This is a genomic window from Streptomyces sp. MMG1121 (assembly GCF_001280015.1).
Taxonomy (GTDB): domain Bacteria; phylum Actinomycetota; class Actinomycetes; order Streptomycetales; family Streptomycetaceae; genus Streptomyces.
Genome location: NZ_LGDV01000038.1, coordinates 170401 through 391334, shown reverse-complemented (window position 1 = coordinate 391334; position 220934 = coordinate 170401). Strand labels below are relative to the sequence as shown.

Genomic DNA, 220934 nt, shown 5'->3' with positions numbered 1-220934 from the left:
GGCGGGGATCATGTCGGGGACTCCCTCAGTGGGCGGCCGCAGTCGCCTCCGCAGTAGGCGGAGTCGGCCGGGCCGAGCCATGCGCAGTGCGGGCACTCGACGAGGGCGGCGGGATCGGGGCCGCCCGCCGCCTCGGGACCGGGGCCGGGCGGCGAGCCGCAGGCCGGCGGCCCGGGCGGGGTGGTCATGGCGCTGGAGAGGATCAGGTGCTGCCAGTCGACGTCCTTCAGGCCCGCCCGGACCCGCCCCGGATCCGCCCCGTCCTCGATCCGCCGCAGCGCGCCCAGCAGTTGGACGTCGCCCAGTTCGTCGGCGAGGGCCAGGGCCCGCGTCAGCGCCCGGTCCGCCGCCGCCCGGCCGTCGGTGCCGCGCAGCCACGCCCGGTAGGCCTCGGCGACGGCGGCGCTCGTCTGCTGGTACAGCTCGTGCCGGCGCACCCCGGGATACTGCCGGGAGGCGTCGAGCGGGTTGTCGGTCCAGCGCACCAGGACGGGCCGCGGCGCGGGCAGCCGTACCGGGCGCCCGAAGTCGGGTACGACGACCTCCACGGCGGCGAGTTGCAGGTCCTCGCCGGTGTCGCGGCCGGTCGGGTCGGCCCCCAGGACGGCCTGGAAGTGCCGCACCTCGTCGCCCCAGGCGCGGGTGACGTACTCGGTGCCGCGCCCGCCGGGGCCGGCCGGTACGGCGGTCAGCTCCTGCTCGTTCGGCACCACCTGGGTGACCCGGCGGATCACCGTACCGGGGGTGGGGGTGAGTCTGATGCGCAGCTCGGGGACGGCGGTGCCGAGCAGCCCGTGCATCAACTCCTCATAGGCTTCGGTCAGTTCGGACTCGTCGCGGACTGCTCCGGCCCGGCCGTGCAGCCGCCGGGCGATGCGCAGCAGCAGTTCGGCGTCCCAGTCGTCGCCGATGCCCCAGGCGTCGCAGACGAACCGGCCCTCGCACGCGTCCAGGGCGGTCTCCAGGCTCATGGCGGCCCGGTGGTCGTGCTCGTTGCGCCCGTCGGTGAGCAGCAGGACGTGCTTGACGGGGGCGGGCTGCTGCTTCAGCAGCCGACGGGCGAGGTCGAGCCAGGTGCCGATGGCGGTGCCGCCGTCCGCGTCCAGGATCCGTACGGCCCGCTCGGCGGCGTCGCGTTCGGCGGGCCCGGCGACGGCCAGCGGGGCGCGGCCGGGGCCGGGGTGGACCACGGTGGCGTCGAACCGCCCGGAGAGCACGGCGAAGGCGGTGCCGTCGGGCAGCAGCCGGAGCGCGGCGCCGGTGGCGTCCTTCGCGGCGTGCAGTTTGGCGGCGGGGTGGAGCATGGAGCGGGAGGTGTCGATGATCAGCACCTCGGCGAGCACCGGGCCCGTCCCGTGGTCGGGGCCGGGACCGGCGGCGAGCCCCGGGCCGCCGTGACTGCTGACGCCGATCTCCACGATGGCGTGCATCTCCCGGCCGGCGGGCTGCCCGGCGGTGGGCGGTGCGGCGGGCAGTTCCTTCTGCTGGCCGACCGCGAGCGTCACCTCGATCTGTCCGGCCCCGGTCATCGTCGTCGTCCCCCATGCTGGTCGCGGGCGTTCTCGTCGGAAGCGGTCAGAAGGTGGTGACCGGCCGGACCGCGTGGGCCAGGTCGAGCAGCCGGCCGTGCTCCGCGGCGGTGCGGGCCTGCGCGGCCAGCTGCCGCAAGGAGTGCTCCAGCAGGTCGCGCAGGCTGTTCTCGTCTCCGGGTCCGAGCAGATCGCCGGCGGGGAACTCGGGTCCCCAGCCCGGCCCGGGCCGGCCGTGCAGGGCGTTCTCGCGGACCTCGGCGGCCAGCCGGGCCCGTGACTCGCCGTCGGCGGCGCCGCCGTCCAGGCCCAGCCCGGGCAGCCGCCGGGCCGCGTCCCGCAGGTCGGCCGGTGCGGGCGGGCGGCCGTGCAGAAGACCGGCGCGGACGCGTACGGCCGCGATCCGGGCGGCGTCGTGGTGGCGGGAGGTGGCGGGTACGTCGTCGAGGACGCGGACGGCGGCATCCCGGTCACCGCCGGCCAGATGCCCCCGGGCCAGCCCGAACGCGGCAGCGGTGTGTGCGAAGTCCCGTTTCCAGACGGCCTCGTAGAAGCGCATGGCGCGGGCGACGCGCTGCCCGGACCGGTCTTCGCCGGTGCCGGTGCCGTCGTCCCCGGTGGGCTGTCCGGCCGCGTGCTCCGCGCAGTAGCCGAGGGCCAGTTTGGGGACGTACTCGCCGGGCAGGGCGCGGTGGACGGTGTCGAAATGGATGTCGGCCTGCGGGACTTCGCCCATGCTGAGGTGGAGGACGCCGCGGTGCCAGGCGATGCGCCAGTCGTGCCCGGCGGCACGTTCGCCGAGCTGGGTCTCGGCCTCGGCGAGCCAGTTCTCGGCCTGCTGCTGCTCGCCGCGCCGGAGGTAGGCACGGCACAGCCACAGTGCGGTCTCGGGGGTGCCGAGGCGGGATTCGCGGGTCCACTGCCGGGCGACCTGGTCGGGGGCATCGGGCGAGAAGGTGTCCAGCAGCAGGGCGGCGCCGTCGTCGGGGTCGGGCACCGGTTCCGGCAGGGCGCCGGCGACCTCGGGGGCGGCGGGCGGGGAGACGTCCAGGCCGTCGGGGCGTGCGCCGGGGCGCAGGGTCCAGTGGTCCAGGGCCGGGATCGCGCCGAGCCCGGCGTCGAGGCTGGCACCGGTGGCGCGGAACCGGGTGGAGCTCTCCGGCAGCTGCTCGCCGAACTGGAGCGAGCGGAACTCCCGTAGTACTTCCCAGAGTTGACGGGACATCTCGGCTGCCGAGCGGAACCGGGCGGCGGGTTCGGCGTGGGTGGCGCGGTCGATGATCCGGCGGAAGGAGTCGGGGGCGAGCCCGCGGGCCGGTTCGACACCGCGGGCCAGGGCCTGGAGGGTCATGCCGACGGTGTAGAGGTCGCTGTCGACGTGCCAGCCGCGCCGGTCGATCTCCTCCTTGGGCGGGGCGAACGTGGCCGTGTAGACGTAGGCGGAGGTACGGTCGCCGATCGCGCGGACCGCACCGAGGTCGATGACCTTGACGGCCCGGCCGAAGTGGATGACGTTGGCGGGCTTCATGTCGCAGTAGAGCAGGCCGCGTTCGTGCATGTAGCGCAGGGCCCCGAGGATCTTGCAGCCGTAGGTGAGGACGTGGTCGAGGCGGGGGCGGCCGTGGAAGATCCGCTCGGCGTCGTCGGCGTCGAAGAGCTGTTGCAGGGAGCGGCCGCCGATGTAGTCCATGACCAGGTAGCCGGTGGACGGGCGGCCGGAGGGGCGGTGCTCGGCGTAGGTGATGATGCGGACGATGTCGGGGTGGTGCAGGTCGGTCAGGGAACGGCGTTCCTCCACGGCGTTGCGGCGGGCGAGCGCGTCGTGGACGTTGATCTGGCCCTTGAGGACGACCCGGTGGCCGTCGGCACGCGTGTCCTCGGCGAGATGGATCCAGCCGAGACCGCCGCGGGCGAGACAGCCGAGGACGCGGTAGTGGTCGGCGACCACATCGCCCCGGTCCAGCTGGGGCAGGAAGGAGTAGGACGTGCCGCAGCGGGGGCAGCGGCCGGTGGCGCGGGCGGGCTGGCCGCCGTAGCCGATCCCGACGGTCATGGTGCAGCCGTTCGCCCCGCAGCGCCGGCCGCCGGTGGGCGGGCGCGGGTCCGCCACGAGGACGTCGTCGGGCACGGGTACGTCGGGCAGGACGACCAGCCCGTGCTGGTCCAGTTCCCCGACCCCGGCGACGACCTGCACGGCCGGTGGCCCGGGGCTCTCCTCAGCACCGCCGCCGGACGGCCCCGACAGCTCACCGCGTGCCCGCGCGAGCGGCTCGGCAGACGGCTCGCTGTGCCGGTGACCACAGGTGTCGCAGTAACCGGTCCCCATGATGTGCCCCGCGCAGCCGGGCCGGACGCATGAGGTCACGGGAGACTCTCCTCTCCGGGGTCGCTGGAGGTGGGGTGGGCGCGGGCCGGGAGCGGCGGGGCGGGTGCCGGACTTCCGGGATCCGCAGGGCCGGGTTCCGTGCTCGCGTTCCCCGGGCCCGAGCAGAAGGTGACGAAGTGTTCGACGGCCACTTCCGCGCGCTCGATGTCGCAGGGGGTGTGGCGGAGGACGGACAGCGCGTGTTCGTAGAGCCGGTACGCCTCCATCAGCCGGTCCCCGGGGTCATCGGCCGACCGTGGTTCACCCGGCACGTCAGGTACGCCGGTTCCGCCCGATCCATCGGGCGGGTTTCCCGTCGGCCCACCAGGTGGGCCCAGCCCACCCGACGGCGAACCCGCGGCCCGCTGTCGGCACAGCGGCCACTCGGCGCTGACCCGGCCGAGGAGTTCCTCGCGGCGGTGCAGGCGGGCGTCGAGGAGGCCGATCGCCTGTTCCAGGCGCTGCCGGCGGCGGTCGACGGCGTGCTCGAAGGTGAACAGCAGGTCGGCGCGGGCGGGTTCGCGCTCGCGTTCCGGGGTGTGGGCGACCCAGGCGCGCAGCATCCGGGTGCGCCGTACCCCGCCCTCGGCCTGTGCGACCAGCGGCCGGGTGCCGGGGGTGGGCAGCACCCGGTCCCGGAGCCGGTCGAGGGCGGGGCCCAACTCCTCTACGATCCGGTCCAGTTCGGCGTGCAGCCGGGACCAGCGGTCGTGCAGCGGGCGGCCCACGAGGGACTCGGCGGCCTGGTCGGCGCGCTCCCCCCGGCGGCGGAAGACCAGCAGCAGCCGGGCTCCCTGCCGGGCGAGCCGGTCCAGCAGGCCGAGCAGGGCGCCGGGTTCGGCGGCCTGGTCGACACCGACCAGCACGGCGGCGAGCGGGACGCGCAGGGCGCCGAGCCGTTCGGGCCGGGGGTCGTCGCGGATGCCCAGGCGGGCGGCGACACGGTCCATGACCTCGGCGGCCGTGAGCCCCTTGACCTCCAGGGCGAGATCGTGGGCCCCGGCCGGCGGCACGGTCTCGGGCGGGTCGTGGCTGAAGACGCTGGTGTTCCGGTCGGTGCGCAGCTCGCGGTCGGCGAGCGTGACGGCCCGGTTCAGGGTCCAGGCGCGGTCGCTGCGGGCGGGGACGACGGTGACGAGGACCGGCCAGCCCTCGCCCCGGAACCAGGAGGCGAGTTCGGTGGCGAACGGCACGTCGAGCGCCCCGGCGCTGCCCGGTGCGCCGGTGCGCAGCCGGGGGTCGACGGCCTCGGCGCCGTCGGTCCAGGCGGCGACCTGCGGCAGATGGCTGAGGATGGTCTCGGTCGGGCTCATGTAGCTGAAGGCGGAGCCCGGCCCCCGGTCCACGCTGAGCACGATCCCGATGACCTGGTCGGTGGCGTGGTCGATCACTCCCCCGCCGCTGAAGCCGGGCGCGGCCAGCTCGCCCGGGCTCAGCGGGCGCAACTGCACCTGGCTGTCCCGGCCACGGGCGGCGACCAGCGTGGCGCCGTGCCAGCGGCCGCCGTCGTCTCCGTCCGGGAAGCCGTACATGCTCACCGGTCCGTGCGGGGCGGCGAGCCGGTAGAGCCGGGTGGTGTGCGGGGCGGGCAGCGGTTCGGCCAGGCGCAGCAGGGCGAGGTCGCCGCTGCGGTCGCCGAAGGCGTCCTTGCGCAGGGGCACGTGCTCGTCCTCGCGGACCGTGGCGGGTACGGCGGCGAGGCCGGGGACTCCGACCAGGCGGACGGCGTAGCGGCGGCCGGGCCCGGCGACGTGGGCGGCGGTGAGCACCCGGTCGGGGGCGAGCAGCACCCCCGCACCGAGGACCCGCCCGTCCGGCGCCTCGATGCGGGCGATCCAGGACGGCGTCCGTAACCGCGATGTGACGGCTCGCTCCCCCGTGCGCGTCATGGCCCCGAGGTTACTCCGAGTACCGGTCCGGTACTACTGGTGTGCACGAGGGCGTTGCCGAGGCGCGGGGACCGGGGCGACCGAGGGACGGCTGCTGTGCCCGCGCACCGGCGGGGGCGGTCCTCCCACTCGGTGCGCGTTCCTCAGCGCGCGTGCAGCGCGGCGAGCACCTGTGCGTCGGTGAGCTGCTCGAAGTCCTCGTACCACTGGCCGACGGCGGCGAAGCCGACCGGCCGGTGCGGGCACAGGACCGTGTCGGCCTCGCCGGCGAGCAGGTCCACCGAGTCGGGGGCGCCGACGGGTACGGCGAGGACGAGGTGCGCGGGGTTGCGGCGCCGGACGTGCCGCAGCGCGGCGCGGGCGGTGGCTCCGGTGGCCAGTCCGTCGTCGACCACGATCACGGTGCGGCCGGCCGGGTCCGGGGGCGGGCGGTCGCCGCGGTAGCGCTCCTCGCGGCGGCGCAGCTCCCGCCGCTCGCGCTCGACCGCGGGAGCCATGGACTCCTCGGTCAGGCCGAGCATCGCGAGTGTGCCGGCGTCGAAGAGGGGCGGGTCGTCGGCGGCGAGGGCGCCGACGGCGAACTCCTCGTGGTGCGGCGCACCGATCTTGCGGACGACGAGCACGTCGAGCGGGGCGCCGAGGGCGCGGGCGACCGGCTCGGCGACGGCGATGCCACCGCGGGGCAGCGCGAGCACGAGGGGGTCGGCGAGGTCCTCCCGCGCACACAGGCCGACCAGCAGTCCGGCCAGTTCCCGCCCGGCTTCGGCCCGATCCCGGAAGCGCATGGCTGGTCCTCCTCCGCGCAGCCCCTCCTCCATGGTGCTACGGCGGTGAAGGTCGAGGTGCTGTGGAGGCTCAGGGCCCGGGGCGCCGGCGACGCGAACACCACTATACACCGAGTGTATAGTCTGCATATGCCTCTTTCGACCGACAAGATCCCGACGACGAAGCGTGTGCCTGGAAAGATGCGCGAGAGTGCCCGGAGGTTGCGTCCGGCCGTGCTCGCCTCGGCCGCCGCCTGCCTGGCGTTCACGCTGGCCGGCTGCGCCCAGGTCGACACGACCGCGCCGAGTGCCGTGCGGGCCGCGGCCACGAAGGGGGCACCGGCGAAGTTCGGCACCGTCGACTGCCGCCAGTCCAAGTGCATCGCGCTCACCTTCGACGCGGGACCCAGCGAGAACTCCGCGAAGCTGCTCGACATCCTCAAGGAGAAGAAGGTCCCGGCCACCTTCTTCCTGCTCGGCAAGAACCACATCGAGAAGCATCCGCAGCTGGTCAAGCGGATGGCGGCCGAGGGCCACGAGGTGGCGAGCCACACCTGGAACCACAAGATCCTGACGCGGATACCGGACGCGCAGATACGCGACGAGCTGAAGCGCCCCGACGACGCGATCGAGCGCCTCACCGGCCGCAAGCCCACGCTGATGCGGCCGCCGCAGGGCCGTACGAACGCCAACGTGCACAAGATCGCCAAGGAGCAGGGCCTGGCGGAGGTGCTGTGGAGCGTGACCGCCAAGGACTACACGACCACCGACTCGGCGCTGATCAAGAAGCGCGTCCTCGACCAGTCGTCGCGGGACGGGATCATCCTGCTGCACGACATCTACGCCGGCACCGTGCCCGCCGTGCCCGGCATCATCGACGCGCTCAAGGAACGCGGATACGTCTTCGTGACGGTTCCTCAGCTGCTGGCGCCCGGCAAGGCGGAACCGGGCAAGGTGTACCGGCCCTGACGCCGAACCGGACCGAACTCCCAGGTGACCGGAGCGCATTGCCTACGATCGTGCCGTGCCCACCTTCTCCTTCACGCGTACGGCCCCGCTCCCGCTCGACGAGGCGTGGCGCCGGCTCACCGAGTGGCCCCGCCACGCCGACGCGGTCCCGCTGACCCGGATCCGGCTGCTCACGCCCCCGCCGACCCGGGTGGGCACGCGCTTCACGGCCCGCTCCGGCATCGGCCCGCTGGCCTTCGACGACACCATGGAGGTCACGGTCTGGCGCCCGCCCACGGCCGACGAGGGCGGTTTGTGCCGCCTGGAGAAGCGCGGCCGGACGGTCCTGGGCTGGGCGGAGATCGAGGTCGGCCCGGGCCCCGGGGGCCGTAGCAGGGTGGTGTGGCGGGAGGAGCTGCGCGTACGTTTCCTGCCCCGCGCCTTCGACGGCGTGCTGGAGCGCGTGGCACGGGTGATGTTCGGCCGAGCCGTGAACCATCTGCTCCGGCGGCAACGGCCGGACAGGCCTTAGTCCTTGCGCCCCGTCACCGCGACGGTGACCCCCAGCCCGATCATCGTCAGCCCCCCGATCCCGCCGACGGCGGACAGCCGTCGCGGCGAGCGGGCGAACCAGCTGCGCGCGGCCGAGGCGGACAGCCCCCAGACGCTGTCGGAGGCCAGTGCGATGGCGTTGAAGAGGAGCCCGAGCAGCAGCATCTGCCCGGTGACGTGCCCCTGCCCGGGGTCCACGAACTGTGGCAGCACCGCGGCGAAGAACACCGTCGTCTTGGGGTTGGCCACGCCGACCGCGAAGCCCTCCCCGAAGGTGCGCAGACCGCCGTGTCCGGGGCCGCCCGGCTCGGCGAACGCGGCCCGCAGCGAGCCGCGTTGCCGCCAGGCCCGTACGCCGAGGTACACGAGGTAGGCGGCGCCCGCGAGCTTCAGCGCGGTGAAGACGAGGACCGAGCGCTCCACGATCGAGCCGATGCCGAGCGCGACGGCGACGACGAGCACGTACGCGCCGAGCGTGTTGCCGACGACGGTGGTCAGCGCGGCCCGGCGGCCGTGGGCGAGGGCGCGCCCGACCACGAACAGCACGCTCGGGCCGGGCACCACGATGAGCAGAAGGGACAGCGCCGCGAAGGCGGCCAGCCGGTCGGTGGACACCATGCCCCCATGCAAGCACGGGGGCGGCACCACCCCGCAAACCCTTTTTCCCGGGCCGCTCAGGCCACCGACCCGATCCGCCCCGCGGGCCGGGACGACGTGTCGTGGTGGATGGGGGTGTGCGCGCCGGTCAGCGAGATCCCGCTGCCCCCGCGCCGGTTCGCGACGATCTCCGCGCCGATCGACAGGGCCGTCTCCTCCGGCGTACGGGCGCCGAGGTCGAGGCCGATGGGCGAGCGCAGCCGCGCCAGCTCCAGTTCGGTGACGCCGACGTCGCGCAGCCGCTGGTTGCGCTCCACGTGGGTGCGGCGGGAGCCCATCGCGCCGACGTAGGCGACCGGCAGCCGCAGCGCGAGGTGCAGCAGCGGCACGTCGAACTTGGCGTCGTGGGTGAGGACGCACAGGACGGTACGGCTGTCGACGTCGGTGCGCTCCAGGTACTTGTGGGGCCACTCCACGACGAGCTCGTCGGCCTCGGGGAAGCGGGTGCGGGTGGCGAACACCGGGCGGGCGTCGCACACGGTGACGTGGTAGCCGAGGAACTTGCCGACGCGGACGAGTGCCGAGGCGAAGTCGATCGCGCCGAAGACGATCATGCGGGGGGCCGGGACGGAGGACTCGACCAGGACCGTGAGCGGGGAACCGCAGCGCGAGCCCTGCTCGCCGATCTCCAGGGTGCCGGTGCGGCCCGCGTCCAGATAGGCGCCGGCCTCGGCGGCGATGGTGCGGTCCAGTTCGGGATGCGCGCCGAAGCCGCCCTCCCAGGAGCCGTCGGGACGGACCAGGAGGGCCCGGCCGCGCAGTTCGGCCGGGCCGTCCACGATCCGCGCGACCGCCGCCGCCTCCCCACGGGCGGCGGCGGCCAGCGCGGCCGCGACCACCGGCCGGGCGGGACCGTCCGCCCGGACCGGTGTGACCAGGATGTCGATGATGCCGCCGCAGGTCAGACCGACCGCGAAGGCGTCCTCGTCGCTGTAGCCGAAACGTTCGAGCACGGTCTCGCCGTCCTCGAGCGCCTGCCGGCACAGCTCGTACACGGCGCCTTCCACGCACCCGCCGGAGACCGATCCGATGGCCGTGCCGTCGGCGTCCACCGCGAGGGCGGCGCCGGGCTGGCGCGGGGCGCTGCCACCGACGGCCACCACGGTGGCCACGGCGAAGTCACGGCCCTGCCCGACCCACCGGTTCAGCTCCTCGGCGATGTCCAGCATCTGTCGGTCTCCTAACGGTGTGCGTACGAAGGGCCGGTGGCGCGGCTAGTGCACGCCGAGCCAGGCCTCGATGGGATGAAGGGCGAAGTAGACGAGGAAGACGACCGTGAGGCCCCACATGAAGGCACCGATCTCACGGGCCTTGCCCTGGGCGGTCTTGATGGCGGTGTAGGAGATGACGCCCGCGGCGACACCGGTGGTGATGGTGTACGTGAACGGCATCAGGACGACGGTCAGGAAGACGGGGATCGCGGTGGCCCGGTCGGCCCAGTCCACGTGCCGGGCGTTCATCAGCATCATGGCGCCGATGACGACCAGGGCGGCGGAGGCGACCTCCTGCGGGACGATCGCGGTGACCGGCGTGAAGAACAGGCAGGCCGCGAAGAACAGACCGGTGACGGCCGAGGCGAGGCCGGTGCGGGCGCCTTCGCCGACGCCGGTCGCGGACTCGATGAAGACCGTCTGGCCGGAGCCGCCCGCGACACCGCCGATCGCGCCGCCCATGCCGTCGATGAACAGCGCCTTGGACAGGCCCGGCATCCGGCCCTTGTCGTCGGCCAGGTTGGCCTCGGTGCCGACGCCGATGATGGTGGCCATCGCGTCGAAGAAGCCGGCGAGGACGAGAGTGAAGACGATCATGGCGATCGTCATCCCGCCGACCTTGCCCCAGCCGCCGAACTCGACGTGTCCGAGGAGCGAGAAGTCGGGCATCGACACCGCGCTGCCGTGCAGTTCGGGGGCTCCGTTGGCCCACTGCTTGGGGTCGATGACGCCGAGGCCGTTGAGGACCGAGGCGACGATCGTGCCGGAGACGATGCCGATCAGGATGGCGCCGGGGACGTTCCGGGCCTGGAGCATGAAGATCAGCAGCAGAGTGCCGGCGAAGAGCAGCACCGGCCAGCCGGTGAGCTGGCCCGCGGGACCGAGGGCGAGCGGGGTGGCCTTGCCCTGGTGCACGAAGCCGGACTTGTAGAAACCGATGAGAGCGATGAACAGGCCGATGCCCATGGTGATGCCGTGCTTGAGCGCGAGCGGTATCGCGTTCATGATCATCTCGCGTAGGCCGGTGACGACCAGCAGCATGATGACCACGCCGTACATCACACACATGCCCATGGCCTGCGGCCAGGTCATGTTGGGGACGACCTGCGAGGACAGCACGCCGGAGACGGACAGGCCGGCGGCGAGCGCGAGGGGCACCTTGCCGACGAAGCCCATCAGCAGCGTGGTGAACGCGGCGGCGAACGCGGTGGCGGTGATCAGTGCCTTCTGGCCGAGCGTGTCGCCGTGGACGTCCTTGCCGGACAGGATGAGCGGATTGAGCAGGAGGATGTAGGCCATCGCCATGAAGGTGGTGATGCCGCCGCGCACCTCACGCGCGACCGTCGATCCTCTTCCGGATATGTGGAAGTACCGGTCGAGCCAGGACCGCCCTGCCGGGACGCGACTGCCATCGCCGGCGTCGTCGGCTGCGGTTCTGGGCTCCACTGACTGCTGGGTCATGGTGCCATCTCCCAAGGTTCACAGGGGCACCCGTACAACCGCCCTGACGGTCACGGGATTTGGGAATGGACGACCCGGGGGACGGCCCGAGACGAACAAAGGGGTGGTGCTTCAAGGACCGCGAGCGGTGCGGAACTCAAAGAGGGGGTCCTCCGGGCGGCGCGGTGGAGTGTGTGACGTTCCCTGCGCCGCCCGGAGAGTCTTCGGTGCTACGCGGTTCCCGTGAGGTGCTCGGGCCGCACCGGAGTGCGGTTGAGCTCCAGCCCGGTCGCGTTCCGGATCGCCGCGAGGACGGCCGGGGTGGACGACAGGGTCGGGGCCTCGCCGATGCCGCGCAGCCCGTACGGGGCGTGGTCGTCGGCGAGTTCGAGCACGTCGACCGGGATGGTCGGCGTGTCGAGAATCGTGGGGATCAGGTAGTCCGTGAAGGAGGGGTTCCTGACCTTCGCCGTCTTCGGGTCGACGATGATCTCCTCCATCACCGCCACGCCCAGGCCCTGGGTCGTACCGCCCTGGATCTGACCGACGACGGAGAGCGGGTTGAGCGCCTTGCCGACGTCCTGGGCGCAGGCCAGCTCGATCACCTTGACCAGGCCGAGCTCGGTGTCGACCTCGACGACGGCGCGGTGCGCGGCGAAGGAGTACTGGACGTGTCCGTTGCCCTGGCCGGTGTGCAGGTCGAAGGCCTCGGTCGGCCGGTGCCGCCACTCCGCCTCGATCTCGACGGTCTCGCCCTCCAGGACGTCGACCAGGTCGCCGAGGACCTCGCCGCCGTCGGTGACGACCTTGCCGCCCTCCAGCAGGAGTTCGGCGGTGGCCCAGGCCGGGTGGTAGGAGCCGAACTTGCGCCGGCCGATCTCCAGGACCTTCTCGCGGACGAGTTCACAGGTGTGCTTCACAGCACCGCCGGTGACGTACGTCTGCCGGGAGGCCGACGTCGAACCGGCGCTGCCCACCTGGGTGTCGGCCGGGTGGATGGTCACCTGGGTGACGCCGAGTTCGGTGCGGGCGATCTGCGCGTGGACGGTGACACCGCCCTGGCCGACCTCCGCCATCGCGGTGTGCACGGTGGCGACCGGCTCGCTGCCGACGACCTCCATGCGCACCTTGGCGGTGGAGTAGTCGTCGAAGCCCTCGGAGAAACCGACGTTCTTGATGCCGACCGCGATGCCGACGCCGCGTACGACGCCTTCGCCGTGCGTGGTGTTGGACAGACCGCCGGGCAGCTGCCGTACGTCGGAGCCCTCGCTGGACTCCCACTGGCGCTCCGGCGGCATCGGCATCGCCTTGACGCGGCGCAGCAGTTCGGCGACCGGGGCCGGGGAGTCGACCGGCTGCCCGGTCGGCATGATGGTCCCCTGCTCCATCGCGTTGAGCTGCCGGAACTCCACCGGGTCCATGCCCAGCTTCTTCGCCAGCTTGTCCATCTGCGCCTCGTAGGCGAAGCACGCCTGGACCGCGCCGAAGCCGCGCATGGCGCCGCAGGGCGGGTTGTTGGTGTAGAGGGCGATGGCCTCAATGTCGACGTCGTCGATGACGTACGGGCCGACGCTCAGCGAGGAGGCGTTGCCGACGACCGCCGGGGAGGCGGAGGCGTAGGCGCCGCCGTCCAGGACGATCTTGCACTTCATGTGCGTGAGCTTGCCGTCCTTGGTGGCGCCGTGCTCGTAGTAGAGCTTCGCCGGGTGCCGGTGGACGTGTCCGAAGAAGGACTCGAACCGGTTGTAGACGATCTTGACGGGCTTGCCGGTGCGCAGGGCGAGCAGACAGGCGTGGATCTGCATCGACAGGTCCTCGCGGCCGCCGAACGCGCCGCCGACGCCGGCCAGCGTCATGCGCACCTTGTCCTCGGGCAGGCCGAGGACGGGCGCGATCTGCTTGAGGTCCGAGTGCAGCCACTGGGTGGCGATGTAGAGGTGGACGCCGCCGTCCTCCTCGGGCACGGCGAGGCCGGACTCCGGGCCGAGGAAGGCCTGGTCCTGCATGCCGAAGGTGTACTCGCCCTTGACGATCACGTCCGCCCGCTTGGCGGCCTCGTCGGCGTTGCCGCGGATGATCGGCTGGCGGTGCACGATGTTCGGGTGCGGGACGTGTCCGGAGTGGTGGTCGTCGCGGCCCTCGTGGACGAGGATCGCGTCCGGCGCGGTGGCGGAGGCCTCGTCGGTGATGACGGGCAGTTCCTTGTACTCCACCTTGATCTTGGCGGCGGCGCGGCGGGCCGTCTCCGGGTGGTCCGCGGCGACGAGCGCGACCGGCTCGCCGTGGTGGCGTACCTTGCCGTGCGCGAGGACCGGGGTGTCCTGGATCTCCAGGCCGTAGTTCTTCACCTCGGTGGGCAGGTCGTCGTACGTCAGGACGGCGTACACGCCCGCCATGGCGAGCGCCTCGGAGATGTCGATCGACACGATCTCGGCGTGCGCGACGGTGGAGCGCAGGATCTGGCCCCAGAGCATGTCCTCGTGCCACATGTCGGACGAGTACGCGAACTCGCCGGTGACCTTGAGGGTGCCGTCCGGACGGAGCGTCGACTCGCCGATTCCACCCTTGGTCTGTGAGCCCTGCGTGATCTTCGTAGGAGCGCCGTTGGCCGGCATGGTCAGACCCCCTCGGACTGGCGGGCGGCCGCCAGGCGGACCGCGTCCATGATCTTCTCGTAGCCCGTGCAGCGGCACAGGTTGCCCGACAGCGCCTCACGGATGTCCGCGTCGGACGGGTTCGGGTTGCGCTCCAGGAGTTCGTCGGAAGCGACGAGCAGCCCCGGGGTGCAGAAGCCGCACTGGACGGCACCGGCGTCGATGAACGCCTGCTGGATCGAGGAGAGTTCGCCGCCCTCGCCGGTCTGCGAGTCGGTGCCCTTGGCCGCCCACTGCTTGGCCTGGTCGAGCGAGGTCCCCTGCGACCCGCAGGCACCGGTCGCGCAGCCCTCGGCACGCTGCTTGGCGAAGTCCGCGAGGCCCTCGACGGTCACGACGTCACGGCCCTCGACCTGGCCGGCCGCGACCAGGCAGGAACACACGGGCACGCCGTCCAGGCGGACCGTGCAGGAGCCGCACTCGCCCTGCTCGCAGGCGTTCTTGGAGCCGGGCAGGCCCATGCGCTCGCGCAGGACGTACAGCAGGGACTCGCCCTCCCAGACGTCGTCGGCCTCCTGCGGGCGTCCGTTGACGGTGAAGTTGACGCGCATTACGCAGCTCCCTCAGATGCGCGGCGGGCGCCGCGGTACGACTCCCAGGTCCAGGTCAGCGTCCGGCGGGCCATCACGCCGACCGCGTGGCGGCGGTAGCTCGCGGTGCCCCGGACGTCGTCGATCGGGTTGCAGGAGGCGGAGCACAGGTCCGCGAACTGCTTGGCGACCGACGGGGTGATGATCTTGCCGTTGTCCCAGAAGCCGCCCTCTTCCAGGGCCGCGTTCAGGAAGTCCTCGGCGGTCTTGGCCCGCACCGGGGTGGGCGCGGCCGAGCCGATGCCGGTACGCACGGTCCGGGTCTCGGGGTGCAGCGCGAGACCGAAGGCGCACACGGCGATGACCATGGCGTTGCGGGTGCCGACCTTCGAGTACTGCTGCGGGCCGTCGGCCTTCTTGACGTGGACGGCGCGGATCAGCTCGTCGGGCTGGAGCGCGTTGCGCTTCACTCCGGTGTAGAACTCGTCGATCGGGATCAGGCGGGTGCCACGGGCCGCGGACTCCGCCTCGACCTCGGCGCCGGCGGCGAGGAGGGCGGGGTGGGCGTCACCGGCGGGCGAGGCCGTGCCGAGGTTGCCGCCGACGCCGCCGCGGTTGCGGATCTGCGGGGAGGCGACCGTGTGCGAGGCGAGCGCGAGGCCCGGCAACTCGGCACGGAGATTCTCCATGATCTTGGTGTACGGGACGGAGGCACCCAGCCGGACGCTCCCCTCGCCGACCTCCCACTCGGCGAGGTCGCCGATGCGGTTGAGGTCGAGCAGGTACTCGGGCCGGCGGTGGTCGAAGTTGATCTCGACCATCACATCGGTGCCACCCGCAATCGGCACAGCGGTGGGGTGCTCGGCCTTCGCGGCGAGCGCCTCCTCCCAGCTGGCGGGGCGAAGGAAGTCCATGACCGGCTCTCTTCATCGTCTCGTGAGTCGTGCAGATTGAGCCAATCCGTGTGCGGCGGGGGCGGCTCGTTCATGTCCTGTTAACGCGGAGTGGACTCAGTACACCGCTCAGTACTCCAGCGGGGTCAGTCACCGAAACCATGAAGGAGTTGGCTGGCCACCGTGGGCATCTTGTAGATTCGTATGAACGGAGGCCATCGGTAACCTCTCCGATTTCCTGGGGAAACGCAGGAAACAGCGAGAACATCCCGGAGCGCGCCCTGTGCGGCCCCGTGCCGGGCCCTTCCCACGTCACCCTCCAAGATCCATCGTAGGTTTCGAGACAAAAGAACGGCGGCGACGAGATGCGGCTGCGCGCACTTCTGGACACCGATGCGCTGGGGCTGCGGCTGCTCGGCGGCGAGGACGAGCTGGACCGCTCGGTACGCGGGGTCATGACCACCGACCTGCGCGACCCGAGCCGCTACCTCTCCGGCGGCGAGCTGGTGCTGACCGGCCTGGCCTGGCGCCGCGACGCCCACGACTCCGAGCCCTTCGTCCGCCTCCTGGCGCAGGCCGGGGTGGCGGCCCTGGCGGCCGGCGAGGCCGAGCTGGGCGACGTGCCGGACGACCTGGTGCTGGCCTGCACCCGGCACCGGCTGCCGCTGTTCGCGGTGAACGAGTCGGTGGCGTTCGCGACGATCACCGAGCACGTCGTACGGCAGGTCTCCAGCGAGCGCGCCGGGGACCTGGCAGCCGTGGTGGACCGGCACCGGCGGATGATGACCTCGGGACCGGCGGGCGGCGGCCCGGACGTGGTCCTGGACCTGCTCGGCACCGATCTGGACCTGCGCGCCTGGGTGCTGTCTCCCACCGGCCGCATGATCGCCGGCTCCAAGGTGGCGGGCCCGGACCTGCCTCCGGAGATCTGTACGAAGCTGGCCGCCGAGCATCTGGCCGCCACCCGCACCGGCCGGCGCGGCCCGCACCGCGTCCAGGTGGCCGGTGCGACGTACTCGCTGTTCCCGATCCGCTCCTCCGGCCGCACCCCGCAGGCCTCCCGGGACGTGCGCGAGACGGTCCTGTCGGACTGGCTGCTGGCCGTCGAGGCGGACGCGGGCGACTGGCCCGAGGAGCGCATGGACCTGCTCCAGGGCGTCACCCAGCTGATCGCCGTGGAGCGGGACCGCCGGGACGCGGCGCGCACGGTGCGCCGCCGGCTCGCCCAGGAGGTGCTGGAGCTGGTCCAGACGGGCGCCGCGCCCGCCGAGATCGCGGCCCGGCTGAGGGTGGCCGCGCCGGTGCTGCTGCCCGGGCTCGGGGCGGCCCCGCACTGGCAGGTCGTGGTGGCCCGCGTGGACTGGGAGGGCGAGGGCGTCGAGGGCGGCCGGGTCGCCCAGTCGCTGCTGGAGGAGGTGCTGGTCGACCCGCTGGCGACCGGCCCCGAGCCGTCCGACCGGATCGCGGTCGCGCACACGGGTGACGAGGCGATCGCCCTGCTCCCGCTGCCCGCGGTCTCCTCCGAGCACGACGGCTCGGAGACTGGGCTGCTGGCCGACGCCCTGCTGAAGGCGGTCCGCGAGCCGCTGTCGGCGGGCCTCGGCGACGACGGTCGGCTCACCCTCGGCGTCAGCGCGGCCGTGCACTCGGCGGAGGGGCTGCGCGGCGCCCTGGAGGAGGCCCGGCACGCCCGCCGGGTCGCCGCGGCCCGCCCCGGCCGGGTCTGCGCGGCCGGACACCAGGAACTGGCCAGCCACGTCCTGCTGCTGCCCTTCGTCCCGGACGACGTCCGCCGCGCGTTCACGGCGCGGCTGCTGGACCCGCTGAAGGACTACGACCGCCGGCACCGGGCCGAGCTGATCCCGACCCTGGAGGCGTTCCTGGACTGCGACGGCTCCTGGACCCGCTGCGCCACCCGGCTCCACCTGCACGTCAACACGCTGCGCTACCGGGTGGGCCGGATCGAGCAGTTGACGGGACGGGACCTGTCGCGCCTGGAGGACAAGCTGGACTTCTTCCTGGCCCTGCGCATGAGCTGAGGTCAGCGGGGGCGCGCGGCGGCCAAACCCGGTCACGCCCGCGGCCCACTACTTTGTGAAATCTTTCACCCACCCCCTTGGCCCGGTCCTGCAATTGGTGCTGGAATGCCGCCACCACTCAACAGCTCGATGGCGTGCTCGGGGAGGGCAACGTGGCGCATACCGCCATGTCTGGTAACGGAACGACCGCCGGTGACGATCCGCTCCAGACCGCGGTGTGGCGGCTGCGCTCGCGGGCCTGCTGGGCGGATGCCGCGGCCCTGCTGCCGACGGACACCCCGGCGGCGGCCCTCCAGCGGGCCGGGCTCATGGTCGAACGGTGTCTGTACACCGAGCGGGGCTGGGCGGAGGCCGAGGACGCGCTGCGCACGGCGGAGGCGCTCGCGCACAGCGACGAGGAACGGGGCGCCGCGGCCTGCGAGCGCGGCCATCTCGCCTACTCGGCCACGCTGCACGGCGTACGGGACCGCGCGGACGAGGCGCGGGCCGCGCTGGGCCGGGCGGCGGCGCTGATCCCTCCGGGGGTGGCGGACCGGGCCCTGCTGGACTTCCGCCGGGGCCTGCTGGCGGAGAACCTGACCCGCTCCCCGCAGGCGGCCCGCGCGGCCTACCGCCGGGCGCACGCGGGCGCGACGGCCCATGCCGACCCGCTGCTGCTGTCCTTCACCTGGCGCCATCTGGCCGGACTCGCCCTGCGCGAGGGCGAGTTGGCCGAGGCGCGGCACGGCTTCGCCGAATCTCTGCGCATCCGCGAGGAACTGGGCTACCTGGTCGGCACGGCCCCCGCGCTGGCCTCTCTGGCCGACGCGGAGTCCGAGCCGGAGGCGTCACGGCTGCGGGAGGAGGCGCGACGGCTGTTCCGCCTGCTCGGCGGTGTCCCGACCTGGCTGGCACGCCAGCTGACCCCACCGGCGCCGGGGGTGGCGACGGCCTGAGCGTACTCAGAGGTGCCTGAGAGGTTGCTGTGCAAGGGTGACGCGCCGTTGCCCCCCCCTCACAGGAACGCGTCTTGGTGATGAACCTCGTCAACGGGCTGCCCGCCCATGTCCTGCTCGTCCATGTCGTCGTCGTGCTGATCCCGATGACCGCTCTCGCCCTGGCCGCGGGCGCCCTGTGGCCGCGCGTCGCCCGCCGACTGGGGATACTGCTGCCCGGGGTCGCTTTCGTGGGCCTGCTCAGTGTGCCGCTGACCACCCACGCCGGTGAGTGGCTCGAGCGGCATGTGGACGACGACCCGCTGGTACGGCGCCACACCGAGCTGGGCGACGGGCTGCTTCCCTGGGCCCTGGGCCTGTTCGTGCTGGCAGCGGTGGTGTGGTGGGCCGCACGTCGCTCCCCGGCCGAGGCCGGCCGCTCCGGCGTCCTGCGCTGGTCCGCCGTTCCCGTACGGATCGTGGTGGCCACGCTGTCACTGGCCGTGGCGGTGGGCGCGGTGGTGGACGTCTACCGCATCGGCGACTCGGGCGCGAAGGCGGCGTGGCACGACAGTTTCAACAAGAACGGTTCCTGACCGCGTCGTGTCGATGTGCCGCCACGTCACTGCGCTGCTGTGCCGATGTGCGGCTGTGCTGCTGCGTCGCGCGGGCGCGGCCGACGGCACGACCGAACCGGCGCCCGGGGCTCGGGCTCGGGGCGCGGGGGCGCACCGCCCGGGGCCCCGAGAGGATCGCACCACCTACGGCGGCCGGGGGCGGGGCGCTCGCAACTCCTGCGGCGGGCCCGGGGCGGGACGACCACACCCGCCTACGACCCGGGGCGGGGCGACCGCACTCCCACGGGCCCGGAAGGCGACCACACCCCCTACGGCAAGCCCCCGAGGAGCTGCCGCACGCCCCACGGTGGGCCCCGGGACCGCTACGCGCCGCTCCGCGCCGACGACTCAGCTCGCGCCGGTGAAGTGCTCGCCCACCAGCTCCCGCACCACGTCCAGATTCCTCGCGATCAGCGCCTCCAGCAGGGCCATGTGTTCCGACGCGTCCGCGACCAGGTCGGCGCGGGCGTGCCGGACCGGGCCGCCGACCAGCGGCCACTGGGCGCGGCGGTGCAGGTCCTCGGCGGTGCGCACGAGCTGTTCGTTACCCGCGAGGGAGAGCAGCGCGCGGTGGAAGGCCCGGTCGGACTCCGCGTACGTGGCCGCGCAGCCGGAGGCGGCCGCGCGAACCGTCTCCTCCGCCAGCGGACGCAGTGCGGCCCACCGCTCGGCGGGGACCGTACGGGCGAGCCGCAGCATCACCGGTACCTCGATGAGCGCCCGCACCTCCGCCAGCTCGGCCAGTTCCCGCGCGCCCCGCTCGACGACCCGGAAGCCGCGGTTGGGCACGACCTCGACGGCGCCCTCCAGGGCGAGCTGTTGCATGGCCTCCCGCACGGGCGTCGCCGAGACCCCGAAGCGTTCGCCGAGCACCGGCGCCGAGTAGACCTCGCCGGGCTCCAGCTCGCCGGTCACCAACGCCGTCCGCAGCGCGTCCAGGATCTGCCCGCGCACCGAGGAACGCTGCACCGCGGCCCGCGGCCCGGGAATCGGCCGCTCGGCGTGCGTGTGCTCGCCCCGGGCGCCGGGCAGCGCGGTCTCCCGCTCCCGGGTGTCGTCCGGGGCCTGCGCGGCCCGCACCTGTGCGGGCACCCGGGCGGTGCCCGGTGTCCCGCACTCCGGTCTCCCCGGCCCGGCGGAGCCCTGCGTGCCCTGCTTCACGGGGTCCTCCTGGCGGCTTGTCGGCACTTGGGTCATTAAACGACGGCTTGTCACTTGTCCGTCAAGCACCCTAGGCGCACAGCTCGGCAGTTCAAATTCACCGGCCGCTCCCCCCGCAGGATCAGCAAGGTTAGGCTTACCTTCATAAGCCCGCCCGTGCTCCAGGATCGGTGGTCCCGCCATGCCCGCTGCGGCCTCGCCGCTCACCGCCGCGTACGACCGCCTCACCAAGGCCTTCCCGGGCCTCACCGTGACCGAGCAGGGCCCGGCAGGGCCGCTGCCGCGCGGTGCGGGCTGGACCGGCGCCGCCGGGCTCGCGGCGGGCGGCGCCGAGCTGGACGCCTTCCTCGCCTGGGACGAGGCGCAGGTGCTGCGGGACTACGGCCGGCGGGCCCGCCCGGACGTCGTCGCGAGCTTCGGCCTGCACCGTTACGCCTGGTCCGCCTGCCTGCTGATCACCGCGCCGTGGTTCCTGCTGCGCCGGGTGCCCCGGCTGCCCGTGACGCACGTCTCGTACGACCGTGCCGCCGGCCGCATGGCCGTACGCCGCCCCGCTTCCTTCGCCTGCCTGCCGGGCGACCCGGCGGCGGCGCTGCCCGGCGCCGTCGTCGTACCCGACGAGGAGGCACTGCGGGCCGAGGTGCGCGCGGCCGTGGCCGAGCACCTGGAGCCGGTGCTCGCCGCCTTCGGGCCGCGGATGCGGCGGCGCGGGCGAGCCTTGTGGGGCATGGCGACCGACGAGGTCGTGGAGGGGCTGTGGTACGTCGCCCAGCTGCTGGGCCCCGACGAGGAGGCGCGGGCCGTACGGGAGCTGGAGGCGCTGCTGCCGGGCACCACCCGGCCGTACGCCGGCTCCGCCGCGTTCCGGCTGCTGACCGGACCGGACGGCGAACCGCTGACCACCCGGGACCGGGCGAGCTGCTGCATGTTCTACACCGTGCGCCCCGAGGACACCTGCGTCACCTGCCCGCGCACCTGCGACCGCGACCGGATCGCCGAACTCGCGCCCACCGCAGCCGCCTGAGGGCCCTTCAGGGCCGGAGCACGTCCGCACGTCCACTAAGATCATCGCGGGCGGGCCGTCCCCGCGCCGAGCACCTCTCGGACAGTTAATTCACAACTTCCCCACGCGTCACGGAAACTTTCCGAGGAACCACGCGTACGGGTAGTCTTATTCGAACTCAACTCCCGCCCCTCATGCGGCAGTTCGAGCAGAACGCCGTCCTGGGCATCCCCTTGCACATCCTTGGCGGCCTCTTGCCCCGAAACCCCCTGAGGGCCCTCGGGAGTGGGCCACTATGGCGGGCGTTACGCCCTATCCCAATGCAAGGGACCCCTGATGAGATTGACCGACATATCGCTGAACTGGCTGCTTCCGGGCGCCGTACTGCTCCTGGGCATGCTGGTGGCGGTGGCGGTGCTCGCGCGCGGCAAGCGCTCCTCCGGGGAGAACGCGAACGCGGACGACTCGTGGGAGCGCAGCGAGGAGCGCCGGCGGCGCAAGGAGGCCCTCTACGGCACGGCCTCCTATGTGCTTCTGTTCTGCTGTGCGGCGGTCGCCGCCGCCCTGTCCTTCCACGGCCTCGTCGGCTTCGGCGAACAGAACCTGGGGCTGACCGACGGCTGGCAGTACCTGGTGCCCTTCGGACTGGACGGCGCGGCGATGTTCTGCTCCGTCCTCGCCGTGCGTGAGGCCAGCCACGGCGACGCGGCGCTCGGTTCCCGGATACTCGTGTGGATGTTCGCCGCGGCGGCCGCCTGGTTCAACTGGGTGCACGCGCCCCGGGGTGCCGGTCACGCGGGCGCTCCCCAGTTCTTCTCCGGTATGTCGCTGTCGGCGGCCGTCCTGTTCGACCGCGCCCTGAAGCAGACCCGCCGGGCCGCGCTGCGCGAGCAGGGCCTGGTGCCGCGTCCGCTGCCGCAGATCCGGATCGTGCGCTGGCTGCGGGCGCCCCGCGAGACCTACGGCGCCTGGTCGCTGATGCTCCTCGAGAACGTGCGCAGCCTCGACGAGGCGGTCGAGGAGGTCCGCGAGGACAAGCGGCAGAAGGAGGAGACCCGGCAGCGCCGGCGCGACCAGCAGCGCATGGAGCGCGCCCAGCTGAAGGCGATCAGCCGGGGCCACCGCGGCTTCGTCGGCCGGGCCGGCCGGCAGGTCGAGGTAGCGGCGGTGGAGCGCGTCCCCGCCGAAGTCACCGCGGAGCCTGCCATATCCGGCGCGGACCAACTGCCCGTCCGCGCCCGTCCCTCCCTGCAGCCCGTCCGCAGCGGCGCTGAGCCGGTGACCGTCGACCTCACCGCGGAGGACGACACCATGGCGCTGCCGCGCCTGGACTCCCTGGAGCGCAAGCTGAAGGACCTGGAGCAGCAGTTCGGCTAGGACCGCCGCTCACTGCGGGCCGGGGGGGCGTGACCGCGTGGGTCACGCCCCCCCCGGCCCGTTCTCCCGCCGTCCGCTCGGTTCACGCGGCCTCGGCGCCCAGTTCGAACCACACCGACTTGCCCACGCCATGCGGCCGTACGCCCCAGGCGTCCGCGAGGGACTGCACCAGCAGCAGGCCCCGCCCATGGGTGTCGTCGTCCGTTTCCGGGCCTCTCAGCTCGGGTCTGCGGGCCACGAAGTCCCGTACCTCCACGCGCAGTCCGGCCGGCTCCACGACGGCCGTGAGGACCGCGTCGTCGTCGGTGTGGACGAGCGCGTTGGTGACCAGTTCGCTGGTGAGCAGTTCGGCGATCTCCGAGCGGCCCGGTTTGCCCCAGTGCCGCAGCAGTTCGCGCACCTCCCGGCGGGCCTCGGGCACCGCCCTGAGATCCGCCCGCCCCAGCCTGCGCCGGAGCCGGTGCGCGTGTTCCGTGATGGTGCCTGTCTCTTCCCCCGTCGTATCCGAGGAAGCCCCGACGACCATGGGACCGCCCCCTCGTGCCTGCCTCTTCATGACCCCCGCCCGCACGCCGCTGGACCCTGCCCCTCCTGGTCGAACACGTTCACGGAGGATGCTTGCCCAGCAGGATCCCGGGCAGTCCTGGCGCAAGCCCGAGGACCGCTGTTCGGCCACGGCCCGGCGGCGTGCGGACCCGCCGCCGGGCCCTGCCGCACCCGCGTTCCCGGCTCCCGGGGCGGCGCTGGGCGCCACGGACGCCCCGGGACGGCAGGGCAGATGCGCCCGGCACCGGCCGTCGGCACACCGTCACACGCCGTGAAACTGGCCGAAATCCGCCCCTCCGGTCCGCTGTTCCCCGTCAGGGCCCCGCCAGGGCCTAGGGGCGGGGCACGTTGCGCAGATTGGAGCGGGCCATCTGAAGCATCCGGCCGACGCCGCCGTCCAGCACGATCCTGGAGGCGGACAGGGCGAACCCGGTGACCATCTCGGCGCTGATCTTCGGCGGGATGGACAGCGCGTTGGGATCGGTGACGACGTCCACCAGGGCCGGCCCCTTGTGCCTGAAGGCGTCCTTGAGGGCACCGGCGAGCTGCTTGGGCTTCTCCACCCGCACCCCGTAGGCACCGCAGGCCCGGGCGACGGCGGCGAAGTCGGGGTTGACGTTGGTGGTGCCGTACGAGGGCAGCCCGGCGACCAGCATCTCCAACTCGACCATGCCGAGAGAGGAGTTGTCGAACAGGACGACCTTGACCGGGAGGTCGTACTGCACGAGCGTCAGGAAGTCACCCATCAGCATGGCGAATCCGCCGTCGCCGGACATGGACACCACCTGCCGGCGCCGGTCGGTGAACTGGGCGCCGATCGCCATGGGCAGCGCGTTCGCCATCGACCCGTGCGAGAACGAACCGATGATCCGGCGGCGCCCGTTGGGCGAGACGTACCGCGCGGCCCACACGTTGCACATCCCCGTGTCGACCGTGAACACGGCGTCGTCGTCAGCGACTTCGTCCAGGACGGCGGCCACGTACTCGGGGTGGATCGGGACGTGCTTGTCGACCTTGCGCGTGTAGGCCTTGACCACGCCCTCCAGCGCGTCGGCGTGCTTCTTCAGCATCTTGTCGAGGAAGCGCCGGTCCGTCTTCTCCTTGACGCGCGGGATCAGACAGCGCAGCGTCTCGCCCACGTCGCCCCACACCGCGAGGTCGAGCCGGGAGCGGCGCCCGAGCACCTCGGGCCGTACGTCGATCTGCGCGATCTTCACGTCGTCGGGCAGGAACGCGCTGTACGGGAAGTCGGTTCCGACCAGGATCAGCAGGTCGCACTCATGGGTGGCCTCGTAGGCGGCGCCGTAGCCGAGCAGACCGCTCATGCCGACGTCGTACGGGTTGTCGTACTGGATCCACTCCTTGCCGCGCAGGGCGTGCCCCACCGGGGACTTGATCCGCCCGGCGAACTCCATGACCTCTGCGTGCGCGCCCGCCGTGCCGCTGCCGCAGAAGAGGGTCACCCGGCCGGCCGCGTCGATCATCTCCACGAGCGCGTCGAGCTCGGCGTCGCCGGGCCGGACGGTGGGCCGGGAGGTGACGAGGGCGCTCTGCGCGGCCTTGTCCGGGGCCGGTTCGGCGGCGATGTCACCGGGCAGCGTGACCACGCTGACCCCGCTCTGTCCGACCGCGTGCTGGATGGCGGTCTGCAGCAGCCGGGGCATCTGCTTCGGGTTGGAGATCAGCTCGCTGTAGTGGCTGCACTCGGCGAAGAGCCGGTCGGGGTGCGTCTCCTGGAAGTAGCCGAGGCCGATCTCGCTGGAGGGGATGTGCGAGGCGAGGGCGAGCACGGGGGCCATCGAGCGGTGCGCGTCGTACAGGCCGTTGATCAGATGCAGGTTGCCCGGGCCGCAGGAGCCTGCACAGGCGGCCAGCTTGCCGGTGATCTGAGCCTCGGCGCCGGCCGCGAACGCGGCGGTCTCCTCGTGGCGGACGTGGATCCAGTCGATGGCGGAAGTGCGGCGGACGGCGTCCACGACCGGGTTGAGGCTGTCGCCGACCACGCCGTACAGACGGCGCACGCCGGCGCGGACGAGGATGTCGACGAACTGCTCGGCGACGTTCTGTTTGGCCATGCCCCCATACAGTCACACGGGCGGCCGTTACGCCTCCCACACGGCCGCCGCCGTACGGTCGTCGGCGTAACCCTTCACCCGTACCTGGGCGTCGGCGAGGAACGCGGCGAGGCCCGGCGGGGTACGGCCGGACCAGCGACGGGCCAGGTAGGCGCAGAGCGCGGGCTCGCCGCGCAGCGGCTCGGCCAGGCCCGCGCTGCACATCACCAGCGCGTCACCCGGGCGGGCGAGAGAGGCCCGGAACCGGAACGGCTCCGGGGGCGGCTGCGGGGCGGGCTCGTAGGGGCTCGGCGGGGTCGGGATGCCGAGGTCCATGGTGAACCGGTCGCCGTCGGGCGCCTCGGCGGGCGTGAGCCGCGGCTCGATGTCCTGCCAGGCGCCGTCCCGCAGCCGGAACAGTCCGCCGTCGCCGACGCCGAAGAACACGCGCGTACGGCAGTCGGGGTCGGCGGGCAGCAGCAGACAGCGCAGGCTCGCCGTGTACGCGTCCGGGTCGACGCCCTGCTCGGCGGCGCTCGCGCGGAGCCGGCCGAGGCTGCGGTCGGTCAGCCGGTGCAGCCCCGACTTCAGCTGCCCGCGCCGGGCGGCCCGGAGGTCCTCCACCAGCCGTTGCCGGCTGTGGCCCACGGCCCGCCCGATCCACCGGCACGCCTCGGCCGCCGCCAGGTGCGCGCCCGGCGTGGCGCGTACGCCGCTCGCCATCGCGACGAGCACCAGCGCCTGCTCCCCCGTGCCGAACCGGGCCGTGAGCAACGCGTCGCGCCGCGGCTCGCCCCGGTACCGCGCCGAGTCCCCGCGCAGCGACACGGCCCGCACCGTGCACGCCCCGTACCGGGCCCCGTCCAGCACGGTGTCCGCGACCAGCTCCCCGAGCCCGTCCGGCTCGGCGGCGGGCAGCGCGGTGGGCTCCGGGTCGTAGGTGGGGGGTCCGGAGCCGACGTAGTCGAGGGCGGAGGGGGGCGGGGGCGAAGGTGCGGCCGGCTCCGGCTCCCGGGGCTCGACGGTCGGCGGCGCAGGCTCCCGGAAGGAAGCGGCCGTCGTGGCGCCGGGAGGGGGAGGAGACGCGGGAACCGCAGGCGACGCGGCGCTCGGAGGCCCGGTCGTGCGTTGCGCCGGCAGCGGGGCCTCGCGGGGCCCTGTCCCGGCCGACTCGCGGTCACGGCGTCCGGCGCCACCGTCACCCGGCTCCGCATCACGCGGGAGTGCCGTCGGTGGGTGGCCCGTCAGTGTGTTCTTCGCGGAGGCGAAGCGGTCGTCCACGGAATCGGGTGCGGTCGTGGGTCCCGTGTCCTCCGTGGAGTCGTCGTACAGCTGTCCCCACCAGTCGTCCGGCCGACCGGCGGGCCTTCCCCCCTGCTCGCTCATGCCCCTGATTGTCCACCGCACGGGCCGTCCGGAAACGGGGCATCGGGAAAAACGGGCGCACCCGGCCGCGCCGAGGGGCGTATCGAGTGAAGTGGTGAACAGCCGTACGAGACACGGCTGATGGCCGCCGGACGGCCCCACCCCCCACGGGAGGACCGCCCGGCGACGACTGCAGTGGCCCGGCCCCGAATCCCCTTCGCATGCCTGCGCACACGTACGGGCCCGGGCCACGCTCCGTGCGACCGCGCCGTGAACGGCACCGGTCGGATGGCCGGATTGTGGCTTGGTTTCCTGGGACGAAGCTGTGAATCGCGATCGCGATCACGCGTCCCGGGTGCTGCCACCTTGGCAGAGTCACCTCCGGTACGGCGATGATGTTCGACGGCGGGTTTGTGCCGTGGCCGGTTTCCGCCAGGCCGTGATCCAGGGAGGGGCGTAGACCGATGCTGGCAGCGATAGGGCTGGACGACACGCACGAGGCGGCGTACCGGGCGCTGGTGTCCGTCGGCGCGGCCGAGGTGAGCGATCTGGCGCGCCGCCTGACGCTGGGCGAGCCGGACACCGAGCGGGCGCTGCGCCGGCTGGAGCGGCAGGGGCTCGCCGCGCAGTCCCCGGCCCGGCCGGGCCGCTGGGTGGCGGCTCCGCCGGGGGTGGCGCTGGGCGCGCTGCTCACCCAGCAGCGGCACGAGCTGGAGAAGGCGGAACTGGCGGCGGCGCTGCTGTCCGAGGAGTACCGGGCAGCGGCGGCCGAACCGGCGGTGCACGATCTGGTGGAGGTGGTGACCGGTGCCTCGGCGGTCGCCCAGCGGTTCCTGCAGTTGCAGCTGGGCGCGGCGGACGAGGTGTGCGCGCTGGTCACCGCCAGTCCGGTGGTCGTGCCCGGCATGGAGAACGAGGCGGAGGAGCAGGCGGCCGGGCGCGGGGTGCGCTACCGGGTCGTCGTGGAGCGCGCGGTGCTGGATCTGCCGCACGCGCTGACCGAGCTGACGGCCGCGCTGGGCCGGGACGAGCGGGTGCGCGCGGTGGACCGGGTGCCGACGAAGCTGGTGGTGGCCGACCGCTCGCTGGCGATGGTGCCGCTGACCTCCACGACGGCGGAGCCGGCCGCGCTGGTGGTGCACGCCAGCGGACTGCTGGAGCTGCTGTGCGGCCTGTTCGAGTCGGTGTGGCGGGAGGCGCTGCCACTGCGGCTGGGCGGCGCCTCGGGGGTGGCCGAGGAGCGGCCGGACGGCCCGGACGGCACCGATCTGGAGGTGCTGTCGCTGCTGCTGGCCGGGCTGACGGACGCGAGCGTGGCCAAGCAGCTCGACCTGGGCCTGCGGACCGTGCAGCGCCGGGTGCGGCGGCTGATGGAGCTGGCCGGTGTGACGACCCGGCTGCAGCTGGGCTGGCACGCGTACGAGCGGGGCTGGGTGACCCGCTCGTAGCCTCCCGCGCACCGGACCCGCCATTGTCCTGCCGTTCGATGGCTTCTCCGGCACTCTGGGCAGATGGGAGTGTCGCAACTCCTGCTGGTCGGCGTGGTCATCGTGCTCGGCCTGTGCGGAGTACTGGTGCCCGGGGTGCCGGGATCGTGGCTGGTGTGGGCCGCGGTGCTGTGGTGGGCGCTGACGGATCCGCAGCCGGTGGCCTGGGGTGTTCTGGTGGGCGCCACGGGGGTGCTGTTGCTGTCGCTGGTGGTGCGCTGGGCGCTGCCGCCGCGCCGGCTGCGGCAGAGCGGCGCCACGCCCCGGATGGCGGTGTACGCGGGCGGCGGGGCGCTAGTCGGTTTCGTGCTGCTGCCCGTGCTGGGCGCGCTGCCGGGCTTCATGGCGGGGATCTATGTGCACGAGCGGCTGCGGCTGGGCCGGCACGGCGAGGCGCTGGCCGCTCTGCGTACGGCGATGCGCTCGGGCGGCTCCAGCGTGCTGGCCGAGCTGTTCGCCTGTCTGCTGATCGCGGGGGCGTGGCTGGGGGCGGTGCTGTGGGGCTGATCCGTCACGGCGCCCAGGCGAGGGGCGCCCCGGCGAGGGCCCGGCGGACGGTGTCGGCGACGGCCGCCATGCCCGTGTCGTCGAAGTGCAGGTGGTCGCCGGGGTCGTAGGCGGGCAGAATGCGGGTCGGATCGGCGGGGTCGCGTACGGCGGCGTCGGCGTCGGCGACCGCGTCGAAGGCACCGCCGGTCCGGATGAAGGCGTTGACCCGCTGCCGTACCGCCTCGCGGGCGTCCGTGTAGGCGGAGTAGCCGTGGAACGGGGTGAGGGTGACCCCGACGACCCGGATGCCCCGGGCGTGGGCGCGGGCGACGAGGGCGCGGTAGGCGTCGGCGTACGCCGTGACGTCGTCGGCCCTGGGGGTTCCCTTGATGTCGTTGATGCCCTCCAGGACCACCAGGACCCGTACGCCCGCCCGGTCCAGGGCGTCGGCGTCGACGCGCGTGAGGGCGCTCGGCCCGGAGCCGTCGCGCAGCAGCCGGTTCCCGGAGATCCCGGCGTTCAGGACGCCGAACCGGTTCGCGCGCAGATACCCGGCGAGCCGGTCGGGCCAGCGGTGGTTGGCGTCGGGGGTGGAGCCGTTTCCGTCGGTGAGTGAGTCGCCGAACGCCACGACGCTGCCGGTGGCGGAGCCGAGGACGTCGACGCCGGTGACGTAGTACCAGCGGCTGACGGTGGTCGTGTACGCGGTACCGGCCTCGTCGGCGGCGCGGCCCGCGCCGGCCGGGGCCACATAGCTGGTCTGCAGGGCCACCTCGTGGGAGGTCGCGGGGCCGCTGTCGTCCGGGGTGTACACGGTGACGAGGAGGTCGGCGGCGGCCGGGACGCGCAGCGGCACCGGGTCGGTGACCGTGTCCTGGCCCGGCGGGACGGTGACGGACGCGGCACCCCGGAAGGTGGCGGTGCGCAGGGTGCCGGGCAGGGCCTCGGGGCCCGCCGCGCGCAGCGCGACGGTGACCGCGCCGAGGCGCAGCGGCGCGGTGCCGAGCCGGTTGCTGAGGCGGACGCGCACGGCGTCGCCGCCGACGCTGAGGTGGACGACGTCGCGGAAGGCGGCGCCGGGCCGGGCGGCGGCGGTGCCGGACGGCGCGCTCTCCCAGCTGCCGGTCCAGGACGCAGGTGTCTGCGGCGGCTCCGGCTGCCGTTCCGGCTGGGCGACGGCAGGCGTCGTCAGGGCGGGCAGCATCGCGAGGAGCAGCACCGCGAGGATCCGTCCGACCTTGGCCATGTGTCCGACCGCCCTTCCCCGTGCCTCGTCGGAGGTGACCGTGCCACACGACCGGGCCACGGCACCGGATCATCGGCGAGGGTCCACCCGGTCGGCGTAACGCGGGGACGGGAGGGCGGGAGACGGCGGGACGGGAGGGCGGGAGACGGCGGGGCGGGAGGGCTACGAGGCGGCGTCGAGCGCGCCCTCCAGGGTCAGCAGCCAGACCTTGCGCTCGACTCCGCCCGCGTACCCGGTCATCGAGCCGTTCGCACCGATCACCCGGTGGCAGGGGCGCACGATCAGCAGGGGGTTGGCGCCGATCGCCCCGCCGACGGCGCGAACGGCCGCGCGGGAGGAGCCGATGCGCGCGGCGATGTCCCCGTAGGTGACGGTGGTGCCGTACGGCACGTCGTCCAGCGCGGCCCACACCCGCTGCCGGAACGCGGTGCCGTGGGCAGCCAACGGCAGCCGGAACACGGTGAGTTCACCGGCGAAGTAGGCGGCGAGCTGCTCCCCGGCGGCCCGGAACGGCCCGGCATCGCACCGCCACCCCTCCTGGACGGTCCGCCCGCCCTTCTGCCCGGGCACGGACAGCGAGGTGAGCGCGCCGTCCGGGTCGGCGGTGAGCAGCAGCGGACCGACGGGGGCGTCGAGGCGCGTCCAGTACACCGTGGTCATCGGGTCGACTCCCCTTCCACGACGAGGTGTTGGACGGCGTACGACCGCCAGGGCCGCCAGCCGTCGGGGACCTGGGTGCCGGGCGGGCCGACGTCCGGATCGCCGAGGGCGCGGACGCGTACGGCGGCGACGGCGGCCGGGTCCATGCCGGGCAGGGCGTGCAGGGCCGCCTCGGCGTCGTCCCGGTCGGCGCCCGCGTCCAGTCGTACGGTCCCGTCGGCGAGGGCCGCGGCGAGCGCGCCCAGCGGGCCGTCCGGCTCGGCCTCGGCGAGCGCGGCGGGCTCCGGGAAGAGATGGGTGAGGCTGCCGCAGGGCGCGTCGAGCGCCTTGCCGTACCGGCGGACCAGCGGCTCGGCGGCCGCGCTGCCCACCAGCGCGCGCACGGCGGCCTCCAGCGGGTCCACGGTGCCGGGCGAGCGCAGTCCGGGCCGGGCGGCGACCAGCGGGGCGAGCCGCGGGTCGGCGCCGAGCCGTTCGTCGACGGCGTACGGGTCGGCGTCGAGGTCGAACAGCCGGCGCAGCCGCTGCACCGCGGTGGTCAGGTCCCTGGGGTCGGTGAGGTGCAGCCGTGCGTCGAGCCAGCCGCCCGGGCGGGTGCCGGTCCTCTGCGCCTGTGCGTGCTCCTCGACGGCTACGATCCCGGTGCCGTACGGCAGCCGCAGGGTGCGCCGGTAGGTACGGCCGCCCGGGGGGCCGGAGACCTCCTCGACACCAGCGACCGCCTCCCTCGCCAGCTGGTCGAAGACGGCGGCGGCCTGGTACGGGCCCCGGTGGGCGAGCCGCAGCGGGATGCCGGCGCCCGGGGTGGCCCGGCGGCTGCCCCGGCCGCGGGGTGCGGCGGCGCGCACCTCGGTCGGTGTCGAGGCGTACACCTCGCGGACGGTGTCGTTGAACTGCCGCACGCTGGCGAACCCGGACGCGAACGCGATCTCGGTGACCGGCAGGTCGGTGGTCTGCAGCAGCACCCGCGCGGTGTGCGCCCGCTGGGCCCGGGCGAGCGCCACGGGCCCGGCGCCGAGTTCGGCGGTGAGCTGCCGCTGGACCTGCCGGGCGCTGTAGCCGAGCCGGGAGGCGAGCCCGGCGACGCCCTCGCGGTCCACGACGCCGTCGGCGATGAGCCGCATGGCCCGGCCGACGACGTCCGCGCGCGCGTTCCACTCCGCCGACCCCGGCACCGCGTCCGGCCGGCACCGGCGGCAGGCCCGGAATCCGGAGCCCTGCGCGGCGGCGGCCGTCGCGAAGAACCGCACGTTGTGCCGCTTCGGCGTCACCGCCGGGCAGCTCGGGCGGCAGTAGATCCCGGTGGTCTCGACGGCGAAGAAGAACGCCCCGTCGAACCGCCCGTCCCGGCTGCGCACGGCCTCGTACCTGCTGTCCTCGTCCATCACGCCTCCCAGTGTGGGCCGCCGGACGAGGACGGGCTAGCGGAAATCGGACGTGGAGCTGACCTGCCCCGCTACACCCACCTCCCCCGCTTGGCCTCCATCGCCGCCCTGCCCTCCGCGCCCTTGCGGCGCCATTCGCGCCGCAGGTCGGCACGGACCCGTGCATCGGTCTTGGCGACGATCCACTGGTTCTCCCGCATGAGCTTGCGGTAGCTCTCCAGGCGCCGCACGGGCAGTTCGCCGCTCTCCACGGCGCAGCGCACCGCGCAGTCCGGCTCGGCCTCGTGGGCGCAGTCGTGGAAGCGGCAGCGCTCGGCCAGTTCCTCGATCTCGGAGAACACCTGGCCGACCCCGCTCTCGGCGTCGAACAGGCCGACGCCCCGCAGCCCGGGGGTGTCGATGAGGACCCCGCCAGAGGGCAGGGCGAGCAGATTGCGGGTGGTCGTGGTGTGCCGCCCCTTGCCGTCGACGTCCCGCGCGGCCCGTACGTCCATGACGTCGTCGCCGACGAGGGCGTTGGCCAGCGTGGACTTGCCCGCGCCGGACTGGCCGAGCAGCACGGACGTACCGGAGCCGACCAGCGCGACGAGGACGTCGAGCCCGTCGCCGTGCAGGGAGCTGACGGTGAGCACGGGCACGCCGGGCGCGCTGGTCTCCACGTCGTGGACGAGGTGGGCGAGGGTGACCGGGTCCGTGACGAGGTCGGCCTTGGTGAGGACGACGACGGGCTGGGCGCCGGACTCCCGGGAGAGGGCCGGCTTATGCAGCAGGGCCTCACCACTCGAACTGGCCATGGCGAGCGCCAGGAACCGCTCGATCCGCCCGAGGTCCAGTTCGAACGCGAGCGACACACAGATGACGACGTGATCGATGTTGGTGGCCAGCACCTGGCCGTCGGAACGCTTCGACGACGTCGAGCGTACGAACGCGGTACGGCGGGGCAGCAGCGTCCGCACGTACCGCGGATCGCCGCCCTCGGGGTCGACGGCGACCCAGTCCCCCGTGCACACCACCTTCATCGGGTCACGGGGAACGACGAACTCGGTGTCGGCACGGACGACGCCGACCGCTGTCACGACGTCGCACTGACCGCGGTCGACCCGGACAACCCGGCCGGGCATCAGCCCATCCGCGGCATGCGGAGCGAACTCGGCCTCCCAGCCCTCGTCCCAGCCGTAGCGGGCCAGAGGGTGCGACGAAGCGGAAGAAGCCGAAAGAGAAGAGAGATTCAAGGGGAGCCCTTCACAGGGGCGGCCCCGGCTCCGCGCACGTGTGCGCGGTGCGAAAGGTCAGCCGGAGGCCACGGAGGTGGAGTGGATGCACTTCTGGTTGCGGGCAACGCCCATCACAGAGACAGCCATCGGTCACACCTCCCGTTCGTCACGCGGCCGACAGCAGCGGCCAACAGCCACTGCGTGAAGCGAACCTGAGCCTAGGGGCGCCCGCATTCCGACGCCACCGAGTTTTCCGGCAGGCCCACAGGGCGTCCTGTTCGAGGAGCCGCATCAGGTTCCGCCTGTCTGTCGCGACGACCTTGTCGCCTTCCGTGATGTCCTCGATCCTCTTCGTCGAGCCACCGGCCATGAGCACTTTCGTGCCGGCCACGAAGCACTGGCCGCAGCTCTCCTCCGCACCGCCGGCTTCCTCTTGCCGGGCCTCACGCAGGGCCTGTCCGAGGCCATTGCTGAATCGACCGATGCCGTCGGTGATTCCGTAGATTCCCGCGCCCGCTGTCCCGGTGCCGGCGACGATCACCGGTGCTCCCTCGATGCAGCCGATGATGGTCAGGCACAGGCCTCCGCCCGCGACGTCGATCGAGGCGCCTCCCCCGACGCCGATCATGCCGGCGCCCGTCTCGAACAGACCTGCCCAGATGTCGGAGTTACCGAGGATCGCCTGCCCGTAGTCGCCGATCGTGTTGGCGGTGTCCTTGAGCCAGCCCGGTACCCAGCTGCCGTCGTCGTCCTTCTGTTGGCTCTTCTGCAGCTGCTCCTCGTACCACTGCCGCCATTTCGCCTGTTCTTGCTGCTTTTTGGTGACTGCGATGTGATAGGCGTCCATTTCCGCCTGTGAGGCGGCGGTGGCGTCCTTGCCCGCGGTCGACACGGCCGGGCAGGAAGCCCTGCTCGGCATGGGGAGCGAACTCGGCTTCCCATTCCCCGTCCCAGCCGTAGGGGGGCCCGAGGATGCGAGGAAGGCGAGGACGGACCCGTGAGAGAAGAGTGAGGTCAGCCGGAGACCAGGGAGGCGTTCTCCACACGACTGACCGCGGCGGGCGGCGAACCGGGTGCGGCGCAGAGTGGCGGCGTGCGTGACGGGGACGCTGCGCGCCCTGCTCAACGTCTTCTCAACCTCTTCTCAACGTCTTCGGCCAAAGTCTCGTGCAAGGTGGTCGGGGCCAGCGCCTGCTTCACTTCCGTCGCTCCGTCGCTCCGTCGCTCCGTCGCCACGGGCCCGCGGTCGTCCGTGGAGAAGCAAACACGGCGGGTTTATCAAATGTTCAGATTCCGGCTGTTGTCGTGACAGAAGCGACAGTTACTCATATCCCGTATCACTGCCCGCGTCACCAGTAGCAACTGGAGTGAGTTGTGACCCGCCGATCCATACGACTGGCCGCCGCCCTCGGCGTCGCCACCACCCTCGCCGGAGGCTCGCTCGCCGCGGCGTCGGAGCTCACCGGTTCCTCCGCCGCGCCGCAACAGCCCGCAGCCGCCAAGCACGTCCTCCTGCTGTCGGTCGACGGTCTGCACCAGTCGGACCTGGCCTGGTACATCGCCCGCCACCCCGGATCCGCGCTGGCCCGGCTGGTGAACGGCGGCGTGCACTACGCCAACGCGCGCACCACCACCCCCTCGGACTCCTTTCCCGGCATGACCGCCCAGGTCACCGGTGGCGGCCCGGGCACCACCGGCATCTACTACGACGACGTGTACAACCACGCCCTGCTCCCGGCCGGCACCACCCACTGCAAGGGCGTCAAGCCCGGCGCCGAGGTGGACATGACCGAGGACATGGACAAGAACAAGGCCTCCCTCGATGCCGGCCAGGGCCTGAAGAACCTGCCCGGCGGCATCCTGCAGATGACCGGCCGGCCGCAGAGCCTGCTCGACCCGAGCAGGCTGCCGGTCGACCCCAGGACCTGCAAGCCGGTCTACCCGCACTCGTACCTGCAGGTGAACACGGTCTTCAACGTGGCCCGCAAGGCCGGCCTGCGGACCGCCTGGTCGGACAAGCACATCGCCTACGACATCCTCAACGGCCCCTCGGGCACCGGCATCCAGGACCAGTTCTCCCCGGAGATCAACAGCGATGCCAACGGCTACCCGGCCGGGAACGACTGGACCACCGACAACAAGGCGACCGAGCAGTACGACAGCTACAAGGTCAAGGCCGTCCTCAACGAGATCGACGGCTACGACCACAGCGGCAGCCACAAGGTCGGCACCCCGGCGATCTTCGGCATGAACTTCCAGTCGGTCTCCACCGCGCAGAAGTTGCCCTCCTCCGAGGGCCTCAAGGGCGGCTACGCCTCCAAGGGCGTCCCCGGCCCCCTGCTGCAGAAGAACCTCGACTACGTCAACACCCAGGTCGGCGCGATGGTCAAGGAGATCCACGCCAAGGGCCTGGCCTCCAGCACGGACATCGTTCTGTCCGCCAAACACGGCCAGTCGCCCACCGACCCCGCGGCCCTGACCCGCGTCGACGACGGTCCGCTGCTCGACGGGCTCAACGCCGCCTGGAAGAAGCGGCATCCGGCCGCCGGCGATCTCGTCGCGCACTCCGTGGACGACGACGGCATGTTGCTGTGGCTGAACGACCGCTCCGCCGAGGCCACCTCGTTCGCCAAGCAGTACCTGCTGGCGCAGAGCGGCAAGGGCACCGACATCAACGGCAAGCCCACCAAGTCCTTCACGAACGCAGGGCTCAGGAGGGTCTACGCGGGCAAGGAGGCCGCCGCGTACTTCGGTGTCAAGCCCGGTGACGCCCGGGTCCCGGACCTGTTCGGCATCGCCAAGTACGGCGTGGTCTACACGGGCGGCACCAAGAAGATCGCCGAGCACGGCGGCGCCCACGCTGACGACCTGAACGTCCCGCTCGTCATCTCCGGCGCAGGCACCCCCGCGGGCGTGACCAAGTCCGCTCAGGTCGAGACCACCCAGATCGCTCCGACGATCCTGTCCCTGCTGGGCCTGAACCCCCACAACCTGCAGGCCGTCCAGAAGGACCACACCCAGGTCCTGCCGGTCCGCTGACCCTCGGCAGCCCGTGACTCCGGCACGGGTGGGCCGCACGCGGAACAGCGTGCGACCCACCCGTGCTCACTCGCGCCGACAAGTGCTGGACGTGCCACGGCCTGCCGGCGGGTCAGCGGCCGACCCCGTACGCGTGTGCCTCGCCGCACCCCCACCGGCCTCAGCCGCGTTGCCGGTGCCGTTGACCAGGCCCGGTTTCGGCCAATGGCGTCCGAGGCCGCTGCGCAGTCGCGCCGCTCGCCCGGGAGAGTGCCGACTTGTGCGGCAGCCGGGCGACGCGCCGGTCGTGGTCTGCGCCGCCGGCTGGACGCCGGTCAGCTGGACCCGGATGCGGACCGCCACCATCGGCGTCCCTCGTACGTGCGGCTGGGACCGGGGCAATCTCATCGCCGACCTGCGGGTCACGGCCGCGGCCCACCCCGACGACACCCGACTCGCCCCGCTGGTCGACCGGCTGCCGCACACCAGCCCCCGCTTCGCCCGCCTGTGGTCCAACGGCAGCGCGGGCCCGCACACCGGCGACCGCAAGACCGTCGAACATCCCGTGGTCGGCGATCCGGCCCTCGACCTCGGCGTCCTCATGGTCCCCGGCCCGGATCTCCGTATCGTCGCCTGCACGGCCGTCGCCGCAACCGACGACGCCGGGAGACCGGACGTCCTGCGCGCCGGTGGTCCGGGCGCTCAACCAGCCGCGCAGGCCGCCCCGTTGAGCGTGAGGTCGTGGGGTGACCGGTTCGCGCCCTGCCACGAGGCGATGAAGCCGAAGGACAAGGTGCCGTGCGCGGCGACGGTGCGGTTGTAGTCGGCGGCGCCGGCGGTGACGCGCGGGCCGTCCTGGTGGACTGCCGCGTCCCACATCTGGCCGATCCGCTGGCCGTCACGGAAGGACCAGGACACGCGCCAGTCGGTGAGGGGCCGGTCGGTGGTGACGGTGACGGTGGCCTGGAAGCCGTCGGACCACTGGTTGACGAGGTCGTAGGCGGCCCGGCAGGTGGGGGCGGGGTCCGCGGTGCCTCCGGCCCGGTGTGCGGCCGAGGAGGTGCTGCCCTGCGGTTCGGGACCGGGCTGCGTACGGCCGGGGTTCGCCGTCGTACGGGTCGCGGAGGGGGCCGCGGACGGGGTGGTGGCGGAGGGGGTCGGGGCAGGCGGTGAGGAGGTGCGGCCGGCGGAGCGGGAGACGCTGGGGTCGGCGACCGGCTGACGGTCGTCGCGGGCGGCGGCCGCGTCGTCGCCGGAGCCGCCCAACGGCATCATCGACACGCCGAGCGCCAGCGCGGAGAGCAGTACGGCGGCCGCGAGCAGGCTGCCGCGCAGCACCCGGCTGCGGCCGCCGCCCTCTTCCGGAGCGCCGGTGGCCGGATCGGCGCCGCCCGGGCGGCCCGCGCCGAGGCGGACCTCGGCGGCGCGCCGGCGGCGCTCCAGATAGGCCAGGCCGCCCCAGCCGACCACTCCGCCGGCCAGCGCGGCGGGCAGTCCGCCGCCGTGCAGGCGCAGACAGGCGGCGGCCTCGGCGCAGCGCACGCAGGTGGCGAGGTGCCGGGAGAGGTCCTCGGGGGCGTCGGCGGCCGGCGAGCGGGTGACGGCGTCCAGCAGGCGGGCGTAGGAGCGGCACTGCGCGTCCAGCGGGGTGTCCAGGTGGGCGCGGTGGCAGCGGTCCCGGAACAGGGTGCGGACCTGTTCGAGTTCGCCGCCGACGGTGGCCGGGTCCAGGCCCAGCCGGCGGGCCACGGCGGGCAGGGGCAGCGCCTCCACCTCGGCCAGCCAGAGCAGTGAGGCGTCGGCCTCCTGCATGTCCCTGAGACCGCGCAGCGCGATCGGCCGCTCCAGCGGCGGACCCGAGAAGCGGGCCGCCTGGCCGGAGTTGAGCCACAGTCTGAGGTCGGGATCGAGCCTGTGCCCCCGGCCGTCGGCCTCCCAGCCGGCGGCCGTGTCGCGTACGGCGGTGAGCAGCGCCGGTATCGTCGGCAGCCGTGCGGTGCGGCGGCCGGCGCCGCGTACATGGGTGCGCTCGGCCGCCCGGACCTCACGCACGCCGAGCGTGAAGGCCTCGGTCGCCAGTTGATGGGCCGTCAGGGACCCGGAGGTGCACAGGTCCGCGTGACTGAGCACCGCGTCCCAGCCCTCCGAGAACAGCGCGGCCTCGGCGGGATCCTGGGGGGTCGGCAGGTCGGGCATGGGACTCCTGCATCCACGAGCGAGGTCAACTCACCATAGGTGAAAGGGAGTTGCTGGGAACCTCGCGGCAGGGCACCGAGCCTTTCACGGCCTCGACACAACTGACAAGCGGCCTGTTCACATCCGGTGACGCAAGGTGGCGGGACGTATGCGGGACGCGACGGACCCCCGACTCCGGCCTCTGGTACGGACACGGGCACCGTTTCGCTCACCGCCCCGCCGGCCGGTCGCGGGTCACGCCTCGGCTGTCGCCTCTGCCGTACCCGCCCCCTCCGTCGACTCGGCCGCGGGCAGGCTGTCCATGAAGGAGCTGACGGAGAAGACCGCGTTGCCGGGTCCGGGCGGGCCGTAACCGGGCGGGGAGGAGAGCCCGAAGTCGTCCATGGTCTGGCGATAGGCCTGCAGCAGCCGGATGTGGTACTCGAGCGGCGCACCCTGCGGGTTGGCCTTGCCGAGCGGGGTGGTGGGCTCCGGGCACCAGGTGGTGAAGCGGGGCGTGATGCCGTGCGACATGAAGAAGCGCAGCCCCTCGGTGGTCGACGCGATCGCCTCGTCCACCGTCGTGAACCCGAACGGCTCGGCCATCTCCACGCCCGCCACGAAGTTCGGGATCACGTTGCGCGCGCCGAACACCTCGGCGGAGTCCAAGATCCGCTTGTGCCACTCGTCACGGCCGACGTAGCGCTCCTTGCCGGGGCAGTACAGCTCGAACAGCCGGCGGTCCCACACCTCGAAGTTGGGGTGGTAGATCTGCACGCCGTAGTCCTTGAAGCGCTGCACGTCGTCCTTGGGCAGCGCCTGGGCGACGACCTTGCCGATCCAGCGGTTCGGGAAGTGCTCCTCGATGGCCTTGGCGTACATGCCGTAGAAGTCGGCCTCGTCACGGCCCTGGAGCTTGGAGGTGATGGCGCCGCCGGTCAGCGTGTACGCGGTGGAGGCCTTCTGGGTGTCGTACCGGTCGATGATCTCCAGGGCTTCCAGGACCTCGTCGACGTCCTTCACGCCGGTGTACGGCCGCCCGGCCGCCTTGTGCTGGCGCCAGTTGTGGTTGATGTCGCAGTACTGGCACTCCTCCTTGGCGCCGAAGTACTGGCAGACCCGGAAGACGGTGAGGTAGATCAGATAGCCCCACTGGATCGTCGGGGCCACCTCCATCACGGACTTCCCGTTGGAGAGGGTGTGCCGGTAGTACTCCGGCATGGGCGGCACGCCGACGTCCGCGATGCGCTTGCCGTCGAGGTAGAGCCCGAGCAGCCCCTCGTCGTCGGCGGCCACCCGGTACGGAGAGGCCGGATTCACCCGTACGGAGACGACGGTACGGCGCAGGTCGTACGGCCCGCCGGTGAGGATGATCTCCTCCGGCGGGCGCCGGAGCGCGGCCTCGCCCAGCTCGGGCAGGGTGCCGTGGTCGAAGGAGAAGATGAAGTACGACTTCGGCTTGACCTCGCCGCTCTCGTTGTCGCTGAGGGCGGACGGGTCGAAGGCGACGCCGCCACGGAGCAGGTCCTCCTTGAAGACGGCCTCCCGTGGCACATGCGGGAAGCGCTCCATCAGATCCTCGACCAGCGCGGTACGACTGCCCATCCGTCTGTCTCCTCCCGGCTCAGGCGTGCGGCTCTCACCGTATGCCCCCGCCTCCGGCTCAGCCGTGCCGGGTCCCCGCACGGCGCGCGATGTGCTCCGGTGCGGCGGTGCCGGGCGGCAGTGCCGGGTCGGGCTCCGGGGTGCCCCAGACCGCGGTCAGCGGCAGGACCCCGGCCCACAGACCGAGGGCCGCGTCGGGTCCGTCGCCGTCCTCCGGGGCGCCGGTGCGGATCTTGACGGAGGCCTCGTCCAGGGAGAGGGCGAGGAGGGTGGTGGCGGCCAGTTCCTTGCGGCTGGGCCGGCGGGCGTAGGACCACTGTCCCGGCGCGGAGTGCTCGGTGAGCAGGCGCAGGCCCTCCAGTTTCTCCTCGGGGTCGGTGACCTTGCGGGCCGTGCCGTGGATCATGGCGCTGCGGTAGTTGACGCCGTGCTCGAAGACGGACCGGGCGAGCACCAGCCCGTCGACGTGCGTGACGGTCACGCACACGGGGGTGTCCCCGGCCAGGCTGCGGCTGGCCACGGAGCCGTGCAGATACAGCCACCGCTCGTCGCGCCCGTAGACGGTCGGCACGACGACGGGCCGCCCCTCGACCAGGACGCCCAGGTGACAGACGAAGGCGGCGTCGAGGACCGCCTCCAGCTCCGCCCGCTCCAGGCGGCCCTGCTCGCGCAGCCTGCGGTGACGAGTACGGTCGGTGACGGGCAGCCGGGCGGGAAGCGGTTCCTGGGTCATGGAGCCGAAAGTACCGATATCGTGCTCAAGAGGCCAGCAAAATTTCGAATACGCTGAAAAAGACGATCGTGGCAACGAAATCCGCAGACGGCTTCCCTGACGGCCGAGGGCGGGTGAGAGGGTCGGTGCATCCGCAGACTCCAGAGGGGACGCACCGATGACAGGGACGGCCGAGACCGCCGGGACGATCACCAACTGGGCGCGCACCATCACGTACAGCGCGCGCGAGTTCCACCGTCCGCGCTCGCTCGACGCGCTCGCGGCGCTGGTGGCGAGCAGTGCGCGGGTGCGGGTGCTGGGCAGCGGGCACTCCTTCAACCGGATCGCCGACCCGGGCCCGGACGGCGTGCTGCTGTCCACCGCCGGGCTGCCGCCGGAGATCGAGGTCGACGCGGCCGCGCACACGGTCCGGGTGGCGGGCGGGGTGCGCTACGCGGAACTGGCCCGCGCGGTCCACGCGCACGGCCTCGCCCTGCCCAACATGGCGTCCCTGCCGCACATCTCGGTGGCCGGTTCGGTGGCGACCGGCACCCACGGCTCGGGCGTCCGCAACGGACCGCTCGCCTCGGCCGTACGCGAGGTGGAACTGGTCCTCGCGGACGGCTCCGCGGTGACGATCGGCCGCGGCGACCCGCGCTTCGACGGTGCCGTGACCTCGCTGGGCGCGCTGGGCGTGGTCACCGCGCTCACCCTCGAACTGGAGCCGGCATACGAGGTGGAGCAGCACGTCTTCACCGAACTCCCGCTGCACGGGCTGGACTTCGCGGCCGTGGCCGCCGCCGGATACAGCGTGAGCCTGTTCACCGACTGGCGGGAGCCGGGGTTCCGGCAGGTGTGGGTCAAGCGGCGCACGGACCAGCCGGTGGTGGACTTCCCGTGGGCGACGGCCGCGGACGTCGCGCTGCACCCGGTGCCGGGCATGCCCGCGGGCAACTGCACCGAGCAGTTGGGCGTGCCGGGCCCCTGGCACGAGCGATTGCCGCACTTCCGGGCGGAGTTCACGCCGAGCAGCGGCGAGGAGATCCAGTCGGAGTATCTGCTGCCGCGTACGGCGGCGAGGGACGCGCTCGATGCGATCGACAGTATCCGGTCGACGGTCGCCGGGGTGCTGCAGACCTGCGAGGTACGGACGGTCGCCGCCGACACCCAGTGGCTCAGCCCCGCCCACGGGCGGAACTCGGTGGCACTTCACTTCACCTGGGTGCGGGACGAGGCGGCCGTCCGCCCGGTGGTGCGCCGGCTGGAGGAGGTGCTGGCCCGGTTCGATCCGCGTCCGCACTGGGGGAAGGTGTACGAGATCCCGTCGGCCGTCGTCCGTCGGCGGTACACACGCGTCCCCGATTTCCGCGCCCTCGCCCGCTCCCTGGACCCGACCGGAAAGTTCACCAACGCCGTCGTGCGGGATCTCCTGACCGACTGACGGCCGCGTCCGCCGCCCGGCGGCGTCGAGGTGCCGGACCCGCGACTTCCTACAGCCCCTTTCCTAACCCCTTGTCGAAAGCCGCTCGCAGCCCATAGCCTGACGGCCGCGCCGGTGCCGATGCCGCCCCGGCCCGATCTGGAAGGGATGGGAGGGGCACCCGCGTGAAGCGCACATCACGTGACATCCGCACCGCGAACCGCTACGAGGTGCTGCGCCAGATCATCGCCGAGTCTCCCACCTCCCGGCAGGAGCTGGCTGCCGCCACCGGCCTGAGCCTGGCCACGGTCGCCACGCTGGTCGGCGAGCTGCTGGACCTCCGCATGATCACCGAGGTCGGGTTCGAGGACTCGGCCGGCGGCCGGCCACGGGGCCTGGTGGCCGTCAACGCGTCGGGCGGCGCGCTGATCGGTGTGGACATCGCGGAGACGTACGTCCACGTCGAGCTGTTCGACCTGGCACTGAACGTGCTGGCCCGCGCCGACGAGGACATGCGGCCCGGCGAGAGCCGCCCGGAGCAGGTGGTCGGGCAGGTCGCCGCCACCGTCGGCTCGGTGGTGGCGCAGGCCGGGGTCGAGGCGGCCCGGGTGCTCGGCGTCGGGGTCAGCGTGCCGGGCCAGGTGGACCGGGACAGCGGCGTCGCGGAGTACGCGCCCAACTGGAACTGGCACGACGTGCCCTTCCTCGATCTGCTCGCCGAACACATCGCCTACCCCCTGTACCTGGACAATCCGCTGCGCGCCTGCGCGGTGGCGGAGCTGTGGTTCGGGGCCGCGCGGGGCCGCGGGGACGCGGTGGTGGTCAATCTGGGCACGGGAGTCGGTGCCGGTCTGGCCCTCGGCGGCGGACTGCACCGGGGGGTGAGCAACAGCGCCGGCGAATGGGGGCACACCACGCTCGTGCTGGACGGCCGGCTGTGCCACTGCGGCAACCACGGCTGTGTCGAGACGTACGTCGGCGCGCCCGGCATCATGCAGAATCTGCGCGAACTGAGCCCGCGCTCCGCCCTGTTGCACCCCGAGGACCAGACGGCCACCATCGACGCGCTGGCCCGTGCGGGCGCGGCGGGCGATCCGGTGGCGCTCAAGGTGGTCCGGGACACGGCCCGTTACCTCGGCGCCGGGATCTCCGACCTGATCAACCTCCTCAATCCCGAAGTGGTCGTGCTCAGCAGCTGGGTCGCCGCCCGGCTCGGCGAGCCGCTGCTCGACGAGGTCCGCCGGGCCGTCACCCGGCACACGCTGCGCCGGCCGCTGGCCGCGACCGAGATCGTCCTCTCGCCGATCCCCACCGACCCGGTGTCCCTCGGCGCGGCGACGTTCGCGCTGGAAGGGGCGCTGCAGTCCGTCGGCCACAGGACCGGCACCACCGCCAAGCGCACTACCACGCCCGCGAGGAGCCGTACCGCACCGCCTTCATGACGACGGAAGGGATGCACGTGTCTCACCCCCGCAAGAGATTCCTGCTGCCGGCAGCCTCGGCCGCACTGGCCGTCGGCGCGGCTCTGCTCGTCTCCCCACCCGCGAGTGCCACCGCCGCCCCGGCCGCCGCCGAGGTCTCCCCCCACGCCGCCCAGACCATCGACGACATCGGCGCCTCGGGTGCCTGGTGGGTCGACGACCTCCAGCACTTCGACCCGAAGGTGCAGGCCAGGGTCGCCCAACTCCTCTTCTCGAAGCAGGGGTTGGACCTCAGCTCGTACCGCTACAACATCGGTGGCGGCGGCACCGCGGTCACCACTCCGGCTCGCGCCGCCGAGGACTTCCTGAAGGCCGACGGCTCCTACGACTGGAGCAAGGACAAGGGCGGCCGGACCTTCCTCACGTACGCGGCGAAGTACGGGGTCAAGGACCTGATCGGCTTCGTCAACAGCGCACCTGCCCGGTGGACGACGAACGGCAGGAGCTGCGGCGGCCAGTTGAAGGCGGAGAACGAGGCCGACTTCGCGAAGTACGTCGCCGACGTGACCGATCACTTCGCGCGGCAGGGCGTACGGCTCGACTACATCAGCCCGTTCAACGAGCCGGACAACAGTTTCGCCGACTGCGGCCAGGAGGGCATGCCGGTGCCGGTCGACCAGCGTGACGACATCGTGCGCGCGCTGGGCGCCGAGCAGCGGGCCCGGCACCAGCGGACCGGCATCATCGCCGACGAGTCCAGCAGGACCACGCAGTTCACCAGCGAAGTGCCGCAGTGGATCGCACAGCCGGGCACCGCCCAGTACGTCGACAAGCTGGCCCATCACACGTACGACAACCCCGACGACGGCCGGCTCGGCAATGTCTACGAGACGTCGAGGTCGGTCGGCAAGAGCTCCTGGGCCACCGAGATCTGCTGCTTCGGCAAGGGCACGACGGGCTGGAACCAGGAGTACGACCCGACGATCGACAACGCCCTGCTGACGTCGCGGATCATCTACAAGGACTTCGCGACCTCCCACGACTCGGCGTTCCAGTGGTGGGTGGCGCTGGCCAGCGGTTACGGCACCGATCCGACCGCCCACAACGACCAGGGCTGGAACGACGGCCTGATCTACTACGACCCCGACTACGCGACGAACGGCAACCAGAAGCTGTACTTCACCAAGCGGTACTACGCGCTCGGCCAGTACAGCAAGTTCGTCCGGCCGGGGTCGGTCGCGCACAACGTGACCGGGGCGCCGGACGGCGTCGAGGTGTCGTCGTACGACCGAGGCGGCCAGTGGGTCGTCGTGGTGAACAACCACAACACCACCGACACCCCTCTGAACCTGCACTTCAACAGCGGCACGCCGGTGCGGGCGACGCAGGCGGTGCGGACCTCGGCCGACGAGAACTGGGCGGCCGTCGCGACGCCGTCGGTCGACGGCGGGACCGTGTCCGCCACGCTCGCGCCCCGCTCGATCACGACGTACGTCTTCGACCGCAAGGGACACGGGAGTTCGGCGGTCACCGGCGCCCTGGCCGGCCGGCAGTCCGGCAAGTGCCTGACGGCCGGTGCCTCGGGTGCCGCGATCGCCTCGTGCACGGGCTCGGCGGACCAGTCCTGGTCGTACGACGCGAAGGGCACCCTGAAGGGCGCCAACGGCTATCTGACGGCGGGGAGTCCGGGGCCCGACGGCGAGCGCCGAGGCCACCGGTGACGGCACCCAGCGCTGGCTGCTGAACTCCGACGGGCAGATCGTGAACGAGGCATCGGGCCAATGTCTGGACGTCAGCGGACAGGCGACCGCCGACGGCGGCAAGGTGATCCTCTACAGCTGCAACGGCGGCGCCAACGAGGCCTGGACCAGGCAGTAGCCCCCGCTCCCCCGACCGAGGGCCGCCGGCCGCATCCCTGACCCGGCGGCCCTCATCTCCCCCTGCCCCGCGCTCCTGTTCGTCATCACGAACCGGATACAACACTTCGAACAGACTTCGTCCAACCCCTTGCTGAAGCCTTAGCCGAAGGTTAACGTCCCGCTCCGCCCCATGAATACCGAGCCGCTCGGCCGTCGGGCGCAGAGCCGCGAGCCGCATTTCGACAGACAAGGACGTCAGCATGCCGGCACAGAGCAACAGCAACTGGGACCGCCGTTCGCTACTCCGGGCCGCCGCCGGTCTGGCCGTCGCCGCCCCGCTCGCCGCGTGCGGCGGCAACAACGGCCGGGGCGGCGGGAGCGGATCGGGCAAGCGGCTCACCCAGTACTTCCACGCCTATGGCGAGGCCGGGGTCGAACAGGCCGTCAAGCGGTACGCGAAGGCGTACCCGAAGGCCGACGTGTCCACGCAGTGGATAACCGGAAGCGACTACGAGACCAAGCTCTTCGCCGCCCTGCTCACCCAGCAGGCGCCGGACGTCTTCGAGTTCCACCCGCAGATCCAGCTCGTCAAGAGCGGGCAGGTGGCCGACCTGAGCGACATCGTCAACCCGGTCAAGAGCGACTTCGACCCGGCCGACATCACGTCGCACACGTTCGACGGGAAGGTCTACGGCGTCCGGATGATCGACGACCCGCAGTTCTTCTTCTACCGGCCCTCGCTCTTCCAGAAGGCGGGCGTCAAGGTCCCCGAGACCCTGGACGAGCTGATCGAGACCGCCGCCAAGCTCACCACCTCCAAGGTCAAGGGCCTCTTCCTCGGCAACGACCTGCACGCCATCGAGCTGCCGCTGATCTGGTCGGCCGGCGCCGAGCCGCTCACCGCCAAGAACGAGATCGGCTACCACACCGACGCGGTCGTCGACGGCCTGCGCCGGCTCCGCAAGCTGTTCACCAGCGGCAGCCTGCTGCTGGACGCCCCGGCCGACTTCTGGGATCCGTCGGCGATCAGCCAGGGGCTGTGCGCCATCCAGTTCTCCGGCATGTGGGCGATGCCCGCGATGCAGCAGGCCCTCGGTGACGACCTGGGCGTCTTCCCCTTCCCGAAGGTCGGCAGCGCCGGACGGCCCTCCGTCTACAACGGCGGCTGGTCGATGTTCGTCAACGCCAAGGGCCACGACGTGGACGCGGCCAAGGAGTACGTGAAGTGGCTGTGGATCGACCGGACGAAGGACCAGGAGGACTTCGCCACCTCCTACGGCTTCCACATCCCGCCACGCCGGTCGATCGCCGCGCAGGCCGACAAGCTCAAGTCGGGCCTGGGCGCCGAGGGCGTGCAGCTCTTCAACACCTACGGCCACTTCGACGACATCAGCTGGACGCAGGCCATGTACAGCGCCTGGGACTCGGTCCTCGCCGACTGCGTCCGCAAGGGCGGTGACCCCGAGGCAGCACTCGACAAGGCCGACAGGACGATCGGCCGCGAGCTCAAGAAGCTCTTCGGATAGGCCGGCGGACGGAACTCGACATGTCGACCACCACCACGCCCGAGGTCGCCCGCCCCACCGTGCCGAAGACCGCCGGGGCCCGGCCGCGGCGGGGCCTCAGGGCGAGCAACACGTTCAACTTCTGGCTCTTCACCGGACCGTTCCTCATCGGTCTGGCGATCTTCGTCTTCGTACCCATCGGCTGGAGCATCTGGCTCAGCTTCTTCGACGCCCGCTTCACGGTCACCCCCAGCCATTTCGTCGGCTTCGACAACTACCGGCAGATGCTGACGAACAGCGACTTCACCGGCTCCCTGGTGACCTTCACGGTGTTCGCCGCGTTCATCGTGCCCACCACCTGGGCGCTCTCGCTGGGCCTCGCCCTGCTGGTGCACCGGCTGCGCTTCCTGCGCGCGTTCTTCCGGTCGGTGTTCTTCCTGCCGACCGCGTGCAGTTACGTCGCCGCCGCGCTGATCTGGAAGATGTCCCTGTTCAACGGCGTCCGATTCGGCCTGGCCAACACGGTCATCGGCTGGTTCGGCATCGACAACATCGCCTGGGTCTCCAACCCCAGCCCGCCCTGGTACTGGATGGTCATCGTGACCGTACGGCTGTGGCTGCAGGCCGGTTTCTACATGATCCTGTTCCTGGCGGCGCTGCAGAACATCCCGGGCGAGCTGTACGAGGCCGCCGCGATCGACGGCGCCAAGCCCGGCTGGCAGACCTTCCGGCACATCACGCTGCCCCAGCTGCGCGCCACCTCGACCGCGGTGCTCCTGCTGCTCCTCGTCGCCGCCTACCAGGCGTTCGACGAGTTCTACAACATCATCACGACCAGGGCGACCTGGGGTCAGACCCCCCTCATGGTCCTGTACAAGGCGGCCCTCGGCTCGGGCCAGGACTACGGTGCCGGCAGTGCGGGCGCCGTCATCCTGACCGTGCTGATCTGCCTCGTCACCCTGTTCCAGGGCAAGATCATGGGCTTCGGAAGGGCGGAGGACACCAAGTGACCACCACCGCACCCCAGGTCGGCAAGGCGCGCCGCGTGAAGCGCGGAGGCGTTCTCGGAAGCACCGGCCTCTACGTCGCCGTCGGCATCGCCGCGCTGCTGTTCCTGATCCCCTTCTATCTGATCGTCCGCAACGCCCTGTCCACGGACCCGGAGATCACGGGTCAGAACTGGAAGTTCTTCCCCACGCACCTGCAGTGGGGCAATGTCTCCGAGCTGTTCGGCGACACGACGGTCGACTTCGGCCGGTCCCTGTGGAACTCGCTGGTCGTCGCCGTCCTCATGACCGCCGGCACCCTGCTGGTCTGCTCGCTGGCCGGCTACGGCCTCGCCCGCATCCCCTACCGCCACGCCAACAAGGTCTTCTACCTGGTCCTGGCGACCCTGATGGTGCCCACCGCGGTCACCTTCATACCGAGCTTCGTGCTCGTGTCGTCCCTGGGCTGGGTGGACACCTACCGGGGCCTCATCATCCCGGGGCTGTTCAGTGGTTTCACCTGCTTCCTCTTCCGGCAGTACTTCCTGGGGTTCCCCAAGGAGCTGGAGGAGGCGGCGCGGGTGGACGGGCTCGGACACTGGAGCGCGTACTGGCGGATCGTCGTCCCCAACTCGCTCAACTTCTTCGCCGCCATCGCCACGATCACCTTCATCAGCGGCTGGAACGCCTTCCTGTGGCCGCTGGTCATCGGCCAGGACCCGAACTCCTGGACGGTACAGGTCGCGCTGTCGTCGTACATGACCAACCAGACCGTCAACTATCACCTGATCTTCATGGCGACCGCCATCTCGATCCTCCCCCTGGTGTTCGTCTTCCTCTTCCTCCAGCGCTGGCTGGTGCAGGGGATCGCGCAGACCGGTATCAAGGGCTGAGCTAGGAGACCCATGTCTTTCCGCACCCACACCGAAACCGCTTACGTCGAGGACGTCTCCCCGGGTTCCGGCGCGCTGCCGCCCCGCGCCTGGTACGCGTCCTCCGACGCCAGGTCCCTCTCCCTGAACGGCAGCTGGCGGTTCCGGCTGTCGCCGACGGCCGACGCCGAGGACGACTCCTTCGCCGCCGAGGGGTACGACGCCGGTGGCTGGGCGGAGGTCTCGGTCCCCGGCCACTGGGTCCTCCAGGGGCACGGCTCCCCGATCTACACCAACCACCTCTACCCGTTCCCGGTCGACCCGCCGCGCGTACCGACCGAGAACCCGACCGGCGACCACGTGCGGGTCTTCGACCTGCCGCAGGACTGGCCGGAGCCCGGCGAGGGCGGCGCGGTGCTGCGCTTCGACGGGGTGGAGTCCTGTGCGCGGGTGTGGCTGAACGGCACGGAACTCGGTGAGTTCAAGGGGTCCCGGCTGCCGCACGAGTTCGCGGTCGGCCAGCTGCTGAAGGCCGCCGGCAACGTCCTGGCGGTCCGGGTGCACCAGTGGTCGGCCGGCTCCTACCTGGAGGACCAGGACCAGTGGTGGCTGCCGGGCATCTTCCGTGACGTCACCCTGCTGCACCGCCCGGCGGGCGCAGCCCTCGACTTCTTCGTCCACGCCTCCTACGACCATCTCGCCGGCACCGGCACCCTGCGCGTCGACTCCGACGTGGACGGCCAGGTCACCGTCGCCGAGCTGGGCATCGACGTCCCGGCCGGCCAGAGCGTGACCGTGCCGGTCGAGCCGTGGTCGGCGGAGGCGCCGCGGCTGTACGCGGGCGAACTGGCCACCGAGGGCGAGCGGGTGCCGCTGCGCATCGGGTTCCGTACGGTCGAACTGTCGGACGGTCTGATCAAGGTCAACGGCAGGCGGGTGCTCTTCAAGGGCGTCAACCGGCACGAGTGGCACCCGGAGAAGGGCCGCGCCCTCGATCCGCGGACCATGCGCGAGGACGTGCTGCTGATGAAGCGGCACAACATCAACGCCGTCCGCACCTCCCACTACCCGCCCCACCCGGCCTTCCTCGACCTGTGCGACGAGCTGGGCCTGTGGGTGATCGACGAGTGCGACCTGGAGACGCACGGCTTCACCGAGCAGGGCTGGCGGGACAACCCCGTCGACGACGACCGCTGGACCCCGGCCCTGCTGGACCGCGCGTCCCGCATGGTGGAGCGGGACAAGAACCACCCCTCGGTCGTCGTCTGGTCCCTCGGCAACGAGGCCGGAACCGGCCGGGGTCTGACCGCGATGGCCGAGTGGATCCACGGCCGCGACACGTCCCGGCTCGTGCACTACGAGGGCGATCTCGACTGCCGTGACACGGACATGTATTCACGCATGTACGCCGGTCACGCCGAGGTCGAGCGGATCGGCAGGAAGCTGGACGGCGGCACGCACAGGCGCCGCCAACTCCCCTTCATTCTCTGCGAGTACGCCCACGCCATGGGCAACGGCCCCGGCGGGCTCGCCGACTACCAGCGGCTGTTCGAGTCGTACGACCGGCTGCAGGGCGCCTTCGTCTGGGAGTGGATCGACCACGGCATCGCGCATCCGGAGCTGGGCTACGCCTACGGTGGCGACTTCGGCGAGGAGCTGCACGACGGCAACTTCGTCTGCGACGGCCTGCTCTTCCCGGATCGCCGGCCCTCCCCCGGGCTGGTCGAGTACAAGAAGGTGATCGAACCGGTCGGCATCACCGGCGAGGCCGGTGACGGCACGGTCCGGGTCACCAACAAGCAGGACTTCGCCGACCTGTCGGCGCTGGTCTTCTCGTGGTCGTACGAGGTCGAGGGGGAGCCGGTGGAGTCCGGCACCCTGGCCGTGCCCGCGCTGGCGCCCGGCGAGTCGGCCGACGTCAAACTGCCCGCGCCGCCGGCCACGGCGCCGGCCGGCGAGGCCCACTGGACGGTCCGGGCGGTGCTCGCGGCCGACACCCCGTGGGCACCGAAGGAGCACGTCGTCGCCTGGGGCCAGGTCCCGGCCTCGCGGCGCAGGGTGCCGGCGGTCACGGCGACCGCCCGCCCGGTGCCGGGCGACGCAGTGATCACCCTCGGCCCCGGCACCTTCGACGCCCGCACCGGCGCCCTGACCGCCGTCGACGGCGTTCCCGTCTCCGGTCTGTGCCTGGACGTGTGGCGGGCCCCCACCGACAACGACGACGGCGCCGCGTGGCAGCCCGACGCGCGCTACGGCCTGTTGTGGCGCAGGCTGGGTCTGCACCGGATGCGGCACCGGCTGGACGCGGTGGAGACCGGCGAGAACGCGCTGACGATCCGCACCCGGGTGGCACCGGCCGCACGGGAGCTGGGGTTGTCGACCGCATACCGCTGGACGTCGGACGGAGACAGTCTGCGGTTGACCGTACGCGTCGTCCCGGAGGGCGACTGGACGGTCCCGCTGCCGCGGCTCGGCATCCGCTTCGGGCTGTCCACGGCCGACCGCGTGCGGTGGTTCGGCGGTGGGCCCGGCGAGGCGTATCCGGACACCAGGACGGCGTCGGCGGTCGGCTGTTGGCAGTCGACCGTGGACGATCTGCAGACGCCGTACGTCCGTCCGCAGGAGAACGGCGCCCGCATCGACGTCCGCTGGGCGGAACTGGGCGGCCTGCGCATCGAGGGCGACCCGGTCTTCTCCCTGACCGCCCGCCGCTGGACGACGACCCGGCTGGACGCCGCCACCCACCTCACCGATCTGACACCCGGTGACACCGTCTGGGTCAACCTCGACCACGCCCAGCACGGCATCGGCTCCCAGTCCTGCGGCCCGGCCCCACTGCCCCAGTACCACCTGCGGGCCAAGCTGGCGGAGTTCTCCTTCGCATTCTCCACCGTCCGGGCCCCGCAACCGCGTTGACACTCTGCCGCGCCGACGCGAGGGCGGCCAAAGCCGATACCCGGTCCACTGCGCCTACGCCGGCGATTCGTGCCCGGCCGATTCCGGGTCGGGTTCCGGCTCCGGCTCCGGCGGGCCGAGGGTGCGGGTGGCCGGGATCGGTGAGCGGAGCAGCCACAGGACGCAGAGGGCTCCGCCCACCGCGGTCACGGTGATCGTGCCCCGCAGGCCGATGAGGGTGGCGAGGCCCCCGCCGGCCAGCGCGCCCAGCGGCCGTACGCCGTAGTTGACGGTGGCGTAGGCACCGGCCACCCGGCCGCGCAGCTCGTCCGGAGTGGCCGCAGTGGTAAGGGAGTTGAGGTTGACGTCGAAGAGCATGACGCCGAGGGAGGAGAGGAACTCGGCGGCGGCCAGGGCCCCGGCACGCCCCCACAGCGGGCTCTCGGCGGCCCAGACCAGGACGTAGGGCGCCGGGAAGAGGACGGCGCCCGCAACCACGCTGCGGCCGACGCCGATCAGCCGCGAGACGGCGGGCGCGGCGACGGCGCCGAGCAGACCGCCGACCGCGCCGATCCCGAAGACCACCCCGATCAGCCCGGGTGACAGCGCCAGTTCCCGCTCGGCGAACAGCACGATCAGCCCGGTGCCGGTCAGGAAGGTGAAGAAGTTGCAGGTCGCGGCGCAGCCGACCGCGGCCTTGAGCACCGGGTGGCGCAGCAGCAGGGCGAGACCTTCGCGGGCGCTGTGCAGCAGGCGGGGCGGGGCGGCAGGGGCCGGGGGCGGCTCGGCGGCACCGAGCGGTCCGATCAGCAGGGCGGAGGCGAGGAAGGACAGCGCGTCGGCGGCGACGGCGACCGGCGCGGTCAGCGCCTGGACCAGCCAGCCGCCAAGGACGGGCCCGGCGACGAAGGAGAGGGAACGGCTGGCGCTCAGTTTGCTGTTGGCTTCGATGTACGACGACGGGGGCACGAGGTGGGCGAAGTAGGACGGGTAGGCGGTGCCGAAGGCCACCGAGGCCAGACCGGTCAGCAGCGCCACCCCGTACAGCAGCGCGAGGGTGGGCGTGCCGAGGAGAGCGGTGGCCGGGACGGTCAGCAGCAGAGCGGCGCGGACGAGGTCGGCACCGACCATGACGGTGCGTTTCTTCGGCCGGCGGTCGACCCAGGCGCCCAGCAGGAGGGCGAGCAGGTTGGGCGCCCACACCAGCGCGGTCAGCCAGGACACCTGGACCGCGGAGGCATGCAGGGTGCCGACCGCCAGCAGGGGTAAGGCGAGTTCGGTGACACGGTCGCCGAACTGGGAGACGGTCTCGCCCGCCCAGAAACGCCGGAACCGCCGGTCACGCCACAGCGCCCCGCTCACCGCCGCCACCCCTCGACCCCTGAGTCGCCCTCGGCCCCCGCGTCCCTCTCGACCCGCTCACGCTCTGCGCACCCTTCCTGCCCTGCACACCCCGCGGCCCCCTCAGACACCTCAGACCCTCCGACCTCCTCCGGGCCCTCAGGCAGCGCATAGAGCAGCAGGCGTACACCCCGGCTGCCCGGGGGCCGGCTGGCGGGGTCGCGGGTGGCGTAGCGGTTGAGGACCTGTTCCATCGCGTCGCGCAGGGAGGCCAGCTCCTCGGCGGACACCTCGATGCGCATGTCGGCGGTGCCAAGGGCGTGGAGCCACTCCGGCTCCAGCAGAGGTTCGGTCTCGGCCAGCCAGCGCAGCGGCAGTTCGGCGGCCCGCGCGAACATCTCGCCGGTCAGCGCCCGGGAGGCCGCGTGCCCTTCCGCGTCCGCCGGGTCCGTCGGCACGGTGATGCGGAATCCACGGCCGACCGCCTCCCAGCGTCGCTCCCGCCGGTCCGTCCCGCCCACGGCGTCCCGGACCAGGCCGAAGCCCGCCAGATGGCGCAGATGCCAGCTGGTGACGGACGGGGTCGCGCCGACGTCCGGGGAGAGCTGGGTGGCGGTCGCGGGGCCGTGGCGCCGCAGCCGCTCCAGGATCGCGAGCCGCACCGGATGGGCGAGGGCGCGCATCGCCTTGGGGTCGGATATCTCCACATCGCCGAAGCGGTTATCGGGCTCCATGTTCTGAGAGTGTCCTCTCAGAACATGTGAGAGGCAACTCTCACGTCATGCATTAATGTTGAACTAATTTCTCAACTACCCTTCCTATACAGTCCTGTTGAGATGACCATGAGCCGCATGCGATCCATGAGACGACTCCTCGGCGCCCTCGCGGCCGGCGCGCTGGCCCTCGCCGGGCTCACCACCTGCGCCACCTCGGCACAGGCCGCCGGCTCGGGCACCTTCAACGTGCTCACGTACAACGTGGCGGGCCTGCCCGAAGGCCTCAGCTCCAGCCATCCGGCCACCAACACCCCGCTGATCTCCCCGCGGTTGGCCGGCTACGACATCGTCAACGTCCAGGAGGACTTCAACTACCACGCAGCGCTCTACGCGGGCGACCACCACCCCTACCGCACCGCGACCAGCGGGGGCGCGGGTCTCGGCGACGGACTCAACACCCTCTCGAAGTACCCCTTCGAGGACTTCGAGCGGGTCAAGTGGAACGACTGCACGGGCACCAACTGCCTGACCCCGAAAGGCTTCACGCTGGCCCGCGTACGCCTGGCCGAGGGCGTGTTCGTCGACCTGTACAACCTCCACCCCAACGCCGACGACACCGACGACGCCCTCGCCGCGCGCCGCGCCAACATCACACAGCTGTCGCAGTTCATCCAGGCCAACTCGGCCGGCAACGCCGTGCTCGTCATGGGGGACACCAACACCCGCTACACCCGGTCCGGCGACAACATCCGCACCCTCGTCGACGACAACCACCTGACCGACGCATGGGTCCAGTCGGTCAAGGGCGGTACGGCCCCGACGCAGGGCGCCGACCCGCTGCTGTGCCCGACGTCGGCGCCGGGCAACGACTGCGAGGTCGTGGACAAGGTCCTCTACCGGAGCAGCGACGTGGTGAACCTCTCCGCGACCCGCTACAACGACGAGTGGGCGAAGTTCCTCGACTCCGACGGCGGCAACCTCTCCGACCACTTCCCGCACACCGTCGACTTCTCCTACACGCTCAACCCGAAGCTGCGCGCGAGCGACTTCTCCGGCGGCCCGCACGGCACGGCGTTCAACGACGCCGACGAGCTGCCCGCCGCCCTCGCACCGCGCACCCTCACCCTGCGCGGCGACGCCCGCCTGGACGCGGTCTCCCTCACGCACGACGACGGCACGGTGCTCAGCCACGGTGGCACGGGCGGCACGGCAACCTCGCTCGACCTCACCGCCGGCGAGCACCTGACCTCGGTGAAGCTGACGGAGGGCCAGAAAGACGGTCAGACCCGCATCTTCTCGGCCGGCTTCACCACCGACCGGGGCCGCGCCCTGAGCGCCGGTACAGCGACCACGGACGCGACGACCTTCACCGCGCCCTCCGGCTGGCAGATCGTGGGCTTCACCGGCCGCTCGGGCGACGAGATCGACAAGCTGGGCGTGCTGTACGCGCCGATCGGCTGACCCTCACCTCTCGCCACTTCCTAGATGCTCTAGGATTCCCCCTAGGTATCCAAGGAGGTGGCTCATGGCCCGTGCGGGACTCACCGTGGACAGGGTGGTCGCGGCCGCCGCCGACCTCGCCGACGAGGCCGGCTTCGAGAACGTCACCCTGTCCGCACTGGCCCGCCGCTTCGGCGTGAAGGACGCGAGCCTGTACTCGCACGTCCGGGGTCTGGAGGATCTGCGCACCCGGCTCGCGCTGCACGCGGGCGCCGAGCTGATCGACCGGATCGCGATGGCCGTGGCCGGTCGCGCCGGCAAGGACGCGCTGTCCGCCTTCGCCGGTGCCTACCGCGCCTACGCGCTGGAGCATCCCGGCCGGTACGCGGCCACCCAGATCCGTATCGACCAGGCCCTGATCGCCGACTCCCCCGCCCTGCGCCGTACGGCCGAGATCACCTACGGGATGCTGCGCGCCTACGGACTCGACGAACCCGATCTGACGGACGCCGTACGCCTGCTGCGCAGCACGTTCCACGGTTACTGCGCCCTGGAGTCCGCGGGCGGCTTCGGCGCGGCCCGGGACGTCCAGGCCTCCTGGGACAAGGCGGTCGAAGCCCTGCACCTCACCCTCGCGCACTGGCCCCGGGAGATGACGAACGATGACTGAAGCACTCCACCACGAGGTGACGGGCAGCGGTCCGGTGCTGCTGCTCGTGCCGGGCGGGGCCGGACACCCCATGGGGCTCGGGCCGCTGACCGAGCGGCTGGCGGAGCGTTTCACCGTGGTGACGTACGACCCGCTGGGGCTCGCTCACGGGCGGCTCGGCCTGCCGGTCCCGGACCAGCGGCCGGCGGACTGGAGCAAGGGCGCGCACCGGGTGCTGGAAACGGTACTGCCGCCGGGCGAGCGGGCGTACGCGTTCGGGACCAGTGCCGGCGGTATCGCCGTCCTCGATCTGCTCGCCCGGTGTCCGGGACGGCTCGCGGGCGTGGTGGCGCACGAGCCGCCGTGTGTGTCGGTGCTGCCGGACGGGGCGGAGCGGCGCGCCGAGCTGATCGGACAGCTCGACGGGGCTGAGCGGCCGCCCGCCGAGGGCGAGTCGGCGACCCCGATGGGTGTCTTCCTCGCCCACGTCCTGCGTCCCTTCACCGCGTACGTCCCCTCCGCCCCGGCCGCCGGGCCCCGTCTCACGCTCGCCGCCGGAGCCGACTCGCGCGGTCAACTGCTGCACCGCACCACCGAGTTCCTCGCCCATCGCCTCGGCGGTGCCTTCGTGGAGTTCCCGGGCGGGCATCTCGGCGTCCTGGATCACCCCGTGGACTGCGCCGACCTGCTCACCGAGACGTTCCTGGCCGACGCGCACACCTCGGCGTAGGACGGTGTCGTACCACCCGGCACCCGCCCGGCCGCGATGTCGGCCACCGCGTCCAGCGCCGCACCGAGCGCCCGCCGGTAGAGCAGCGAGCCGAGGCTGATGCGACGGACGCCGAGATCGGCGAGGTGGGACAGGGCGGGCCCGGTGGGTGAGTAGAGGATGTTGAGCGGGGCGTCGAGCTGCCGGACGAGGGCGCCGATCCGGCCGGGGTCGCTCAGCCCGGGCACGAACACGCCGTCGGCGCCGGCCTGTCGGTAGAGGTCCGAGCGGCGCATGGTGTCGCTCTCGTCGCCGTCGCCCAGCCAGTGGGTGTCCGTGCGGGCGTTGACGAACAGGCCGGGCACGGCCGCCTTCACCGCGGCGATCTTCGCGGCGTGCCGGCCGGCCGGCCCGAGCCCGTCCTCCAGGTTGATGCCGACGACACCGACGGCCCACAACCGACATGCCAGTGCGGCCACTTCGTCCGGATCGTCGGAGAAACCGTCCTCCGCGTCGACGGAGAGCAGATAGGGCTCCGAGCCGAGGGTGAGGGCCAGGTGCAGGGTCTGCTCGCGGGTCACGCCCTGGCCGTCGGGCAGCCCTGCCGCCGCCGCGACGGCCAGGCTGGTCGTGCCGATCGCCGCGAACCCCCGGGCGGCGAGCGCGGCGGCCGAGGCATGGTCCCAGGCGTTGGGCAGCAGCAGCGGCTCCCCGGGACGATGGTGCAGTCCGGCGAACGTGTTCACGGTGGGCTCTGCGGTCATACGGCCACGTTAGGCGCCGGACGGTTCGGCACCCGCCGAACGATGGACGGCCCCCACCCGGCCCGGTTCCACGACAAACGGCCTCGGCGGCCTCTCCGAACCCGCCTGCGCCCCCACGGCATGGCTCTCGCACCGCTTGGCCGGCGCCTTCACTGCACGCTCGCCCGTGTCTGCGCGCCCGTCGCCGCGTCCTGCGCCACCGCGTTCACCGGGGCGTCACCGACCACGCCGCGCCTGCGGTTCGCCCGTCCGACGTCGTGAACCGGAAGACGTCCTCCGTGCCGGATGCCCAGCGGACGTTCACCGTGTGATCCTCCCCCACCTGCACGGACACCAGCTCCGTGAGGGGCCGGGGGTCCGGCTCGCCGGTCAGTCGGGCGAGCACCACGAACAGCGTGGCCCCGCCGGCCGCGGTCTGTCCGGTCAGGTCCTCCGACAGGCCGGAAACCGGCAGGAGTTCGGTGCTCAGGCCGTCCCGTGCCGCCCAACCCGTGATCCGTACCGGCGTCCCCGGACCGGCCCCGACGACGAGATGGGCCCGCACCTCCACCGCGCCCTCGGCGGCCACCACACTGGTGACGGTGATCCCGTCGCGCACGGTGTGCCGGGAGGCGATCCAGCCCGCGCCGGTGCCGAGCGGTTCGATCCGCGTGCGGCCCGGATCGCCGCCGACGATCACGCTGTTGTCGTACGTCACCGGGTCGGGCACGGTCGCGGTCGAATAGGCGAGCCGCGTGTAGTAGGGGTCGTAGCGGACGTCCTCGCTGCCGTGGTTGTGCAGCCGGACAAGACCGTCCGAACAGGTGCTCTGGATCAGCCAGTTGGTGGTGGCCACGGGCCTGACCTCGTCGGCACGGCCGACCGGGCCGGGCTCCTCGGTCGCCGTCCACACCGCGTGCTCCGGCGGCAGCAGCAGACCGAGAAAGCCTTTGCTGGCCCAGTACGGGGAGGCGGGGCCGGAGTAGCTCTGCACGAGCGACTCGTCGGGGCCGAGCCAGCCCAGCGGGAGCAGGCCCCGCTCGTCCACGGCGCCGCCGTCGAGGAAGTAGCGCAGCGCGCCGGAGGCCAGGCGCCGGGTCTCACCGGGGGTCAACGGGGTCTGGCCGGTCAGCGCGCCGAGCCAGAGCGGGGCCGCCGTCGCGAAGCGGTAGGTCAGGGAGCGGCCCTGGTGCACGGGGGCGCCGTCGCCGCCGAACAGGCGGGCGTAGTCGGCGAGGTGGACGGACAACCGTCGACCGTACACGGAAAGCAGGTCACCGTCGCCCGCCAACCATGCGTGGACGACCGTATAGAGATGCATCGCCCAGCCGTTGTAGTAGTCGAACTTCCGACCGTCGCCGTCGGTGTACCAGCCGTCGCCGAGGTACCAGCCCTCGATCCGCTCCAGCCCGCGCTCGACGGCCTTGCGCGCGGCCTCCGGCCGGTGGCCGATCTCCTGGAGGAAGCCGCCGACCGTGACCGGGAACAACTCCCAGTTGCACGGCCAGGGTTCGGCGGTGAGCGCGTCCTCCAGCCAGTCGGCGGTGCGCTGCCGCACCGGGTCGTCGAGCCGGTCCCACAGCAGCGGCCGGGTCAGCCGCAGGGCGAGCGCGATCGAGGCGGCCTCGACGAGCGGCTGGCTGCGGTCCTCGATCCGCGGCCAGCTGCCGCCGGGGCCGGCCGCGAGGCCCTCGGCGTACCGGCCGAGCACGGTCTCGTCGCGGCGGAAGGCGGCCAGCAGCAGCGTGCGGGCGTATCCCTCCAGACCGTCGGAGAGGTAGCCGGAGTGGCTGACGTGGTCGCCGGGCAGGTGGTAGAGGGCACGGTCGGGGGTGGCGTAGGGGGCGACGGCGGCCAGCAGGGCGTCGGCGGCGGCCTCCCAGTGCGCGCGGGTGTAACCGGTGCAAGGGCTCGACTCGCGGTCGTCGGCGGGCAGTTCGATCACGGCGGTGACTTTCCTTCCTGGCGGGACCTGGGACGCCCCGGTTCCGGTCGGGGCGCCCCAGGGCTTCATCCCACCCGCACCGTGCCCTCGGGCACCAGATGCCGGGCGAGCAGTTCGTCGCGGACCAGTCCCGCGAAGACGGTCGCGCCGTGCACGGAGGTGTGGGTGTTGTCGTGTTCCTCGTCGTAGAGGTAGACCGCCTTGGAGCCCGCGATGCCCAGGGACTCCACCAGCGCCTTGGTCTTCGCCGTGAGGTCGATCAGCGGGACGTCCTCGGCTGCGGCGACGGACCTGATGACCGCCGGGAGGTCGACGCCGAGGCCGTTCACGAGCAGGGCCGTGCCGTTGTCCAGGGTGCCGTCGGCGTTGAACCAGCGGCGCACGACGGGGGTGACGAGCACCGGCTCGCCGCCGCGGTCCCGGATGCCCGCGACGAAGGCCTCCAGGTCGGCGCGGTAGGTGGCCTCGTCCGTGGTCTTGTCGTTGTGGGCGAGCTGGACGAGGACGAGGTCGCCGGGGCGGATCAGGGGCTGGACGGTGCCCCAGAGCCGTGGATCGGCCAAGTAGCTGACCGTGCTCTCGCCGGAGTCGGCGTAGTTGGCGACCGACAGGCCCTTGCGCAGGTACTGCGGGAGCTGCTGGCCCCAGCCGGAGTAGGGGGCGGCAGGCTGGTCGCAGACCGTGGAGTCGCCGATCAGGATGATCTGCCGGGCGACGGGGATCCCCCCGCGTGAGCGGATTCGAGCGTGCGGGAGGGCCGGGGTGACACGGATGCCGGCGAGGGCGGGGGCGGAGCCGTCGAGGGTGAGGTCCAGGCCGGGGGTGCCGTCGGGGCCGGTCGGCTCGCCCTCGGGGGTGCGGACGTTCACGGTGAAGCCGCGGGTGACGTGCCGGCCTGCCGGGACGGCGGTCTGCGGGAGCAGGGAGCGCCGGGTCTCGCCGGTGATGCCGGTGCTGGAGGCCGCTGCGCCGCCGAGCCGGACCGTGACGTCGTAGGTGCCGGGCGGGACGTCGAAGTGACAGCCGGTCGCCGTGCAGTTCTCCGGGCCGAGCGGCCGGCCGCCGTGGGCATGGGCGGGTGTCGCGGTCGGCGTGGCGCCCAGGGCGACCGCCACCAGCACGGCGGTTCTGACCCGTCTCCTGCGCGTCATGCGCGGCTCCTCCATCGATCGGCGTCGTTCGGCATCGGCTGACATCGGTCCACATCGGCCGACCCGAGACCGTACCGGTTTAGGCAAACGCTTTCTAGACGTCTGCCAAAGTACGCCTGATTATCAAGCACCCATCTCCGCAAGCCCTTTCGCGAAAGCGATTCCACTGTCAGTCTGCCTGACACCCGCACTCCCCCGGACCTCCCCGAAGGAGGCACCCCCATGTCCGGATCCTCGAACGGCGGAGTCGCCCGTCGCGCCTTCGTGCTCGGCACCGCGGCCGCCGCCGGTGCGGCCGCCCTCGCCGGCCCGCTCGCCCCCGCCGCGTCGGCGGCCGGCTTCGGCTGGAGCGACGACGGCTCGAACTACGTCGTCGACACCGGCGCGAGCCTCGTCTTCAAGGTCAGCAAGACCAACGGCGATCTGACCTCACTGGTGTACAAGGGCACCGAGTACCAGGGCTACGGCGGCAAGAACTCGCACGTCGAGTCCGGCCTCGGCACCTCCACCGTCACCCTGGCCCAGTCCGGCCCGACCATCCTGGTCTCCGTCGCCCACGGCACACTGCGGCACTACTACGCGGCCCGCAGCGGCGAGAACAACATCTACCTGTGGACCGGCAAGGCCGACTCCTCGGTCACGGCGACCCGCTACATCGTGCGCGTGAAGGCGGGCCTGTTCCCCAACGACGAACCGGACTCCTACACCCACACCACCAGCACCATCGAGGCCTCGGACGTCTTCGCCAAGTCCGACGGCCAGACCCGCTCCAAGCACTACTCGGGACACCGGGTCATCGACTACGACTACATCGGCTGGACCACCGGCGGCGTCGGCCTGTGGATCGTCCGCAGCAACCACGAGAAGGCCTCCGGCGGCCCCTTCTACCGCTCACTGCTGCGCCACCAGAGCGCCGACGGCGGCGGGCTGTACGAGATCCTCTACTACGGCGAGAACCAGACCGAGTCCGAGCGCTACGGCCTCCAGGGCCCGTACGTCATCGCCCTCACCGACGGCGGGGCACCCTCGTCCGCGCTGTACCACGACACCCTGACCACCGCGTGGGCCGACTCGCTCGGCATCTCCGGGTACGTCCCCGACAGCGGCCGGGGCCGGGTCGCCGGCGTGGGCATCACCGGGCGGGACACGGCGTCCGCGTACACGGTCGGGCTCGCCAACTCGTCGGCGCAGTACTGGGGTACGGCACGCGCCTCGGACGGCTACTTCTCGGTGTCCAGGGTCCTGCCGGGCGTATACACGCTGACGGTCCACAAGGGCGAGTTGGCGGTATACAGCACACAGGTGACCGTGTCGGCGGGCGCGAGAAGCACGCTCAACACGATCGCGATCCCGTCCTCCAACGACCCGTCCCACGCGAACGCGATCTGGCGGATCGGCACCTGGGACGGCACGCCGAGCGGGTTGAAGAACGCGGACCTGATGACGTACGCGCACCCCTCGGACGTACGGGCCACCGCCTGGAGCGGGAACGTGGTGATCGGCAGCGGCTCCGAGACCTCCGCCTTCCCCTGCTATCTGTGGAAGGACGTCAACAGCGGTCTGCTCGTCCACTTCAAGCTCACCGCCGCCCAGGCAGCCGCCGCGCACACCCTGCGGATCGGCGTGACGACGGCCTACGCCAACGGCCGCCCGCAGGTCACGGTCAACGGCACCTGGACCTCCGCGATCCCCTCCCCGCCCACCCAGCCGGGCACCCGGTCCCTGACGGTGGGCTCGTACCGGGGCAACAACCACACGTTCACCTACAGCGTCCCGGCCAGTGCCTGGCTCACGGACACCAGCCAGTACAACGTGCTGAAGATCGACGTGGTGAGCGGTTCGGGGACGACGGGCTATCTCAGCGCGGGCACGGCGATCGATGCGATCGACCTGCTGGCCTGACGTACCGTCACGTACCGCGCGTCCATTGCTGATTCGTGCCGCCGTTGCAGGCGTAGGTGATGAGCGCGGCGGAGTCGGCGGTGGACGCGCCGGACACGTCCAGGCACTCGCCGCTGGTGCGGGCCCTGATCGTGACGTACGACCCGGAGGCGGCCGGCGACCACTGCTGGGCGGTGGCGCCGGTGCAGTCCTCCTGCGTGACGCTGCCCGCGTCCTCCTGGAGGCACAGCGCGCTGCCCCGGCCGAGCAGGGTGTAGTAACCGTTGCCGAGGTCCTTGAACCACCATTTCTGGTTGGTCCCGCCGTTGCACGTGTACTGGCTGACCGCGACGCCCTGCCACAGCGACCGGTCCGGCACGTCGGCGCACTTGGAACTGTGCCGGGCGATCAGCGTGTGGTACGTGGCACTGGTGCCGGTGACCGTGCCGGCACGGGTGTCGACGGTGATCTCGGGATACCAGGACAGGGACATCGACGTGGCGGACGGGAAGGTCAGCGGCAGCCACACGTAGCGGGAGTCGTTCACCGTCCCGCCGAAGGAGTTGCCCCAGCGGTCGCCCGTGTAGAGGTACGAGGTGCCCGAACTGCCCTGCACCGCGAGGACGTAGGCGGTCTGCGAGCCGTAGGCGGTGGAGTCGCCGACGTTCGCCCAGGAGGTCCAGGGCCCGGCGAGGGAGGTGGCGGTGGCGTACTGCTGCTGGTTGGGGTTCCAGCCCGTGGCGCCGGAGGTCAGCATGAAGTAGACGCTGCCCCGCTCGAACAGGGCCGGCGCCTCGCGGTGACCACCGGGCCAGGGGTTGGCGACCAGGCTGTCGATGCCCGTGTAGTCGGCCGTCAGCCGGTAGATGTTCAGGTCGTAGTTGTTGTTGGCGGACGAGACCAGGTAGGCGGTGCCGTCGATGTCGACGAACGTGATCATGTCACGGGACTGGTACTGACCGAGCGGCTGGAGACCGCCCTGGTAGGTGTAGCTGCCGTCGACCGTGTCGGAAACGGCGACGGCGACGCGGGCCTGGCTGTAGTCGACGCCGTTCTCCTTGTGCATCCACATCACGAACTTGCCGGTGGAGGCGTTGTAGATGACCTTCGGCCGCTCGATGTAGGCGGTGCCGAGCTCGGCGGCGGAGGACTGGGAGAGCACGTGGGCGCGGAACTCCCAGCTCTTCAGGTCGGTGGAGCGGTAGACGTCGACGTAGCGGAAGGTGTTGTCGCCGTTCCGGTCCTCGCCGAACCAGTAGTAGAAGGAGCCGACTTTGATGACTCCGCCACCGTGGGCGTGCACGGGATCACCCGAAGCGTCCGTGAACCGCGTGCCGTGGGTGATCGTCAGTGGTGCCCTGAGCGGGTCCGGCCGAGGTCAGGGCCACGGCCAGGGTGCAGCACAGGACGAGCAGGACGGCGTACACACGTCTCATCTCACACACTCTCCTTCGCGGTGTCGGCGACGGACACGCCGAGGTCCGGGGTGCCGTCGGGGTTCCAGGCGGTGCGGATGCCGGCCATACGTCCTCGGCGGGGGCACTTGCTCGGGGACCGTGGCCGTGAAGCAGTGGCGGCCGCCGGTGTGGCGGGGAAGTGCGGGTCGGCGCGCTGGAGGGCCAGGGGATCGGCTCTGTGGCCGGGGACTTCCGACAGGCGGGGATCGCGGCTCATGCGGACCGCCTCCCACACAGCACTGTCCGGCATTTCGGACAACATCTGTGATTGCGAACGCCGAAAAGGTAAGGGCGGGCCAGGGTGGGGTCAATGGCTCCGGTGGCGTCGACCGGGCCGAAGCCGTCGGCGCGGACGAGGAACAGGCCGACGCCGGCGAAGGCGAAGGCGAAGGCTGACGGCGCCGTACGGGGCCACGGTGGAGGGCAACGGGTTTTCGCAGGTCAGGCGGAGCTCCGGAGGAAGCTCACCTACTGGACACCGGGGTCCGTGCGGGGTCCGTTTCGACTAGCGTCGTGACATGGCAAGCAACACCTCCCCCAGCCTCGCCGACGCCCTCGCCGCCGGGACGGTCGTACTCGACGGCGGCATGTCCAACCAGCTGGAGTCGGCCGGGCACGATCTGAGTGACGAGCTGTGGTCGGCGCGGCTGCTGGCGGAGCAGCCGGAAGCGGTCGCCGAGGCGCATCTCGCCTACTTCCTGGCAGGCGCGGACGTCGCGATCACCGCCAGCTACCAGGCCACCTTCGAGGGCTTCGCCCGGCGCGGCACCGGCCACGACGAGGCGGCCCGGCTCCTCGCGCTGAGCGTGGACCTCGCCCGCACGGCCGCCCGGCGCGCCGGGGACGCGGGCGTCGAGCGGCCGCTCTGGGTGGCCGCCTCGGTCGGGCCCTACGGGGCGATGCTCGCGGACGGCGCCGAGTACCGGGGCCGGTACGGACTGAGCGTGGCGGAGCTGGAACGTTTCCACCGGCCGCGTATGGAGGTGCTCGCCGCCGCCGGGCCCGACGTCCTCGCGCTGGAGACGGTGCCGGACGCCGACGAGGGCGCCGCGCTGCTCAGGACGGTACGCGGGCTGGGAGTGCCGGCCTGGCTGTCGTACACGGTCGACGGTACGAACACCCGGGCCGGGCAGCCCCTGGAGGAGGCGTTCGCCCCGGCCGCCGACGTGGACGAGGTGATCGCGGTGGGCGTGAACTGCTGCGCTCCCCAGGACGTGGAGCCCGCGGTGGAGATCGCGGCACGGGTCACCGGCAAGCCGGTCGTGGTCTATCCCAACAGCGGGGAGGCCTGGGACGCGCGGGCCCGCGCCTGGACAGGGCGTACGACCTTCGGCACCGAGCAGATCGAGGCGTGGCGGGCGGCGGGGGCGCGGTTGATCGGAGGGTGCTGCCGGGTGGGGCCGGAGGGCATCACGGCGATTGCCTCCGGCGTTTCGAGGGCACCCAGGAGTGACTGACGCGGCGGGCGACGGCAGACCGGCAGCAGCCGGACAGCAGACGACCTGGCGACCTGGCGACCTGGCGACCTGGCGACCTGGCGACCTGGCGACCTGGCGACGGCAACCGTAGGCCGACGGCGGCCAGCCGGACGACCGGCGACAGACGACAGGTGACCGGCCAGCCGGACGACCGGCGACCGCATGCGATCAGCGGCGACGTGCTCCCACCGAGCGTCGTAGGCGCCGTACCGCCGCCGCCAGCTCCGCTCCCGGCACCCGGATCTCGGAGGTCGGCGGCGCGAGCTCCGGGACGGTGGGGGCGGTCGACCACAGGGCGAATTCCGGATCCCGTGGACCGTATGCGGTGAGCGGCGCATCGTCGCCGAAGATCCGGACGGGGTGTGCGGCGTCCCAGGCCTGCCAGCCGGGGTTCCCGGTCGTCGCGAACCGTACCCAGGCTCCGTGCATCGCGTCGCACAGCTCCTGCGGGGCGCCTTCGCCGGCCAGTTTCTTCGATTCGGGGGCGTCACCGGTGCCGAAGACGAAGCCCAGTTCGAGGGCGTGGCAGGCGCCGAGGTCGGGCAGGCGGGACGGCCAGGCGAACTCGTAGAGGTAGGAGGTGCCGGGCCGGGACTCGGCGAGGCGGTGCAGCGGGAGGCGCAGCAGATGGTCGGTGACCAGCTGGCCGACGATCTCGGCGGTGCCGGCGTCGGGGTACACGGCACGGTAGCCGCGGGGGATCTCATGGCCGGTGTGGCAGCGGGCCATGGCACCGGCCAGCGCGACGGGGCCGAGGCGGTCGACGTGTTCGAGCAGGCCGCCCGGTACCAGCCACAGCCGGTACTCGTCCCGGGTCCAGCCCATGAGCAGCTCGACGTCATGGGCGGCGTCGCCGTCGATCAGCGCTGCCAGCGGGTCACGGGGCACGAGGTCGCCGTCCACGACGATCCCGAACGCGGGTCCGCCGAGGACCGGGCTGCTGAGCCGGCCGGCCTCGGCCTGGGTGTGCAGCAGCAGGTCGCGGTCGACGGCGGCGAAGGCCTCGGCGGTGGCGGGGATCCTGAGCCGGGTGGCCATGCGGCGCACCATGCGCCGCACCTTGTCACGGGCGAGGGCCTCGGGCGCGCCGCTCTGCAGCACGGCCCGCCGGATCAGGCCCTGGCTCTGGGGTGCGGCCAGGAGCGCGCCGGCGCTGATGGCACCGGCGGACTGACCGCACAGGGTGATCCGGTCGGGGTCGCCGCCGAAGGCGCCGATCGACTCGTGGACCCAGCGCAGGGCGGCGAGCTGGTCGCGCAGGCCGGGGTTGGGGGGTGCGTCGGGGAACAGTCCGTAGCCTTCCACTCCCAGCCGGTAGTTGACCGACACGCAGACGACGCCGTCCCGGGCGAAAGCACTGCCGTCATACACGGGCACGGCGGAGGAGCCCCTGGTCAGGGCGCCGCCGTGCAGCCAGAGGAGGACCGGCAGACGGGCACCGGGGTCCGGCTCGGGGGTCCAGACGTTGAGGTTGAGGCAGTCGTCACCGGGGATCTCGGGGTCGGACAGGTACTGGGCGAAGGCCTCGGAGTACGGCGGTTTCGGGGCGGTCGGTCCGAAGGCGCCGGCGTCGCGCACCCCGGCCCAGGGTTCGGGCGGCTCGGGCGGCCGGAAGCGCCGGGGGCCGACGGGCGGGGCGGCATAGGGGATGCCCCGGAACACCGTGATGCCGTTCTCGTACCGTCCGCGCACGGCCCCGTGAGGCGTCCTGACCACGGGGTCTGTCCGGTCTTCCGTCATCGCCCACCCGCCCTTCGCCGTACCGCGCCGCCGGTGCGCTGTCCATGCCAGAGCAGCACAGCGCGCGGATGTATTCCGCTGCACAGGCTTGCCGCTGGGCCGTTCGGTGGACGGCGGCCACTCGATGCCGAGGCACCTCGACCGCCCCGCCGCCGGCCCGCCGGACGGATGGACCGCCTGCGCTCATCCGACCCGATCGCCAGATGTTCGAAGTTTCGAAAGCGTCGGCCCTCGCCATCCCGTGAATTCCCATGTCTTCACGCGGTGTTGACGCGTACCTATCGTAGGAAGCGCTTTCCCCATGCTCAGCGAGCAGGCCGCTGAAGCAGCATCGGTCGCAACTTTCGATGGCCCAAGGCCGGGCCGGAGAGGCGGTACCCGTGGTCCGTGCGGGGAGTACGAGCGTTGCTGCCGGGCCGACGCTGGCGGTGGTGGCGCGCGAGGCGGGGGTGTCGGTGCCGACCGCGTCGAAGGTGGTCAACGGCCGCGAGGACGTGGCGCCGGAGACCCGCCGCCGGGTCACCGAGGCGCTGGCCCGGCTCGGCTATGTGCGCCGGCCCCGTTTCGACGCGGCGAAGGCGCCCGGCCTGGTCGACCTGGTGGTGCAGTCGCTGGACAGCTCCCGGTCGGGGGCGGTGCTGCACGGGGTGGAGGCGGCGGCGCACGAGGCGGGCCTGGAGGTGGTGGTGTCGGGCGGCACGGGCCGGACCGGGGGCGGCCGGCCGGAGCGCGGCTGGCTGGACAAGCTGACCTCGCGCGGCTCCTCGGGGGTGCTGTTCAACCTGGCCGAGCTGTCCGCGTCGCAGTACGCGTGGCTGGACCACCATCGCATCCCCTACGTGCTGATCGATCCCGCGCACGAGCCGCCGGCCGGGGTGGTGTCGGTCGGGGCGGCGAACTGGCAGGGCGGGGTGAGCGCGACCGAGCATCTGCTGGGGCTCGGCCACCGGCGGATCGCGGTGATCGCCGGGCACCGGCGCATGATGTGCAGCAGCGCCCGGGTGGCCGGATACCGTTCCGCGCTCGCCTCGGCCGGGGTGCGGCACCGCGCCGAATACGTGCGGCACGCCGGTTTCGACGAGGCCGGCGCCCGGCTGCGCACGCACGAGCTACTGGACCTGCCCGAGCCGCCGACCGCGGTGTTCGTGTGCTCGGACCGCATGGCCCTCGGGGTCTACGCGGCCCTCGCCGAACGGGAGTTGAGGGTGCCGGGCGACATGAGCGTCGTGGGTTTCGACGACCTGCCCGAGGCCCGCTGGGTCGCACCGGGCCTGACCACCGTGCGCCAGCCGCTCGGTGAGATGGCGGCGACCGCGCTCCGGCTGCTGGTGCGGATGATGCGCGGCGAGCGCCCGGAGGGCACCCGCACCGAGTTGTCGACCCGACTGGTACCGCGCGCGAGCACGGCCGGACCGCCCATGAGCACGGCCGCAGGGCCCGGGGAGCGGCCAACCGCGTGATGCGGCGCGCCCGTCCGGACGCAGGGCGGTGACCACGCCGAACACAAGATCGTTTCCCGGGCATGAACCTCACCACGCGCACCGCCGCGGCCCTCGCCGTGGCCGCAGTCGCCCTGATCGCCGCCTACGGCACGGCCCACGCCGCCTGCCGCACCCTCGCCCCCGGGCAGCACCGTGCCACCTACGCCACGTCCGGCGACGGGCACGACCCCAAGGAGGACGTCGAACGCGACGAGAACGGAGGCCCCGACCTCGCCGAGGACTGACCCGCCCCCCGGCCGGACAAGGCCGCACCACGGCGCCGGCCGGGCACCCCCGCACGGGATGCCCGGCCGTCGTCGTCAATCTCCGTCGCTCGATGGGGAGTTGTCGCTCGATGGGTCGTTGTCGCTCGATGAGGAGTTGTCGCTCGGCGAGGCGGTTTCGTTCGATGAAGGGGTCCCGCTCGGTGGGCGGTCGACGTCTGGTGGGGGGTTGAGGCTTGGTCGGGGGTTGGCTCTTGGTGGGGGGTTGACGGTTGCTGGAGGGCTGGCAGTTGCTGGAAGGCTGGCGCTCGACTGAGCGGGGGCGCTCGGTGGAGCACTGACTCTCGGTTGGTCAGTGCCCCTGTCGTGGTGCGGGGCACCGACGAGGGCCTTGACCGCTTCCACGGCGCTGCCGTCGTGGTCACTGCCGGCCGTGCCGTGGCCGGCCTGGACGTTGGCCGTGCGGTCGACCTCGAGCCAGGAGTCGGCGTGGGAGTTGTCGATCACGGTGATCAGACTGCCGGACGCGGCCGCGGGAGCCGCACCGGCGCCGAGCACCGCGGCGGCGACGGCGGCCGCCATCCCGAGCCGGGGTAGGGCACCGTTCACACGCCCACACCCTCGGGGGTGAGCCGCTCAGGGGCGATGTTGCGCTCCAGCAGGCTGGTGGAGGCCTTCACGCCGACGCCGCTCGCGGCGTCCACCTCGGGCAGCCGGCCGTCGGCCTCCTTCAGGTCGGTGAGTGCGGAGTTCATCGCCTCGTGCGCGGCGAACAGGCACGGGGTGCTGTAGATCGCGACGTCCACGCTGAGGTCGGTCAGTTCGCCGAGGGAGAGGCGGGGCGACTTGCCGCCTGCGATCTGGTTGAACAGCAGTGGCTTGTCCCCCACGACCTTGCGGATGCGCTTGATCCACTCGACGCTGCGCACCCCGTCGACCAGCACGACGTCGGCGTCGGTGGCGGCCAGTCGCTCGGCGCGGTGCAGGATGTCGTGCTCGTCCGTGGCGTCCGTCCGGGCGACGACGACCAGGTCCTTGCGGGTCTCCAGGACCTTGTTCAGCTTCTCCAGGTACTCCTCCAGCGGAAGCACCTGCTTGCCGTCGGCATGTCCGCAGCGGCGGGGCCGTTTCTGGTCCTCCAGGATCACACCGGAGGCGCCGATGCGCTCCAGTCCCTCGACGACGTGGCAGGCGACCTCGGGGTCGACGTATCCGTCGTCGATGTCGACGAGCAGGTGATGGTGCGGGAACGCGCCCCGCAGCCGCTGGACGAAGGCCACCATGTCGGGCCAGGCGATGAAACCGATGTCCGGCAGTCCGTAGTATGACGCCGCGAATCCGAAGCCCGAGACGAACATTCCGTCGTAGTGCTTGGCCGCGATCGACGCCGAGTACATGTCGTACACACCGATCAGCGGTGTGGTCCCGGGCCCGGCGATGCGCTCGCGCAGCTGTTTACCGTAAGTCAAGGTCCGGCTCCTCCTGTGGGTGGGTAACGCGGAGCGGAATGGACTACCGCGCTTCAACGCCCTTTGCCAAGACAAGAGCATCTCTAGATACTCACGTGACCATCTATGTACGCTAGCTTTACTCACCCCAATGGGGGAGCCGGTTCACCGCAGAAACGTCACTGGTGGCGCCGGATCCGGTTCCGGTTCCTTGAAGCACAAGGCCGGTGACCGTAGCCTCGCCGGGCATGAACGCCGTTCCCGCGCTGCTGGACCACCTCGTCCTCGCCACGCCCGATCTCGCCGCGACCGTCGCCGACTTCACCCGGCGGACCGGGGTGAAGCCCGCGCCCGGCGGTGTCCATCCGGGCCTCGGCACCCGCAACCATCTGGTCGGGCTGGGCGGCCGGAGCTATCTGGAGATCCTCGGCCCCGACCCGGAACAGCCGGAGCCGGCCGGGCCACGGCCGTTCGGCGTCGACCGGCTGACCGCGCCGCGCACACTGACCTGGGCGATCAGCCCGCCCGACCTGGACTCGGCGATCACGACGGCCCGCGCGCGTGGCTACGACCCCGGGCCCGTCCGCCCGATGAGCCGCCGCACCCCCGACGGCACCGTGCTGAACTGGCGGCTGACCGACGGGGACCGGGCGCACCCCTCCGGGCTGGTCCCGTTCCTGATCGACTGGGGCGACTCCCGCCATCCGGCGACCTCCGGCCTGCCGGTCACCCCGCTGCTGGAGGTGACGGCCACGGTGCCCGACCCGGAGGAGGTACGCGGACCACTGGCAGCCCTGGCCACCGACCTGCGCCTCGCCCCGGGCCCGGCCGCACTCTCCTTCACCGTGGACACCCCGAACGGACCGGTCACCTTCGACTGAGGGCAGGCACAGGGGGCGGGGCTGGGGGTTCTGATCTGGCTCGGGGCTCGGAGTTCGGAGCTCGGGGTTCGGACTTCGGGCCCGCTGGCTCCTGGCTCCGGGCTCAGGCCCCGGGCTTCGAGCCGTCGGACTCTCCGCGCCGGAGAGAGGACTCGGCCTCCGATCTCACCGCTCGGGCCTCCAGGCAGTCCCCTTCCGCGGAGGGTGTCCGATTCCTTCAAGACCTGTCCTCACCCGCCCTCCTACGGTGGCCCCATGACCACACGATTCGCCGTGATCGGCGTGGCGGCCTCCGACCTGGCCGCCTCGCTCGCCTTCTACCGCCGCCTCGGGCTGCTCTTCCCCGCCGGGGCCGAGGAACAGCCTCATGTCGAGGCCGAACTGCCCGGTGGGCTGGTGCTCGCGCTGGACACCGAGGAGACCATCCGCTCCTTCCACCCGGGCTGGCAGCCGCCCTCCGGTGGGGGCCGCGTCTCGCTCGCCTTCCGGTGCGGCTCACCCGCCGAGGTCGACGCCCTGTACGAGGACCTCGTGACCGCCGGATACCACGGCGAGCTGAAACCGTGGGACGCCTTCTGGGGGCAGCGGTACGCCACCGTGCACGACCCCGACGGCAACGGCGTCGACCTGTTCGCCCCGCTACCCGCCGCCGAGTAGCTCCCCGAGCGGCACGCCCGCCAACTCCCGTGTCTCACGGGCGAGATGGGACTGATCCGCATAACCCGCACGGAACGCCGTCTCGGCGTACGGCAGCCCGGAGCGGGCCAGCGCCAGCGCGCGTTGCAGGCGCAGGATGCGGGCCAGCGTCTTCGGGCCGTAGCCGAACGCGTTCAGGCTTCGACGGTGCAACGTCCGGGCGGCGATGCCGAGTTCGGCGGCCGTCGCGGACACCGGACGGCCCTCGTTCAGGCGCTGCACCAGCCGGCGCAGCAGCGGGTCGGGGGCCGCCGCCCGCGCGGCCGTGTCCAGGGCGATGTCCTCCAGTGCCGTCGCCGGGTCGGCTGCCGCCGCGACACGGTCGCACACCCGGCGAACCCGGGCGGCGGGCCAGAGATCGGCCAACTCCACGCGCAGGTCGCGCAGTTCGTGTGCCGGTACGCCGAGCAGGGCGGGCGCGGAGCCGGGGAAGAGGCGGATGCCCGCCCAGGAACGCTCCGGTCCCGCAGGGGCGTAGGGCCGGGTGTCGGGCCCTGCGACCAGCAGCCGGCCCTCGCTCCACAGCAGGTCCATGCAGCCGTCGGGCAACACCGCCCGGCCACCGGCCCCGGTCGGGGTGTTCGTCCACACGACGGCGCCGGTCAGCCGGGACGCCCGCTCCGTGTACACAACTGCCAGCCTACGTCGCCGACTGTGCCCGGCTAAGGCCGGACAGTGGCGGTCAGGTCGGCCGCTGGGCCGGGAAGCGCGGGGGCACCGACGCCCGCGCGGTGCGTATGCCGTCTTCCCGGTCGGGGGCGCCGAGCAGGGGCAGGCCGTGGCGGGCGCGGAAGTGGCGGGCGTACGCTGCCGTGGCCACGGCCGTCAGGGCGAGCAGGGACAGGGACACGACGCGGGTGAACAGCGGCACGGTGTCGGTGGGCAGCGTGGCGGCGGCGAGCGTGCCGAGGCCGCCGTCGAGCAGTTGCTCGGCACCCCAGGCCAGCGTGAGGAACCGCAGTGCCCGGCGGAACTCGGCGCAGTCCTGCCAGAGCCCGGCCCGTGCCCTGGCGGCCGGCTCCCGGTGCAGTCGCTGACCCAGCTGGAAGGCCAGTGGCCTGCGGGTGAACCCGGTGCCGAGCACCCAGCAGCCGACCACGAGGGACAGCACCGGGTCCTTGAACAGCAGGACGCGAGGGCCGCCGCCGATCACGGACACGAGCGCGGCGGCGCCCAGAAGCACCGTGAAGAACAGGTCGACGCCGTCGATCCGGCGATGCCGTATCGCACCGGACAGCAGGCGCAGGGCGGGCGGCGCGCCGCTGAGCAGGAGCGCCGCGCCCTGGCCGGCGCCCAGGGCGCGGACGGCGTAGTAGACGAGGAGCGGGACGACGATGTCGACGGCGATCCCGAGCCCTGGTCCGTGACCTGGCCCGACCGCCCTCACCCCGCCCCTCGCACTCACGCTGACCCGCGCCCCGTCCCTCCCCCGCGCGGCCTTCTCCGGCCGCCGTACAGGTGCCCATGCGTCGGCCGTCTCCTGCGCCATCGCCTCCGCCTCCTCGTCGCTTCGGGAGCCGTCGCCGGCCTGCGGAAAACGCTAGGCCCGGGGCCGTGCCGGGCGGATCGGAGCACGGGTGGAGAGGCGGGTGGAAAGCAGGTGGAAGTGCCGGGCCGCGTCCTCCACCGATGATCCGCACCCCTGGGTGGAGTCGTACGGCGCCACGACCCTGATCGGCCTCAGTGCCCCACTCCGCCCCCGGCGACGGCCCTCCCCGCCCGGTGTTCCTGGAGGCTCACGCCGTAGACGCGTTTGAAGGCGGTGGAGAGCGCGAACGCGCTGCCGTGGCCGATCTGGCGGGCGATCGTGTCGAGGGTGAGGTCGGTGTCGCGCAGCCGGTCGGCGGCGAGGGCGAGCCGCCGGCCGGTCAGTTAGGACATCGGGGGTCCTGAGGCGGCGGACGGACTCCTGGGGGCGCCCGGCGGCCGCCGCTCACTGGGTGGGCGGCGGCGTGTCCCCGTGTCCCTTGTGGCTGTGGTGGTGCGGGTTCTTCGCGTGGGTGCGCAGACGGGCCGAGACGTCCTCGGGGGGCAGGAAGCGGGACCAGCGTTCGGGGAACTCGGAGGGCATGTCCGGGTCGTCGGGGTCGGCGTCGCGGGTGGCCGCCGCCCAGGCGACGTACTCGGCGACCTGTGCCTCGCGCATCCGCTCGTTCGCCTCGCGGGCGGCGGCCGTGGCGGTGGCGGGCCAGACCCGGTCGATGGCCGCGTTCACGGCCGCGCCGACAAGGACGGCGAAGGCCGACACGCCGATCCAGAGCATGACGGCGACGGAGGCGGCGAGGGAGCCGTAGATGGTGGCGCCCTCGATGGTGTGCACGAGGTAGATCCGGAGCAGGAAGCTGCCGAGGACCCACATGGCCAGGGCGACCAGAGCGCCGGGCACGTCCTCGATCCACGGGGAGCGGACCGGCACGGAGACGTGGTACAGGGTCGTCAGGAAGACGATGGACAGGATGATGACGACCGGCCAGTACAGCACCTGGACGACCGTTTCCGACCACGGCACGATCCGTACCACCGCGTCCGGTCCGGCCACCATCAGCGGCAGCGCCACCGAGCCGATCAGCAGGGCCACGATGAACAGCAGGAAGGACATCATCCGCGTCTTGACGATGCCCCGGACGCCGTCGAGGCCGTACATGACGGTGATGGTGTCGATGAAGACGTTCACCGCGCGCGATCCCGACCACAGGGCGAAGACGAAACCGATGGAGATGACGTCGGGCCGGCCGCCCTTCATCACGTCGTGCAGGATCGGCTGGGTGATCTCCTTGACGCCCTTGTCGGACAGGACCGTCCGCGAGGCGTCGAGGATGTTGGTCTCGAGGCTGCTGATGGTGTGGGCGCCGGTCCAGGTGTCGACGTAGGCGAGCAGCCCGATGAGGCAGAGCAGCAGGGGCGGCACGGACAGCAGTGTGAAGAACGCCGCCTCGGCCGCCAGGCCCAGGATGCGGTACTCCATGCAGGAGTTGACGGTGTCCTTGAGCAGCAGCCAGGCGGTTCTGCGCTTGGAGACGTTCCGGTAGAGGGCTCTGGCCCGGTGAAGACGACCGGGGGGCCGCTCGGGGGGTTCACTTGCTGGCTGCACGACCCAAAGGTATCCGCAGCACGGGGCCGCCCTCACCTTCCGGGGGCGGCCGGCCGGGCTCGCAACGGCGGGGCGAGCGGATCGTCCGGACCGGGTGCTCGCATCCGGCGTCCCCCACCGCGCCGCTGTGCCACGCTGGGGCCATCACCAGCGCCGTCCCGGGTAGGTTCGCAATCATGGCAGGCACCTCCACCCACATCGTGACGAACCAGCCGCCTCCGCTGGCCGGCTACGACCTCTTCACCGCCGACCGGGCCCTCGTGGAGGCCGTCGAACGGTACACCGACCCGGGCGTGCTGGACGAGGTGCGCGAGGAGCTGTCCGTGCTGGGCCGGGCCTCCGGTTCGGCGCAGGTACAGGAGTGGGGAGTGCGGGCGAACGAGAACCCGCCCCGGCTGCGCACGCACGACCGCTACGGCCACCGGATCGACGAGGTCGACTTCGACCCGGCCTGGCACCGGCTGCTCGGCAAGGGGGTCGGGGCGGGGCTGACGACCGCCTGGACGCGGCCCGCCGGGCATGTGCGCCGGGCGGCCGGGTTCCTGATCTGGACGCAGGTCGAGGCGGGCAACTGCTGTCCGCTGTCGATGACCCACGCGGCCGTGCCCGCGCTGCGGACCGATCCGGAGCTGGCCGCCGAGTGGGAGCCACGGCTGACCTCCACGGTGTACGACCGCGAGCTGCGGGCAGCCGCGCGGAAGCCCGGCGCCCTCTTCGGCATGACCATGACCGAGAAGCAGGGCGGCAGCGACGTACGGGCGAACACGACCGCGGCCCGGCCGCTCGCCGAGGCCGGGACGTACACGCTGACCGGGCACAAGTGGTTCTGCTCGGCGCCGATGTCCGACGGTTTCCTGGTGCTGGCACAGGCCCCGCAGGGCCTGACCTGCTTCCTGGTCCCGCGCATCCTCGCCGACGGCACCCGCAACGTGTTCCTGATCCAGCGGCTGAAGGACAAGCTGGGCAACCGGTCCAACGCCTCCGCCGAGGTCGAGTTCGACGGGACCTGGGCGCGCCGGGTCGGCGAGGAGGGGCGCGGGGTGCGGACCATCATCGAGATGGTCGCCGCGACCCGGCTGGACTGCGCGCTCGGCTCGGCGGGTCTGATGCGGCAGGCGGTGGCGCAGGCCGTGCACCACTGCGCGTACCGGGAGGCGTTCGGCGGGAAACTGATCGACAAGCCGCTGATGCGCAACGTCCTCGCCGATCTCGCGCTGGAGTCCGAGGCCGCGACCGCGCTCGCGCTGCGGCTGGCGGCCGCCTACGACGACGGCGGCGAGCGGGAACGCGCCTTCCTGCGCCTCGCGGTGCCGGCCGCCAAGTACTGGATCACCAAGCGCTGTGCGCCCGTAGCACTGGAGGCCGCGGAGTGCCTGGGCGGAAACGGCTACGTCGAGGAGTCCGGACTGCCCCGGCTGGTCCGGGAGTCGCCGCTGAACTCCGTCTGGGAGGGCGCCGGAAACGTCCAGGCGCTGGATGTGCTCCGCGCGTTGCAGCGGGAGCCGGGCGCGCTGGACGCCTGCCTGACCGAGATCGGCCGGGCGCACGGGGCCGACCACCGCCTCGACCGGGCGGTGAAGGACCTGTTCACCGAACTCGCCGACCTGGACGGCATCGAGGGCCGGGCACGCCGGCTGGCGGAACGCCTCGCGACGGTCCTCCAGGGCTCCCTCCTGGTACGGCACGCCCCGCCCGAGGTGGCGGACGCGTTCTGCGCCTCCCGCCTGGGCGGAGACCACGGAGCGTCCTTCGGCACCCTGCCGACGGGCCTGGACCTGGAAGCGGTGGTGGAACGAGCCCGCCCGACTTTCTGAGCAAGGGTGCGCCGCCCTGCCTGAAGCAGCCGGACCCGCGGCCGTGATGTCGGCCGCCCCCAGGAGGGAGGGGGTGGTGCTGCGCCGACACGGCACCACCCCCGTCGGGGTCAAGTCTCAGCCACCCACAGAAAGTTCACCAGGGTTGCAAGGGGTTGCAACTTGTCGGCGTACGTGTGCGGATTGTGTGCCTCCGCCCTGTCCGGAGCGGCAGTATGTGTGCCAGATGCCGGGCCGGAAATCGCCGCCGGTACGGCATTACAAGTATGTTCGAAGCCTTTTTCCGGGAGGACTCCCGTGGTGAACCCGCCGATGAACGTGGCGCGTCTGGCCGCCGTGGACGCGGCGCATGCGGCGCGGATGCTGAGCGAGGCACGCGAGGCCACGCTCGCCGGTCAACGTGCGAGGATCGCGCCGCGGCCGGTGATCGAGCAGTCCTGGGGGCGCATGCTGCGCAGCGGTGTGGACCCCGACCACGACTTCAGGTCGGGTCTGCTGCCCTCGGACGAAGTGCGGCGCCGACGCGACGAGTCACCGCTGCGGCATGTCCTGCCGGTGCTGCGCGAGGGTCTGCTTTCGGTCGCGGACGTCGCCCAGCACATCATGGTGGTCGCGGACGCCGACGGGCGTGTGCTGTGGCGGGAGGGGTCCTCGCCGGTGCTGCGCAAGGCCGACGGTCTCGGCTTCGAACTCGGCGCTGACTGGCGGGAAGACGTCGTCGGCACCAACGGGGTGGGCACCCCGGTGGTCGTACGCCGCCCCGTGCAGGTGTTCGCCGCCGAGCACTTCGCCCGCTCGCACACCTCCTGGACCTGCGCGGGCGCGCCGATCATCGACCCCAGAGACGGCCGGCTGATCGGTGTCGTGGACGTCAGCGGCCCGCTGGAGACGATGCATCCGGCGACGCTGGCCTGGGTCGGCTCGGTGGCGAAGCTGGCCGAGGCGCGGCTGCGGGAGGTGCACCTGGACTCGCTGGAGCGGCTGCGTTCGGTGGCGGCACCGGTGCTGGCGCGGCTGGCCGGGCGGGCGCTGGTGGTGGACCGGGACGGCTGGTCGGCCGCGGTGTCCGGGATGCCGTACGTACGGCGCGTCGCGCTGCCCAAGTCGCTCTCGCCGGGCACGAGGTGGCTGCCGGCGCTGGGTTCGTGCGCGGTGGAGCCGCTGGCCGGAGGGTGGTTGCTGCGGGCCGTGGCGGAGGAGGAGCCGACGGGCACGGCCACCCGGCTCGTGCTGGACCTGGTCAGGACGGGCCGCAGCACGCTGACGGTGACCGGGTGTGCGCGTTCCTGGTCGCGTGAACTCAGCCCCCGGCACGCGGAGTTGATCTTCCTGCTCGCCGAGCACCGCTCCGGCCGGAGTGCGGCGGCCCTCGCCGGGGATCTGTTCGGGGATCCCTCACGCACAGTGACGGTACGAGCGGAGATGTCGCGGATCCGGCGGTACCTCGGGGAACTTCTCGACCACCGACCGTATCGTTTCTGCGAGGACACCGAGATCGAGGTGCTGCTCCCCGACAACCCCCGTGACCTGCTGCCTTCCTCGACGGCACCGGCCATCGCGCGCCGCCGGAGGATGCCGGGAGACGCCGGGCCGGTCGGTCACTGAGCGGTGTCTTCCGGGAATGTGCGGGGTCTTCGCCCTGCGCGGGCCGTTACTGCCGTAGCATCCCTTCAAGGCCTCCCCGACTGTTTCACGCGTCAACATCCGGACCATCAGGCGCAGTTGGCCCGATCCGGCCCGCAGGGCCGGTCCGGAGGCGGAGGAGCCCTGGAAGAGGGGACGAGATGAAGCACCGCGGCAGACACCGGCGGCGCAGACGGGGTGCCGCGTTGCGCGCGGTCCTGACCGGGACCGCGCTGGCGCTCACCGCGACCGCGACGCTGATCAGCGCGTCGCAGGCCGACGTCACCGACAGCCCCGGCGCGCTCAAGCCCCTCTCCTCCTCGGCGGACGCCGGCCGGCTGCGGCTCCAGGAACAGCTGGTCCCCGCGCGCACGCTGGACCGGCTGTCGGCGGCGATGGGCGGCCCGGCCGGTGTGGACGACGTCCTGGCGAGCGCCGACCGCGGCCTGCGCGAGGCGGACGACTGCTCCTCCGCCGACCGCGCCTCCCTGCCCGTCGCCCCGGCCGCCGCCCACGCCTACTGCTGGGATCCGGCGGACGCCGACGCCACGGACTGGCGGCCGGCGTCGGTGACCACGCCCGGGGACACCGCCGGCGACACGGCCCGGGGCACGCACCGGATGGTGCTCGCCGGCTGGACCCACAGCACCTCCACCGGCCGCACCGCCGAGCGGGGACTGGCCCGGGTTGCCTTCGTGAACGCCGACGACCCCGCCCACCTCGCCTACCGCTGGGTGCTGCTGGTGGTGCCGACACAGGACGGCCGGGACTACCGGGGCCTGGCCTCCGGGGTCTCCGGCATGGTCTGGTACCGGGACAAGCTGCTGGTCACCGCCAGGACCGGCAGCGCCGACGCGCTCTACGTCTACGACCTGAACCGCATCCTGCGCACCACGGTCGACGCGCCCGCGATCGGCCGGGTGCCCGGCGGCTGGTCCGCGGACGGCTATCAGTACGTGCTGCCCACGGCCGGCTCGTACCGCTTCGCCGCCGGCCGCTGCGCCCCCTCCGGACCGCCCTGTCCCGGCGCGCTCGCCCTGGACCGGAGCACCGCGCCCGCCTCTCTGGTCGCCGCCGAGTGGACCGCGCCGGACGCCGGCAGCAGGGCCCGGCTGTGGCGGTACGCCTTCAGCACGGAAGCCGGGCGCGGCGGACTCCTCGCCACGGACGGTGCCGGGCGCGTGGACCCGGTGGAGGCGTACCGGACCCGGACGGCCGGGATCCGGGGCGTGCTGTCGTACCGACAGGCCGGCGCGGACCATGCGTCCTGGTATGTGGGACACCTGCCCGATTCGCGGGACGGGCACGGCGGGCTGTGGCGGCAGGACGTCGCGGGTGCGAAGGCGGCCCGCTGCGGTGCGGACGCCTCGCACCGCTGCTGGGCCGAGGGGACGGGCTCCCTGTCCTACTGGCAGCAGACCGGCGAGGTGTGGTCGCTGTCGGACCGGATGCTGTTCTCCCTGCCGCTGGCGGAGCTGGACCGCGCGCTGGAGTGACCGGGGGGTGATCGACAGACCAGGCGGCGGGATGGTTCCCTGGCCCCCATGAGCAGTGTCCCTGTCACCACCTGGTCCCTGGAGCAGACGTCCCCTGCCGACCTGCTGCCCGCCGCCCTGCCCGAGGGCGAAGTCCGGATCGTCCGCGCCGAGGTCCCCTCCCCCGAGTTCAGCCGCTTCCTGTACGCCTCGGTCGGCGGCGACATCCGCTGGACCGACCGGCTGGGCTGGCCGTACGCCCAGTGGCAGGAGTACCTGGAGCGGCCCGGTACGGAGACCTGGGTGGCCTACGACCGCGGCACGCCGGCCGGCTACGTGGAGCTGGAGGCGCAGGACGAGGGAGTGGTGGAGATCGTCTACTTCGGCCTGATCCCGGCCTTCCGCAGCCGGCGGATCGGCGGTCATCTGCTGTCGTACGGCACGGCCCGTGCCTGGGACCTGGCCGAGCGGTGGCCGGGGCGGGCGCCGACGAAGCGGGTGTGGCTGCACACGTGCAGCAAGGACGGCGAGTTCGCCATGGACAACTACCAGCGGCGCGGCTTCCAGCTGTTCGACACCAAGGTCGAGCTGGAGCCGGAGGTGGCGGCGCCGGGGCCGTGGCCCGGGGCGCACTCCGGCTGATACCCCGCGCGGCATTCCGGGACAAGCCTTCCGGCGGCGCATGTGAGCGACAACACCTGCGTTCCACATTTCGGGACAAGGATGTCCGCATGATGGATAAAGCTGGACTGTGTCCAGAACGCCGTGACACGCTTCCGTCATGTCCGGAACTGGAATTGCCTTGGTGGGTCGGCGACACGTCGACCTCGGCCGCATGTCCAGCGCCATCTGTCCGGCGAGCTGAGCCCACCAGCACCGCCGCACCTCCCCGTACCTGATTTCTGCCGCGCAATGATGCGCAACCATGCCCGCATGCGCTTGTATGCGCAGGTCAGAGAATCTTTCCGCCTGTCCGAAGGACGTAGAAACCATGGCCGCCACCCCACAGAACCCCGACGCCTCCGCGCCGCGCCGCAAGGTGAGCCGTCACCGCGGCGAGGGTCAGTGGGCTGCGGGGCACTTCACTCCGCTCAACGGCAACGAACAGTTCAAGAAGGACGACGACGGTCTCAATGTGCGGACACGCATTGAGACGATCTACTCCAAGGGCGGTTTCGACTCGATCGACCCCAACGACCTGCGCGGCCGGATGCGCTGGTGGGGGCTGTACACCCAGCGCAAGCCCGGGATCGACGGCGGCAAGACCGCGATCCTGGAGCCGGAGGAGCTGGACGACGAGTACTTCATGCTGCGTGTGCGCATCGACGGCGGTGCGCTCACCACGCGGCAGCTGCGGGTGATCGGCGAGATCTCGCAGGAGTTCGCGCGCGGCACGGCGGACATCACCGACCGGCAGAACGTCCAGTACCACTGGATCCGGATCGAGGACGTACCCGAGATCTGGGAGCGGCTGGAGGGGGTCGGACTGTCCACCACCGAGGCCTGTGGCGACACGCCCCGCGTGGTCCTCGGTTCCCCGGTCGCCGGGATCGCCGCGGACGAGATCATCGACGGCACCCCCGCCATCGAGGAGATCCACCGTCGGATCGTCGGCAACAAGGCGTTCTCGAACCTGCCCCGCAAGTTCAAGTCCGCGGTCTCCGGCTCGCCGCTGCTGGACGTCGTGCACGAGATCAACGACGTGGCGTTCGTCGGCGTACACCACCCCGAGCACGGCCCGGGCTTCGACGTGTGGGTCGGCGGCGGTCTGTCCACCAACCCCAAGCTGGGTGTGCGGCTCGGCGCCTGGGTGCCGGTCGACGAGGTCCCGGACGTCTACGAGGGCGTCATCTCGATCTTCCGTGACTACGGCTACCGCCGGCTGCGCACCCGCGCCCGCCTGAAGTTCCTCGTCGCCGACTGGGGCGCGGAGAAGTTCCGGCAGGTGCTGGAGGACGAGTACCTCAAGCGCAAGCTGACCGACGGACCGGCGCCCGACCACCCGGCCCAGCAGTGGCGTGACCACATCGGTGTGCACCGGCAGAAGGACGGCCGGTTCTACGTCGGTTTCGCGCCGCGTGTCGGCCGGGTCGACGGCGCCACCCTGACGAAGATCGCCGACCTCGCCGAGGCCCACGGCTCCGGACGGGTGCGCACCACCGTCGAGCAGAAGATGATCGTCCTCGATGTGGCGCAGGACCAGGTCGAGTCGCTGGTCGAGGGCCTGGAGGCGCTGGACCTCACCGCCCGGCCGTCCACCTTCCGGCGCGGCACCATGGCGTGCACCGGCATCGAGTTCTGCAAGCTCGCCATCGTCGAGACCAAGCAGCGCGGCTCGACGCTGATCGACGAACTGGAGCGCCGTCTGCCGGACTTCGACGAGCCGATCACCATCAACCTCAACGGCTGCCCCAACGCCTGCGCCCGCATCCAGGTCGCGGACATCGGTCTCAAGGGCCAGCTGGTCCTCAACGACCAGGGCGAGCAGGTCGAGGGCTACCAGGTGCACCTGGGCGGCGCGCTCGGCCTGGAGGCCGGTTTCGGCCGCAAGGTGCGCGGTCTGAAGGTCACCTCGCAGGAGCTGCCCGACTACGTCGAGCGGGTCCTGAAGCGCTTCCAGGCGGAGCGTGAGGACGGCGAGCGGTTCGCCACCTGGGCCGCCCGCGCTTCCGAGGAGGCGCTGTCGTGACCGAGCGCGCCGCGCCTTTCTACTGCCCCTACTGCGGTGACGAGGACCTGCGTCCGCACGAGCAGGGTCACGGCGCCTGGGAATGCGGGGCGTGCAACCGCGCATTCCAGCTGAAGTTCCTCGGGCTGCTCGCCCGGGGGCTGCAGCGAGCCGACAACGGAGGGGACGACCGGATATGACGACGGCCCGGAAAGACCGTGCGGCCGAGGAGTTGAAGGCGCTCGCCGAGCAGGCGGGCCGGGACCTGGAGGACGCCTCCGCGCTGGAGATCCTCCGGTGGGCGGTCGACACGTTCGGCACGACGTTCTGCGTCACCTCCTCGATGGAGGACGCCGTGGTCGCCCATCTGGCCTCCCGCGTGCTCAAGGGCGTGGACGTGGTCTTCCTGGACACCGGCTACCACTTCCCGGAGACCATCGGCACCCGCGACGCCGTCGAGGCCGTGATGGACGTCAACGTCATCACGCTCACGCCGAAGCAGACGGTCGCCGAACAGGACGCCGAGTACGGCCCCAGGCTGCACGACCGCGACCCCGACCTGTGCTGCGCGCTGCGCAAGGTCAAGCCGCTCGAAGACGGCCTGAAGGGCTATCAGGCATGGGCGACCGGCCTGCGCCGCGACGAGTCCCCGACCCGGGCGAACACCCCGGTGGTCGGCTGGGACGAGAAGCGGCAGAAGGTCAAGATCTCCCCGATCGCCCGCTGGACGCAGGACGACGTGGACGCCTACGTCGCCGAACACGGCGTCCTCACCAACCCGTTGCTGATGGACGGCTACGCCTCCGTCGGCTGCGCACCGTGCACCCGCCGGGTCCTCGCGGGCGAGGACGCGCGGGCCGGCCGCTGGGCGGGCCGCGCCAAGACCGAGTGCGGGCTGCACGGATGACGACCTTCGAGAAGCAGGAGAACCACGTGACCACCGGAGCCACCGTCTGGCTCACGGGTCTGCCGAGTGCCGGCAAGACCACCATCGCCTACGAGCTGGCCGGCCGGCTGCGCGGCGAGGGCCACCGCGTCGAGGTGCTCGACGGCGACGAGATCCGCGAGTTCATCTCGGCGGGCCTCGGCTTCAGCCGCGAGGACCGGCACACCAATGTGCAGCGCATCGGCTTCGTCGCCGAACTGCTGGCCCGCAACGGCGTCACGGCGCTGGTCCCGGTGATCGCGCCCTACGCGGACAGCCGGCACGCGGTGCGCAAGCGCCATGACGAGAACGACACGGCGTACATCGAGGTGCATGTGGCCACTCCGGTCGACGTGTGCTCCGTACGCGATGTGAAGGGCCTGTACGCCAAGCAGGCCGCGGGCGAGATCAGCGGGCTGACCGGCGTGGACGACCCGTACGAGGAGCCCGAGTCGCCCGATCTGCGGATCGAGTCCCACAACCAGACGGTGCAGGAGTCCGCGGCGTCCGTGTACGCCCTGCTGAGCGAGAGGGGACTGGCATGACCACGGTCGCCAAGGTCAGCGGGGGCGACGAGGGCACGGACAGCCCGTACGCCCTCTCCCACCTGGACGCCCTCGAGTCCGAGGCCGTGCACATCTTCCGCGAGGTGGCGGGCGAGTTCGAGAACCCGGTGATCCTGTTCTCCGGTGGCAAGGACTCCATCGTCATGCTGCACCTCGCGCTGAAGGCGTTCGCCCCGGCCGCGGTGCCCTTCTCGCTGCTCCATGTGGACACGGGACACAACTTCCCCGAGGTTCTTGAGTACCGGGACCGTGTGGTGGCCGCACATGGGCTGCGCCTCCATGTGGCCTCGGTCCAGGACTACATCGACCGGGGTGTGCTGAAGGAACGTCCCGACGGCACCCGTAACCCGCTCCAGACGCTGCCGCTGACGGAGAAGATCCAGAGCGAGAAGTTCGACGCCGTCTTCGGCGGCGGACGCCGGGACGAGGAGAAGGCCCGCGCCAAGGAGCGCGTGTTCTCCCTGCGCGACGAGTTCTCCCAGTGGGACCCCCGCCGCCAGCGCCCCGAGCTGTGGAACCTGTACAACGGCCGGCACGCGCCCGGCGAGCACGTCCGTGTCTTCCCGCTGTCCAACTGGACCGAGCTGGACGTCTGGCAGTACATCGCCCGCGAGGACATCGAGCTGCCGCAGATCTACTTCGCGCACGAGCGCGAGGTGTTCCAGCGCAGCGGGATGTGGCTGACCGCCGGCGAGTGGGGCGGTCCGAAGGACGGCGAGAGCGTCGAGAGGCGGCTCGTGCGCTACCGGACCGTCGGTGACATGTCCTGCACGGGCGCCGTCGACTCCGACGCCACCACGCTGGACGCCGTGATCACCGAGATCGCCGCCTCCCGGCTCACCGAGCGGGGCGCGACCCGAGCGGACGACAAGATGTCCGAGGCCGCGATGGAAGACCGCAAGCGCGAGGGGTACTTCTAGCCATGAGCACGACCACGACCGAGGCGCTCTCGGCCACCACCCTGCTGCGGTTCGCCACCGCCGGCTCCGTCGACGACGGCAAGTCCACTCTCGTCGGGCGGCTGCTGCACGACTCCAAGTCGGTCCTCACCGACCAGCTGGAGGCCGTGGAGCGGGCCTCCGCGAGCCGCGGCCAGGACGGCCCGGACCTCGCCCTGCTCACGGACGGCCTGCGCGCCGAGCGCGAGCAGGGCATCACGATCGATGTGGCCTACCGCTACTTCGCCACGCCTCGGCGGCGCTTCATCCTGGCCGACACGCCCGGACATGTGCAGTACACCCGCAACATGGTGACGGGTGCCTCCACCGCCGAACTGACGGTGGTCCTGGTCGACGCCCGCAACGGCGTGGTCGAGCAGACCCGCCGGCACGCGGCGATCGCCGCCCTGCTGCGCGTCCCGCACGTCGTCCTCGCGGTCAACAAGATGGACCTCGTCGGGTACGCGGAGAAGGTGTTCGCCGCGATCGCCGAGGAGTTCACGGCGTACGCGACCGAGCTGGGCGTCCCCGAGGTCACCGCGATCCCGATCTCGGCGCTCGCCGGTGACAACGTGGTGGAGCCGTCCGCGAACATGGACTGGTACGGCGGACCGACCGTGCTGGAACACCTGGAGACCGTGCCCGTCAGCCACGACCTGGCGCACTGCCACGCCCGGCTGCCCGTGCAGTACGTGATCCGGCCGCAGACCGCCGAGCACCCGGACTACCGGGGCTACGCGGGCCAGATCGCGGCCGGCACCTTCCGGGTCGGCGAACAGGTCACGATCCTGCCGTCCGGCCGGACCACCCGGGTCTCGGGCATCGACCTGCTGGGCACTTCGGTCGACGTGGCGTGGACGACGCAGTCGGTGACCGTTCTGCTGGAGGACGACGTCGACGTCTCGCGCGGCGATCTGATCGTGCCGACGAAGGACGCGCCGGCCACCACCCAGGACGTGGAGGCGACCGTCTGCCACGTGGCCGACGCGCCGTTGACCGTCGGGCACCGGGTGCTGCTCAAGCACGGCACCCGCACGGTGAAGGCGATCGTGAAGGACATCCCGTCCCGGCTCACGCTCGACGATCTGTCCCTGCACCCGCACCCCGGACAGCTCGTCGCCAACGACATCGGCCGGGTGAAGATCCGTACCGCCGAGCCGCTGCCGGTCGACGCCTACGCCGACTCCCGCCGCACGGGCTCCTTCATCCTGATCGACCCGAGCGACGGCACCACGCTGACCGCGGGCATGGTCGGCGAGTCGTTTGCGGCCCCGGAACCGCTCAATGACCGGGCCGACGAGGACGGTTGGGACTTCTGAGGATGAACCCACCGGACTTCTACTCGACGTTCGCGAAGGAGGGCGGCCGCGTCGGCAGCGGCGCCCTCGGCAGCGGCCAGGGCGGAGTGGCCCGATGTGTGCGCTGACGTACGCGCACCGCTCGCGCGCCCGCACCCCCCACCGCCGTAGACGAAGACCTGCCGACCTCCCGGCCACGACCTGAAAGCCCGTGACCGCCGGGCCAACGAGAGGAACACCTCCCGTGCCTGCCAATCTCCGCTCCAAGCTCTTCCGTCGCGGAATAGCCGCGCTCGCCGCGCTCCCCCTGCTCACCCTGGCCGCCTGCGGCTACGGCTCCGAGGCCAAGAGCGACGACACCGCCAAGGTCGCCGCCGGGGCCAAGAAGATCGACGGCCTCGGCTCCGTGAAGATCGGTTACTTCGGCAACCTGACGCACGCCACCGCGCTGGTCGCCAACCAGAAGGGCTTCTTCCAGAAGGAGCTGGGCGCGACCAAGGCCTCGTACGCGGTCTTCAACGCCGGACCGTCCGAGATCGAGGCGCTGAACTCCGGATCCATCGACATCGGCTGGATCGGCCCCTCCCCCGCCATCAACGGCTACACCAAGTCGGACGGCAAGAGCCTGAAGATCATCGGCGGTTCGGCGTCCGGCGGGGTGAAGCTGGTCGTCGACCCCAAGAAGATCTCGTCCCTGAAGGACGTCAAGGGCAAGAAGATCGCCACCCCGCAGCTGGGCAACACGCAGGACGTGGCGTTCCTGAACTGGGCGGCGGACCAGGGCTGGAAGGTCGACGCGCAGAGCGGCAAGGGTGACGTCACGGTCGTCCGCACCGACAACAAGATCACTCCGGACGCGTTCAAGTCCGGCTCCGTCGACGGCGCCTGGGTGCCGGAGCCGACCGCGTCGAAGCTGGTCGCCGAGGGCGGCAAGGTACTGCTCGACGAGTCAACGCTGTGGCCGGACAAGAAGTTCGTGATCACGAACATCATCGTCCGGCAGGCCTTCCTCAAGGAGCACCCGAAGGCGGTGGAGGCCGTCCTGAAGGCCTCGGTCGAGGCGAACAAGTGGATCAACGCCAACCCGGACCAGGCGAAGGCGTCCGCGAACGCGCAGCTGGCGGCGGACTCCGGAAAGGCGCTTCCGGCGAACGTCCTGGACCCGGCCTGGAAGTCGATCCAGTTCACCGACGACCCGCTGGCCGCCACCCTCGACACCGAGGCGGAGCACGCCGTGAAGGCCGGTCTGCTGCAAAAGCCCGACCTGAAGGGCATCTACGACCTCACGATCCTCAACAAGGTCCTCAAGTCCGAGGGCGAGAGCACGGTCGACGCGGCCGGTCTCGGCACGAGCTGACGCAGGTCTCGACCAGTCCCCAGGAGGTGACGACCATGGCCACGACTCTCGCCAAGGCCGCCGAGTCGACCAAGTACGCGGCACGCCTTGAGCATGTCTCGAAGTCCTTCGCGACGCCGGGCGGGCAGCAGCTCGTCCTGGACGACATCAGCATCGATGTCGCTCCGGGCGAGTTCGTCACCCTCCTGGGGGCGTCGGGCTGCGGCAAGTCCACGCTGCTGAACCTGGTGGCGGGGCTCGACCGGCCCACCGCGGGGGCCATCACGACGGACGGGCGCCCGGCCCTGATGTTCCAGGAGCACGCGCTCTTTCCGTGGCTGACGGCCGGCAAGAACATCGAACTCGCCCTGAAGCTCAGGGGAGTTCCGAAGCCGGAGCGGCGTGAGCGGGCCGAGGAACTGCTCGCCCTGGTCCGGCTGCAGGGTGCGTACGGCAAGCGCGTCCACGAGCTGTCGGGCGGTATGCGCCAGCGTGCGGCACTGGCCCGCGCACTCGCGCAGGAGAGCAACCTGCTGCTGATGGACGAGCCGTTCTCGGCGCTGGACGCGATCACCCGGGACGTGCTGCACGACGAGCTGACCCGGATCTGGGCGGAGACGGGCGTGTCCGTGCTGTTCGTCACGCACAACGTGCGCGAGGCGGTGCGGCTCGCGCAGCGGGTCGTCCTGCTGTCCTCCCGGCCGGGCCGGATCGCCCGCGAGTGGAGCGTCGACATCGCACAGCCGCGGCGCATCGAGGACGCTCCCGTGGCCGAACTGTCCCTTGAGATCACCGATGTACTGCGGGGGGAGATCCGCCGTCATGGCCAGCACTGAGACGACGCCGGCTCAGGATGCCGGGAGCGTCGAGGCCGGCCTCGACGCGCTGGAGACCACCACCAGCGGCCGGCCTCCGTTCCGGCAGACCTTCGTCAACAAGATCCTGCCGCCGATCGTCGCGATCGCGGTGGTCCTGGCGGCCTGGGCCCTGCTCTACCCGGTCGTCGACAACCCGGCCAAGCTGCCTTCGCCGGCGGCCGTGGGCGCCGAGTTCAAGGACGCCTGGCTGAAGGGCACCCTGCTCGACTACATCTGGACCAGCGTCTCGCGCGGCCTGCTCGGCTTCGCCTTCGCCCTGGTCATCGGCACCCCGCTGGGTCTGGTGGTGGCCCGGGTGAAGTTCGTGCGCGCGGCCATCGGCCCGATCCTGTCCGGTCTGCAGTCGCTGCCGTCGGTGGCGTGGGTGCCGCCGGCCGTGATCTGGCTGGGGCTGAACAACTCGATGATGTACGCGGTGATCCTGCTCGGCGCGGTCCCGTCCATCGCCAACGGCCTGGTGTCCGGTGTGGACCAGGTGCCGCCGCTGTTCCTGCGGGCGGGCCGCACGATGGGCGCGACGGGGATCAAGGGCATCTGGCATGTCACCCTGCCGGCCGCGATGCCCGGCTATGTGGCGGGGCTGAAGCAGGGCTGGGCGTTCTCGTGGCGTTCCCTGATGGCGGCGGAGATCATCGCGTCGTTCCCCGACCTCGGCGTGGGCCTCGGCCAGCTGCTGGAGAACGCCCGCACGGCCAGCGACATGGCCATGGTGTTCGAGGCCATCCTGCTGATCCTGTTCGTCGGCATCGCGATCGACCTGCTGATCTTCAGCCCGCTGGAGCGGTGGGTCCTGCGCAGCCGCGGCCTGCTGGTGAAGAGCTGACATGCGCGCCCCGGTCGGCCCCGTCCTCGTGGTGATCGCCCACGGCAGCCGCGATCCGCGGCACGCCGCGACCGTGCACGCCCTCGTGGAGCGCGTGCGGTCGCTGCGGCCGGGGCTGCGGGTGGAGACCGGGTTCCTCGATTTCAACGTGCCGTCCGTGCACGGGGTGCTGCAGTCGCTGGCGGCAGAGGGCGTCCGCGACGTCGTCGCGCTGCCGCTGCTGCTGACGCGGGCCTTCCACGCGAAGGCCGACATCCCCGCCGTCCTGCGGGAGGCCCCGGCACGGCTGCGGATCCGGCAGGCGGACGTGCTCGGCCCGTCTCCGCTGCTGCTGCGGGCCCTGGAACGGCGGCTGTACGAGGCCGGGCTGACGCCCGCCGACAAGTCCTCGACCGGGGTCGTGCTGGCCTCGGCGGGATCCTCCGACCCGGAGGCGATCGCAGTGATCGCCGATATCGCGCGGGAGTGGTGGCACACCGGTTGGTGCGCCGTGCGGCCTGCGTTCGCCTCCGCATCTCTTCCGCGCACCGAGGACGCCGTGGCCGAGCTGCGCGCGCTCGGCTGCGACCGGGTCGCCGTCGCGCCGTACGTCCTGGCCCCCGGCTTCCTGCCGGACCGCATCGCACGCGGCGCGGCCGGGGCGGACGTACGGGCGGATGTGCTGGGCCCGGCGCCGGAGGTGGCACGGGTGCTGCTGGAGCGCTACGACGCGGCCCGCCGGCCGGCGCTGGCGGCGCTGGGCGCCTGAGCGCGGCCGCCCGGCGCGGGGGCCGTCCGGGACCCCGTGGCGGCGGGACCCCGGCCGGTCACACGCTGAGCGCGTGCGCGAGCTGCTGGACGCAGGTGAGGCTCCGGGTGCCCGCGCCCGCCACGATGGCGACCGCGTCCAGTGAGGAGCGGATCCGGCCGAGGTTGGGCGGCAGGCCGTCCTCCGCGGACAGGGCCAGCTCGCGCTGGATGACCTGGCCACGCTCGATGTGCCCCGGATACTCGACCCGAAGTGCCTCGGTGAACTGGTCCGCGACGGCCATGAGGGTTGCCAGATCGGGCGAGCCGTCGCCGAGACCGATGCGGACGTAGCCGCCGTGGTTGTAGGTGCTCATGCCTGTCCTCGCTTCTGGCTCGAAAGAGCCGTGGGGGGAGCTGGGGGTGAGGGACCGCTGTGACGTTACCGACGTCGCGGGGGTGCTTGTGAGGCCGTTCGGCGCCGTCGCGGGTCCGAGCCGGGCGGATGACGGCCCGGGCGGTCCCGATGCCGCGGAATGGGCCGAAAATCGCCACCCATCCGGGTGAGCGGCGTGCGTTGACCAGGCCTCGGACGCCGGTGACGCGGGGTACCGGGTGCGGGCCGCGCGGCCGGTGCCGGGGCGCGGGCGGAGGGCGGCCGGGCGGGTGCCGGGGCACCGCGTCCGTGGGTACGGCACGTCCGTGGGGCACGGCGGCGGCGCGGGTGCCGTCCTGCCGATGCTGTCCGCTGCGCTCATCCGTCGTCCCCCTCCGGCCGTTCACGCTCCCGAGCCTAGGGACAAGCGGAAGAATGTGGCGCGAGGTTGGGCGAGCGGGGCCACCGGGAGGCGGGGACGTGGTACAGGGCACCGGGTCCGGCGCTCCCCTGTGACGTCGGACCCGGTGGCTCTTCGTTCTGCGCCGGGTGCGGCGCCCGTGTCACAGACGAGACGGACTCCGGGCGCCACAGGGGCAGTTATCGGCCAACTGCCCGTGCATCAGTCGAAGCGGAGGGCGCCGGTGCGGGTGCGCTTGAGTTCGAAGAGGTCGGGATGGCGGGCCAGCACCCGGAAACTGTCGAAGAGTTCGGCCGCCTCGGCACCGCGCGGCACGGCCCGCAGCACCGGCCCGAACCACACCGTGCCGTCCACGTGAATCGTGGGGGTGCCGACATAGCCGCCCGTCTCCGGCTCGGTCCCGGCCACGTGGCTACGGCGTACGGCGTCGTCGTACGCCGGGTCGTGGGCGGCGGCCGCCAGCTCGGCGGGGAGTCCGAGTTCGGCCAGCGACTCGGCGATCACCTCGTCGAAGTCCTTCGTCTCGCGCTCGTGGATCCGGGTGCCGAAGGCGGTGTAGAGGTCGCGCAGCACCCCCTCGCCGTGCTGTGCGGCAGCGGCCACGGCGACCCGCACGGGGCCGATAGAGCGGTCCACCAAGTCCCGGTACCAGTCCGGGAGTTCGTTGCCGATGTTGTGCAGGTACAGGCTCATCGCCCGGAACCGGAGGTCGAGCGGGCGCAGCCGTTCGACCTCCAGGAGCCAGCGGGAGGTGATCCAGGCGAAGGGGCAGGCCGGGTCGAAGAAGAAGTCGACCCGGGTGCGGGCGGGCTCGGCGACAGTGGCGGTGGCGGTGGCGGTGGCAGCCACGCTTTCGGTGTCCGTGTGCGTCATGCTAGTGACGCTAGTCGGTCATTGGGGCTGAATCCCGGCCCATTCACTCCCTCTCTTCTTGGCCCAATTGGCTTGTTTCCCATCCTGATCCGGTTGCTTCGGCGGCATCGGCCCTGCGCACCAGCTCCGCGACCGGCATCGAGCCCGCGGCCCGGTGCTCGCGCGCGAACCGGTTGGCGAGTCGCTGGAACAGTTCGTTCAGCGGGGTCGGTACGCCGTGCAGCCGGCCGAGCAGGACGATCTCGCCGTTGAGGTAGTCGGCCTCGATGGTGCCGGTGCCCCGGGTCAGGGACTGCCAGGAGGAGCCGCCCCCGCGCGGGGCGCCGAGCGGTACCAGGGTCACCTTGTCGCCGCGCGCGGCACGCTGTTCCCCGGTGCTCGCGTACGCGATGCCGGCGGCGTCGAGCACGGCCTCGCCCTCGGCGCGCACGCGCGCGTACAGCGCCTGGGCCGCCTCGCTTTCGCGGGTTCCGGTCAGCGCCTCAATGGCGTTGCTGAGGTTGGCGAGCAACTTCGCGTACTGCCAGCGGGCCACGTCCGGCACGACCGGCGCTTCGAAGTGGGCGTCCGCCAGGTCGCCGGCGATCCGGCGGGCGGTGTCGTCGGTGCCGTGCGGCAGCCGGCCGAGGTGCAGGATGCCGGTGAGCGGGGTGCCCGCGGCGGAGACGACGCCGGGCTCCACGAAGGTCGAGGGCAGCCAGACGCAGACGCCGTGCACGTGCCGGAACCGGCGCAGGGCCAACCGCCCGCTCTCCACGCCGTTCTGCAGGCACACGAGCGGCAGTCGGCCGCCCGCCGTGCCGCCGCCCGCGACGGGTGCCTCGGCCCAGGCCTCCAGCGCGGAGACGGTGTCCTGGGTCTTGACGGCGAGGACGAGGACGTCGTCGGCGCGCAGCTCACCGAGCGGTCCGGGCCCGTCGACGGCGGGCAGCCGGTACGTCAACTCCCCTTCCGGGACCCGTAGTCGGAGTCCGTGCGCGGCCAGCTCCGACAGGTGCTTGCCGCGTGCCACGAGGACGACCTCGCGCCCGGCCTGGGCGAGCCGCCCGCCGGCGGTCCCGCCGACCGCTCCCGCCCCGATGATGATGTAGCGCATGGGCTGAGCCTCGCACAAGCGTACCTGGTCCCGTCACTCTTCCGAAGACGTCAACTCCACCAGCTTGACCACCGTGTTCCAGTTGCGGCTCGTGGCGATCAGCCCCTTGGCCGGCCGGCGGGCCAGCCTCTCGGCGAGCTTGGAACGGCCGAGGCCGTCGGGGGCGTAGAGGTACAGACAGCGGTCGCCGAGCCGGAACTCCTCGGGCAGATGGGCGGCCTGGTCGATCTCCGCGAAGCGGTCCGGGGCGACGGGCATGGAGAAGTACGTGACGTGCAGTTGCCTGGCCTCCAGGTCGGCGGCCGGGAACGGGCAGGACTCGACGACGGCCGTCAGATAGCCGTGGTCGCGCACGAGCACGTCGACCGGGAAGCCGAAGCGCTCCTCGATCGCCCCGCTCAGCTCCGCCGCCAGCGACTCCTCGTCGCCGCTGTCGGTGGTGAAGACGGCCTGGCCGCTCTGCAGATAGGTCCGTACACCAGTGTGGCCGAGGCCGGTCAGAAGGGTGCGCAGGTCGGCCATGGGCACCTTCTTGCCGCCGCCGACGTTGATTCCGCGCAACAGAGCCGCATAGGTCGTCATCCAGCCAGCCTAGAGGGGCCGTCGTGCCCCGTGGGGGCGGGCACGACGGCCGGGCCCGCGCAGGGCGGGTTGCGCGAAACTCTGGCCGATCGGCGGGGCCGGAGCAACCTCTGCACGCAGCTGTGACTTGTTCAACAAGTTTTCGTAATCACAAAACGGCGCGCTGGCGGCGGAACGGACATCCCTCGTCCCGGCGGTACGGCCACGCGCAGTGCTGCTGCTCGCGGTTCTGCACGCGGCGGCCCGGACCCCGCGACCCGCCCCCGGAGCAGACGCGGAGGTGACGGCAAGGGGCGGGCACCGTATACGAGGAGGCGGACCGTCACGGGAGCACGGCGGTGCGGGTGCCGGCGTGCTCACCACGGCCGGTGTCCGTGAAGCACACGGGCATCGGCCCGGCAGGAGGGCGAACGGCCGCCGGTCCGACCCGGTCCGCCGCCGACGGCCCGTCGACGCCGGGGTGTCAACGGGCCCTGTCGGCGTGAGGCGCGGGGGCGACCGGCCAGGAGGCCGGGCGGCCTACTCCCCTCTGCCTTGCGGCAGTTCGGCCTCGATGAGATCTGCCGCCCGGTGGGTGCCACCCTCCTGGGCCATCTCGGCCTGGATCGCCTTCAGACGGCGGGCCGCCTCCGGGTCGTCCACCAGGGCGAGGGCGGCCTCGCGCAGGCGGTCGGCGGTGGCCTCCTCGGTGTCCAGCCTCCGGGCGACGCCGAGGGCCGTGAGCACGTCGGCGTTGCCGAACTGGTCGGCGGCCTGCGGTACGGCGATCATCGGTGTGGCGGTGGCCAGTCCCTCCTGGCTGCCACCGGCGCCCGCGTGGGTGACGAACAGGTCGGCCTGCCGCAGGATCGCCAACTGCGGTACCCAGTCGTGCACTTCGACGTTGGCCGGCACGTCACCCAGGTCGGCGGCGGACACATGGCGGCCGACCTGGAGCACCAGGTGCCAGCCGGGCAGATCCCCGAAGGCGCGGACACACTCGCGGTAGAAGCCGGGCTGGTTGGTGAAGGCCGAGCCCAGGGACACCAGCGCGACCCTGTCGACGCCGGCCGGCCGCTGCCAGTCGCCCTGCTCGGCGCGGTCGCCCTGGCAGGCGCCGACGAAGGTGTGAACGCGCTCGTCGACCCGGTCGGCATTCGGCTGGAGGGCCTTGGGGATGAGGACGATCGAGCGGTCCGGGCGGCCGGCGAACGGGTCCGGGTGCCGGGTGATCCCGTTCTCGGTCAGCCACGCCTCGAACCGGGCGTAGTACGCCTGCCCGCGCGCGGTCTTTTTCGGTTCCGCCCACATCGGCTCGGCGACCTCCTTCTCGTACCCCTCCCAGGCGACGAGGTTCGGCGAGAGGGAGATCGCCGGGACGCCCCAGCGGTGGGCGAGGACGCGGGCCGGATAGGAGGCGATGTCGTGCAGTACGAGGTCGGGCTCGTCACCCGCGTAGGCGTCGATGAGCTGCGGGAGTGCCTGGATGGCGTCCGCGAGGAACGGTTCCACGTTGTCCAGGAGCGTCGTCCCCCAGGCCGACGGGTCGGCGCCGGGTCCGGGCAGCGTGGAGGTGTACGGCACGGGCCGGGCCCCGGTGGCGGCCACCTTCTCGGCGAACACCGGCGGGATGGCGTACGTGACCCGGTGCCCCCGGGCGACGAGTTCCCGGATCACCTCCAGGCTGGGGTTCACGTGGCCGTGCTGGGCGATGGAGAACATGGCGATGTGTGCGGGGCTGGTCATGCACCCGAGGCTAGGCGAGACGATACGTATCGTCCAATGTGTTTTCCGCCCGCCTGATAGCGGGTGGACCGGGGCCCGGCTGCTCTACGGGCAGACCACCCCCGCCCTGTTCCGCGGAGATCTCTTCACGCACCCGGGCAACGGTCCCGCACTCACCGGCGACGACCTGGTCGAACCCACCCTGGGGCCGAGGAACTGTTCCGCCGGATCTCCTGCGGCAGCGGGCCGGAGCGGGACTCCGTCACCCGCCCCGGCGCGCTGGAGGCGCCGCGTCCTCGACTGGAGTGAGGCGCGGCGAACTCCCACACTCCCCTGCCCCCCGCTCAGCGCTGGTAACGGGCCAAGACCAGATTGCCGTCCTTCTCCAGGCGTCTGCGCAGCTCGGCGAGGCCGATCGCACCGCTGTAGTACTCCTGGAAGGCCGGGGTGGCCACCTTGTCCTTCCACTCCGGGTAACCCCGGACGGACTGGGCGGGCGCCGGGCGGAGGTGGCCGGCGAGGGCCGTGCCGGTCGACCAGCCGTACTTCCCGGTGTGCAGGGCGGGGTCCTTCAGGGCCTGGGTTCCGGTCGGCAGCATCCAGTCCCCGAGGGCGAGGCGGACCATGTTCTTCGGCCGCAGCAGGAAGTCGAGGAACGCGGCGGCCTCCTTCTTGTGCGGGCAGTCGGCGGAGACGGACAGGGTCTGCGGGCTGACGCCCTGGGCGAGCCCGGCAGCACCGGCCGGGGCGGGCAGCACCTCCCAGCGGAAGCCCTTCGGGGCCTGCTGCACGATCTGCTGCCGGTACGAGAAGCCCAGCGGGACCATCGCGTACCGGCCGGCGAAGAAGCCGGGCAGCGTGTCCGAGCCGCCGCTGCCGAGCGTCGAGGCGGGGGCGCTGCGGTCGAGGGCGACCTGGTCGTGAACCGTACGGGGGACGACCGCGTCGGCGTCGGTGAAGCGCACGGCGACCTTGCCGTCCGCGCCCCGCCGGAAGAGCTGTCCGCCCGCCGACAGGGACAGGTTCAGCGTGGCGGAGACAGGCTCCTTGAGCGGCCAGGCCACGCCGTACGCCCCGGGCCCGCCGAGCCTCTTCGTGATCCTCCGGAACTCCGCCCAGCTCCAGGGGTGTTCGGGAGTGGGAACGCGCACCTTCGCCTTCCCGAGCCAGGTGGCGTTGGCGATCAGCACCCGGGGTTCCTGGAGGAACGGCACGCCGTAGATACCGCGCCCGAAGGTGGCCGCGTCCCAACTGCTCCGCGGAATCTCCGACGTGAGCCGGGCCGGCAGCAGGCCGGTCAGGTCGGCGAGGTAGCCGCCGTACGCGAAGTCGGCGAGGTCGTCGGAGGCGTCGTGGATGACGTCCGGGGCCTCTCCGCCCTCGAAGGAGGTGAGCAGCTGGTCGTGCACGCTGTCCCAACTGCCTTGGACGTACTCGACCTTCACGTCGGGGTGGGTCGCGTTCCACTCCTTCACCAGGGCCTTGTTGGCGGCGACGGACTCCTGCTGCCAGGCGAGGGACAGAAAGCGGAGGGTGACCGGGCCGCCGCCCCGGTGCCCCGGTGCCCCGGTGACGAGCAGCCCGCGAGGAGCAGCACGGCGGCGAGGAGGGACATGATCGTCCGGGGCCGCATCAGCTCTTCACCGCCCCGGAGAGCAGGCCGGCCGTGATCCGCCGCTGGACCAGTGCGAAGACAGCCAGGGAGGGCAGCGTGGCGAGGAACGCGGCCGCGGCCAGCGGGCCGAGGTCGGCCACGCCCTCGGCGCCGATGAAGTGGGTGAGGACGACCGGCAGGGTCTGCTTGCCCGGGCTCTTGAGCAGCACGAGCGCGAAGAAGAACTCGTTCCACGCGGTGACGAACGCGAACAGCGCCGTCGCCGCGATGCCCGGCGCCAGCAGCGGCACCGTCACCGACACGAGGATTCTGAGCCGCCCGGCACCGTCCACAGCCGCGGCCTCCTCCAACCCGGCGGGGACCGCCCGCACATGGCCCACGAGCATCCACAGCGCGAACGGCAGCGCCCACACGACGTACACCACCACCAGGCCGGCCAGGGAGTCGACGAGCCGCAGGTTCTTCAGCACCAGGAACAGCGGGATGATCACCAGCACGAAGGGGAACGCCTGGCTGACCACCACCCACCCCGTGGCGGCCCTGGTCAGCCGGGTGCGGTGGCGGGCCATCACGTACGCCATCGGGGTCGCGAGCAGTACGGCGACGGCGGCGGTCGCGAGTGCCACCAGCAGGGAGTTGAGGGCGGCGTGCGCGAGCGGCTGCTCCTGGAAGGCCTGCCGGACGTTGACCAGGGTGGGATGGCGCGGGATCCAGGCCGGATGCAGACTGGCCAGCTCGCGCGGTGACTTGAGCGCGGTGGACAGCAGCCACAACAGCGGGAAGGCGAGGAAGACCAGATAGCCGAGCAGGGCGGCGTACTGCCCGGCGCGTGCAGCACGGCGGGTCCTCATGCGTCCGCACCTCCCCCCAGCCGGCCGGCCAGGAACACCGCGAGCAGTACCGAGACCACGGCGACGAGCACGCATCCCATGGCCGCCGCGTACCCGAACTGGCCGTAGCGGAAGGCCTCTTCGTAGGCGAACAGCATGGGCAGCCGGGTCTTTCCGCCGGGGCCGCCGTTGGTGAGCACGTAGACCAGGGCGAAGGAGTTGAGGTTCCAGATGAGGTTCAGCGCGGTGATGGCGAGGGCCACCGGTCTGAGCGCGGGCCAGGTGACCGCGTGGAAGCGGCGCCAGGCGCCCGCGCCGTCCACGGCGGCCGCCTCGTGGAGTTCGCCCGGTACGTTCTGCACTCCGGCGAGCAGGGCAACCGTGGTCTGCGGCAGACCGGCCCAGACGCCGACCACGATCACCGCGGGCAGGGCCGTGGCCAGGCCGCTGAGCCAGTCGCGCCCGTCGCCGAGGCCGAGGTCGCGCAGCGTCTCGTTGAGGACGCCCGCGTCCGGGTTGTAGACGAGCCGCCACATGATGCCGACGACGACCTCGGGCATCGCCCAGGGCACGATGGCGAGGGCGCGGGCCGCCCAGCGCAGCCGTAGGTCCTGGGCGAGGAGCAGGGCGAGCCCGAGCGCCAGCAGGAACTGGGGGACGGTCACGCCCACCGCCCAGACCAGTCCGATCCGGAACGACTCCCAGAACAGCGTGTCGTGGAGCAGGTCCTGGAAGTTGAGGGCGCCGATCCACCGGGTGGCCTGGGTGCGGCCGGACTGGGCGTCGGTGAACGCCAGCAGGATGCCGTACAGCAGCGGGCCCACGCTGAACAGCAGGATGGGAATCAGGGCGGGCAGGACGAGGAACCAGGCACCGCGATCAGCGGCACGGCGACCGCTCGGCCGTAACACTTCAACCACTGATGTCACGAAATCAGCCCCTTTGCCTGCTTCGATTGACGTGCTCATGGTCGTGAAGGTCGGGGATCGCGTCAAGGGACCGCGCACACGGGCCGGCACGCCGTCCGACCTGTGCGAATGCGAGACTGGCCGGGGAGATCCGAGCGCACGGAGGCACGATGGACGAGGCACGGGCACGGGACGTACTGGCCGCGGCGGGCGCACTGCCGGGCCCGGCCGGGGACGCGCAACTCCTCGCCCTCGGCGAGAACGCGGTGTTCGCCGCCGGGGACCTGGTGGTGAAGGTGGGCCGCGACGCCGAGCTGCTGGAGCGGGCCCGGCGCGAGCTGGACATCGCCGGCTGGCTGGCCGAGGCGGGCGTACCGGCGGTGCGGGCGGCCGAGCCGAAGCCGCGCCTGGTCGAGGGGCACCCGGTGACCGTATGGCACCGGCTGCCCGACCCCGAACGCCCCGCCGGGCCACGGGATCTGGCGCGGCTGCTGCGGATGGTGCACGCACTGCCCTCTCCCCCTTTCGCTTTGCCGCCCCGCGAGCCGCTGGGCGGTGTGGAGCGCTGGCTGCGGCTGGCGGGTGCCGCGATCGACCCCGAGGACGCGGCGTATCTCCGCGCGCGCCGGGACGGTTTCGCGGCGGCCGCGGCCGCGCTGACGCCCCAGCTGCCCCCGGGTCCCATCCACGGCGACGCGCTGCCCCGCAATGTGCACATCGGTCCGGACGGGCCGGTCCTGGTCGACCTGGAGACCTTCGCGGCCGATCTGCGCGAGCACGACCTGGTGGTCATGGCCCTCTCCCGCGACCGGTACGGGCTGCCCGACGAGGCGTACGGCTCCTTCACCGAGACCTACGGCTGGGACGTACGGGAGTGGGCGGGCTGTGCGGTGCTGCGCGGCGCCCGCGAGACGGCCAGCTGTGCCTGGGTGGCCCAGCACGCGCCGAGCAATCCGAAGGCACTGGCCGAGTTCCGGCGCCGGGTGGCGTCGCTGCGGGACGGGGACGAAGCGGTGCGGTGGTATCCGTTCTGACGGGGTTGCCATGAGCGCCCCGACGGGCGCGGGACTCGGCTAAGCCGGCTGGCTCTCGGTCAACTCCCGCAGCGGCCACGCGCCGTCGATCACCGCGTCCGGCTCCCCCTTGCGGCGCAGGAACGCCTGGAAGTCCGCCGCCCACTGTGCGTACCACTCGATCTGCCGCTGGTGCAGTTCGGCCGGGCTCAGGGACGCGATCTTCGGGTGACGCTCGGCTATCGCACCGGCCAGGCGGCCCGCGGCGAGGGCGTCGGCCGAGGCGTCGTGGGCCGCGTCGAGCACTATGCCGTACTCGGCGCAGACCGCTTCCAGGTTCCGCTTGCCACGGCGGTAGCGGTCGGCCCAGCGGTCGATGGTGTAGGGGTCGACGACCGGGGCGGGCGGGGCGCCGCCCAGCCGGTCGGAGAGCGACGGCAGGCTGTGCCGCCGCAGCTCGGCGGAGAGCAGGGTGAGGTCGAAGGCCGCGTTGTAGGCGACGACCGGAACGCCCGCCTTCCAGTACCCGGTGAGGGCCTCGGCGAGGGCGTCGGCCACCTGGTCGGCGGGCCGGCCCTCCGCCGCCGCGCGTTCGGTGCTGATGCCGTGCACCGCCACCGCGTCGGCCGGGATCTCCACGCCCGGATCGGCCAGCCATTCCCGGCGCCCCACGGGCTCACCGGCCCTGACCTCGATCACCGCGCCGGTGACGATGCGCGCCTCGTGCGGATCCGTGCCGGTCGTCTCCAGGTCGAAGCCGATCAGCAGCTCACGGTGCCAGCCCATGGCGGCCCCCCTTCTCGGTGGTGCTTTCCCCCAGTGCCTCCACCCTCGCACGCGGCACTGACAATCCGAGGGCAGCCTTCCGCTTACCCAGATGGCTACATCAGGACACAGGGCGCGAATCCACCCAAGACAGCTCGAATTCCTCCCGATATGTCGGGAAGAGTCCGGCTTCGCTCATGTCATCCGACTTGACCAGCTTGCCGCCGTTGCGCAGCACCAGCACCGGCGATTCCATGCCCCGGGCGCCGCGCAGATAGGACTGGACCACGGCGATCCCGTCGGCGCCGTCGCCGTCCACCAGGTAGGCGGTGAAGCGGGGCGTCTCGTCGTACACCTGGATCTCGAAGGCGCCCGGGTCGCGCAGTCGGGACCGGACCCGGCGCATGTGCAGGATGTTCATCTCGATCGAGCGGCCCAGTTCGCCCCGTTTCATACCCAGTTCGCGCTCGCGGCGCTTGACCGCGCTGGACGCCGGGTTCAGGAACAGCAGCCGGACCCGGCAGCCGGACTCGGCCAGGCGGATCAGGCGGCGCCCGGAGAAGTTCTGCACCAGCAGGTTGAGCCCGATACCGATGGCGTCCAGGCGGCGCGCGCCGGCGAAAAGGTCCTCGGCCGGGAACTGGCGCATGAGCCGCACCCGGTCGGAATGCACGGCGACCACGTCGGCGTACCGGTCGCCGACCAGGTCCTCGACCGCGTCGACGGGCAGCCGGCGCGCGGAAGGCACGTCACCACCCGCGCCGAGCATCTCCAGCAGCCGCGCCGAGGCCCGCTCGGCCTGGCTGAGGACCGCCCCGGACAGGGCCCGGTTGCGGGAGACGACGTTGCGCGTGACCTCCAGCTCGTCCAGGGCGAGTTCGAGGTCGCGGCGCTCGTCGAAGTACGGCTCGAAGCACGGCCAGTGCTGCACCATCAGCTCGCGCAGCTGCGGCAAGGTCAGAAAGCTGAGCACGTTGTCGTCGGCCGGGTCCAGCAAGTAGCCCTTGCGGCGGCTGACTTCGCGGACGGCGACGGCGCGCTGAACCCACTCCTGCCCGGCCGGTCCGGCCGCGGCGACCACCCAGTCGTCCCCGTGGACGGGTTCGTAGATGGGGCGCAGGACGGCGGCCACGACCGCGCGCAGCCGCTGTTCCACGAGGTTCAGCCAGATATAGGCCCGGCCGGCCCGCTGGGCGCGGGTGCGCACCTCGCGCCAGGCGTCGGCGTCCCAGTCCAGCTCCGGCCCGATGGATCCTGCGTCCATCGGCCGGGCCAGGGACACCGCGCCGGGCGGGACGTCTGTGGAGCTCCCCTCGTGACCCTCGTCACCAGGGGGCAGCTCCAGCCCTCCCGAGCCCACCCGTGCACCGCCTTCCGTCCCCCGGGCCTTTCCCGTCTCAACGATCAAGGAAGGGTACTCCGGGAGCGGTCGGCGGTGCAGCCGGATGGACAGGTCGATCGTCCAACTGTTTTGCTCAACTCTGCCTGTGTCAACGGCCGTTCCATGACGCCTTGTCACACGGAGTGAGCGGATTCATCACACCGGTTCCCCGCGGGGTGCCGCCGCGGCCTTGCCGACGCGCCGTCAGGGCTCGTCGGCGGCGCCGGGACAGCTGCCGGCGGACCCGGACGTGGGCCCGGGCGACCAGAGGTTTCGTCACTTTCGGGAGACTCGGGGGCCGACGCGGCCCCGGGCGGGCGGCACACCTGGGAGAGTCATCTCCATGCAGGTCTGGCCTGGAGAGGCGTATCCGCTCGGCGCCACCTATGACGGCGCCGGAACCAACTTCGCGGTCTTCACGGAGGTCGCGGACCGAGTAGAGCTGTGTCTGCTGCACGACGACGGCTCGGAGACGGCGGTGGAACTGCGCGAGAGCGACGCGTTCGTGCGGCACGCGTACGTGCCGGGCGTGATGCCGGGGCAGCGCTACGGGTTCCGGGTCCATGGCCCGTACGACCCCGGGCGCGGGCTGCGGTGCAACTCCGCGAAGCTGCTGCTCGACCCGTACGCGAAGGCGGTCAGCGGCAGCGTGCGGTGGGGCGAGGAGGTGTACGGCTACCACTTCGGGGCTCCGGAGCGGCGCAACGACCTGGACTCGGCGCCGCACACCATGACCTCGGTGGTGATCAACCCGTACTTCGACTGGGGCGACGACCGGCTCCCGCGCACCGAGTACCACCACACGGTCATCTACGAGGCTCACGTCAAGGGCCTGACCATGCGTCACCCGGGGCTGCCGGAGGAGCTGCGCGGCACGTACGCCGCGCTCGCCCACCCGGCGGTCATCGACCACCTGACCAGGCTCGGGGTGACGGCCCTGGAGCTGATGCCCGTCCACCAGTTCGTCGACGACCACCGGCTGGCCGACCTGGGCCTGAGCAATTACTGGGGCTACAACACCATCGGCTTCTTCGCCCCGCACAACGCGTACGCCTCCTGGGGCGACCGCGGCCAGCAGGTCCTGGAGTTCAAGTCGGCGGTCCGGGCACTGCACGAGGCCGGGATCGAGGTCATCCTGGACGTCGTCTACAACCACACGGCCGAGGGCAACCATCTGGGCCCGACGCTGTCCTTCAAGGGCATCGACAACGCGTCGTACTACCGGCTCGCGGACGATCCCCGCTACTACACAGACACCACGGGCACCGGGAACTCGCTGCTCATGCGGTCCCCGCACGTGCTCCAGCTCATCATGGACTCGCTGCGGTACTGGGTCACCGAGATGCATGTCGACGGCTTCCGCTTCGACCTCGCGGCGACGCTGGCCCGGCAGTTCCACGAGGTGGACCGGCTGTCGTCGTTCTTCGACCTGGTGCAGCAGGACCCGGTGGTCTCCCAGGTGAAGCTGATCGCCGAGCCGTGGGACGTGGGCGAGGGCGGCTATCAGGTGGGCAATTTCCCGCCGCTGTGGACCGAGTGGAACGGCATGTACCGCGACACGGTGCGGGACCTGTGGCGGGGCGAGCCGCGGGCGCTCGCGGAGTTCGCCTCCCGGCTGACCGGTTCCTCCGACCTGTACCAGGACGACGGCCGCCGCCCGCTCGCCTCGATCAACTTCGTCACCTGCCACGACGGTTTCACGCTGCGCGACCTCGTCTCGTACGACCGCAAGCACAATCAGGCCAACGGCGAGGACGACCGGGACGGCGAGAGTCACAACCGCTCGTGGAACTGCGGGGCGGAGGGCGAGACCGACGACCCGGACGTGCTGGCGCTGCGCGCCCGGCAGATGCGGAACTTCGTCGCCACGCTGATGCTGTCCCAGGGCGTGCCGATGATCAGCCACGGCGACGAGTTCGCCCGCAGCCAGCGGGGCAACAACAACGCCTACTGCCAGGACAACGAGCTGGCGTGGGTGCGGTGGCCCGAGATCGGGGACGAGAGCGGCGAGCTGCTGGAGTTCATGCGCGCCATGGTGTGGCTGCGCCGGGACCATCCCGTGCTGCGGCGGCGGCGCTTCTTCCACGGGCGACCGGTGGAGGGCACGCACGACGCGTTGTCCGACATCGCCTGGTTCACACCGGAGGGCGCCGAGATGACCCAGCGGGACTGGGACTCCGCGCGGGCGTCCGCGCTGACGGTGTTCCTCAACGGCAACGCCATCTCCGAGCCCGGCACGCGCGGGGAGCGCATCGCCGACGACTCGTTCCTGCTGATGTTCAACGCCTCGCCCGGGCCGCTGGAGTTCCTGGTGCCGGTCGATCACGGCCGGCAGTGGCAGGTGGTGGTCGACACGGCCCTGCCGGACGGGGTGCCGCCTGGGTCGGGGGCGAAGGTCGGGGCGGGCGACCGGATCACCCTGGCGGACCGCAGTCTGACGGTGTTGCAGCGGCCCACCTAGCGGGTCACGGGTTCGTGCGGGCCCGTTCGTCCTGCACACGCGCGCGTGAGGCGTTTTTGGCCCGTCCGGAGTACGTCGTCGGGCGGGCCGTCAGCGCGATGACGAAGGTGAGCGCTGCGGCCGTGCTCGCCACCGCGAAGGCCGCGCGGGGACCGTAGGCGTCGGTGAGGCGGCCGGTCACGGCGACAGACAGGGCCTGGCCGCCGACGAGGGCGCTGGTGGCGACCGCCATCGCCTCGGCGAGCCGTGTCGGCGGCACCGCGCGTTCGATGAGCCCGAACACCGTGATCAGGTGCGGTGCGTAGGCGACCCCGAGCACGGTGACCACGGCGTACAGACCGGCCAGGCTCTGCGTACGCAGCAGCGGCAGCGACAGCACGAGGGCCGCCGCTGTGGCCAGCCGCCAGCGCGGCGGGAGACCGAGGCGGGCGGGCACGCAGGCCATGCCCAGCCCGGCCGCGGCGCTCATCACGCCCATGGCGGCGTACACGAGCCCCGCCTGGTTCTCCTGCCCGAGCCGGGCCGTGAGCGCGGTGATGCCTGCCTGGCAGGCACCGAACATGGCGCCCTGGAGGGCGAGGGAGGCGCGCAGCGAGTGGACGCAGTTGGGCATGGGGGTGAGCGCGGCCCGTGCACGCGCGCGTGCGGGGTCGCGGCCCGCGGACGCGGGCGCGACGGCCAGGGCGGTCGGGTGGAGGGCGAAGGCACTGCCGCACACCGCCACCAGCAGGGCCGCGCCGCCCATCGCGTACGCCGGATGGGCGAGGACCGAGGCGATCCCGACCAGGGCCGGACCGAGGACGAAGGAGATCTCGTCCAGGGTGCTCTCGAAGGACAGCGCGACGCCGACGGTGGCCTCGGGGGCGCCGGAGCGGCGGGCGAGCGCGACCAGACGGGCGCGGGCCAGCGGGCCCACGAGCGGCACGGTGCCACCCGCGGCGGCCCCCAGGAGGGCCAGGACGGCCGTGGGCAGGCCTGTGAGGGCGCCGGCGACCAGGACGGTCACCGCGACCGCGTTGGCGAGCGAGAAGGCCAGGACGACCCTGCGCTGCCCGTGCCGGTCCGCGAGCCGCCCCACCACCGGCCCGCAGGCCACCTGCCCGAGCGCGAGCGCCCCGCCGGTCAGCCCCGCGGCGGACAGGGATCCGCTCGTCCGGGCGACGAGCAGCACGCTGCCGAACTGGATCGTCGCCGTCGGCAGCCGGCCCAGGAACGACACGCACGGCAGCAGCGGCCCGGTCAGCGCGATCACCTCACGGTAGGTGTCCCGTGTACGGCGCCGGACCGGCTTCCCCGTTGTCCCCATCGCTCGAACCTAGGCACGCGCGCAGGGGCGCGGGCAGGGACCGATGACACGAAACACGACGGGCTGGGTACGTAGGTTTCCATGACGTCTGCGCGAACCGGACCATCCGTGCCCACGGCCACCTACCGGCTCCAGCTCCAGCCGGCGTTCCCGTTCACCGCCGCCGCGGCGGCGGTGCCGTACCTGGCGTCGCTCGGTGTCTCGCATCTGCACCTGTCCCCCGTCCTGGAGACCGTGCCCGGCTCCGCGCACGGCTACGACGTGGTGGACCACGCGCGCGTACGCGAGGAACTGGGCGGCGAGGAGGGCCTGCGGGCACTGGCGCGGACCGCGCGGGAGCACGGTCTGGGCCTGGTCGTGGACATCGTGCCGAACCACATGGCGATGGCACCCCGGCACAACCACGCCCTGTGGGAGGTGCTGCGCGAGGGGCCCGACTCGCCCTACGCGCGGTGGTTCGACATCGACTGGGAGGCCGGGGACGGGCGGCTGCTGCTGCCGGTGCTCGGCGGCCCGGTCGGCACCGAAGGCGAGCACCTCCAGGTCGACGGTGGCGTACTGCGCTACCACGACCACGCCTTCCCGCTGCGCCCGGGCACCGAGGGCCTGCCGCTGCCGGAGCTGCTGGATGCCCAGTGGTACCGCCCGGTGTGGTGGCGGCTGGCCCGCACCGAGCTGAACTACCGGCGCTTCTTCAGCATCTCGGAGCTGATCGGGGTGCGCGTGGAGGACCCGGAGGTGTTCGACGCCACCCACGCCAAGATCCTCCAGCTGCTCCGGGAGGGCGTGCTCGACGGGCTGCGCGTCGACCACCCCGACGGACTCGCCGACCCCGGCGGCTATCTCGCGCGGCTGCACGAGGCGACCGGCGGACGCTGGACGGTGGTGGAGAAGATCCTCGCCGACGGCGAACACCTGCCGCCGTCCTGGCCCGTCGCGGGCACCACGGGTTACGACGCCCTGCGCCAGGTCGACGGCCTGTTCACGGACCGGGCCGGGGCCGGTGAACTCCTCGCGCACTACCGGCGGTCCGCGGCGCCGCAGACCGACCGGGGCGGGAACTGGGAGGCCACGGTGCGCCGGGCCGCCTACAAGGTGCTCACCCATGAGCTGGCCGCCGAGACGGACCGCCTCACCCGGGTGGCCGCCCGGCTGTGCGCCGCCTCGCCGGACCTCACACTGCGCGACCGGGCGCCCTGGGCGCTGCGCACGGCCCTGGTGGAACTGCTGGTCCGGATGCGGGTGTACCGGCCGTACACGAGCGCCGACCTGGCCGCCGCCGTCACCGAGGAGGCCGCCGCCGAGGCCCGGTACGCCTTCGTCGTGCCCGAGGAGGCCGGGGCCGTGGACGTCGTACGACGGCTGCTCGTGGAGTCACCCGGGGAGGAGGCCGGGGCGGTGACGGGCGACCGCGCCGGGCGGGCCGAGTTGCGCACCCGGTTCGCGCAGACCGCGTCGGCACTGCGCGCCAAGTCGGTGGAGGACACGGCGTTCTACCGCTACGTGCCGCTGCTGTCGGCGACCGAGGTGGGCGGCGATCCGGGGCAGCCGGGGGTGTCGCCCGAGGACTTCCACGCCTACTGCGCGCGCGTGCAGCGCGACTGGCCGGCCACCGGCACGGTCGTCTCCACACACGACACCAAGCGCAGCGCCGACGTCCGCGCGGCGCTGGCCGTGCTGACCGAATGCCCCGCGCGGTGGGCGGAGTTGCTCGCCGGGGTGACGCTGCCGGAGGAGGGCCCGCCGGACGGGCAGCTGGCCTGGGCGGCCTGGCAGACGGTGTTCGGGCTGGGTCCCGCCGACGAGGAGCGGGTCCAGGAGGCGCTGCTGAAGCACGTGCGCGAGGCCGGCATGTACACCAGCTGGACGGAGCGGGAGCCGCCGTACGAGGAGGCGGTGGCCGCCTTCGTCGCCGCCGGGCCGTGCGGACCGCCGGGCGAGCGTGTGGCGGCCTTCCGCAAGGCGTCGGAGCCGCACATCCGGGCCAACGTCCTCGGCACCGCGCTGGTCCAGCTGACGATGCCGGGGGTGCCGGACGTGTACCAGGGCACGGAGGGCGAGTACCGGGCCCTGGTGGACCCGGACAACCGGCGGCCGGTGTCGTTCCCGCCCGGGACGCCGGGCGAGAAGGACGCCCTGACGTCGGCGGCACTGCGCCTGCGCGCCCGCCGCCCCGGCGTCTTCGGCACGACGGCGACGTACACCCCGCTCGCTGCCGACGGTCCGGCGGCCGAGCACTGTGTGGCCTACGCGCGCTCCGGAGAGGTGATCACGGCGGTGACGCGGCTGTCCCTGCGGCTGGCGGAGGCGGGCGGCTGGCGGGAGACCCAGCTGTCGCTGCCTGCCGGCCGATGGACCGACGTCCTGGCCCCCGGACGGGAGTTCACCGGTGACACGCGCGTGGCGGACCTGTTCGAGCACGTGCCGGTGGTGCTGTTGGAGAGGGTGGGCGAGGAGTGAGGGGTGTGGGGCCGCTCGGCGGGACCGGGGAGCCGGCGGTTCGGGGGCCCGGGGGCGGCCAGGTGGCGCGCAGGAGGTCCACGAAGGCCTCGGCGGTGCCGGTGAGCGGCACGCGCGCGTAGACGGCCAGAGGGCGCCTCCAGGCCGGGTCGGGAGTGAGGATCACGCAGTCCTCGCCGACGGCACCGCGCACGACGTCGGCCGACGCGACGCACACGCCGACCCCGGCGGCCGCCATGCGCACGGCCGTCGAGCTGTGCTCGGTCCATACGGCGGTCTCCGGTGTGAACCCGGCCTGCGCGCACGCCCAGTCGAGGAAGCGCTCTCCGTGCACGACGGGTTCCAGCGCACAACGGACCCAGACACGGTCGGCGAGTTCCGGCAGCCTGACCGCCGTACGGCCCGCGAGCCGGTCGTCGAACGGCACCACCAGGACGAGTTCCTCCTCGCCGACCGGTACGACGGTGCCGGGCGGTTCGGCGGGGGACGGCCCGAAGGCGAGGTCGGCGGTGCCGCGCTCCACGGCCTCCTCCAGCGCCTCGGCGGTCGCGTACTCGTGCAGCCGCAACAGGACTCGGGGGTGGACCGCACGCCAGCGGGCGAAGACGTCGGGCAGGATGCCGACGGCGAGCGAGTGCAGGCTCGCGACATGCAGCTCGCCGCCCTCGGCGCCGGCGGTGGCACGCGCGGCGCGGCGGGCCTGCGCGGCGCTGCGGACGGCAAGTTCGGCGTGCGGCAGGAAGGCCCGCCCCATCGGGGTGAGGCGCACGCCCCGGGGCATGCGCTCCAGCAGCGCGCCGCCCACCGACTTCTCCAGGGCCTTGATCTGGTGCGAGAGCGCGGGCTGGGTGACGTGCAGGGCGTCCGCCGCGCGCGTGAAGGACGCCTCGTGCACGACCGTCACGAAGTACTCCATCTGCCGCAGACTCAACTCCCCACCCTCCCCGGAGATCCATAAGCGTCCTGCATGGCATCCACAAGAACATTGCCTTGGACTCATGGCAAGGGGCGGGCGGAGGGTGGACGCATGAGCACACAGGCCACGAACACACCGGATGTCATCGTCATCGGCGGCGGCACGGGCGGCTACGGCACCGCCCTGCGCGCCGCCGCCCTCGGTCTGGACGTCGTCCTCGTCGAGCGCGACAAGGTCGGCGGAACCTGTCTGCACCGGGGCTGCATACCGAGCAAGGCGATGCTGCACGCCGCCGAGCTGGTCGACGGCATCGCCGAGGCGCGCGAGCGGTGGGGCGTGAAAGCCACGCTGGACTCCGTGGACTGGGCGGCGCTGGTGGCCACGCGGGACGACATCGTGACGCGCAACCACAAGGGGGTCGAGGCGCATCTGGCGCACGCGGGCGTGCGGGTGGTGCGGGGCAGCGCGCGGCTGACCGGGGCGCGCACGGTGCGCGTCGAGAGCGTGCGCGCGGATTCCGCGTCGGGCGCGCCGGCTGTGTCCGCGCCAGGCGCGCACGCCTCTGCCACGCTCCCGCGCACCACACCCACGCCAGGCGCGCGCATCTGCAACACGCCCGGCGTACAGAGCGAATCCGCGCCCAGCGTGCACGACTTCACCGCGCGCCGTGGAATCGTCCTCGCGACCGGCTCGCGCCCGCGCACGCTCCCTGGGCTCGCGCCGGACGGGCGGCGCGTGGTGACCAGTGACGACGCGCTGTTCGCGCCCGGGCTGCCGGCGTCCGTGCTGGTGCTGGGCGGGGGCGCGATCGGTGTGGAGTACGCCTCCTTCCACCGGTCCATGGGCGCGGAGGTCACGCTGGTGGAGGCGGCGGAGCGGATCGTGCCGCTGGAGGACGCCGATGTGAGCCGGCATCTGACGCGCGGTCTGAAGAAGCGCGGGATCGATGTGCGGACGGGCGCACGGCTGCTGGACGCGGAGGTGCTGGAGAACGGCGTACGCGCGCGCGTGCGCACCGCGCGGGGTGAGACGCGCACGGTGGAGGCGGAGCGCCTGCTGGTGGCCGTCGGCCGGGCCCCGGTCACCGAGGGCCTGGGCCTGGCGGCGGCCGGGCTGACGACAGACGAGCGCGGGTTCGTCGTGCCGACGGACTGGGACCGGCTGGAGACGGCCGTGCCCGGCGTCCACGTCGTCGGCGACCTGCTGCCGCCGCCCTCACTCGGCCTCGCCCACGCCTCCTTCGCGGAAGGCCTGCTGGTCGCCGAGACCCTGGCCGGGCTGCCGTCGACGCCGGTCGACTACGCGGCCGTACCCCGGGTGACGTACTCCGCTCCGCAGACCGCCTCGGTGGGGCTGAGCGAGGCGGAGGCACGCGCGCGCGGACACGAGGTCGACGTCAACACGATGCCGCTGACGGCCGTGGCCAAGGGGATGGTGCACGGTCAGGGCGGCATGGTGAAGGTCGTCGCCGAAACGGGCGGCGGACAGGTGCTGGGCGTGCACCTGGTCGGACCGCACGTGTCCGAGATGATCGCCGAGAGCCAGCTGGTCGTCGGCTGGGACGCCGAGCCCGCGGACGTGGCCCGGCACGTGCACGCGCACCCGACGCTGTCGGAGGCGGTGGGCGAGGTGTTCCTGACGCTCGCGGGACGCGGCCTGCACCAGCAGTGAGCCCACGGCACACAGCGCCCCGAGCGCGTCCCGGCGACTGCGTCCGGGCGCCCCCGGAGCCTCCCCCGCCGCGTGCTTGACAGTTCACCCATCCCGTGCGGGACTGGGAGGGCGAAGCCGGGCGGACGGGTCGGGGGTGAGTTTCCTGCCGGAGCTGCGCTATCCCAGCGTTCCCGAACTGATCGCCTCCGCACAGGCGTTGGTCGCTCAGGAACCCGGGCTGTGCGCGCTCCGGCAGGTGGGCCTCTCGCGCGCGGGAAGACCTCTGCACCTGCTGTCGGTGGGGCATGCCCGGCGGGCGGTGCTGGTGGTGGCCGGCGCGCACTCCAACGAGCCGACCGGGGGCTCCACCCTGCGGGTGCTGGCCGAGCGTGTGCTGGCCGAGCGGGAGTTGCGGGCGAACACCTCCTGGCACTTCCTGCTCTGCGCCGATCCGGACGGCGCGAGTCTGCATGTGACCCCGGCACCGCGCAGCCTGCTCGACTACCACCTCGGCTTCTACCGGCCGACGGGTGCGGAACAGCCCGAGTGGTCGCCGTCGGTGCTGCCGCCGGACCGGCTGCCGCCCGAGACCCTGACACTGACCGGAGTGATCGACGAGCTGCGCCCGTACCTCCAGGTGACGCTGCACGGCACCGATCTGGGTGGCAGCTGGGTGCAGTTGACGAGGGATGTGCCGGGGCTCGCCGAGCCGTTCGCCAAGTCCGCGGCGCAGCTGCACATCCCGGTGGAGACGGGCGCCTCGGACGCCGCCGGCTGGCCGGCCGCCGGCCCCGGGGTGCACGTCATGCCGGGCCCGGAGTCGGGCGCCGCCTACCCGAGCATGCCGGACGACGCGCGGCACAGCACCTGGTACCACGCGCACCGGTACGGCGGTCTGACGGCCGTGGTGGAGGTGCCGATGTGGGCCAGCGACCTGGTGGACGACCGGGCGCCGCACCCGGCACCGGCGGCGGCGATGCGGCGGCTGGCACGGCGGCTGACCGGGGACGCGCTGGAGGTGGAGCGGATACTCGCCGAGGCGCTGCCCCGGCTGGACGGCGCGGACGGTCCGCTGCTGCGCGCCGCGCGCTGGGTGCTGGAGCTGATCCCGGGCCTGGCCGAGGACTGGGTCCACACCCCGCCGGCCGGCACGACGATGGCGTACGTGGGCAGTGTGGACGCCTTCGGGCGGCGGCTGCCGCTGCGCGCGGCGGCGATGCTGCTGCGGGTGCTGCGGGAGACGGACGACCGGGCGGCGCCGCGGCTGGAACAGCTGGTCGCCGACTGGTGCGACGCCTTCGCGGTGCGTTTCCGGGCCCGCTGGGTGCCGTTGGCGCACCAGGTGGAGCATCAGTCCCGGACGGTGCTGGTGGCGGCGCAGCAGGCCCGGCGGCGGGCGCCGTGAGCCGCACCGGCCCACGGCGTCGGGCCGCCGGGCGACGGCCCCGGTCACTGGTCCAGAGCGAACACCTCGCCTGTCCGCGCGTTCAGGGCGCATGCGTTGGTGTAGGTCTGCCGGAAATCGACGGGCCGGCCGTTCCACCGCCCGCGCGCGTGGGCGGTCACCGGGGCGTAGAGCATCGGGCAGAACACGTCCTTCGGCGGGATGCGGCCGATGTCGCCGTCGGCGGCGGCGAGTTCGGCACAGGCCTCGGCCGCGTGCGCGTGGCCCCGCGGCGGGTCGCACAGCAGCAGGGTGCCGCGCGGGTCACCGGCCCCGGTGTCGCCCTTGGTGACCGTCAGGTGGAGCCAGTTACCGGGAGCGTGGTCGCGGGATGCCGCCTGGGCCGGGCCCGCGGCGAGGAGCCCGGTGGCCGCCAGCAGGACGCCGGCCGCCGCCGTGGCTCTGGAGAGGTACGTCATGCCCCCAGCATCGGCGCACCGGCCCGCCTTCCGCAGCCCGGCTCACTCGAACGGGGCGGCACGCGTGCGTGAAGGTGCACCTGTTCGAACACAACCGGTCGTCGGCACCGGTTCACCCGCTCAGCTCACGGCGAGGCGGAACGCCATCCGGCCGAAGGCGACCAGGTCGCCCTCGCGGACGACGACGGAGCCGATCACGCGGCGTCCGTTGACGGTGGTGCCGTTGGTGGAGCCGAGGTCCCTGAGGATCCACATGCCGGCCTGGCGGCTCAGTTCGGCGTGTACGCGGGAGACGGTCTCGTGGTTCAGGCGCAGCCCGTTGGCGGGGTCGCGGCCGATGCGCAGCGGGTGGCTGCGCTCCGGATGCGGCAGCAGCAGCTTGGGCAGCCGCTCGGCCTGCCAGGCGCGGCGCAGCCGTACGGTGAACCCGGAGACCGCCTCCACGGTGCCGAAGACGGCGCGGGAGAAGCGGTTCTCGCGGGGCAGGTCGGATATGAGGGCGGCCAGTTCGTCGGCACGGCGGGCGGCGAGCGCCAGCTCCATACGGCGCACGAACGTGTCGTGCGACAGCCGGCCCAGGGCGACGCCGTCGCGCAGCACCTGCAGGGCTTTGTCGCGCTCCCCGTCGGACAGCCGCGCGGGGTACGTGGAGAACTCGAAGGACGACGTCACGCAGCTGATTGTCCGGCAGTGAACCCCGGGTGTCCAGAATCCACGGAACCGGTGGCCACGCCCGAGCAGGTCACGCGACACCCGTCGGCAAAGGTCGAATTCGAGGGCGGATTGATCGTCCGGGCGGCACGATGGGGGCCGCGGGACATCATCACGGTGAGCAGACGAAGGGGAACCGTCCGTGCAGTTCGAGGTGTGGGCACCGCAGGCAGACAGAGTGACGCTCCAGTGCGAGAGCGCCACGCGCGCGTTGGAGCGCGATTCCGAGCGCGCGGGGTGGTGGACGGGGGAGGCGGAGGCGGGCGACGGCGCCCGGTACGGGTTCGCGCTGGACGACGGCCCCGTCCTGCCCGACCCGCGCTCGCGCCGCCAGCCGGACGGCCCGGACGGGCTGAGCGCGGTAGTGGACCACGGGCGGTACGCGTGGCGTGCGCGGTGGACGGGGCGCGGGCTGCCGGGGGCGGTGCTCTACGAGCTGCACGTGGGCACGTACAGCCACGAGGGCACCCTGGACGCGGCCGCCGCCCGGCTGGAGCACCTGGTGGAACTGGGTGTCACGCACATCGAGTTGATGCCGTTGTGTCCGTTCCCGGGGCGGCACGGGTGGGGGTACGAGGGGGTTTCGCTGTGGGCGGTGCACGAGCCGTACGGCGGCCCGGAGGCACTGAAGCGATTTGTCGACCGCGCGCACGAACTCGGTCTCGGAGTGGTCCTGGACGTCGTGCACAACCACTTGGGCCCGTCGGGCAACCATCTGCCCGCGTTCGGGCCGTACTTCACCGACACGCACCACACGCCGTGGGGTTCGGCGGTGAACCTGGACGCGCCCGGCTCGGACGAGGTGCGCGCGTTCCTGATCGGCAGCGCGCTGGCGTGGCTGCGGGACTACCGGATCGACGGGTTGCGCCTCGACGCGGTGCACGCGCTGTACGACACGCGCGCGTGCCCCTTCCTGGAGGAGCTGTCGGCGGCCGTCGACGCGCTCGCCGAGGAGCTCGGCCGGCCACTGTCGCTGATCGCCGAGTCCGACCTGAACGACCCGCGATACATCACCCCGCGCGCGGAGCATGGCCTCGGGCTGCACGCGCAGTGGAGCGACGACTTCCACCACGCCCTGCACACCGCGCTGACCGGTGAGGCGCAGGGCTACTACGCCGACTTCGCGCGCGCCCCGTTCGCCGCGCTCGCCAAGACGCTCACCGGCGGCTACTTCCACGACGGCACGTACTCCAGTTTCCGCGGCCGGCACCACGGGCGGCCGCTGGACCGTGCGCGGGTGGCCGGACACCGGCTGCTCGGGTACGGCCAGACCCACGACCAGGTCGGCAACCGCGCCCAGGGCGACCGGCTCTCCGCCCGGCTCTCCCCCGGCCTGCTGGCCTGCGCGGCGGCGCTCACGCTGACCTCGCCGTTCACACCGATGCTGTTCATGGGCGAGGAGTGGGCGGCGGGCACACCCTGGCAGTTCTTCACCGACCACACCGACCCCGAACTGGCAGAGGCGGTACGGCGGGGCAGACGGCGGGAGTTCACGGCGCACGGCTGGGCCGAGGAGGACGTACCGGACCCGCAGGACCCGGCGACCCGGGAGCGGTCCTGCCTGGACTGGTCGGAACCGGAACGCGAGCCCCACGCGCGCGTGCTGGCCTGGTACCGGCGCCTGATCGCGCTGCGCCGCGAGCAGCCGGACCTCACCGACCCCGATCTCGCCGGCACGAAGGTGGCGTACGACGAGGAGGCCCGCTGGCTCGCCTTCCGGCGCGGCGACGTACGGGTGGTGCTGAACCTGGGCAAGGAACCGGCGGTGATCCCCCTGGGCACCCGCCCCGCGCTGGTCCTCGCGGCCTGGGAGCCGGTCGGCCTCCCGGGCCCGGACGGCCTGCTCGAGGTACCCGGGCAGTCCTGCGTGGTGCTGGCCCAGCCCTGAACCGACGCGCAGGGCGTGGCCCGACCGGGGCCGGGGCGGGGCGGGGTGCGGGATCGGAGCGGACCGGGGTGCAGGGCGCGGGCTGGACCTGGTCCCGTGCCCTTGACGATACGTCTCAGCGGCCCCACGCGCCCCGTACCCGCAGCCTCCTACGCCTCCGGACCCTCCTCCTTGAGGTCCGTCACCCGTTCCAGCAGGATCGGTTCCCAGGCTCGGGTCAGCTGGGTGCGCAGGAGGGGCAGGGGGCTGTCGTCGCGGCCCTCCAGGCGGTCGGTGAGGCGGATGACCGTGTCGCAGCGGGCCAGCCAGAGGCCGCGCAGGCAGGGTCGGGCGCCGTACCCGGCGAGGGTGGCCGCGCGGACCGCCGCGCCCGAGCCGACCGCGAGGACGAGCCCGGCGATGTCCTCGGCCGGATCCGCCACGGCCGCGTCGGTCCAGTCGAGGACGCCGCGCACCCTGCCGTCGGCGCTGACCACCAGATGCTCGCCCTTGAGGTCGTGGTGGATGAGCACGGCGGTGCCCGGCTGGGCGGCGAGCTGGGCCGCGCCGGGTGGGGTGAGCTGGTGCAGGCGCGTGGGGTCGAACTCGTCGGCGGCGGCGAGGCGTTCGGCCGCGTGCACGGCCATGCGGCGCAACGCCTCCAGGGAGCGCGGGGCGACGCGCGGCACGCCGATCGTCTCGGCCTGCCGTACCGGCACCGCGCGCAGCCCGGTGAGCAGCCCGGCCAGATCGGCCTCGCCGATGGCCGAGACGTCGTGCTCCTCGGCGGTGCCGCCGGGGATCAGGGTGTCGAGGGTGTAGGTGAGGCCCGGCGCCCACTCGCCGTGCGTGACACTGACCGGGATGCCCATGGGGACGAGCGGCCGCGCCAGGTCACGCAGGCGCAGTTCGCGGCGCTGGCGCAGGGCGGCTTCGCGGTCGGGGGCGAGCCGCAGCACATGGCGGGGGCCGACCCACCACGTGGAGTGCTCGCCGCCCTCCGTGACGGGCCGGACGTCGGGTCCCGCCCCGCCGGCCGCGCTCTCCTTGAGCAGCGAACGGACCAGGCGGCGGACGGTGTCCGCGGTGGGTGTCGGTTCCTGGGTCATGGATCGCGCCGTTGCCATTCGGGGAGGGGGAAGGGGCGAGAGGGGTCTCCCGGGGCCGGGTCAGCCCACTACGACCATCTCGCGGGTGGTGTTGTTGAAACGACGGCCGCCCTCCTCGGTCACCGTCACGATGTCCTCGATGCGCACCCCGAAGCGCCCGGGCAGGTAGATGCCGGGCTCGACGGAGAAGCACATGCCGGGCACGAGGGGCTGCTCCTCGCCCTCGATCATGTACGGCGGCTCGTGCGTGGTGACGCCGATGCCGTGCCCGGTGCGGTGGATGAAGTACTCGCCGTACCCGGCGTCGGTGATCACCGCACGGGCGGCACGGTCGACCTCCTGGCAGGCCACGCCCGGCCGTACGGCCGCGAAGCCCGCCTCCTGGGCGGTGCGCACGATGTCGTGGACGCGGCGCTCCTCCTCGGTGGGCTCGCCCACGTGGACCGTGCGGGTGGTGTCGGAGCCGTAGCCGTCCTTCAGGCCGCCGAAGTCGAGGACGACCATGTCGCCGTGCTGGATGACGCGGTCGCCGACCTCGTGGTGCGGGTTGGCGCCGTTGGGGCCGGAGCCGACGATGGTGAAGTCGACCTGGGAGTGGCCGAAGCGGCGCAGCAGGTCGGCGAGGTCGTGGCCGACGTCGGACTCGCGGCGGCCGGCGAAGGGAACCTTCCGGATCTCCTCGAACGTTGCGTCGGCAGCTGCTCCGGCCGCCGCGAGGAGTTCGAGTTCGGCCGCGTCCTTGACGGCGCGGAGCATGGGCAGCGCGTCGGTGAGGGAGGCGTAGGAGGTGTCGGGGAGTGTCTTCTGCAGACCCAGCAGATGCATCGCCCAGGTGTTGTCGCTGATGCCGAACCGGCCGCGGCCGTCGAGCAGGGCGGCGGTCACGGCGTAGGGGTCCTTGCCGTCGGTCCAGTCGCGCAGGGTGAGCGCGGACGCGCCGGTCGCGTGCTCGGCGTCCGGGGCCTCCAGGGTGGGCACGACGAGCACCGGGTCGTGGCCCGGGGTGAGGACGAGCACGGTGAGCCGTTCGGTGACGGCGGTGGGCGTGTAGCCGGTGAGCCAGACCATGTCCGGGCCCGGCGCCACGAGCAGCCCCGCGAGACCGGCGTCGGCCGCGGAGCGTGCGGCACGCTCCATCCGGGCCCGGTAGTCGGTGGCGGTGAAGGGCGGGGGCGTGCTACCGGTCATCCGGTCCTCCGAGCGCGGGTGAGGGTACGGGGTGATGGCCTCTCGTGCAGCATCCTGCCCGTCCGGCCAGGGTCACGCGAGCCGGTCGCCGGTGCTTCCTGCGGGGCGCGGTCGCGGGAGAGTCCCGGGAGAAAGGGCTCGGCATGGGGCCATCATGGCGCGCGGGCCGTGCGGCGACCAGTGGGTTTCCCCAGGTGGCCGAAGGGTGCGGGCTCGCCCCGGTCCCGCTCAGGTCACCACCCCCGGTACGACGGTCAACTGCTGGTAGCCCCCGCTGCGGTGACGCACGGTGAGGAGCACCTGCTTGCCCGGGCGGGCGCGGGCGACGGCCCGGGCGAGGTCGGTGGCGCTGTCCACGCGCGCGGGGCCGAACTGGAGCAGGACGTCCCCGCGGACCAGTCCGGCCGCGTAGCCGGGTCCGGGCACGTGCACGCCGACGACGAGCGCGCCCACCTTCTCGGCGTCCACGGCCTCCACACCGAGCGTCGCCACGGGCGGGGCCGGAGCGGGGCTCGGTGCGCCGGCGGGCTTGGCCGAGGGGGAGGACGGCGGGACCTGGTGGCGCAGTTCGGCGAGCTTGCTCATGCCTATCACCGTGGCGCCCACGGTGCCGATACCGACGCCGGACAGCACCAGCAGGGTGCCGGCGCACAGGCCGAACAGCAGGGTCCGCAGCCGCCGTCCGCGCCCGCGCGCGGCGTGCGGGCGGCGGGCGGGGCCGCTGTCGGCGCCCTTCCGCGGGTCCTGTCCGGGCATCGGTTTGGGACGCAACGCAGTCTGTTCCATGGTTCGCTCGCCTCCGGCTGGTGGTCTACCCGTGGCGCGGGGCGGCGACGAGACACGAACGAGTGAGACTGGCCTGAGGGCGACGCGGGGTAGTCGGTCACGGCAGCCGGTCATCTCGGTTCCGGTCCCACCAGCTTCCGTACCAGCTCCGCCGCCGCTCCCCCGGGGCGCGCGCCGTGGAGGAGTTCCGTGCGGTGGACGATCCGGGGCGCGGTGAGCGGGACGGCGACCGTGCCGGGTACGCCGGTGGCGGCCGAGCGGGGCAGCAGGGCGAGGCCGTGTCCGGCGGCCGCGAGGGCGGTGAGGGTGCGCAGGTCGGTGCCTTCGAAGCGCAGGGCGGGGCGGAAGGCTCCGCCGCCGTTCGCGGCGCGGAGCCCGGCCAGCGGGAGCGCCGCGTCGGGCGCGTCCAGCCAGCGCGCGTCGGCGAGGTCGCCGAGGCGCAGACCGGCCCGGGCAGCGAGGGGGTGTCCGGCGGGCAGCAGCACGCTGACGGGTTCCTCGGCGACGCCGTGCGTGGTCAGCGGGGCCACGTCGGGCAGCCTCAGCGGGTCGCTCGGCGCGGCCGTTCCGTCGACGAGGCCGAGGTCGGCCGCGCCGGTGGCGACGGCGGCCAGAACCTCGTCGCGAGTGAGGACGCGCAGGGTGACCCCGGCGGGCGGAAACGCGGCGAGGACGCCCGGGCCGAGCGCGGTCGGGCTGGTGGCGAGGGTCAGGCCGGGCTGGGGCGCGACGGCGATGCGGACGACGTCGGCGCGGGCCGCGTCGAGGCGCAGCAGCAGCGGGCCCGCGTGTTCCAGGAGCCGTTCGCCGGCCGTGGTGGGGGCGACGGGTCGCCGGGTCAGCAGGGGCGCGCCCAGGTCCTGTTCGAGCGCGGCGATGTGCTGGGAGACGGCTGACTGGGTGTAGCCCAGCTCACGGGCGGCCTCCGAAAAGGAGGCGAGGCGCGCCACGGTGACGAACGTGCGCAGCAGATGCGGGTCCATGCGCCCAGCATCCCATCTGCATCAGCATCACTTATCGAAGGTGCAGGAATCATCGTTGGACGTGAACGCATGGGCGCACGAAAAATGAGACGCATGAACAACACCGCAACCATCGCCCTCGTCGGCGACCGCTCCCCCAACGTCGTCTCCCACACGCGCGTGCCGCTGCTGCTGGACGCCCTGGCCGAACGCGACCGGTTGGTCCTGGACGCGTACTGGATCCCCTCGCAGGACGCCGAGGCCGAGGGCGCGGTCCGGGGGTTCGACGCCGTGTGGGTGCTGCCCGGCAGCCCGTACCGCAGCGAGGCGGGCGTGCTCGCGGCCGTACGCACCGCGCGCGAGGAGGGCATTCCGTTCCTGGGCACGTGCGGCGGCTTCCAGCACGCGCTGCTGGAGTACGCCCGGAACGTGTGCGGGCTGACCGGGGTGGCGCACGCCGAGAACGACCCGGACGCCACGGACCCGCTCATCGAGCCGCTGGCCTGCTCGCTGGTGGGGCACGAGGCCGCGGTGACGATCGAGCCGGGCTCGCTGGCGGAGTCCGTGATCGGCGCACAGCGCACGGTCGAGCGGTACTTCTGCAAGTACGGCCCCTCCCGGCACCTCGACACGCTCCGCGCCCACGGCCTGCGCTTCTCCGGGCACGACGAGGACGGTCAGGTACGGGTCGCCGAGCTGCCCGGCCATCCCTTCTTCCTGGCGTCCCTGTTCCAGCCGGAGCTGTCCGGCGACGGCTCGCGTCCGCACCCGATGGTCCGGGCGCTGGCGCGGGCGGCCGTCGAGCACGCCTCGGCGGTGCGCCCCACGGTCTGAGGGCCGGCGGCCGGGCACGCGTGCCGCGTTGTCAGTGGCGGCTGTTACGTTCAGTGACATGACCGATCACGCCCTGCGGCTGCTCCGGCAGCACCCCCGCCTCGCCGAACTGGCCGGGTTCCCCTTCGACTTCGACCTCGACCGCGCCGTCCACGGCCATGTCGAACCGGTCCGCCTGGCCTCCGGCGGACCGCTGGAGGTGCTCGCGGGCGACGACACGGGGGGCACGTATTTCCGGTGCGCCGACGGCTCGGTGCTGTACGCCGACTCGGAGGGTTCGGCCGGGGTCATCGGCACGAGCGTGGACGAGGCGCTGGAGATCCTGATCGGTCTGCCCGGCTGGCGCGACTGCCTGGATCTGTCGCCGGCGGACGGCGAGGCGGCGATCCTCGCGCGCGTGGCCGAGGCCGAGGACGATATGCGCGAGTACTACAGCATCGACGCCGAGCGCGCAGAACTGAGGGCCGCGCTCGGTTTTCCGGAGCGCTCCCCGGTCGAGCTGGTCGGCCTGCTGCACGCGGCGCTGCTGCGCACCGAACCCGACCACGTGCTGCTGAACGCCGAGGAAGGGATGGCCTACGCCCTGCTCGACCTGCACTCCCGCCCTCCGCTGTGGGAGCCGGTGCTGGCGGCGGGCCGCGTCGGCCTCGAGCGGTTGCGCGCCGGGGACACGACGGTCGCGGACGATCCGCTGCGGCGCCGACTGGTGCTGCGCGCCGCGCAGTTCGACCGCGCGGACGGCGACCTGGACCTGCTGCGGCTGCTGCTGCGCCGGGAGGCCGAGTCGTCGATGTCCGACGAACTGCGGCTGGCGGCCGTCCTGGTGGGCTTGCGCGCAGACCCGGCGGACCTGCCGCTGCTGCACGAGGTCCGGGGCACGGACTACGACACCTGGTGCGGGCTGGGCGGTGTCCCGGACCCGGACGCCGACGGGGCGGAACTGCGCCGCTGGGCCGAGGGGCTCGACGATTCCCTGTTCGGCACGGACCCCTCCGACGAGCCGTCGCAGACGTGGACCGACCTGGCCGCGGCCCAGGGACTCACCGAGCTGGCCCGGGTCACCCTGATCCGCCGGCTGGACGCGTTCGACATGAACCAGAACCTGCTGCGGCACCCCGCCGACCCCACCGCGCTCGATCCCGCGCCGCTCGGCTCCCTGGCCTACGACTTCGAGCAACTGGGCGACACGGAGCAGGCACTGCGCGCCCGGCGGTTGTACGCCGCACTGCAGGAGAGCGCCTGGGACCGGGTGTCGGCCCTGCTGGACGTGGCCGGGCTGGAGCGTGCCTCGGACCGGCTCCGCCCGGCCGCGCGGACCCTCGCTGCGCTCCGCGACACCCTCACCACCTCCGACGACGCCTCCCTCGCCCACTGGCGGGGGGTGAACCTCGGCCGGTTCATCGCCGAGGAGCACCACGCCCTGGCCCACGCCCTGGCCGACGCGGACCTCCCGGAGGAGGCCCGCGCGGTCCTCGCGGGCGCCGAGGAGATACGCGCCGAGCTGTCGGAGGCCGCCGCGAAGGGGCTGGCGGCACGCGCCGCGGAGCTGGAGCGGCGGCTCGGGACGGTCAGCTGACGAGCTGGGCGAAGCCGGCCGACGCGGCGGCGAAGGGCGCCGGCCCTCGGTCGGGCAGGAAGCCGTGGGAGCGGCGGCCCAGCCACTCGGCCTTGTAGCGGTCGACCTCGCGATGCCAGTTCAGAATGCCGGCCAGCCAGTTCTGCAGGTCGAGGACGTAGGCGTCCATGGCGGCACGGGCCTCGGCAGACAGTCGGAAGTCGTCGTAGAGCACGGGCAGTTCGTGCGCGATGATGTGCTCGAACTGCTGCATCCGCTGGGTCGTCAGGTCGTGCACGACGCCGAGCGCGGTCGGGTAGTCCACGCCGAAGAAGTTCTGGACGACCAGGATGGCGTTGTGGATCTCGCCCTCGTACTCGATCTCCTTCTGGTACGAGAAGATGTCGTTGAGCAGGCAGGCGTAGTCGATCGCGGCGTTCTCCAGTGCGCTGACCGGCCCGCTGCGGTACACCTGCGGCGGGATCGCGGGGCCCTGTCCCATGCGGCACAGGCTCAGGGTGAGGTCGGAGCCGAAGGTGGCGCGCCGCATCTCCAGGTAGTCGACCGGGTCGGGGATGCGGTTCTGGAACTGGTTGGACAGCTCCCACACCCAGCTCTCGGTCATCGCGTCCACGGCGGACTTGAGGGTCTGCCGCTGGTCGGCGCTCATCCCGGCGGTCGTGCGCGCCCACAGGTCGATCAGTCCGCGCTCCATGGCGTCGGCGGGGACGACGGCCGGGTCGCCCTCGACGGGCATGCACGCGGACAGCCGGGCCGTGCTCAGCCGCGCGGCGGCGAGGTCGCGGCGGTGGCCGTAGACCAGCGGATAGTAGTCGTCACCGTAGGTCCCCCAGGCGAGCCACTGGGCGCTGAGGTCGAGGGCCTCGCAGGTGGCGTCCGGGTCCAGGCCCGCCGAGCAGAGCGCGAGGTCGTAGGCGGCGAGCTTGTCCTCGTCCCAGACGCCCTCCTCGAGGATGCCCATGCGGTGCGACCAGTCGACGAGGTTGCTGCGGGCGCTGTCCAGATGGGGGCTCAGGGTCAGCTCGTAGGGCATGTGGAACGCGGGCAGCAGCGACGGGCCGACCTTCTGGTACGGCACGTGCGTGTAGACGCGCAGGCGTTGCTGGGCGGCCGAGGCCAGCAGGGCGGCCACGTCGGCCGCGGAGGTGCCGGGACCGCGCGGCGACTGCCAGGGCGGCCCGGTCCGCGCGCCCTTGTTCATGTAGCGGCTGGAACGCATGTGCCATTCGTGTCCGCCGGACTGCCAGTCCTGAAGTCCCTTGGTGTAGGCGGCGACCGCGGCGACCTGGTCCGGGGTGAGACCTTTCTCCAGGGCCACGGCGGGAACCTCGGTGAGCGCGGTGTGCTCGAACTGGTGCAGGCGTGAGGTGAGGATGTCGTTGACGGTGTCGGCCGCCTCCTGGGTGGTGCAGTCGAAGAACTTCTCCAGGACGAGCACGCCGTTGCTGTTCTCGCCCTCGTCCTGGACCTCGCGCTGGTAGGAGAACAGGTCGTTGCGCAGGTGGACGGCGTCGGAGAAGGTCTCCATGAGGACGCGCAGCGGCCGGGTCCCGGCGACGGCCGCGGGCACCTCGGCGCTCGCGTACTCCACGAGCCCTGCCGACCAGGGTGCGCCGCCCACCTTGCGGCGCATCTCGATGTATTCGACGGGGTTGGCGATCCGCCCCTCGTCGATGTTCGACAGTTCCCACATCGACTCGTTGAGCAGGTGCTCGGTGGCGAGGGCGAAGCGGCGGCGCCAGTCCACGGACATCGACGGGACCGTGCGCGCCCAGAGGTCCTTCAGCCCCGCCTCGACCGGGTTCTGCGGCTCGGGCACCTCGGCATGGAGGTCGAGCGGCATGAACAGTGGCAGACGGTCCAGGTGGGCCTTGCCGGCGGCGCGGTCCGGGGTGCGCTTGTACATGTCCAGGAAGTGGTCGTCGAAGAAGAAGACCCACACGTACCAGTCGGTGATCAGCGAGAGCGCGGGACCGTCGCAGTCGGGGTGGGTGTAGGAGCACAGGAGCCCGTAGTCGTGCGCCTCCAGGTCGGCCTGCTCCCAGATCCCGGAACCTTCCAGCATTCCCATCTCGCGGGCCCACTCGGTGGAGTGGGCCCGCGCCTCGTCGAGGTGCGGATTGAGCCGCGCGGGATACGGCATGTAGAAGTGCGGGAGTTCGAACGGCTGCGTCATGGCCGGGGCCCTACCCGGGGCCGCCAACACCCATCCCCGCCACGGGACATGATCACACCATCGCGTGAACCGCCTCCGAAACCCTGACCTTCCGGCGCCCGGCGTGGGTGTTCAGGGCCGCTGCGGCAGCAGTCCGGCAACTCCGATGCGCATACAGCCGCCTCTCCTCGGTCCGGATCGCCCAACCCGGCACGACAGTACCGCCGGTACCCCCGTATGCCCCGGTCCGTGCCCTTGCGGTGCCCCCACGTGCGGGTCACGGTAGGCGCATGACCTCCTTCGTGCTGCCCCATGAGGTGCACGGCGACGGCACCCACAAGGTGTTCGCCGTGCACGGCTGGTTCGCCGACCGGTCCGCCTACGAGCCCGTCCTGCCGGATCTCGACCGGGCAGCCTTCAGCTACGCGCTGGTGGATCTGCGCGGCTACGGCGAGGCCAGGGACGCGGCGGGCCCGTACACGACGGCCGGGGCGGCCGGGGACCTGCTGGCGCTGGCCGACCGGCTCGGCTGGGAGCGGTTCTCGGTGCTCGGACACTCCATGGGCGCAGCGGTGGTCCAGCGGCTGGCGGCCCGCGCTCCGCACCGGCTGCGCCGGATCGCCGGCGTCTCCCCGGTGCCCGCCTCGGGGCTGCCGCTCGCCGGTGAGCAGGCCGCGCTGTTCACGGACGCGGCGCACCGGCCGGAGAACCGGCGCGCGATCATCGACGTCACCACCGGGAGCCGCCGCCCGGCCGCCTGGCTGGACCGGATGGTCGCGCGCTCGCTGGAGCGCAGTGACGCGAAGGCGTTCCGGGCCTGGCTGGACTCCTGGGCGGGCGAGGACTTCCACGCCGACGTCCACGGCTGCACGGTGCCCGCCCTCGCGGTGGCCGGCGAACTCGACCCGGCGCTGTCGCCGGCGGTCGTGCGGCAGACGTGGATGTCCTGGTTTCCGCGCGCCGAACTCGTGACGCTGCCGGGCGCCGGACACTACGCCATGGACGAGACGCCGCTGGAACTCATCCGCACGGTCGAGGACTTCCTGCGCGCGGACACCGAGGAGCCGGCGTGAACGTCCGTGATGCTCCGCCGGTGCCCGATGTGTTCGACCCCCGCCGGTACGCCGTAGGGGTGCCGCACGGCGACTACCGCGTGCTGCGCGACCATCACCCGGTCGCCTGGCAGGAGGAGCCGGAGGTGCTGGGCTGGCCGGGCGGGCCCGGATTCTGGGCGGTGACCCGGCACGCGGACGTCGTACGGGTACTGAAGGACGGGACGACGTACTCCTCGTACCTCGGCGCGACCCAGATCCGGGACCCCGATCCGGCGGATCTGCCGTTCATCCGGCGGATGATGCTCAATCAGGACCCGCCGTGGCACGGACGGCTGCGGCGGCTGGTGAGCCGGGCGTTCACACCGGGCCGGGTCGACCGGTTCGCGGCCGTCGCCCGGGAACGGGCGGGCACGCTGCTCGCCGGGGCAGTGGACGCGGCACGCGCGGGGGACGGCACGGTCGATCCGGTGGCGGCCGTCACCGACGAGTACGCCCTGCTCAATCTGGCGGATCTGCTGGGTGTCCCGGAGAGCGACCGGGGCCTGCTGCTGCACTGGACGCAGCGGGTCATCGGCTACCAGGACCCGGACGAGGCCGGTTCCGCGGTGCTGGACGAGGCGGGCAAGCCGGTCGATCCGCGCTCCCCGGCCATGCTGCGGGACATGTTCGACTACGCGCGGCAGCTCGCGGCACACAAACGGCGCCGCCCGGCGGACGACGTCATGACCACGCTCGCCCACGAGGACGAACTCGCCCCCGCCGAACTGGAGATGTTCTTCTTCCTGCTCACGATCGCGGGCAACGACACGGTGCGCAGCGCGGCCCCGGGCGGCCTGCTGGCACTGGCCGAACACCCCGGGGCCTACGAGTCACTGCGCACGTGCAAGTCTGAACTCACCCTGGCCGTCGATGAGTTGCTGCGCTGGCACCCTCCCGTGCTCACGTTCCGCCGGACCGCCGCCCGGGACACCGAGCTGGCCGGCCGGCGAATCCGGGCCGGGGACAAGGTCGTCGTCTTCCACGCCTCGGCCAACCGGGACGAGCGCGTCTTCGCCGACCCCGGCCGGCTCGACCTCACCCGCTCCCCCAACCCGCACGTGTCCTTCGGGGACGGCCCGCACGTCTGCCTGGGCGCCCACTTCGCGCGTTTGCAACTACGACTGTTCTACGAGGAGGTGCTGCGCGTCCTGCCCGAGGCACGGCTCGCCGCACCGCCGGTGCGGCTCGTGTCGAACTTCATCAACGGGATCAAGTCACTTCCGCTGCGCGTCACCGGCTGACCTGGATCAGCGCGTGCGTGCCGCTGGTACGCCAGCGCTGGTCCTCCGCCGCGACGAGCGCGGCTTCGGTCGCCGTGGACAGGCCGGTGACGACGTCGGACTTCAGGGTGCGCAGGGCGGCGACCGGACCGGGAAAGTAGCCGGTCGCCTTCGCGAAGGGTGTGGTCGGTGGCCACAGCCGGTCGCCCACCAGGCGGCGGTAGTTGAGGTCGCCCTTGAAGACGGTCAGCGTGCCGGCGGCGAACTCGGCGCGCAGGTCGGCCGGCATGTCCGCGTAGGGCAGCGGCGCGCACGAGAAGGGGTGGGCGCGCACGGCGAGGCGGCCGTCGGCCAGGGCCGACCAGAGCACGCGCGCGTACTCGGCGGCGGCGCCGGTCGCGGCGCGCAGCCGGTGCAGCGCGTCGACGACGTCGGCGGTCGTGGCGTCGGAGACGTAGTACGGGTACGGCTTGACGTGCAGCACCGCCCGCGCGGCCCGGCCCTCGGTGAGCAGGTGGGCGATCAGCAGCAGATCCGGGACGAGTTCGCGGCCCGCGTTGTCCGCGACCAGGACGAGCGTGCCGTCTCCCGTGGGCGGCAGCAGCGACCACAGGGCGTCGCTGTCGTCGGCGACGAGCGCGGGGGCCGGGTCCCGGGTCTCGGCGCCCTCGGCGGAGAGCCGGAAGCCGAGGTCGGCGCGGTTGCCCCAGAGCGAACCGTGCAGCAGGGCGTGTGCCCGTCGGGGCTCCGGCAGGTCGGGCAGGGCGTCCAGCGCGGCGAGTTCCGCGTCGGTCTCCGGCGCGTCGAGTTCGGCGCGCTTGAACGGGCGGAAGGGGTCGATGCCCTGCCAGGCGCCGGGTCCGAACCAGCCGACGGCGTCGAGCAGCCTGCGGTAGAACCAGCTCTCGGACCACAGCCAGGGCACGTCGTACCAGGACCGCCCGGCGTATCCGGTCAGGCCCCACTCGTGCCACAGGCCCCGGTCCGGGGCGTCGGCAGGAAGCGGCTCGACCGTCCCCTCGGTGCAGCTTTCCAGCAGCTCGTCCAGCGCCCGGTGCTGCCCGGGGCCGTACGGGAAGGCGTCCCGTACCTGCCGGATGATCGCGGGGTGCCGTTCGGCCAGCACGCTGTGCGGGAAGGAGCCGGGTTCGTTGCCGAGGATCACGGGTGCGAACGGGGTGTGGGGCATGTCCGTCACGGTATCGCGCGGGCCGGGCGGGTCAGGCGGTTCTGATCTCCCGCTCCAACTGCGTGGCGAGGGTGACGTAGCGGGGGCGGCGGTGCACCGGGACCAGGCCCCGGATCATGAGGTGCCACATCTCGGCGACCCGGCGTGGGAGCCGGCCCACCGGTTCGAGCCGGCGGCCGGCGACCCGGGTGCCGACGAAGAAGGAGACGAGCGAGTGCGCGACGGCGCCGACATCGAGTTCGCTGTGCACATCGGCTTCTCTGACGGCCCCGGAGAACTTCCGGGCGGCGAAGTCCAGCCATTCGTTGAACGGGTGCCGCAGCGGCGGCCGTACGGCGATGTCGGCGGTGGCGAGACGGAGCGCGGCGCGCGGCACCGGGTCCTCCACGGCGAGCCGGGCGATCCCGAACGTGGTGCGCATCAGGGCCTCCAGCGAGGAGTAGCCCCGGCTCTCGACTTCGGCCACGAGCTGTCGGGCGCTCTGGGCGTTGAGTTCGAGGATGGCCTGGGCGAGATCCACCTTGGCGGCGAAGTGGAAGTACAACGCCCCCTTGGTGACCTTCGCGTGTGCGACGATGTCGCTCAGGCTGGTGGACTCGTACCCTTGTCGGTCGAACAGCTCGGCGGCGGCGGTGATGATCGTTGCCCGGGTCTGCTCGGCGCGTAACTGCCTCGCCATCGTGGGACCTCATTCTCGCGACTTCAACGAACGGGACATGCGGTTTGTTTCTCACACCCCGCACACGATAACTCACCGAGTGACATCGGGAGTGTGGCGTGCGGGCCGACGGCACGACACATGTCACCTGCGGTTCCGGCGACGAACAGCCCTTCAGCGGCCCACGATCGGGCGAGATCAGAGGCGTTCCTCCTTTCCGTGCCCGACCGTTCCCGGCAGCCGTGGGACGACGCGTGCCGCACCCATGATCGCCACGATACGAGGCCGACGGCCGGCTCCTCAACGGGGGCTCGCGGGAGGCGTGAAACAGCCGAACCGGTCGGTCCCCTTGCGCCCCCGCGCGCCAGCCTGCGCGACGGCCCGGCCAGCGGTACGGCGGCCACCTCCCGCCGACCGGTGAGGGCACGCCGAATGGCCCGGGCCGATGGTGGCGGCTCGGGCCACTGCGTGAACGTGACGCTGTCTGGGCCTAGTTGACGTAGACCCGGGCGCCGCCGTCCGTCACGGGCGCGTACTTGGCCGTGAAGTAGCCGCTGGCGAAGCACAGCGACGAGCCGGACGACTTGGTGAAGTGCTGGTTGGTGAAGGAGATGCTGCTGTCGGCGTTGTCGGTCTTCCCGGCCAGACTCGGCGCCTGGTAGACGCAGGTGATGCTGCCCAGCAGGGTCTTCAGCTTGACCGTGGTCTGGATGGTGGAGCCGCTGGCCGGGGAGACGGTGAGGCTGCCGTCGGAGGCGACCGCCGCCGTGTAGGGCAGGTTGTCGACGGTGATGCTGCTGACGCCGGTGACACCGGTGACGTTGCTGGTGCAGGAGCCGGCGTCGAAGGTGTGGCCGGAGACGGACTCCGTGGCCGTGCCGGGCGCGGACGGGTTGGCGGTGACGCTCGCGGTGAACTGGGAGGACGTGCACGAGACACCGCTGGTGCCGGTCGCGCTGGAGTAGAGCGTGGCGGTCGTACCGGAGGCGAGGGGTGCGGTGAGGGTGTCGCCGACGGCGGCGGCGGTACCGCCCGCGCTGCCCGTGGTGAGGACGGCGCTGTCGGCGGAGGCGGGGGTCGCCACCGCGAGGGCGAGCGCGGTGGCGGTGCCGGCGAGGGCGAGGACGGATCGCGTACGCATGCGGGTGCCTCTTTCCTGAGTGGGGGTCGGGCGAGGTGAGGAGTGGCACGTGTGGTGCGACGTGGCGTGCCTGCGTGGTGCGTCACGCGGGTGGCGCGGGGCGCCGGTGGCGGCGGCGCGGAGGGTGCGGGACGCGTTGCCCGCGACGCGAAGAGCACAGGGTGCGGGTGATCGCGACGCGGCGGGCGCGCGGCACGGTGAGCGCGACACCGCACACGTGGTGCGTGTTCACGCTCACCGCGACGCGGGTCGGTGCATGGTGCCGCCGGCGCGGTCCGTCGCGCCTTCTCCCTGCGCGACGGACCGGTGACGGCGGCGGGCCGGGCACCGGCCGAAGACCTCGGGGGAAGGCCTCCGGCCGGACCGGACAGGGGCGGCCGGACACACGGACCTGGGGGAAGGGACCGTGCTCCGCGCCAGGTGAGCGGTTGCCGTGAGCCGACGTGAACGGTTGCCGGGAAAGGGCCGGACCACGCGGCCTGTGCCGCTCGGCGGATCCGGCGCCACGGATCCGTGAAACAGGGGAAGTTGTAGACCTGATCAACCGTCAACGTCAAGGTGTGCAAGGGCAGTTGGGACCTGTGACCGAGGCTCGAACAGATTCGACACCCTTTTTTCACATCTCCCTTGACCCTTCAAAGTAACCGGCAGTAACTTCCTCGGAGGCTACTGCCGCGTAACGAGAAAGCCCTTGCTCGCCGGGAGCGCGAGGAGGCGTGCGCGTCGGTCGCTGTCCGCGCCAGGACACCGCGCCACCTGATGCCCGACCCGCAAATGGATCCATGCCCATGGGAGCAGACATGGCCTCGTCCCCGGACGTCCCGTCCGACGGCAACATCCCCGAGAACCCGGGAAACGGTTCACCGTCCGAAGCACCACAGACCCCCCAGGCCGCCTCCGCCGGTGAGAGACGAGGGCGGGTCCGCGCACGCCGGGCCGCGGTGATGGCGGTGCCCGCCACCCTCGTCGCCGCCGGCCTCGCCGTCCTCACCGCACAGGGCGCGCTGGGTGTGCAGTTCGCAATCTCCGGCATGCCGTTCACGGTCACCGCGACCAACCTCGACGGCACCGGGTTCGAGCAGTTCGGCGGGCTCGACAACATGGCGGACGGCAGTCCGAACGCCGGGGACACCGGCGGGCAGGAGCTGGTGGTGACGTCGGCTATCAAGAACGCCACGCTCACCAAGCTGTGCCAGAGCGTCGACCTCGGCGGCACCAACCTGCTGATCAGGGCGGGCGGCGGCAAGACGCCCGTGACCGCGAGCGACCTGACCACCGACTCGAGCGAGCTGTCGGGCAACGCGGCGTTCAACAACATCGAGATCGGCAACGACGCGAGCACGCTGACCAAGGCGGGCGTGAAGGGGCCGATCGGGGTCTTCAGCCAGCAGGCCGACACCGTGCACATCGGCGATCTGCGGCAGACCAACTACGCCACGACGGCCGGTGTGTTCAAGCTGCCCGGCCTCAAGCTCAGCTTCAGCAGCAAGGGTTGCTGATCGCCGTGCCGGACCGTCCGCGTCAGGGAGCGAGGGCGGGCTTCAGCGGCTGGCGGGCCCGTCGGCCGTTCTGGGGCGGGCTGCTGCTCGCCCTGGGCGGCGGCGAGATCCTGCTCACCGAGAAGGCCTCGCTGAAGGTCGTGATGCACATCGGCATGCAGGGCCTGGCCGGCTATCTGCTGCCGACGGTGATGGTGATTCTGGGCCTGTTGATCCTCTTCAACCCCTCCCAGCGGCTGTTCTACTCCGTCATCGGCGTTCTGCTCTCCCTGGGCACCTGGCTCACGTCCAACCTGGGCGGCTTCTTCGTCGGCCTCCTCCTCGGCGCCACGGGCAGCTGCCTCACCTTCGGCTGGCTGCCCGAACAGGAGCCGCGCGTCGGCCGCCGCAAGCGCCGGAAGCTGGCGCGGGCCGCCGCGACCGGCGCGACCGCGTCGACCGGCGCGATGACGGAGGGCGCGGAGGGGGCGGCCTGAGGGCGCAGCGGGCATGCCCCGAGGATTCGGCCGGGGTACGACCGAGGATGCGGGGCCGACCCGGCACGGCCGGCTCCCCCCCTCCCTCTCGTTCTCCCCGCCGTTCGGCGAGCCGCCGCACCGGGCTTCGCCGCACCCGCGCGCACGTCGCTCGCCGTCACACCTCCGTCGGCTCGTCGAGCGGTGCGCCGCGGGCGGCTCCCGGCGCGCCGCCCTCCTCCTTCAACGCCCTCGTCCCGCTCTTGAGGATGCGCATCGCCTCGCCCAGCGCCGGCGCGACGTCCGGCGGTTTCCGGGAGGGGACGGTCAGAGGCCGCGCAGGCGGCGGGACCGGGCCGGGGCGGCTGCCTCCCGTTCGGCGAGCCGGTCGACGAGGAGACGTACGACCTCCCCGACGGCGGCCTGTCCGGCGGCGTCGACGAAGTACACCTGACGGCGGCCCTCGCGGCGGGAGCGGACGAGCCCGGCGAGCTTGAGCTTGGTGAGGTGCTGGCTGACGGCGGGCAGTGCGCCGCCGACCCGTTCGGCGAGCCCCGTGACATCGCACTCGCGCTGGATCAGCGCCCACACGATGTGCAGCCGGGCGGGCGAGGCGAGCAGCCCGAAGACGGCGGCCGCCTCGGTGAACACCTCGGCGGAGGGGTCCTGGTGGCCGGTGCCGGGCGCTGAGACCACTGTCGCCTTCCTCTGCTTTCCGTCGCGTCGTCCTGTGTTCCGTCCGCGTACGAGGAGTCAGTCTAGGTGTGAAGGAACTTCCCGGCCGTCCCATGAGTTTCTACGGTGTTGTAGAAGTTGTCGCCGGTGTGCTGTGGGAGCATCCGGCCGTTTGACATGAGGAGTGCGCATGGCCCTGTGGGACCGCTTCAAGGAGTCGGCGTCGCAGATGCAGACCCAGTTGGTGGCGAAGAAGAACGACCTGAAGAGCGGCGCGTTCCGGGACGCGAGCATGGCGATGTGCGCGCTCGTGGCCGCCGCCGACGGGACCGTCGATCCGTCGGAGCGGCAGCGGGTGGCCCAGCTCATCGCGACGAACGAGGTGTTGCAGAACTTCCCGGCGGACGACCTGAGGCGCCGTTTCGAGGAGAACCTGACCAAGCTGACGACCGACTTCGCCTTCGGCAAGGTGAGCGTCCTTCAGGAGATCGCCAAGGCGAAGAAGAAGCCCGCCGAGGCGCGGGCCGTCATCCAGATCGGCATCGTGATCGGCGGCGCGGACGGTGACTTCGACAAGACAGAACAGGCCGTGGTGCGCGAGGCCTGCTTCACGCTGGACCTGCCGCCGCACGAGTTCGACCTCTGATCCGCGCCCTTCGCACCGCGCGGGTGAGGATGGGGGCATGCTCGACGCGGTCGACCGTGCCCTCATCCGCGCCGTGCACCTGGACGGCCGGGCGCCGTTCGGCAGGATCGCCGACGTGCTCGGCGTCTCGGCACAGACCGTGGCCCGCCGCTGGTTTCGCCGGCTGCGCACGGAGGCCGGGCTGCGCGTGGTGGGCCTGGCCGCCCCGGACCGGGCGGGCCGGGCGGGCCGGGCGCGGTGGCTGGTCCGGCTGACGGCGACGGTACGCTCGGCGCCGCGACCCGGCCGACCTGCACCGCTGTCTCACCCAGCGGCTCGGCTCGCTCCGGGAGACCGACGCACTGGAGACGAGCCCCGTGCCGCGCACCCTGAAGGCCGCGAGCCCCGCCCTGACGGATCTGCCCGGGGTACGTCGCGGCGGGCCGGTCCAGGGCACCGGGGTCGACGGCGGGTTCGGCGTCGGCGAGCCGGATCAGGGCGGGCAGGGACAGACCTGTGCCGCCGGGCACGACGCGGGTGCCCACGGTGTCCGGGGGCACCCGCGTCGTCTGCCCACGGGCGTCAGGAGAGGCCGGCGGACTTCAGCCAGGCCTTGGCGACGTCCAGCGGGTCCTTGTTCTGGGCCTGCACCTGGGTGTCCAGGTCCAGCAGGGTCGCGGTGTCGAGCTTGGCCGAGACCGCGTTCAGCGCGTCGACGCCCTTCTGGGGCAGGGCGCTCTTGTAGACGAGCGGCTGGACGTTCTCGAAACCGAAGAGGTTCTTCGGGTCCTGGAGGACGACGAACTTCTCCTTGGAGATGGTCGGGTCCGTGGTGAAGATGTCCCCGGCCTGCACGGCGTCCTTCTTCAGCGCCGCCTGGGTGAGCGGGCCGCCGGCGTCCAGTGCCCGGAAGGACTTGAAGTCCAGGCCGTAGACGGACTTCAGGCCCACCAGGCCCTGCTGCCGGGTCTGGAACTCCGGCGAGGCGCCGAGGACCAGCTCCTTGTCGATGTCCTTCAGGTCGGCGATGGTGGACTTCTCGGTCAGGTGGTACTTGTTCGCGGTGGCCGCGTTGACGGTGACCGAGTCCTTGGACTGTGCCGCCGCGGCCTTGAGCAGCGTCAGCTTGGAGTCCAGCTTCGCCTCGATGGCCGTCGTGGTGGCGTCGGCCGTCGTCGGCTTCGCCTTCGGGTCGAGGTAGGCGAGCAGCGCGCCGTTGTACTCGGGCAGGACCGAGATGGAGCCGTTCTTGAGCAGCCCGTAGGTGGTCTCGCGGCTGCCGATGTTCGGCTTGTAGGTGACCTTGATGCCCCTGGACTTGAGCGCCTCGCCGTAGATGTCGGCGATCAGGGTGCTCTCGGGGAAGTTGTTGGAGCCGACGACGACGGTGTCGCCGCTCGCCTTGTTGTCGTCCGTCAGGGGGTTCCCGCCCGACTTGCCGCTGTCGGAGGAACAGCCCGCCAGCAGAGCCGTCGCCGCCGCGAGGGCGACGACCGCCGCGCCTCGGTTCCTCCGGATGGACCTGCTGATGCGGTGTGTTGAAGTCACCCACTGATCCAATCCAGCCGGTTCTGGGTCAGTCAAGGGCAATAGATCACTGATTGGCCTCGATCTGCGGTCAGTTGTGCACGGAGAGCGCTGTCTTTGTCATGGATTCGTGATGCGGACCGCGCTGATTGATCCTTCAAGAGGACGGTAGTCTCGGCGCCATTGGAATTCGGCCACGGCGGTGCACGGGGCCCGCTTCGGTGTCGGCAGCACACCCGAGAAGGAGGCCCGTGTGTCCACGAACCAGGTGGACGCGCCCGCCCGGCACGCCCCCGCGCGGGGCGGAGCAGGGGATTTCGCCGACCGCTGGCCCTTCCGCCGCAAGCTCAACCTGCTGGTGGGCATCCCACTGGGCGTGATCGCCGTCCTGCTGTCGTACCTCTTCACCGACCTGGTGCAGGAATACGGCAGCGCCGCCTCGGCGGCCCGGCTGGTGCGGGACAGCACCGAGGTGGCGCGGCTCGTGGACCGGGTGGAGGCCGAGCACCAGCAGGCCATCCTGCTCTCGGCGCGCTACGAGTCCGGGTACTCCCAGCCCTCGACGTCGGCCTACGGCGCGGCCCAGGACGCGGTCGACGCCCAGGTGGTCACGGTCCGCGCGGCCTTCGGCGACCGGCTGCCCGACGGCGAGGCACAGGCGCTGCGCGAGATCGACAGCCTGTCCGGGCTGCGGACCTCGGTCGAGCAGTCGTACGTGCCCGCCGACACCATCGACCCGTCCTACGCCCACGCCGCCCAGGCGCTGATCGACGGCCTCGGCCTGGACCGCAACGCCGATCTCGCCACGACCTTCACCGGCAATCTGCTGGACTCGCTGCTGCGCGCGGACGCCGCCCACGGCGCCTTCGAGACCAACGTGTTCGCCGCGACGACGGGCGACACCAACGCGCTGATCGAGTTCACCAACGCGGTCGGCGCCTACGACCTCTACAGCCACCAGGCCGACCGCTTCACCCGGTTCGCCACCGAGGCGCAGGCCGAGCGCCTCGCCGGCGTCGAGCACACCCCGGCGCAGCGCACCATCGCCCAGTCCTTCGCCGAGTTGCAGGTGGGGGTCGGCCGGCTCCAGGCGAACAGCCAGGAGGAGATCCGGCAGGCGGTCCAGAACGCGCTGACTGACTACCCGGCCTATCCCGAACAGGCCGCCGCCCGGCTGAGGATCACCACCGCGCTGATCGACCAGATCGCCGACCGCGCGGACGACACGGCCGGTTCCGCGCGGTGGCGGGCCGGTCTGCTGCTGAGCGGCGCACTGATCGCGTTCGCGTTGTGGATCGCGTTCGCGGTGCTGGTGCGCCGCTCGGTGATCCGGCCCGTGACGGCGCTGACCGGGGCCGCGCGGGAGGTCGCCGAGGTGGCCGGGCGCGAGCTGGCCCGGGTCGCCGACGACGACGCCGAGGACGACGGGCCGCCCCGGCTGCGGGACATGCCGGTCACCGCGCCCGACGAGATCGGCGAGCTGGCCGAGGCGTTCAACCAGGTGCAGACCACCGCCGGCGCGCTGCTGGAACGGCAAGTGGTCAGCCGCCGCAACACCGCCGAGATGTTCGGCAACGTGGGCCGCCGTGTCAGCAATCTGACGACACGTCAACTGGCGCTGATCGACGCGGTGGAGCGCGGCGAGACGGATCCGGCGCTGCTGGAGCGGCTGTACTCCATCGACCACATCGCCGTACGTCTGCGCCGCAACGCCGACAGCCTGATGCTGCTGGCCGGTATCCGCGAGACCGTGCTGGGCGTGGGGCCGACACCGGTGTCCAACGTCGTCCGGGCCGCACTCGGGCAGATCGAGGGCTATCAGCGGGTACGGCTGTACGCCGCGTCGGACGCCAAGGTCGAGCCGGACGTCATCGGCGACCTCACGCTGATGCTGGCCGAACTCCTGGAGAACGCGGTGTCGTTCTCGCCCGAGGGCAGCCCGGTGGAGGTGACCGTCCGCTCGATGGCCGACGGCGCCCACGTCGTCGTCACCGACCACGGTCTCGGCATGAGCGCCGAGCGGCTCGCCGAGGAGAACGCCCGGCTGATCCGGCGCGAACGCCTCGACCTGGTGCCGACCAAGGTGCTCGGCCTGTTCGTGGTCGGTGCGCTGGCGCGCCGCTGGGAGATCGCGGTCGAGCTGACCCGCACGCCGGGCGGCGGTGTGACGGCGGAGGCGACCCTGCCGCCCTCGCTCCTGCTGACGGCGGCTCCGGCGGCCGGTACACCGGTCACCGTGACGCCGGCCGACGCGGCGGCGCCGAGCGGACCGAAGCCGGCGGAGAGCGTGCCGGACCGGGATGCGGCGGCCCCCTCCGGCGCCGGCCGGCCGAGGCCCCGTGCCTCGGGCTCCGCCCCGGCCGGCCCCGGCCGCCCGTCCGGAGCCGACGCCCCGCTCCCCCGCCGTGTCCCGCGCCGCGAGCCGGTCCCCGGCCCGACGCCGGGGAACGGCGAGGCGTGCGAGAACGAGCGAGCGCACGAGATCGACCGAGCTGAGGAGACCGGTCGGGCTCAGGAGACCGGTCGGGCTCAGGAGACCGGTCGGGCGGACGAGACCGACCAGCCGCAGGAAACCGGCCCAGCGAAGGAGGACGGCCGGACGGCGGCCGTACCCGGCGTCCGCCCCCTGCGCCGCCGCGTGCGTGGCGCCACGCTCGGTACCACCGCCGGCGCGACGCCCACCCTGCCGCAGGCGGTCCGCACCCGGGACGCGGAGGCCGAGCGCACCGCGCTGGAGGAGTTCGAGGCGGCCGTCGCCCGCGCCCACCGGGACACCGGGTCCGCACCCCGCACCGGCCCGCACCCCCGCCCCCCGCACGACCCCGAGCGCACCCCCCTTCCCCTTCCCCTCCCCGAAGGAGCCGAGAGTTGAGCACGTCGACAGGTGACACCCCGACGGGCGGCGCCGCGCCGATCGATCTGCAGGCGGCCGCCGCCGACTTCACCTGGCTGCTGAACCGTTTCGCGACCGAGACCGCGGGCGTCGTGGACGCGATTGCCGTGTCCTCCGACGGTCTGCTGATCGCGGTGTCGGAGCTGCGCGAACACGCCGACTCCGAGCGGCTCGCGGCGATCGTCTCGGGCATCACCAGCCTCGCCGCGGGCGCCTCCGGCAACTACGGCCTGGGCGGCCTCAACAAGGTCATCATCGATCTGGAAGGCGGCCATGTCATCGTCTCGGCGATCGGCAGCGGCGCCGTGCTCGGCGTCGTCACCGACAAGGAGGCGAAGCTCGGCAACATCGCCTACGAGATGACCCTCTTCGCCAACCGCGCCGGCGCCGCGCTCAGCCCGCAGCTGGTGCTGGAGCTGAAGAACTCCGTCGGCACCGCGTCGGCGCGCTGAGAAAGATCAGGTATGGACCCGGTCGGCCCCGCCCCCGCCGTACGGCCGTTCCTGGTCACCGCCGGCCGGGTCGCGGACGCCGGCTCGGAGCGGGCGCTGCCCCTGGAGACCCAGGTGGTGGCCACCGCCGCGGGCCTCGACTCGCTCGCCGGGCTCTCCTTCGAGCAGCACGACATCGTCGCCGCCTGCCGGCTGCCGCAGTCCCTGGCGGAACTGGCGGCCCGGCTGCGACTGCACCTGAACGTGGTCCGCGTCCTGGCCGAAGACCTGCACGAGGCGGGGCAGTTGGCGGTGTACGTGCCCGACGCCGGCGCCACCCGCGACGCGTCCGTCCTGCGCAGGCTCATCGATGGCCTCAGGGCCGTCCCCGACTCCCGAGGGGTACCGAGTGACACCGACTGAACCGCTCGCGCGGAACACGGCCGCCGCCACCGCCGTACGGCCGCCGCTGCCGGTGAAGATGGTGATCGCGGGCGGCTTCGGCGTGGGCAAGACCACCGCCGTCGGCGCGATCTCGGAGATCGAGCCGCTGACCACCGAGGCGTCGATCACCGAGGTCGCGGCGGGCGTGGACGATCTGACGCACACCCCGCGCAAGACCACGACGACCGTGGCGATGGACTTCGGCTGCCTCACCATCGACCCGACGCTGAAGCTGTACCTGTTCGGCACGCCCGGGCAGGAGCGGTTCGGGTTCATGTGGGACGACATCGTGGAGGGCGCGGTCGGCGGGCTCGTCATCGTCGACACCCGGCGGCTGGACGACTGCTACGCGGCCGTCGACTACTTCGAGCACAAGGACATCCCGTTCGCCGTCGCGGTCAACGCCTTCGACGGGCGGGTGGAGCACACCCTGGAGGAGGTCCGCTGGGCGCTGGACGTCTCCGCCGGTGTGCCGGTGGTGGTGTTCGACGCCCGGGAGCAGGGCTCGGTCCGGGACGCGCTGCTCGTCGTACTCGAACTGGCACTGGCCCGCGCCGGGTCGTAGCCGATGGCACGGGCAGCAGGTGCGTGTCGCGTTACGCGTGCGGGATGTCCGGCACGCCCGGAACGGCCTCCGTGCGGCCTTCGACGACGAGGTTGCCCTCTTCGGTGAGGCGGGCGACGGCACCGGACCTGTAGAAACCGTCGGCGGTGAAGGCGCGGGCGTTCTGGTCGGAGGCTTTGTAGTAGCCGCGCAGGGTGCAGGGGCCGCGTGCACAGAGCCGTCCGGGAGTTCCCGCCGGTACGTCGGTGCCCTCCGGGTCGGTGATGCGGATCTCGTCCGCCGGCGAGAGGGGGCGGCCTTGCGTGTGCCGGATGACCTCGTCGCTGTCGGTGAGGCGGGTGAGGCAGAGCAGTCCCTCCGCCAGCCCGAAGACCTGTTGGAGGCGGCAGTCGAAGGCCGACGGGAGGCTGGCCGCGAGTCCGGGCGGCAGCGGTGCGCCGCCGAGCTGGATGAGGCGCAGGCTGGAGACGTCGTACCGGCCGTCGGGGAGGGCGTCGAGCCACTCCTGCGCGACAGCGGGGACGAGGGAGGTGACGGTCACCTTCTCGGTCTCGATCGCGCGGAGGGCTTCGTCGGGGCCGGGGTTGTCGATCAGCACGACGGTGCCGCCGGTGGCGAGGGTGCCGACGACGCCGGGACAGCCGAAGGCGAAGTCGGACTCGGCGGGGAGGGCTGCGAGGTAGACGTCCTCGGGGCCGAGGCCGGTCAGCTCGGCTGCGGCCCGGGCCTGGTACGCGTAGTCGTTGTGCGTGCGCGGGACCAGCTCGGGCGCGGATGTGCTGTCGCCCGAGAGCAGGAAGAACGCGACGTCGTTGGGGTCGTACGTGCGGTCCGGGTCGCGCGGGGCGTCTACCGAGCGCAGGGGGAAGAACAGGCATCCGCTGGGGGCGGTGGAGAAGCCTCCCCGGGCGCCTTCGGGGCCGTCGAGGGTGAAGGCGCGGCGCAGCCGCGGATGGCCGTCGCTGATCTCCGCGGCCATTTTGGCGTGATCGAAGCCGCGGTGGAGGCTCGGGCCGATGTAGGCGGCGGCCTCGGTGAGATGGGCGAGCCGGCCGATCACGTCGGCGTGGTGCGAGATGGGCGCGAGCATCGGGAGGGCGCCGGCCCGCATGAGGGCGTAGACGGTGATGACGAACTCGGCCACGTTCGGGAGCTGGACGATGACCCGGTCGCCGGGGCGGACGCCCCGCAGCGCGAGCCCGGCTGCCACGCGGTCGACGCGGCGGTTCAGCTCGCGGTAGGTGAGGCGACGTCCGTCGTGGACGAGAGCCGTACGGGTGGCGTGTGTGCGGGCGTGCTCGGCGAGGAGCTGGGGCAGGGCGGCGCCCCGGTAGTAACCGTGGTCGTAGTAGCGGCCGATGGTCTCGGGCGGGCGCGAGGTGCAGCCGTCCAGCATGGTGCGCACTCCTTCCTGGTGGCAGGTGTCGCCGGCCTTGCGCACTCGCCCCGCCGACGGACCGTCAGTGTCCCGGATGCGCTCCGCGTCGGGCAGTGGAGGATCACCCGAGGAACTGCCTCGAGCGGCGGTGCGGTCGGCCAACGGCCGGCCCTCAGCCGCTCCTGCGCACCCCCGGTGACACCGCGAGCCGGGCCGCCGACCAGAACAGCGCGAGGGTCACGAGGGCCAGTCCGGCGACGAGGGTGGCGCCGCCTACGACCTTCTCGTAGTTCTTCTGGTAGAGGCCGTCCATGATGTACCGGCCCAGTCCGCCGAGGCTGACGTAGGCGGCGATGGTGGCGGTGGAGACGATCTGGATGGCTGCCGCGCGCAGACCGCTCAGGATCAACGGAAGCGCGACCGGTACCTCGACCTGGAACAGGACGCGGGCCTCGGACATCCCCATGCCCCGCGCGGCGTCCACCGGGGACGGGTCGACGGAGCGGATCGCCTCGTAGGTGGTGACCAGGATCGGTGGTACGGCGAGCACGACCAGCGGGATCATCACCGGTACCAGGCCGAACCCGATCCAGATGAACATCAGCACCAGCAGACCGAAGCTGGGCAGCGCCCGGCCGGCCGTGGCGATCAGGGCCAGCGCGTTTCCGCCCCGGCCGTAGTGGCCGGTGGCCAGGCCGATGGGCAGCCCGATCACGGTGGCGAGCAGCAGGGCTTCCAGCGAGTACTTGACGTGTTCGCCGAGCCGGGTCGGGATGCCGTCGTAGCCGTGCCAGTGGGCACTGTCGCTGAAGAAGGCGTGCGCGAAGTTCAGTACGTTCACCGGGTGGCGCCCTTCTTCGGCATCCAGGGGGTGAGGAAGCGGCGGACGAGGACCAGCACCGCGTCGGCGAGGATGCCGAGGATCCCGATGGTCAGCACCGCGTTCACGGCGAGCGCGGGCCGGTGGTAGGTCTGGGCGTCGTAGAGCATGTTGCCGAGGGCGCCCTGGTTGCCGATGAGCATGCCGACGCTGACCAGGGAGATGCTGGACACGGTCGCCACTCTCAGGCCCGCGATGATCGCGGGCACGGCGATGGGCAACTGAACCTGGAAGTAACGGCGTACGGGGCCGAAGCCCATCGCCTGCGCCGCGGCCAGGGTCTCCTGCGGCACCGAGCGGACGCCGTCCACGATGGCCGGGACCAGCACCACCAGGCTGTAGAGCGCGAGCGGGATCATCACGGTGGTCTCGCTCTGCCCGAAGTAGTCGATGAGGACGACGAAGAAGGCCAGCGAGGGGATCGAGTAGAGCACGGTGGTGATGCCGAGCACGGGCGGGTAGACCCAGCGGAACCGTACGCAGAGCTGGGCCACCGGCAGGGAGACGATCAGGCCGGCCAGCACCGGCAGGAGGGCCTCGCGCAGATGCAGTCCGATGAGCCCGGAGTAGCTGTGCTGGAGGTCGCTCGGGAGGTCGAAGAAGCCGTTCATCGGGCGGCCTTGGCATCGGATGCCGCGTCGGATTCCGCGTCGACGCCCGCGTCGGGGCCCGCGCCTGTGGCGTCCGCGGCCCGGCTGTGCGCGGCGCGGATCGCCTCGCCGATGACCTGCTGGGAGACGACGCCGACGGCGCGTCCCTCGCCGTCCACCGCGACGGCGAAGCCGGTGGGTGAGAGCACGGCGCCGTCGAGCGCGGTCCGCAGCGAGTCGGTGCCGGGCACGAACGGGCGTCCGTGGTCGATGAGTTGGCCCACGTCGACGGCCCCGGCGGTGAGCCGGCCCGGTTCGCTCCAGCCCAGCGGCCTGCCACCCTCGTCGGTGACGAGGAGGTAGGGGACGGAGGCGTGCGAGGCGATCGTCGCCGCGTCGGCGTCGACGCCCACGATCGGCGCGGTCTCCAGCCGCAGACCGGCGGACGGGAAGAAGGACAGCCGGCGGATGCCGCGGTCGGCGCCGAGGAAGTCCTCCACGAAGGCGTCGGCGGGCGCGCTGAGCAGCTCGGCGGGCGGCGCGAACTGGGCGAGCCGGCCGCCGGTGCGCAGGACGGCGACCATCGTGCCCAGCTTGATCGCCTCGTCGATGTCGTGCGTGACGAAGACGATGGTCTTGCCCAACTCGTCCTGGATGCGCAGTAGTTCGTCCTGCAGTCCCTTGCGCACGACCGGGTCCACGGCGGAGAACGGCTCGTCCATCAGCAGCACCGGCGGATCGGCGGCGAGCGCCCGGGCCACGCCGACGCGCTGCTGCTGGCCGCCGGAGAGCTGGTACGGGTACCGCTTGGCCAGCGCGGCGTCGAGCCCCACCCGTGCCATCAGTTCGGCGGCCCGGGCCCGGGCCTCCCTCTTGGGCGTGCCGAGCAGACGGGGCACGGTGGCGATGTTGTCGAGGATGGTGCGGTGCTGGAAGAGTCCGGCGTTCTGGATGACGTAACCCATGGAACGGCGCAGGGTGTTGACCGGCTGCTGTCGGATGTCCGTGCCGTCGAGGAGGATGCTGCCCTCGCTGGGCTCCACCATCCGGTTGATCATCCGCAGCGTCGTCGTCTTGCCGCAGCCCGAGGGCCCGACGAGGACGGTGATCGCGCGGTCCGGTATCTCCAGCGACAGCCGGTCGACCGCGACCGTGCCGTCCGGATACCGCTTCGTGACTGAGTCTATCCGTATCAAAACGCCGAATACCCTTCGGGTTTGGCAGATTTCCGCCCGTTTTCGGCCAAAGTCTTTGGTGCGCAGGCCGTTGCGGGGAGAGTCTAGACCGCGAGTGTTTCAGCGTTTTGGCGGGCGAATGGCTAGACCAGCGGGAGCCCCGGCGTACGGAGCACGCTCCGGGCGGCGTCGACCGCGAGCACCTCGCAGCCGGCGCGGGCGGCGGCCCAGGCGGGGCCGTCGGTGCCCAGTGCGAAGGCGGCCGTGGCGGTCGCGTCGGCCTCGGTCAGTGTCGGGGCCAGCACGGTGAGGCTGAGCAGCCCGGTCGCGGGGCGTCCGGTGCGGCCGTCGAGGATGTGGTCGCCGCGCTCGTACCGTCCCGAGGTCGCCACCGCCGCGTCGGTGACCTCCAGCACGGCACAGACCTGGCCGGCCTGTTCCGGATGCCGTATCCCGACCCGCCACGGTCCGCCGGAGACGACCACGTCACCGCCGGCGTTGAGGCAGAACCGCCGGGCCCCGGCCGCCGACAGCAGCCCGGCCGCCCGCTGCACGGACCAGCCCTTGACCACCGCGCAGGGGTCGAACCCCCGGCCGGGCAGCCGGACCTCGAAGGCACCGCCGGTCGCCTCCCGGAGGCGCGCGCACAGGGCGAGGACCTCCGTCAGATCCGCGCTCAGCTCGCCGTCCGCCACCTCGCCACGCCCGTACCGGGACACCTCGCTGTCGGGTCTGAACGGGCTGAACCGGACGTCCACTTCACGCAGCCACGCGAACACGGCGTCGGCGGCCCGGCTGAAGTCGCCCGCGTCGTCGACCCGCAGCGAGACCGGGAAACCCATGACGTGCTCGACCCGCCGCACCTCAGGTGCCCTTGGCGTCGATCGCGGCCTGGAGGGACTGCTTGTACCCCTCGCTCGTGATCGTGGCCCCGGACACCGCGTCGATGTGGGCGCTCTGTGCCTTCAGCGTCTCCGCGATCAGCTCGGGCACGGCCCACTTGGTCTGCGGATGGTGCGGTGCCTGGAGCATCCGCACGGAGGCGATCCGGTCGCCCCGGAAGGTCACCTCGACCTGGAAGAGGCCCTTCACGGTGTTCACCTCGGTGCCTCGGACGACCTTCGTGGACGACGCAGGCGCCGATGCGGAGGACGACGGGGACGAAGGGGTGCGCGAGGGGGGCGTGGCGGGCTCCACGGCCTGCGTCGTCGTGGACGATGTGCCGGTCGACGGGTGGTAGCGCCACACCGGGATCAGACCCGCGACGGTCAGCAGGAAGACGGGAACGGCTCGTTTCACGGCGGGTCACCCTCTCTCAGCCCGCGAGGCTGAAGCGCTCGAAGTGGATCTGCCTCTTGGGCACGCCCAGGTCGCCCAGGCTGCGCAGCACGGCGGTCATCATGCCGGGCGGTCCGCACAGGAAGACGTCGCGGTCGGCGAGGTCCGGGACCAGCCGGGCCAGTTCGCGCGGAGCGAGCCGGTCGGGAACGACGGGTCCGGTCACCAGGTGCAGTTCGGCTCCCTTGGCGAGGGCGAGGTCGCGCAGTTCGCCGTAGAGGACGGCGTCGCGGTCGGTGGCCACCCGGTAGAGGACCACGGCGTGACCCGCCAGGTCCTCCAGCAGCGCCCGGATGGGGGTGACACCGACGCCGCCGGCGATGAGCACGGCGTCCGGGCGGGTGCGGTGCAGTGTGGTAAAGGCGCCGTAGGGGCCCTCGGCGAAGACGCGGGTGCCGGGCTTGAGGTGGCGCAGGGCGGCGCTGCCGCTGCCCGCCGCCTTGGCGGTGAGGCGCAGTGTGCGGCCGTCGGGGGCGGCCGACAGGGAGAACGGGTTGGCCTGCCACCAGCGGTCCGGGGTGAGGAACCGCCACAGGAAGAACTGGCCGGCCCGCGCGGGCAGCCGGTCCAGATCCCGGCCGGTGACGTACACGGAGACGACGTCGTCGGACTCGGGGACGACTGCCGACACCCGCAGCCGGTGCCGCAGGTTCCGCGACAGCGGGAGCACCAGCCGGCCCAGCACCACCGCGCCGAGGGCCGCGCCCCACAGCGTGTACCAGTACGCCGTGGCGGCGGGCGACGAGGTGAAGGTCGTGCCGGCCGCGATCTGGTGGGTGAAGGCGAGGACCACGGCGACGTAGGTGTACAGGTGGATGAAGTGCCAGGTCTCGTAGGCGAGCCGGCGGCGGGCCCAGCGGGCCGAGACGGCGCCGGTCACGAGGATCAAGCACAGCGCGACGGCGGCCCGCAGCACACCCTCGACGGTCTCGGCGAGGTTCACGAGCTGGTTCACCGGATCCATCGAGGACGCCTGGGCGTAGCCGAAGGTGATGAACACGACGTGTGTGAGCAGGGTCCACAGGACGCCGAAGCCGGACCAGCGGTGCCAGGAGGTCAGCCGGTCCATGCCGATACGGCGGTCCAGCCAGGGCAGCCGGGCCACCAGCAGCAGCTGGAAGGCCATGAGCAGGGCGCCGTACAGGCCGCAGAGGCGGCCCAGCACGATCAGCGTGTTCGAGGCGAAGCCGGCCCGGGCGAAGAACCAGGCGACCACCACCGCGTTGGCGGCCAGCAGGGTGTACAGGCCGGTCCGGGCCACGGCCCGGGGGCGGATCGCCGCGAGGGGCGCGGGACGGGTCTGGAGGGTCGTCACGGACAACAGCTCCTTGATCGGGTCCTGGGTGACGAGCTTCGCCCGCGGATGCTGTCGGTTTCCTGTCGGACGACTTTCACTCGAGTATTGATGTGGCCGGCGGGGACCGGCACCTCTGGCAGAGCCGGACGGGTGCCGCAGGACGGGCGGGCGGAGAACGTACGACTGCTGGTCGTGGACGACGACCTGCACGGATCCGCCGGGTGCTGGGCAGCCTGCCGACCAACGCGGCGGTGCACACCCCCGCCCGGAACGAAGGTGTCCGTGACGGTGTCGGCCGGGGGGGGCGGTGAGGCATGCGTACGGAGCGCCGACACGGGCCCCGGCATCCCGGACACCGGCCGGGAGCGGGTCTTCGACCGCTTCTACCGCGTCGGCAAGGCCCGCGGCCGGGTCCGGGGCGGCAGCGGGCCGGGCCTGTCGCCGGCCCGGGCGCCGGTGCGGGCACACGCGGGGAGCCCGCGGCTGGACCGGGAGGACGGCAGGACGCGATTCACGGTACGGCTGCCGGCCTGAGGGGCCGGACGACCCGCACCCCTACGGCGGACCCGCGCCGGCCGGAGCCCCCTGCCGGGCGTGCGGCCGAGCGGCCAACGCGGCGACGTCGTCCTCCGCATGCCGCGCGTCCAGACGCCCGAGGATGGTCTCCAGGACGTCGTCGAGCCCGTCCCCGGCCGGGAAACGGACGGCGGACAGACGGGCCAGGGACTCGTCGATGTCCTCACCGCGGCGCTCCACCAGACCGTCGGTGAACAGCACGAGGGTCTGCCCGGGCGCCAGCGGATGGGTGGCCGACTCGTAGCCGCCGAGCCCGGTGCCCAGCGGCGGCCCCACGGGGACGGACAGCAGCGTGGCCTCGCCGTCCTCGGTGATGAGCGCCGGCGGCAGATGGCCGGCGCTGGCCAGCGTGAGCTGACCCCGGCCGGGGTCGACCCTGGCCAGCAGACAGGTCGCGGGCCGGCGATCGGCCTCCCGCGAGGCGATCTCGTCCATCTGGCGCAGTACCCGGTGCGGGGGCAGGTCGGCGGAGGCGATGTAACGCAGCGAGGAGCGGAAAGCGTTCATGTCGACGGCGGCCTCCAGGCCGTGCCCCATGACGTCCCCGACGACCAGCAGGGTCCGCCCGAAGTGCAGCCGCACGGTCTCGCACCAGTCGCCGCCGACCAGGACGCCTCCGCCGGCCGGGAGGTAGCGGATGGCGACGTCGAGGTTGGGGTGCGGGCGACCGGGCTCGGCGAGCAGGGCGCGTTGCAGGTCACCGGCGGTGCGGTTGACCTCGTCGTAGGCGCGGGCGTGCCGGACGTGCGAGGCGGCGCGCTCGGCGAGCAGGGCGAGCAGCTCGGCCTCCCCGGGGCGCAGCGGCTTCCCGGAGCGCGCCCACACCAGGACGCCGTAGACGTCCTCCCCGCTGGTCAGCGGCGCGCACAGGGCGGCCCGGGTGCTCGGGGCGCCCGCGTACCGCAGCCAGGGCTCGGCGGGGGCGTCCAGCGCCGGTGCGCCCGCCTCCCGGGCCGCCGCGGTGGCCCAGCGGGCGTCGGGCAGCACGTCCGCGTCGCCGGTGATCTCCTCGTACCCGGTGACGGTCTGGCCGGTCCGGCGCAGCACGGCGGCTGTTCCGCCCATCAGCCGTACGGCGGTCCGGGTCAGCTCGGCGCAGGTCGTGGACTCGTCGAGAGTGGTGCCGATCCCGGCGAGGGCGTCGCGCAGCGCGGCGAACCGCGGGCCGGCCGTGGCGGCATCGACGGCCGACACGGCCTCCGTGGCGGCCATGGCTCCCGCTGCCTTCGTGGACGTCAGGGCCTCCTCGTCGCTGTCGTCGGCGCGGCGGTGGCGGCCGTCGGCAGGCAGAGACCTGCGACGGGACTGGATCCAGCGCGCCACACCCAACACCCTCACAGAATCTCAAACCGGAGCAAGCAGGACATTAACCCCATCCGGCGCATCCGTCCCATCAGCCCCAGGGGCCCCGCATCCGGTCATATCACCGTGTACACCGCCGCGCGTTCGAGGTCGGCGGGACAGGCGTCCCGTGCTGTTCATCTTCGACCGAACGAAGCGTTTCGGACACGCCTTTTGCCAGATTCGGCGTGTCCATTGATCCCGTTGATGTCATTGCTTCACAGGATCACCGCGGGGCTCCCGGGCTCAGCCCTCGTCGGGAGTCAGGCGCAGAGAGATGGAGTTGATGCAGTACCGCTGGTCGGTCGGGGTCGCATAGCCCTCGCCCGCGAAGACGTGCCCGAGGTGGGAGCCGCAGCGGGCGCAGCGGACCTCCGTGCGGACCATGCCGTGGGAGCGGTCCTCGATCAGTTCGACCGCGTCGGTGTCCTTCGGGTCGTAGAAGGACGGCCAGCCGCAGTGCGACTCGAACTTGGTGGTGGAGGTGAACAGTTCGGCACCGCAGGCACGGCAGGAGTAGACGCCCTCGCTCTTGGTGTCCGTGTACTCACCGGTGAAGGCCGGCTCGGTGGCGGCCTGGCGCAGCACGGCGTACTCGGCCGGGTTCAGCTCCGCCCGCCACTGCTCGTCCGGCTTCTCGACGTCGTACGACATGAGCCTCAGCCCCTTTACTGCTGCGACAGGCGGTCCAGGATCAGCGGGCCCAGGTCGGTCACGTCGCCCGCGCCCATGGTGAGAACGAGATCACCGGGCTTCGCCATTCCCGCGATCACGGACGGGATCTCGGACTTGTCGTGCACGGCGGTGACGTCGGCGCCCGCCGCGCGCGCGGCCTCGATGATCAGGTCGCTGGTGACGCCCGGGATCGGGTCCTCGCGGGCCGGGTAGATGTCGAGCACCACCGAGGCGTCGGCGAGGGCGAGCGCCCGGCCCATCTCCTTGCCCAGCTCCTGGGTGCGGGAGAACAGGTGCGGCTGGAAGACGACGAGGATCCGGGAGTCGCCGGCGGCGGCGCGCATGGCCTCCAGGTCGGCGGTCATCTCGGTCGGGTGGTGGGCGTAGGAGTCGATCACCTGCGCCCCGGCCGCCTCGCCCTTGAGCTGGAGGCGCCGCTTGACCCCGGTGTAAGCGGCGAGCGCGGGCGCCAGTTCGGCGGCGGGGACGCCGAGGGCGGCGCCCGCGGTGAGCGCGGCGACGGCGTTGAGGGCGTAGTGCCGGCCGGGCACGGACACCGTGAAGGTCAGATCCTGCCCGTCGAGCACGACGGTGACCCGGCTCTTGAGCCCCTGCGGCACGATGGCCGGGACCCGCACGTCGGCGTCCTCGGCCTCGCCGTACGTCACCGTCCGCACCTTCCCGGCCAGCCGGCGGGTCAGCTCGCGCGCCCCCTCGTGGTCGGCGGAGATCACCAGCGTGCCGCCGGGCACGATCTTGCCGGCGAAGGTCTCGAAGGACTCGTAGATCTCGTCCATCGAGGCGTAGTTGGCGTGGTGGTCCAGCTCGACGTTGAGGACGATGGCGACCTCGGGCGCGTACTTGTGGAAGCTGCGGTCCGATTCGTCGGCCTCGGCCACGAAGATGTCGCCCGCGCCGTGCAGCGCGTTGGAACCGGGCGCGTCCAGGTCGCCGCCGATGGCGTACGACGGCTTCAGGCCCAGCTCGCCGAGGGAGACCGCCAGCATGGAGGTGGTGGTGGTCTTGCCGTGCGTGCCGGCCACGGCGATCGGCCGCAGTCCCGCCATCAGCGCTGCGAGCGCGTCGGAGCGGTGCACCACCGGGATGCCCAGCTCGGCGGCGCGGGCCAGCTCCGGGTTGTCCGCCCGGATGGCCGACGACACCACGACACAGCTCGCGTCGTCGGCGAGGTGCCCGGCCGCGTGTCCGATGTGCACGGTGGCACCGAACGACCGCAGCGCCTCGACGGTCGCGGACTCCTTGGCGTCACTGCCGGCCACCGCGGCCCCGCGCTGGGCGAGGATCTTGGCGATCCCCGACATCCCGGCGCCGCCGATGCCGATGAAGTGCGGTCGGTCCATGGCGGTAGGAAGGCCGGGTGCCATGTGTTCTTCTCCCAAGTACGGTGCGGGCTGGAGCAGGCCTAGCCTATGCCGACCCCAAGGGGCGCGGGGAACGGCGCGGGCGACCACGCCGCGGGCGCACCCGCGCACGCACGGCACCCCCGCGGCGCCTAGGCCTTGCTGTGCGAGAACAGCTTCAGCACCGGCACACCGACCCGGTGACGGGCCCGAGAAGCCCAGTCCCGGTGGAAGAACTCCTCCACGTAGTGCGGATCGGTCAGCACGATCACCTCGTCGGCGGACACCTCGGCGACGAGGGACTTCAGCGCGTCCAGCGGATGATTCTCGACCAGCCGCCCCTCGGCCTGGCTCCCGGCGGAGTGCAACGCCTGCACGGACACGTCGAGGGCCTGCTGTCCGATGTCCTTCGCCGCGTCGCCCGACGGGGTCTCCCGTTCGCGCACCGCCTCGTCGAGTTCGCCGAGCGCGATGTCGTCGATGGCCCGCAGCAGGCGGTCCGCCTGGTCGCCGCGCGGCTGGAGGAGCACGTGGAAGGTGACCGGCTCGTCTCCGTGCAAGGTGGTGACGAACTCCACGTCGGCGGACGTCAAGGCCTTCTCGATCATCAGAACGCTCGTGAACACCAAACGCCTCTTCTCCTCCGTGGGCCCTGACAGGGCCCCTGCGGAAACCATCCTGCCCCGTGATCGCACGGATCCTGCCGGATTAAGTCTGCCCTCCGGAAGTTAAACGGAACAGCATATTCCGCTGTTTTCAGGACCGACGGTAACGGCCGAACAGAAATCCGGCCTCCTCCAGCAGGGACACGAGTTCGAACCGGCGCGGTACGGCGACCGACGGCCCCCCGGCGATCCGCTGCGCGTCGCCCGCGGTGAGCATGGGCGACAGGGTCAGGCACATCTCGTCCAGCACGTCCGCGGCGATCAGCAGGCCGAGCAGCCGGGGCCCGCCCTCGGTGAGCAGCCGGGTGTGACCGAGGCCGGCCAGGGCGCGTACCGTGCGCGCGGGGTCGACGCCGCCGCCGTCACCGGCGATCACCACCCGGGCGCCGGCCTTCTCGGCGGCGGCGACGCGGTCCGCGGCGGCCGCGGCTCCGGTCAGGATCAGCGTGGGCACCAGGGGCGAGGTGAACAGCGGGAGCGAGAAGTCCAGGTCCAGGCTCGCGGTGACGACCGCGATCGCCGGTGCCGGGCCCTGCCCCGCGGCCGCACGGGCCTCGGCGAACTCGGCACGCGCGCGTGCGGGGCGGTACCCCTCCTGACGTACCGTTTCCGCGCCCACCACGACGACGTCCGCGAGCGCCCGCAACGTGCCGAAGACGCGCATGTCGGCGGTGCAGGAGATGGGCTGCGAGCGCCCGTCGTGCTGGGCGGCACCGTCCAGGGTGGAGACCATGTTGGCCCGCAGCCACGGCCGCGGCGCCCCCGGCCCGGGCTCCGGATACGCATAGGCGGCGGCCAGCTCGTCGAGCCCCCACTCACGATCACCGACCATCCCGGCACCGCCCGCACCGGCACCGGCGCCGTGCGCCGCCCCACCCCCCGCTCCTCCGCCAACGGCTCCGGCACCCCCGCCGGAGGCCTGGGCTGCTGTTTCGTAGGTCACAGGGAACAGGCGTCGCATGTCGTGCAGTGTGACACGGCGCTTAGCATGGGTAACCGTGTCGTCCTCCACCGCCGCCCCCGGATCCAGCCCTGTGACCGACGTGGGCCCCCTCTCCCTGTGCGCCCGTGAGCCGCGCGTCCCCGCGGACCGGCTGGTCGCCGAGATGGTGCCGCCACCGCGCTTCGACTCGGTCCGCTTCTCGAGCTACATACCGGACCCGAACCAGCCCAGCCAGACCGAGGCCGTGCGGGTCCTGGAGGGCTTCGCGGCCGGGCTCGGCGGGGCGCACGCCTCCGGCACCGGCAGGCGCGGCCTGTTCGGCTTCGGCAGGGCCAAAGCCCCCAAGGCCCCGGCCGGTCCGCGCGGGGTCTATCTGGACGGCGGCTACGGCGTCGGCAAGACCCATCTGCTCGCCTCCCTGTGGCACGCCACCCCGGCCGAGCCCTCCCGCAAGGCGTTCGGCACCTTCGTGGAGCTGACGAACCTGGTCGGCGCCCTCGGCTTCCAGCAGACGGTGCAGACCCTCTCCGGCCACCGCCTGCTGTGCATCGACGAGTTCGAGCTGGACGACCCGGGTGACACGGTCCTGGTGTCGACCCTGCTCGGCAAGCTGGTCGAGGCGGGCGTCGCGCTCGCCGCCACCTCCAACACGCTGCCCGGCAAGCTGGGCGAGGGCCGGTTCGCCGCGGCCGACTTCCTGCGCGAGATACAGGGCCTGTCGGCCCACTTCCGCGCCCTGCGCATCGACGGCGAGGACTACCGGCACCGGGGCCTGCCCGAGGCCCCCCGGCCGTTCACCGACGAAGAGGTGACGAAGGCGGCGTACGCCACCGAGGGCGCCTCGCTGGACGACTTCCCGCATCTGCTGGAGCACCTGGCCAAGGTCCACCCGAGCCGGTACGGCGCGCTGACCGACGAGGTCGCGGCCGTGTGCCTGACCGGCGTGGAGCCCGTGCCGGACCAGTCGACGGCGCTGCGGCTCGTCGTGCTCGCGGACCGGCTCTACGACCGCGAGGTCCCGGTACTGGCCTCGGGGCTGCCGTTCGACCGGCTGTTCAGCGAGGAGATGCTGAACGGCGGCTACCGCAAGAAGTACTTCCGCGCGATCTCGCGGCTCACCGCCCTGGCCCGCGACGCGAAGGGCCTCGTCGGCTCGTAGTCAAGAGCCAGTTCGCGCCACACGACCGGCGGTTTTCACGCTCTCTTGAGCTTGTAACGCGGTGTTAACCCTGCAAAGGACTTTGCAGGGTTAATCTGCGTCTTGACCATTCATTGACCAATGCTTGGTGCACGCAAGAGATGCGAACGGACGGAAGGGGGGCGCATGTTCCGAGGTACAACGGCCCGGACCCGCTTCACCCTCCTCGCCGCACTCCTGCTCGCGCTCCAGCTCTTCGCCCCCACGGGAACCTTCGCATCTGCGCACACTCTCGGTCAGGCACAGGCCAAAGCAGAGCCTGAAATCACCTCCCCGGCCCAGCCGGCGCGCGACGGCGTGGGCTCGTTGCGCGTCCCGGGCCGCGCGGGCGACCCCGTGGGCACCCCCCACCTGCGCGAGCGGCAGCGTTCCTGCTCGGCCGGCTGTACACCGGAACACCCGCTCATAGCCGGCCGTTCCGCCGGTGCCGACGCGCCGGACACCCCCGGCTCCGCGCACCGGCATGCCGCGCGACCCGCCAGAGCCCACACCCCGGCAGCACTCCAGGTCTTCCGCTGCTGACAGGCGGCTCACGCTCTCTCCCCCCACACACAACCCGTTCAAGTCCGACGCGCCCGTGCAGGCGCGCCAGGAGGAACTCACACATATGCAGCCCCTCATCGACAACGCCCGTACGTTCGGACAGCGCCCTGAGGAGTTCGCCCAACTCGCCGCAGGCCAGTCACCTCAGGTGCTGTTCATCACCTGCTCCGACTCCCGGGTCGTCCCTGCCCTGATCACGGGCGCCCGCCCCGGCGAACTCTTCGAGCTGCGCACCGCGGGCAACATCGTGCCGCCCCACACCTCGCAGCACCCCACCAGCGAGGCAGCCACCATCGAGTACGCCGTGGAGGTGCTCGGTGTCCGCGACATCGTCGTCTGCGGGCACTCGCACTGCGGTGCCGTCGGCGCGCTGGTGCGCGGCGACGACCTGACCGCCGTACCGGCCGTGCGCGACTGGCTCGCGCACGCCACCCCGCGCCCGGCCGGCGCGGCCGAGGACCCGGAGGTCGCCGAGGGCGTCCAGAGCCACGTCCTGACCCAGCTGCTGCGCCTGCGCTCGTACCCCTGTGTCGAGCGGAGGCTGACGGAGGGCCGGCTGGGCCTGCACGCCTGGTACTACGAGGTGCACACCGGCGCCGTACGGGCGCACCGCCCGCAGACCGACACCTTCGAGTCCCTGTGAGCACGCCCATGACCAGCAAGAATCCGCTCATATCCCGTTTCCCGTCCGCGCGGCGGGACTTCGCCGCCTCCCTCGTCGTCTTCCTGGTCGCGCTGCCGCTGTGCGTCGGCGTGGCCGTCGCCTCCGGGGTCCCGGCCGAACTCGGCCTGGTCACCGGCATCGTGGGCGGCCTCGTCACCGGGCTGATGCGCGGCAGCAGCCTCCAGGTGTCGGGGCCGGCGGCCGGCATGACCGTGCTCGTCTTCGAGGCGGTCAAGGAGTTCGGCCTGCCGGTCCTCGGCGTGATCGTCCTCGCCGCCGGAGTGATCCAGGTGGGCATGGGCCTGCTGAAGCTGGGCCGCTACTTCCGCGCCATCTCGGTCTCCGTCGTCGAGGGCATGCTGGCCGGAATCGGTCTGGTCCTCATCGCCGGGCAGGCATATCCGGCGCTGGCGGCCAAGGCCCCCGACTCCGGGCTGGGCAAGACAGCCGGGCTGCCCGGAGCCCTCTGGGACGCCCTGGGCGACGGTACGGCCCTGACCTCGCTCGCCGTCTGTGCGGGCACGATCGCGGTCCTGCTCCTGTGGAAGCACGCTCCGGCGAAGCTGCGCACGCTGCCCGGTCCGCTGGCCGCGGTCGGTCTCGCCACGCTGGCCGCGTTCGCGCTGGACCTGCCGGTGGCCACCGTCGAGGTGCGGGGGCTGCTGGGCGCCGTCCAGCCGCCGCCGCTGAGCGCCTTCGGCGAGCTGGCGAGCGTCGGGGTGCTCGGCACGGTCGTCGCCTTCACGCTGATCGCGTCCGCCGAGTCGCTGTTCAGCGCGGCGGCCGTGGACCGGCTGCACTCCGGTCCGCGCACCGAGTACGACAAGGAGCTGGTCGCCCAGGGCACCGGCAACGCGGTGTGCGGACTGCTGGGCGCACTGCCGATGACCGCGGTGATCGTGCGCAGCGCGGCCAACGTCCAGGCGGGCGCCCGTACGAAGGCCTCCCGCGTCCTGCACGGCGTGTGGCTGCTGCTGTTCGCCGCGCTGCTGCCCGCCGTGCTGGCCTACATCCCCGTCCCGGCGCTCGCGGGCATCCTGATCCACTCGGGTGCCAAGCTGGTGCCGGTCCGGGCGCTGGCGGTGCTGTGGCGCGAGCACCGGGGCGAGGCGCTGGTCCTGGCCGTGACGGCGGTCTCGATCGTGACGGTCAGCATGTTCGAGGGCGTGCTGATCGGCCTGGCGCTGGCGGTGGTCAAGACCGCCTGGGAAGCCTCGCACGTCAAGCTGGAGGTCATCGACAAGGGGGCGGGTCCGATCGACGCCCATCTGTCGGGCAACGCGACCTTCCTGAAGCTGCCGAAGATCCTCGACAGTCTGGAGTCCCTTCCCCAGGACCGCCCGGTCCGCCTCGACCTGACCGGCCTCCACCACCTGGACCACGCCTGTCGTACGGCCCTGGAGAACTGGGCCGCACGGCACAGCGCGGCGGGCACGGAACCGGTGAAGGTCACGGTGGCGCAGGCCGTCTGACGGCCGCTGTCTCCGGGTCGGGGTGCCGACGCCCCTCGGCATCCCGGCCCGGTCCCAGGTCCTGGCCTCGTTCTCCCAGCAGGGCTTATGGCTTCCGCCCCATCTCGGGCATATCGTTTCCTCGACGGACAAAAACGGACCTCAGCGTGATCCTCGACGCGATCCACTCCGTGATCCTCTCCGTGAGGAGGTCACCATGCTCCAGGAGCTGCTGGGCGCCATCGCGGCGGCGGGATCCGCCGGTGTGATCTATCTGGCGATGGCGGCTCGGGTGGTCAAGCAGTACGAGCGCGGCGTGCTCTTCCGGCTCGGCCGGGTCGCCGGTGCCGAACGCCCGCCCGGCCTGACCCTGGTGATCCCGTTCGTGGACCGGCTGCACAAGGTCAACATGCAGATCGTCACGATGCCGATCCCGGCCCAGGAGGGCATCACCCGCGACAACGTCACCGTCCGCGTGGACGCGGTCGTCTACTTCCGCGTGGTCGACGCCGCGAGCGCCCTGGTGAAGGTCGAGGACTACAAGTTCGCGGTGTCGCAGATGGCCCAGACGTCCCTGCGGTCGATCATCGGCAAGAGCGACCTGGACGACCTGCTCTCCAACCGCGAGAAGCTCAACCAGGGCCTGGAGCTGATGATCGACAGCCCGGCCGTCGGCTGGGGCATCCAGGTCGACCGGGTCGAGATCAAGGACGTGTCCCTGCCGGACACGATGAAGCGCTCCATGGCCCGCCAGGCCGAGGCCGACCGGGAACGCCGGGCCCGGATCATCAACGCCGACGCCGAACTCCAGGCCTCCAAGAAGCTCGCCGAGGCAGCCCAGCAGATGGCCGACACGCCGGCCGCCCTCCAGCTGCGACTGCTCCAGACGGTGATGGCGGTGTCGGCCGAGAAGAACTCCACGCTGGTCCTGCCCATCCCGGTGGAGCTGCTGCACTTCCTGGAACGCGGCAATCAGCAGCACGCGCCGGACGGTGGCGGAGGCCCTCACTCCGGCTAGCGTGCCGGGCATGCGGAAGAGTTCGGCGGCCCTGGCGGTCGTCCTGGCCGGTGTCGCGGGATGCGGGCACGGCAGCAGTGACAGCGCCCCCTCCCCCGGGACCACCGGCCGCATCGCGGTCACGAGCCCCGCGTACGCCGACGGCGGTACGATCCCGCGCCGCTTCACCTGCGACGCGGAGGACGTCTCGCCCCCGCTCGCCCTCTCCGGCGTACCCGCGCACACCGCCTCCCTGGCCCTGCTGCTGAGGGACTCCGACGCCGCGCACGGCACGTTCACCCACTGGCTGGCGTGGGACGTCGGCCCGCACAGCACGCGTCTGACGGCGGGCGAGCACCCGCCGGGCGCGACCGAGGGCCGCAACAGCTTCGGGAAGACGGGCTACGGCGGCCCCTGCCCGCCCCACGGCGACCAGCCGCACCACTACGTCCTGACGGTCTACGCCACCGACCGCCGCCCGTCCCTCGCCCCCGGCGCCACCCCGGACGACCTCCTGCGGGCCCTGTCCGGCCACACCGTCGCGACCGGAACCCTGACCGGGCGGTACGGCCGCTAGCCGGGTGACCGTACCGCCGTGCCGAGCGCCGTAACTCCGTGCGAGCGGACATCCCGTCCTACGTTCGTACGATGATCAGACCAGTACGCCGTATCGCCGCCGTCTGCGCCCTGGGCGCCGCGCTCGCCGCCTGTGGCAGCGCGGGCGGTGCCCGCCCGGCCCCGGCCGAGTCCGCCGCCCCCGCCTCCCCGTCCGCCTCGCGTCCGCCCGTGCTCGCGCCGGGTCCCGGCGGTGTGACCCCCGTCTTCGAGCACGGTCCGCGCACCCTGGGCAAGACCGTCGCGCTGACCTTCGACGCCGACATGACCGCCGACCAGGGGCCCCGCGCGGCGGCCGGCGAGCATTTCGACAACCCGGAGCTCATCGGCACCCTGCGTGCGCTGAAGGTGCCGGCGACCGTCTTCGTGACCGGCCGGTGGGCCGAGGAGTATCCCACGGAGGCCAGCAGCCTCGGCCACGACCCGCAGTTCGAGGTGGCCAACCACTCCTACAGCGACTACGCGTTCACCGACGACTGCTACGGCCTGCCGACCGTCTCCGCCGACAGGATGCGGTCGGACGTGGAGCGGGCGTACGCCTCCCTGCGCAAGGCGGGCGTGCCGCGCCCGGTGCCGTACTTCCGTTTTCCCGGCGGCTGTTACGACCAGCGGGCGCTGCGCGCGCTGAACGGGGTCGGAATCACCGCGGTGCAGTGGGACGTGGTGAGCGGCGACGCGTTCGCCGCGGACGCCGACGCCGCGGCCGTCGCCCGGCAGGTGCTGGACGGGGTGCGGCCCGGCTCGGTGGTCGTCATGCACTGCACCCGCAGCGCCGCCCCGGCCACCGAGCGGGTCGTGCGCACGGTCGTACCGGAGCTGCGCAGGCGCGGCTACCGGTTCGTGAAGGTCTCCGAGCTGATCGGCCAGAGCCGGGGACGCCCCTGAGTTTCCTTCGCCGGGAGCACGACGCCGAGGAGCACTGCTCGATCATCGACGCCGCCCGCCCGCCGAAGGCCGACGGCCCGCCGTACGCCACGGGGGTGCCCCCGCTCCAGCGCAGCCGAGAGGGGGGAGGCCGCAGGCGCAGCGCACCGCCTGTTCAGGGTGACCGGCGGGCGGTGAGGCCACCGGCCGCGGCGAAGGCCGCTGCCGTCAGCAGGGCCGCCCCGGCCAGTGGCAGCAGCGGCACCGGCACCCGGCCGGTCTGCGAACCGGTGACCAGGCCGCTGACCGCGGCCTGCGCCGGGGAGCCCGCGAGGACCGCCGCCAACAGCGCGCCCAGCAGCATCGCGGGCACCGCGCGGCCGGTGGAGTTCAGCACCGGCCGGTTGGTGAGCGCGCCGACGGCCGCGCCGAGCAGGGCGCAGGCGAGCGTGGCGGGCAGCCCGGCCGCGCCGGCCTTCAGCGGGGGTACGTGGATCCGGTGGCCGTTGCTCGCCGGGTCACTGATCAGCGTCACCACCACGGTCGCCACCACTGCGAGCGCCGCCGCCGCGAGCAGTGCGGTCAGCAGACAGGCGAGGTGCGCCCGGGCAGGGCCGCGCGCGGCGGCGACACAGGCGCGGGCCGCGTCCGGCTCGCCGGTGACACAGATCCGCACCAGCCAGGCGGCCACCGGGAGCAGACCGGCGGCCGTGTAGCCGAGCGAGTCGAGCACGGGCTGACCGCTCTGCACACCGATCCCCAGGAAGGCGGCGTACAGGATCACGGGCGGCAGCCAGCGCTGGGAGCGCACCAGCAGGTCGGCCTGGTAGCGCAGGAGTGCGGTCATGGGCGGCTTCCGGCATCGCGAGACGGTGGGTCGTCGGGGGGCGGGGTGACGCTGACGACGTGCCAGGGCGGGCGGGCCGTGAGCAGGGCGCGCAGGAGGACGTCCGAGTGGGAGGCGGGGACGGCGAGGCGGTGGCTGCCGGGGCCGGTCTCCTCGGCGGACGCGACGGTCCGCGCAGCGTCGGGCGGCAGCGCCCCGCCGGCCGGCCCCCGCGCGACGACCAGGGCGAGCCGCCCGGCCGGTGAACTCCCGCCTGCCGTACGGCGTTCGAGGCCGCCGTCGAGCACGGCGTACGTCGCGTCCGGTGCCCCGGCCAGCCGACGCGGGTCGTGGTCGACGAACACCACGGCGCCGCCGGCCGCGGTCCGCTCGGCCACCGCCCGCTCCAGCTCGGCCCGCGCCGCCGCGTCCAGTCCGGTCCAGGCCTCGTCCAGCACCAGCAGCTCCGGTTCGCCGAGCAGGGCCTGGGCGACGGCGACCTTCTGGCTGCTGCCCTTGGACAGCCGCGCCATCGGGGTGCCGGCGTGCTCGGCCGCGCCGAACCGCTCCAGCCAGGTGCCCGCGGCGCGTTCCGCGGTCCCGCGGCTCAGACCGTGGACCGTGCCGAGGTGGGTCAGATAGCCGAGGGGCGTGAAGGGCAGCGCCGAGGGAAACCGCTCGGGGACGTACGCCGTGCGCGGACGGCCGGTGACGCGGCCCTCGCTGGGGGCGTCGAGCCGGGCGAGCAGGCGCAGGAGGGTGGACTTTCCGGTGCCGTTCGCGCCTTCTACACGGGTGAGGGTTCCGGGGGCGATGGTGAGGTCGACGCCTCGTAACACCCAGGGGCCGCGGATGCCGTAGCGGCGGCCTACGGCGGTCAGTCGTAGGTCACGTTGCATGGGGTCATTGTGATCGGTTGCGCGGTGGGTGCTGCCCTTAGGGTTGGCTGCTGTGAGCCCTGATTCCATGCCCCCGGACGACCATCGTGACGAAGCCCCGCAATTCGTGCTGCCCCTCGTGGCGCGGATCGAGCGGGGTGCGCCGCCCGCCCGTACCGATGCGCTGGAGACGGCCGCCCGGGCCGTGCTCGTGCTGCTCGGTGACGAGCGGGCCACCGGGGACGGCGAATGGGCCGACGCGGTGCGCCACTGGGAGGACGCGCAGATCCGGAAGGTCGTGCGGCGGGCCCGGGGCTCGGAGTGGCGGCGGGCCGAGGCGCTGCCCGGGATCACGGTGACCGGCAAGTCCGCCCAGGTGCGGGTCTTCCCCCCGATCCCGCTCGACGGCTGGCCGAAGGACCTGGCGAAGCTCCAGGTGTCCGGCACCGAGCTGGACGACCCGGAACCGCCCGTCGCGGCCGACCCGGCCCAGCCCGTGCTGTGGCTGAACCCGGAGCTGGAGATGTCGGCCGGCAAGGCCATGGCGCAGGCGGGGCACGGCGCCCAGCTGGCCTGGTGGGCACTGTCCGAGGCGGAGCGCAGCGCCTGGCGGGACGCGGGCTTCGCGCTCTCCGTCCGCGCCGCCGCCCCCGCCGACTGGACCCGGCTGACCGGCGGCGGGCTGCCGGTCGTTCGGGATGCCGGCTTCACGGAGATCGCTCCGGGCAGCTGCACGGTCGTCGCGGACCACCCCGCGCTGCGCTAGGAGGACGGGATGACGCGGGTCGACGGCCGGGTCGAACGGGGCAACCGCACCCGTCGGTTGGTGCTGCGCCGCACGGTGGAGATCGCCTCGGTCGAGGGCCTGGAGGCGCTCACCGTCGGCCGTCTCGCCACCGAGCTGGAGCTGAGCAAGAGCGGGGTGTTCGCGCTGTTCGGCTCCAAGCAGGAGCTTCAGCTGGCGACCGTGCGGGAGGCCGGGCGGATCTTCACCGAGCGGGTGCTCCGCCCGGCGGCCGAGACCCCGGCCGGCGTCGGCCGGCTGTGGCGGCTGTGCGAGCTGTGGCTGGAGTACTCGCGCGGCCGGGTGTTCCCGGGCGGCTGCTTCTTCTACGGCGTCATGGCGGAGTACGACGCCCGGAGCGGGCCGCTGCACGACGCCGCGGTCCGTGCGCAGCGCGACTGGTCGGCGTACGTGGAGCGGACGATCGAGGAGGCCCGTACGGCGGGTGAGCTGCGCGCCGGCACAGATGTCGGCCAACTCGCCTTCGAGCTGGTGGCGTTGCTGGAGACGGCGAACGCCCTGTCGGTGCTGCACGAAGAGGAGACCGCGTACCGCAGGGCCCGGGTGGGCATCGCGGCCCGGCTGCGCTCCGCGGCCGAGGACGGCGTCCCGCTCCCCCAAGTCACCTGACCCGCACCTCGGTTGGCGGTATCGGCACGGCGTCAAAAAATAAGCACGATCGTTCGCCTTGTTTTATGCTCGGGCCATGACTGTGACCGGAGCGGACTTCGTGGAACTCGATCGGATCGCCGTCCAGGAGGCCGTGCGCGTGGTGGACCTGGCCACGCCCGCGGACTGGACGCGCGACACTCCCTGCGCGGGCTGGACCCTGCGTCGGCTCGTCGCGCACATGACCGCACAGCACCTCGGGTTCGCCGCCGCGGCGCGCGGAGCGGGGCAGGAGCCGGAGCACTGGCGCGAGTCCGAGGACCTGAGCGAACCCGCCCGCGCGCACCGGTCGGCCGCCGCTTCGGTCCTCTCAGCCTTCGCCGAACCGGGCGTGACAGGACGGGAGTTCGCGCTGCCGAACCTGGGCGGCGTCCCGGGCGGCCGAGCGGTCGGCTTCCACTTCGTCGACTATGTGGTGCACGCCTGGGACGTCGCCGCCACCCTGGGCACCGCCGTGGAGTTCCCCGGCCACGTCCTCGACGCCGCGCTCGCCGTGGCCCGTGCGGTGCCGGCCGATCCCGGCCGGCGCGGGCCGGGTTTCTCCTTCGGCCCGGCGCTGGAGGTGCCCGAGGGCTCCGGTCCGCTGGAGCAGGCACTGCGTCTGCTGGGCCGCAGCCCGCAGCGGTGGCCCGCCCGGGGCTGAAGCTCAAATGTTGCTCTGAACACGGCACGCAGGCGGTTCGGGGCCGGTCGCCGGGGCCATACCCCCGTCATTCGCGGGAAGGACGCGGCGTTCGGCGTTCGAAGGAGGGGGAACCATGCGGCGACTGGGCACGGGGGTCGGCTGGCGGCCGGAGATCGCGGACGCCGTGGAGATCATGCCGGGGATCGACTGGGTGGAGGTCGTGGCGGAGAACGTTTGCCCGGGCCACCTCCCGAAGTCGCTGGAGCGGCTGCGCGAGCGCGGGGTGACCGTGATCCCGCACGGTGTCTCCCTCGGCCTGGGCGGCGCCGACCGCCCCGACGCCGCCCGGCTGACGGCACTCGCGGAGCGGGCGCGGGCGCTGGGGGCGCCCCTGGTCACGGAGCACATCGCGTTCGTCCGCGCGGGCGGCGCGCTCACCGCCTCCCCGCCGCTGGAGGCCGGGCATCTGCTGCCGGTGCCGCGCACCCGGGACGCCCTGGACGTCCTGTGCGAGAACGTCCGCATCGCACAGGAGGCCCTGCCCGTGCCGCTGGCGCTGGAGAACATCGCCGCGCTGTTCTCCTGGCCGGGCGAGGAGCTGAGCGAGGGGCAGTTCCTGTCCGAGCTGGTCGAGCGCACCGGCGTACGGCTGCTGATCGACGTGGCCAACCTGCACACCAACCACGTCAACCGGGGCGAGGACCCGGCCCGGGCGCTGGCCGAGCTGCCGCTGGAGGCGCTCGCCTACGTCCATGTCGCGGGCGGCTTCGAGCGCGACGGCGTCTGGCACGACAGCCACGCCCATCCCGTACCGCGCCCGGTCCTGGACATCCTGACCGACCTCGCCTCCCGGACGGCTCCGCCCGGAATCCTGCTGGAACGGGACGAGAACTTCCCCGAACCGGCCGAACTGGAGCGGGAGTTGACCATGATCCGGGAGGCGGTGAGGGCCGGCCGGCGGGCGGGGGTGTCGCCGTGCTCACGCGGCCCGCGGTCGGCGCACGGGAGCGGGTCGGCGTCGCCCAGGCCGCCGTACTGTCCTCGCTCGTGGCCGGGACGCCGGTGCCCGAGGGGTTCGACCGGACACGGATGCGGGTACAGGCGCGGGCGCTCGCGGTGAAGCGGGCGGACGTGGTGGCGAAGGTGGCACCGGAGCTGCCGGCGTTCCTCGGCGTGGGGTACCGGGAGCTGTTCCTGGAGTACGCGCGGGAGCGGCCGATGAGCGGGGGCTACCGGCGGGACGCCCTGGACTTCGCCGGGCACCTGCTGCGGGCCGGGCGGCCGCAGGACACGAGGGCCCGACGGAAGCTGCGGGAATGGTGGCTGGACCGGGCGGGCCCGGCACCGAGGCCGTCCGGCGGGCGGGTGGGTCGGGTGGCGCGGAGGATGCTGCCGCGGCAGCGTGGCTGATGTGCCGGGTGAGGGGCGGGGCGCGGGGCCGTGCCGGTGTGCGGCCGGGCCGCGGGGGCGAGATCAGCCGCACCTCGTCCGGGCCGCCGACGCACCGCACCCGGCCGGTGACAACGGGTACCGGCCGAGCGGCGCGGGTAATATGCCGCCCGCACCCCACCCGCCATGCACACTCGCGTGCGGTGCGCCACAGGAGGCACCATGCGACCCCGACCCCCGATCAAGGGCCGAGGCATATTCAGCGGCACCGGGCTCGTCATCGCGGCCCTCGGAGCGACCGCCGCGGCACTGCTCTACCCTGTCTGGTCCTACGCCGACCGGCAGGACGCGGCGAGCGCGAGCGTGCTGAGCGCGCAGACCGTCACCACTCCGTACGGCCCGCTGTCCGCTCAGGACAAGGACTTCATCACCAAGGTCCGGCTCGCGGGGCTCTGGGAGCTGCCCGCCGGCCAGCTGGCGGAGCAGAAGGGGACCACGGCGGCCGTCCGCGCCGCGGGCCAGCACCTCGTCGACGGGCACACCTCGCTGGACGCGCACGTGCGCACCGTCGCCACCCAGCTCGGCGTGCCGCTGCCGAACGAGCCGAACGCGCAGCAGAACCAGTGGCTCGCCACCCTGAACGGGGCGCAGGGGGAGGACTTCGACCGGCAGTTCGCGAGCATCCTGCGGCTCGCGCACGGCCGGGTGTTCACGCTGGTCGCCCAGGTCCGGGCGGACACCCAGAACTCCCTGGTCCGCGATCTCGCCGACGACGCCAACGCGACCGTCCTGGACCACATCAAGATCCTGGAGGCGACGGGGTACGTCGACTTCGCGGCGCTCGCCAAGGAGCTGGCCGCCTCGCCCACCCCCGTGCCGACCCCGCCCGCGGTCGCCCCGAGCGCCGCCGTGCCGGTGGCTCCGTCGCCGGCCGAGTCGTACTCCCTGCCGCCCGCCGCCACCAGCCCGGAGCCGAAGAGCTCCTGACCTCGGCGGAAAACGGAACGTCACGTACCGGCCACACTCCGTCCGGATGTTGAACAGGGCATGGCATTCACCCAGACCTCTGGCATAGAAACATGACATGTTCTGGGTCCTCCTTCTGCTCCTGGCCTGGGCTTTCGCCGGTACGGCGTGCACCCGGCTGTGTCTGGCGGCCGTACGCGCGGCGGCGCTGGACGCGGATGCCACGACACGCACGACCGCGGACCGGGAGCACGATCTGACGCTGTACGAGGCGGCCTTCCTCTCCGGCGGCCCCGCCCGGGTCGCCGATGTGACCCTTGTCTCGATGGCCCGGCAGCGCCGCCTGCTGCTCGCGCACACCGGCTGGGCCACGGTGGTGGATCCGCGGGGGCGCGACGAGATCGAGCAGTCCGTCATAGGGGCCATAGGGCCGCAGGGGCAGTCACGGATCCAGCCCGTGCGGGCGCGGGCCGCGGGCGCGGAGTCCGTGCGGCGGCTCGCCGACCGGCTGGAGCGTGCCGGGCTCGCCGTCCCCGACGGCGCCGGTACGACCGTGGCGGCGGCCGTCCGCCAGGTGCGCGCCGCCGCACTGGCCGTGGCGGCGCTCGGCGTGACCGCGCTGCTGCTGCCCGTCCAGACGGGGACGCCGCGGCTGCTGGTGGGCCTGTGGTTCGCCCTGCCGCTCACGCTCTGCCTGAGCTGCCTGGTCATCGCCCGCTTCGAGGTCCATCCGTACTCCCGCTGGGCCTCCCCGGCCGGGCTGCGGCTGCTGGGCGCGCTCACCCGGAAGCCGGCCGGGGACGAGCGGTCGTTCCTCACCTCCGTCGCCGTCCGCGGGATCCGCGCGATCGGTGAGCCGGAGCTGCGCGCGGCCTTCACCCACCGCGACCAGCCCTGGCGGGAGTGAGGGCGGCTTCGGGAGCCACACGGGCTTCAGGGGGGCGCATCGGGGGCATTGGCTCCGACACCCGTCGGATGGTGCTTGCCTTCCCCTGCGACCGAACGAAACATCCCTTCTGTTGACGCCGGGCCGTGGCAGTCGTGCCATCGCCGCCGCCGCATCGAAGGGATACGCGATGAGAGCTGCCGCCCTGTACTCGGCCGCCGGATCCTTGCTGCTGACCACGCTGGCCGCCGCCCCGGCGGGCGGGGCCGCCGGCGGCCCCGCGGTGCCCGGCGCGCCCGGTGCGGCCGAACTGCGCGGCACCGCGGTGGCCGTGGCCCGCGCCCGCGCGGCCGGCATCGGCTTCGGCGCGTGCTCCAACGCCGATGTGCCGCACGCGCCGGGCAGTATGCGGTGCGCCACGGTGACCGTCCCGCTGGACTACGCCCACCCCGACGGCCCGCAGATCAGACTGACCGTCAGCCGCACCCGGGCGACCGAGAAGGACCCGCGCAACAGCAAGCGGCGGGTGCCCCGGCAGGGCGCCCTCGTCTACAACCCGGGCGGCCCCGGCGCCTCCGGCATGTACTTCCCGCTGGTCGGCGCCCAACCGAAGTGGAAGCGGATCGCCGCCGCCTACGACCTCGTCGGCTACGCCCCGCGCGGCGTGGGCCGTTCGGCGCCGCTGTCGTGCGAGGACCCGAAGCACTTCTTCGAGGCGCCCACCTCGTCGCCGGCGCACCCGTCGGAGGCGTACAAGCGGCAGCGCGTCGCGCGGGCGAAGGCGTACGCGCGCGGCTGCGCCCAGCGGTCCGGGAGCAAGCTGCGCTTCTACAACTCCCTGAACAACGCCCGGGACCTGGACGTCCTGCGGGCCGCGCTGGGCGAGGACCGGCTGACGTTCGTGGGGGCGTCGTACGGCACCTACTTCGGGGCGTTGTACGCCTCGATGTTCCCCACGCACGTACGGCGCATGGTGCTGGACGCGGCGGTGGACCCGGCCCCGGAGAAGATCTGGTACCGCGACAACCTGGACCAGTCGGCCGCCTTCGAGGAGCGCTGGACGGACTTCCGGGAGTGGATCGCCCGCCACGACGACGTCTACAGGCTCGGGAACACCGCCGAGAAGGTGCGCCGCAGCTACGACACCGCGCGCGAGCGGCTGGGCCGGAAGGCGGCGGGCGGGAAGGTCGGCCCCGGACAACTGCGAAGCGCCTTCCTGACGGCCGGGTACTACGACGACTTCTGGCCGAGCCGGGCCGCCGCGCTCTCGGCCTTTCTGAAGGGCGACCCGAAACCGCTGATCCGGCTGGCCGCGCCGGGCGGGGGCAAGGCCGCGGCGGCGGAGGCGGAGAACTCCAACGCGGTGTACACGGCCGTGGAGTGCAACGACGCTCCCTGGCCGACGGACTGGAAGGTGTGGAACCGGGACAACACCCGGCTCGCCCGCGTGGCGCCCTTCGAGACCTGGGACAACGCGTGGATGAACCTGCCGTGCGCGTACTGGCCGGCGCCCCGGCAGCAGCCGCTGGACGTGCGGACCGGGCCGGGTGAGCTGCCGCCGGTGCTGATCCTGGCGGCCGAGCGGGACGCGGCCGCGCCGTACCCGGGTGCGCTGGAGATGAACCGGCGGTTGGCCGGATCGGTGCTGGTGACCGAGCGGGACGCGGGCACGCACGGCATCGGGGGTGGCGCCAACGCGTGCGTCAACGCGCACTTCGAGGCGTACCTGTTGGCGGGCCGCGTCCCGGGGCGGCGCGCGTCGTGCGCGCCGCACCGGGCTCCGCGGGCCACGCGCTGACGGGCCCTCGTGCGGCGCCGTCAGGCCAGCCCGGCCACCAGGTCCGCGATGTCCTTCCTGCGGCCCGTGTAGAACGGGATCTCCTCGCGGACGTGCCTGCGGGCCTCGGAGGCGCGCAGGTGGCGCATGAGGTCGACGATGCGGTACAGCTCGTCGGCCTCGAAGGCCAGGACCCACTCGTAGTCACCGAGGGAGAACGAGGCGACCGTGTTGGCGCGCACGTCCGGGTAGCCGCGGGCCATCTTGCCGTGATCGGCGAGCATGCGGCGGCGGTCCTCGTCGGGCAGCAGGTACCAGTCGTAGGAGCGCACGAAGGGGTAGACGCTCACGTAGTTCCGGGGCGTCTCGTCGGCGAGGAACGCCGGGATGTGCGAGCGGTTGAACTCGGCCGGGCGGTGCAGCGCCATGTTGGACCACACGGGCTCGAGCGCGCGGCCCAGCTTGGTGCGGCGGAAGAGGTTGTACGCCTCCTGGAGCTGGTCGCTGGTCTCGGCGTGCCACCAGATCATGAGGTCGGCGTCGGCGCGCAGGCCGGAGACGTCGTAGGTGCCGCGGATCGTCACGTCCTTGGCGGCGAGCTGGTCGAACAGCTCCTGGACCTCGTCGGCGTAACCGGCGCGGTCCTCGGGCAGGACGTCCTTCAGCTTGAAGACCGACCACAGGGTGTAGCGGATGACCTCGTTGAGGTCCTTGGCCAGCTTGCCCTTGTTCGGGATCCTGCCGGACTCGGTGGTGGGGGCGTCGTCACTCATGGTCCCTATTCTCCCGCTCCGCCGTGCAGACTCTGCACCGGGTTGGCCGTCAGTTCCCGGATTGCGCTCAGGTCGCCGTCCAGTTGGTCCACCGCCGCGTAGGCGCTCGCGATGCACGCCGGGATGCCGACGCCGTCGTACGGGGCGCCGCACACCGCGAGCCCCGGCAGCTTGGCGACGTGTGCGCGGATGCGGGCCACGCGCGCGTGATGCCCGACCGGGTACTGCGGCAGGCCGTCGGTCCAGCGCGTGACCCGGGTCCGAAGGGGTTCGGCGTCCAGGCCGGTGGCCTCGCGCAGGTCGTGCCGGGAGACCTCGACCAGTGCGGCGTCGTCCCGCTGCAGGATCTCCGTCTCGCCGTGCCGCCCCACGGACGTGCGCAGCACGACCACGTCCGGGTCCTCCTCGGCGATCCAGCCCCACTTGTGGGAGGCGAACGTGGACGCCTTGATGGTGTGGCCGTCGACCGGCGGGACCAGGAAGCCGCTGCCCTCCGGGAGCCGCAGTCCCGCGCGCCGGTAGGCCAGGGTGACCAGGGCCATCGAGGCGTATTCGACCGCGGCCAGCTCGGCGGCCGCCTGCGGGGACTCGGCGCGCAGCAGCCGCGCGGCGGCCGGGGCGGGTACGGCGACGATCACCGCGTCGGCGTGCAGCTCGCGCTCGCCGGCGGTGATCCGCCAGCCGCCCGCGGCCCCGGCGCGCAGTTCGGTGACCGGCGTCCCGGTGCGCATCTCGCCGCCCCGCGCGCGGACGGCGTCGGCGACCGCGAGCGGCAGCGTGCCCACGCCGCCCTCGATGCCCATGAAGACCGGGCCGGTCTGCTGGTGCGCGGCCACCCTGGCCTGGATCTCTCGGACTCCCTCCGTGAGGGAGGTGTGGGTGCGGGCGGCCTCGAAGAGCTGGGGGACGGCCGAGCGCATCGAGATGCGGTACGCGTCGCCCGCGTAGACCCCGCCGAGCAGGGGCTCGACCAGGCGGTCGACGACCTCGCGGCCGAGCCGGGCGGCCACGTACTCCCCCACGGCCACGTCGTCGCCGACCTCCGTGCGAGGAAGGTCGGCGTCGCGCTCGATGCGGGCGAGGCCTTCGGCGGACAGGACGCCGGAGAGCGCCGCGGCAGTGCCGGGCACGCCCATCACATGGCCCTTGGGCATGGGCCGCAGGGCACCCCGGGTCCAGATCGAGGCGGTCGCGGTGGCGGGCGGCTGCAGACGGCCGTCGAGCCCGACCTCGCGCGCGAGGGCCACCGCCTCGGGGCGGCGGGCGAGCATCGACTCGGCGCCCAGGTCGACCCGCACGCCCGCGATCTCGCCGGGCAGCAGCTTGCCGCCGACCCGGTCCGCGGCCTCCAGCACGGTCACGCGCGCGCCCCGCCCGAGCAGCCGGTGGGCGGCGGCCAGCCCGGCGATCCCGGCTCCGATGACGACGACATGCCCCGTACGCGTACCCGTTGCGCTCATGTCCCCCACTCTCTCAGACCCCGCTGACACTCCTGCCGGGAGCCGGTGATCACGACGAGCCCGGACCGGGACCGCACCGGGACCGCCGACGCCGAACGTCGCCGCCCGCACCGGCTTCGCAGGGCCGTCACAGCACGCCGTCCCCGGGAGGCTCCGCCCCTGCGCACACCCTTTTCCGTACGACGACGCGAGTGACCGGGTCGTGCTGCACGTGCCCCGCGCCAAGTACCGCGAGGTGCTCGCCGTTCCCCAGGACACCGGCCGGCTCGTCCAGCGCGGCGCGAAGGCGTCCCTGAAGGACCGCACGCGCCTCGCGACCATCACCGTGCCGCTGTCCGGGCAGCCGGTGCGCAAGGCCGCCGCGGACGGCGCGCCGGGCATCGCGGAAGCGCTGTCGGGCGGCCGGCACGTGTCCGTCACGATCCTGCGCCGGATCGCCCTCGCGCTCGGCGCCGCCCCGCCGTTCGCGGCCTTCGCGGCCCTGGTGGCGCTGGCGGCGGCTGGTGCGGACAGGGGTCGTACGGTCCCGGCGGACGCACCGCCCGGCACCCGCGCCCGAGGCGGACCAGGACCGGGAGCGGGGAACGGGGAGCGGGGAACGGGGAGCGGGGAGCTGGACCAGAACCGAAATGCCCTCGCCCCGTAGCGTGTTCCCATGACCATGACCATGAGCGGTGGGCGCGGCGGCACGGAACGACTGGTCGTGATCGGCGGTGACGCCGCGGGCATGTCCGCGGCGTCGCAGGCACGCCGGCTGAAGGGGCCCGGCGAACTGGAGATCGTGGCCTTCGAACGCGGCCGCTTCACCTCCTTCTCGGCGTGCGGCATCCCGTACTGGGTGGGCGGCGACGTCCCCGAGCGGGACGACCTGATCGCCCGTACTCCCGATGAACACCGCGCGCGGGACATCGATCTGCGGCTGCGCACCGAGGTCACCGCCGTCGACGTGGCCGGGCAGCGGGTACGCGCGCGTGACGTCGATTCCGGCGCGGAGTCCTGGACGCCGTACGACAAGCTCGTCATCGCCACCGGCGCTCGCCCGGTCCGCCCGGACCTGCCCGGCGCGGACGCTCCCGGAGTGCACGGTGTGCAGACCCTGGACGACGGACAGGCCCTGCTGGACTCGCTGGCACGCGCGCGGGGCCGCAGGGCCGTGGTCGTGGGCGCGGGCTACATCGGCGTCGAGATGGCCGAGGCGCTGCTCCGGCGCGGCTTCGGGGTGACGGTCGTCAACCGCGGCAAGGAGCCCATGTCGACGCTCGATGCGGACATGGGCCGGCTGGTGCACCGGGCCATGGCGGGCCTCGGCATCACGATGGTGAACGACGCCGAGGTCACCAAGATCCTCACCGCGCCGGACGGCAGGGTCCGCGCGGTGGCCACACAGGACGCGGAGTACCCCGCGGACCTGGTGGTCCTCGGCATCGGCGTCCGCCCCGACACCGCTCTCGCCCGGGCCGCCGGCCTTCCCCTCGGCACCCACGGCGGCCTGCTCACCGACCTCGCGATGCGGGTGCGCGGCCACGAGAACATCTGGGCGGGCGGCGACTGCGTGGAGGTGCTGAACCTGGTCTCGGGCCAGGAGCAGTACGTCCCGCTGGGCACCCATGCCAACAAGCACGGCCAGGTCATCGGCACCAACGCCGGCGGCGGTTACGCCACCTTCCCGGGCGTGGTCGGCACGGCGGTCAGCAAGGTCTGCGACCTGGAGATCGCCCGCACCGGTCTGCGCGAGAAGGACGCAGACCGCGTCGGACTGCGCTACGAGACCGTCACCATCGAGTCGACCAGCCGCGCCGGCTACTACCCCGGCGCCTCCCCGATGACGGTCAAGATGCTCGCCGAACGCCGCACGGGCCGCCTGCTGGGTGTACAGATCGTCGGCAGGGAGGGCGCGGCGAAGCGGGTGGACATCGCGGCGGTGGCACTGACCGCGCGGATGACGGTGGAGGAGATGACGGCCCTGGACCTGGGCTACGCCCCGCCGTTCTCCCCGGTGTGGGACCCGGTCCTGGTGGCGGCGAGGAAGGCGACGGCGAAGGTGCGGGCGGCCTAGGCCGTCCCGCTGACCGCCGTCCCGCTGATCCGGGGCAGAGAGGCGACGGAAGCGTTGGAGGAGACGACGGCCGGCTGTTCCCCGGCGGGCCTCGCGTGGGTGGCCGAGGGCCGGGCGGACCGAAGCCGACGGCTGACCGCCTCGTCCAGCGTCACCGGCCGCCCCGTCTGCGCGGCGAGCCGTCCGGCCTCCTGGCCGAGCCGCGCGACGTCCTCCCAGGGAAGCCGCACCACCAGGGAGACCTCAGCCTCACCGTCGGGCAGAGCATGCATCGCCGAAACCTGCGGAGCGTTCGTCATCGCCTGTCCTCACGTCGGTTGAGAACAGATACGCACGCGCGTGCGGCGCCGTTCACCGGTTCGCCGGGCGCATCCCGGGCACTACTTCTGTGTGGTCATCCCCGTCCATGACGTGAACCCGGTGCGCCGCACCCCCTGGGTGACGTACGCGCTCATCGCCGCCAACGTCCTGGTGTTCGTCAGCATGCCGGGCACCGCCGGTTCCGCGGCGGGCGGCGGCGAGCTGGCGCGGCTGTGCCATCTCCAGGCCTTCATGGACCACTACGCGGCGGTGCCCAGGGAGCTCATCCACCATCAGATACCCCGGCTGGTGCCGACCGGCGACGTGGGTGTCGGCCCGCACGGGCCCGGCTGTGTGGTGGGACCCCCGTCCTACGACAAGTCCCCGCCCCTGTCGGTGTTCACGGCGATGTTCCTGCACGGCAGCTGGCTGCATCTGCTCGGGAACATGCTCTTCCTGCTGATCTTCGGCAACAACGTCGAGGACCGCATGGGCCACGTCCGGTACTTGTTCTTCTACGTCGTCTGCGGCTACGCGGCCGGATACGGGTTCGCGCTGTTCAACGCCGGCTCGGGCGACCCGCTGATCGGCGCGTCCGGCGCGATCGCCGGAGTGCTCGGCGCCTACATCGTGCTGTGGCCGAGGGCACGGGTGTGGGTCCTCGTGCCGTTCCTGATCTTCCTGCCGCTGCGGCTGCCGGCCTGGCTGGTGCTGGGCTTCTGGTTCGTGCTCCAGGCGGTGTACTCCTCCGGGCACGGTGTCTCCGGCGCCGGCACGGTGGCCTACACGGCGCACGTGGTCGGATTCGTGGCGGGCATGCTGCTCGCCCGGCCGCTCAAGCCCGGCACACCTCCCCCGCCGGAACCGCGCGGCCTGGTGTTCGGCAGGCGGGCGCGGCCCCGTTACACGGCGTGAGTCAGCGCGCGGTCTGCGTGTGGACGTACTCCACGAGCCGGGTCAGGGCGTCCGGGTCGGTGTGCGGCATGACCCCGTGGCCGAGGTTGAAGACGTGGCCCTCAAGGCCGGCGGCCGCGTCCAGCACCTCACGGGCCTTGGTCTCGACCGTGTTCTTGTCGGTGAACAGGACCGTCGGGTCGAAGTTGCCCTGGAGCGCCTTGCCGGGGCCGACGCGGCGGACGGCCTCGTCCAGCGGGACGCGCCAGTCGACGCCGACGACGTCCGCGCCGGCCTCGCCCATGAGCTTCAGCAGCTCACCGGTGCCGACACCGAAGTGGATGCGCGGGACGCCGTACCCGGCGACGGCGTCGAAGACCTTCGCCGAGGCGGGCATGACCGAGCGCCGGTAGTCCGCCGGCGCCAGCGCGCCGGCCCAGGAGTCGAAGAGCTGCACGGCCGAGGCCCCGGCCTCGATCTGGACCTTCAGGAACGTGGCCGTCACGTCGGCGAGCCGGTCGAGCAGGTCGGCCCACAGCTCGGGGTCGCCGTACATCATCGCCTTGGCGTTCTCGTACGTGCGCGAGGGACCGCCCTCGACCAGGTAGCTCGCGAGGGTGAAAGGCGCACCCGCGAAACCGATCAGCGGGGTGGCTCCCAGCTCGCGGGTGAGCAGGCCGATCGCCTCGGTGACGTAGGGGACGTCCTCGGGGGTGAGGTCACGCAGCCGGGCCAGGTCGGCGCGGGTGCGGATCGGCTGCTCGACGACCGGGCCGACGCCGGGCTTGATGTCGAGGTCGATGCCGATGGCCTTGAGCGGGACGACGATGTCGCTGTAGTAGATCGCCGCGTCCACGTTGTGCCGGCGCACCGGCTGCAGCGTGATCTCGGTGACCAGCTCGGGCCGCATGCAGGACTCCAGCATGGGAATGCCCTCGCGGACCTTGCGGTACTCGGGCAGCGAGCGGCCGGCCTGGCGCATGAACCACACGGGGGTGTGCGGCACGGCTTCCCGCCGGCACGCCCTGAGGAAAGCACTGTCGTACGTCGCTGTCGGCTGCTGGCCCGAGGGGCCCACGTTGGCACTCACGACGGCAAGTCTCGCACGGCCGCCGACGCAGAAGTGCCGCAGCCCTCAGGGGGTGTCTTGCCCTGCACGAAGCCGCGCTTCCCCTTACTCTTCCCCGCATGGCTGCGGCTCACGGACGAATGTCGGACAGCGCCGACGGAATGGACGACGTGAAGGACACCGAGGAGGCGGACCGGCACTCCAGTACTGAGGGTCCACCGGCTTTCCGGGCCGCGGTCGAAGCGCTGCGCGACTGCCGGCTGCGGCCGCAGGTCGAGGTGGAGCCGACGCCCGCGCCGCAGCGGCTCGCCCCGTACGCGTACGCGCTGGAGGCGGTGGTGGTCGACGGCGAGCAGGAGCTGGCCGACGGGCGACTGGTGCTGCTGCACGACCCGGCCGGGCACGACGCGTGGCACGGGACGTTCCGGATGGTGACGCTGGTGCGCGCGGAGCTGGAGCCGGAGATGGCGGCCGATCCGCTGCTGCCGGAGGTGTGCTGGTCGTGGCTGACCGGGGCGCTGCAGGCGCACGGGCTCGGCTACGGTGAGCCGAGCGGCACGATCACGCGCGCGAGTTCGCACTACTTCGGCGGTCTCGCCGAGCGGCCGGCCGCCTCGCAGATCGAGATCCGGGCCTCCTGGACGCCCCGCGAGGGTCTCGGCGGCGTGCCGGACACCGCGTCCCACCTTGCCTCCTGGTGCGACCTGCTGGCCCAGGTCGCGGGGCTGCCGCCGGCCGGTCCGGGTGACGCTTCGGTGTTCACGTTGCCGCAGCGCAGGGGGCCGCAGTCGCGGTGAGATGATCGCAAGGTTCCGGGGTGTCCCCCGCATGGACGCCTCGTTGACCATCTCTTTGTCGATACGGCCACTTTCTGGCCTCGAATCGCATCCGCTTGAACCGACTCGATCTTCGGATGATCGATCGCGTGTCCGATTTGCACAGATTGTTACTCACTAGATCGTGATCATTCTCTAAAGGCGGACGAGTTTGCTGCCGAAGACGACTGTGACCTTGAAAGCACGGTTCGTCCCGGCTTCATCCCCACAAGCCGGCCCCGTCCCCCCACCCCAGGAGGCCTGGTGTCCGTTCTCCTCGAGCAGCCCGCAAGCCTGGTCGCCTACCGCCCGAACAAGCCGACCGCCATGGTGGTCGTGGCCGACCCGCGCGTCCGCTCCACCGTCACCCGCCACCTGTGGGCGCTCGGCGTGCGCGATGTCATCGAGGCCTCGTCCATCGCGGAGGCTCGTCCCCGCATCGGCAACCCCCGCGACATCTGCGTCGCCGACGTCCACCTGCCCGACGGCTCCGGCCTGACCCTGCTGTCCGAGACCCGCGCCGCGGGCTGGCCCAACGGGCTGGCGCTGTCCGCCGCCGACGACATCGGCGCGGTCCGCAACGCGCTCGCCGGCGGGGTCAAGGGCTATGTCGTCACCGGCACCCGTACCAACATCGGCCTGCCCAGCCGGCCCGGCGCCGCTCCCCTCGGCGCCGCCCGGATGCACCGCCGCCCCCCGGGTGCCCCGAGCCACCCGGGCGGCTACCGCGAACTGTCCGGCCGCGAGGTCGAGGTCCTGCGCCTGGTCGCGGAGGGCCAGTCCAACAAGGCGATCGGCGTCTCGATGGGCCTGTCCGCCCTGACCGTGAAGAGCCATCTCGCCCGCATCGCCCGCAAGCTGGGCACCGGTGACCGGGCCGGCATGGTGGCCGTCGCCCTGCGCACCGGAATCATCCACTGAGCCGTTCGGAGCAGCGCGGGGTTCTCTCGCACGAGCCGCGCGTGTCCCCGGGCTGACCGGTTTACGACCCTCCCGCGCCCGTCGACGGAACGTTCCGTCGACGGGCGCAGTCCATACACGGATACCCTTGACAGGTGACCGACGCCCAAGACACCGCAGCAGACAGCTCCCTGCGCATCACCGGAGGCACTCCTCCGGACGACGCCGGATCTTCTGTGACGGGGGCGCCGACACCGCTGCTCGAACCCCGCGAGGGCATTCCGCCCGTGATCGCCGACGAGACCGCGCTCGCCGAGGTGATCGCCGCCTTCGCCGCCGGCTCCGGCCCCGTCGCCGTCGACGCCGAGCGCGCCTCCGGATACCGCTACGGCCAGCGCGCCTACTTGGTGCAGCTGCGCCGCGAGGGCGCGGGGACCGCGCTGATCGACCCGGTGGCCTGTTCCGACCTGTCGGGGCTCGGCGAGGCGCTGTCCGGCGTCGAGTGGGTGCTGCACGCCGCCACCCAGGACCTGCCGTGTCTGCGCGAGATAGGCATGATGCCGACCCTGCTGTTCGACACCGAGCTGGCCGGCCGGCTCGCCGGGTTCCCCCGGGTCGGTCTCGGCGCCATGGTCGAGGGCGTCCTCGGCTACGTCCTGGAGAAGGGCCACTCCGCCGTCGACTGGTCGACCCGGCCGCTGCCCGAGCCCTGGCTGCGCTACGCCGCGCTGGACGTGGAACTGCTCGTCGATCTGCGCGACGCCCTGGAGAAGGAGCTGGACCGGCAGGGCAAACTGGAGTGGGCCCTGCAGGAGTTCGACGCGATCGCGACGGCACCGCCCGCCGAGCCGCGCAAGGACCCCTGGCGGCGCACGTCCGGGATGCACAAGGTGCGCAGACGTCGGCAGCTCGGTGTCGTACGGGAGCTGTGGGAGATGCGGGACCGGATCGCCCAGCGGCGGGACGTGTCGCCGGGCAAGGTGCTGAGCGACGCGGCCATCGTCGAGGCCGCGCTCGCTCTGCCGGCCAACGTGCACGCGCTGGCCGCGCTGAACGGGTTCGGGCACCGTACGGGGCGGCGGCAGCTGGAGCAGTGGCAGGCGGCCGTGGATCGGGCCAAGGGCCTTGCCGACAGCGCGCTGCCGCAGCCGGGTCAGCCGGTCACCGGGCCTCCGCCGCCGCGCGCGTGGGCCGACAAGGACCCGGCCGCCGCGGCGCGGTTGTCCGCCGCCCGGGCCGGTGTCTCGGCGCTGGCCGAGCGGCTGAACATGCCTCAGGAGAACCTGGTGTCCCCGGACACCGTGCGGCGCGTCTGCTGGGAGCCGCCGAAGCCCGCCGACGCGGAGGCCGTGGCGGGCGCCCTGGTGGGTCACGGTGCGCGGCCGTGGCAGGTGGAGCAGGTGACGCCGGTACTGGTCGCCGCACTGTCGACGAAGGGCGCCTAGCCTCACCTCGTCGCTCCTCGCAGGAACCCGCTGAAGCGCCGCAGGGGCGGCGGAAGCGGAACAGGGGCGTCGAGATCACGCCAAGATCCTGCGCCGGCATGCGGAGGAAGGGGACGCAGAAGTCGTTGCGGACGGCGATCCCCTTCACGATCACCACCGTGGCGATCGCCGGCAGCGGCAGGACGATCCGCCAGTAGACGGTGGACGCGCGGGCGTCGAAGAGGCCGAAGCTGTCGACGATCCGGAAGGCGGCCGCCGGGGCGGTCCCCCGGGACCAGCGCCGCCGGCAGGAACAGCGCACACGGTGCGGACGCCGGTTGTGACGCCACGCGGATCCACCGCGCCGCCCGGGCTTCGGGTGTGACGTTCACCGCTCCCCCCGGCAGGGCTGTGCAGCTACGTTACTCATAAGTAGCATGGGCCCTGAGCGCGCGCTCAGCGCAACGCAGCAGTGCCATCCCGCATCTGGAGGAGAGCCATCGTGCCTCGTACCGTCAGGGACGTCGTCTTCGTCGACGGCGTCCGCACCCCGTTCGGCAAGGCGGGCCCGAAGGGCATCTACCACGAGACCCGCGCCGACGACCTCGTCGTGAAGGCGATCCGGGAGCTGCTGCGCCGCAACCCCGGTCTGGACCCGAAGAAGATCGACGAGGTCGCCGTCGCCGCGACCACGCAGATCGGTGACCAGGGGCTCACCCTCGGCCGTACGGCCGGCATCCTCGCGGGCCTGCCGCAGTCCGTGCCCGGCTACTCGATCGACCGCATGTGCGCCGGTGCGCTCACGGCCGTCACCAGCACCGCCGGTTCGATCGCCTTCGGTGCCTACGACGCCGTCATCGCCGGTGGCGTGGAGCACATGGGACGCCACCCGATGGGCGAGGGCGTGGACCCGAACCCGCGCTTCGTCTCCGAGAAGCTGGTCGACGAGTCGGCGCTGTTCATGGGCATGACCGCCGAGAACCTGCACGACCGCTACCCGCAGATCACCAAGCAGCGTGCCGACGAGTACGCGGTGCGCTCGCAGGAGAAGGCCGCCAAGGCGTACGCCGACGGCAAGATCCAGCAGGACCTGGTGCCGATCTCGGTGCGTCGTACCAACCCGGAGAGCGGGGAGACCGGCTGGGGTCTGGTCACCGCCGACGAGCCGATGCGCCCGGGGACCACCCTGGAGAACCTGGCCGGTCTGAAGACGCCGTTCCGGGTGCACGGCCGGGTCACCGCCGGTAACGCCGCCGGTCTGAACGACGGTGCGACCGCGTCGATCATCGCCTCCGAGGACTTCGCGCGCGAGAACGACCTGCCGGTCAGGATGCGCCTCGTCTCGTACGCCTTCGCGGGCGTCGAGCCGGAGGTCATGGGCTACGGCCCGATCCCGGCCACCGAGAAGGCCCTCGCCAAGGCGGGCCTGTCGATCGAGGACATCAACCTCTTCGAGATCAACGAGGCCTTCGCCGTCCAGGTCCTGGCCTTCCTCGACCACTACGGCATCGCGGACGACGACGCGCGCGTCAACCAGTACGGCGGCGCCATCGCCTTCGGTCACCCGCTGGCCTCCTCCGGCGTCCGGCTGATGACGCAGCTGGCCCGCCAGTTCGAGGAGCAGCCGCACGTCCGCTACGGCCTGACCACCATGTGCGTCGGCTTCGGCATGGGCGCGACGGTCATCTGGGAGAACCCGCACTTCGAGGGGGACAAGTGAGCACCACCACCGAGCTTCTGAAGCAGGCTTCGGAGCAGTTCCCCGACGAGGTCGTCACCAGTGCGCACGTACGCCACTTCGACCTCCCGCTGGGCGCCGGCCGCTTCGCGCTGATCACGCTGGACAACGGCCTGGACCACACCAAGCCGACCACCTTCGGACCGGCCTCGCTGGCGAACCTCAACGCCGCGATCGACCAGGTCGAGAAGGAGGCGGCCGAGGGCGCGGTCGTCGGCGTCGGCATCACCGGCAAGCCGTTCATCTTCGCGGTCGGCGCCGACCTCAAGGGCGTGGAGATCCTCAAGGAGCACGAGCACGCGCTGGCCATCGCCAAGGGCGGCCACGAGGTCTTCAAGCGCCTGTCGGCCCTCGCCGTGCCGACGTTCGCGTACTACAACGGTGCCGCCATGGGCGGCGGCGTCGAGGTCGGTCTGCACTGCGGCTACCGCACGGTGTCGAAGGCCATCCCGGCGTTCTCCCTGCCCGAGGTCTTCCTCGGTCTGGTCCCGGGCTGGGGCGGCTGCGCACTGCTGCCGAACCTGATCGGCGCCGACAAGGCCGTCTCGGTCATCATCGAGAACAGCCTGAACCAGAACAAGCAGCTCAAGGGCCAGCAGGTCTTCGACCTCGGCATCGCCGACGCGATCTTCGAGGGCGCCGACTTCCTGGAGCAGTCGCTGATCTGGACCGCCCAGGTGCTCAAGGGCGATGTCACGGTCGAGCGAGCGGTGATCGACCGCGGCGAGGCCTGGGACCAGGCCGTCGCCCGGGGCCGCTCCATCGCGGACTCCAAGGTGCACGGTGCCGCTCCGGCCGCCTACCGCGCCCTGGAGATCATCGAGGCCGCGAAGAACGGCGACCTCCAGCAGGGCTTCGACGCCGAGGACCAGGCCCTCGCCGACCTGATCATGGGCGGCGAACTGCGCGCCGGCATCTACGCGTTCAACCTCGTCCAGAAGCGCGGCAAGCGTCCCGCCGGCGCCCCGGACAAGAACCTGGCCCGCCCGGTCACCAAGGTCGGCGTCGTCGGCGCCGGTCTGATGGCCTCCCAGCTCGCGCTGCTGTTCCTGCGCCGCCTGGAGGTGCCGGTCGTGCTGACCGACATCGACCAGGAGCGCGTCGACAAGGGTGTGGGCTACGTCCACGCCGAGATCGACAAGCTGCTCGGCAAGGGCCGGATCAACCAGGACAAGGCCAACCGCCTCAAGGCGCTGGTGAGCGGTGTCCTGGACAAGGCCGAGGGCTTCTCCGACGCGGACTTCGTCATCGAGGCCGTGTTCGAGGAGATCGGTGTCAAGCAGCAGGTGTTCGCGGAGGTCGAGGCGGTCGCCCCGGCGCACGCGATCCTCGCGACCAACACCTCCTCGCTGTCGGTCACCGAGATGGCGTCGAAGCTGAAGCACCCCGAGCGGGTCGTCGGCTTCCACTTCTTCAACCCGGTCGCGATCCTCCCGCTGCTGGAGATCGTCCGCGGCGAGCAGACGGACGACGCCTCGCTCGCGACCGCGTTCGCCGTCGCCAAGAAGCTGAAGAAGACCGCGGTTCTGGTCAAGGACGCCCCGGCGTTCGTCGTGAACCGCATCCTGACCCGCTTCATGGGCGAGATCCAGAACGTCATCGACGAGGGCACCCCGGTCGAGGTCGCCGAGAAGGCCGTCGAGCCGCTCGGTCTGCCGATGTCCCCGCTGGTGCTGCTGGAGCTGGTCGGCCCGGCGATCGGCCTGCACGTCTCGGAGACCCTCAACCGGGCCTTCCCGGACCGCTTCACGGTCTCCCCGAACCTCGCGGCCGTCGTCAAGGCGGGCAAGCGCGGGTTCTACGTCTACGACAGCGGCAAGCCGGAGCTGGACCCGGAGGTCGCCGCGCTGCTCAAGCAGGGCGATGTCGTGCTGACCGAGGAGCAGGTGCGGGCCCGGGTGCTCGACGCGGTGGCGCAGGAGATCGGGCTCATGCTCGACGAGGGTGTCGTCGCCGAGGCCCAGGACATCGACCTGTGCCTGATCACGGGCGCGGGCTGGCCCTTCCACCTGGGCGGCATCACGCCGTACCTGGACCGTGAGGGTGTCTCCGAGCGCGTCAACGGCAAGAAGTTCCTGGCCCCGGGCGTGGCGTCGGTTCCCGCGTAACACCGGTGACAGCAGGAAGGGCCCCCGCGGCGGCGGGGGCCCTTTCGCGTGCTCAGACCCGTTGCCAGGACTGCAGGGCCAGCCCCGGCTCGTCCTTGCGCCGGGTCAGCAGGAGTTGTCCGGTCGACGGGGACAGCGTGGCCGCCACCACCCGCCCGTCCCCGTCCGTCGTGAGCGACACCCGCGCGTCCACCGGCAGTTGCGGCCCCGACTCGGTCCACCAGGCGCCCGCCGACTCCAGCTCGGTCGGGTACGCGGCGAAGGCGACCCGGCCGCTCGCCGAGCGCTGGGCGAGCAGGGTGCAGTCGTGGCCGTCGAGTTCGCAGCGGACAGCCGCTACGGGGCCGTGTCCGGCCGAGGGCAGCACGGTGACCGGCCTGGCGCCGGGGCGCCAGGCGCAGACGTCGCCGTCGGTGCTCGTGTAGAAGAGGGTGGTGTTCTCGGCGGACGTGGCGAGGGCGTACAGGGTGCCGGGGCGGACCGGGGCCGGCGCGGTCTCCCGGAGGACGGGCCGGGCGCCCGGCTCCTCCTGGCGCCAGTGCAGGATCGTGCCGGGCGCGGCGGCGTACAGCTCGACCCGTCCGGACTCCCCCGTCACCGCCGTGAGACCGTCCTGGACGTCCTGGCCCGACAGGTCCCGCCAGGGGTCCCAGCCGCCCTTCTCCTTCTGCGCCAGCAGGCTCACGCCGCCGCCCGCGCCCCGTACGAAGACATGGGCGCGGCCCTGTGCGTCCACCGCGACCGCGGGCGTGCCCGTGCGGTCGCCCTTCTTGTCCGGGTGACCGATCGGGTTCCAGTCCAGGGCGGCGAGGAGCGGGCGGAAGTGGGTGGAGTGCGCCAGGCCCGACTCGCCCTTGACCGTGGGGCGCCAGGAGACCAGATGGGCGTAGCCGTCGGCACCCTGGCCGACGGCCGGCACGGGGTGGAGCTTCTGCTCGCCGCCCACCGGGCGCGGGGTGGTCCAGGGGCCGCCGGGGCGGCGCTCCGCCCGGCACACCACGGCGTCCGCGGACAGCTGGTAGACGGTGAGCCGGCCGTCTCGGCCGCGCAGGAGCCAGTCGCCGTTCACCGGTTCACTCCGTTCCTGGTCCGTGGGCGCCCGGCGCCCGGCCGTGCACCGCGTTCACGGCACTCACAGCCGCTTCGCGCTGCGGAACAGCTTGGCGTAGAAGCCGTTGCCGTCGAGGCGGGAGACACCGCCCCCGTCACCGATGGTGGGCCCGTTCTGCTCCTTGCGGCTGGAGATGAACACCTTGTGGCCCTCGGTGTCCGGGCCGAGGTAGATCGCCGAGTGGTCCATGTGGTTGCCGGTGCGGTGGTCCATCTTGAAGAACAGCAGGTCACCGGGTTGGAGGACATCGATGTTCTTCGGCTGCTCGTACCAGGGGCTCGGGCCCTGGAGTTTGATGACGTCGACGCCCTCCTTGCCGCGTGCCATGCCGTCTGCGGTGCGCGGCAGTCCGTCGCCCTTGTCGTTGGCGGACATCAGCGGATAGCGGGCGCGGTAACCGTAGACGAGCCGCAGATAGCCCGAGCAGTCCACGGAGTGCAGACGGTCGCTGTGCGGGTACATCGTGCTGCCGTCCCGGAAGGTGTACGGGATGCCCAGGTAGTCGTAGAAGTCGGTCTGTTCGTAGCGGTCGACGCCGTCGGGCTTGAGCGGCCCGTAGTAGGCGTGGCCCGCGTACTGCAGGCCCTGGTCGTCCTTCTTCGCCGGCGCGCCCTGGATGTACTGGAAGGCGAACGCGAAGATGTCGTCCTCCTCGCTGCCGTAGTACTGCTTGAACCAGTCCTTGAACCACTGCTGCTTCTCGGAGCCGTTGGTCCAGGTCTCCGGCATCAGGCGGACCCAGTCGTCGGTGACGACCTTGGTGTTGGTGGTGGCCGGTTCGGCGAAGGTCCGCGTCGGGCCCTTGAGGGTGGCGGTGCGGGCGCCGTCGGTGAAGGTGGCGATGACCGCGCCCTTGCCGTCGCGCAGCACCGAGCGGGCCGGGTTGTTCAGCCGCTCCCAGGTCTGCTTTCCGGTTGACTTGCCCGAGTTGTTCAGGTTCTCGGTGATCGTCTGGGCGGCCGGGACCTTCGCCTGCTCGTCCTTGCGCAGTTCGTAGGTGAAGTAGGCGCTGCCCGCGAGCAGCGCCAGGACCGTCGCCGCGTGGACGACGGGGCGGCCTTTGCGCTTCGGCATGGTGGGGGCTCCTGAAGTGCGTCGAATGCGGGCGGGGTCAGGCGGACGGCATGGCGCCCAGGAGGATGCCGGCGGTCAGCACCACATAGGTGGCGAGGGTGACCGAGCCGACGGACAGCAGGGTCGCGCCCTTGGGCTGGCGGACCATCTGATAGCCGATCAGGCCCGGGACGATGAAGCCGAGCGTCTGGTTGGCGTACAGCAGCGGGAACTCCATCTGGAGCACGATGATCACGGTGGCCTGGATGAGCACACCGCTGAGCACGACGGCCGCGAACAGCCGCTTGCCGTAGAGGATCACGAACTTCTGCATCAGCAGCGTGGCGAGGTACGTCAGCACGGTCACGCCGACGACCAGCGCCGCCCGCTGGAGGTCCTCGATGAGGGTGAGCGCGAGCCAGCCCGGCGTGATCATGCCGCCCGGCGACAGGTTGGTCGTCAGGTAGCACATGAGCGAGAACATCAGACCCAGACCGATGCCGATCGCGGCGATCTCGGGGGTGAGGACGGAGGGGATCAACGCTGTTCTCCTGGGCTGTGCCACTGCTGGCTGTCGTCGTCAAAAGGCTGGGGAGGGATACGGGGCTCGAACAGGCCGCGGGGCTGCGGCTGCGGCTGGGTCCAGGTGTCGTGGGCGTACGTCTCGCCGTACGGCGCCCGGCCCGCCTGCTCCGGGTACGGGACGTACGGCTGCTGGGTGTAGCGGGCCTCGTACGCCTCCGGGTAGCCCTGGTACGGGTCGATGCGCGGCGCGTACAGCGGGACGGTCTCGACGTGCTCGACCACGGCCGGTGCCGGGTCCCGCGGGCTCGCCGGGGCGGCGGCCGCGGGCTCCTCGGCGCTCTCGTCCGCGGGCAGTTCGGCGAGGTGCTCCAGCAGGATCTCGCCCTGGCCGTGGATGTTGCCGATCGCGACCAGCGAGGTGTCCGCGCCGAGCTGGTCCAGCAGCTTGGCCATGAACTCCTCGGGGTCGCGCCGGTCACCGCCGAGGTCGACGGCGCGCGAGCGGAACTCGGCGGGGATCGCGTCGATCGCGGACTTGGCCGGGTGACCGATGACGAAGACCCGCTCGGGGTCGAGGTCGGGGATGATCTCGCCCATCTGCCCGTTGCGCTCGACGCGGTCGGGGCGGCAGTTGATGACCACGTTGAGCGGGCGGTGGATGGCGCCGAGGTCGAGCAGCTGGTTGATGTTCATCAGCGTCGACTCGGGGTCGTTGGCCGCGAAGACGTTGGCGAAGCGCAGCTTCTTGCCCCCGGGCGTCCGATAGCGCTCGACGGAGAGGACACCGGGGTCCGGCGGGGCGTCGTACATGCCCTTCAGGGCCGTCTCGCGGTCGACGCCGAGGAGTTCGGCGACCGTCAGCGCGATGGCCACGTTCTCCTTGAAGGTGAACCAGCTGAAGCCGCGCAGCTCCTCGTCGCTGACCGTCTCGGGGTCGGCGTAGACCAGCCGGCAGTTACGGGCGTCCGCCTCCTCCTGGAGGATGTGGAAGCGGTCCTTCTCCGCGGTGACGCAGATGCCGTCCTCGGGCATCGAGCGGCACAGCGAGCGGGCCACGTCGTCCAGGGTGGGGCCCATCTCGGCGAGGTGGTCCTCGCGGACGTTGCACAGCACGCCGATGGTGGAGCGGATCAGCTTGGACTGGTTGATCTCCTGGAGGGCCGGCATGACGGCCATGCACTCGATGACGAGGGCGTCCGGCTTGTACGCGGCGGCGCGCCGCACGATGCCGATCTGCTCGACCACGTTGGCGATGCCGAACTTGCGGTAGACCGGCTCCTCGGTGGCGTCCGGGTGGATGAACCGGGCCGCGGTGCCGGTGGTCTTGGCGACGGTGACCAGGTCGCCGCCGCGCAGCGCGCCCGCGCACAGCCGGGTGATGGACGACTTGCCGCGGATGCCGTTGACCAGGACCCTCGCGGGGATGTGGTCCAGGTTGGTGAAGTGCCGCCGCTGTTCCACGATGCCCGCTATGAGCAGAATCGCGCAGCAGACGAGCAGCACGCTGTAGAGGAAGAGCACGGGTGATCAGTTCCTTGTGTACTGCTGGGGCGTGTTCTGCGGAGCCGGGTGCTGCGGGGGCGGGGTACGACGGGGCTGCTGACGGCGCTGGTCCAGCAGTTGCTGCCGGAGCAGTTCCAGGGAGCGGGTGACGGCGCCGACCTCGTCGTGGTGCTGCGGGAAGAGCACGGTCTTGCGGTCTCCGCCGGCCAGCGCCTCGGCCCGGTCGGCCAGGGTGCGCAGCGGCCGGGCCACCACGATGTGCAGCCAGCCCAGACAGGCGGCGGCCGCGGCGGCGCCGAGCAGGCCGGCGAGTACGGTGCGGTTCTGGGCGTCGTACTCGGGGATGGCGAGGTGGTTGACGGGCTGCCAGCTGACCACGCTCCAGCCGAGCGACTCGGCGGAGCCGCTGCCGGAGAACGGCGCGGCCGCGGCGATCCGCACCCCGTTCTCGCGGTACAGGACGCCGCCGGGGCGCGGCTTCTTGCCGAGCGTCTGGGCGCTGGCCTCGGCCAGGTCCTTCAGATGTTCGTCGGGCAGCGACTGGAAGGCGAGGAAGCCGGTGTTGCCAGCGATGATCTTGTTCCGGTCGTCCACGAGCCGGACCACGCCGAGGCCCGGCCGGGTCAGCAGGGCGTTGAGGAACTCGACGCGGAACTCGCCGACCAGCTGGGCCCCGTCGCGGCCGGGGATCTCGGCGGCGGCGACGACCACGGGCTCCTTGCCGCCGCGGCCCAGCAGCCGCAGGGGCTTGCCGGAGGCGCGGTCGGACTTGATCACCTTCGGGTTCTTGCCCTCGCGGGCCTGGATCGCGCCGGAGGAGTCGACGACGTAGAGGGAGCGGTAGCGCTTGTTCTCGTTGTAGGTGCGTTCCAGCACCGTCCCCATGGCCTCGGGCGAGGTCTTGTCGCCGATCAGGGACGCGACCGACTGCAGGTCGGCGTCGCCCTCGTTGAGCGCGCGGCGCACCCGGTCGCTGAGCGTGTCGGTGCGTTCGCGCTGGTCGCTGACGAGCTGCCGGGGGACGACGGCCGTGCTGTCGGCGCGGTTGAACAGCAGCATCAGCGGTGCGGACCAGGCCAGCAGCAGCACCGCGCAGACCACGAGCAGGGCCCGGGTGCCCACCCGGCGCACACCGCCCGGGCGCGGCGCCGGGCCAAAGGCGTCGGCGCTCTCGCCCAGCAGTTGCCGGCGCAGCCGCTCCAGGGCGTTGCCGATGCGGTGTGCCTCGCCGTAGCCGGGGACGGTGACGGGCCGGGTCAGATCGCCCCGGGTGAGCCGGCGGGACTCCAGGAACAGCCGGATCAGCGGGCGCTGCACGGTGCCCAGCAGCACCGCGACGGCCAGGGCGCCGACGGCGAGCAGGGCGCCGCCCGCGAGCAGGCCGAACGCGGGCGAGTGGGCGCGGGCGGCGGACTCCTCGGTCACCTTGACCATGGCGACCACGGAGAGGCCGAGCCCGGAGGCGGTGGTGGCCGTGCCGGGGTCGGGCGCGGCGAGCGTGGCGTACCCGGCGACGGACCGGTCGCTCAGCAGCATCCCGCCGAGCAGGCTGCCGCTGACGCCCTGATAGCCGCCGCCGGTGCCGGGCTCCTTGCTGCTGCGCGGATCGCGCTGCGCCTGGCGGGCGGTCCGCCGGGCGAAGTCCCCCAGCTGTTTGCGGGAGGCCGTGATGTCCTGCCGGTCGATGCTGTTGCGGGCCGACTCGGGTTCGGCGATGCCGTCGCTGCTGAGGATCGCGCCGGAGGCGTCGACCACGGCGATGGAGCGGAACTGGCCGAGGCTGATGCCGGGGAACTTCAGGTTCCTGGAGGCGACCAGCAGCAGCTGCGGTTTGCCGGGCCAGGTGAGCAGACCGAAGGAGAGCAGGCGCACCTCGCCGTTCTTCAGCCGGACCATGCGCGGGGCCAGTCCGTCCTCGCCGGCGAGGGAGGAGGTGTCCACATCGGTCAACGGCACCGTCTCACCGCGGGCCGCGACCAGCTTGCCGGTGCGGATCTCGACGACGGCGGTGCCCATCCACTTCTGGTAGGTGCTGCCGAGCTTGTCGAGGACGGCGTCGCCGGAGACCGGCTGCCCGGCGCTGAACAGCGCCGCGGAGCGGGTGACGTCGGTGACGGACTCGTCGATGGAGGCGCGCAGCGCGATGGCGCCGTCCTCCGCGAAGTGCTGCTGGGAGGTCAGTACCGCCTTCGGCACCCCGGCGTCGTCGACGCGGCCCAGCACGAGTGCCGTGACGGCGGCGAGCGTCAGCAGGAGTGCCGAAAGAACCGCGATCGGTGGACGAATGCCACCGATCAGCGACATATCGGCTCGGCGGCGGGCCCGGTGATGCCGCGCCGGGGTCGATGACGCCAAGGGACGGTCCTCTCATGAATGCGGTGTGCGGGCGCGCCGCATGGTAAGAGCACGCCCGGAAACCTCAGACATGTAAGGGGATGGTTAAGTTGCAGTAAGTGCGACGTGATCTAGGCAACATTGCTCAAACGTCGGACAAGAGCGGACAAACGCGCTTCAAGGCAACGGGGTGAGCGGCTTCAGGCCGTCCGCGGCCGCGCCCCGGTTCAGCAAGGTGCCCTCGGTGCGCTCGAAGGCGAGGCGCAGCCGGGCCCGCCGGGCGTCCGTCAGGTCGCGGTCGTCGCGCAGCGCCGCCGGGATGTCCAGCAGGCGGTAGTCCCGTACGTCGTCGTCGCCGTAGGCGGCGGTGCCGCCGTCGCGGACGTTCTCGGCGTCCGGCGGGATCGTCAGCAGCGTCGGCTCGTAGCGCGGCTGGACGTCCCAGTGGCCCTTGCCGCGCTCGGTGAACGCGAACCAGGCGATCACACCTTCCTCGGTCAGCCCCGTCGGCACCTCGTGGCGGGCGATCTGGTTGCCGAGCCCGTAGCTGATCCAGGTCCCGTCGACCTTCTCCATCGGCTCCACGACGTGCGCGTGATGGCCGATGACCAGGTTGATGCCGGTGTTCCGCGCGATCTGCCGGGCGAAGGTGAGCTGCGAGGACGACGGCTCCGGGTGGTGCTCGCGACCCCAGTGCAGGGACAGGATCACCACCTCGGCACCGGCCTTGCGGGCCCGCTGCTCGGCGGCCTCGATACGGCCCAGATCCTGCTGGTTGGCGAGCCACGGCTTGTCCTTGGGCAGCGTGTGCGGCTCGTTGAAACCGTAGGCGAACGATATCTGCGCGACCTTGACGCCCTTGACGTCCATGACCAGCGGGGTGAGCGCCTCCTTCTCGGTCCGGGCGGAGCCGGTGTGCTTCAGGCCGGCGGTGTCCAGCGCGTCCAGGGTGCGCTTCACGCCGTCGTACCCGTGGTCGAGAGTGTGGTTGGAGGCGGTGGAGCAGGTGTCGTAACCGACGTCCTTGATCGTCTTCGCGGTCTGCGGCGGCACCTGGAAGTCCGGGAACCCCTCGAAGGGGCCGTTCGCCGGGCCCATCACCGGCTCGAAGTGACAGATCGCCAGGTCCGCCTTGCTGATCACCGGCTTGATGCCGGCCATCATCGGCCCGAAGTCCAGCCCGTCGACCCCCTTGCCGGTGCGCTTCGCGTCCTTGCGCGCCTGGTCGACCAGCTCGGGGTGCATCAGGATGTCCCCGGCGGCCGCGACGGTGAAGGAGCGCCCGCCGCCCTGGGCTCCGGCGTCGTCCGTGAGGAGACCACAGCCGGATACGGCGGCGAGCAGGGAGAGCGGGGTCAGCAGGGACAGCAGGGTCCGGCTACGGCGTCTGTTCACCGGGATATCTTGATACAACCATGAGAGCCCATCGCTCACGCGTCATAACGATCGCAACACTTCTGCTGGTCATCGCTGGTCTCACCGCCGGCCTGACCGCCCTACTGCGCACCACGCACGACGCCCCTGACAGGGCCGCCCGGCCCGCACCGGACGGCGCCGGACGGATCGACCTGGCACGCGCCGTGGCGGACTACACGAGCCGGTTCAGCCCCGACCACGGGTACCGTCGGCCCGGCCGGGCCGACCGCGACGACATCGCCGCGGCGATCGGCCTGCTGCTCGACGGCCACCGGGGACAGGCCGAACAGCGCCTCGCACAGCGGGACTTCACCGTCCGCACCGTCGTCGACCGACCCACCGGACGCCACTACGCCGAGGTGGCCGACCGAACTGACACCGCCGTGACCCCGCGCGGCTGGGGCCGGGTCTACGTCGACCTGGACCACCGCCCGAGCTGGTCGGTCCAGGTCCCGCACCCTGTCTTCGACCGGGGCTCCGAGCAGCTGGGCGTACGGGTGCTGCGCGGCTCCCCCGGGGGTGTTCTGGTGATAGCTGGTGCACATCGCAAAGCCGGAGTGGGCAATTCCGCGGATGTGGCGCACCGCCGGGACACCGTTTTCCACGCGATCTGCGCCGAGCTGGCCCGCCGCGGCCTGCCCGGGATCCAGCTGCACGGCTTCGCCGCCGAATCCGCCCCCGGCTACGACGTCGTCGCCTCCACGGGGGCCGGCACGGCGGGCCGTCCGGAGGGACGCGAGCTGGCCGACGCCCTGGGCGCCCACGGGTTCGAGGTGTGCCGGGCGTGGGTGCGCTCCTGCCCGCTGGAGGGCCGGACGAACATGCAGGGCCGCGTCGCCGACGCCGACCATGTGCCCTTCCTGCACGTCGAGTTCTCCCCCACGGTCCGCGCCGGCGGCCGCCCCGCCGAGCGGGCGGCCGCCGCGATCGGTGACATCACCCGCGGCTGGACGAAGACCGACTGACCGCACGGTCGGGAGCCGGCCCGATGGCAGCGGTCCGGGCGGCGCTGCGTGACACACTGACGGCGTCACGATCGCGACAGACCGAGGCTGTTACCACCATGACGGACACGGCGGGCCCGGCGGGCACGGCGCACGAGGCCCTTCCCCTGCTCATCATCGACGGCGCGAACGTCGTCGGCTCGGTGCCCGACGGCTGGTGGCGCGACCGGCGCGGGGCCGCCGAGCGGCTGCGCGACCGACTGGTGCCCTTCGCCCGGACCGGCGCGGGCGGCATGACCGGGCCGCTGGAGCTCGTCCTGGTGCTGGAGGGCGCGGCCCGCGGTGTGGCGTCCGTGCCCGGGGTGCGCGTCGAGGAGGCGTCCGGCAGCGGCGACGACCGCATCGTGGAGATCGCGGCGACGGCCGGCGAGCGCCCCTGCCTGGTGGTCACGGCCGACCGCGGGCTGCGCCGCCGGGTCGAGGAACTGGGCGCCCGGGTCACCGGCCCGCGTGCCGTGCAGAGCTGACCGGGGCACCCGGCCCGGAGAGACCGAGCAGCCGGTTACGGCGCGTCGCCCGCGCCCTGCCGGGCCTCCTTCTCGCGCAGTGCCAGTCGGCTGTGTGTGCGGCCGTAGAGGAAGTAGACGACGAAGCCGATCACCATCCAGATGGCGAATCGCAGCCAGGTCTCGGCCGGCAGGTTGAGCATCAGCCACAGTGAGCTGCACACCGACAGGACCGGGATGACCGGGACCCAGGGGGTGCGGAAGGCGCGGGGCAGGTCCGGACGGGTGCGGCGCAGGATGATCACGCTGATCGCGACGACGATGAACGCGAAGAGCGTGCCGATGTTCACCAGCTCGGCCAGCTCGGCCAGGCTGGTGAATCCGGCGACGATCGCGATGATCACGCCGAGCAGGATCGTCGGCCGGTGCGGGGTCCTGAAGCGGGGGTGCACCCGGGAGAAGAAGCGCGGCAGCAGTCCGTCGCGGCTCATCGCGAAGAACACCCGGGTCTGGCCGAGGAGCAGGATCATGCAGACCGTCGTCAGACCGACGGCGGCGCCGAAGCTGATCACGCCCGCGTACCAGGGGTGTCCGATGGCCTTGAAGGCGTCGGCGAGCGGGGCCTCCACGGAGAGCTTGGAGTACTTCTGCATGCCGGTGACGACGATGGAGACGGCGACGTAGAGCAGGGTGCAGATGACCAGCGAGCCGAGGATGCCGCGCGGCATGTCCCGCTGCGGGTTGCGGGTCTCCTCGGCCGCCGTGGCCACGATGTCGAAGCCGATGAAGGCGAAGAACACCACGGAGGCGGCCGTGAAGATGCCCAGCACGCCGAAGTTGGACGGCGCCCAGCCGAACATCAGCTGGATGAGCGGGGCTTTCAGATTGCCGCCCGCCGGCACCGGCTGCGCAGGCGGGATGAACGGCTTGTAGTTGTCGCCGTTGACGAAGAAGGCACCGGCGATGATCACGATGAGGACCACGACCACCTTGATGGCGACGACGAGCGAGGTGATCCGGGCCGACAGCTTCATGCCGAGGACGAGGATGCCGGTGAGCACCAGCACCAGGGCGGCGGCGAGGATGTCGAAACCGAAGCCCGTGGCGTTGTCCCGGCCGGCCAGATAGTCCGGCAGGTGCCAGCCCGCGTTGTCCAGCAGCGAGCGGACGTAGCCGGACCAGCCGACCGCCACCACCGCCGTACCGAGCGCGAACTCCAGGACCAGGTCCCAGCCGATGATCCAGGCGGGCAGCTCGCCCAGGGAGGCGTAGCTGAACGTGTACGCCGAGCCCGCCACGGGGACCGTGGACGCGAACTCGGCGTAGCAGAGGGCGGCGAGCGCACACACCACGCCGGCCACCACGAAGGCCAGGGACACCGCCGGTCCGGCGTTGTTCTTGGCGACCTGTCCGGTGAGGACGAAGATGCCGGTGCCGATGATGACACCGACGCCGAAGACGGTCAGGTCGAGCGCGGAGAGGGACTTCTTGAGCGAATGCTCCGGTTCCTCGGTGTCCACGATGGACTGCTCGACGTTCTTCGTCCTGAAGAGCGCGCTGCTCACGTGCCTACCTCCCACGCCAGTGGGTTCCCGACATGTCCGGCATGCTCGGGTCGGTCGGGAAGCGTATGCCCCGCACAGGCAGGTTCACGCAAACGGGCCGGTTCCGCCACCGCAGCGAGTGGCGTGACCGGCCCGTGAGGGTGCGTTCCGGGTCAGTCGCGCGCCGGCTCCACGGAGTCCACCTCGGCGGCCGTACGGTCGAACCGGCCGTCCAGCTTGGACACCAGCCCGGTGACCTGGCGGGCGATGTCCGGGGCGGTCAGGCCGATCTCGGTGAGGACCTCGCCGCGGGAGGCGTGGTCGAGGAAGCGCGGCGGGATGCCGAAGTCGCGCAGCGGCACGTCCACGCCCGCGTCGCGCAGGGCCTGGGCGATCGCGGAGCCGACACCACCGACGCGGCTGTTGTCCTCGACGGTGACGACCACCCGGTGCCGCTCGGCGAGCGGGGCCATGGCCTCGTCGACGGGCTTGACCCAGCGCGGGTCGACGACGGTGGTGGAGATGCCCTGCTTGTCGAGCAGCGCGGCGATCTCCAGGCACATCGGGGCGAGGGCGCCGACCGAGACCAGCAGCACGTCGGGCCTGTCGGTGCCCGGCTCGCGCAGCACGTCCATGCCGCCGACCCGGCCCACGGCCGGTACGGCGGGGCCCACCGCGCCCTTGGAGAAGCGCACCACGGTCGGCGCGTCCTCGACGGCGACGGCCTCCCTGAGCTGGGCGCGCACCTGCTCGGCGTCGCGCGGCGCGGCCAGCCTGAGGCCGGGCACGACCTGGAGGATCGACATGTCCCACATGCCGTTGTGGGAGGCGCCGTCCGTGCCGGTGACACCGGCCCGGTCCAGGACGAACGTCACTCCGCACCTGTGCAGGGCCACGTCCATGAGGACCTGGTCGAAGGCGCGGTTGAGGAAGGTGGCGTAGACGGCGAAGACCGGGTGCAGGCCGCCGTGCGCGAGGCCCGCCGCGGACACCGCCGCGTGCTGCTCGGCGATGCCCACGTCGTAGATGCGGTCCGGGAAGGCGTCCGCGAACTTCTTCAGGCCGACCGGCTGCAGCATGGCCGCCGTGATCGCCACGATGTCGTCGCGCTCCTTGCCGAGCCGGACCATCTCGTCACCGAAGACGGAGGTCCAGTCGGCGCCCGCGGCCTTGACCGGCAGGCCGGTGTCGGGGTGGATGGGGCCGATGCCGTGGAAGCGGTCGGCCTCGTCCTGGAGGGCGGGCTGGTAGCCGCGGCCCTTCTCGGTGAGGCAGTGCACGATCACCGGGCCGCCGAACCGCTTGGCACGGGCCAGCGCCGACTCCAGCGCCTCGATGTCGTGGCCGTCGATCGGGCCGACGTACTTCAGGCCCAGGTCCTCGAACATGCCCTGCGGGGCGATGAAGTCCTTCAGCCCCTTCTTGGCCCCGTGCAGGGTCTCGTACAGCGGCCTGCCGACGACCGGGGTGCGCTCCAGGATGTCCTTGCCGCGGGCCAGGAACCGCTCGTAGCCGTCGGTGGTCCGCAGCGTGGCCAGGTGGTTGGCGAGACCGCCGATCGTCGGGGCGTACGACCGCTCGTTGTCGTTGACGACGATGACCAGCGGGCGGTCCTTGGCGTCGGCGATGTTGTTCAGCGCCTCCCAGGCCATGCCGCCGGTGAGCGCCCCGTCACCGATGACGGCGGCCACATGGCTGTCGCGCTGCTTGAGCTGGTTGGCCTTGGCGATGCCGTCGGCCCAGCCGAGGACCGTGGAGGCGTGGCTGTTCTCGATGACGTCGTGCTCGGACTCGGCCTGCGAGGGGTAGCCCGACAGGCCGCCCTTCATCTTCAGCTTGGCGAAGTCCTGCCGGCCGGTGAGCAGCTTGTGCACGTAGGACTGGTGGCCGGTGTCCCACAGGACCTTGTCCTTCGGGGACTGGAAGACGCGGTGGAGGGCGATGGTGAGCTCGACCACGCCCAGGTTCGGGCCGAGGTGGCCGCCGGTCTTGGAGACGGCGTCGACCAGGAAGGTCCGGATCTCCTCTGCCAGCTGGTCCAGCTCTTCCAGGCTGAGCCGGTCCAGATCGCGCGGTCCCCTGATGCGGGTCAGCAGCGGCACCCGTGCCTCCTTGCAGTAGAGCTGATCGAGCGTTTCCGGGCTCGCCCGAGTCTAATGTTCCGACTTTCCAAGACACGACAGCGCCCGGCACCTTTCAGGCACCGGGCAACTGTTCCCACCGGCGTTACGCGCGGCCGGCGGTCTTCTGCGTCTTGCGGGTGATGGAGTCGATCACCACGGTGGTGAGCAGGACCGCGGCGGTGATCATGTACTTCACCGGCTCCGCGATGGACTCCAGCTGGAGACCGTACTGGATCGACACGATCACCAGCACACCGAGCAGCGCGTTCCAGGTACGGCCGCGCCCGCCGAACAGCGACGTACCACCGATGACGGCGGCCGCGATGGCGTTCATCAGCAGGTCACCGGTGCCCGCGCTCTGGTTCGCCGAGGCGATCTTCGAGGCCAGGAACAGACCACCGATCGCGGCGAAACCGCCGGAGATCGCGAAGACGGTGATCCGCACCGCGGTGACGTTGATGCCCGCACGCCGGGACGCCTCGACGCTGCCGCCGAGCGCGAAGATCTTGCGGCCGTACGACGTCCGGCGCAGTACGAAGTCCGTGCCGATCAGGAAGGCCAGGAAGATCACCGTGGCCAGCGGCAGACCCTTGTACTGGTTGTACATGTAGGCCGCGGCGAAGGAGATCACAGCCAGCAGCACGGTCCGCAGTACGGTGTCGCCGAGCGGCCGGGACGGCACGCCCGCGGCCTCCCGGCGCCGGTTGCCGAGGAAGGAGGTGAGGAAGAACACCGCGACCACGACCACGGCGAGCCCGTACGCGGCGGCCACGTCCGAGAAGTAGTACGTGGTCAGCTTGCCGACCAGGCCGTTCGGGTCGAGGTTGATCGTGCCGTCGGCGCCCAGCACCTTCAGCATGAAGCCCAGCCAGAACAGCAGACCGGCCAGCGTGACGGCGAAGGCGGGGGCGCCGAGCACCGCGAAGAAGAAGCCGTGCAGCGCGCCGATGGCGACACCGGCGGCGATCGCGATGAGCACGGCCGTCCACTCGGGCCAGCCCTGGTTGACCGCGAGGACACCGGCGAGGGCGCTGGCCGCGCCGCTGACCGAGCCGACGGACAGGTCGATCTCGCCGAGCAGCAGCACGAAGACGATGCCGACCGAGATCATGCCCGTGCCGACCATCGTGATCGTGATGTCGTTGATGTTCTGCGCGGACAGGAAGTTGGAGTTCAGGACCTGGAAGATGATGCAGATGATCGCGAGGCCCAGGATGACCGGGAGGGAGCCCAGCTCACCGGCCTTCATCTTCCGCTTGAACTCGTGCCAGTAGCCGAGCAGGCCCTCTTGCTGCACCAGCAGGCGCGGGTCGACCGCGGTGACCGCGGCAGCCGCGGCCTCCGGGTTCTCCGCGGCGGGCGCGTCCGGCGCCGGGGTCTTGTCGGCGCTCGCGGAGGTCTTGTCGATGCTCACTGGGAAACCTCCCCGGTCGTGCGCGCCGCACGGCGGGTCACGGCGTTGTCGGTGGCGCCGGTGATGGCGGAGATGATCTCCTCCTGCGAGGTCGTCTTGACCTCGAAGACGCCGTTGTTGCGGCCGAGGCGCAGGACGGCGACCTTGTCGGCCACCGCCTTCACGTCCGCCATGTTGTGGCTGATGAGGATGACGGCGTGGCCGCGCTCGCGCAGCCGCTCCACCAGGTCCAGGACCTGGGCGGTCTGCTCGACGCCGAGGGCGGCGGTGGGCTCGTCGAGGATCACCAGCTTGGGCTCGCCGAGCATGGAGCGGGCGATGGCCACGGTCTGGCGCTGACCGCCGGAGAGCGAGGCGATCGGGATGCGGACGCTGGGGATGCGGATCGACAGCGTGGTGAGCAGTTCGCGGGAGCGGCGCTCCATCTCGACCTCGTCCAGGACGCCCCACTTCTTCAGCTCACGGCCGAGGAACAGGTTGCCGACGACATCGATGTTGTCGCACAGCGCGAGGTCCTGGTAGACCGTCGCGATGCCCAGGGCCTGGGCGTCGTGCGGCCTGCTGATGGTGACGGGCTTGCCGTCCCATTCGATGACACCCTCGTCGATCGGGTGCACGCCGGCGATCGTCTTGACCAGCGTGGACTTTCCGGCGCCGTTGTCGCCCACCAGGGCGACCACCTCACCGGCGTGGACCTCAAGCTCTACGTCGGTGAGCGCCTGAACGGCACCGAACCGCTTGGAGACCCCGCGCAACGCCAGCACGGGCGTAGCGGACACGTGAACCATCTCCTTCGCCGCCTGACCCGGCGGGAGGTTGTGCAGAAATCTGGGTGGGTGGGTTGGGAACAACCCTGGGGGGAGTTCCGTCCGGCGCCCCGCGCCGAGCTTGCGGGGCTGTCTGATCGCGGGACGCCGGAGGAGTTCTGGGGAGCGGTCGGTCGGCTTCCCTGCGGGCATTCAAGGACGAACACCCGCCTGCGGGAAGGGACTTGACGCTGCTTACTTGAGGCCGATCTTGTCGCAGGCCGTCTTGTAGTCGGCGGTGCAGATGTCGGCGACCGTGTAGTAGCCCTGCTTGATGACCGTGTCCTTGATGTTGTCCTGGGTCAGCGAGACGACCGGGACGAGCACCGAGGGGATGTCCTTCTTCGAGGTGCTGGAGACCTTGTCCTTGGCGATGGAGTCCAGCGACTTGCCCTGGGCGAGCGCGACGGCCATCTCCGCGGCGACGTTCGCCTCCTGCGGGTAGGACTTGAAGACGCTCATGTACTGCGTACCGGCGACGATGCGCTGCACACCGGCCAGCTCGGCGTCCTGGCCGGTGACCGGGACCTTGATGCCGGCGCCGCTGAGGGCGGTGATGATACCGCCGGCCATGCCGTCGTTGGCGGAGTAGACGCCCGCGATCTTGTCCTTGCCGACCGCGGAGATCGCCGCTTCCATCTCGGAGTTGGCGTTGTCCGGCGACCACTCCTTGGTGTCGTACTCCTTGGCGATCGTGACCTTGCCGTCGAGGACGGAGTGCGCGCCCTGCTTGAACTGGGCGGCGTTCGGGTCGGTGACCGAGCCGTTGACCATGACGATCTTGGAGGACTTGGTGGCCTTGCTGCCCAGCGCCTTCAGCAGGGCCTGGCCCTGGGTCTTGCCGACCTCCGTGTTGTCGAAGGAGGTGTAGGCGCTGATCGGTCCCTCGGCCAGGCGGTCGTAGGCGACGACCTTGATGCCGGCGTCGACGGCCTTCTGCACGGAGTTCTGAATGGCCTTGGCGTCCACCGCGTCCACGATCAGGACGTCCACCTTGTTGGTGATCATGGTGTCGACCTGCTGCGCCTGCAGGTTCGCGTCCTGGCGGGCGTTGTTGTACTGGATGGTCGCCTTGCCGTTCGTCAGCTCCTTGATCTTCTTCTCGATCAGCGGCCGGTCGAACTTCTCGTAGCGCGCGGTCTTGTTCTCCGGAAGGAGGAGGCCGACCTTGATGTTGTCGCCCTTCTTGGCCGACGAGGAGGAAGAGCTGTCGCTGTTCTTCGACTCCTTGGCACTGCCACAGGCGGCCAGCGACACGGCCATCGCACCAGCGGCAACGGCAACGGCGGCACGACGCATACGTGCGTTCACTTCAGAAACCTCCCTGACGAGGCCGCGTCGTTGCGGCCGAGGTGGCTGGAAGTCAACTCGGCCGCACGTTCGGCGTCAAGAAGTAAATCCTTAACGAGATGGCAACGGTGCCATCCGTTCTCTAAGTGAAGGCAGGAGCCACTGAGGGCAGCGCGCCGTCCAAAAGGGTTGAATCACCCATCTCGCTGAGGGCGAGGGCAAGCGCTCCGAGCACCTCGGCACGGCCCCCAAGTGCCCCTGGGAGAACGGACAGTTGGCGCGCCGCGCTGGGGATGGCGTAGCGCCCGACGGACTCCCTGATCGGCCCGAGCACCAGCTCACCGGCCTCGGCGAGGTCACCGCCGAGGACCACCCGGCTCGGGTTGAGCAGATTGCAGAGATTGGCCACACCGCTGCCGATGTGCCGGCCGACGTCGGCGATCACCCGACGGCAGCCCGGGTCCCCCTCCCTGGCCAGCCGTACGACGCCCTCCAGTGTGAGGTCGGGGCCGTGGCTGGGCTGGAGCAGCGGGAGCACGTAGCGCGCGGCCGCGAAGGTCTCCAGACAGCCGCGGTTCCCGCAGCGGCAGACCGGACCGGATTCATCGAGAGTGATATGCCCGATTTCGCCGGCGGTGCCGCCCGGACCTCGGTAGATCTTCCCGTCGATCACCAGACCGGCGCCGACACCGCTCGCGACCTTGATGTACGCGAGGTCGCGGACACCCTTGCCGCTGCCCCAGACCAGCTCGCCGAGGGCGCCGAGGTTGGCGTCGTTGTCCACGTGCACCGGCACGCCGAGCCGCTCGCGCAGCTCCTCGGCGGGTTTGGTGCCGCCCCAGCCCGGCAGGATCGAGGTGGAGCCCAGCGTCCCCGACTCCACGTCGATGGGACCCGGCACGCCCAGGCCCACGCCGGCCACCTTGGACCGGTTCACCCCAGTGGCCGCGATCAGCCTGCTGACCAGCTGTTCGGCCCGGTCGAAGCCCTGCGCGGCGGAGGCGTCGACATCCAGTGGCTCGGACTCCTCGGCCAGTACCTGGTGGGCCAGGTTGCCGATCGCCACGCGCAGATGGGTGTGCCCGAAGTCGACGCCGATCACGATGCCCGCGTCCCCGCTCAGGCTGACGCTGCGGGCCCGCCGTCCGCCCGCCGACGTGGGCGTGACCTCGACGGTTCCGCCGTCCTTCAGTTCCCGCACGATGTTGGAGACGGTCGCGGCGGACAGACCGGTCGTCCGCGCGATCTCCGCCTGCGTGAGGGATCCGGCCAGGCGCACGGCCCGTACGACCCGCTCCAGGTTGGCTCGGTGCAGCGACGACTGCGACCCTGGAGTCTCCACGACGACCTCCTGAGCGCGAGGCCGCTTCGGCGAGGCCCCGCGTATGTCCAACTAGTGAACTCTAAGCTGAGCCGTTCGGGGCGACTTACGTCAAGAGGTTGAACCGTATCCGGGGTCTTGGACACAGCGGGACCGCAGCGGCGCACGCCGCCCCGGAAGCCGGGAGCGGCGTGCGCACAGACGGTCGCGGGCTGTGACCCCGGGAGGTGACGGGGCTACTTCAGCGCCCCCGCGGTCAGGCCCTGGACGACCTGGCGCTGGAAGACGATGTACGCCCCGAGTACCGGCAGCATGGCCATCACCAGGCCCGCGAAGAGGCCGGACCAGTCGCCCTTGTAGCCCTGGCTGACCGCCAGCTGGACCAGGCCCTGGGTGAGGACCTTCTTGTCGGGGTCGGTGTTGAGGACCGTGGGCAGCATGTACTGGTTCCACTGGCCCAGGAAGTTGAAGATGCCGACGCTGATCAGGCCCGGCTTGGCCATGGGCAGCATGATCTGGAAGAACGTACGCGTGTGCGAAGCCCCGTCCACGAAGGCCGCCTCCGCCACCGAGGTCGGCAGCGTGCGGAAGAAGGCCGTCAGGAAGAAGACCGTGAACGGCAGCGAGTACGCGATGTAGACCAGGATCAGGCCGTGGATCGTGTTCAGCAGGCCCATGTTGTTCACGACGTAGAACAGCGGGACCAGCGCGAGCATGATCGGGAAGCTCATGCCGCCGACGAACAGGTAGTAGATGAAGCGGTTGCCCGGGAAGTCGAACCGGGCGAGGACGTAGGCCGCCATGGAGCCGAGGACCAGGGTGCCGATGAGCGAGCCGCCGACCACCAGGACCGTGTTGAGGAAGTAGTCGCTCATGTTGGCCTGGGTCCAGGCCCGCGACCAGTTGCCGAAGTGCAGCTTGTCCGGCAGGGACCAGGGCGAGCCGAAGATGGAGCTGTCGTCCTTGAAGGACGTCATCACCGCCCACAGCAGCGGTGTGACCACCATGATCGCCCAGATGATCAGCACGCCGTGGGAGAAGACGTTGAGGACACCGCCCTCCTTCTTCCGCCGGGCGGGCCGCGGGGTCGCTGCGTCGATCTTGGAGACGCTCGCGCCGGACTCGGCCGGCAGCGGTGCGGGGGTCTCGGTCGTCTTCATCGCTTCAGAACTCCAGCCGCTCGCGACGGCCCAGCCGCATCACGATCGCCGCGAAGGCGAGCGTGACGACGAGCAGGGCGACGCCGATCGTGGTGGCGTAGGCGGCCTGACCGTCCCGGAACGCCTTCTGGTACACGTACAGGACCAGCACGGTGGTCGAGTAGTCGGGCCCGCCGGGACCGGTCGTCATGATCTGTACGACCGCGAACGACTCGGCGCCCAGCGCGAGGATGCCCATGTAGACCCAGCCCGACTGCACGGTGTCCCACAGCAGCGGCAGGGTGATCCGGAAGAAGGTGGCGGCCCGGCCCGCGCCGTCGAGCAGCGCCGACTCGTACAGCTCGGTGGGGATCGAGGCCATGCCCGCCGAGAACAGGACCACGAAGAAGCCGACCGTGGACCAGACGAGCACGGCCATCACGCACCACAGCGCGAGGTTCGGGTCGCCCAGCCACAGCGGCTGGACACTGTCGAGGCCGATGCCGCGCAGTATCGAGTTGATCGCGCCGCTGTCCGGGTTGTACGCGAACTGGAACAGCAGCGCGACGATCGCGATGGACAGCACCTGCGGGAAGAAATAGACGATTTTGTAGAAGGACGAGCCCCGGACACCCGAGATCGCGGGGCCGCCCTTTCTCCGTCGTCCGCCCACATTGATCATGAAGGCGAAGAACAGCGCCAGACTGATCGTCACCAGTGGCAGCACCAGGGCGAACAGCAGACTGTGCTGCAACGACTTCCAGAAGATGTCGTCGTGCAACATCCTCTTGTAGTTGTCGAAGCCGACCATCTTGAATTCGGGGCTCAGGCCGGTCCAGTCCGTGAACGAATAGTAGATGGACTGGATGAACGGCCACACCACGAAGAGCGCGTACAGTCCCAGGGGCAACGTCAGAAACCCCACGATGAACCGGTACTTGCCGTGCTGCATCGCCACTCCGGTGCGGTCAGGGGGCTGGTTACTGGTGCTTGTAGTGCTTGATCGTGGTGTCCTTGGCCGCTTCGTCGGCGAAACCCTGGATCCTCTTGATGGCCTCGGCCGGGGTGAGCCGGCCGGCCATCATCTCGCCGAGACCGGACACCCCGATCTTCTCCTTCTGCAACTGCACGTACCAGTCCTGAAGGCGCGGATTCACCACGTTGGATCCGGCCAGTTGCAGCGCCGCCACGCCCGACTTCAGCCCCGGGGTGAGGGTGATGCCGGTCGTGCCGCCGTTGTAGGCGGTCAGCGACTTCACCTTGGCGGTGAAGTTCTTCGAGGACGCCTCGGAGAGCATGATGCGCAGCTGCTCCATGCCACCCTCGGGGTTCGCGGCCTTGGCCGGCACGATGAAGGGCTCACCGCCGGACGCCCAGATGGTGCCGAAGGGCAGCTTGTCGGAGCTGTCGATGCCGGAGGGCGCGGAGACGGCGAGGTTGAAGTCCTTCGGGATGACGTTGGCCGACTCGTTCTCCACCCAGGAGCCGTTCGGGATGAACAGCGCCTCGCCCTTGGCCCAGGCGGTCTGGGACTGGATGTGGTCCAGACCCGGGGTGCCCTTGAGGATGTAGCCCTTCTTGTACAGCTCGTAGTACGCCTCGAAACAGGCCTTGACGGCCGGGTGCTTCCAGGCGTTCGGCTCCAGGTTGTCGATGGCGTCGAGCACCTCGCGACCGCCGACCTTGCCGATCATCGGGTAGAGGGAGAAGGGGATGTAGTACGGGTACTTGCCCGCGTACGTCCAGCCCGCCATGCCCTTCTTCTTGGCCTTCTCGCAGACCGCGAGCATCTCGTCCCAGGTCTTCGGGTACTGGGCGTCGAGCGAGTCCAGGGCCTTCTGCGAGTACCAGACGCCGTACACGGTGTAGGCGTAGTAGAAGATCCAGACCGGGTTGCCGTCGAACTGGCCCATCTCCACGATGCCGGGGCGCAGCGTGTCACGGACCTTCTTGCTCGGGTCGTCGTACGACGGCGCGTCCAGCAGCGGGGTGAGGTCGGACAGCTGGTTCTTGCCGACGAGCACGCCCATGTCCATCTGCTCGGCACCGGAGTTGTCGATGAGGTCCGGCGGGTTGCCCTGGTTGAAGCGGGGCTGGAGGGTGGACTGGATCTTCTGGGTGGCGGAGAACTTCACCGTCGCCTTGGGGAAGTCTTTCTGATAGATCTTCACCGCGTCCTGGGCGTACTCCTTGCCGAAGCCGCCGTCGAAGAGGACGAATTCCATCTTCGCACTCTCGTTGACCCCGAGCGGGTTCTTGGCGGTCTTCGTCCCCGCCTTGTCCTTCTTCTGACCGCTCCCGCCACTGCTCGCACAGGCGGACAGCAGGCTCATCGCGGGCACGCCGATCAGGCCGAGCGCGGCCGACCGCTTGATCAGATCACGACGGCCGACACCTGCGGCACTGTTGTTCGAGGTGGATCCCATGCTCAAGTCCTCGCCTTCTCCAGGACTCAGGCGGTGAACCGGATCCTCCCCGGCACCGCTGTCGGGTCTCGCTGGGTGGTGCAGGAAGTGCTCAATGAGTGTTCAGGGCGTGCTCTACCGGAGTGCATCTTGTACCCGGGCGCCGACAGGTATAGTCCACTTCCGGTCGTCGTAGCAAGATCGAATGCATGGTTCACCATGGGTCTTTTCCGAGTTGAGACCTCGGGGAAATATGAGTCCGCTGTGCGCGCTTCGCCGGAAAAATTCGCAACATAAGTCCCTGAATGCCACACCCAACGCCCTTGACACCACCGGCCACTTGACGACCTACTGGTTCCTGCGTCGCGAAGTTGACAACGTTGTCTGTAGGGGACGCAGGAGGGGAATCCGTAGATGCAGCGGAGAACTCGGCACAGATGGGGTCCGGCGGCCGTTCTGACGGCCGCCTTTGTCATGGCCGTCGGCGCACAGGGCGCGGCGGTCGCCCTGCCCGCCAAGGCTCCGGCCGCAGGCCGGGAGTTCGCATCCTCGTTCGAGCCGGGTGATCCGGCACCGGACTGGACCGACACCGTGGACACCGCACCCGACGGCACCAAGCGCGCCTCGGGCGTCGACGGCGGCTACACCACCGGCATTCCGGGCAATGTGACGGACCATGTCACCGACGTCCGGGCGAGCGGTGAGAACGCGGACGCCGGCGAGGTGAAGGAGAACCTGGTCGACGGCGAGCCCGGCACCAAGTGGCTGACCTTCCAGCCCACCGGCTGGGTGGAGTTCGACCTCGACAAGCCCGTCAAGCTGGTGACGTACGCGCTCACGTCGGCCAACGACTACGCAGAGCGCGATCCGAGCGACTGGGCGCTCCTCGGCTCCACCGACGGCAAGGACTGGAAGACCGTCGACACCCGCTCGCACGAGAGCTTCTCCGAACGGTTCCAGACGAAGTCGTACGACCTGGCCCAGCCGGCCGAGTACCAGCACTTCCGGCTGGAGATCACCAGGAACAACGGCGCGTCCGGCATCCTCCAGCTCGCCGACGTGCAGTTCTCCACCGGCGGCGGGGGCGGGCCGGTGCCGCAGGACATGCTGACGCTGGTCGACCAGGGTCCGACCGCCTCGCCGACGGCCAAGGCGCGGGCCGGGTTCACCGGCAAGAGGGCGCTGCGCTACGCGGGGCGGCACACGGCGGGCGGCCGGGCGTACTCGTACAACAAGGTCTTCGACGTGAACGTCAAGGTCGGCGGCGACACCCAGCTGTCGTACCGCGTCTTCCCGTCGATGGCGGACGGCGACCGGGACTACGACGCCACGAACGTCTCCCTGGACCTGGCCTTCACCGACGGCACCTATCTCAGCGATCTGGGCGCGCTGGACCAGCACGGGTTCCCGCTGTCGCCGCGCGGGCAGGGCGCGTCGAAGTCGCTCTACGTCAACCAGTGGAACAACGTCGTCTCACGGATCGGCTCGGTGGCGGCCGGCAAGACGGTCGACCGGATCCTGGTGGCGTACGACTCCCCCGGCGGGCCGGCGAAGTTCCGGGGCTGGATCGACGACGTGGCGCTCAGGCCGGTGGCACCGCAGCGGCCGAAGGCGCATCTGTCGGACTACGCGCTGACCACCCGGGGCACCAACTCCAGCGGCAGCTTCTCGCGCGGCAACAACTTCCCGGCGACCGCGCTGCCGCACGGTTTCAACTTCTGGACGCCGGTGACCAACGCGTCCTCGATGAGCTGGCTGTACGAGTACGCGCGCGCGAACAACGACGACAACCTGCCGACGATCCAGGCGTTCAGCGCGAGCCACGAGCCGAGTCCGTGGATGGGTGACCGGCAGACCTTCCAGCTGATGCCCTCGGCGGCGTCGGGCACCCCGGACACCGGGCGCGAGGCGCGCGAGCTGCCGTTCCGGCACGAGAACGAGACCGCGCGGCCGTACTACTACGGGGTCCGTTTCGAGAACGGTCTCAAGGCCGAGATGACCCCGACCGACCATGCGGCGGTGCTGCGCTTCACCTATCCCGGCAACGACGCGAGCGTGCTGTTCGACAACGTCACCGAGCAGGCGGGCCTGACCCTCGACAAGGACCACGGGATCGTCACGGGCTACTCGGACGTGAAGTCCGGCCTGTCCGCCGGCGCCACCCGGCTGTTCGTGTACGGCGTGTTCGACAAGCCGGTGACGGACGGCTCGTCGAGCGGGGTGAAGGGCTATCTGCGCTTCGACGCGGGCGCCGACCACACGGTCACGCTGCGCCTGGCGACCTCGCTGATCAGCGTCGACCAGGCGAAGGACAACCTGCGCCAGGAGATCCCGGACGGCACCTCCTTCGACACGGTCAAGGCGCGGGCGCAGCGCACCTGGGACCAGTTGCTCGGCAAGGTCGAGGTGCGCGGCGCGACCGAGGACCAGCTGACCACGCTGTACTCCAGCATGTACCGGCTGTACCTGTACCCGAACTCCGGCTTCGAGGAGGTGGGCGGCAAGGCCCAGTACGCCTCGCCGTTCTCGCCCATGCCGAGCCAGGACACCCCGACGCACACCGGCGCGAAGATCGTCGACGGCACGGTGTACGTCAACAACGGCTTCTGGGACACCTACCGGACCACCTGGCCGGCGTACTCCTTCCTGACACCGTCCCAGGCGGGCGAGATGGTCGACGGGTTCGTGCAGCAGTACAAGGACGGCGGCTGGACCTCCCGCTGGTCCTCGCCCGGTTACGCCGACCTGATGACCGGCACCTCCTCGGACGTGGCGTTCGCCGACGCCTACGTCAAGGGCGTGAAGTTCGACGCGAAGGCCGCGTACCAGGCGGCGCTGAAGAACGCGACCGTGGTCCCGCCGATGTCGGGCGTGGGCCGCAAGGGCATGACCACCTCGCCGTTCCTCGGCTACACCAGCACCGACACGACCGAGGGCCTGTCCTGGGCGATGGAGGGCTACGTCAACGACTACGGCATCGGGCAGATGGGCGCGGCGCTGTACAGGAAGACGGGCGAGAAGCGCTACAAGGAGGAGTCCGAGTACTTCCTCAACCGTGCCCGGGACTATGTGAACCTGTTCGACCCCAAGGCCGGCTTCTTCCAGGGCCGTGACGGGCAGGGGAACTGGCGGGTGGACTCCTCGAAGTACGACCCGCGCGTGTGGGGTTACGACTACACCGAGACCAACGGCTGGGGCGACGCCTTCACCGTCCCGCAGGACAGCCGGGGGCTGGCCAATCTGTACGGCGGCCGGCAGGGGCTCGCGGACAAGCTGGACGCGTTCTTCGCCACCCCGGAGACGGCCTCTCCCGACTTCGTCGGCTCCTACGGCGGTGTCATCCACGAGATGACCGAGGCGCGTGACGTCCGCATGGGCATGCTCGGTCAGTCCAACCAGCCCGCGCACCACATCCCGTACATGTACGACGCGGCCGGCCAGCCCTGGAAGACCCAGGCGGCGGTCCGCGAGATCCTCTCCCGGCTCTATCTCGGCAGCGAGATCGGACAGGGCTACCACGGCGACGAGGACAACGGCGAGCAGTCGGGCTGGTACCTCTTCTCCGCGCTCGGCTTCTATCCGCTCGTCATGGGCAGCGGCGACTACTCCATCGGCTCCCCGCTGTTCAAGCAGGTCACCGTGCACCTGGAGAACGGCCGTGACCTGGTGGTCAAGGCTCCGGCGAACAGCGCGAAGAACGTCTACGTCCAGGGTGTGACCTTCAACGGCCGCCCCTGGACGTCCACTTCGCTCCCCCACTCGCTGCTGTCCAAGGGCGGCGTGCTGGAGTTCTCCATGGGCGCCAAGCCGTCGGCCTGGGGCACGGGCAAGAACGCGGCGCCGGTCTCCCTCACCCAGGACGACAAGGTGCCGGCGCCCCGGACGGACGTGCTGAAGGGGGACGGGCCGCTGTTCGACAACACGTCGGCGACGGACGCGACGGTCGGCTCGGTGGACCTGCCGGTCGACCATGCCGTGAGGCCCGTCCAGTACACGCTGACGTCCTCGGCCGACCATACGAAGGCGCCGACCGGCTGGACCCTCCAGGGCTCTACGGACGGCACCACCTGGCAGACCCTGGACCACCGCTCGGGCGAGACGTTCGCCTGGGACCGCCAGACCCGGGCGTTCACCATCGCCGCGCCGGGCACGTACGGCAAGTACCGGCTGGTCCTGGACGGCCAGTCGACGCTCGCGGAGGTGGAGCTGCTGGCCTGACGGGCAGAAGGAAGAGCGGCCGCCCCTCGCGCGAGGGGCGGCCGTTTCCTTGCCGGTTCTCCTGCCGAGGTTCAGCTCGTGGCGAGGGTGAACACGTGCAGGTCCCCGTCGTGCGGGAGCCGGACGCTCGCGATGGCCTTGCCGGCCGGGGCCGTGAACGGCTCGGTGGCGAAGACGTAGGCCGCCACCGGGTCCTTGTCGGCGCCCGCGACATTGCGGTACGCGGTCCGGGCGACGACCTCGTTGCCGTACTGGACGGTGCCCCCTCCGCCGCCGACGGTCCAGTCGGTGAAGGAGAGGTCGACGGTGCCGCTCGTGCCGTCGGTGTACGTGACGGTCGCCTGGCTCTGCTGGTTGCCGTTGACCGCGCTGCCGACGAAGGACAACTTGCGTGCGGGCTCGTCCAGTTGGATGGTCTGGCCGGCCGCCGAGGCGTTGTCCGGTCGGCCGGCGGGCGAGTTCGGCCAGGTGAAGGCGAGGCCGTCGACGCCGCCCCGGCCGCCGGGGGCGAGTCCGGCGGCCGCGAGGGCCTGGCGGGAGTAGCTCCAGCCACCGCCGTCGTAGTCCGCCTCGTCGTGCTCGCCGGTGTCGTCGGAGGTTGCGGTGTTGTCGTAGGCGGCGAGGAGGGTGCCTGGGGCGGCCACGGTGAGCGCGACGGGCTGCTGGTAGGAGGTGCCGCCCGAGGTCACCGAGATCCGGACGTCGGCGAAGCCCTGCGTGGCGTCCTTCGCGGCGGTGAGCGTGATCTCCTGGGCGCCGCCGGTGACCGTGCCCTCGGCGGGGGTGGCCGTGACCCCGGCCGGGGTCCGCACCGTGAAGCGCACCGCGGGTCCGGCGCCGCCGTTCATCGACAGGGCGCGGACGACGGTCTTCGTGCTCTCACCGGGCGCGAGCGTGGCCGTGGTGGGGCCGACGCCGATCTGGTACGGCTGCTCGCCCTCGCGGAAGGACGGCGGCGGGCTGCCGGCGCCCCAGCCGTGGTCCGGGGTGGCGGACAGGGTGTAGTCGAGCCGGCCGCCGTCCCGGACGAAGGAGGCCGGCAGCCAGGGGCGGTCGCTGGTTCGGCCGTCGACCTTCAGGGACCGGACGTACGGGGCGCCGGCCGCGGCTCCGCTCGCGTGGACGGAGATGTCGTTGCCCTGCGGCCGGCTGATCTCCACACGCTCGAACAGCGGCGAGGCGAGGACCAGTTCGGCCCGGGAGGGCACCTGGGGGTACATGCCGAGGGCCGAGAAGACGTACCAGGAGGACATCGCGCCGAGGTCGTCGTTGCCGGGGATGCCGCCGGGGTCGGTCGACCACAGCTGCCGCATGGCGGCCCGCACGGTCTCCTGCGTCTTGTACGGCGCGCCCGCGTAGTCGTACAGATAGGGCACGTTGATCGACGGCTCGTTGTCCAGCTCGGACTTGGTGCCGCCGTCGCCGGTGAAGGCCCAGCCGCCGTCGGCCGTGTGGAAGAAGTCGTCCAGCCGGGCGAGGGCCGCCTCCCGGCCGCCCAGCGCGGCGAAGAGCCCGGCCGGGTCGTGCTGGACCATCCAGGTGTACTGGGCGGCCGTACCCTCCACGAAGCCGTTGCCGGTGTCGGGGGCGAATCCGGTGACCCAGCTGCCGTCGGCCTTGCGGTCGGCGACGTAGCCGCCGCCGGGGTCGGCGGCGACGTCGAAGTTGTTCTGCCACCACTGGGCACGGCGGGCGAAGTCGGCCCGGATGTCCTTCTCCCCTGCCGCCGCGGCGAGTTGGGACAGCGAGAAGTCGGCCGTGGACATCTCCAGGGTCTCGGCGGCGCCGCCCCAGGCGTTGGAGACGCTCGGCATGTAGTGCAGCTTCAGGTACTTGTCGAGCGAGGGCCGCTGGCCGACGGACAGCACCGGCTTGCCCGACGGGGACAGGTCCTGCTCGGTCGGCACGGTGGCCGCCTCGACCAGCGAGTCCAGTGCGCCGCGCAGGTCGAAGTCCGTGCCGCCGAAGGCGCGGATGCCGGCCAGCGCCGTCGGCGAGGGGTCGCCGTTCATGACATGGGTGCCGCTCGCGCCGTGCAGCCAGCGGTCCCAGACCCCGCCGTTCTGCCTCGCCAGCTCGTACAGCGACTGGGCGATGTCGGAGCCGGTGTGCGGGTCGAGCAGGGTGAGCAGCTGCACCTGGTCGCGGTAGACGTCCCAGCCGGAGAAGGTGCCGTACTGGGCGCGGTGGCCGTGCCCGACCCGGTGCACCTCGCCGTCGCTGCCCCGGTAGCGGCCGTCGGCGTCGCTGATGACGTTCGGGTGCAGCAGCGCGTGGTACAGCGCGGTGTAGAAGGTGGTGCGGTCGGCGTCCGTGCCACCGCCGACCCGGACGGCGCCGAGCCGCTCGCGCCAGGCCCGGCGGGCCGCGCTCTCGACGGCGCCGAAGGAGCGGCCCGCGGGGTTCTCCGCGGCGAGGTTGGCCGCGGCGGCCTGCCGGCTGACATAGGAGATGCCGACCTTGACGTTCACCGGCCCGGTGCCGGGTGCGAACTCGACGTAGCCGCCCGCGCCCTTGCCCGCGAGCGGCCGTCCGCCGTGCGAGAAGCCGCCGGTGCCGCCGGACGCGGTCAGCGAGCCGGGGCTCAGTCTCTCGTCCTGCCAGGTGCCGGCGCTCTTGAAGGCGCGGTCGAAGCGCGCGGTGAAGTACAGGGTGTAGTAGGCGCGCCGGCCCTCGGGGTCGAGGTAGCCGCAGAAGTCGCCGGAGGTGACCGAGCCGGAAACGGTGCGGGTGGCGGGGTCGATCGTGACGGCCGAGTCCTGCGATCCCAGCTCGGAGCCGGCGGTGCGCACGAGCAGCGAGGCGGGCTTGCCGGACGGGAAGGTGAACCGGGCCGAGCCGGTGCGCGCGGTGGCGGTGAGGTCGGCGGTGACCCCGGAGGCGAGGCCCACCCGGTAGTGCCCGGGCTCGGCGGTCTCGTCGGTGTGGCCGAAGTCCGAGGCGTAGACGGCGTCCCTGGTGTCGCTCGCCGGGGAGGAGGTGACCTCGCCGGCGTACGGGAAGAAGGGGATGTCGCCGCTGCCGCCCGCGCAGCCGGTGCCGGACATGTGGGTGAGGCTGAAGCCCCGGATGCGGGTGGCGTCGTACTGGTAGCCGCCGGGCGCGGCGGTGCGGGTCGCGTCGCCGCGGGTGTTCTCCGGGCTCCAGGAGAGCATCCCGAAGGGCACGACGGCGCCGGGGAAGACGTTGCCGCCGTTCCTGGTGCCGATCAGCGGATCGACGTACGGCGTCGGGTCCTTGACGAGGCCGGGGGAAGCGGGACTCGCCGCGAGCGCGGGAGTGGCGGCGCCGCTGGTCGCGAGAAGCGCGGCCAGCAGCAGGGACATGGGTCTGAAACGCATGACGCGGCCCTTCCTCCATACGGTCGGGTCGCGCACCACAGGTCGCACAAGCCGCAGGGACACTAACGTGCGCCACCCGTACCACGGAAGACCGCGTGCACTCGGTAGGCGTCCTCCGGGATCACCCGGTCGGGCTACCCCAAGTGGGTTGACATCGTTGTCGGTTGCAGCGGTAGAGTCATGTACAGACCATAGGACAACGTTGTCGCGCACCCTGGCCGACCTCCGGCCGACATCACAAGCCAGCACCACCCGGGCGGGTGCCCAACCACCCCCCTCCCCGCCCGGCTCGCGGACCCGGTGCGCACGACCACCGGGTCCGCCCCGAGCGATCGAGCATCAACGCACACAATCTCGCCGCCGCTGTGACCCGAGGGGCGAAAGTCGCCTTTTGTGGTGAGTGAGGCAACAAAACCGGTCCGCTCTCCGAACCAGCCATAGGCAACGGGGGCAACCAGTGCTACAAATGCCGCATGTCGGATGCATTCGCCCGATTCAGGCGTATCTTCTGGCGCTTCAAGGTCGACCGCGGTCGGCGCAGCGTCGCCGGCCAGGTTTTCCTTCTGCAGGTGGCCCTCGTGGTACTGCTCGTGGCCTGCGGCGTCATCGCTCTCGTCCTGCAGTCGGAACATGACACCAGCACAGAGGCCAGGCGCCGGTCCATCGCCGTCGCGCAGACCTTCGCCCACTCCCCCGGCGTGGTGCAGGCGCTGCACGCCCCCGATCCGTCCAAGGTGCTCCAGCCGCTGACCGAGGCGGGTCGCAAGGCCGCGGGCGTCGACTTCATCGTGATCATGAACACGCGGGGCATCCGCTACACCCACCCCATGCCGAGCAAGATCGGGCAGCGGTTCGTGGGCCGGATCGGCCCGTCGCTGGCCGGGAAGGTCTACACCGAGACGGTCCATGGGCCGCTCGGCCACGAGGAACAGGCGACCGTGCCCGTCTACGACAGCCACGGCAAGGTCGTCGCCCTCGTCTCCGCCGGACTCAAGGTGAAGCACGTGACCAGCGAGATGGACCGTCAGCTGCCGATCATCCTGACGGCCGGGGCCGGCGCGCTGGTGATGTCGACCGGCGGTGCGGCGCTGATGCGCCGGCGGCTGCGGCGGCAGACGCACAGCCTGGCGCCGGACGAGATGGCCCGTATGTACGAGCACCACGACACGGTCCTGCACTCGGTGCGTGAGGGCGTGCTCATCGTCGGCGGCGACGGGCGGCTGATGCTGGTCAACGACGAGGCCCGAAGGCTGCTGGAGCTGCCCCCCGACGCCGAGGGGCGCACCGTGCGCGAGCTGCCGGGCCTCGACCCCGCGACCATGGACCTGCTCGCCTCCGGGCGCGAGGCCTCCGACGAGGTGCACTTCGCCGGCGGACGGCTGCTGGCGGTCAACCAGCGGCTCACGGACCGCGCGGGCGGCCCCTGCGTGACCGTGGTGACGCTCCGGGACTGCACCGAGCTCCAGGCCATCACCGGCCGGGCGGAGGTGACGCGGGAGCGGCTGGAGCTGCTGTACGACGCAGGCCTGGGCATCGGCAGCAGCCTCGACGTGGTCCACACGGCCGACGAGCTGGCGCGGGTCGCCGTACCCCGGTTCGCCGACTTCGTCACCGTGGACCTGGCCGACGCCGTGCTGCACGGCGAGGAACCGGCTCCCACGGCGACGGACATGCGGCGTGTCGCGGTGGGCGGCATCCGGGACGATCACCCGCTCTACGAGAAGGGCCGGCTGATCGACTTCCTGCCCTCCACCCCGCAGGCCCGCGGCTACAGCGCCGGCCGCACCGAGCTGGTGACCGACCTGGCAACCACCGAGGGCTGGCGCGAGCAGGATCCGCTGCGCGCCCGGCAGATCCTGGACTACGGCATCCACTCGCTCATCTCCGCTCCCATCCAGGCCCGCGGCACCGTGCTGGGCATGGCCAACTTCTGGCGTTCCAAGCGGGAGCCCTTCGACGCGGAGGAGCTGTCGCTGGCGGAGGAGCTGGTGGCCCGCGCCGCGGTCAGCATCGACAACGCCCGCCGGTACACCCGCGAGCACGCCGTGGCCGTGACCCTCCAGCGCAGTCTGCTGCCGAGGTCGCTGCCCGAGCAGAGCGCCCTCGACGTGGCCTACCGCTATCTGCCCGCCCAGTCGGGCGTGAGCGGTGACTGGTTCGACGTGATCCCGCTGCCGGGCAGCCGGGTGGCGCTGGTCGTCGGCGATGTGGTCGGTCACGGTCTGCACGCCGCCGCGACGATGGGCCGGCTGCGGACCGCCGTGCACAACTTCTCCACCCTCGACCTGCCGCCCGACGAGCTGCTCAGTCATCTGGACGACCTGGTCGGCCGCATCGACCAGGACGAGGCCTGCCCGCAGACGACCGGCGAGATCGTGGGCGCCACCTGTGTGTACGCGATCTACGACCCGGTGACGCGCCGCTGCGTGATGGCCCGTGCCGGGCATCTGGCGCCCGCGCTGGTCGCACCCGACGGCAGCGTCACCTTCCCCGAGCTGCCGACCGGGCCACCGCTGGGGCTGGGCGGCATGCCGTTCCAGACGGCGGAGTTCGAGCTCGCGGAGGGCAGCCAACTCGTGCTGTACACCGACGGCCTCATCGAGGACCGCTCGCGCGACCTGGACGTGGGGATGGAGCTGCTGCGCCGGTCGCTGGCGGGTCACCCCGACCGGCCGCCGGAGGAGAGCTGCGCCGCGGTGCTGGAGGAGCTGCTGCCCGAGCGGCCCGGGGACGACGTCGCCCTGCTCATCGCACGCACCCGGGAGCTGCCGGCCGAACGGGTCGCCGACTGGGACGTACCGGGCGATCCGGCCGCCGTGTCGGGGATGCGCGCCGCCGTGTCCGAGAAGCTCGCCGAGTGGGGCCTGTCCGAGCTGGGCTTCGGCATGGAACTCGTACTGAGCGAGCTGATCACCAATGCCATCCGCTACGGCTCCGAGCCGATCCATGTGCGGCTGATCCATGACCGCACACTGATCTGCGAGGTGGCCGACGGCAGCAGCACCTCGCCGCATCTGCGGTACGCGGCGACCACCGACGAGGGCGGCCGGGGCCTGTTCCTGGTCTCGCAGCTGGCCGAGCGCTGGGGCACCCGGTACACCCCGCAGGGCAAGGTGATCTGGGCCGAGCTGGCCGTGCCGGACCTCGACGCACTCCTCGCCGGCTGACCAGGTCAGGCAGAGCTGCCCAGGACCCGGGAAGCCCTTCGGCCGGTACCCGGCGCGGAGGAGGCGGCCTGCAGCGGCACGGCCGCCGCGGGGAACTCGACCGTGAACTCGGTCCGGCCCGGGACGCTGTCCGCACGGGCGGCACCACCGTGTGCGCGGGTGATCGCCGCCGCCACGGCCAGTCCCAGTCCCGAGCCGCCCTCGCTGAGGCCCGTGCGGGTGCGGGAGGCGTCGGCGCGGGTGAAGGGGTCGAAGACCGCGGGGAGGAGGTCGTGCGGGATGCCGGGACCGTCGTCGCGGACCCTGACGGCGTGGTGGCCGCCGGTGGTGACGACGGCGACGGTGACCGTCGTACCGGGCGGGGTGTGCACACGGGCGTTGGCCAGCAGGGCGGACACCGCCTGTCTCAGACGTGGCGCGTCCCCCTTGACCGACATCGGTGGTTCCGGGGGGAGTTCGAGGTGCCACACATGGTCCGGGCCGGACCTGCGGGCGTCCCGCACCGCCTCCGCGACCAGCACGGCGAGGTCCACCTCGGCCGTCCGCGGGGACCGGCCCTCGGCGAGGCGGGCGAGCAGCAGCAGGTTCTCGACCAGGCCGGTCATCCGGGCCGACTCCGTGCCGATCCGGCGCCGGGCGAGATCGGCGGCGAGGGGTCCTGGTGCGCGGTCCATCAGCTCGGCGTAGCCGGCGATGGAGGCGAGCGGGGTGCGCAGTTCATGGCCGGCGTCGGCGATGAAGCGGCGCACGCGTTCCTCGCCGCGCCGGCGTTCGGCGAGCGCGGCCTCGACCTGGTCGGCCATGCGGTTGAGGGCGGCGCCGACCTGACCGGTCTCGGTGCCGGGGTCGGCGTCGGCGGCCGGGACCCGGGCGAAGGGGGCGGGCCGGTCCGGGGCGAGCGGCACCCGGGCGACCTCGGCCGCGGTGGCGGCCAACCGCTCGAGCGGGCGCAGCTGCCACCGCACGGCGAGGGTGCAGCCGCCGCCCGCGAGGAGGAGGACGACGCCGGTGGCCGCGGCCTCGGCCCGCACCAGCCGGCCGAGGGTGTGCCGTACGTCGTCCAGGGGCAGACCGGCCAGGACGCGGATGCCGCCCGTGTCGAGGACGGTGACGCGGTACGCGCCGAGGCCGGGGACCGTGCGGGTGTGGGGCGAGCCGTCGTCGGGGACGCCGGACAGGGCGGCACGCTGGTCCGCGGTGAGCGGCCGGGGGCCGCCGTCCCCGCGCACGACGGCGGCGGCCAGGACGGTTCCGCCGGTGTCGGACCGGGCGGCGAGCAGCCCGTCCGGCTGGCCGCCGGTGCCGAGGAAGGCGAGGTCGGCGGGGTGCGCGCGGTGGCGCGCGGCGCCGGTCACACCGTGTGCGACGGCGTCTACCCGTTCGTCCAACGCGCCCATGAGGAAGGCGCGTTGGGCGAGGACGGCGGTGAGGGCGAGGACGAGGCAGCCGCCGGCGAGGGTGGCGGTGACGAGGAGCAGCAGGCGGGTGCGCAATGGCCGTGTCCGCGTACGGCGGTCGCGCGTGGGGTGGCCGCGCAGACGGCGACCGCGGGGCCCGGGAGTGCCTGACATGTAGCAATTCTGTGCCGGTTGGCTGGGGGAAGCCTGTGCTCCGTCTGGGGAAGGGCGATGGGTACGGCGCAGGACGACGGGCGACGGGACGGCGAAGGGCCGCACCCCCGGGAGCGGGGATGCGGCCCTGGACGGCTGTGCCGTACCGCTTGCCTGACCTGATGGGCTTACTTGCGGATCAGGTTGCGCAGCACGTACTGCATGATGCCGCCGTTGCGGTAGTAGTCGGCCTCGCCGGGGGTGTCGATGCGGACGACCGCGTCGAACTCGACACCGGTGTCGGTGGTGACCTTGACCGTGCGCGGCGTGGTGCCGTTGTTGAGCTCCTCGACGCCGGTGAAGGAGAAGGTCTCCTCGCCGGTCAGACCGAGGGACTCGGCGGAGGCGCCCTCCGGGAACTGCAGCGGCAGGACGCCCATGCCGATGAGGTTCGAGCGGTGGATGCGCTCGTACGACTCGGCGATGACGGCCTTGACGCCGAGGAGCGCGGTGCCCTTGGCCGCCCAGTCGCGGGACGAGCCGGAGCCGTACTCCTTGCCGGCCAGGACGACCAGCGGGGTGCCGGCGGCCTGGTAGTTCTGCGAGGCGTCGTAGATGAACGACACCGGCGCGCCCTCGACGGTGAAGTCGCGGGTGTAGCCGCCCTCGGTGCCCGGCGCGATCTGGTTGCGCAGGCGGATGTTGGCGAACGTGCCGCGGATCATGACCTCGTGGTTGCCCCGGCGCGAGCCGTAGGAGTTGAAGTCACGACGCTCCACACCGTGCTCGGTGAGGTACTTGCCGGCCGGGGTGTCGGCCTTGATGGCGCCGGCGGGCGAGATGTGGTCCGTCGTCACCGAGTCGCCGAGCTTGGCCAGCACACGGGCGCCGGCGATGTCGGTGACCGGGGCCGGCTCCATGCCCATGCCCTCGAAGTACGGGGGCTTGCGGACGTAGGTCGACTCGGCGTCCCACTCGAAGGTGTTGCCGGTCGGGACCGGGAGCGACTGCCACTGGGCGTCGCCGGCGAAGACGTCCTGGTAGGACTTGTTGAACATGTCCTCGCCGATGGCGTTCGCGACGACCTCGTTGACCTCGGCCTCGGTCGGCCAGATGTCCTTGAGGAAGACCGGGTTGCCGTCCTGGTCGATGCCGAGGGCGTCGCGGGTGATGTCCACCTTCATGGAGCCCGCGATGGCGTACGCGACGACCAGTGGCGGGGACGCCAGGTAGTTCATCTTGACGTCGGGGTTGATCCGGCCCTCGAAGTTGCGGTTGCCGGACAGGACCGAGGTGACCGCGAGGTCGTGGTCGTTGACCGCCTTGGAGACCTCCTCCGGCAGCGGGCCGGAGTTGCCGATGCAGGTGGTGCAGCCGTAACCGACCAGGTTGAAGCCGACCTTGTCGAGGTACGGGGTCAGGCCCGCCTTCTCGAAGTAGTCGGTGACGACCTTGGAACCCGGGGCGAGGGTGGTCTTGACCCAGGGCTTGCGGGTCAGGCCCTTCTCGACCGCCTTCTTGGCCACGAGCGCGGCGGCGACCATGACGTACGGGTTCGAGGTGTTGGTGCAGGAGGTGATGGCCGCGACCGTCACCGCACCGTGGTCGATCTCGTACGACGTGCCGTCGGGGGCGGTCACGGTGACCGGGTTCGACGGAACGCCGTTGACGCTGGCCGGGGCGTCGGACGCCGGGAAGGACTCCTTGCCGGCCTCGTCGGCGGTGTCGACGTAGTTGCGGACGTCGAGCGCGAACTGCTGGGCGGCGTTGGCCAGGACGATGCGGTCCTGCGGGCGCTTCGGGCCGGCGATCGACGGGACGACCGTGGAGAGGTCCAGCTCCAGCTTCTCGGAGAAGTCGGGCTCGGCCTTCGGGTCCAGCCAGAGGCCCTGCTCCTTGGCGTAGGCCTCGACGAGCGCGACCTGCTGCGCGGAACGGCCGGTCAGGCGCAGGTAGTTCAGGGTCTCGTCGTCGATCGGGAAGATCGCGGCGGTGGAGCCGAACTCCGGCGACATGTTGCCGATGGTGGCGCGGTTGGCGAGGCTCGTGGCCGCGACACCCTCGCCGTAGAACTCGACGAACTTGCCGACGACGCCGTGCCCCCGCAGCATCTCGGTGATGGTGAGCACGAGGTCCGTGGCGGTCGTGCCCGTCGGCAGCTCGCCGGTGAGCTTGAAGCCGACGACGCGCGGGATGAGCATGGAGACCGGCTGGCCGAGCATGGCGGCCTCGGCCTCGATGCCGCCGACGCCCCAGCCCAGCACACCGAGGCCGTTGACCATGGTGGTGTGCGAGTCGGTGCCGACCAGGGTGTCCGGGTAGGCCTTGCCGTCGCGGACCATGACCACGCGGGCCAGGTGCTCGATGTTCACCTGGTGGACGATGCCGGTGCCCGGCGGGACGACCTTGAACTCGTCGAAGGCGGTCTGGCCCCAGCGCAGGAACTGGTAGCGCTCCTTGTTGCGGCCGTACTCCAGCTCGACGTTCTGCTTGAAGGCGTCGTTCGTGCCGAACTTGTCGGCGATGACGGAGTGGTCGATGACCAGCTCGGCCGGGGCCAGCGGGTTGATCTTGTCCGCGTCGCCGCCCAGCTCCTTCACGGCCTCGCGCATGGTCGCGAGGTCCACGACGCAAGGCACGCCGGTGAAGTCCTGCATGATCACGCGGGCCGGCGTGAACTGGATCTCCTGGCTGGGCTGGGCCTGCGAGTCCCAGCCGCCGAGGGCACGGATGTGGTCGGCGGTGATGTTCGCGCCGTCCTCCGTGCGGAGCAGGTTCTCCAGCAGGACCTTGAGGCTGTACGGCAGGCGGGCCGAGCCCTCCACCTTGTCCAGCCGGAAGATCTCGTACGACTCGTCGCCCACCTGCAGCGTGCTGCGGGCGTCGAAGCTGTTCGCCGACACGACAGTCTCCTTCATTGATGTGCGCGTACCACCGTCATCGTGCCGCCACGCCGGTTGGACCAATCCACTAAGGCAAGGCTAAGTTAGGTAACCCTTAGCAGGGTGGCGGGTGCGGTGCGCCTGGCAGATATCTCGATGTCGAGATAACTCTAGTACATGGCCGCCGGATGGTCATGCCGGGCCGGGCCGAGGCCTGCCGTTTTTGGCGGACCGGACGGTGGCATGGGCCACAGTGCGGGGGCCGCCCGCGGGAAGCGCGGGCCGCATTCCCCGCCTTCATAACTATCTGCAACTAACGGACAAATCGTCCAAGCATCCGACATCCCCCGCAAACCCACTGGTCACTGACGCGCCATCACCCGAATGGACCCCCCTGACGGGCGCCATCTCATATCTGAGATAACCTCAGCCTCATGGCAGACGACTACCTCGTACGCATCGGCAAGCTCATCCGTGATGCCCGGCAACACCGTGGCTGGACACAGGCGCAGCTCGCGGAGGCGCTCGGCACCAGCCAGAGTGCGGTCAACCGCATCGAGCGGGGGAACCAGAACATCAGCCTTGAGATGATCGCCCGAATCGGCGAGGCCCTGGACAGCGAGATCGTGTCGCTGGGATACGCGGGTCCGATGCATCTGCGAGTCGTCGGCGGTCGCCGGCTGTCCGGCGCCATCGACGTGAAGACCAGCAAGAACGCGTGCGTGGCGCTGCTGTGCGCCTCGCTGCTCAACAAGGGGCGCACGGTGCTGCGCCGGGTCGCGCGGATCGAGGAGGTGTACCGCCTGCTGGAGGTGCTGAACTCCATCGGCGTGCGCACCCGCTGGATCAACGACGGCGTCGACCTGGAGCTGGTGCCGCCCGCCGAGCTGGAGATGGCGGCGATCGACGCGGACGCCGCCGTACGCACCCGCTCGATCATCATGTTCCTCGGCCCGCTGCTGCACCGCATGGACAGCTTCAAGCTGCCGTACGCCGGCGGCTGCGACCTGGGCACGCGGACCATCGAGCCGCACATGATCGCGCTGCGCCGGTTCGGTCTGGACATCGCGGCCACCGAGGGCCAGTACCACGCGCGGGTCGACCGCGCGGTCCGCCCCGACCGCCCGATCGTGCTGACCGAGCGCGGCGACACCGTGACCGAGAACGCGCTGCTGGCCGCCGCCCGGCACGACGGCGTCACCGTCATCCGCAACGCCTCCTCCAACTACATGGTCCAGGACCTGTGCTTCTTCCTGGAGGCACTGGGCGTCAAGGTCGAGGGCATCGGCACCACCACGCTCACCGTGCACGGCGTGCCGAACATCGACGTCGACGTCGACTACTCCCCCTCCGAGGACCCGGTCGAGGCGATGAGCCTGCTGGCCGCCGCCGTGGTCACGGAGTCGGAACTGACGGTGCGCCGCGTCCCCATCGAGTTCCTGGAGATCGAACTGGCGGTCCTGGAGGAGATGGGCCTGGACCACGACCGGTCCCCGGAGTACTTCGCGGACAACGGCCGCACCCGCCTGGTCGACCTCACGGTCCGCCCGTCCAAGCTCGAGGCGCCGATCGACAAGATCCACCCCATGCCCTTCCCGGGCCTGAACATCGACAACGTCCCGTTCTTCGCGGCCATCGCGGCGGTGGCGCAGGGCCAGACCCTCATCCACGACTGGGTCTACGACAACCGCGCGATCTATCTGACCGACCTCAACCGCCTCGGCGGCCGCCTCCAACTCCTGGACCCGCACCGGGTGCTGGTCGAGGGCCCGACCCGCTGGCGCGCGGCCGAGATGATGTGCCCACCGGCCCTGCGCCCGGCCGTGGTCGTCCTGCTGGCGATGATGGCGGCCGAGGGTACGTCGGTGCTGCGCAACGTGTACGTCATCAACCGGGGTTACGAGGATCTCGCCGAGCGTCTGAACTCGGTCGGGGCGAAGATCGATATTTTCCGGGACATCTAGCACTCCGGGAGCGGCCACCGGCCGCCCGCCGAAGCCCCCGCTCCGGCGGGGGCTTCGGCGCTGCACGCGTGGTCGCCGACGTGCTGGAGCTCCGGCCGCGTTCGTCCGCCTCGTGGGTCTCTACGATCGGTCCATGAACGCCTGGACGAAGAGCCTGGATGCCGCCGGGGTGAGCGAGCCGCGGCTGCGCGCGGACTACGGGAGCCAGCGGCGGCTGGTGCGGCGCTTTCGGCGTACCGCCTATCTGGCGGCGAGGCTGCTGCTGCCCCGGGCCGTGCTGCCGCACGTGGTGGCGATGACGGCTGTGATGCACCACGGGGACAACCTGCTGGACACCGGGCCGATGGAGCGGCGGGCGGCGGCGTGGGCGTCCTGGGAGCGGCAGGTGCGCGAGGCGTTGTCCACGGGGGCGGGCGAGGAGTCCCTGATCCGCGTGCTCGCGCACACGGTGGCCGCTCGCCCGCGGCTGCGCGGGACGGTGGAGGACTATCTGTCGACGGCCACCGCAGAACTGGACTTCGCGGGCTTCGCCACCGAGGCGGCGTACCAGGAGTATGTCGACGCCTACGCGTTCCCCGCCTTCATGCTGGTGGCCGACCTGCTCGGGCCGGAGGCCGACGACCGGCGCCATCGCGCCGCGTGCCGGGTGTTCATCGACGGCAGCCAGCGGCTCGACTTCGTCAACGACCTCGCCGAGGACCTCCGGGAGGGACACGTGGGCATCCCGGTCGACACCCTGGACCGGTTCGCGCTGACCGTGGACGACCTCGCCGCCGGCCGCGGCGGACCGGCGCTCGACGCGCTGGTGGCGCACGAGGTGGCCGCCGCGCGTGCCTCGCTGCGGGCCGCGCGGGAGCTGCCGGCGCTGACCCCGGCGCCCTACCGGCGGCTGGTGCGGGCCCTCGTCGAGATCGAGCTGCTCACCGCCGACGCGGTGGAGGCCCGTGGCGCCGGGGTGCTGCGCGGTGCCGCGAGCCCGGCGCCGGTGGGCACCCTACGCGTGCTCGCCCGCCGGAACTGACGGCCGGTCCTCCCCTTGCCCGGCGGTGGATTCCCGGGCCCGCCAGGGGATCCAGAACGTCGTCAGGGTGACGGTCAGGACGGAGGCGGCGACGGCGGCCATGCCCAGGGTGAGGCTCGCCGTGCCCGCGACGAAGCCGATCAGGGCCGGCCCGGCCAGCAGGCCCGTGGTGCCCATCGCGGCGACGAGGGCCAGCGGGTCCGAGCCGTGGCCGGCGGCCGCGACGTAGACGCACGGGGTGACGGCGGCCGCGCCGAGACCGACGCAGGCGAAGCCGAGGAGGGTCGGGACGACACCGCCGGCGAGCAGCGCGAGGGCCAGCCCGGCGGCGGCCACGGCACTGCCGGCCCGGACCACCCGTCCGTCGCCCCAGCGGGTGCGCCAGCGGTCGGCGCACACCCGGGCCAGCAGCATCATCACGGAGACGACGGCGATGCCGAGCGGTGCCACGGCCGCCGACGCCCTGACGACGTCCTTGAGGTAGAGCGTCGACCAGTCGTTCATGGCGCCTTCGGTGATCGTGCCGAAGGCCATGGCGCAGCCCATGAGGAGGGTGGTGGCGGAGGGCAGGGTCCACCGACAGCTCTGCTTCGGCTCGTTGGACGCGACCGGTTCCGTACGCGTCAGCAGTCCGGGGCGGGCGGCGGCCAGCAGGAGCAGCAACAGGGCCCCGGCCAGCGCGAAATGGGTGGGTACCGACGCGGTCAGGGTGGTCACGCCGGAGGTCAGCAGGGCGGCGGCGAGCAGTCCGGCGCTGAACGTGGCGTGCAGCTGGGACATGGCGGTGCGGTCGTAGGCCTTCTCCAGGGCGGCGCCCTGTGCGTTCATGGCGACGTTGAGGCAGCCCACCGCGACCCCGTCCGCGCACACGGCCAGCAGCGCCAGCGGATAGTTGGGGACGGCCGACAGGGCGGCCAGGACGACGACGAGGCACAGGGCGGAGGCGAGGGACAGCAGCCGGGAGCCGAGGCGCCGCGTCAGGGCGGCGACCAGCGGGAAGGAGGCCGCCGCTCCGGCCCCGCAGGCCATCAGCAGCAGGCCGACCTCCCCGGCGCCCAGGTCCAGCCGGGTCTTCAGCGCGGGAATGCGCGAGACCCAGGTGCCGTACTGGAAGCCGAGGAAGCAGAAGAGCGCGGCGATCGACCACTTGGCGCGGGCGAAGGAGGAGCCGGTCATCAGCTCGCCTCCCGCAGCGCGGCCACCCGCGCCGACATGTACACCGCGCCGCTGCCGTAGCCGGCCGGCAGGCGCGCCTCGCGGTGGGGGCGGTAGCCGTTGGCCCGCCAGAAGGGTTCCTTGCCGGCGACCGCGATCAGCGACATGGTCGCGAAACCGCGGGCGCGGGCCACGTCCGTCAGATGGCGGACCAGGCGGGTGCCGAGCCCTCTGCGCCGCAGAGGCGCGCTGACGACGAGGTCGTGCAGATGGAGGTTGGTGCAGCGGTGAAGCGTCTGCTCGGCGTGGGTCAGGTCGGGGTAGTGGAACTCCGGGTAGGGCAGGGCCAGTACGTAGCCCGCGATCCGGCCGTCGCGGTCCAGGACGAAGCAGGTGCCGGCCCCGGCCCGGGACCGCAGCGCGGCCTCGCCCTCCGTGAGCGCGGTGCCCGCGTACGCCCCGGCCTCCAGGGCGGCGACCTGGGGCCAGTCGGCCTCGGTGACGCCCCGTATGAGGTCTCGCATGTCAGTGGTGTCCTTCCTGGCCGCGTACGCAGACACAGGGCAGCGGGCGGATGCCGTTGAACCCCTGGGTCATGTAGCTGGTGGCGTAGGCGCCGGCGGACAGGATCCAGACCGGGTCGCCGGAGGTGACGGACGCGGGGACGCGCACCGGGTGCCGGCCGTCGCCGTAGGCGTCGTCGCTGTCGCAGGTGGGCCCGGCGACGATCGCGGGCACATGGTCGTGTTCGTCCGGGTGGCCGGGGAAGACCATCCGATGCGTCAACTGGTCTATTTCATACAGACCGTTGAACTTGCCGCAGCTCAGGTAGAGCCAGTGGGTGTCGGAGCCGTCGGGCCCTCGGCGGCGGGTCAGCCGGGAGACGTGGGCGCGGACGGCGCCGTGGTCGGCGACCAGGTGGCGACCCGGTTCCATGACGAAGGCGAGGGGGGCGGGGGCGAGGGCGCGCAGGCGGTCCATGCCTTCGCGGAGCACCGCGAGGATCTTGTCGAGGGGCGGGTCGAGGGGGGTGCCGTGGCGGTCCTGGTAGCCGAGCGCGGGCAGGCCGCCGCCGAGGTTGACGTGGTCGATCACGATCCCCCGCCCGGCGAGCGCCGTCAGCGTCTCGGCGAGGGTGTCGAGGGCCTGTTGCCAGGCCTCGCAGGTCATCTGCTGGGAGCCGACGTGCACGGACAGGCCGGCCGGGGTGAGCCCTGCCGCGCGGGCCGTGGCCAGCACGCGGACGGCGTCTTCGGGGGCGCAGCCGAACTTGCGGTTCAGGCCCCACAGGGCGCCCTCCCCGCTGGTGGCGAGACGGCAGAAGACCCGGGCGCGGGGCGCGTGCGTGGCGATGGCGGTGACGTCCTCGACGCTGTCGGTGGCGAAGGTGCGGACACCCAGGCGGTGGGCTTCGGCGATGTCGTGGTCGGACTTGACGGTGTTGCCGTAGTGGATGCGGTCGGGGCCGACACCGGTACGCAGGGCCTGGGCCATCTCGGCGGGGCTCGCCGTGTCGAAGCCTGCGCCGCGGTCCGCCAGGCAGCGCAGGACTTCGTCCTCGGGGCAGGCCTTCAAGGCGAAGCGGACCCGGATGTCGGGCAACTCGCCGAGCAGGGCGTCGTACTGGTGCTCGATGCCGGTGAGGTCGTAGATGACGCGGTCGGTGTCGGCTGCGGCGAGTTCGGTGCTGAGGGGTTCGCTCAGCGGTCGGCTGCGGGCCCACTGTGGCTGGTCGCGCCGTTCCCGGGGCTTCGGGGCACTCATGTCCGGGCCGCCTCCATCAGCGCGGGCCAGGCCTCTGCCAGGTCGGCGAACGCCTCGATGTCCGCTTCGGCCTCGTCCAGCAACTCATCGCGTTCCAGGGCCAGTTGGTCGGCGAAAGCCGCGTA

Annotated in this window: 182 protein-coding genes and 8 pseudogenes (1 of these 190 running past the window's edge); 90 read left to right on the top strand and 100 right to left on the bottom strand. The window is 72.0% G+C overall.

Going from position 1 to position 220934, the window contains the following annotated elements:
• Nucleotides 1-8 precede the first annotated feature (8 nt).
• The 4 genes from ADK64_RS06615 to ADK64_RS06600 form a co-directional block, all read right to left on the bottom strand.
• The gene (locus ADK64_RS06615) at nucleotides 9-1529 is read right to left on the bottom strand and encodes a vWA domain-containing protein (RefSeq protein WP_053655975.1); all 1521 of its coding nucleotides are present in this window, start codon (nucleotides 1527-1529) and stop codon (nucleotides 9-11) included.
• Nucleotides 1530-1575: 46 nt separating this feature from the next.
• Nucleotides 1576-3894 (bottom strand): serine/threonine-protein kinase, encoded by a 2319-nt coding sequence (locus tag ADK64_RS06610; RefSeq protein ID WP_053655973.1) that lies wholly within the window; start codon nucleotides 3892-3894, stop codon nucleotides 1576-1578.
• A complete protein-coding gene (locus ADK64_RS06605; RefSeq protein ID WP_234384473.1) occupies nucleotides 3891-5783 on the bottom strand; it encodes a trypsin-like peptidase domain-containing protein in 1893 nt (630 codons plus the stop codon). The genes ADK64_RS06610 and ADK64_RS06605 overlap by 4 nt, the downstream gene beginning before the upstream one ends.
• 143 nt (nucleotides 5784-5926) lie before the next feature.
• Complete coding sequence (locus ADK64_RS06600) at nucleotides 5927-6568, bottom strand: phosphoribosyltransferase (protein WP_053655971.1); 642 nt, start codon at nucleotides 6566-6568, stop codon at nucleotides 5927-5929.
• Between the two features lie 180 nt (nucleotides 6569-6748).
• Between ADK64_RS06600 and ADK64_RS06595 the strand changes: the two genes are divergently transcribed.
• Nucleotides 6749-7516, top strand: coding sequence for a polysaccharide deacetylase family protein (locus ADK64_RS06595; protein ID WP_234384474.1), 768 nt, complete (start codon nucleotides 6749-6751; stop codon nucleotides 7514-7516).
• A 55-nt stretch (nucleotides 7517-7571) separates the two neighbouring features.
• Nucleotides 7572-8027: an Immediate-early protein 2 gene (locus ADK64_RS06590; protein ID WP_053655967.1), complete on the top strand. Its 456-nt coding sequence runs from the start codon at nucleotides 7572-7574 to the stop codon at nucleotides 8025-8027.
• On the opposite strand, the gene ADK64_RS06585 is transcribed toward ADK64_RS06590, so the two are convergent.
• The 6 genes from ADK64_RS06585 to ADK64_RS06560 form a co-directional block, all read right to left on the bottom strand.
• The gene (locus ADK64_RS06585; RefSeq protein WP_053655966.1) at nucleotides 8024-8665 is read right to left on the bottom strand and encodes a LysE family translocator; all 642 of its coding nucleotides are present in this window, start codon (nucleotides 8663-8665) and stop codon (nucleotides 8024-8026) included. The two genes, ADK64_RS06590 and ADK64_RS06585, sit on opposite strands and share 4 nt — an antisense overlap.
• 56 nt (nucleotides 8666-8721) lie before the next feature.
• Complete coding sequence (locus tag ADK64_RS06580) at nucleotides 8722-9873, bottom strand: XdhC family protein (RefSeq protein WP_053655964.1); 1152 nt, start codon at nucleotides 9871-9873, stop codon at nucleotides 8722-8724.
• A gap of 45 nt (nucleotides 9874-9918) precedes the next feature.
• On the bottom strand, nucleotides 9919-11376 hold the full coding sequence (locus tag ADK64_RS06575) for an NCS2 family permease (protein WP_053655962.1): 1458 nt from the start codon (nucleotides 11374-11376) through the stop codon (nucleotides 9919-9921).
• Nucleotides 11377-11585: 209 nt separating this feature from the next.
• Nucleotides 11586-13970, bottom strand: coding sequence for a xanthine dehydrogenase family protein molybdopterin-binding subunit (locus tag ADK64_RS06570; RefSeq protein ID WP_053655960.1), 2385 nt, complete (start codon nucleotides 13968-13970; stop codon nucleotides 11586-11588).
• Between the two features lie 2 nt (nucleotides 13971-13972).
• Nucleotides 13973-14560, bottom strand: coding sequence for a (2Fe-2S)-binding protein (locus ADK64_RS06565; RefSeq protein WP_053655958.1), 588 nt, complete (start codon nucleotides 14558-14560; stop codon nucleotides 13973-13975).
• Nucleotides 14560-15453 (bottom strand): FAD binding domain-containing protein, encoded by an 894-nt coding sequence (locus tag ADK64_RS06560; RefSeq protein WP_053655956.1) that lies wholly within the window; start codon nucleotides 15451-15453, stop codon nucleotides 14560-14562. Before ADK64_RS06560 ends, ADK64_RS06565 begins: the two co-directional genes overlap by 1 nt.
• Nucleotides 15454-15797: 344 nt before the next feature.
• On the opposite strand from ADK64_RS06560, the gene ADK64_RS06555 reads away from it, so the two are divergent.
• The 3 genes from ADK64_RS06555 to ADK64_RS06545 all read left to right on the top strand — a co-directional run bounded on the left by ADK64_RS06555 (nucleotide 15798) and on the right by ADK64_RS06545 (nucleotide 18981).
• Complete coding sequence (locus ADK64_RS06555; protein ID WP_053655953.1) at nucleotides 15798-17471, top strand: PucR family transcriptional regulator; 1674 nt, start codon at nucleotides 15798-15800, stop codon at nucleotides 17469-17471.
• A 167-nt stretch (nucleotides 17472-17638) separates the two neighbouring features.
• Entirely contained in the window at nucleotides 17639-18406 is a 768-nt protein-coding gene (locus ADK64_RS06550; protein ID WP_053656026.1) for a hypothetical protein, read from the top strand.
• Nucleotides 18407-18486: 80 nt separating this feature from the next.
• Nucleotides 18487-18981: a DUF2231 domain-containing protein gene (locus ADK64_RS06545; protein WP_053655951.1), complete on the top strand. Its 495-nt coding sequence runs from the start codon at nucleotides 18487-18489 to the stop codon at nucleotides 18979-18981.
• Between the two features lie 369 nt (nucleotides 18982-19350).
• Here the strand turns inward: ADK64_RS06545 and ADK64_RS06540 are convergent, their stop codons facing one another.
• The gene (locus tag ADK64_RS06540; protein WP_053655949.1) at nucleotides 19351-20163 is read right to left on the bottom strand and encodes a GntR family transcriptional regulator; all 813 of its coding nucleotides are present in this window, start codon (nucleotides 20161-20163) and stop codon (nucleotides 19351-19353) included.
• A 181-nt stretch (nucleotides 20164-20344) separates the two neighbouring features.
• Between ADK64_RS06540 and ADK64_RS06535 the strand changes: the two genes are divergently transcribed.
• Nucleotides 20345-21187, top strand: a complete 843-nt coding sequence (locus tag ADK64_RS06535; RefSeq protein ID WP_053655947.1) for a (2Fe-2S)-binding protein — start codon at nucleotides 20345-20347, stop codon at nucleotides 21185-21187.
• Between the two features lie 315 nt (nucleotides 21188-21502).
• A complete protein-coding gene (locus ADK64_RS06530) occupies nucleotides 21503-22543 on the top strand; it encodes a DUF2637 domain-containing protein (protein WP_053655945.1) in 1041 nt (346 codons plus the stop codon).
• An 82-nt stretch (nucleotides 22544-22625) separates the two neighbouring features.
• Here the strand turns inward: ADK64_RS06530 and ADK64_RS06525 are convergent, their stop codons facing one another.
• From ADK64_RS06525 to ADK64_RS06515, 3 genes are all read right to left on the bottom strand, one after another.
• Nucleotides 22626-23069 carry an ATP-binding protein gene (locus ADK64_RS06525; RefSeq protein ID WP_053655944.1) on the bottom strand — a complete coding sequence of 148 codons (444 nt, stop codon included), beginning with the start codon at nucleotides 23067-23069 and terminating at the stop codon, nucleotides 22626-22628.
• Between the two features lie 352 nt (nucleotides 23070-23421).
• Nucleotides 23422-25164: a pyruvate dehydrogenase gene (locus ADK64_RS06520; RefSeq protein WP_053655942.1), complete on the bottom strand. Its 1743-nt coding sequence runs from the start codon at nucleotides 25162-25164 to the stop codon at nucleotides 23422-23424.
• Between the two features lie 27 nt (nucleotides 25165-25191).
• On the bottom strand, nucleotides 25192-26529 hold the full coding sequence (locus ADK64_RS06515) for a protein phosphatase 2C domain-containing protein (protein WP_053655940.1): 1338 nt from the start codon (nucleotides 26527-26529) through the stop codon (nucleotides 25192-25194).
• A gap of 443 nt (nucleotides 26530-26972) precedes the next feature.
• Between ADK64_RS06515 and ADK64_RS06510 the strand changes: the two genes are divergently transcribed.
• Nucleotides 26973-27956 (top strand): helix-turn-helix transcriptional regulator, encoded by a 984-nt coding sequence (locus tag ADK64_RS06510; protein WP_053655938.1) that lies wholly within the window; start codon nucleotides 26973-26975, stop codon nucleotides 27954-27956.
• A gap of 63 nt (nucleotides 27957-28019) precedes the next feature.
• Nucleotides 28020-28502 (top strand): DUF456 domain-containing protein, encoded by a 483-nt coding sequence (locus tag ADK64_RS06505; protein ID WP_053655936.1) that lies wholly within the window; start codon nucleotides 28020-28022, stop codon nucleotides 28500-28502.
• Between the two features lie 4 nt (nucleotides 28503-28506).
• On the opposite strand, the gene ADK64_RS06500 is transcribed toward ADK64_RS06505, so the two are convergent.
• The 5 genes from ADK64_RS06500 to ADK64_RS45795 all read right to left on the bottom strand — a co-directional run bounded on the left by ADK64_RS06500 (nucleotide 28507) and on the right by ADK64_RS45795 (nucleotide 33881).
• Nucleotides 28507-29730 carry a GDSL-type esterase/lipase family protein gene (locus tag ADK64_RS06500; RefSeq protein WP_053655934.1) on the bottom strand — a complete coding sequence of 408 codons (1224 nt, stop codon included), beginning with the start codon at nucleotides 29728-29730 and terminating at the stop codon, nucleotides 28507-28509.
• Nucleotides 29731-29892: 162 nt separating this feature from the next.
• Entirely contained in the window at nucleotides 29893-30390 is a 498-nt protein-coding gene (locus ADK64_RS06495) for a methylated-DNA--[protein]-cysteine S-methyltransferase (RefSeq protein ID WP_053655932.1), read from the bottom strand.
• Nucleotides 30387-31775, bottom strand: coding sequence for a DNA-3-methyladenine glycosylase 2 family protein (locus ADK64_RS06490; RefSeq protein ID WP_107092927.1), 1389 nt, complete (start codon nucleotides 31773-31775; stop codon nucleotides 30387-30389). Before ADK64_RS06490 ends, ADK64_RS06495 begins: the two co-directional genes overlap by 4 nt.
• Before the next feature lie 71 nt (nucleotides 31776-31846).
• Nucleotides 31847-33007, bottom strand: coding sequence for a ribosome small subunit-dependent GTPase A (rsgA, locus tag ADK64_RS06485; RefSeq protein WP_053655928.1), 1161 nt, complete (start codon nucleotides 33005-33007; stop codon nucleotides 31847-31849).
• Between the two features lie 148 nt (nucleotides 33008-33155).
• The gene (locus ADK64_RS45795) at nucleotides 33156-33881 is read right to left on the bottom strand and encodes a hypothetical protein (RefSeq protein WP_159046173.1); all 726 of its coding nucleotides are present in this window, start codon (nucleotides 33879-33881) and stop codon (nucleotides 33156-33158) included.
• Between the two features lie 482 nt (nucleotides 33882-34363).
• Here ADK64_RS45795 and ADK64_RS06475 point away from each other — a divergent pair, with 482 nt between their 5' ends.
• Nucleotides 34364-36028, top strand: a complete 1665-nt coding sequence (locus ADK64_RS06475) for an alkaline phosphatase family protein (RefSeq protein ID WP_078992511.1) — start codon at nucleotides 34364-34366, stop codon at nucleotides 36026-36028.
• A gap of 328 nt (nucleotides 36029-36356) precedes the next feature.
• Nucleotides 36357-36617: pseudogene (locus ADK64_RS47005) on the top strand (transcriptional regulator); the annotation flags it as partial.
• A 92-nt stretch (nucleotides 36618-36709) separates the two neighbouring features.
• Here the strand turns inward: ADK64_RS47005 and ADK64_RS06470 are convergent.
• The 3 genes from ADK64_RS06470 to ADK64_RS06460 all read right to left on the bottom strand — a co-directional run bounded on the left by ADK64_RS06470 (nucleotide 36710) and on the right by ADK64_RS06460 (nucleotide 40520).
• On the bottom strand, nucleotides 36710-38203 hold the full coding sequence (locus tag ADK64_RS06470) for a cellulose-binding domain-containing protein (RefSeq protein ID WP_053655924.1): 1494 nt from the start codon (nucleotides 38201-38203) through the stop codon (nucleotides 36710-36712).
• Nucleotides 38204-38437: 234 nt separating this feature from the next.
• On the bottom strand, nucleotides 38438-39787 hold the full coding sequence (locus tag ADK64_RS06465) for a radical SAM protein (protein WP_053655922.1): 1350 nt from the start codon (nucleotides 39785-39787) through the stop codon (nucleotides 38438-38440).
• A 58-nt stretch (nucleotides 39788-39845) separates the two neighbouring features.
• On the bottom strand, nucleotides 39846-40520 hold the full coding sequence (locus ADK64_RS06460; RefSeq protein ID WP_053655919.1) for a pyridoxamine 5'-phosphate oxidase family protein: 675 nt from the start codon (nucleotides 40518-40520) through the stop codon (nucleotides 39846-39848).
• A 157-nt stretch (nucleotides 40521-40677) separates the two neighbouring features.
• Between ADK64_RS06460 and ADK64_RS06455 the strand changes: the two genes are divergently transcribed.
• From ADK64_RS06455 to ADK64_RS06425, 7 genes and pseudogenes are all read left to right on the top strand, one after another.
• Nucleotides 40678-41940, top strand: a complete 1263-nt coding sequence (locus ADK64_RS06455) for an FAD-binding protein (protein WP_053655917.1) — start codon at nucleotides 40678-40680, stop codon at nucleotides 41938-41940.
• A gap of 164 nt (nucleotides 41941-42104) precedes the next feature.
• On the top strand, nucleotides 42105-43361 hold the full coding sequence (locus ADK64_RS06450) for an ROK family transcriptional regulator (RefSeq protein ID WP_053655916.1): 1257 nt from the start codon (nucleotides 42105-42107) through the stop codon (nucleotides 43359-43361).
• An 11-nt stretch (nucleotides 43362-43372) separates the two neighbouring features.
• Nucleotides 43373-45218, top strand: a pseudogene (locus tag ADK64_RS06445) (glycoside hydrolase).
• A 241-nt stretch (nucleotides 45219-45459) separates the two neighbouring features.
• The gene (locus ADK64_RS06440) at nucleotides 45460-46725 is read left to right on the top strand and encodes an ABC transporter substrate-binding protein (protein WP_053655914.1); all 1266 of its coding nucleotides are present in this window, start codon (nucleotides 45460-45462) and stop codon (nucleotides 46723-46725) included.
• A 20-nt stretch (nucleotides 46726-46745) separates the two neighbouring features.
• Nucleotides 46746-47714, top strand: coding sequence for a carbohydrate ABC transporter permease (locus ADK64_RS06435; protein ID WP_053655912.1), 969 nt, complete (start codon nucleotides 46746-46748; stop codon nucleotides 47712-47714).
• Nucleotides 47711-48583, top strand: a complete 873-nt coding sequence (locus tag ADK64_RS06430) for a carbohydrate ABC transporter permease (protein ID WP_053655910.1) — start codon at nucleotides 47711-47713, stop codon at nucleotides 48581-48583. Before ADK64_RS06435 ends, ADK64_RS06430 begins: the two co-directional genes overlap by 4 nt.
• Nucleotides 48584-48595: 12 nt before the next feature.
• Nucleotides 48596-51478, top strand: coding sequence for a glycoside hydrolase family 2 TIM barrel-domain containing protein (locus tag ADK64_RS06425; RefSeq protein WP_053655909.1), 2883 nt, complete (start codon nucleotides 48596-48598; stop codon nucleotides 51476-51478).
• A gap of 54 nt (nucleotides 51479-51532) precedes the next feature.
• Here the strand turns inward: ADK64_RS06425 and ADK64_RS06420 are convergent, their stop codons facing one another.
• Together ADK64_RS06420 and ADK64_RS06415 are read right to left on the bottom strand one after the other, a co-directional pair.
• Nucleotides 51533-52819, bottom strand: a complete 1287-nt coding sequence (locus ADK64_RS06420; protein ID WP_234384472.1) for an MFS transporter — start codon at nucleotides 52817-52819, stop codon at nucleotides 51533-51535.
• Nucleotides 52816-53532: an ArsR/SmtB family transcription factor gene (locus ADK64_RS06415; RefSeq protein WP_078992510.1), complete on the bottom strand. Its 717-nt coding sequence runs from the start codon at nucleotides 53530-53532 to the stop codon at nucleotides 52816-52818. The genes ADK64_RS06420 and ADK64_RS06415 overlap by 4 nt, the downstream gene beginning before the upstream one ends.
• Before the next feature lie 126 nt (nucleotides 53533-53658).
• Here ADK64_RS06415 and ADK64_RS06410 point away from each other — a divergent pair, with 126 nt between their 5' ends.
• The 3 genes from ADK64_RS06410 (at nucleotide 53659) to ADK64_RS06400 (ending at nucleotide 56333) form a co-directional block, all read left to right on the top strand.
• Nucleotides 53659-54975 (top strand): jacalin-like lectin, encoded by a 1317-nt coding sequence (locus tag ADK64_RS06410; protein WP_053655905.1) that lies wholly within the window; start codon nucleotides 53659-53661, stop codon nucleotides 54973-54975.
• Nucleotides 54976-55039: 64 nt separating this feature from the next.
• The gene (locus tag ADK64_RS06405; RefSeq protein ID WP_053655903.1) at nucleotides 55040-55624 is read left to right on the top strand and encodes a TetR/AcrR family transcriptional regulator; all 585 of its coding nucleotides are present in this window, start codon (nucleotides 55040-55042) and stop codon (nucleotides 55622-55624) included.
• Nucleotides 55617-56333: an alpha/beta fold hydrolase gene (locus tag ADK64_RS06400; RefSeq protein ID WP_053655901.1), complete on the top strand. Its 717-nt coding sequence runs from the start codon at nucleotides 55617-55619 to the stop codon at nucleotides 56331-56333. The genes ADK64_RS06405 and ADK64_RS06400 overlap by 8 nt, the downstream gene beginning before the upstream one ends.
• Here ADK64_RS06400 and ADK64_RS06395 read toward each other — a convergent pair.
• From ADK64_RS06395 to ADK64_RS06385, 3 genes are all read right to left on the bottom strand, one after another.
• Nucleotides 56267-57076 carry an isocitrate lyase/PEP mutase family protein gene (locus tag ADK64_RS06395; RefSeq protein ID WP_053655898.1) on the bottom strand — a complete coding sequence of 270 codons (810 nt, stop codon included), beginning with the start codon at nucleotides 57074-57076 and terminating at the stop codon, nucleotides 56267-56269. The two genes, ADK64_RS06400 and ADK64_RS06395, sit on opposite strands and share 67 nt — an antisense overlap.
• 205 nt (nucleotides 57077-57281) lie before the next feature.
• Nucleotides 57282-58997, bottom strand: coding sequence for a DUF2264 domain-containing protein (locus ADK64_RS06390; protein WP_199829502.1), 1716 nt, complete (start codon nucleotides 58995-58997; stop codon nucleotides 57282-57284).
• Nucleotides 58998-59065: 68 nt separating this feature from the next.
• Complete coding sequence (locus ADK64_RS06385) at nucleotides 59066-60151, bottom strand: rhamnogalacturonan acetylesterase (protein ID WP_053655894.1); 1086 nt, start codon at nucleotides 60149-60151, stop codon at nucleotides 59066-59068.
• A gap of 222 nt (nucleotides 60152-60373) precedes the next feature.
• Here ADK64_RS06385 and ADK64_RS06380 point away from each other — a divergent pair, with 222 nt between their 5' ends.
• On the top strand, nucleotides 60374-62053 hold the full coding sequence (locus tag ADK64_RS06380; protein ID WP_053655892.1) for a rhamnogalacturonan lyase B N-terminal domain-containing protein: 1680 nt from the start codon (nucleotides 60374-60376) through the stop codon (nucleotides 62051-62053).
• Between the two features lie 7 nt (nucleotides 62054-62060).
• Here the strand turns inward: ADK64_RS06380 and ADK64_RS06375 are convergent.
• Together ADK64_RS06375 and ADK64_RS45785 are read right to left on the bottom strand one after the other, a co-directional pair.
• Nucleotides 62061-63468: pseudogene (locus ADK64_RS06375) on the bottom strand (RICIN domain-containing protein).
• A gap of 1 nt (nucleotide 63469) precedes the next feature.
• Nucleotides 63470-63706, bottom strand: coding sequence for a hypothetical protein (locus tag ADK64_RS45785; protein ID WP_159046172.1), 237 nt, complete (start codon nucleotides 63704-63706; stop codon nucleotides 63470-63472).
• 47 nt (nucleotides 63707-63753) lie between these two features.
• Between ADK64_RS45785 and ADK64_RS48355 the strand changes: the two genes are divergently transcribed.
• Both ADK64_RS48355 and mmuM read left to right on the top strand, forming a co-directional pair.
• Complete coding sequence (locus tag ADK64_RS48355) at nucleotides 63754-63885, top strand: hypothetical protein (protein ID WP_267888524.1); 132 nt, start codon at nucleotides 63754-63756, stop codon at nucleotides 63883-63885.
• Nucleotides 63886-64007: 122 nt separating this feature from the next.
• Nucleotides 64008-64946, top strand: a complete 939-nt coding sequence (gene mmuM, locus ADK64_RS06370) for a homocysteine S-methyltransferase (RefSeq protein ID WP_053655890.1) — start codon at nucleotides 64008-64010, stop codon at nucleotides 64944-64946.
• A 189-nt stretch (nucleotides 64947-65135) separates the two neighbouring features.
• Here the strand turns inward: mmuM and ADK64_RS06365 are convergent, their stop codons facing one another.
• Nucleotides 65136-66707, bottom strand: coding sequence for a carboxylesterase/lipase family protein (locus ADK64_RS06365; protein WP_107092926.1), 1572 nt, complete (start codon nucleotides 66705-66707; stop codon nucleotides 65136-65138).
• 380 nt (nucleotides 66708-67087) lie between these two features.
• On the opposite strand from ADK64_RS06365, the gene ADK64_RS06360 reads away from it, so the two are divergent.
• Both ADK64_RS06360 and ADK64_RS06355 read left to right on the top strand, forming a co-directional pair.
• Complete coding sequence (locus tag ADK64_RS06360; RefSeq protein WP_053655887.1) at nucleotides 67088-68167, top strand: LacI family DNA-binding transcriptional regulator; 1080 nt, start codon at nucleotides 67088-67090, stop codon at nucleotides 68165-68167.
• Between the two features lie 62 nt (nucleotides 68168-68229).
• Nucleotides 68230-68433: a hypothetical protein gene (locus tag ADK64_RS06355; RefSeq protein WP_053655885.1), complete on the top strand. Its 204-nt coding sequence runs from the start codon at nucleotides 68230-68232 to the stop codon at nucleotides 68431-68433.
• Nucleotides 68434-69017: 584 nt separating this feature from the next.
• Here ADK64_RS06355 and ADK64_RS06345 read toward each other — a convergent pair.
• Nucleotides 69018-69881, bottom strand: a complete 864-nt coding sequence (locus ADK64_RS06345) for an isocitrate lyase/PEP mutase family protein (protein WP_053655881.1) — start codon at nucleotides 69879-69881, stop codon at nucleotides 69018-69020.
• A 227-nt stretch (nucleotides 69882-70108) separates the two neighbouring features.
• Between ADK64_RS06345 and ADK64_RS06340 the strand changes: the two genes are divergently transcribed.
• A complete protein-coding gene (locus ADK64_RS06340) occupies nucleotides 70109-70741 on the top strand; it encodes a VOC family protein (RefSeq protein WP_053655879.1) in 633 nt (210 codons plus the stop codon).
• 255 nt (nucleotides 70742-70996) lie between these two features.
• On the top strand, nucleotides 70997-71398 hold the full coding sequence (locus tag ADK64_RS06335; RefSeq protein ID WP_053655877.1) for a VOC family protein: 402 nt from the start codon (nucleotides 70997-70999) through the stop codon (nucleotides 71396-71398).
• On the opposite strand, the gene ADK64_RS06330 is transcribed toward ADK64_RS06335, so the two are convergent.
• The 4 genes and pseudogenes from ADK64_RS06330 to ADK64_RS06320 all read right to left on the bottom strand — a co-directional run bounded on the left by ADK64_RS06330 (nucleotide 71381) and on the right by ADK64_RS06320 (nucleotide 74528).
• Nucleotides 71381-72067 carry a helix-turn-helix domain-containing protein gene (locus ADK64_RS06330; protein ID WP_199829494.1) on the bottom strand — a complete coding sequence of 229 codons (687 nt, stop codon included), beginning with the start codon at nucleotides 72065-72067 and terminating at the stop codon, nucleotides 71381-71383. The two genes, ADK64_RS06335 and ADK64_RS06330, sit on opposite strands and share 18 nt — an antisense overlap.
• Before the next feature lie 52 nt (nucleotides 72068-72119).
• Entirely contained in the window at nucleotides 72120-72926 is an 807-nt protein-coding gene (locus tag ADK64_RS06325) for a VC0807 family protein (RefSeq protein ID WP_234384471.1), read from the bottom strand.
• 191 nt (nucleotides 72927-73117) lie between these two features.
• Nucleotides 73118-73309, bottom strand: a pseudogene (locus tag ADK64_RS42490) (helix-turn-helix domain-containing protein); the annotation flags it as partial.
• A gap of 61 nt (nucleotides 73310-73370) precedes the next feature.
• The gene (locus ADK64_RS06320; RefSeq protein WP_078992509.1) at nucleotides 73371-74528 is read right to left on the bottom strand and encodes a YihY/virulence factor BrkB family protein; all 1158 of its coding nucleotides are present in this window, start codon (nucleotides 74526-74528) and stop codon (nucleotides 73371-73373) included.
• A gap of 176 nt (nucleotides 74529-74704) precedes the next feature.
• Between ADK64_RS06320 and ADK64_RS06315 the strand changes: the two genes are divergently transcribed.
• The 15 genes from ADK64_RS06315 (at nucleotide 74705) to ADK64_RS06245 (ending at nucleotide 89620) form a co-directional block, all read left to right on the top strand.
• Complete coding sequence (locus tag ADK64_RS06315) at nucleotides 74705-76342, top strand: acyl-CoA dehydrogenase family protein (protein WP_053655873.1); 1638 nt, start codon at nucleotides 74705-74707, stop codon at nucleotides 76340-76342.
• 312 nt (nucleotides 76343-76654) lie between these two features.
• A complete protein-coding gene (locus ADK64_RS06310; protein ID WP_199829501.1) occupies nucleotides 76655-77947 on the top strand; it encodes a GAF domain-containing protein in 1293 nt (430 codons plus the stop codon).
• Nucleotides 77948-78126: 179 nt separating this feature from the next.
• Entirely contained in the window at nucleotides 78127-79461 is a 1335-nt protein-coding gene (locus ADK64_RS06305) for a hypothetical protein (RefSeq protein ID WP_053655869.1), read from the top strand.
• A gap of 48 nt (nucleotides 79462-79509) precedes the next feature.
• Complete coding sequence (locus ADK64_RS06300) at nucleotides 79510-80082, top strand: GNAT family N-acetyltransferase (protein WP_053655867.1); 573 nt, start codon at nucleotides 79510-79512, stop codon at nucleotides 80080-80082.
• Nucleotides 80083-80221: 139 nt separating this feature from the next.
• Nucleotides 80222-80305: a putative leader peptide gene (locus ADK64_RS48610; RefSeq protein WP_324614365.1), complete on the top strand. Its 84-nt coding sequence runs from the start codon at nucleotides 80222-80224 to the stop codon at nucleotides 80303-80305.
• A gap of 126 nt (nucleotides 80306-80431) precedes the next feature.
• Nucleotides 80432-82129 carry a nitrite/sulfite reductase gene (locus tag ADK64_RS06295; RefSeq protein WP_053655865.1) on the top strand — a complete coding sequence of 566 codons (1698 nt, stop codon included), beginning with the start codon at nucleotides 80432-80434 and terminating at the stop codon, nucleotides 82127-82129.
• Nucleotides 82126-82308, top strand: a complete 183-nt coding sequence (locus ADK64_RS06290; protein ID WP_053655863.1) for a hypothetical protein — start codon at nucleotides 82126-82128, stop codon at nucleotides 82306-82308. The genes ADK64_RS06295 and ADK64_RS06290 overlap by 4 nt, the downstream gene beginning before the upstream one ends.
• A complete protein-coding gene (locus ADK64_RS06285; protein WP_053655861.1) occupies nucleotides 82305-83015 on the top strand; it encodes a phosphoadenylyl-sulfate reductase in 711 nt (236 codons plus the stop codon). The genes ADK64_RS06290 and ADK64_RS06285 overlap by 4 nt, the downstream gene beginning before the upstream one ends.
• Nucleotides 83016-83041: 26 nt before the next feature.
• A complete protein-coding gene (gene cysC / locus ADK64_RS06280) occupies nucleotides 83042-83578 on the top strand; it encodes an adenylyl-sulfate kinase (protein ID WP_053656020.1) in 537 nt (178 codons plus the stop codon).
• A complete protein-coding gene (gene cysD / locus ADK64_RS06275; protein WP_053655859.1) occupies nucleotides 83575-84519 on the top strand; it encodes a sulfate adenylyltransferase subunit CysD in 945 nt (314 codons plus the stop codon). The genes cysC and cysD overlap by 4 nt, the downstream gene beginning before the upstream one ends.
• A 2-nt stretch (nucleotides 84520-84521) precedes the next feature.
• The gene (locus tag ADK64_RS06270; RefSeq protein ID WP_053655857.1) at nucleotides 84522-85856 is read left to right on the top strand and encodes a sulfate adenylyltransferase subunit 1; all 1335 of its coding nucleotides are present in this window, start codon (nucleotides 84522-84524) and stop codon (nucleotides 85854-85856) included.
• A gap of 223 nt (nucleotides 85857-86079) precedes the next feature.
• On the top strand, nucleotides 86080-87192 hold the full coding sequence (locus ADK64_RS06260) for an aliphatic sulfonate ABC transporter substrate-binding protein (protein ID WP_053655853.1): 1113 nt from the start codon (nucleotides 86080-86082) through the stop codon (nucleotides 87190-87192).
• A gap of 35 nt (nucleotides 87193-87227) precedes the next feature.
• The gene (locus tag ADK64_RS06255) at nucleotides 87228-88007 is read left to right on the top strand and encodes an ABC transporter ATP-binding protein (protein ID WP_053655851.1); all 780 of its coding nucleotides are present in this window, start codon (nucleotides 87228-87230) and stop codon (nucleotides 88005-88007) included.
• On the top strand, nucleotides 87994-88872 hold the full coding sequence (locus ADK64_RS06250) for an ABC transporter permease (RefSeq protein WP_053655849.1): 879 nt from the start codon (nucleotides 87994-87996) through the stop codon (nucleotides 88870-88872). The genes ADK64_RS06255 and ADK64_RS06250 overlap by 14 nt, the downstream gene beginning before the upstream one ends.
• A 1-nt stretch (nucleotide 88873) precedes the next feature.
• Nucleotides 88874-89620: a sirohydrochlorin chelatase gene (locus ADK64_RS06245; RefSeq protein WP_053655848.1), complete on the top strand. Its 747-nt coding sequence runs from the start codon at nucleotides 88874-88876 to the stop codon at nucleotides 89618-89620.
• 58 nt (nucleotides 89621-89678) lie between these two features.
• Here the strand turns inward: ADK64_RS06245 and ADK64_RS06240 are convergent, their stop codons facing one another.
• The 8 genes and pseudogenes from ADK64_RS06240 to ADK64_RS06205 form a co-directional block, all read right to left on the bottom strand.
• Complete coding sequence (locus ADK64_RS06240; RefSeq protein ID WP_053655846.1) at nucleotides 89679-89975, bottom strand: hypothetical protein; 297 nt, start codon at nucleotides 89973-89975, stop codon at nucleotides 89679-89681.
• Nucleotides 89976-90596: 621 nt separating this feature from the next.
• Nucleotides 90597-91268 carry a DsbA family protein gene (locus ADK64_RS06235; RefSeq protein ID WP_053655844.1) on the bottom strand — a complete coding sequence of 224 codons (672 nt, stop codon included), beginning with the start codon at nucleotides 91266-91268 and terminating at the stop codon, nucleotides 90597-90599.
• 43 nt (nucleotides 91269-91311) lie between these two features.
• Nucleotides 91312-92364: a ketopantoate reductase family protein gene (locus ADK64_RS06230; RefSeq protein WP_053655842.1), complete on the bottom strand. Its 1053-nt coding sequence runs from the start codon at nucleotides 92362-92364 to the stop codon at nucleotides 91312-91314.
• Nucleotides 92365-92397: 33 nt separating this feature from the next.
• Entirely contained in the window at nucleotides 92398-92946 is a 549-nt protein-coding gene (locus ADK64_RS06225; protein WP_053655839.1) for a DUF1697 domain-containing protein, read from the bottom strand.
• Between the two features lie 519 nt (nucleotides 92947-93465).
• Nucleotides 93466-94671 carry a macrolide-inactivating glycosyltransferase gene (mgt, locus tag ADK64_RS06220; RefSeq protein ID WP_053655833.1) on the bottom strand — a complete coding sequence of 402 codons (1206 nt, stop codon included), beginning with the start codon at nucleotides 94669-94671 and terminating at the stop codon, nucleotides 93466-93468.
• A gap of 323 nt (nucleotides 94672-94994) precedes the next feature.
• Nucleotides 94995-96283, bottom strand: a pseudogene (locus ADK64_RS06215) (ABC transporter substrate-binding protein).
• Nucleotides 96283-97116 (bottom strand): carbohydrate ABC transporter permease, encoded by an 834-nt coding sequence (locus ADK64_RS06210; protein WP_053655831.1) that lies wholly within the window; start codon nucleotides 97114-97116, stop codon nucleotides 96283-96285. Before ADK64_RS06210 ends, ADK64_RS06215 begins: the two are co-directional and overlap by 1 nt.
• Entirely contained in the window at nucleotides 97113-98024 is a 912-nt protein-coding gene (locus tag ADK64_RS06205; protein ID WP_053655829.1) for a carbohydrate ABC transporter permease, read from the bottom strand. The genes ADK64_RS06210 and ADK64_RS06205 overlap by 4 nt, the downstream gene beginning before the upstream one ends.
• Before the next feature lie 149 nt (nucleotides 98025-98173).
• Between ADK64_RS06205 and ADK64_RS06200 the strand changes: the two genes are divergently transcribed.
• Nucleotides 98174-99037 carry a phosphotransferase enzyme family protein gene (locus ADK64_RS06200; protein ID WP_053655828.1) on the top strand — a complete coding sequence of 288 codons (864 nt, stop codon included), beginning with the start codon at nucleotides 98174-98176 and terminating at the stop codon, nucleotides 99035-99037.
• 39 nt (nucleotides 99038-99076) lie between these two features.
• Here the strand turns inward: ADK64_RS06200 and ADK64_RS06195 are convergent, their stop codons facing one another.
• Nucleotides 99077-99802: a 3'-5' exonuclease gene (locus ADK64_RS06195; protein ID WP_053655826.1), complete on the bottom strand. Its 726-nt coding sequence runs from the start codon at nucleotides 99800-99802 to the stop codon at nucleotides 99077-99079.
• 100 nt (nucleotides 99803-99902) lie between these two features.
• Nucleotides 99903-101141, bottom strand: coding sequence for an SAV2148 family HEPN domain-containing protein (locus ADK64_RS06190; protein WP_078992507.1), 1239 nt, complete (start codon nucleotides 101139-101141; stop codon nucleotides 99903-99905).
• 364 nt (nucleotides 101142-101505) lie between these two features.
• Between ADK64_RS06190 and glgX the strand changes: the two genes are divergently transcribed.
• Nucleotides 101506-103623, top strand: coding sequence for a glycogen debranching protein GlgX (gene glgX / locus ADK64_RS06185; RefSeq protein WP_053655823.1), 2118 nt, complete (start codon nucleotides 101506-101508; stop codon nucleotides 103621-103623).
• 4 nt (nucleotides 103624-103627) lie between these two features.
• Here the strand turns inward: glgX and ADK64_RS06180 are convergent, their stop codons facing one another.
• The gene (locus ADK64_RS06180) at nucleotides 103628-104929 is read right to left on the bottom strand and encodes an MFS transporter (RefSeq protein ID WP_053655822.1); all 1302 of its coding nucleotides are present in this window, start codon (nucleotides 104927-104929) and stop codon (nucleotides 103628-103630) included.
• Nucleotides 104930-105010: 81 nt separating this feature from the next.
• Between ADK64_RS06180 and treY the strand changes: the two genes are divergently transcribed.
• A complete protein-coding gene (gene treY / locus ADK64_RS06175) occupies nucleotides 105011-107389 on the top strand; it encodes a malto-oligosyltrehalose synthase (protein WP_199829493.1) in 2379 nt (792 codons plus the stop codon).
• On the opposite strand, the gene ADK64_RS06170 is transcribed toward treY, so the two are convergent.
• On the bottom strand, nucleotides 107313-108320 hold the full coding sequence (locus tag ADK64_RS06170) for a LysR family transcriptional regulator (protein WP_078992506.1): 1008 nt from the start codon (nucleotides 108318-108320) through the stop codon (nucleotides 107313-107315). The genes treY and ADK64_RS06170 overlap by 77 nt on opposite strands.
• 96 nt (nucleotides 108321-108416) lie before the next feature.
• Between ADK64_RS06170 and ADK64_RS06165 the strand changes: the two genes are divergently transcribed.
• Together ADK64_RS06165 and ADK64_RS06160 are read left to right on the top strand one after the other, a co-directional pair.
• A complete protein-coding gene (locus ADK64_RS06165; RefSeq protein WP_053655819.1) occupies nucleotides 108417-109976 on the top strand; it encodes a dihydrolipoyl dehydrogenase in 1560 nt (519 codons plus the stop codon).
• Between the two features lie 136 nt (nucleotides 109977-110112).
• Nucleotides 110113-111363 (top strand): M14 family zinc carboxypeptidase, encoded by a 1251-nt coding sequence (locus tag ADK64_RS06160; protein ID WP_053655817.1) that lies wholly within the window; start codon nucleotides 110113-110115, stop codon nucleotides 111361-111363.
• A gap of 44 nt (nucleotides 111364-111407) precedes the next feature.
• Here the strand turns inward: ADK64_RS06160 and ADK64_RS06155 are convergent, their stop codons facing one another.
• A complete protein-coding gene (locus tag ADK64_RS06155) occupies nucleotides 111408-111821 on the bottom strand; it encodes an SSI family serine proteinase inhibitor (RefSeq protein WP_053655815.1) in 414 nt (137 codons plus the stop codon).
• Between the two features lie 120 nt (nucleotides 111822-111941).
• Nucleotides 111942-112493, bottom strand: a complete 552-nt coding sequence (locus tag ADK64_RS06150; protein ID WP_053655813.1) for a DUF1707 and FHA domain-containing protein — start codon at nucleotides 112491-112493, stop codon at nucleotides 111942-111944.
• Between the two features lie 181 nt (nucleotides 112494-112674).
• Here ADK64_RS06150 and treZ point away from each other — a divergent pair, with 181 nt between their 5' ends.
• Entirely contained in the window at nucleotides 112675-114420 is a 1746-nt protein-coding gene (gene treZ, locus ADK64_RS06145; RefSeq protein ID WP_053655811.1) for a malto-oligosyltrehalose trehalohydrolase, read from the top strand.
• A gap of 149 nt (nucleotides 114421-114569) precedes the next feature.
• Here the strand turns inward: treZ and ADK64_RS06140 are convergent, their stop codons facing one another.
• From ADK64_RS06140 to ADK64_RS06125, 4 genes are all read right to left on the bottom strand, one after another.
• The gene (locus ADK64_RS06140; RefSeq protein WP_053655810.1) at nucleotides 114570-115508 is read right to left on the bottom strand and encodes a phosphotransferase family protein; all 939 of its coding nucleotides are present in this window, start codon (nucleotides 115506-115508) and stop codon (nucleotides 114570-114572) included.
• A gap of 60 nt (nucleotides 115509-115568) precedes the next feature.
• On the bottom strand, nucleotides 115569-116696 hold the full coding sequence (locus ADK64_RS06135; protein ID WP_053655808.1) for an aminopeptidase P family protein: 1128 nt from the start codon (nucleotides 116694-116696) through the stop codon (nucleotides 115569-115571).
• Nucleotides 116697-116924: 228 nt separating this feature from the next.
• A complete protein-coding gene (locus ADK64_RS06130; RefSeq protein ID WP_053655806.1) occupies nucleotides 116925-117482 on the bottom strand; it encodes a PDZ domain-containing protein in 558 nt (185 codons plus the stop codon).
• A gap of 110 nt (nucleotides 117483-117592) precedes the next feature.
• Nucleotides 117593-118465, bottom strand: a complete 873-nt coding sequence (locus ADK64_RS06125) for a LysR family transcriptional regulator (protein ID WP_053655804.1) — start codon at nucleotides 118463-118465, stop codon at nucleotides 117593-117595.
• Between the two features lie 93 nt (nucleotides 118466-118558).
• Here ADK64_RS06125 and ADK64_RS06120 point away from each other — a divergent pair, with 93 nt between their 5' ends.
• Both ADK64_RS06120 and ADK64_RS06115 read left to right on the top strand, forming a co-directional pair.
• On the top strand, nucleotides 118559-119278 hold the full coding sequence (locus ADK64_RS06120) for a glutamine amidotransferase-related protein (RefSeq protein WP_053655802.1): 720 nt from the start codon (nucleotides 118559-118561) through the stop codon (nucleotides 119276-119278).
• Nucleotides 119279-119336: 58 nt separating this feature from the next.
• Nucleotides 119337-120854, top strand: a complete 1518-nt coding sequence (locus tag ADK64_RS06115) for a hypothetical protein (protein ID WP_053655799.1) — start codon at nucleotides 119337-119339, stop codon at nucleotides 120852-120854.
• On the opposite strand, the gene cyc2 is transcribed toward ADK64_RS06115, so the two are convergent.
• Nucleotides 120847-123030 (bottom strand): germacradienol/geosmin synthase Cyc2, encoded by a 2184-nt coding sequence (cyc2, locus tag ADK64_RS06110; protein ID WP_053655797.1) that lies wholly within the window; start codon nucleotides 123028-123030, stop codon nucleotides 120847-120849. The two genes, ADK64_RS06115 and cyc2, sit on opposite strands and share 8 nt — an antisense overlap.
• A 269-nt stretch (nucleotides 123031-123299) precedes the next feature.
• Between cyc2 and ADK64_RS06105 the strand changes: the two genes are divergently transcribed.
• Nucleotides 123300-124082 carry an alpha/beta fold hydrolase gene (locus tag ADK64_RS06105; RefSeq protein ID WP_053655794.1) on the top strand — a complete coding sequence of 261 codons (783 nt, stop codon included), beginning with the start codon at nucleotides 123300-123302 and terminating at the stop codon, nucleotides 124080-124082.
• Nucleotides 124079-125344, top strand: a complete 1266-nt coding sequence (locus ADK64_RS06100; protein WP_053655792.1) for a cytochrome P450 — start codon at nucleotides 124079-124081, stop codon at nucleotides 125342-125344. Before ADK64_RS06105 ends, ADK64_RS06100 begins: the two co-directional genes overlap by 4 nt.
• On the opposite strand, the gene ADK64_RS06095 is transcribed toward ADK64_RS06100, so the two are convergent.
• The 3 genes from ADK64_RS06095 to ADK64_RS06085 all read right to left on the bottom strand — a co-directional run bounded on the left by ADK64_RS06095 (nucleotide 125334) and on the right by ADK64_RS06085 (nucleotide 128311).
• A complete protein-coding gene (locus ADK64_RS06095) occupies nucleotides 125334-126512 on the bottom strand; it encodes a damage-control phosphatase ARMT1 family protein (protein ID WP_053655790.1) in 1179 nt (392 codons plus the stop codon). The two genes, ADK64_RS06100 and ADK64_RS06095, sit on opposite strands and share 11 nt — an antisense overlap.
• Nucleotides 126513-126543: 31 nt before the next feature.
• The gene (locus ADK64_RS06090; protein WP_053655788.1) at nucleotides 126544-127191 is read right to left on the bottom strand and encodes a ScbR family autoregulator-binding transcription factor; all 648 of its coding nucleotides are present in this window, start codon (nucleotides 127189-127191) and stop codon (nucleotides 126544-126546) included.
• 469 nt (nucleotides 127192-127660) lie between these two features.
• Complete coding sequence (locus ADK64_RS06085) at nucleotides 127661-128311, bottom strand: hypothetical protein (protein WP_053655786.1); 651 nt, start codon at nucleotides 128309-128311, stop codon at nucleotides 127661-127663.
• Nucleotides 128312-129111: 800 nt separating this feature from the next.
• Between ADK64_RS06085 and ADK64_RS06080 the strand changes: the two genes are divergently transcribed.
• Together ADK64_RS06080 and ADK64_RS06075 are read left to right on the top strand one after the other, a co-directional pair.
• The gene (locus ADK64_RS06080; RefSeq protein WP_053655784.1) at nucleotides 129112-129810 is read left to right on the top strand and encodes a DUF6230 family protein; all 699 of its coding nucleotides are present in this window, start codon (nucleotides 129112-129114) and stop codon (nucleotides 129808-129810) included.
• A gap of 5 nt (nucleotides 129811-129815) precedes the next feature.
• Entirely contained in the window at nucleotides 129816-130286 is a 471-nt protein-coding gene (locus tag ADK64_RS06075; protein WP_234384470.1) for a DUF6114 domain-containing protein, read from the top strand.
• Between the two features lie 306 nt (nucleotides 130287-130592).
• Here ADK64_RS06075 and ADK64_RS06070 read toward each other — a convergent pair whose 3' ends face one another.
• Complete coding sequence (locus ADK64_RS06070; protein ID WP_053655769.1) at nucleotides 130593-130961, bottom strand: ArsR/SmtB family transcription factor; 369 nt, start codon at nucleotides 130959-130961, stop codon at nucleotides 130593-130595.
• Between the two features lie 169 nt (nucleotides 130962-131130).
• On the opposite strand from ADK64_RS06070, the gene ADK64_RS06065 reads away from it, so the two are divergent.
• Nucleotides 131131-131586, top strand: coding sequence for a tellurite resistance TerB family protein (locus ADK64_RS06065; protein WP_053655765.1), 456 nt, complete (start codon nucleotides 131131-131133; stop codon nucleotides 131584-131586).
• Nucleotides 131587-131623: 37 nt separating this feature from the next.
• Nucleotides 131624-131728, top strand: a pseudogene (locus ADK64_RS48350) (AsnC family transcriptional regulator); the annotation flags it as partial.
• A 419-nt stretch (nucleotides 131729-132147) separates the two neighbouring features.
• On the opposite strand, the gene ADK64_RS06060 reads toward ADK64_RS48350, so the two are convergent.
• The gene (locus ADK64_RS06060) at nucleotides 132148-133113 is read right to left on the bottom strand and encodes an ABC transporter substrate-binding protein (RefSeq protein ID WP_053655760.1); all 966 of its coding nucleotides are present in this window, start codon (nucleotides 133111-133113) and stop codon (nucleotides 132148-132150) included.
• A gap of 232 nt (nucleotides 133114-133345) precedes the next feature.
• Between ADK64_RS06060 and ADK64_RS06055 the strand changes: the two genes are divergently transcribed.
• From ADK64_RS06055 to ADK64_RS06040, 4 genes are read left to right on the top strand one after another with little or no spacing between them, the layout of a single operon-like run.
• Complete coding sequence (locus tag ADK64_RS06055) at nucleotides 133346-135964, top strand: sensor histidine kinase (RefSeq protein ID WP_053656018.1); 2619 nt, start codon at nucleotides 133346-133348, stop codon at nucleotides 135962-135964.
• On the top strand, nucleotides 135961-136437 hold the full coding sequence (locus tag ADK64_RS06050; protein WP_053655755.1) for a roadblock/LC7 domain-containing protein: 477 nt from the start codon (nucleotides 135961-135963) through the stop codon (nucleotides 136435-136437). Before ADK64_RS06055 ends, ADK64_RS06050 begins: the two co-directional genes overlap by 4 nt.
• Nucleotides 136438-136449: 12 nt before the next feature.
• Nucleotides 136450-136839: a DUF742 domain-containing protein gene (locus tag ADK64_RS06045; RefSeq protein ID WP_053655751.1), complete on the top strand. Its 390-nt coding sequence runs from the start codon at nucleotides 136450-136452 to the stop codon at nucleotides 136837-136839.
• On the top strand, nucleotides 136826-137425 hold the full coding sequence (locus tag ADK64_RS06040; RefSeq protein ID WP_053655749.1) for a GTP-binding protein: 600 nt from the start codon (nucleotides 136826-136828) through the stop codon (nucleotides 137423-137425). The genes ADK64_RS06045 and ADK64_RS06040 overlap by 14 nt, the downstream gene beginning before the upstream one ends.
• A 31-nt stretch (nucleotides 137426-137456) precedes the next feature.
• On the opposite strand, the gene ADK64_RS06035 is transcribed toward ADK64_RS06040, so the two are convergent.
• The 7 genes from ADK64_RS06035 to ADK64_RS06005 form a co-directional block, all read right to left on the bottom strand.
• Nucleotides 137457-138821, bottom strand: a complete 1365-nt coding sequence (locus ADK64_RS06035) for a (2,3-dihydroxybenzoyl)adenylate synthase (protein WP_053656017.1) — start codon at nucleotides 138819-138821, stop codon at nucleotides 137457-137459.
• A 154-nt stretch (nucleotides 138822-138975) separates the two neighbouring features.
• Nucleotides 138976-139644: an ABC transporter permease gene (locus ADK64_RS06030; RefSeq protein ID WP_053655747.1), complete on the bottom strand. Its 669-nt coding sequence runs from the start codon at nucleotides 139642-139644 to the stop codon at nucleotides 138976-138978.
• Entirely contained in the window at nucleotides 139641-140294 is a 654-nt protein-coding gene (locus tag ADK64_RS06025) for an ABC transporter permease (protein WP_053655746.1), read from the bottom strand. The genes ADK64_RS06030 and ADK64_RS06025 overlap by 4 nt, the downstream gene beginning before the upstream one ends.
• Nucleotides 140291-141469 carry an ABC transporter ATP-binding protein gene (locus tag ADK64_RS06020; protein WP_053655744.1) on the bottom strand — a complete coding sequence of 393 codons (1179 nt, stop codon included), beginning with the start codon at nucleotides 141467-141469 and terminating at the stop codon, nucleotides 140291-140293. Before ADK64_RS06020 ends, ADK64_RS06025 begins: the two co-directional genes overlap by 4 nt.
• Before the next feature lie 122 nt (nucleotides 141470-141591).
• A complete protein-coding gene (locus ADK64_RS06015) occupies nucleotides 141592-142311 on the bottom strand; it encodes an FAD:protein FMN transferase (RefSeq protein ID WP_053655742.1) in 720 nt (239 codons plus the stop codon).
• A 1-nt stretch (nucleotide 142312) separates the two neighbouring features.
• Entirely contained in the window at nucleotides 142313-142747 is a 435-nt protein-coding gene (locus ADK64_RS06010) for an FMN-binding protein (protein ID WP_053655740.1), read from the bottom strand.
• A gap of 16 nt (nucleotides 142748-142763) precedes the next feature.
• The gene (locus tag ADK64_RS06005) at nucleotides 142764-144101 is read right to left on the bottom strand and encodes a ferric reductase-like transmembrane domain-containing protein (RefSeq protein ID WP_053655738.1); all 1338 of its coding nucleotides are present in this window, start codon (nucleotides 144099-144101) and stop codon (nucleotides 142764-142766) included.
• 270 nt (nucleotides 144102-144371) lie between these two features.
• Between ADK64_RS06005 and ADK64_RS42475 the strand changes: the two genes are divergently transcribed.
• The gene (locus tag ADK64_RS42475; RefSeq protein WP_324614362.1) at nucleotides 144372-144617 is read left to right on the top strand and encodes an ATP-binding protein; all 246 of its coding nucleotides are present in this window, start codon (nucleotides 144372-144374) and stop codon (nucleotides 144615-144617) included.
• Between the two features lie 21 nt (nucleotides 144618-144638).
• On the opposite strand, the gene ADK64_RS05995 is transcribed toward ADK64_RS42475, so the two are convergent.
• The 5 genes from ADK64_RS05995 to ADK64_RS05975 all read right to left on the bottom strand — a co-directional run bounded on the left by ADK64_RS05995 (nucleotide 144639) and on the right by ADK64_RS05975 (nucleotide 149662).
• Nucleotides 144639-145982: a PP2C family protein-serine/threonine phosphatase gene (locus ADK64_RS05995; protein ID WP_234384469.1), complete on the bottom strand. Its 1344-nt coding sequence runs from the start codon at nucleotides 145980-145982 to the stop codon at nucleotides 144639-144641.
• A gap of 264 nt (nucleotides 145983-146246) precedes the next feature.
• On the bottom strand, nucleotides 146247-146654 hold the full coding sequence (msrB, locus tag ADK64_RS05990) for a peptide-methionine (R)-S-oxide reductase MsrB (protein ID WP_053655731.1): 408 nt from the start codon (nucleotides 146652-146654) through the stop codon (nucleotides 146247-146249).
• A 14-nt stretch (nucleotides 146655-146668) separates the two neighbouring features.
• Nucleotides 146669-148060 (bottom strand): UDP-N-acetylmuramate--L-alanine ligase, encoded by a 1392-nt coding sequence (gene murC / locus ADK64_RS05985; protein ID WP_053655729.1) that lies wholly within the window; start codon nucleotides 148058-148060, stop codon nucleotides 146669-146671.
• 128 nt (nucleotides 148061-148188) lie between these two features.
• Nucleotides 148189-148662, bottom strand: a complete 474-nt coding sequence (locus ADK64_RS05980; protein WP_199829492.1) for an indole-3-glycerol phosphate synthase — start codon at nucleotides 148660-148662, stop codon at nucleotides 148189-148191.
• Nucleotides 148663-148792: 130 nt separating this feature from the next.
• Entirely contained in the window at nucleotides 148793-149662 is an 870-nt protein-coding gene (locus ADK64_RS05975; protein ID WP_078992505.1) for a pyrimidine reductase family protein, read from the bottom strand.
• A 37-nt stretch (nucleotides 149663-149699) separates the two neighbouring features.
• On the opposite strand from ADK64_RS05975, the gene zapE reads away from it, so the two are divergent.
• The 7 genes from zapE (at nucleotide 149700) to ADK64_RS05940 (ending at nucleotide 155997) form a co-directional block, all read left to right on the top strand.
• Complete coding sequence (gene zapE, locus ADK64_RS05970) at nucleotides 149700-150803, top strand: cell division protein ZapE (protein WP_053655725.1); 1104 nt, start codon at nucleotides 149700-149702, stop codon at nucleotides 150801-150803.
• 165 nt (nucleotides 150804-150968) lie between these two features.
• Nucleotides 150969-151364: a hypothetical protein gene (locus ADK64_RS05965; RefSeq protein WP_053655723.1), complete on the top strand. Its 396-nt coding sequence runs from the start codon at nucleotides 150969-150971 to the stop codon at nucleotides 151362-151364.
• 85 nt (nucleotides 151365-151449) lie between these two features.
• Complete coding sequence (locus ADK64_RS05960) at nucleotides 151450-152028, top strand: carbonic anhydrase (RefSeq protein ID WP_053655721.1); 579 nt, start codon at nucleotides 151450-151452, stop codon at nucleotides 152026-152028.
• Nucleotides 152029-152036: 8 nt separating this feature from the next.
• Nucleotides 152037-153521, top strand: coding sequence for a SulP family inorganic anion transporter (locus tag ADK64_RS05955; protein WP_053655719.1), 1485 nt, complete (start codon nucleotides 152037-152039; stop codon nucleotides 153519-153521).
• 196 nt (nucleotides 153522-153717) lie between these two features.
• Nucleotides 153718-154518 (top strand): slipin family protein, encoded by an 801-nt coding sequence (locus tag ADK64_RS05950; RefSeq protein ID WP_053655717.1) that lies wholly within the window; start codon nucleotides 153718-153720, stop codon nucleotides 154516-154518.
• A gap of 10 nt (nucleotides 154519-154528) precedes the next feature.
• On the top strand, nucleotides 154529-155074 hold the full coding sequence (locus ADK64_RS05945; protein ID WP_078992518.1) for a YbhB/YbcL family Raf kinase inhibitor-like protein: 546 nt from the start codon (nucleotides 154529-154531) through the stop codon (nucleotides 155072-155074).
• Between the two features lie 71 nt (nucleotides 155075-155145).
• The gene (locus tag ADK64_RS05940; RefSeq protein ID WP_053655711.1) at nucleotides 155146-155997 is read left to right on the top strand and encodes a polysaccharide deacetylase family protein; all 852 of its coding nucleotides are present in this window, start codon (nucleotides 155146-155148) and stop codon (nucleotides 155995-155997) included.
• A 154-nt stretch (nucleotides 155998-156151) separates the two neighbouring features.
• Here ADK64_RS05940 and ADK64_RS05935 read toward each other — a convergent pair whose 3' ends face one another.
• Nucleotides 156152-156823, bottom strand: coding sequence for a hypothetical protein (locus ADK64_RS05935; RefSeq protein WP_053655705.1), 672 nt, complete (start codon nucleotides 156821-156823; stop codon nucleotides 156152-156154).
• On the bottom strand, nucleotides 156820-157701 hold the full coding sequence (locus tag ADK64_RS05930) for an ABC transporter ATP-binding protein (RefSeq protein ID WP_053655702.1): 882 nt from the start codon (nucleotides 157699-157701) through the stop codon (nucleotides 156820-156822). The genes ADK64_RS05935 and ADK64_RS05930 overlap by 4 nt, the downstream gene beginning before the upstream one ends.
• Nucleotides 157702-157768: 67 nt before the next feature.
• Between ADK64_RS05930 and ADK64_RS05925 the strand changes: the two genes are divergently transcribed.
• From ADK64_RS05925 to ADK64_RS05895, 7 genes and pseudogenes are all read left to right on the top strand, one after another.
• Nucleotides 157769-158446 carry an aminoacyl-tRNA hydrolase gene (locus ADK64_RS05925; RefSeq protein WP_053655699.1) on the top strand — a complete coding sequence of 226 codons (678 nt, stop codon included), beginning with the start codon at nucleotides 157769-157771 and terminating at the stop codon, nucleotides 158444-158446.
• A gap of 9 nt (nucleotides 158447-158455) precedes the next feature.
• Nucleotides 158456-159094: a TetR/AcrR family transcriptional regulator gene (locus ADK64_RS05920; RefSeq protein ID WP_053655697.1), complete on the top strand. Its 639-nt coding sequence runs from the start codon at nucleotides 158456-158458 to the stop codon at nucleotides 159092-159094.
• A 76-nt stretch (nucleotides 159095-159170) separates the two neighbouring features.
• Nucleotides 159171-159776 (top strand): TIGR03086 family metal-binding protein, encoded by a 606-nt coding sequence (locus ADK64_RS05915; RefSeq protein ID WP_053655695.1) that lies wholly within the window; start codon nucleotides 159171-159173, stop codon nucleotides 159774-159776.
• A 115-nt stretch (nucleotides 159777-159891) separates the two neighbouring features.
• Nucleotides 159892-161168 (top strand): annotated as a pseudogene (locus ADK64_RS05910) (DUF692 domain-containing protein).
• A gap of 201 nt (nucleotides 161169-161369) precedes the next feature.
• Entirely contained in the window at nucleotides 161370-162134 is a 765-nt protein-coding gene (locus tag ADK64_RS05905) for a DUF4142 domain-containing protein (RefSeq protein WP_053655693.1), read from the top strand.
• A gap of 97 nt (nucleotides 162135-162231) precedes the next feature.
• Nucleotides 162232-163020 (top strand): TIGR04222 domain-containing membrane protein, encoded by a 789-nt coding sequence (locus ADK64_RS05900; RefSeq protein WP_053655691.1) that lies wholly within the window; start codon nucleotides 162232-162234, stop codon nucleotides 163018-163020.
• Nucleotides 163021-163189: 169 nt separating this feature from the next.
• Nucleotides 163190-164797 (top strand): alpha/beta hydrolase, encoded by a 1608-nt coding sequence (locus ADK64_RS05895; RefSeq protein ID WP_053655689.1) that lies wholly within the window; start codon nucleotides 163190-163192, stop codon nucleotides 164795-164797.
• Between the two features lie 20 nt (nucleotides 164798-164817).
• Here the strand turns inward: ADK64_RS05895 and hemQ are convergent, their stop codons facing one another.
• Together hemQ and hemG are read right to left on the bottom strand one after the other, a co-directional pair.
• Complete coding sequence (gene hemQ, locus ADK64_RS05890; protein WP_053655687.1) at nucleotides 164818-165549, bottom strand: hydrogen peroxide-dependent heme synthase; 732 nt, start codon at nucleotides 165547-165549, stop codon at nucleotides 164818-164820.
• 5 nt (nucleotides 165550-165554) lie between these two features.
• Nucleotides 165555-167009: a protoporphyrinogen oxidase gene (gene hemG, locus ADK64_RS05885; RefSeq protein WP_053655685.1), complete on the bottom strand. Its 1455-nt coding sequence runs from the start codon at nucleotides 167007-167009 to the stop codon at nucleotides 165555-165557.
• 202 nt (nucleotides 167010-167211) lie between these two features.
• Here hemG and ADK64_RS05880 point away from each other — a divergent pair, with 202 nt between their 5' ends.
• Nucleotides 167212-167655: a DUF4349 domain-containing protein gene (locus ADK64_RS05880; RefSeq protein ID WP_053655683.1), complete on the top strand. Its 444-nt coding sequence runs from the start codon at nucleotides 167212-167214 to the stop codon at nucleotides 167653-167655.
• A gap of 15 nt (nucleotides 167656-167670) precedes the next feature.
• Nucleotides 167671-169065: an FAD-dependent oxidoreductase gene (locus ADK64_RS05875; RefSeq protein WP_053656010.1), complete on the top strand. Its 1395-nt coding sequence runs from the start codon at nucleotides 167671-167673 to the stop codon at nucleotides 169063-169065.
• Here ADK64_RS05875 and ADK64_RS05870 read toward each other — a convergent pair.
• Nucleotides 169062-169337: a hypothetical protein gene (locus ADK64_RS05870; RefSeq protein WP_053656008.1), complete on the bottom strand. Its 276-nt coding sequence runs from the start codon at nucleotides 169335-169337 to the stop codon at nucleotides 169062-169064. The genes ADK64_RS05875 and ADK64_RS05870 overlap by 4 nt on opposite strands.
• A 118-nt stretch (nucleotides 169338-169455) precedes the next feature.
• Here ADK64_RS05870 and ADK64_RS05865 point away from each other — a divergent pair, with 118 nt between their 5' ends.
• Nucleotides 169456-170280 carry a rhomboid family intramembrane serine protease gene (locus tag ADK64_RS05865; RefSeq protein ID WP_053655681.1) on the top strand — a complete coding sequence of 275 codons (825 nt, stop codon included), beginning with the start codon at nucleotides 169456-169458 and terminating at the stop codon, nucleotides 170278-170280.
• 1 nt (nucleotide 170281) lies between these two features.
• Here the strand turns inward: ADK64_RS05865 and hemE are convergent, their stop codons facing one another.
• On the bottom strand, nucleotides 170282-171349 hold the full coding sequence (gene hemE, locus ADK64_RS05860; protein WP_053655679.1) for a uroporphyrinogen decarboxylase: 1068 nt from the start codon (nucleotides 171347-171349) through the stop codon (nucleotides 170282-170284).
• Between the two features lie 98 nt (nucleotides 171350-171447).
• Here hemE and ADK64_RS05855 point away from each other — a divergent pair, with 98 nt between their 5' ends.
• The 3 genes from ADK64_RS05855 to ADK64_RS05845 all read left to right on the top strand — a co-directional run bounded on the left by ADK64_RS05855 (nucleotide 171448) and on the right by ADK64_RS05845 (nucleotide 174488).
• Nucleotides 171448-172125 (top strand): DUF3000 domain-containing protein, encoded by a 678-nt coding sequence (locus ADK64_RS05855; protein WP_078992503.1) that lies wholly within the window; start codon nucleotides 171448-171450, stop codon nucleotides 172123-172125.
• Between the two features lie 282 nt (nucleotides 172126-172407).
• Nucleotides 172408-173064 carry a response regulator transcription factor gene (locus ADK64_RS05850; RefSeq protein WP_053655677.1) on the top strand — a complete coding sequence of 219 codons (657 nt, stop codon included), beginning with the start codon at nucleotides 172408-172410 and terminating at the stop codon, nucleotides 173062-173064.
• A gap of 134 nt (nucleotides 173065-173198) precedes the next feature.
• Entirely contained in the window at nucleotides 173199-174488 is a 1290-nt protein-coding gene (locus ADK64_RS05845; protein WP_053655675.1) for a ribonuclease D, read from the top strand.
• Between the two features lie 34 nt (nucleotides 174489-174522).
• On the opposite strand, the pseudogene ADK64_RS46995 reads toward ADK64_RS05845, so the two are convergent.
• Nucleotides 174523-174787, bottom strand: a pseudogene (locus tag ADK64_RS46995) (carbohydrate ABC transporter permease); the annotation flags it as partial.
• Nucleotides 174788-174969: 182 nt separating this feature from the next.
• Between ADK64_RS46995 and ADK64_RS05840 the strand changes: the two are divergent.
• Nucleotides 174970-176187 carry a thiolase family protein gene (locus ADK64_RS05840; RefSeq protein WP_053655673.1) on the top strand — a complete coding sequence of 406 codons (1218 nt, stop codon included), beginning with the start codon at nucleotides 174970-174972 and terminating at the stop codon, nucleotides 176185-176187.
• A complete protein-coding gene (locus tag ADK64_RS05835) occupies nucleotides 176184-178313 on the top strand; it encodes a 3-hydroxyacyl-CoA dehydrogenase NAD-binding domain-containing protein (protein ID WP_053655671.1) in 2130 nt (709 codons plus the stop codon). The genes ADK64_RS05840 and ADK64_RS05835 overlap by 4 nt, the downstream gene beginning before the upstream one ends.
• A 52-nt stretch (nucleotides 178314-178365) precedes the next feature.
• On the opposite strand, the gene ADK64_RS05830 is transcribed toward ADK64_RS05835, so the two are convergent.
• The 6 genes from ADK64_RS05830 to ADK64_RS05805 form a co-directional block, all read right to left on the bottom strand.
• A complete protein-coding gene (locus ADK64_RS05830) occupies nucleotides 178366-179382 on the bottom strand; it encodes a hypothetical protein (protein ID WP_053655669.1) in 1017 nt (338 codons plus the stop codon).
• A gap of 63 nt (nucleotides 179383-179445) precedes the next feature.
• Nucleotides 179446-180498, bottom strand: coding sequence for an NlpC/P60 family protein (locus ADK64_RS05825; protein WP_053655667.1), 1053 nt, complete (start codon nucleotides 180496-180498; stop codon nucleotides 179446-179448).
• Between the two features lie 37 nt (nucleotides 180499-180535).
• Nucleotides 180536-181018: a poly-gamma-glutamate biosynthesis protein PgsC/CapC gene (locus ADK64_RS05820; RefSeq protein WP_053655665.1), complete on the bottom strand. Its 483-nt coding sequence runs from the start codon at nucleotides 181016-181018 to the stop codon at nucleotides 180536-180538.
• Nucleotides 181015-182523 (bottom strand): poly-gamma-glutamate synthase PgsB, encoded by a 1509-nt coding sequence (gene pgsB, locus ADK64_RS05815; protein ID WP_053655663.1) that lies wholly within the window; start codon nucleotides 182521-182523, stop codon nucleotides 181015-181017. The genes ADK64_RS05820 and pgsB overlap by 4 nt, the downstream gene beginning before the upstream one ends.
• Nucleotides 182524-182529: 6 nt before the next feature.
• On the bottom strand, nucleotides 182530-184809 hold the full coding sequence (locus ADK64_RS05810) for a cache and HAMP domain-containing protein (protein ID WP_053655477.1): 2280 nt from the start codon (nucleotides 184807-184809) through the stop codon (nucleotides 182530-182532).
• Between the two features lie 207 nt (nucleotides 184810-185016).
• Nucleotides 185017-186234 carry a CapA family protein gene (locus ADK64_RS05805; RefSeq protein ID WP_234384468.1) on the bottom strand — a complete coding sequence of 406 codons (1218 nt, stop codon included), beginning with the start codon at nucleotides 186232-186234 and terminating at the stop codon, nucleotides 185017-185019.
• A gap of 20 nt (nucleotides 186235-186254) precedes the next feature.
• Here ADK64_RS05805 and ADK64_RS05800 point away from each other — a divergent pair, with 20 nt between their 5' ends.
• Nucleotides 186255-187220, top strand: a complete 966-nt coding sequence (locus ADK64_RS05800) for a hypothetical protein (protein ID WP_053655475.1) — start codon at nucleotides 186255-186257, stop codon at nucleotides 187218-187220.
• A 98-nt stretch (nucleotides 187221-187318) separates the two neighbouring features.
• On the top strand, nucleotides 187319-187726 hold the full coding sequence (locus ADK64_RS05795) for an NTP pyrophosphohydrolase (protein ID WP_053655474.1): 408 nt from the start codon (nucleotides 187319-187321) through the stop codon (nucleotides 187724-187726).
• A gap of 35 nt (nucleotides 187727-187761) precedes the next feature.
• Here the strand turns inward: ADK64_RS05795 and ADK64_RS05790 are convergent, their stop codons facing one another.
• From ADK64_RS05790 to ngcE, 9 genes are all read right to left on the bottom strand, one after another.
• Nucleotides 187762-189270, bottom strand: a complete 1509-nt coding sequence (locus ADK64_RS05790; protein ID WP_053655472.1) for an amino acid permease — start codon at nucleotides 189268-189270, stop codon at nucleotides 187762-187764.
• Between the two features lie 152 nt (nucleotides 189271-189422).
• Nucleotides 189423-191351: a 1-deoxy-D-xylulose-5-phosphate synthase gene (gene dxs / locus ADK64_RS05785; protein WP_053655470.1), complete on the bottom strand. Its 1929-nt coding sequence runs from the start codon at nucleotides 191349-191351 to the stop codon at nucleotides 189423-189425.
• 124 nt (nucleotides 191352-191475) lie between these two features.
• Nucleotides 191476-192786: a sugar ABC transporter permease gene (locus tag ADK64_RS05780; protein WP_053655468.1), complete on the bottom strand. Its 1311-nt coding sequence runs from the start codon at nucleotides 192784-192786 to the stop codon at nucleotides 191476-191478.
• Nucleotides 192783-193574, bottom strand: a complete 792-nt coding sequence (locus ADK64_RS05775; protein WP_053655466.1) for an ATP-binding cassette domain-containing protein — start codon at nucleotides 193572-193574, stop codon at nucleotides 192783-192785. Before ADK64_RS05775 ends, ADK64_RS05780 begins: the two co-directional genes overlap by 4 nt.
• A 213-nt stretch (nucleotides 193575-193787) precedes the next feature.
• Nucleotides 193788-194891 (bottom strand): sugar ABC transporter substrate-binding protein, encoded by a 1104-nt coding sequence (locus tag ADK64_RS05770; protein WP_078992502.1) that lies wholly within the window; start codon nucleotides 194889-194891, stop codon nucleotides 193788-193790.
• A 133-nt stretch (nucleotides 194892-195024) separates the two neighbouring features.
• Entirely contained in the window at nucleotides 195025-196224 is a 1200-nt protein-coding gene (locus tag ADK64_RS05765; protein WP_053655459.1) for an ROK family transcriptional regulator, read from the bottom strand.
• Between the two features lie 215 nt (nucleotides 196225-196439).
• Nucleotides 196440-197363 carry a carbohydrate ABC transporter permease gene (locus ADK64_RS05760; protein WP_053655457.1) on the bottom strand — a complete coding sequence of 308 codons (924 nt, stop codon included), beginning with the start codon at nucleotides 197361-197363 and terminating at the stop codon, nucleotides 196440-196442.
• Between the two features lie 4 nt (nucleotides 197364-197367).
• The gene (locus tag ADK64_RS05755; protein ID WP_053655455.1) at nucleotides 197368-198294 is read right to left on the bottom strand and encodes a carbohydrate ABC transporter permease; all 927 of its coding nucleotides are present in this window, start codon (nucleotides 198292-198294) and stop codon (nucleotides 197368-197370) included.
• A gap of 28 nt (nucleotides 198295-198322) precedes the next feature.
• Nucleotides 198323-199768, bottom strand: coding sequence for an N-acetylglucosamine/diacetylchitobiose ABC transporter substrate-binding protein (ngcE, locus tag ADK64_RS05750; protein ID WP_053655453.1), 1446 nt, complete (start codon nucleotides 199766-199768; stop codon nucleotides 198323-198325).
• 393 nt (nucleotides 199769-200161) lie between these two features.
• On the opposite strand from ngcE, the gene ADK64_RS05745 reads away from it, so the two are divergent.
• Nucleotides 200162-203965: a GH92 family glycosyl hydrolase gene (locus ADK64_RS05745; protein WP_234384467.1), complete on the top strand. Its 3804-nt coding sequence runs from the start codon at nucleotides 200162-200164 to the stop codon at nucleotides 203963-203965.
• Nucleotides 203966-204036: 71 nt separating this feature from the next.
• Here ADK64_RS05745 and ADK64_RS05740 read toward each other — a convergent pair whose 3' ends face one another.
• Nucleotides 204037-207306 (bottom strand): GH92 family glycosyl hydrolase, encoded by a 3270-nt coding sequence (locus tag ADK64_RS05740; protein WP_053655449.1) that lies wholly within the window; start codon nucleotides 207304-207306, stop codon nucleotides 204037-204039.
• Nucleotides 207307-207779: 473 nt separating this feature from the next.
• Between ADK64_RS05740 and ADK64_RS05735 the strand changes: the two genes are divergently transcribed.
• Complete coding sequence (locus ADK64_RS05735; RefSeq protein ID WP_078992501.1) at nucleotides 207780-210473, top strand: SpoIIE family protein phosphatase; 2694 nt, start codon at nucleotides 207780-207782, stop codon at nucleotides 210471-210473.
• A 5-nt stretch (nucleotides 210474-210478) separates the two neighbouring features.
• On the opposite strand, the gene ADK64_RS05730 is transcribed toward ADK64_RS05735, so the two are convergent.
• Both ADK64_RS05730 and acnA read right to left on the bottom strand, forming a co-directional pair.
• Nucleotides 210479-212044, bottom strand: coding sequence for a sensor histidine kinase (locus ADK64_RS05730; protein WP_078992500.1), 1566 nt, complete (start codon nucleotides 212042-212044; stop codon nucleotides 210479-210481).
• Between the two features lie 167 nt (nucleotides 212045-212211).
• Entirely contained in the window at nucleotides 212212-214926 is a 2715-nt protein-coding gene (gene acnA, locus ADK64_RS05725; RefSeq protein ID WP_053655447.1) for an aconitate hydratase AcnA, read from the bottom strand.
• Nucleotides 214927-215339: 413 nt separating this feature from the next.
• Here acnA and ADK64_RS05720 point away from each other — a divergent pair, with 413 nt between their 5' ends.
• On the top strand, nucleotides 215340-216869 hold the full coding sequence (locus ADK64_RS05720; protein ID WP_053655445.1) for a helix-turn-helix domain-containing protein: 1530 nt from the start codon (nucleotides 215340-215342) through the stop codon (nucleotides 216867-216869).
• Between the two features lie 133 nt (nucleotides 216870-217002).
• Nucleotides 217003-217890: a squalene/phytoene synthase family protein gene (locus ADK64_RS05715; RefSeq protein WP_053655999.1), complete on the top strand. Its 888-nt coding sequence runs from the start codon at nucleotides 217003-217005 to the stop codon at nucleotides 217888-217890.
• On the opposite strand, the gene ADK64_RS05710 is transcribed toward ADK64_RS05715, so the two are convergent.
• The 4 genes in view from ADK64_RS05710 to ADK64_RS05695 are tightly spaced (at most 1 nt apart) and all read right to left on the bottom strand, a layout consistent with a single transcriptional unit that may run on beyond the window.
• Nucleotides 217864-219177: an MFS transporter gene (locus ADK64_RS05710; RefSeq protein ID WP_324614364.1), complete on the bottom strand. Its 1314-nt coding sequence runs from the start codon at nucleotides 219175-219177 to the stop codon at nucleotides 217864-217866. The genes ADK64_RS05715 and ADK64_RS05710 overlap by 27 nt on opposite strands.
• Complete coding sequence (locus tag ADK64_RS05705) at nucleotides 219066-219569, bottom strand: GNAT family N-acetyltransferase (RefSeq protein WP_053655441.1); 504 nt, start codon at nucleotides 219567-219569, stop codon at nucleotides 219066-219068. Before ADK64_RS05705 ends, ADK64_RS05710 begins: the two co-directional genes overlap by 112 nt.
• A 1-nt stretch (nucleotide 219570) precedes the next feature.
• On the bottom strand, nucleotides 219571-220809 hold the full coding sequence (locus ADK64_RS05700) for a type III PLP-dependent enzyme (RefSeq protein ID WP_053655439.1): 1239 nt from the start codon (nucleotides 220807-220809) through the stop codon (nucleotides 219571-219573).
• Nucleotides 220806-220934, bottom strand: the end of a protein-coding gene (locus ADK64_RS05695; protein WP_053655437.1) for a DUF6271 family protein. Its footprint extends 1161 nt past the window's final position; only the last 129 of its 1290 coding nucleotides appear in the window; its start codon lies beyond the right edge, outside the window — the gene reads right to left on this strand; its stop codon occupies nucleotides 220806-220808. Before ADK64_RS05695 ends, ADK64_RS05700 begins: the two co-directional genes overlap by 4 nt.

Excerpts from the sequence above, each read along its gene's own strand:
- ADK64_RS06615 (WP_053655975.1), bottom strand. The coding sequence starts at position 1,529 with ATGACCGGGGCCGGACAGATCGAGGTGACGCTCGCGGTCGGCCAGCAG.
- ADK64_RS06605 (WP_234384473.1), bottom strand. The coding sequence starts at position 5,783 with ATGACGCGCACGGGGGAGCGAGCCGTCACATCGCGGTTACGGACGCCG.
- ADK64_RS06600 (WP_053655971.1), bottom strand. The coding sequence starts at position 6,568 with ATGCGCTTCCGGGATCGGGCCGAAGCCGGGCGGGAACTGGCCGGACTG.
- ADK64_RS06595 (WP_234384474.1), top strand. The coding sequence starts at position 6,749 with ATGCGCGAGAGTGCCCGGAGGTTGCGTCCGGCCGTGCTCGCCTCGGCC.
- ADK64_RS06585 (WP_053655966.1), bottom strand. The coding sequence starts at position 8,665 with ATGGTGTCCACCGACCGGCTGGCCGCCTTCGCGGCGCTGTCCCTTCTG.
- ADK64_RS06580 (WP_053655964.1), bottom strand. The coding sequence starts at position 9,873 with ATGCTGGACATCGCCGAGGAGCTGAACCGGTGGGTCGGGCAGGGCCGT.
- ADK64_RS06575 (WP_053655962.1), bottom strand. The coding sequence starts at position 11,376 with ATGACCCAGCAGTCAGTGGAGCCCAGAACCGCAGCCGACGACGCCGGC.
- ADK64_RS06570 (WP_053655960.1), bottom strand. The coding sequence starts at position 13,970 with ATGCCGGCCAACGGCGCTCCTACGAAGATCACGCAGGGCTCACAGACC.
- ADK64_RS06565 (WP_053655958.1), bottom strand. The coding sequence starts at position 14,560 with ATGCGCGTCAACTTCACCGTCAACGGACGCCCGCAGGAGGCCGACGAC.
- ADK64_RS06560 (WP_053655956.1), bottom strand. The coding sequence starts at position 15,453 with ATGGACTTCCTTCGCCCCGCCAGCTGGGAGGAGGCGCTCGCCGCGAAG.
- ADK64_RS06555 (WP_053655953.1), top strand. The coding sequence starts at position 15,798 with ATGCGGCTGCGCGCACTTCTGGACACCGATGCGCTGGGGCTGCGGCTG.
- ADK64_RS06550 (WP_053656026.1), top strand. The coding sequence starts at position 17,639 with ATGTCTGGTAACGGAACGACCGCCGGTGACGATCCGCTCCAGACCGCG.
- ADK64_RS06545 (WP_053655951.1), top strand. The coding sequence starts at position 18,487 with ATGAACCTCGTCAACGGGCTGCCCGCCCATGTCCTGCTCGTCCATGTC.
- ADK64_RS06535 (WP_053655947.1), top strand. The coding sequence starts at position 20,345 with ATGCCCGCTGCGGCCTCGCCGCTCACCGCCGCGTACGACCGCCTCACC.
- ADK64_RS06530 (WP_053655945.1), top strand. The coding sequence starts at position 21,503 with ATGAGATTGACCGACATATCGCTGAACTGGCTGCTTCCGGGCGCCGTA.
- ADK64_RS06525 (WP_053655944.1), bottom strand. The coding sequence starts at position 23,069 with ATGGTCGTCGGGGCTTCCTCGGATACGACGGGGGAAGAGACAGGCACC.
- ADK64_RS06520 (WP_053655942.1), bottom strand. The coding sequence starts at position 25,164 with ATGGCCAAACAGAACGTCGCCGAGCAGTTCGTCGACATCCTCGTCCGC.
- ADK64_RS06515 (WP_053655940.1), bottom strand. The coding sequence starts at position 26,529 with ATGAGCGAGCAGGGGGGAAGGCCCGCCGGTCGGCCGGACGACTGGTGG.
- ADK64_RS06510 (WP_053655938.1), top strand. The coding sequence starts at position 26,973 with ATGCTGGCAGCGATAGGGCTGGACGACACGCACGAGGCGGCGTACCGG.
- ADK64_RS06505 (WP_053655936.1), top strand. The coding sequence starts at position 28,020 with ATGGGAGTGTCGCAACTCCTGCTGGTCGGCGTGGTCATCGTGCTCGGC.
- ADK64_RS06500 (WP_053655934.1), bottom strand. The coding sequence starts at position 29,730 with ATGGCCAAGGTCGGACGGATCCTCGCGGTGCTGCTCCTCGCGATGCTG.
- ADK64_RS06495 (WP_053655932.1), bottom strand. The coding sequence starts at position 30,390 with ATGACCACGGTGTACTGGACGCGCCTCGACGCCCCCGTCGGTCCGCTG.
- ADK64_RS06490 (WP_107092927.1), bottom strand. The coding sequence starts at position 31,775 with ATGGACGAGGACAGCAGGTACGAGGCCGTGCGCAGCCGGGACGGGCGG.
- ADK64_RS06470 (WP_053655924.1), bottom strand. The coding sequence starts at position 38,203 with ATGCCCGACCTGCCGACCCCCCAGGATCCCGCCGAGGCCGCGCTGTTC.
- ADK64_RS06465 (WP_053655922.1), bottom strand. The coding sequence starts at position 39,787 with ATGGGCAGTCGTACCGCGCTGGTCGAGGATCTGATGGAGCGCTTCCCG.
- ADK64_RS06460 (WP_053655919.1), bottom strand. The coding sequence starts at position 40,520 with ATGACCCAGGAACCGCTTCCCGCCCGGCTGCCCGTCACCGACCGTACT.
- ADK64_RS06455 (WP_053655917.1), top strand. The coding sequence starts at position 40,678 with ATGACAGGGACGGCCGAGACCGCCGGGACGATCACCAACTGGGCGCGC.
- ADK64_RS06440 (WP_053655914.1), top strand. The coding sequence starts at position 45,460 with ATGCCGGCACAGAGCAACAGCAACTGGGACCGCCGTTCGCTACTCCGG.
- ADK64_RS06435 (WP_053655912.1), top strand. The coding sequence starts at position 46,746 with ATGTCGACCACCACCACGCCCGAGGTCGCCCGCCCCACCGTGCCGAAG.
- ADK64_RS06425 (WP_053655909.1), top strand. The coding sequence starts at position 48,596 with ATGTCTTTCCGCACCCACACCGAAACCGCTTACGTCGAGGACGTCTCC.
- ADK64_RS06415 (WP_078992510.1), bottom strand. The coding sequence starts at position 53,532 with ATGGAGCCCGATAACCGCTTCGGCGATGTGGAGATATCCGACCCCAAG.
- ADK64_RS06410 (WP_053655905.1), top strand. The coding sequence starts at position 53,659 with ATGAGACGACTCCTCGGCGCCCTCGCGGCCGGCGCGCTGGCCCTCGCC.
- ADK64_RS06405 (WP_053655903.1), top strand. The coding sequence starts at position 55,040 with ATGGCCCGTGCGGGACTCACCGTGGACAGGGTGGTCGCGGCCGCCGCC.
- ADK64_RS06400 (WP_053655901.1), top strand. The coding sequence starts at position 55,617 with ATGACTGAAGCACTCCACCACGAGGTGACGGGCAGCGGTCCGGTGCTG.
- ADK64_RS06395 (WP_053655898.1), bottom strand. The coding sequence starts at position 57,076 with ATGACCGCAGAGCCCACCGTGAACACGTTCGCCGGACTGCACCATCGT.
- ADK64_RS06385 (WP_053655894.1), bottom strand. The coding sequence starts at position 60,151 with ATGACGCGCAGGAGACGGGTCAGAACCGCCGTGCTGGTGGCGGTCGCC.
- ADK64_RS06380 (WP_053655892.1), top strand. The coding sequence starts at position 60,374 with ATGTCCGGATCCTCGAACGGCGGAGTCGCCCGTCGCGCCTTCGTGCTC.
- ADK64_RS45785 (WP_159046172.1), bottom strand. The coding sequence starts at position 63,706 with ATGAGCCGCGATCCCCGCCTGTCGGAAGTCCCCGGCCACAGAGCCGAT.
- mmuM (WP_053655890.1), top strand. The coding sequence starts at position 64,008 with ATGGCAAGCAACACCTCCCCCAGCCTCGCCGACGCCCTCGCCGCCGGG.
- ADK64_RS06365 (WP_107092926.1), bottom strand. The coding sequence starts at position 66,707 with ATGACGGAAGACCGGACAGACCCCGTGGTCAGGACGCCTCACGGGGCC.
- ADK64_RS06355 (WP_053655885.1), top strand. The coding sequence starts at position 68,230 with ATGAACCTCACCACGCGCACCGCCGCGGCCCTCGCCGTGGCCGCAGTC.
- ADK64_RS06340 (WP_053655879.1), top strand. The coding sequence starts at position 70,109 with ATGAACGCCGTTCCCGCGCTGCTGGACCACCTCGTCCTCGCCACGCCC.
- ADK64_RS06335 (WP_053655877.1), top strand. The coding sequence starts at position 70,997 with ATGACCACACGATTCGCCGTGATCGGCGTGGCGGCCTCCGACCTGGCC.
- ADK64_RS06325 (WP_234384471.1), bottom strand. The coding sequence starts at position 72,926 with ATGGCGCAGGAGACGGCCGACGCATGGGCACCTGTACGGCGGCCGGAG.
- ADK64_RS06315 (WP_053655873.1), top strand. The coding sequence starts at position 74,705 with ATGGCAGGCACCTCCACCCACATCGTGACGAACCAGCCGCCTCCGCTG.
- ADK64_RS06310 (WP_199829501.1), top strand. The coding sequence starts at position 76,655 with ATGAACGTGGCGCGTCTGGCCGCCGTGGACGCGGCGCATGCGGCGCGG.
- ADK64_RS06305 (WP_053655869.1), top strand. The coding sequence starts at position 78,127 with ATGAAGCACCGCGGCAGACACCGGCGGCGCAGACGGGGTGCCGCGTTG.
- ADK64_RS06300 (WP_053655867.1), top strand. The coding sequence starts at position 79,510 with ATGAGCAGTGTCCCTGTCACCACCTGGTCCCTGGAGCAGACGTCCCCT.
- ADK64_RS48610 (WP_324614365.1), top strand. The coding sequence starts at position 80,222 with ATGTCCGGAACTGGAATTGCCTTGGTGGGTCGGCGACACGTCGACCTC.
- ADK64_RS06295 (WP_053655865.1), top strand. The coding sequence starts at position 80,432 with ATGGCCGCCACCCCACAGAACCCCGACGCCTCCGCGCCGCGCCGCAAG.
- ADK64_RS06285 (WP_053655861.1), top strand. The coding sequence starts at position 82,305 with ATGACGACGGCCCGGAAAGACCGTGCGGCCGAGGAGTTGAAGGCGCTC.
- cysD (WP_053655859.1), top strand. The coding sequence starts at position 83,575 with ATGACCACGGTCGCCAAGGTCAGCGGGGGCGACGAGGGCACGGACAGC.
- ADK64_RS06270 (WP_053655857.1), top strand. The coding sequence starts at position 84,522 with ATGAGCACGACCACGACCGAGGCGCTCTCGGCCACCACCCTGCTGCGG.
- ADK64_RS06255 (WP_053655851.1), top strand. The coding sequence starts at position 87,228 with ATGGCCACGACTCTCGCCAAGGCCGCCGAGTCGACCAAGTACGCGGCA.
- ADK64_RS06250 (WP_053655849.1), top strand. The coding sequence starts at position 87,994 with ATGGCCAGCACTGAGACGACGCCGGCTCAGGATGCCGGGAGCGTCGAG.
- ADK64_RS06245 (WP_053655848.1), top strand. The coding sequence starts at position 88,874 with ATGCGCGCCCCGGTCGGCCCCGTCCTCGTGGTGATCGCCCACGGCAGC.
- ADK64_RS06240 (WP_053655846.1), bottom strand. The coding sequence starts at position 89,975 with ATGAGCACCTACAACCACGGCGGCTACGTCCGCATCGGTCTCGGCGAC.
- ADK64_RS06235 (WP_053655844.1), bottom strand. The coding sequence starts at position 91,268 with ATGACGCACACGGACACCGAAAGCGTGGCTGCCACCGCCACCGCCACC.
- ADK64_RS06230 (WP_053655842.1), bottom strand. The coding sequence starts at position 92,364 with ATGCGCTACATCATCATCGGGGCGGGAGCGGTCGGCGGGACCGCCGGC.
- ADK64_RS06225 (WP_053655839.1), bottom strand. The coding sequence starts at position 92,946 with ATGACGACCTATGCGGCTCTGTTGCGCGGAATCAACGTCGGCGGCGGC.
- mgt (WP_053655833.1), bottom strand. The coding sequence starts at position 94,671 with ATGACCAGCCCCGCACACATCGCCATGTTCTCCATCGCCCAGCACGGC.
- ADK64_RS06210 (WP_053655831.1), bottom strand. The coding sequence starts at position 97,116 with ATGAGGACCCGCCGTGCTGCACGCGCCGGGCAGTACGCCGCCCTGCTC.
- ADK64_RS06200 (WP_053655828.1), top strand. The coding sequence starts at position 98,174 with ATGGACGAGGCACGGGCACGGGACGTACTGGCCGCGGCGGGCGCACTG.
- ADK64_RS06195 (WP_053655826.1), bottom strand. The coding sequence starts at position 99,802 with ATGGGCTGGCACCGTGAGCTGCTGATCGGCTTCGACCTGGAGACGACC.
- glgX (WP_053655823.1), top strand. The coding sequence starts at position 101,506 with ATGCAGGTCTGGCCTGGAGAGGCGTATCCGCTCGGCGCCACCTATGAC.
- ADK64_RS06180 (WP_053655822.1), bottom strand. The coding sequence starts at position 104,929 with ATGGGGACAACGGGGAAGCCGGTCCGGCGCCGTACACGGGACACCTAC.
- treY (WP_199829493.1), top strand. The coding sequence starts at position 105,011 with ATGACGTCTGCGCGAACCGGACCATCCGTGCCCACGGCCACCTACCGG.
- ADK64_RS06165 (WP_053655819.1), top strand. The coding sequence starts at position 108,417 with ATGAGCACACAGGCCACGAACACACCGGATGTCATCGTCATCGGCGGC.
- ADK64_RS06155 (WP_053655815.1), bottom strand. The coding sequence starts at position 111,821 with ATGACGTACCTCTCCAGAGCCACGGCGGCGGCCGGCGTCCTGCTGGCG.
- ADK64_RS06140 (WP_053655810.1), bottom strand. The coding sequence starts at position 115,508 with ATGACCCAGGAACCGACACCCACCGCGGACACCGTCCGCCGCCTGGTC.
- ADK64_RS06135 (WP_053655808.1), bottom strand. The coding sequence starts at position 116,696 with ATGACCGGTAGCACGCCCCCGCCCTTCACCGCCACCGACTACCGGGCC.
- ADK64_RS06130 (WP_053655806.1), bottom strand. The coding sequence starts at position 117,482 with ATGGAACAGACTGCGTTGCGTCCCAAACCGATGCCCGGACAGGACCCG.
- ADK64_RS06125 (WP_053655804.1), bottom strand. The coding sequence starts at position 118,465 with ATGGACCCGCATCTGCTGCGCACGTTCGTCACCGTGGCGCGCCTCGCC.
- ADK64_RS06120 (WP_053655802.1), top strand. The coding sequence starts at position 118,559 with ATGAACAACACCGCAACCATCGCCCTCGTCGGCGACCGCTCCCCCAAC.
- ADK64_RS06115 (WP_053655799.1), top strand. The coding sequence starts at position 119,337 with ATGACCGATCACGCCCTGCGGCTGCTCCGGCAGCACCCCCGCCTCGCC.
- cyc2 (WP_053655797.1), bottom strand. The coding sequence starts at position 123,030 with ATGACGCAGCCGTTCGAACTCCCGCACTTCTACATGCCGTATCCCGCG.
- ADK64_RS06105 (WP_053655794.1), top strand. The coding sequence starts at position 123,300 with ATGACCTCCTTCGTGCTGCCCCATGAGGTGCACGGCGACGGCACCCAC.
- ADK64_RS06095 (WP_053655790.1), bottom strand. The coding sequence starts at position 126,512 with ATGCCCCACACCCCGTTCGCACCCGTGATCCTCGGCAACGAACCCGGC.
- ADK64_RS06090 (WP_053655788.1), bottom strand. The coding sequence starts at position 127,191 with ATGGCGAGGCAGTTACGCGCCGAGCAGACCCGGGCAACGATCATCACC.
- ADK64_RS06085 (WP_053655786.1), bottom strand. The coding sequence starts at position 128,311 with ATGCGTACGCGATCCGTCCTCGCCCTCGCCGGCACCGCCACCGCGCTC.
- ADK64_RS06080 (WP_053655784.1), top strand. The coding sequence starts at position 129,112 with ATGGCCTCGTCCCCGGACGTCCCGTCCGACGGCAACATCCCCGAGAAC.
- ADK64_RS06065 (WP_053655765.1), top strand. The coding sequence starts at position 131,131 with ATGGCCCTGTGGGACCGCTTCAAGGAGTCGGCGTCGCAGATGCAGACC.
- ADK64_RS06045 (WP_053655751.1), top strand. The coding sequence starts at position 136,450 with ATGGACCCGGTCGGCCCCGCCCCCGCCGTACGGCCGTTCCTGGTCACC.
- ADK64_RS06035 (WP_053656017.1), bottom strand. The coding sequence starts at position 138,821 with ATGCTGGACGGCTGCACCTCGCGCCCGCCCGAGACCATCGGCCGCTAC.
- ADK64_RS06025 (WP_053655746.1), bottom strand. The coding sequence starts at position 140,294 with ATGAACGGCTTCTTCGACCTCCCGAGCGACCTCCAGCACAGCTACTCC.
- msrB (WP_053655731.1), bottom strand. The coding sequence starts at position 146,654 with ATGTCGTACGACGTCGAGAAGCCGGACGAGCAGTGGCGGGCGGAGCTG.
- murC (WP_053655729.1), bottom strand. The coding sequence starts at position 148,060 with ATGGCACCCGGCCTTCCTACCGCCATGGACCGACCGCACTTCATCGGC.
- ADK64_RS05975 (WP_078992505.1), bottom strand. The coding sequence starts at position 149,662 with ATGCGACGCCTGTTCCCTGTGACCTACGAAACAGCAGCCCAGGCCTCC.
- ADK64_RS05965 (WP_053655723.1), top strand. The coding sequence starts at position 150,969 with ATGTTCCGAGGTACAACGGCCCGGACCCGCTTCACCCTCCTCGCCGCA.
- ADK64_RS05960 (WP_053655721.1), top strand. The coding sequence starts at position 151,450 with ATGCAGCCCCTCATCGACAACGCCCGTACGTTCGGACAGCGCCCTGAG.
- ADK64_RS05955 (WP_053655719.1), top strand. The coding sequence starts at position 152,037 with ATGACCAGCAAGAATCCGCTCATATCCCGTTTCCCGTCCGCGCGGCGG.
- ADK64_RS05950 (WP_053655717.1), top strand. The coding sequence starts at position 153,718 with ATGCTCCAGGAGCTGCTGGGCGCCATCGCGGCGGCGGGATCCGCCGGT.
- ADK64_RS05945 (WP_078992518.1), top strand. The coding sequence starts at position 154,529 with ATGCGGAAGAGTTCGGCGGCCCTGGCGGTCGTCCTGGCCGGTGTCGCG.
- ADK64_RS05940 (WP_053655711.1), top strand. The coding sequence starts at position 155,146 with ATGATCAGACCAGTACGCCGTATCGCCGCCGTCTGCGCCCTGGGCGCC.
- ADK64_RS05935 (WP_053655705.1), bottom strand. The coding sequence starts at position 156,823 with ATGACCGCACTCCTGCGCTACCAGGCCGACCTGCTGGTGCGCTCCCAG.
- ADK64_RS05930 (WP_053655702.1), bottom strand. The coding sequence starts at position 157,701 with ATGCAACGTGACCTACGACTGACCGCCGTAGGCCGCCGCTACGGCATC.
- ADK64_RS05925 (WP_053655699.1), top strand. The coding sequence starts at position 157,769 with ATGCCCCCGGACGACCATCGTGACGAAGCCCCGCAATTCGTGCTGCCC.
- ADK64_RS05920 (WP_053655697.1), top strand. The coding sequence starts at position 158,456 with ATGACGCGGGTCGACGGCCGGGTCGAACGGGGCAACCGCACCCGTCGG.
- ADK64_RS05915 (WP_053655695.1), top strand. The coding sequence starts at position 159,171 with ATGACTGTGACCGGAGCGGACTTCGTGGAACTCGATCGGATCGCCGTC.
- ADK64_RS05905 (WP_053655693.1), top strand. The coding sequence starts at position 161,370 with ATGCGACCCCGACCCCCGATCAAGGGCCGAGGCATATTCAGCGGCACC.
- ADK64_RS05900 (WP_053655691.1), top strand. The coding sequence starts at position 162,232 with ATGTTCTGGGTCCTCCTTCTGCTCCTGGCCTGGGCTTTCGCCGGTACG.
- ADK64_RS05895 (WP_053655689.1), top strand. The coding sequence starts at position 163,190 with ATGAGAGCTGCCGCCCTGTACTCGGCCGCCGGATCCTTGCTGCTGACC.
- hemQ (WP_053655687.1), bottom strand. The coding sequence starts at position 165,549 with ATGAGTGACGACGCCCCCACCACCGAGTCCGGCAGGATCCCGAACAAG.
- hemG (WP_053655685.1), bottom strand. The coding sequence starts at position 167,009 with ATGAGCGCAACGGGTACGCGTACGGGGCATGTCGTCGTCATCGGAGCC.
- ADK64_RS05875 (WP_053656010.1), top strand. The coding sequence starts at position 167,671 with ATGACCATGAGCGGTGGGCGCGGCGGCACGGAACGACTGGTCGTGATC.
- ADK64_RS05870 (WP_053656008.1), bottom strand. The coding sequence starts at position 169,337 with ATGCATGCTCTGCCCGACGGTGAGGCTGAGGTCTCCCTGGTGGTGCGG.
- ADK64_RS05855 (WP_078992503.1), top strand. The coding sequence starts at position 171,448 with ATGGCTGCGGCTCACGGACGAATGTCGGACAGCGCCGACGGAATGGAC.
- ADK64_RS05825 (WP_053655667.1), bottom strand. The coding sequence starts at position 180,498 with ATGCCGAAGCGCAAAGGCCGCCCCGTCGTCCACGCGGCGACGGTCCTG.
- ADK64_RS05810 (WP_053655477.1), bottom strand. The coding sequence starts at position 184,809 with ATGTCGCTGATCGGTGGCATTCGTCCACCGATCGCGGTTCTTTCGGCA.
- ADK64_RS05800 (WP_053655475.1), top strand. The coding sequence starts at position 186,255 with ATGAGAGCCCATCGCTCACGCGTCATAACGATCGCAACACTTCTGCTG.
- ADK64_RS05795 (WP_053655474.1), top strand. The coding sequence starts at position 187,319 with ATGACGGACACGGCGGGCCCGGCGGGCACGGCGCACGAGGCCCTTCCC.
- ADK64_RS05775 (WP_053655466.1), bottom strand. The coding sequence starts at position 193,574 with ATGGTTCACGTGTCCGCTACGCCCGTGCTGGCGTTGCGCGGGGTCTCC.
- ADK64_RS05770 (WP_078992502.1), bottom strand. The coding sequence starts at position 194,891 with ATGCGTCGTGCCGCCGTTGCCGTTGCCGCTGGTGCGATGGCCGTGTCG.
- ADK64_RS05760 (WP_053655457.1), bottom strand. The coding sequence starts at position 197,363 with ATGAAGACGACCGAGACCCCCGCACCGCTGCCGGCCGAGTCCGGCGCG.
- ADK64_RS05755 (WP_053655455.1), bottom strand. The coding sequence starts at position 198,294 with ATGCAGCACGGCAAGTACCGGTTCATCGTGGGGTTTCTGACGTTGCCC.
- ngcE (WP_053655453.1), bottom strand. The coding sequence starts at position 199,768 with ATGGGATCCACCTCGAACAACAGTGCCGCAGGTGTCGGCCGTCGTGAT.
- ADK64_RS05745 (WP_234384467.1), top strand. The coding sequence starts at position 200,162 with ATGCAGCGGAGAACTCGGCACAGATGGGGTCCGGCGGCCGTTCTGACG.
- ADK64_RS05740 (WP_053655449.1), bottom strand. The coding sequence starts at position 207,306 with ATGCGTTTCAGACCCATGTCCCTGCTGCTGGCCGCGCTTCTCGCGACC.
- ADK64_RS05735 (WP_078992501.1), top strand. The coding sequence starts at position 207,780 with ATGTCGGATGCATTCGCCCGATTCAGGCGTATCTTCTGGCGCTTCAAG.
- ADK64_RS05730 (WP_078992500.1), bottom strand. The coding sequence starts at position 212,044 with ATGTCAGGCACTCCCGGGCCCCGCGGTCGCCGTCTGCGCGGCCACCCC.
- ADK64_RS05720 (WP_053655445.1), top strand. The coding sequence starts at position 215,340 with ATGGCAGACGACTACCTCGTACGCATCGGCAAGCTCATCCGTGATGCC.
- ADK64_RS05715 (WP_053655999.1), top strand. The coding sequence starts at position 217,003 with ATGAACGCCTGGACGAAGAGCCTGGATGCCGCCGGGGTGAGCGAGCCG.
- ADK64_RS05705 (WP_053655441.1), bottom strand. The coding sequence starts at position 219,569 with ATGCGAGACCTCATACGGGGCGTCACCGAGGCCGACTGGCCCCAGGTC.
- ADK64_RS05700 (WP_053655439.1), bottom strand. The coding sequence starts at position 220,809 with ATGAGTGCCCCGAAGCCCCGGGAACGGCGCGACCAGCCACAGTGGGCC.